A 225,424-nucleotide genomic window follows, 5' to 3' on the forward strand; every position below is an offset into this window, starting at 1 on the left:
TGGACACGCTGAAGAAGCGCCTCGAGGAGCAGAAGGAGCGCCACGAGGGCGGCAGCAAGTGGATCGGCACCGGCGGCACCAGCCCCTTCGGCCACGGCGGCTACAACCCGCGCGGCATCCGCATCGGCGGCAAGAGCGGCCAGCGCAGCGCCGTCAAGGTGTGGGAGCAACGCGTCTACCGCGACTACGACGACGGCCAGGAACTGGGCACGCGCAACATCAAGGTGGCGCTCAGGCGCCTGCGCAAGTTCGCGCGCGACGGCAACGAGATGGAGCTGGACCTGCCGGACACCATCCGCGCCACGGCCGCCAATGCCGGCTACCTGGACATCAAGATGATCCCCGAGCGGCACAACCACGTGAAGGTGCTGCTGCTGATGGACGTGGGCGGCACCATGGACGACCACATCCAGCGCGTCGAGGAGCTGTTCTCGGCCGTCAAGAGCGAGTTCAAGCACCTGGAGTTCTACTACTTCCACAACTGCGTCTACGACTACATGTGGAAGAACAACAAGCGCCGCTATGCCGAGAAGTTCCCGACCTGGGACGTCATCCGCAAGTACAACAAGGACTACAAGCTGATCTTCGTGGGCGACGCGACCATGAGCCCCTACGAGATCCTGCAGCCCGGCGGCAGCGTGGAATACAACAACGCCGAGCCCGGCGCCGAGTGGATACAGCGGCTCACCAACGCCTTTCCCAAGCACGCCTGGATCAATCCCGAGCCGCAGGGCGTGTGGCAGTACCGCCAGAGCATCGGCCTGATGCGCCAGCTGATGGGCGAGCGCATGTACCCTTTGTCACTCAAAGGCCTGGAAGACACTATGCGGCTGCTGTCAAAATAGCTGCATGCTATGTTGCCCCCACACGCCGGCACCCAGGCCGGCGTTTTTGCTCGCCGCGGTCATGGCCCTCGCACTCGCGGGCTGCGGCAGCTTCTCCCGTTCCAGCTCCACGGACGACCAGACCGAGGCCGGACACAAGACGGACGCGCTGGCCTTCGACCTGGAGGTCAAGTCCGAGGACGATGCGGTCCGCAAATACCTGGAACAGCACCTGGAGCTGCAGCGCTTTCGCCGCCTGCCCGGCCTGCAGACCACCGAGCTGACCCGTCTGCTCGGCGCCGCCAACGACGACATTGCCACGCTGATGGGCACCCTGGGCTACTTCAACCCCACCGTGGCCATCGATGTGCGCGACGTGCCCGCCACCGGCAACGGTGAAGGCAGCAGCAGCACCACCACGGCCAATGCCGCCACCAGCGATGCCGCCCTGCGGCCGCTGGTGACCATCACCGTCGAGCCCGGCCCGCAGACCCGCGTCGGCGAGGTGCAGCTGGACTACACCGGCGCCGTGGCTACCGATGCGAATGCCGAGCAGCGCCTGGCGCGCCTGCGCCGCAACTGGGGCCTGCAGACCGGCAGCGGCTTCACCCAGAACGGCTGGGACGAAGCCAAGAACCAGGGCCTGCGCGGCCTCAAGGCCCGCCGCTATCCCACGGCCAGCATCGCGCACAGCCAGGCCGACATCGACGCCGACGCCAACACCGCCAAACTCGGCGTGCGCTACGACTCCGGCCCGCTCTACCGCTTTGGTGAGCTGCGCATCGCCGGCAGCGAGCGCTACGATCCCGACGGCGCGCGCCGCATCGCGCGCCTGCCGGCGGGCGCCATCTACAGCGAGGCCGACCTGCTCGACACCCAGGCGCGCTTGGCCGCCAGCGGCTACTACGACTCGGTCTTCCTCACGCTCGACACCGAGCACGCCAGCGGCGACGCCGACGCGGTGACCGCCCCGGTGATCGCCCAGGTGCGCGAGGCCAAGTACCAGAAATGGGTGTTCGGCGTGGGCATATCGACCGACAGCGGCCCGCGCCTGTCCATCAGCCACATCCACAACCAGATGCCGCTGCTGGGCTGGCGCGCGGTGAGCAAGCTCTCGCTCGACCGCGACAACAAGCTGCTGTCCACCGAATGGACCGACCTGCCACGCGAAAACGGCTGGCGCTGGTTCGTGGGCGGGCAGGCCTCGCGCGAGCTGACCGGCGACTACACGGTGAACTCCGCGCGCCTGCGCGGCGGCCAGAGCAAGAGCAGCGACCACATCGACCGCAGCAGCTACCTGCAGTACGACTTTGCCTCGACCAAGGGGCTGGACAGCGAGCCCGCCAGCAGCGCGCTCAGCGCCAACTACGCCTGGACGGGGCGCTACTTCAACAACAAGAACAACCCCACGCGCGGCTACGGCCTGGCGGCCGAGGTGGGCGCGGGCGTCACGCTCACGCCGCGGCGCGATCCCTTCCTGCGCCTGCTGGCGCGCTGGCAGGGCTTTGTGCCGATGGACCGCGTGACCGCGCCCAACGGCAGCTCGCGCAGCAGCCGCCTGGCGCTGCGCGCCGAGGCCGGCGCGGTGCTGGCCAAGGCATCGGCCAACATCCCGGTCACGCAGATGTTCATCACCGGCGGCGACACTACGGTGCGCGGCTACGGCTACCGGCAGATCGGCACCCGCGTCGAAGGCGACCGCGTCTTCGGCGGCCGCTACATGGCCGTGGGCAGCGTCGAGTACCAGCGCCCGCTGGTGCGGGGCGGCGAGATCAGCGACTGGGAATCCGCCGTCTTCGTGGACGCGGGCTCGGTGGCCGACACCATCGGCGCGATGACGCCCTATGTGGGCGTGGGCACCGGCCTGCGCTGGCGCAGCCCCGTGGGCTCGCTGCAGACCGACGTGGCCTATGGCCTGAAGGACAAGCGCTTCCGGCTGCACCTGCGCATGGGCTATACCTTCTAAGGGCGGAGCATGGATACACAGCAGTCCGCCACGAATCATGGCAAAAAACACCGCCAGCGCCCGCTGGTATTGCGCATATCGCTATATTTTCTGATACTCCTGCTGTTGGCAGTGATCGCCCTGCTCGGCGGCGCCTGGTGGTGGAGCGGCCAGCCCGACTCGCTGCCGCGCACACTGCAGCTGGCATCTCGCTACCTGCCGGCGGGCCAGCAGCTGCAGTTCAGCGACACCACCGGCACCCTGCGCCAGGGCGGCCACATCGGCCAACTGCAATGGAGCAGCCCCACGGTGGCCGTGGAGGTGGCCGACGCCCAGCTCGGCTGGGATCTGAGCCGGGTGCTGCAGCGCGAGCTGCGCTTCGCGCCGCTGCGCATCGCCCGCATCACCGCCACGCCCACCGGCGTACCCAGCAAAGACGAGCCCAGCGAGCCGCTGCAGCAGCTGGCGCTGCCGCTGGCCGAGCTGCAGCTGCCGTTCGAGATCGGCGAGATCACCTGGGCCAGCGAGTCTCCGCTGACGCTGTCGGACCTGCGCGGCACCTACCGCTACCAGCAGGGGCAGCACCAGCTGCAGCTGGGCCACCTCGGCTTTGCCGACAGCCACTACCGCGGCACGGTCGACCTGCAAGCCGACGCCCCCATGGCGCTGCAGGCGCAGCTGCAGGGCGACGTGCAGGTGCCCGCCACCGAACGCTCCAAGGCCATGGCGCTGCAGGCGCAGGCCCAGGTCAGCGGCACGCTGAGCGGCGCCGACGCCGAGCTGAAGGCCAGCCTGCAGGCCCACCCGGCCGATACCGCAGGCGACAAGGACAGCGCCAAGCCCACGCGCGCGCAGGTCGATGCGGTGGTCTACCCCTGGCGCCCCTGGCCGCTGGGCCCGGCCAGCGCCGACCTGCAGGCCATCAACCTGGCCGCCTTCGCGCCGCAGCTGCCCACCACGCTGCTCGACGGGCAGTTGCGCTTCGACAAGGCCAGCGAAGCACTCCTCGCGCAAGCTGCCGAGATTGCTACCAAAAGCGAAGCTGTTAGCGCAGGTGGCACTAACGCAAAACCCGAATTTGACTCCAAAGACCAGCCCACTGAAGGCCCGCTCGCCGCACTGGCGGCCTCCGGCCCCTGGGCACTGCAGGTGCAGCTGCGCAACGGCCAGGCCGGCCCCTGGGACCGCCAGCGCCTGCCGCTCGACAAGCTGGACGCGACCGCACTCTGGCAAGGTCAGCGGCTGGCGCTGCTGCCCGGCGCCGCGCTCGAACTGGGCCAGGGTCGGCTGCAGGCGCAAGGCCACTACCAGCTGGACAGCGGGCAGCTGGAGGCCCGCGCCGAACTGCGCCAGCTGCGCCCCGCGCTGATCGACTCGCGCTTCGACAGCAACCCGCTGTCAGGCACCGCCACGGCCGCCATGCAGGGCGAGGCCATCCGCTTCGACGTGGACATCCAGGGCGCCGGCCCGGCACGCGGCAAGGCGGCGGCGCTGTCCATCAACCGCCTGCTGGCCCAGGGCCAGTGGCAGGCGCCGGCCATCGAGCTGCAACAGCTGCAGCTCGATGCGCTGCGCGCCCAGGTATCGGCCAAGGCCCTGCGCTTCGACACCGAGGCGCAGGCCGGCCAGGGCCAGATCGAGGCCCGCCTGCCGGGCGCGCAGCTCACCGCCAACGCCCAGGCCGCCGCGCGCGACGGCAAGGGCCAGGTGCAGCTGCGCATCGCCAGCGCCGAGGAGCTGCTGCAATGGGCGCGCAGCCTGCCCATGGCGGGCGCGTCCATCCCCAAGGACATCGCCGCCCGCGGCACGCTCGAAGCGCAGCTGCAATGGAGCGGCGGCTATGCCGATGCCATGCGCCAGCTGCGCCAGGCAGGCCTGACCGCCGTCTCGGTGCCCGCCGATGCCGCGCAGGCCAAGCCCTTCCGCCTGGATGCGCAGCTGCGGGTGCCGCAGCTCCAGGTACAGCTGGGCAAGGAAGATGTTTGGCAGCTGCAGGACAGCACGGTCTCCGTGCAGGGTCACCTGGCCGACCTGCAGGCCGAAGCCCAGGCCCAGGCACGCCATGGCGAGCAGCGTTTCGGCGGCGCCGTGCGCCTGCAGGCGGCCCTGGACAAGTCGGCACAGTGGAAGGGCCGCGTCAGCCAGCTGCAGGCCCGGATGGCGCTGCCGCCGGCGCCTGGCGCCAAGGCGCAGAGCTGGCAGGCCGAGCTGGGCCAGCCGGTGGACTTCACGCTGCGCCAGCAAAATGGCCTGCAGGCCACCACCTCTGCCGGGCGCCTGCAGGTCAGCGGCTCCGAGCCGGGTGCCGCCGGCATCGAATGGCAGCCGCTGACCCTGGCGCTGCGCGGCCAGAGCCTGCGCCTGCAAAGCAGCGGCAAGATCACCGGCCTGCCGGTGCGCTGGGCCAAGGCCTTCACCAAGCCGCAGCCCAAGGCCGACCCACAGGCCATCGACCCGCTCGACTCCGACCTGGTGCTGCAGGGCGACTGGGACATCCAGGCCACCGACAGCCTGCGCGCCAAGCTGCGCATCGCACGCCAGAGCGGCGACCTGCGGCTGCGCGCCGGCACGCCGCTGCCCGCCAACATCACCGTGCATTCCCCCAACGGCCAGCCGGGGCGCATCGCCGCGGCGGTGGCGGAGCAGTCGCAGCAGATCGTGGCGCGCATCCGCACCATGCAGCTGGACTTGAATGTCGAAGGCCAGCAGCTGCAGGCCCAGCTGCAGTGGGACAGCGAGAACGCCGGCAATGCCCAGGCCCAGGTGCGCACCCAGCTCGCGCCGTGGCGCGGCGAGATCGGCAGCGCGCTGCTGCCCGGCAGCGCACCGCTGTCCGGCACGCTCAAGGCCCGCATGCCCGACCTGGGCATCTGGGCCAGCTTTGCGCCGCCGGGCTGGCGCGTGCAGGGCCAGCTGGGCGCCGATGCCACGCTGGCCGGCACCGTGGCGGAGCCGAACTGGAGCGGCAGCATCAGCGCCGACGACATGTCCATCCAGTCGCAGCTCGACGGCGTGGACCTGCGCAACGGCAAGCTGCGGGCCCTGCTGCGCGGCCCCGAGCTGCAGCTGCAGTCGCTGCACTTCGACGGCGGCAAGGGCAGCCGCGCGCGCGTGCCCGGCTACAGCGGCAACCTGACCGACGCCCCCACCGATGGCGGCAGCCTGGATGCCAGCGGCACCATCCGCTGGGAGCAGGCGGCCGGTGGGCAGTCGGGCGCCAGCATGGACATCCGCGCCCAGGCCAAGGCGCTGCAAGTGCTGGTGCGCGCGGACCGCCAGGTCGGCATCTCGGGCGAGGTGCGTACCCAGCTCTCGCAGGGCCAGCTCAGCATGACCGGCGATCTGGAAGTGGACCGCGCCACCATCATCCTGGCCGACATGTCGTCGCCCACGCTGGGCAGCGACGTGGTCGTGCATTCGGCCAAGCGCCGCGCCGCCGAGAGCAAGCCGGAGCCGGAGGCCAAGCAGGAGCCCGCCCCTGCCGTCACCACCGCCAAGCCCATGGTGCTGAACATCGGCCTCAGCATGGGCCGTGACTTTGCGCTGCAGGGCTATGGCATCACCACGCGGCTGCGCGGCAAGCTGCAGGTGCAGAACGGCAGCGGCGGCAAGCCGCGCATCACCGGCGACATCCGCACCGAGGAAGGCCGCTACCGCGCCTGGAGCCAGGTGCTGGACGTGGAGGAAGGCCGCATCCGCTTCAACGGCCCCTACGACAACCCCTCGCTCGACATCACCGCGATACGCCCCAACATCACCGTGCGCGCCGGCGTGCAGATCAGCGGCTCGGCGCAGTCGCCGCGCGTGCGCCTGTACTCCGACCCCGAGATGCCCGATGCGGAAAAGCTCTCGTGGGTGGTGATGGGGCGCGACCCTTCCGCCGGCGGCGCCGAGGCCGCGCTGGCGCAGCAGGCGGCGCTGGCGCTGCTGGGCGGCGGCAAGTCGAGCGGCGGGCTGACCAGCGGCCTCGCGAGCGGCCTGGGCCTGGACGAGATCGGCTTCAAGAACGACGGCGGCGACGCCAGCGGCTCGGCCCTGTCGTTCGGCAAGCGCCTGTCCAAGGACCTGTACGTGACCTACGAGCACAGCCTGGCCGGCGCTCTGGGCACGCTCTACATCTTCTACGACTTCTCGCGCAATCTGCAGCTGCGCGGCTCGACCGGCGCCGCTGGCGCGGTCGACCTGATCTACACCATCCGCAAGGACTAGGGCCATGAAAACCTTCGCCCTGTATCTGGCCACGGCCGTGGCCGAAATCGTGGGCTGCTACCTGCCCTGGCTCTGGCTGCGCCAGGGCGGCAGCGCCTGGCTGCTGCTGCCGGCCGCGGCCAGCCTGGCGGCCTTTGTCTGGCTGCTCAGCCTGCACCCCGACGCCACCGGCCGCGTCTATGCGGCCTATGGCGGCGTCTATGTGAGCGTGGCCCTGGTCTGGCTCTGGCTGGTTGACGGCGTGCGCCCCACGGCCTGGGATGCTGGCGGCGTGGCCGTGTGCCTGCTCGGCATGGCGATGATCGCCTTTGCGCCGCGCAGCGCGGGCTGACCGGGCAGCTTAGCGCCGCTGCATCAGCCCGGCCACCAGATGGCCCAGGGTCTTCAAGGCCGGCTCCAGCTGCTCGAATCGCGGGTGCCCGTAGTTCAGGCGCAGGTGGTGGCGAAAGCGCTGGTCCGCCGAGAACAGCGGCCCCGGCGCCACGCTGATGTTCTGCGACAGCGCGAGCCGGTGCAGCTCCAGCGCATCCACCTGAGGCGGCAGCTCCACCCAGAGGAAGTAGCCCCCCTGCGGCCGGGTCACCCGCACTTCTGGCGGGAAATGCCGGGCCATGCAGCGCAGTGCCTCCTCCTGCTGCCGGGCCAGCGTGGCGCGCAGCTGGCGCAGGTGCTTGTCGAAGCCGCCCGCCTCCAGGTAGCGCAGCACGGCGAGCTGCGACGGCACGGCGACCGACAGCGTGCTGGAGAGCTTGAGCCGCTCCACCGCCCGCGCAAAGCGCCCGGCCGCCGTCCAGCCCAGGCGGTAGCCTGGGGCCAGGTTCTTCGACATCGAACTGCAGTGCAGAACCCAGCCTTCCGAGTCGAAGGCCTTGGCGGGCAGCGCCCGGCGCACGCCGAAATACAGCTCGCCGTACACGTCGTCCTCGATCAGCGGGACCTGGTGGCGCGCCAGCAGCTGCACCAGCCGTTGCTTGCGCTCCACCGGCATCAGGGCGCCCATCGGGTTCTGGAAGTTCGGCATGAACCAGCAGGCCTTGACCGGCTCGCGCTGGAGCACGGCCTCGAGCGATTCGAGCTGCACGCCGTCGCGCGGATGGGTCGCCACCTCCACTGCGCGCAGCTGCAGGCGCTCCAGGGCCTGCAGGCAGCCGTAGAAAGCGGGCGACTCGATCGCCACCGCGTCGCCCGGCCGCGTGACGGCCTGCAGGCACAGGTTCAAGGCCTCCATGGCTCCGCTGGTGATGACGATCTCGTCGGCGCCTGCCACCACGCCATGGCTCACGTAGCGCAGTGCAATCTGGCGCCGCAGCTCCTGGTTGCCCGGGCCCAGGTCGTTCAGCATCTGCTCGGGCTCAAGCGCACGCAGCCCGGCGCCCGCCTCGCGCGCCAGGCGGGCCAGCGGAAACAGCGCCGGGCTCGGAAACGCCGACCCCAGCGGCACCACGCCGCGCTCGCGGATGGAGCCCAGCACCTCCAGCACCAGGTCGTTGACCACAACCTCGCGCGAGCGGGGCTCCGGGTCTGCCAGCAAGGGCTCGCGGCGCTGGTGCGCGGGCGATTTCACGAAATAGCCCGAACGCGCCCGCGCCTCGATATGCCCGCGGGCCTCCAGCAGCGCATAGGCCTCGAAGACGGTGGACGGGCTGATGCCCCGCACGGCCACGGTCTCGCGCACGGAGGGCAGGCGCTCGCCCGGCCGCAAGGTGCCCGAGGCGATCAGGGCCTCGATATCAGCGGCCAGGGCTTCGTACTTCTTCATGGAACGGCTGATCTGCTATGGATGGTCCGGCATTCTGACTCACTGATCTGGTATGCACAACTAGCGCTTTTTCATCGAAGGCAACCGTCATCTGATACGGTATTTTTACATCCAACTGAGTCTTACCAGATCAGCGGATGGCGGGCAAACTCGGTTCTGTCCCGCTCGCTCCACGAACTGCCATGACTGCCTCCACCACCCACCCGCGCCGCGCGATTGCAGCCCTCCTGCTGGTCTGCGGTGGCCTGTCCACGGCGGCCGCAGCCACTGCGGCGGACACCATGGCGCAGCGCATGCAGGCCTGCGTGGTCTGCCATGGCGAGCAGGGACGCGCCACCCGCCAGGGCTACTTTCCCCGCATCGCCGGCAAGCCCGCGGGCTATTTGTTCAACCAGCTGGTGAACTTCCGCGATGGCCGGCGCAAGAACCCCACGATGGCCTACCTGGTCGGCCAGATGTCCGATGCCTACCTGCAGGAGATCGCCGCCTACTTCGCCGGGCTCGATCTGCCGTATCCACCGCCGGAGCCCGCCCAAGCCGCCGCAGCGGCGTTGGCGCGCGGTGAATTGCTGGTGCGCCAAGGCGATGCCGCCCGCGGCATCCCCGCATGCGCGGCCTGCCATGGCGCGGCGATGATGGGCGTGGAGCCCGGCATTCCGGGCCTGCTCGGACTGCCCCGCGACTACCTCCTGGGCCAGTTCGGCGCCTGGAGAAACGGCCAGCGCCATGCGGCCAAGCCGGACTGCATGGGCGAAGTGGCCGAACGCCTGTCGGCCGAAGACGTGGGCGCCATGGCCGCATGGCTGTCCGCGCAGCCGGTTCCTGCCGGCACCAAGGCGGCCAGGCAAGCGCCGCAGGCACTGCCGCTGCAGTGCGGGAGTGCGCAGCCATGAACCGTACCCTCTCCTTTTCGGTCAAGCTGCTGGCTGGCCTGCTGTTGCTGGGCTGTCTTGCCATCGCGGCGATTGCCTGGCTCAACCTGCGCGGCGAAGCGCCGGTGTCGGACATCATTCCCACCGCAGCCCCCAGCGCAGAACTTGTGCAGCGCGGTGCCTACCTGGCCCGCGCCGGCAACTGCGCCGCCTGCCACACCGAGCGCGGCGGTGCGGCCTATGCCGGCGGCAAGGCCCTGGCCACGCCCTTCGGCACCGTGTTTGCCGGCAACCTCACGCCCGACGCCGAGACCGGCCTGGGCCGCTGGTCCGCCGACCACTTCTGGCGCGCGCTGCACCACGGGCGCTCGCGCGACGGCCGGCTGCTCTACCCCGCCTTTCCCTACACCGAGTACACCCAGGTCACGCGGGAGGATGCGGATGCGCTCTATGCCTTCCTGCGCACCGTGCCTGCCGTGCACCAGGCCAACCGCCCCCATGAGCTGCGCTTCCCCTACAGCACGCAGGCAGCGCTGGCGGTCTGGCGTGCGCTGAACTTCCAGCCCGGCGGGTTCGAGCCGGAAAAGGCCCGATCGGCCGAGTGGAACCGGGGCGCCTACCTGGTGCGCGGCCTGGGCCATTGCGCAGCCTGCCATGCGCCGCGCAATTTCATGGGCGCCACGCAGAACCACCTGGGGCTGGACGGCGGCCTGATCCCGATGCAGAACTGGTATGCACCGTCGCTGGCCTCGCCGGCCGAGGCCGGCCTGCAGGACTGGAGCGAAGCCGATGCCATTGCGCTGCTCCAACACGGCATCAGCCCACGGGGCGCCGCCATGGGCCCCATGGCCGAGGTCGTGTATGCCAGCACCCAGCACCTGAACGCCGCCGATCTGCAGGCCATGGCCGTCTTCCTGCGCGAGCTGCCCCGGCAGGCACCGGCGCCGCAGCCGCATGCCCGCGCCAATGCCACTGTGCTGGGGTTGGGCGCCAAGCTGTACCAAGCGCAGTGCGCCGCATGCCATGGCGACAACGGAGCAGGCAGCGGCAGCGCCTATCCAGCGCTGGCCGGGCACCGGGGCGTCACCCAGGCCTCCAGCGCCAACCTCGTGAAAGTCATCATCCACGGCGGCTTTCCGCCCACCACCGACGGCAATCCGCGCCCCTACGGCATGCCGCCCTTCGGCCAGAGCCTCGACGATACGGACATCGCCGCGCTGGCTTCCTATGTGCGGTCCGCCTGGGGCAACAGCGCCAGCGGCGTCACGCCCTTCGATGTCAGCCGCTTGCGATAGGAGTAGCCATGAACCTGCTGAGACAAACCCAAACCGTGCTATGGAGCCTGATAGGCATAGGCCGGTGCAAGGACATGGCCGAGATTCCCGAGCGCGGCAATCCGCTGGTGCTGGTGGTCATCGCCTTCGTGCTGGTGATGCTGTTCGTGGGCACCATCGCGTTCGTGGCCCACTCGGTCGCACCAGGCTGACGCCAAGGTGGCGCCGGCCCGCTCAGGCCACGGCGCCCGGCCGCAGTTCCCGCGCCATGCCCTGCAACCGTTGCCCAAAGACGAGCACCGTATCGTGCAGGCGCCCAGCATCGGCCGCCAAGGCCTGCAGGTATGCGTGGCATGCCCCCACCGCTTCGGCCGCGAGCTGCAGGAGCGATGCATGCACCGCGCTTTCCAGCGCGGCATGCAGCCGCTCATAGCCAACAGCCACCGTGTCACCGGCCATGGCCGTTTCGTAGCCAATGCTTGCATCGAGTTCGATGGCCACAGGCGCAACAGGCGACAGCTCATAGCACCCGAGGTGCTCCTGCAACTGCCGCTCCACAGCCTCGCTCACCCATTGCGACACCTCGGCGCAGACGGCACCGGCATCCTGCGAATCGGCATACCGCTCCAGCAACTGCGGCAGCTCGGGGACGACGCTGCGCCACGCGGCCTTAACGATGCGCTCCTGCTGCTGTTCCAGCGCCCCATCTTCCTCATTCAGCGCCTGTCCCAGCGCCGCCAGCGCAGGCAGCACCTGCGCCTGCAGGCTTCCAAGCACGTCCTCCTCCAGATGGTGCAGCCGCACCTCGGCGGGCTTGCGCTGCTGGTAGGCGAGCACCGGGCCGGCCAGCTCCAGCAGCGCGCCATAGAGGCGCTCGAAGCCCGCGCCGGCCAGCGCCTCGGCGGTCTCCCCCTGCGCTCGCGCTATTTGGACCGAGATGGACAGCGGGGCCTTCAGCAAGGCGGCATCCATCCCCATCTCGCGCAGCTTCTCCCGCGCACGGGCCTGCACATCGGCCTCCTGCAAGGCCCGGTTGGATTCGCTCTTGTTGAGCAGCAGCTTGCGGATCTCGCCATCAACCTCGTCCTCCTCGAGGCAATCGCTACGCGTCACGATGGGCAGCAGGGGCTTGTGGCGCCGCAGCTCGTACGCGAGTTCGTCCAGCTCCTGCACCTGCCCCGGCGAGGTCGAGCTGGTCAGCCACAGCACCGCATCGGCGCTGTCGAGAAAACGCAGGGTCAGCGCTGCATTCTCGGCCGTGGCCGAGTGCAGGCCCGGCGTGTCCAGCAGCACCAGCCTTTCGCCCAGGCACACGCCCTGCAGCCGCGCCGTGGTCTCGGTCGCGCCTTCCTGGAAACGCTCCGGCGTCTCGCAGACCTGCCCGGCCTCCAGGTAGAAGTAGCGCACCTTGCTGCCCTGCTGACGGAAACGATCGGCCAGGAAATTGCACAGCGAACTCTTACCCGCATTGAATTTGCCGAACACCAGGAAGATGGCCCGGTCCTCGAAGGCCCGGGCCAGCGAGTGCGCAGGCGCCTGGCGAGCCCAGGCCTGCTTCCATTGCGCGAAGCCGGCCTGCACGGCGGCATCGATGGCTTGCGCCTGCCGTGCCAGCGCACTGCCCGCCCGCAAACCCACAGGGCGCAGCCTATGGGTGTGCAACTCCTCCGTCAGCGCGGACAGCCATGCGTCCATCCGGCGCAGGCAAGGCTCCAGATCCCGGGCGGCAAAGCCGAAGGCATTGACCGCCGCCATGAAGCGCCGCTCGCTACCGGCGCTCACGGCCGCTCCAGCGTGCGCAAGGCCACCAACGCCTGGCCGGCGATGGCGATGCCTGCTTCAGCGTCGGCCACCTGCAGCGCCAGCGCTGCGCGGTCCTCCGATAGCTCGAAGTAGTGCGCGAACTCCTGCTGCAACCGATCCCGCCCGGCCGGCTCGCAGAACAGGCGGCGCAGATCGTCGCGGTATTTGACCGACACGCCCAGGACCGCCACCATCACCGTATCCAGGCTGCGCACCGAGGTCTGTTGCGCGGCAGGCAGGCCCACCACGCCATGCCGCACAAGGTGGGCATTGATGGCCAGGCAGGCATGCGAATAGGCGACCTGAAGGCGCGCCCGCTCCTGCTTGCCGGCCGTGGACTTGAACATGTTGGCAAAGGAATCCGGCACCAGGGCCTGATCGGTGCCGGACACCTGCAGCACCGGCTGCAGATCACCCTGCACCTGGTCGAACACTGCGGCCAGACCCAGATCGAACGCCTGGCGCTGGCGGCCCTGCAAGTCCGCCAGCGCTTCCCGCCTTTCCTGCGTTGCCGTTTGCAGTTGCTGCAGTTCAGCGCGAATTCCGCCGGTCAACAGCGCCGTTTCGTGCGCCCGCGCCTGCGGCACCCGCGCCCTGGCATTGCGAAGCACGGCCTGCAGCGCGGGAATGCCGCTCTTTTCCAGCAGCAGCCGCTTGGCCCCTTCCACGCCCAGCCGGTGCCGCGTGGCCGATACCGGATGCGGCGCCGCGTCCGGCACCTGCCCCAGGATGGCTTTCACCACCTGGTCCAGATGCGCTTCATCGGGCAACTGATCCACCTGCGTGAGCACGAACAGGGTCTGGCGCTGCGTGCGCTTCGCGTCGGCATGCAGGCTTTGCAGCAGTGCGCGCTCGCCGGCATCGAGCTCGCCCTCCCTGGCCGCGTGGACAAAGAGGCGGATGTCCGCCTGCACCCAGGCGGCCTGGTGTGCATGGCCATCGTCCGCCAGGCCCACATCGGCATCCAGCCCGGGGGCGTCCAGCCAGCGGGCATCTTCCAGCACCTGCTCGGCCAGGACCACGGTCTCGCGTCGGTCGGCCACGGCAAACCGGTCGCTGCCTATCAACTCGTTCAGCAGCCGGCTCTTGCCGTGGTTGTACTTGCCGACCACGACCACGACCGGCCGTTCAGCCTCCGCCAGCACGCGCAGGCGCGCCAGGTCGGCGGCGCGCACCGGCAATACCGCCCGCACGTCGAGCACCGCTCTATCCAGATCATTCGCAGCCATGGCTTTCGGCCCTCTTATTTCGCCGCCGCCGGCAAGCGCACCAGCCAGTACGACGCCATGCCGAACACCACGCCCCAGAACGCCGCCCCCAGCCCAAACAGCGACATGCCGGACGCCGTGGCCAAGAAGGTGATGACCGAGGGCTCGATATAGGCGTCCTCCTCCACCAGCATGCGGATGTTGGAGACGATGGCGCCGATCAGCGCCAGGCCGGCCAGCGCCGCGATCAGCGCAGAAGGGAAGGCGGTGAACACCTGCACGATGGTGCCCGCGAAGGCTCCGCCCACGAGGTAGAAAACGCCGTTGGCAATGCCGGCGACATAGCGCTTGCCGGGATCGGGGTGTGCATCCTTGCCAGTGCACAGCGCCGCAGTGATCGCGGCCAGCACAATGGTGATGCCGCCAAAGCAGGCCGTGAGCAGCGAGGCCAGCCCGGTGCCGGTGACCACTGCCTTGGACGGCGTGCGGTAGCCGGCCAGCTGCAGTACCGCCATGCCGGGCAGGTACTGGCCTGTCAAGCTCACCAGCACCAGCGGCACGGTGAAACTGAGAAACACGCCAAGATCGAACCGGGGCGTGACGAACACCGGCCTGGCCACCTCCAGCCCGAGTGCCTGCAAATTGGTCTTGCCGAGGGCGAATGCCACGGCAAACCCGGTCAGGGCCACCAGCACCACGGCGTAGCGCGGCCACAGGCGCCGGCTGAGCAGATAGGCCGCCAGCATCGCGAACACCACGCCCGGCAGGTCCATGCTCGCACGGAAGGCCTGAACGCCGAACTGGAACAGGATGCCGGCCATCATGCCCGCGGCAATGCCCTTGGGAATGAAGTTCACGATCTTCTCGAACCAGCCGGTGACGCCGATGGCGATGATGATGACGGCTGCCGCCAGGTAGGCGCCCACCACCTCGGGCATGGTGATGCCGGGAAACAGGCTGAGCAGCAGGGCCGTTCCGGGCGCCGACCAGGCCGTGATGATCGGCTGCCTGAGCCACCAGCTCAGCAGCAGGCCGCTCACGCCGGCGCCCATGGAGATGGCCCAGATCCACGAGGTCAGCTCCGCAGGGGCCACATGCCCAGCCTGCGCCGCCTGGATGAAGATCACCAGCGGCCCCGCGTACGAAATCAGCACCGCGAGAAAGCCGGCCACCCAGGCGGTCAGGGATCCATTCTTGAACATCGTGCGTCTCCTCCCGGTACTGTATCGCCCTGGATCAGTGCGATGCCGACAGCGCCGCACCGGCCTCGGCGTGGCGGAGCTTCAGGCTCAGCACGGCGATGCCGGCGCCGACCAGCGGCACGGCCAGCGCCAGGAAGAAGCCCTGCGGGCCGCCCCAGGCCAGAAAGCTCCCACCGATGGCGGAACCCAGGATCGCGCCCGCCCGCCCCATGCCTATGGCCCAGCCCGTGGCCGTGGCACGCAGCGCCGTCGGGTAGGCGCCGACGATCAAGTAGTTCAGCGCGATCTGCTGGCCTCCGACGCCAAAGCCGGCCACACCCACCAAAGCGAACACCAGCGCCCAGTTCTGGCCCGCCAGGCCCAGGCCCAACGCAACCGCGATGCCGGTCGCGAACATCGCAAGCAGCAGGCGACGCGTATTGACGCGCGGCAGCAGGAACGACAGCGGGATGGCGCAGACGATGAAAACCGCATTGACGATCACGGTGCCCAGCGGCGCGTCGGCCGCCGGCAGGCCTGCGGCCTTGAGCACGGTGGGTAGCCACGACAGCAGCATGAACCACGCCACCCAGTTCAGCAGGTAGATGGCCCAGATCGCCAGGGTCTTGCCCGCATTACCGTCGCTGAACAGCGCGCGCACGCTGGCACGCGCCACCGCGGATTCGGGCACCGTGAAATGCACGCCCGCCGGCAACGGGCGGCTGACAATCTTCGCCAGCACCTGGGCGATGTAGCGTTGCCCCGGGGCATCGCCGCGGGTGGCGCTGAAGTACAGCGATTCCGGCAGCAGCAGCGCAATGAGGGCCAGCATCGCCAGCGGCGCCGCGCCGCCGACGATGAAGATGCCCTCCCACCCGATCAACGGCAGCATGCGCGCAGCCAGCAGGCCGCCCAGCATCGCGCCGGCAGGCAGGCCCAACAGCACGCCGGTCATGATGGCGCCGCGGTGGCGGGCCGGCCCGTACTCGGCGGCCAGCGCCAGCAGCACGGGCGTGCAGCCGCCCATACCCAGCCCCGCGATGAAGCGCAGCACCAGGATGTGGGCGGTGTCGGTGGACCAGGCAGTGGCCAGCGTCGCGCAGCCAAAGATCGCCAGGCACAGCATGATGGTCGGGCGGCGCCCGATGCGGTCGCCCACCATGCCCAGCGTCATGGCGCCGATGGTCATGCCGACGATGCCGGCTGTGAGTATGGGTGCCAGCGAGCCGGCCGGCAGGCCAAAGGCGCTCAGGATCGCCGGACCGGTGAACGCGATGGCCTGCGTATCGAAGCCGTCGAACAGCGCAATGACGAAGCACAGCGCCAGCACCCGCCACTGGAAGGCACCCAGCCGCTCGTTATCGATCAAGGACGGAATCGCCCATTGGGCAGCGGAATTCATCGTTCGGTCTCCCGGTCAATCCAGATGGATGTTGCGTTCCTTGATGAGCCGGCCCCAGCGGTCCTGCTCCTTGCCCAGGTGCGCGGCAAGCTCCTGCGGCGTGGAGCCGATGGGCTCGGCCCCCACGCTGGCGAGCTTCTTCAGGGTATCGGGCTGCTTCATCGCGCCGTTGAGCACCTGGTTGAGCCTCGCCACCACGGCGGCCGGCGTGCCCGCCGGCGCAAACACCGCAAACCAGGGCGAGACCTCGTAGCCGGAAACGCCAGCCTCGGCGATGGTGGGTACATCGGGCAGTGCGGACGAGCGCCTGGCCGTGGTCACGCCCAGGGCGCGCAGCTTGCCCGACTGGATGTGCGGCCGCGCCGAGGTGATGCTGTCGAACATCAGGTCGACCTGGCCGCCGAGCATGTCGGTCACCGCCGGGCCGCTGCCCTTGTAGGGCACGTGCAGCAGATGCAGGCCGGCCAGGGACGCGAACATTTCGCCCGCCAGATGGATCGACGTGCCGTTGCCGGCAGAGGCATACGTGAGCTTGCCGGGCTCGCGCCGGGCATGGGCCAGCACATCCTTGACGGACTTGTCGGCGCTCTTGGCCGCGTTCACCACCAGCACATTGGGCACGACGGTCAGCAGGCTGACGGGGGCGAAGTCCTTCACCGGGTCGTAGCTCAGTTTCGAGTACAGAGCCTGGTTGGTCGCCATGCCTATCGATGTGATCAGGATGGTGTAGCCATCGGCCGGCTGCTTGGCCACATAGTCCGCGCCGATGTTGCCGCCGGCGCCGGGGCGGTTCTCGATCACGAAGGGCTGGCCCAGCTCGCGCGCAGCCTGCTCGCCCAAGGTGCGGGCAATGGCATCCATGGCGCCGCCGGGTGGGAAGGGCACCACCCACTTGATGGGCCTGCCGGGCCAGTTCGCCTCGGGCTGGGCCATGGCCGCGCCGGGCAGCACCAGGGCCGAAACAAGGATGGCAAGGGTTCGCCGGGTCAGGGTCATGGGGTTCTCCGCAACAGGTCTATCGGATGGACGATGGGTGCTTGGCCAGCGGCGTCACCGTGATCTTCATGAACGGGAACAGCGGCAGCTTGCTCAGCGTGTCGTGCAGTTCGTCATTGCTTTCCACGTCGAACACGCTGTAGTTCGCATACTCGCCCACCACGCGCCACAGGTGCGGCCATGTGCCGGCATGCTGCAGGGCCTGCGAATAGGCTTTTTCCTCCGCCTTGATGCGCGCGGCCTCTTCGGCCGGTACGGTGGAGGGGATATCGACAATCATGTGGACCAGATACAGCATGGGGTTTCCTTTCGGGATGAAGAATGCGGGGCGGATCAGTGCGCAGGGACGCCGGACAGGAAATCCAGAACGGCTTGCTCGAATGCCTGCGGCGCTTCCAGGTTCGAGAGATGGGACGCCGGCACCACGGCCAGTTGCGATCCCGGGATGCCGGCTTGCATCGCCTCGGCATCGGCCACCGTGGTGACCGGGTCCGAGGCCCCGGCCAGCAGCAGCGTGGGAGTGGCGATGCGACCCAGGCCGCTACGCAGGTCCGAGGCCGCCAGCGCATCGCAGCAGGCCGCATAGCCTTCGGGGGCCAGGCGGGCCAGGCCGTCCAGCACACGCTGCACGGCTGCGGGCTGCGCCTGGATGAAGCCTTCGGTGAACCAGCGGCCCGGCGCGGATGCAGCCAGCGCCTGCATGCCGGCCGCGCCACCTTTGCGCACCATGGCTGCGCGCTCGCGCCAGGCCGACTCCGAGCCTATCCTGGCAGCGCTGTTGCAGACCGCGATGGCGTTGAAGCGCGAGCCCGCGTGGATGCCCAGCCACAGCCCGGTGTGGCCGCCCATCGATATGCCGCAGAACGCGGCCTGCTCGATCTCCAGCGCATCGAGCACCGCCAGCACATCCCGGCCGAGGTCGTCAAAGCTGTACGGTCCCTCAGTGACCGGGCTGCCGCCATGGCCGCGCGTGTCGTAGCGGACCAGGCGGTAGGCCTTGGACAACATCTCCACCTGCGGGTCCCACATCTCCAACGTGGTGCCCAGCGAGTTGCTCAGGATCAGCGCCGGTGCGCGGGCATCGCCGTCGACCGTGACTCGGAACGCGCCTCGCCGCGTTGCCAAGGCAGTTGCTGGATGGCTCATGGGGCTTTCTCCTGGTCAGGCCTGGCTGGATGCGACGGGCTGCGCGATGGCGGCCGCCGGTGCGCTGGCATCGCCAGGATTGCGGCGGTACCACAGGATGAAGCAGCCCATGGCCAGGGCCGCCACCAGGCCGGGTACCGCGAAGGCCAGGAAGTTCATCTGCAGCGGCAGCGCCGCGGCCATCAGCGAGCCGCCCAGCAGCGGCCCCACGATGGCGCCGGTGCGGCCCACGCCGGAGGCCCAGCCCAGGCCGGTGGAGCGCATGGCCAGCGGGTAGAACTGCGCCGTATTGGCATACAGCAGGATCTGGGTGCCGATGGTGGTCGCGCCGGCCAGGATGATGAGCAGGTACAGCACGGGCATGGGGCTGTTGAAGCCCAGCGCGGCAATCGATACCGTGCCCACGGCGAAGAAGGCCACCACCACTTTCGGCAGGCTGAAGCGGTCGCCCAGCCAGCCGCCGGCAATCGCCCCGGCCATGCCGCCGAAGTTCAGCGCCAGCAGGAAGGACAGACTCGACCCCAGGCTGTAGCCGGCATTGGCCATCAGCTTGGGCAGCCAGGAGCCCAGCGCATACACCATCAGCAGGCAGCAGAAGAACGCCACCCAGATCATGAAGGTGCCCATGGAGCGGCCGTCCTTGACCAGGTCGAACATCGGCACGCCGGCCCCCTTGCCGTCGGCCACGACCAGCCGGGTATCGGTGTCGATGCGCGCAGCGGGATCGACGCGCGCCAGCATGGCGCGGGCCTGGTCCTCGCGCCCCTGGCGCAGCAGGAAGCCCACGGACTCCGGCAACTTCCACAGGATGATCGGCAGCAGCACCAGCGGCACCGCGGCGGAGAAGAACATCGCCTGCCAGCCGAAGCGCGGCAGCATGTAGATGCCGAGGCCGGCCGACAGCACCCCGCCCAGCGAATAGCCGCTGAACATCACCGCCACCAGCGTGCTGCGCAGGCGCTTGGGGGCGTACTCGTTCATCAGCGCCACCGCGTTCGGCATCAGGCCGCCGCAGCCCAGGCCGGCGATGAAGCGGTAGATGCCGAACTCGGTCGGCGACTTGGCGAAGCCGTTGAGGAAGGTCGCCCCGGTGAACAGCAGAAAGCAGATGGCTATGCCCTTCTTGCGGCCCACGCGGTCGGCCAGCGGGCCGAAGATGAAGGCGCCGAACATCATCCCGAACAGCGCATAGCTGCCCAGCGCGCCGGCCTGCACCGGCGAAAGATTCCATTCGCGCATCAGCACCGGCAGGACCACACCGTAGATGAAGAGGTCGTAGCCGTCGAAGATCAATAGCAGTGCGCACAGCCACACCACCATCCAGTGGAACCGCGTGAAGCGGGCGTTGTCGATGATCTGGTTCACTTCCAGCGTTTTCATGGCTGTCTCCTGTTTCTGTTTTCTGTCCGTTGCATGACCTGCCTCAGCCCAGGTCTCCGCCGGCGACCGGCAGTACCGTGCCCGTGATGTAGCTCGCCTCGTCCGACGCCAGGAACAGGATCGGGGCGATCTGCTCGTCCAGGCTGCCGTAGCGCTTGAAGAAGGTGGATTCGGTGACCTGCTGCACGGCCTCGTTCATCCAGGCCTTTTCCTGCTCGGTGTCGCCGGCAGCATTGCGCGGAACGCGCCGGGGCGGCGCACTGGTTCCGCCGGGCGCGGTCGCGGCGACGCGGATGTGGTGCTGCGCGTACTCCATCGCGAGCGACTGCGTCAGCGCATTGACACCGCCCTTGGCCGCCGAGTACGGAACGCGGTGGATGCCGCGCGTCGCATTCGACGACACATTGACGATGGTGCCGCCGCCGCGCGCCAGCAGGTGCGGCAGCACCGCGTGGCAGGCATACAGCGTGGGCATCAGCGAACGGCGGATCTCCGCGTCGATCTGCTGCGGCTCGAATTCGGCAAACGGCCGCATGCGGATAGCGCCGCCGACGCCGTTGATCAGGATGTCGATGCCGCCGAAGGTCTGTGCGGCAAATGCCATCGCCGCCTGCGCGCCTTCGTAGGTCTCGAGATCGGCCACGAATCCCGCCGCGCTCGCACCGCCTTCTGCTGCCACTTCGGTAACGAAGTCGGCCCGGTCGACCAGCACCACCTTGCCACCCTCTGCAGCCGCGCCCAGCGCCACGCCCCGGCCAATACCCTGCGCCGCGCCGGTAACGACGACGACCTTGCCTTCGAATCGCTTGCTCATGTTCTTCCCCCTGCTCATGCCGCCGGCTGGTTCGGCGTGAACTTCTCGTAGTGGAAGCTCGCCGGTGCGATGCCTTCGGCCTTGAAGTGCTTCTGCACCGCCTCCACCATGGGCGGCGGGCCGCACAGGTAGACATCCACGTTGCCGCCATGCAGCGCCTGCGCCGGCATGTGGTTGGTGACATAGCCCTGGCGCTCGTGCGCGGTCTGCGGATCGGCCACGCAGGTGGTGAAGGTGAAGCCGGGAATCCGCAGCGCGTAGTCCTGCAGCCGCTCCACCAGCACCAGGTCCTGGTCGCGCGTCACGCCGTAGATCATGTGCACCGGCTGCGCCGTGCCCTCGCGCGCCAGCACTTCCAGCATCGACAGGAAGGGCGCGAGGCCCGTGCCGCCGGCGAGGAACAGCAGCGGACGCGCCACCGCCCGCAGGTAGAAGCTGCCCAGCGGCCCCGTCATCTGCAGCTGCTCGCCGCTGCCGGCGCCCTGCAGCCAGGTGCTCATCAGTCCGCCGGGCACGTGCTTGATGAGGAAAGTCACGCGGCGCTCGCCCGGCGCGGAGCTGAACGAGTAGGAGCGGTGCTGGCCGCTGCCCGGCACGGTGATGTTGACGTACTGCCCGGGCAGGAAGGCCGGCGCGTTCTCCGGGATGTCTAGCACCAATTCGTAGGCCGCGTCGCTGAACGGCGCCACCTCGGTGACCGAGGCGCCGAACTGGGCGGTACCGGTCTTGCAGGCCGTCGATGGCACGGGCACGGCGATCACGCAGTCGGACTTGGGCACCATCTGGCAGGTCAGCACCAGGCCCTGCCCGGCCTCATCCTCCGTCAGCGCATCCTCGATGTAGTCGTCACCCAGGTCATAGGCGCCGCTTTCGGCCTTGCACTTGCAGGTGCCGCAAACGCCGTCGGAGCAGTCCATGGGCAGGTTGATGCGGTTACGGAAAGCCGCATCCAGCACCTTCTCGGTGGCGCCGCAGTCCACGAAGCGGGTGACCCCGTCCTCGAAGTTCAGGGCTATGCGATAGCTGTTCATGATGGTCTCCTTGGGCGTCAGATGTGATAGACATCAATGACCTGGCGGATGTAGTCGTTCTTCAGAACGATCTTCTTGCGCGCAATCTGGAAGCCCCCGTCCACCTTGCGCAACGTGGCGAACACCGTGCCGAAGAAGTGATCGGTCTGCTTGTAGCGGTGGCTGAGCGTGTGGAAGTTGTAGCGGATGTCGACCGCGTCGCTGCGCTCTGCCAGCACTTCCACGTTGGTGAGCATGTGGTTGGTGCGCGGCTCGGGCATCGAGGCGCTGGAACGCTCCGTCTTGATGCGGAAGACCCGGTCCTCCAGGCCATTGCGGTTCGGGTAATAGATCAGCGAGATCTGGCTGTGCGGGTCGTCGGTGAGCTGGTCGTCGTCGTCCCAGGCCGGCATCCAGTATTCGGCATCGGGGGCGTACAGCTCCAGCCAGGGTTCCCACTCGCGGTCGTCCAGATGGCGTGCCTCGCGGTAGAGGAAGGCGCAGATGGCGCCGTGGTCGGCTTGGGTATTGGTGCTCATGGCTGGGCTCCTTCAAGTTCCTGTTGCACGGCCCGGCGCATGGTCTTGGCCCAGTAGTCGTGCTGGCACACGAACAGGCCCTCGTCCTCGCTGCGCTCGCCGCTCAGCAAGGGCTTCATGCCCATCTTTCTGGCGTTCTCGTCGGGGCCTTCGATCCACAGCGGTGCGCCGCGGCTCATGTCGTTCCAGCGCACCGCGCTGCCCGCGTAGCCCGCCTGGCAGGCGCGGAACTCCTCCAGATCATCCGCCGTGCCCATGCCGGAGACGTTGAAGAAATCCTCGTACTGGCGGATGCGGATGGCACGGTCCTCGGCGCTCTCGCCCTTGGGGCCGAAGCAGAAGATGCTGATCTCGGTCTGGTTCACGCTCAGGGGCCGGGCGACGCGGATCTGCGTGCCGAACTGGTCCATCAGGAACACGTTGGGATAGAGGCAGAGGTTGCGGGTCTGGCTGACGATGAAGTCCGCGCGGTCCTGGCCCACACGCTGGGCGAGCTCCTCGCGCTGGTTCCAGATCGGACGCACCTCGGGGTTCAGCGTCTTGGTCCACAGCAGGATGTGGCCGTTCTCGAAGCCGTAGACGCCGGCCACCGATTTGCTCCAGTTGTTGGCATCGGTGGCCTTGGTGCCTTCCTCGTGGCGGCGGCCCATGGTGGCCGCGTAGTTCCAGTGCACGGAGCTGACGTGGTAGCCATCGCAGCCGTTTTCCATTTGCATCTTCCAGTTGCCGTCGTAGATGTAGCTGGAGTTGCCGCGCAGCACTTCGAGGCCGTTGGGTGCCTGGTCCACGATCTGGTCGATGATGACCCGGGTCTCGCCCAGGTACTCCTCCAGCGGCTGCACGTCGGCATCGAGGCTGCCGAACAGGAAGCCGCGGTAGTTCTGGAAGCGCGCAACCTTGGTCAGGTCGTGCGAGCCGTTCTTGTTGAAGGAGACCGGGTACTCGGTGGTCTTCTCGTCCTTGACCTTGAGCAGCTTGCCGGTGTTGTTGAAGGACCAGCCGTGGAACGGGCAGGTGAAGCTACCCTTGTTGCCGTGCTTGCGGCGGCACAGCATGGCCCCCTTGTGCGCACAGGCATTGATCACGGCGTGCAGCTCACCCTGCTTGTCGCGGGTGATGATGATCGGCTGGCGGCCGATCGAGGTGGTGTAGTAGTCGTTGTTGTTCGGGATCTGGCTCTCGTGCGCCAGGTAGACCCAGTTCGATTCGAAGAGGTACTTCATCTCCAGTTCGAACAGCTCGGGGTTGGTGAAGATGTCGCGGCGGCAGCGGAAGATGCCGGCTTCCTTGTCATCTTGCAAGGCTGTTTCCAGCAGCTTCTCGACATCGCCGAACTTGTCGGCAGAGGCAGTCGTTTTCATGGTGGGGTCTCCTTGGGGTGCAGCTCTCCCCCGCAACGCGTGCCGCGCTGCGCCAGGGAAAAATCGGAAGGGCTGGAGCTGCGGTGCGCCCGGCACCGCAGCCGCCATGCATCAGGCCGCCAGGCGCGGACGCTCGACGATCTGGTTGTCGACACCGTCCACCAGCTCGCTGAGCTTGATGTCGAATACGATCTCCGCGAACGGGCCGTTCAGGCCGTTGGCCTGGATGCTGGCCGCGTCGCTGCGCTCCACCAGCGGCGGCACCAGGCCTTCGCGGGTGGCGTAGGCAAAGTCGTCGTAGACCAGCGGGTCGCCATCGATGTTGATCTGCGTGGTCAGCTTGCGGTGGCCATCGGCCGTGACGAAGAAGTGGATGTGCGCGGGGCGGTTGCCATGGCGGCCCAGCTGGTTGAGCAGCGCCTGCGTGGGGCCTGCCGGCGGGCATCCGTAGCCCACGGGCACGATGCTTTGGAACTTGTAGCGGCCTTGCGCGTCGGCAATGATGGTGCGGCGCATGTTGAAGGGCTTCTGCTCGCCGGTGGGATCAAAGTGGGAATAGAAGCCCTTGGTGTTGGCATGCCAAACCTCGACCTGCGCACCGGGAACCGGCTGGCCATCCGCACCGTAGACCGTGCCATGCATGATGAGCGTGTGGCCGGCCGTGTCGCTGCCGTCGTCCAGCCGGGCAAAGCCCTGCGCCACCGGTGCACCCGAGACATACAGCGGCCCTTCGATGGTGCGCGGCGTGCCGTTTGTGACGCCCAGCGCCTCGTCCTCGGCGTCCATGCGCATGTCGAAGTACCGGTCCAGGCCCAGGCCGGGCGACAGCAGGCCCGCCTCGCTGCTGGCGCCGAGCCGGTTCAGGTAGGCCACGCCGGCCCAGTATTCGTCCGAGGTGATGTCCAGGTCCTCGATGGCCTTGAACAGGTCGGACAGGATGCGATGGATGATCTGCTTGGCGCGCGGGTTGCCGCCGCTCTGGTCCAGGCCACTGGCCAGGCGCAGGAAGTCCTGCACTTCGGAGGTGTTGAAGATCTTGGCAGCCATGGTGTGTCTCCTTGGGAATCGTGGGGATGGAAATGAATGGGGATGGAAAGTCGGTCAGCCGGCCGACGCCGCGGCGCTTGCCCGCTTCCTGTCGCGGCGGAAAAACTGGACGCGCTCCTCGTCCAGCGCAATGCCCAGGCCCGGCGTGGTCGGCACCGCCAGCTGGAAGTCCCGGTACTGCAGCGGCTGCACCAGGATCTCCTCGGTCAGCAGCAGGGGGCCGAACAGCTCGGTGCCCCACTGCAGGTCGCGGAAGGTCGCAAAGGCGTGGGCCGCGGCAATCGTGCCCACCGCACCTTCCAGCATGGTTCCGCCATAGAGTTCGATGCCGGCGGCGTCGGCAATCGCCGCCACCTGCTGCGCGGCCTGCAGGCCGCCGGACTGCTCGGTCTTGATGGCGAAAACATCGGCACCGGCCACCCGGGCCAGCGCAAAGGCCGAGGCCGGTCCGGTCAGCGACTCGTCGGCCATCACCGCGATCGGGAAGCGGCCCTTGAGGCGCGCCAGCGCGTCGGCCGAGGCCACCGGCTGCTCCACCAGTTCGCAGCCGGCATCTGCCAGCGCGGCCAGGCCGTGCTGTGCCTCCAGCTCGCTCCAGGCCATGTTCACATCGACCCGGACCGCACCGCGCTCGCCCAGCGCCCGCTTGATGGCGGCGACATGCGCCACGTCGTCGGCAACGGCGCGGCGGCCGATCTTGAGCTTGAAGATGTTGTGGCGGCGCTGCGCCAGCATGCGCTCGGCCTCGTCGATGTCCTTGGCGGTGTCGCCCGATGCCAGCGTCCAGGCCACCGGCAGGCAGTCGCGCACCCGGCCGCCCAGCAACTGCGACACCGGCAGCCCCGTGCGATGGCCCAGCGCATCGAACAGCGCCGTCTCCACCGCGCACTTGGCGAAGCGGTTGTCCTTGATAGCCTTGTTCAGCCGGGCCATGAGGGCCGGCACCTGGCTGGCGTCCGCGCCGACCAGCAGCGGCGCGAAATAGGTGTCGATGGCCAGCTTCATGCCTTCGGGCGACTCCGCACCGTAGGCCAGGCCACCGATCGTCGTGGCTTCGCCGATGCCGACGGTGCCGTCCGAGCAGTGCAGGCGCACCAGCATCAGGGTCTGGCCGTTCATCGTCGCCATGGACAGCTGGTGCGGACGGATCGTCGGCAGGTCCAGCAGGAAGGTTTCCACCCGCTCGACGACGGCCGATGCGGCGAAGGTTTGGAGGCGTTGGGTGTGTTGCATGGGATCGATTGAACAACGGGAGCCCCGCATCGATCCAACACCAAATTGGTCTAATTCAATACCTTAAAGATATACTTTCAAAGTAGCTCCATAAAAATCAAGGAACTACATACCATTCATCCCATATGGCTATGGTTTACCCTGATGGATATCCGACAGCTCAAATACTTCGTCGCCGTGGCCGATGCGCGCAACTTCACGCGGGCTTCGGAACAGCTCCACATCGCCCAGCCGCCGCTCAGCCGCCAGATCCAGCTGCTGGAAGAGGAGCTGGGTGTGCAGCTGCTGCTGCGCAACAGCCGGCCGCTGCGCCTGACCGAGGCGGGGCGCACGTTCTACGAGCAGGCGCTGCAGATCATCAACCGGCTGGACCAGTTGAAAACCGCCACCCGGCAGATCGGCCTGAACCAGCGCCAGACCCTGTCGATCGGCTTCGTCGCCTCCACGCTCTATGGCGGCCTGCCCATGCTGGTGCGCAAGCTGCGCCAGCACTACCCGGACCTGGACATCCAGCTGGTGGAGCTCACGTCGACGCAGCAGTTCATGGCGCTGAAATCGGGACGCATCGACGTGGGCTTCGGGCGCATCCGCAGCAACGACGCCACGGTGGCCCGCACGGTGCTGCGCGAAGAGCGCCTGGTGCTGGCCATTCCGCCCGGCTTCCCGCTGGCCGCCGACGCCAGCCACATCGGCCTCAAGGCGCTCCAGGACCAGAAGCTCATCGTCTACCCGAAGGAACCGCGCCCGAGCTTTGCCGACCATGTGCTGAGCCTGCTGAACGACCAGGGCATCCGCCCGTCCGAGGTGCATGAGGTGCGCGAGATCCAGACCGCGCTGGGCCTGGTGGCCGCGGAGTCCGGGCTGTGCCTGATCCCGGCGTCCGCACGCCTGCGCAGCGACCTGCACTACCGCCTGATCGACGACCCGCGCGCCACTTCGCCCATCATCTTCACCCACCGCCTGAACGACAACGCCTGGTACATAGCCGCCATCAAACAGCTGGTAGCCGACATGTATGCCGAGAACCCGGCCTGGCTGGACGTGGAGCACAACTTCTTTCCCAACGCCAACCTGCCCAAGGCCAGGACCGCGCGCGAGCCGCGCAGCAGAAAGAAGGGCGACGGGGCGGCGCCTCAGTAGCAGTCCAGCTCGCGCGACAGCGCCTGGAGCTTCTGCACCGCCTCGTCCGCCGCCAGCTGCGCCATGCCGTCGATCGTGTGGTCGCCACCCACGTCCGCATAGCCCATGGACCAGCCGGGAAAGCGCCGCCCGGCGTCTATCCCGCGCTCGAAATGCAGCGGCGTGAAATCGGTGTGCCGGGGATCGGCCTCCAGCTTCTCGACCAGGACCTGCATCGCGGACGCCGGACCTTCGATGTACTGGCAGAAGCGCTCGCCGTCGAAGACCAGCAGGCCGGTGATGCCATGCGCACCGTTGAATTCCCGCGCCGTCTTGACGATGGTGCCCACGCAGGCCGCACCCGCCCCGGGCGCCAGCACGCTGCAATACATGAAGCACATCTGCTGGTGCATGGCCGCAATACCTCCTCTGGATGACCGCCGCATCATAGGGCATGGCCATCTCCCCGGAAGGGGCCAGGCCGCAGAAGGATTGCGCGTCCTTATTTATTGCATATACAATCATTGTAGATACAATAATCAACCATGACCGCATCCACCAAGCCGCAAGGCTGCACCAACTTCAAGCTGCGCCAGCTCACGCGCGTGGTGTCGCGCCACTACGACGCCTACATCGCCGACAGCGGGCTCAAGACCTCGCAGTACTCGCTGCTGTCGAATGTCGCCGCGCACGGCCCCATCCGTCCCGTCGACCTAGCGGCGCGCATGCGCATGGACGCCTCTACGCTCACACGCAACCTCAAGCCCCTGATCGCCGAAGGCTGGGTGGCCATGGGCGAAGGCGCCGATGCCCGCAGCCGGCTGCTGACACTCACCGAGGCTGGCCAGGCCAAGCGCGAAGAAGCCCGCACGCTCTGGCGCAAGGCCCAGTTGGCGCTGAACGACCGGCTCGGCGTGGAGCGTGTGCTCGCGCTGCACACGCTGATCGACGAGGCCCTGGCCGTGCTCGGCGACGAATAGCCTTCCCTTTCCCGGAGAACCCCCATGCCCCTCACCCGCACCGCCACCTGGCTGCAAGGCCGCGGCATCCACTATGGCTGGCTGGTCGCCGGCATCACCTTTCTCACCATGCTCACCATGGCCGCCGCGCTGGGCCTGCCCGGCGCGATGATCCAGCCGCTGGGCAAGGAGTTCGGCTGGACCACGGAGCAGATCTCGTCGGCATTGGCGCTGCGCTTCGCGCTGTTCGGACTGATGGGGCCGTTCGCCGCGGTGCTGATGGAGCGCTTCGGCCTGCGCCCGGTGGTCGTCGCCGGGCTGGCGCTGGTGGGCGGGGCCATGGCCCTGGTCACCCTGGCCGACCAGCTGTGGCAGCTGTTCTGGCTGTGGAGCCTGATGCTGGGCATGGGCACGGGCCTGACGGCGATGGTGCTGGGCGCCGTGGTGGCCAACCGCTGGTTCCACGCCCGCCGCGGCCTGGTCATCGGCCTGCTGACCGCCAGCTCGGCCACGGGGCAGCTCGCCTTCCTGCCGCTGGCGGCGTGGATCATCGAGCAGTGGGGCTGGCGCGCGGCGGTGGCGCCCATCGTCGCGATGGCGCTGCTCGTGGGCCTGCTGGCGCTGGCTTTCCTGCGCGACCGCCCGGCCGACGTGGGCCTGCGTCCCTATGGTGAAACGGCGGACAACGCGCCGCCCCCGGCGCCCGCGCTGCGGCTGGACTTCGCCACGCCGTTCCGCGTGCTGCGCGAGGCCGCCGGCAACCGCACCTTCTGGGTCCTCGCGGGCAGCTTCTTCATCTGCGGGCTGAGCACCAACGGCCTGGTGCAGACGCACTTCATCTCGCTGTGCGGCGACAACGGCCTGGGCCCGGTGCCGGCGGCCTCGGTGCTGGCCACCATGGGCGCCTTCGACTTCGTGGGCACGGTGCTGTCCGGCTGGCTGTCGGACCGCTACGACAACCGCAAGCTGCTGTTCTGGTACTACGGGCTGCGCGGCCTGTCGCTGTTCTGGCTGCCGCACTCGGGCTTCACGCTGGTCGGGCTGGGCATCTTCGCGATGTTCTACGGCCTGGACTGGATCGCCACCGTGCCGCCCACGGTCAAGCTCGCCGGCGCCGCCTTCGGGCCACAGAAGGCCGGCATGGTCTTCGGCTGGGTCTTCGCCGCGCACCAGCTCGGCGCGGCCGTGGCCGCCTGGGGCGGCGGCCTGTCGCGCACGCTGCTGCTGACCTACACCCCGGCGCTGTACGTGGCCGGCGGCGCGTGCCTGCTGGCGGCGCTGCTGGTGCTGCAGGCCCGGCAGCCCACGGCGCCTGCCCGCCCGGCCATGGCACACGCCTGACGCAGCCCCCAACTCCCGCCCCCCGCTTCCTCCTGAGGTCCACCATGCCTGCCTCCGCCCCCACCGCCCTCGATCCGCGCACGCAGCGCCTGCTCGAAGCCCCCATCGTCCCCACGCTGCTGCGGCTGGCGGTGCCGAACATCGTGGTCATGGTGGCACAGGCCGCCATCGGCCTGATCGAGACCTACTTCGTCGGCAAGCTGGGCACCGACGCGCTGGCCGGCATGGCGCTGGTCTTTCCGCTGGTGATGCTGATGCAGATGACCTCGTCCGGCGCCATGGGCGGCGGCATGGCCTCGGCCATCGCGCGGGCGCTGGGCGCACGGCGGCACGAAGACGCGCAGGCGCTGGTCTGGCAGTCGCTCGCCATCGCGCTGGGCTTCGGCCTGGCATCCACCGCCGCGATGTGGCTGGGCGGACGCTGGCTCTACGAGCGCATGGGCGGCAGCGGCGCGGCGCTGGAGGCAGCGCTGGTGTACTCGCACTGGGTGTTCGGCGGCGCGGTGCTGGTGTGGCTGTTCAACGCGCTCGCCGCCATGGTGCGCGGCACCGGCAACATGGCGCTGCCGGCCAAGGTGATGGTCGTGGGCGTGGTGGCCGTGGTGCCGCTGTCGCCGCTGCTGATCTTCGGCGGCGGGCCGGTGCCGGCGCTGGGCATTGCCGGCGGCGCACTGGCGCTGCTGCTGTACTACCTGGGCGGCAGCATCGCTATGCTGCTGTACCTGCGCTCGCCCGCGAGCCTGCTGCGCCCGCGCTGGGCTGAGGCACAGCTGCGCTGGCCGCTGATGCGCGACATCCTGCGCGTGGGCCTGCTGGGCGCCATCTCCACCGCCGCCACCAACCTGAGCATTGGCATCGCCACCGCGCTGGCCGGGCGCTGGGGCGCCGGCGCCATCGCGGGCTACGGCACGGCCGCACGGCTGGAGTACCTGATGGTGCCGCTGGTCTTCGGCCTGGGCGCGCCACTGCTGGCCATGGTGGGCACCTGCATGGGCGCCGGCCGCCCTGAGCGCGCGCTGCGCGCCGCCTGGGCCGGCGCGGCGCTGGCCTTCGGGCTCACCAGCGCCATGGGCATCACCGCCGCGCTGTTCCCCGAGGCCTGGCTGCGGCTGTTCGGCAGCGACCCGGCCATGCTTGAGGCCGGCAGCCTCTACCTGCGCACGGTGGGTCCGTGGTATGGCTTCTTCGGCCTGGGGCTGGTGCTGTACTTTGCCTCGCAGGGCGCGGGCCGGCTGCTGTGGCCGGTGCTGGCGAACGTGCTGCGCCTGGCGGTGGCCGGCGCCGGCGGCTGGCTGGCCCTGCAGGGCGGCGGCGCGCTGGTGCAGGTGTTCGCCGCGCAGGCGGCGGCGCTGGTGGTCTACGGCAGTGTCATCGCCGTCACCATCGCGGGCGGCGCCTGGTTCGGCCGTCCCGGCTGGCCGCGCCACCCGGCGGCGCTGGCGCGCCAGTGGGCCAAGGGCTGAGGCCTACGCGGCCTCGCCGGCCGGGGCCTGCCGGATCATGCCGCGCTCCAGCAGCAGCGCAATCTGCTGCTCCGACAGCCCCGCCTCGCCCAGCACCTGCAGCGTGCTCTGGCCTATCTCTTGCGGCGGCAGGCGGTAGCTGGCCGGCGTGCGGCTGAGCTTGATCGGCGAGGCCACCGAGCGGAAGCCCTCCACCTCGGCAACCATGCCGCGGTGCGCCGTGTGCGGGTGGCTCAGCGCCTCGACCACGTTGTGGATCACACCGCAGGGCACGCCGACCGAAACCAGCTTCTCGAACAGCGCCTGCGCATCGAAGCGGCTGAAGGCCTGCTGCAGATCCTGCTTGAGTTCGAAACGGTGCACCGCACGCTGGGCATTGGTCGCATAGCGCTCGTCCGTGGCCAGCTGCGGGTGGCCCACGGCTTCGCACAAGCGCTGGAACTGGCCGTTGTTGCCCACGGCCAGGTAGATCGGCTCGGTGGCGGTGGCGTAGGTGTCGTAGGGCGCGATGTTGGGATGGCCGTTGCCCGAGCGCTGCGGCGCCCGCCCGGTGAACAGCGTGTTGATGGAATGCGGGTACAGCGAGAAGATCGCACTGTCGAACAGCGCCGACTCCACCGACTGGCCCCGGCCGCTGCGCTCGCGCTCGTGCAGCGCCATCAGGATGCCGATGACGGCGTTGAGCCCGGTGGTCACGTCCACGATGGGCACGCCCATGCGCGTGGCCACGCCTTCGGGGTCGCCGTTGATGCTCATCAGGCCGCTGAGCGCCTGCACCGCTGCATCGTAGCCCGGCAACCCGCCCAGCGGGCCGGTGGCACCGAAGCCCGTCACGCGGCAGTGGATCAGGCGCGGAAAGCGCTCGCGCAGCACCTCGTCGTAGCCCATGCCCCAGCGCTCCAGCGTGCCGACCTTGAAGTTCTCGATCAGCACGTCGGCGTCCTGCAGCAGGCGCAGCACCACGTCACGCCCCTCGGGCTCGGACACATCGACGCACACGGTGCGCTTGTTGCGGTTGATGCCGGCAAAGTATGAGGCCATGCCCGCATCGTCGAACGGCGGCCCCCAGGTACGGGTCTCGTCGCCCGCCGGGCCCTCGATCTTGACCACATCCGCCCCGTGGTCGCCCAGGATCTGCGCGCACAGCGGCCCGCCCAGCACCCGCGACAGGTCCACCACCTTCAAACCATCCAATGACGCCATGACGGCCTCCCCTTCCTATGCCAGATCCAGTGCGGCCAGCTCGCCGGCCGCATTCCACTGCGCGGGCCGCTTTTCCTTCGCGGCGCTCACACCCTCCATCGCCTCCGAGCGCATCTGGCGGGCGAACAGCTCGGCTGCCTCGTCCAGGTAGCCCTGCAGCGCGCCGCTGGACTGCAGCGGCGCCACGGGCAGCCGGCCCAGCATGCGCTTGGTGCAGGCCGAGGCCTGCGGCGCGGTGGCCACGACAGACTCCAGCACCTGCCGCGCCAGCGCGCTCAATGCCTCGGGCGTTTCGGCCACATAGTCGAGCAGACCGATGCGGTAGGCCTCGGTCGCGTCGATGCGCCGCCCCGTCAGCACCAGCCGCCGGGCCGCCGGCAGCCCCAGGCGCGCCGCGACGAAGGGCAGGATCTGCCCCGGCACCAGGCCGATCGCGGCCTCGGGAAAGCCGAACTTGGCCTCGGGCGAGCCGATGGCGATGTCCACCGCGCAGGCCAGGCCCGCGCCGCCGCCCATGGCCGCGCCCTGGATGCAGGCCAGGGTCACCTGCGGCACGCTCACCAGCTGCGTCAGGAACTCGCCATAGCGGCGGTTGCCGGCGGCGATCGGGTCGCGCCCATCGGGCCCAGCCGTGGCCGCCAGCCTGTCGCCCAGGTTGCCCAGGTTGCCCCCGGCACTGAAGGCCGGCCCCGCCGCCGTGAGCACAATGGCACGCACGCCGCTCTGGCTGGAGGCCTGGTCCACCGCCATGGACAGCGCCTGCACCATGTCGGCCCCCAGTGGGTTGCGGGCATCGCCGCGGTTCAGGTGGATACGCGCCACCGGCCCCACGCGGGAGGTGAGCACCCAGGCTTCGCTGTCCTTGCCGTCTGCACTGTCTCTTGCTTGCATAGCCAACCTCTTTCGTTACCTACAATCCTTGGAATGAGCATGCGCAACCTCGACATCGGCCTGCTGCGCACCTTTGTGGCGGTGGCGGAGCGCGAGAGCTTCACCAACGCCGCCGAGAAGGTCTACCGCACGCAGGCGGCGGTCTCGCAGCAGATGCAGAAGCTCGAAGCCGTGCTGGGCTGCGCGCTGTTCGAGCGCGTAGGCCGGCGCAAGAAGCTGACGGTGGAAGGCGTGCGGCTGCTGGAATACGCGCGCCGCATGGTCGGCCTCAACGACGAGGCCTACCGCGTCATCACCCAGCAGGCGGCCACCCAGCCGGTGAAGATCGGCGCCTGCGCCGACGCAGTCGACACCCTGCTGCCCGCCTACCTCGAGATCTGCGCCCAGAACTTTCCCACCCTGAGCATCGACATCCAGGTCGGCCGCAGCCGCTGGCTGGCGTCGGCGCTGCGCAAGGGCGACATCGACCTGATGCTGGACATCGCCCCGCACCCCGAGTTCGCGCACACGGTGCTGCGCACCTCGCCGGTGGCCTGGATCGCCGGCGCCCGCTACCACCCGCAGGCCGGCGCCTCGGTGCCGCTGATCCTGATGGAGGCCGCCTGCCCCTTCCGCAGCAGCATGGTGCAGGCGCTGACCGAGGCCGGCATCCCCTGGCACGCGGCCTTCGAGACCTCGACCCTGGCCGGCGTGCGCGCAGCGCTGCGCGCGGGGCTGGGCGTCACCGCCCGCGCCGTCGAGATGCTGGCCCCCGACCTGCGCGTGCTCGACCCGCAGGCCCGGCTGCCGGCGCTGCCGCCGATCAGCTTCTGCCTGTACTGGCGCGCCGATGCCAGCCATGAAAGCGCGATGAAGGTCCGCCACCTGATTGCTCCACACTGACGCCATCAGGGCTGCTGCATGCCGGCGTCGATGATGATCCGGCCCCAGTCCTTGGTGTCGCGCGCCTGCAGGTGCAGCAGGTGCTCGGGCGCCACCGGCGTGGGCACCAGGCCCTTCTTGACCAGGAAGTCCTGGCCCGCCGGCGCCTCCAGCGCCTCGCCCACCCAGCGCGACAGCGCGGCCGACACCGGCTGCGGCGTAGTGGCCTTCGCGCTCCAGATGGCGATCCAGGAGCTGACGTCGAAGCCCGCGTAGCCCAGCTCGGCCACGGTGGGCACCTCGGGCAGGCCGTCGATGCGCTGCGCGCTCGACAGGGCCAGCGCCCGCACCGTGCCGGCCTTGATCTGCGGCAGCGCCGTCAGCATGTCGCAGAAGTAGTAGTCGAACTGGCCGCCGATCAGGTCCGTCATGGCTTGCGCGCTGCTCTTGTAGGGCACGTTCACCGCATTGATCTTGGTGAGCTGCTTGAAGCGTTCTCCCGCGATGCGGCCGCCCACGTTGGCGCTGGCGAACGACACGGTCTGCCCGTCCTTGCGGGCCCAGGCCAGGAAGTCGGCGGCCGAGGCCTGGGCGATGCGCTTGGGGCTGACTAGCATCGCATACGGCGTGGTGGCCATGGTGGCCAGCGGCGTGAAGTCCTTGTCCGGGTCGTAGGCCAGCTTCTTGTAGATCGTGGCGTTGGCCGCATGGGTGGACGAGCCCGACACCAGCAGGTTGTAGGCATCCGTGGGCGCGCGCACCACGAATTCGGCGGCGATGTTGCCGTCCGCGCCGGGCCGATTCTCGACGATCACCGGCTTGCCGCCGCGTTGGGCGATGGCATCGCCCACATAACGCGCAATCGCGTCCGATGCACCGCCCGCCGCATAGGCCACGACGATGCGCACCTGCTTGTCGAGCTTGAAATCGGCGCCGCTCCCGCCCTGGGCCAGCGCGGGCAGGCCCGCCGCCATGCCCAGCCCCAGGGCGCCGGCGCTGCGCAACAGTTCGCGGCGTGACAGCCGGGATTCGTGGTTCCTTGTCTGCATGGTCTGTCTCCTTGGTGTGGTCATGGAAGGGGCGCCAGCGCGGCCGGACAGTCGATCTCCAGGTCCAGCAGCATCTGCGCGTAGCACTTGCCCAGCGGGTCCGAGCGTAGGCTGCACGAGCCGCCGCCGCCCAGCGCCTGGCGCAGCACGAAGTTGAAGGCGCCCAGGCCCGGCAGCTCGTAGCGCTGCACCGGCCCCTGCACCAGGTGAGCGAAGTAGTCCCGCACCCGCTCGGCGCTGAGCTGCTCGCGCAGCACCGGCAGCCACTGCGGCGCGCGGGCCATCAGGCCGATGTTGGCGTCGTCGCCCTTGTCACCGCTGCGCCCGTGGGCGATGCGGCCCAGCGCGATGCGCACCGTGGGGCCGGCGGCTGTTATGGCTGCTGCCGGGTCTGCGGGCTGATGCGACACCTCTGGCGCAGAGGTCGAGTCCAGCCCTTGGACCGCCACCGGCGCCGTATCCGCCGAGGCCTGCACCTGCACCGCGACCGCCGCCTTGGGCAGCAGAAAGGACGCGGTGCGGATGATGCTCTGCACGTCGGAGCGGCCGCCGAAATGGCTGCGCGTGCCAGGCCCCATCGAGGTGCCTGCGGACGAGGCCTCCTTCTGCAGAAAGGCCAGCGCGCGCTTGTCGCGGTGGCGGGCGGCGATGCGCAGCACGATCTCGCGGCTCTCGCTCACGCGGCGGTGCGGGCCGTACATGGACTCGGCGCCCAGCAGCTCGACCAGGGTGTCCTCGTAGTCGGCAAAGCCCGCCGCCTGCATCTGCCGGCGCGTGCGTGCCAGCAGCGCATCGGCCGTGCGCTGCGCCTTGGCCAGCGCACGCTGGCCGCGGATGGCCATCATGATGGCGATCTGCCAGCCCTGCTGGTAGGTGGCCGTCACCTTGTAACGGCTGCCGGGCGCGCGGCCGCGAGCGCCCTGCACCCGCACGCGCCCGCCGTCGAGGTCGGTGATATCCACCTGCGTGAAGTCGCAGACCACGTCGGGCAGCTCATAGGCCGCGGGGTCGCCGATCTCGTACAGCAGCTGCTCGCCCGCCGTCTGCCGCGTGACCAGGCCGCCCGCGCCCTCGGGCTGCGACAGCTCGAAGCTGCCGTCGGCCTGCAGCCGCACCAGCGGATAGCCGATATCGGCCCAGTCGGGCACCTGCTCCCAGTCGGTGAACAGGCCGCCGGTGCCCTGCGCGCCGCATTCCACCAGGTGGCCGGCGAGGCTGGCCTGCGCCAGCCGGTCGTAGTCCGTCAGGCGCCAGCCGAACTCGTGGATGGCGATGCCCAGCAGCGTGGCGCTATCCACACAGCGGCCGGTGACCACGATGTCGGCCCCGGCTGCCAGTGCCTGCGCGATGGGCGCCGCGCCCAGGTAAGCATTGGCCGACATCAGCACGGGCAGGCCCTGCGCGGGCTCGTCGCCCCAGGGCTCGAACTGCGGCTGCAGCGCCAGCACGTCGTCGCCGGTGACTATGGCCACCTTCAGCTCCACGCCCTGCTCGCGCGCCAGCGCCAGCAGGGCATCGCGGCAGCCCGCCGGGTTCAGGCCGCCGGCGTTGGAGACCAGGCGTATGCCTTTGGCCTTGATCTCGCGCAGGTGCGGGCCGACGGCCGTGGTGACGAAGTCGGTCGCATAGCCCAGCTCCGGCGCGCGCAGCCTTGCGCGCTGCAGAATGGACATGGTGGTCTCGGCCAGATAGTCGAACACCAGGTACTGCAGCCCCGGCTGGCGCAGCAGCTGCGGCACGGCGATCTGCGAATCGCCCCAGAAGCCCGAGGCGCCACCGATCAACACACTCTTGTCGCTCATGGCGCCTCCTGGTTCTGTTTTTCCTGCTCGCTACCCACTTCCAGCACGGCCTGGCCGGCGTTGAGCTGCTGGCCCACCTGCACATGCAGCCGCGCGACGCGGCCCGCACAGGGCGCGGCCAGCGGCATCTCCATCTTCATGGACTCGATCACCACCAGCGGGTCGCCCTGCGCCACCTGCTGCCCCTCGCCGGCCAGCACCGCGATGACGCGGCCGCTCATGGGCGCGCGCAGCAGCCCGCTGCCCTGCTGGGCGCCGGCGGCCGCGAAGCGCTCCACGCGCTCGAAGACGAAGGCATCCGCGCCGTCCTGCACCCACAGCGGCCCGGCGCCTTGCCGCCAGCAGGCCAGCTCGCGGTAGATGCCATCGACGGCCAGGCCCAGGCGGGCACCGCCCGCCTCGTCGTGCCGGCGCAGATGGGTGATCTGCCAGGTGGCCGTCTGCACGTCCGCATCCGCTGCCGCCTTGCCCGGCACGCGCTCGCTGCACTGCAGCGCCAGCCCGGCGGCACCCGGTGCCAGCGTGCATTGCACCGTCCTGCCATCGGCACCGGCTGTGGTGTCGCGCAGCCATAGCGAGCGCCCGCCCAGGCGCTCGGTGGGCCCGGCCGCCGCAGGCTTGGCCGCGCCACCCAGCACCAGCGCCGCCGCGGCCAGCGCATGGGCCGAGGGCTCGCGCTGCCAGCAGGGCTGCTGCAAGTCCTCCTGCGCCAGGAAGTCGGTGGTCACCTCGCCGGCCGCAAAGCGCGGGTGCCGCAGGCAGCGCGCCAGAAAGCCCAGGTTGGTGCGCACGCCCAGCGCCGTGGTGCGCTCGCAGGCCCGCGCCAGCTGCGCGATGCAGGCCTCGCGGCTCTCGCCCCAGGCCATGAGCTTGGCGACCATGGAGTCGTAGAACGGACTGATCGCCATGCCGCTATGCAGCGCGCTGTCGGTGCGGATGTCGGCGGGCGGGCGCCAGTCGCCCACCGTGCCCACCTGCGGCAGGAAGCCGGCCCAGGGGTCTTCGGCGCACAGGCGCAGCTCGATCGCATGGCCCTTGAGCTTCACGTCCTGCTGGCCGAATGCCAGGGCCTCGCCCAGGGCCACGCGAATCTGCTGCTCCACCAGGTCCAGGCCCGTCACCAGCTCGGTCACGCCGTGCTCCACCTGCAGCCGGGTGTTCATCTCCATGAAGTAGAAGCGCTTCTGGTCGTCGAGCAGGAACTCCAACGTGCCCACGCCGGTGTAGCCGATGGCCTCGCAGGCCTGGCGCGCCACCTGGCCCATGGCCTCGCGCAGTTGGGCGTCCACCGCGGGCGAAGGCGCCTCCTCGATCAGCTTCTGGAAGCGCCGCTGCGTGGAGCAGTCGCGCTCGCCCAGGTGCAGGCAGCGGCCGTGCTCGTCGCACAGCACCTGCACCTCGATGTGCCGGCCGCGCTCGATGGCGCGCTCGATGATGATCTCGTCGGAGCCGAAGGCGCCCGCCGCCTCGGACTGGGCCTGGCGGAACATCTCTGCCAGCTCGCCCGGCTGACGCACCACGCGCATGCCGCGCCCGCCGCCGCCGGCCGCGGCCTTGAGGATGACCGGAAAGCCTATGCGCTCGGCCGCCGCGGCGATCTGCTGCGGCGTGGCGCAGCCCTGCTCGCCGGGCACCGTGGGCACGCCGGCCTGCTGCATGGCCTGCTTGGCCTGGGCCTTGTTGCCCATCAGCGCGATCACCCGCGCCGACGGGCCGACGAAGACCAGGCCCGCATCGGCCACGGCCTGCGCGAACCCGGCGTTCTCGGACAGGAAACCGTAGCCCGGATGGATGGCCTGGGCGCCCGTGCGGCGGCAGGCCTCGATCAGCGCGGCGCCGTTGCGGTAGCTCTGGTCGGCCGGCGTGGGGCCGATGTGCACGGCCAGGTCGGCGGCGCGCACATGGGGGCTGTGCGCGTCGGCGTCGGAATACACGGCCACCGTGCGCAGGCCCATGCGCCGTGCGGTGCGCAGGATGCGCAGGGCGATCTCGCCCCGGTTGGCCACGAGCAGCGTGTCGAAACGCATCATGCTTCCTCTTCAAAAGTTACCCAGGGCGCTCGCCCTGTTCACAAGCTCGGAAACTGGCTTGCCCCATCTGCAGGACGGCCAGCAAGGGCCGCCCCGCAGCAAAGGCCGTCGTCCCCCTTCCAGGGGGAAGGCGCGCAGCGACTCAGGGGGTAGCCCGTTTCGGCAGGATGCCCATGTGCTTGCAGATGATGGTCAGCATGATCTCGTCGGCGCCGCCGCCGATCGAGATCAGGCGCAGGTCGCGCCAGGCGCGCGAGACCTTGTTCTCCCAGGTGAAGCCCATGCCGCCCCAGTACTGCAGGCACGAGTCGGTCACCTCGCGGCACAGGCGCCCGGCCTTGAGCTTGGCCATCGAGGCCAGCTCGGTCATGTCGCCGCCGCCCATGTGCACCTGGGCCGCGCGGTAGATCAGCGAGCGCAGCATCTCCACCTCGGTCTTGAGCTCGGCCAGGCGGAAGTGCACGGCCTGGTTGTCGAGGATGGAGCGGCCGAAGGCCTTGCGCTCGCGCGTGTACTCGATGGTCTCGTTGATGACGTTGGACAGCGCCGTCACGCGCCGCGTGGCGCCGCTCAGGCGCTCTTCCTGGAACTGGCGCATCTGGTAGGTGAAGCCCTTGCCCTCCTCGCCGATGCGGTAGCGCTGCGGCACACGCACCTCGTCGAAAAAGACCTGGGCCGTGTCCGAGGCCCACATGCCCACCTTCTTGATCTTCTGCATGCTGATGCCGGGGCGCAGCTTGCCGTTTTCGCGCAGCGGCAGGCAGATCAGCGACTTGTTGCGGTGCACGTCGCCGTCGCTGGTGTTGGCCAGCAGGCACATCCAGTCGGCCTGGGTGCCGTTGGTGATCCACATCTTCGAGCCGTTGATGACGTAGTCGTCGCCGTCCTTGCGCGCCGTGGTCTTGAGCGAGGCCACGTCCGAGCCCGCGCCCGATTCGGACACGCCCAGGCACACCACCTGGTCGCCCGCCACCGTGGGCTTGAGGAACCGCTCGCGCAGTTCGTCCGAGCCAAAGTGCGTGAGCGCCGGCGTCGCCATGTCGGTCTGCACCGCGATGGCCATGCCCACGCCGCCCGAGCTGATGCCGCCTATGGCCTCGCAGAACGCGATCTCGTAGCTGTAGTCCAGCCCCAGGCCGCCGAACTCCACCGGCTTGTTCACGCCCAGCATGCCGGCCGAGCCCAGCTTCTTGAACACCTCGTGCGCGGGGAAGATCTCGGCCGCCTCCCACTCATCGACATACGGTTCGATCTCGCGCTCGATCAGCTTGCGCACGCTGTCCTGCAGGGCGATGTGCTCGGGTGTCATCATGATTAGGTCTCCTTATGGAAAAAATGAGAGCTGCCAGCGCTTGCCATTCGCCGACTTCAAAACGAAAAGAATTTGAAAACCTTATGCAACAAGCGCTAGCAGCTCACTTTTTAGAATGCTGGCGCTCGCCCGCTACAGCCGCGCCACGCCGAACTGCATGGGCTGCAGCGCCCGGGCTCGGGCCTCGGCCGCGGTGGCCAGGGCCATGCCCAGCCAGGCGCGGGTTTCGCGCGGGTCGATCACGCCGTCGTCCAGCAGCAGGCTGCTGGTGTAGATGGCGCTGGACTGCGACTCGAAGGTGTCGACGATGGCCCGGCTCTCGGCCGCCAGCGCGGGCTCGTCGATGTCCTTGCCGCTGCGCCTGGCGGCGTTCTCGGCCACGGTGCGCATGGTCATCGCGGCCTGCTCGCCGCCCATCACCGCCGTCTTGGCGTTGGGCCAGGCGAACAGCAGGTCGGGCTTGAAGGCACGGCCGCACATGCCATAGTTGCCGGCGCCGTACGAGGCGCCGCACAGCACGGTGAAGCGCGGCACCGGCGCGTTCGACAGCGCCTGGATCAGCTTGGCGCCGTGCTTGATCATGCCGGCCTCCTCGTGCTTGCGGCCGACCATGAAGCCGGTGATGTTCTGCAAAAAGACCAGCGGCCGGCCCAGTTGCACGCACAGCTGGATGAACTGCGCAGCCTTGTTCGAGCCATCGCTGTCCAGCGGGCCGTTGTTGGTCAGGATGCCCACCGCCTGGCCCTCGATGGCCGCGTAGCCGCAGACCGTGGCCGGGCCGAACGCCTCCTTGAAGGCATGGAATTCGGAGCCATCGACCAGGCGCGCGATCACCTCGCGCATGTCCACCGGCGTGCGCATGTCGGCGGGCATCAGGCCGAGCAGCTCGTCGGCGTCGTGCAGCGGCGGCCGCGCGGCCGGCGCCGGCGCGCCCTGCCAGCCTATGCGCTGCAAAATCTCGCGCACCCGCATGATGCCGTCGAGGTCGTTGTCGGCCACGTAGTCGGCCAGGCCCGAGACGGCGGCGTGCATGTCGGCGCCGCCCAGGTCCTCGTCATTGGCCTCCTCGCCGGTCGCGGCCTTGAGCAGCGACGGGCCGGCCAGGTAGGCGTGGGCCTGGCCGCGCACCATCACCACGTAGTCCGACAGGCCCGGCAGGTAGGCACCGCCGGCGGCGGACGAGCCGTGGATCAGCGCCACCACCGGCAGCCCCGCGGCCGACAGCCGCGCCAGGTTGTAGAACATGCCGCCGCCCACGACGAAGCGCTCGACCCGGTACTTGCGCAGGTTGCCGCCGGCGCTCTCCACCAGCTGCACGAAGGGCAGCTTCTGCGCCAGCGCGATCTCCTGCGCGCGGATCAGCTTCTGTCCGGTCAGCGCCTGCATGGCGCCGGCGCTGATGCCCGCGTCGTTCACCGCCACCATGCAGCGCACGCCGCTGATGTGGCCGATGCCCACGATCAGCGCACTGCCCGGCACGCTGGTGGCCGGGTCGGGGTCTTCCAGGCCGCAGTAGCCCGACAGCGTCATCAGCTCGTAGAAGGGCTGGTCCGCGTCCAGCAGGTGCGACAGCCGCTCGCGCGGCAGCAGCTTGCCCTGCGCGTGGAAGTGCCTGGCCGAGCGCGCCGAGCGGTCCACCGCCCGCTGCTCCAGCCGCCTCAGCTCATCGATACGCTCCAGCATGTGCGAGCGGTTGCGCTGGGCGCCGCCCTGCACCTGCCCGGTGCCTTGTCCATCTGCCATCGTGTGCCTCTGCCCATGGATTGATACGGTCCATCATTGCAGAGACGGCGCCCGGGTTCCAACAATTACTTGGGGCGCGATGCATAAGCGATGTTTATGGATCAGGCCGCGGCCGGCTCCGTGCGCAGGATGACGCCGGCCACCAGCTTGCCCGCCTCCCACTGCGGCATGTGGCCGGCCTCGGGCACCAGGTGCAGCGCCACCTGCGGCGGTGCATTGAGCGCATGCTGCCAGGGCACGATGGCATCCTGCCGGCCGTGGATGATGGTGCAGTGGCAGTCGGCCTGCTGCAGGTCGGGGCGGATGTTGATCTGCTGCACCCCGTGGCGCCCCACCGCCGCGCACAGCTCCAGCACGCTGGACTGGCGGGTTTCCAGATTGCGGCGCAGGCCGTCGATGAAGGCCGCCGAAGGCAGCATGCCCGAGGCGGTCAGCTTCTGCAGCTCCCGCTCCAGCGCCTCGTTGGTGCCGGCATGGGCCATGCCCTGGAGAAAGCCCTGCTCGATCTCGGTGCCCAGCCCCACGGGCGCGATCAGGAACAGCTGGCGCACGACGATGCCGGGCCGGCGCTGCACCCGGGCGGCCACCGCCGCGCCGAACGAGTGCCCGATCAGCGTGACCGGCCCCGGGCACTGCGACGCCAGCACTTCCGCCGCCGCGTCCACAATGTCTTCGAAGCGCGTGGCCTGCGACCGGCTGGCGCCGTGGCAGGGCAGGTCCATGGCCACCACGCGCATCCCGGCGTGGCTCAGTGTGTGCGCCAGCGCCGCCCAGGTGTCCATGTCACCGAACATGCCGTGCACCAGGAAGCAGGTGCCGCGCGCCCCTCGGGCCTCCTGCGCAGGCTCCCACACCGCCGCGCGGATGTCGCCGTGGCGCGTCGCCACCCACAACTCGTGCTTGCCCGCATGCGCGGCCGCCCGGGCGAGCACGCGGCCGGCATTGGCCACCGCGGTCTGGTTGGGCGCGGCCTGGATGTCGGCCAGCGTCACCCGGCCCTGCGGTCCCGTGCCTTCGATGGCGTCCACCGCGATGTTCTGCTGCTGCGCCAGCCGGCGCGCGGCCGGCGTGACGAACTGGCGCGCGGACGCCGCGAGGTCGGCATACAGCGCGGGCTGGGGCTGGGCCTGGGCCTGGCGCTCGCCGCGCGGCGGGGCCTCGGCCGCGGCGGCCACGTCCTCGCGCTGCATGGCCGGTGCCGGCTGCGCCTCCTCTGCCAGAGCCTGCTCGACCTCGATGCGGGCAATGGCGGTGTCGGCCTGGATCAGGCCGTCCACCGCGACCAGGTGCGCCACCATCACGCCGCTCTGCGGGGCCGGCACCTCGATGACCGACTTGTCGGTCTCTATCTCCACCAGGATGCGGCCTGCCTCGAAGGCCTCGCCCGGCTGCACAATCCACGCCACCAGGCGTGCGGCATCGATGGCCTCCCCCATGGGAGGAACGACCATGTCTATGGTGCTTGGCATACTGAATCCTTGTTGATGGCCCAGACGGACGTGAACGCGCGCGCCCCGCCAGGCCTGGCGAACGCTCAACCCGCAGGCTGCAGGAACTGGATGAATTCCGTGATCGCGCCCTCGGGCTCGGCCAGGTAGAACACCTTGGTGCGCCCCTGGCGCAGGACCTTGGGCTCCGACACGCACTGGTAGCCGGCCTGCACGGCCTGCTGGTAGACGGCATCCACGTCGCCCACCTCGAAGGCCATGTGGTTGTAGCCCAGGTCGCACTGCCGCCGCGGCTGCATGTCGCCCTGCGGCGTGTAGTACTTGAACAGCTCCACGCGGTACTGTCCGTGGCGCAGCATGGCCCAGCGGATGGTGGCGCCCGGTAGGCCGACCACCTCGCTGAGCGCGGCCTCGCTGCGCTGGTCCATCTCGCCCTCGAGCTCGAAACCCAGGAAGTCGAGGTAGAAGCGCTTGGCCCGCTCGAAGTCGCCCACGCTGACGGCCGTGTGGTGCGCGCAGAGCTTGCTGTCGGTCACTGGCATGCGAGGCTCCTGTCCACGCCCTGGCCCAGGGCCGATCCGCCGCGCCGCGCATCGATGGCGCGCAGCGCCGCCTCCACGGCATCGGCGCCGGCCAGCGCCGCGCGCTCCAGCACCTTGGACACCACGGGCGAGGACTCTGTGCCGCTGACGTGGACGATCTCGTGGTCCAGCCAGTCGAACAGCCGCGACTGCGCCTCGCTCACCACGCGCGAGCCTATCGAGGTGCCGCGCGTGGTCTGCTCGACCACCAACAGGGCGTTGGTGCGCCGCACGCTGGCGCCAATCGTTTCCCAGTCCACGCCCAGGGGGTCGAGCGTGCGCAGGTCGATGACCTCGGCATCGATGCCGGTGCGCTCGGCCACCTCGCAGGCCACGTCCACCATGGTGCCGTAGCCCAGCACCGTGCAGCGCCGGCCGGCGCGCGCGATGCGCGCCTTGCCGATGGGGACGATGTAGTCCCAGTCTTCCTTCGGCACCGCACCCACCTGCTTGAACAGCTCGTTGAACTCGACGATCAGCACCGGATCGCTGCAGCGCATGGCGGCGTTCAGCAGGCCGATGTAGTCGTAGGGGCGGGACGGCGCCAGGATGCGCCAGCCGGGGTACTGGGCGAACAGGCCGCTCGCGTCCATCGAGTGCTGGGAGCCGTAGCCGGTGCCCGCCGTCACGCGGCTGCGCACGACGACGGGCACGGCGAACCGGCCGCCGAACATGTGGCGCACCTTGGCGATCTGGTTGAACAGCTGGTCCGCCGCCACCAGCGCAAAGTCGGGGTACATGATCTCCACCACCGGCCGCATGCCGTTGAGCGCGGCGCCCAGCGCCAGGCCGGTGAAGCCGTTCTCGCAGATCGGCGTGCCGATCAGGCGCTCGGGAAAGTGGTCGCCGATGTCCTTGGTGGCGCCGGCCGTGCCGCCCTTGAGGCGGTGCACATCCTCGCCCAGGATGAAGATGCTGTCGTCGCGCTGCATGTTGCGCAGCATCGCCTGGGCGATCACGTCCTGGAACTTCGCATCCACCAGTGCCGCCGGGTCGGCCGCCTCCAGCTCACGCGCCGGCAGTCCGTCCAGCTCGCTCAGGTCGCCGCGGATGCCGCTCTCCACGCTGGCGGGGTCGGGCCACAACTCGGGCCGGATGCGCTGGGTCTTCTCATCGCCGGAGTTCTCCAGCAGGCGCGACAGCGCGCCGTCGATCAGCGCCTGCGCCCGCTGCTCGATGCGCGCAAGGCCCGCTTCGTCGAGCAGGCCCTGCGCCATCAGCTGCCTGGGGAACACGCGCAGCGGGTCGCGCTCCTGCCAGGCTTCCTCCTCGGACTTCTCGCGGTAGCGGAAGGCGCTGCCCTTGAGCGGCCCCGACTGGTGCAGGAAGCGGTAGGTCTGCGCCTCCAGCAGCACCGGTCCGCCCTGCTTGCGGATCAGGCGCACGGCCTCTTCCATGGCCAGGCGCGCGGCCACCACGTCCATGCCGTCGAACTCGATGGCCGGCACGCCCAGCGACAGGCCGCGCGCGGACAGCCGCGTCTCGCGCGTCTGCTCCGAGACATGGGTGGACACGGCGTAGAGGTTGTTCTCGACGAAGAAGACCGTCGGCGTGTTGTAGAGCGCCGCCAGGTTCATGGCCTCGTATGCGGCCCCGCTCTGCATCGCGCCGTCGCCGAAGAAGGCGACCGAGACGTGCGGGTCGCCGCGCAGCTTGTCGGCAAACGCATAGCCCACAGCGTGCGATGGGTTGCCGCCCACGATGGCGTTGGAGCCGTAGACGCCGGCCTCGGGGTAGCGCAGGTGCATGGAGCCGCCGCGGCCGCCGCAGTAGCCGGGCGTCAGGCCCAGGATCTCGGCATAGGTGCGGTAGACCACCTCGTGGTGCGCCTGGGGCACATCGTCGCTGAGTGGGTTGTAGCCGGCTGCCGTGGCGTGATTCAGCGCCTTGGCGAGGAACTGGTGGTGCATGCGGTGCGTGCCGTTGATCTTGTCGGCCGATGCCAGCATCGACATGGCGCCCACCGCCGCCCCCTCCTGGCCGATGCTCGAATGCGCCGGGCCGTGCAGGATGCCCGCCACGCTCAGCTTGAGCAGCTTTTCCTCGAAGCGGCGTATCAGGGTCATCTGCTCCAGCATCACGAGCAGGTCGCGCGGCGCGATGGATTCCAGGTCGGCGGCGCTGGTGTTGAGGCGCGACCAGGCGGTCTTGGTTTTCAACGGGGTCAAACGGGAAGTCATGAAGGCTTGTCTCCTGGGATGCGATCGATTGAAAGGCGGCGGGGCCGCTCTGTCGGGCTCAGTGCGACTGCCCGCCGCCGGCCTGCGCCTCCTGCGCGCGCAGCAGCTTCCAGATGTGGGTGCGCAGGTGCACGAAGGACTCCTGGTCCATCACGTCCTCGATGCGCTCCAGCGCATCCCAGCGCTCGCGCTCGCGCACTTCCCGCACGTTGATGATTTCCTTGATGTTCCCCGGCCGGCCGGTGAGCACCACGATGCGGTCCGACAGGTAGACGGCCTCCTCGACGCTGTGCGTGATGAAGAGCACCGTGCGGGGGTTGACGCGCGAGAGCTTCACCAGCTCCTCCTGCATCACCACCCGCGTCTGCGCGTCCAGCGCGCCGAAGGGCTCGTCCATCAGCAGCACGGCCGGGTCCAGCGCATAGCTGCGCGCGATGGCCACGCGCTGCTGCATCCCGCCCGAGAGCTGGTGCGGGTAGGCCTTCTCGTATCCGGACAGGCCCATCAGCTGGATGTAGCGGTTCACCACCGCCTCGCGCTGGGACTTGGACTGGCCCTTGCACTTGAGGCCGAAGCCGATGTTCTCGCTCACCGTCTTCCACGGGAACAGCGCAAACTGCTGGAACACCACCGCGCGGTCGGGACCGGGTTTCTCCACCTTCTTGCCGCCGACGCTCACCCGGCCGTCGGAGGGAAACTCCAGCCCCGCGGCCATGCGCATCAGCGTGGTCTTGCCGCAGCCGGACGGCCCTACGATGGAGACGAACTCCTTGTCCCGGACCTCGAAACTCACGCCGTCCAGCGCCAGGAAGCGCTCGCCGCCTCGGCTGAACTCGCGCTCCACCTGCTCGAAATTGATCTGGCTCATCTTGCTGCCTCCATCGTCAGGCCGGAATCACTTGGCGCCTTCGGCCACGAAGGCCCGCAGCTTCGGGTCGTCCTGGATCATCTTCAGGTACTTGTTCGTGATGCTCTTCTGCGGATCGGGCGTGCCCTTGATCATCTTCACGGACACCATGAAATCACCCACCTGATTCCACCACTTCGAAATTTCGGACTGCCCGGATTGACCAGGCGAAAACACTTTCAATTGCTCTTCCAAGTCGTATACAGGGCGATCCCTCATTTCCCTCGTTAGATATTTATCTTCAATTTTTACGCCAATCTTGTCATAAAACTTCTTGAGATAATCTTCGGCTTCCTTGGGATTTTTTTGCTCCCAAGCCACGGCCCTCATGAAAACCGCAAGAAATTTGGCGACCGCCTCTGGATTCTTTTCAGCAAACGTCGGTGTCACAAAGATATAACTGTGTATTGGCAAATTCAAATCCGCACCGCTGCACAGCACCTTGGCATCAATCGTCTCCTCGAGAATATAGGTATTGGGGGCCCATATGCCAGCCGCGTCATATTTCCCACTCACCATGGCGGCATTGATATCGGGTGGTGAGAGATTCACAAGCCGGTATTCACCTTGCTTCAATCCGAATTTTTTCGACAGGCATTCAGTCGCTTGCCAGTGCCCGGTTGAATTGAAAGTGACAGGAATGGTTTGCCCCTTCATTGAAGCCGGGTCCTTCAAGAACTGCTCAGCCTTGTTCTTTGGCGACACCATGGCGATTGCCGCAGATTCACCATCGATCAACGCAATGGTTTGAAGGCCGTACTTGGAAGCACCGAGCACAGATGGAATATTTCCGCTTGCCCCCACATCCCATGAACCCGATGCACCAGCGGCGATGACCAAGGCGCCAGAGGCGAATGTTGAAATCTGTGGCTTGAGCCCGACCTCTTCCCACCATCCTTTTTCGCTCGCCACAAACCATTCAAGAGACCACTTGGCAGGCTGCTGGGCAATTCGGATGGTGAATGGCTCGTTAGTCGATGCCTTTCCTTGGCCCATCGCCGGAGATTGCGCCACTGCGATGCAAAACGTCATCGCGCCCATCGCTTTGAAAAAAGCATTTCTCGTCTTCATCTGGATGTCTCCTTCAATTCATTCCTGCAGAGCGTAGAGTTCTTGCTTGAAGCATGCGCATGCACCAGTCGATGGCAGCTCCAGCAAGCCCGATGGCGATCATTCCGCTCATGACCACCGTTGGTTCCAAATTGCTGCCACCCTTCACGATCATGTAGCCCAGCCCGGTGGAGCCCACGATCAGCTCGGCGCCGATCAGCGACTGCCAGCCAAAGCCCGCCCCCACCCGCATGCCGGCCACGATGTGGGTCAACGCCGCGGGCAGCAGGATCTCGGTGAAGGTCAGCCAGCGCCCCGCGCCCAGCATCTGCCCGGCTTCCAGCAGGTGCTTCTCGATCTGCCGGGCTCCGCGGTAGGCGTTCAGCACGCAGGGGGCAAAGGCGCCGGCAAAGATCACCAGCGTCGGCGACAGGAAGCCGGTGCCGAACCAGAAGATGGCGAAAGGCACCCAGGCAATCGGCGGAATGAAGCGGAAGGCCTCGAAGAGCGGCGCCACCACCCACTCCAGCCGCTTGCTGCGTCCCATGGCCAGCCCCAGCGGCACGCCAACCAACACGGCGATGGAGAAGCTCAGCAGGAATTTCTCCAGGCTGGCCAGCAGGTGCTGCTGCAGCAGCGCGCCCGCATAGGGTTCCTGCGTCAGCTCCGCCATGCGCTGCAGCACGGCCATCGGCCCCGGCAGGAATTTCGGCGAGATCCAGCCCGACGCGCTGAGCGCCGCCCACCCGCCCAGCAAGGTGAGGATGCCGAGCACGGGCATCACCCACACCTCGGCCACCCGGGGCCAATCCTTCGCCCTGGCCTGAACCCTGGTTGCTCGCATGACGTTCACGCCTTCCATGGCATCACCCTCCGTTCGACCTGGGCCAGCAGCACCGACATCAGCATGCCCATCACCGCGATGGCGGCCATGGCCACCAGGATCATTCCGGAGTTGAGATCGACGGTCGCGATGATCAGCACATGCCCCAGCCCCACGAAGGAGCCCACCAGCTCGGCAGCGACCAGCACCATCCAGCAGGCCTGCAGCGAGGTGCGCAAGCCCGTGAAGATCGACGGCAGGGCTCCCGGCAGCACCACGTCCCACAGCATCTGGCGGGCGTTCGCGCCGCTCACGCGGGCCGCCTGGATCAGGTTGGGGTCGATGTTGCGCACGCCGGTATAGGTATTGATCACGGTGGGGGCGAAGGCGGCCAGCCAGATCACGAACACCTTGGCGCTTATGCCCAGGCCGAACCACAGGATGGTCAAAGGGATCCACGCGATGGGCGCGATCGGCCGGATGACCTGGAAGATCGGGTTCACAAAGGCCTCGACCAGGCGGCTACGGCCCATGGACACACCCAGCGGCAGCCCCGTGGCCACTGCCATCGCAAAGCCGCACAGCACCAGCCCCGAGCTGGACAGGATGTGCTGCTGCAGGGTTCCGTCGGCATAACCGTCCTGCACGATCTCCTGCAGCACCTGCCAGGCATCCTGCGGCGAAGGCAATTGCATGGAGCTCAGCAGCTCCCAGGGGCCCGTCACCAGGTACCAGGCCAGCAGCAGGCCCAGCACGGAGGCGGCGCTGACGCTCCAGCGGGCCGAGCCATGGAACCGGCGCGGGCCGCAGAGCCGCCTGCCCTGCGTCGGCGCGGCCTTCGCGGCACCGCCGGATCGGTCTCCGCTGCGTGATCGCAGCAATGGAGGGGGATGGGAGCTCTGCACCTGACTCATACGGAATGGCCTCCTGAAAGTTGACAACTGCGCTCACCCGGCGGCGCCCCTCAGATCCAGGGGCGCCTGGCCATCCCGCTTTTGCCGACCGGGCCAGGCCTTTCGCACTTTCCATTCATCTTTTTGAAAGCGCATACAAATATTAATCCGAACAAAAATTTCATCTACGTCGGTAAAACCCTAAGTGTTTGTCAATACTCTGAAATAGGTATATATTCATTTCATCAAATTTCAGAAATCGCTTTCAAGAAAAATGAAATCCAAGAAAGATCCGGCATCGGGCAACACCCTGCTGGCCATCGCGCAGCGCCATGGGATTTCGTCCGCCACGCTGTCGCGGGTGCTGAACCATCCCGAACAGGTCCGGCCGGAGCTGCGCGCCAAGGCGCTCGCGCTGCTGGCGGAAGCTGGCTACGTGGCCCACGGCGCCGCGCGCTCGCTGGCTTCGCGCAAGACCCGGACCATGGGCGCCCTCATCCCGACCGTGGACAGCGGACTCTTCGCCAAGCTGGTGGACGGCATGCAGCAGGCCATCCACGACCAGGGCTACCAGCTGCTGCTGGCCTGCACCAACTACATTCCGGACCGCGAGGCGAGCGAGGTCCGGGCGCTCATGGAGCGCGGCGTGGACGGCATGATGCTGGTCGGCCGCAGCGGCAACCCGGACATCTACAAGCTGCTCGAATCCAAGGGCATCCCCTTCGTCACGACCTGCCACTTCGACGATACCTTCAGCCACCCCACCCTGGGCTGGGACAACGTGGCGACGGCCGCGCGCATCGCGAACTACCTGGTGGACATCGGCCACCGGCGCCTGGGCGTGATCGCCGGCATCGCGCAGCACAACGACCGCGCCGCCGACCGCCTGCTGGGCTTCACCCGGGCACTCCACCAGCGCGGGCTGGAGCTGCCGCCGCAGTACGTCTTCGAGCGCCCCTACACCGTGCCCGAGGCCCGGCGCGCCATGGCAGCCCTGCTCAAGCTGCCCGAGCCGCCCACGGCCGTCATGTGCGGCAACGACATCCTCGCCTACGGCGCGCTGCAGGAATGCCTGTGGCAGAACCTCAAGGTGCCCGAGCAGATGTCGATCACCGGCTTCGACAACATCGAGATGGCCGCCCACTGCCGCCCCGGCATCACCACCATGAACGTGCCGGCCTTCGAACTCGGCCAGCGCGCCGCACGCATGCTGCTGGCCGCGGATGCCGACACGCCCGTGGAGAGCATCTGCATCGACCTAGAACTGATCGTCCGCGACACCACGGCGCCTCCCGTCGCATGCTGACCGGCGCGCGCCCTACCCGCCCTACCAACCGAAGGAGACCGACCTTGACTCACACGGACCACCGACCCCGCATCTGTTTTCTGGGCCTGGGCGTCATGGGCAACGCCATGCTGCGCAACCTTGTCGCACATGGGTACGACGTAGCGGGCTACGACGTGTCGCCCGCGGCCTACGAGCGGCTCGCCGGGGTCGATTTCCGCCGGGCGGGCTCGCCGGCGGAAGCGGCCCATGGCTGCGAGGTCGTCATCACCATGCTGCCCACCTCGGCGCATGTGCATGAGGCGCTGCTGGGCCCCGACGGCGCAGCACAGGCGCTGGCGCCGGGCCACATGGTGTTCGACATGAGCACGGGCGACCCCGCGGCCGTCGACGAGCTGGCGCAGGAACTCGCCAGCCGCGGCCTGCGCTTCCTGGATGCGCCCGTGGGCCGCACCCCGCAGGAGGCCGCGCAAGGCAAGGCGCTCATCATGGTGGGCGGCAGCCCGGAAGACGCCGCCGAGGCACAGCCCATCTTCGAGGCCATGGCCAACGAGATCATCCACATCGGCCCCGTGGGCTCGGCCATCCGGCTCAAGCTGGTGAACAACTACATGTCCATGGTGACCATGGTGCTCACCGGCGAGGCATTGATGTTCGCGGCCAAGCTGGGGCTGGAGCGCAGCACCGTCGTCAAGGTGCTGTCCAACACCGTGGCCGGCCGCGGACAGCTGCTCACCAACTATCCCCGGAAGGTGCTGGCCGGCGACATCACGCCGGACTTTCCCATCCGCATGGGCTTCAAGGACATCAACCTGGCGATGAACCTGGCCGCGTCCATCGGTGCCCCGCTGGGCCTGGGCGGCTATGCGCGCGAGATGTTCGCGCTGGCCAAGTCCTGGGGGCGGCAGGAGCAGGACTGCACCGCGCTTTTGCTGCTGCTGGAAGACCTGGCGCGCGTGCCGCACCACGCGCCGCCTGCCGCCGCCAACGGCTAGCCGCGGATCAGCGCTTGTCGGCAGCCGCCTGCTTGCGCTGCAGGAAGGCGTTCATGTGGTGCTGGGGCTCGCCGGTCTTGAAGGCTTCGCCGAACTCGGCCACGCTGTCGCCGACGGCGGCGTCCAGCGCCATGCCCTCCCAGCGGCGCAGCAAACGCTTTTGCTGGCGCAGCACCACGGGGCCGATCTCGGCCAGGCCCGCGGCCACTTCCATGATGCGCGCGTCGAGCCGTTCCTGCGGCACGCACTCGTTGATCAGCCCCCACTGCTGGGCCTGCGTCGCGGGGATGTTCTCGCCGGTCAGCAGCAGCCAGGCAGAGCGGGTGGTGCCGATCTGCGCGGGCATCATCGCCGCGTGGATCACCGAGGGGATGCCGACCTTGACCTCGGGCATGCCGACCACGGCGTTGTCGGCCGCGATGCGCAGGTCGCCGGCCATGGCCAGCTCCAGGCCGCCGCCCAGCGTGTGGCCTTCAAGCCGCACGATGACCGGCACGGGAAAGTGCCGCACGGCATTGCACAGGTCGCGCAGCGCGCTGATGAACACGCGGCCGGTGGACGCGGTGAGCGCGGCCAGTTCCTTGATGTCGGCGCCGGCCACAAAGGCGCGCGAGCCCGAGCCGCGCAGCACCAGGCAGTGCAGGCCCTGGTTCTCGGCCAGCTCGCCGATCTGCGCCGTGAGCGCGTGGATCACTGGCGTGCTCAGCACGTTGAGCACGCCGGCGCCGGTGATGGTGAGCACGGCGGTGGTGGGGGTGGGGTAGGTGATCTGGGTGTACATGTTCGGTTTCCGGTGGTGTGGTTTCAGTTCAGCTTCTCGAAGCCGATGTCCTGGATGAGCCTGGCCCAGGCCTGGTTGGAGCGCGCCACGGTGGCGCCGAACTGCTGCGGCGTCTGGAAGTCGACGACCGCGCCCTGCTGCTCTATGGTCTTGACCAGTTCGGGATTCTGCAGCGTCTTCTTCATCGCGTCGCTGAGCTTGCCCAGCACCGCCGCATCGAGCTGCGCCGGCGCGCCCAGGCCGTACCAGGACATGTCGTTCATCGGCTTGAGCCCCACCTCGGCATAGGTGGGCACATTCGGCAGCTGCGGCAGGCGCCTGGGGCTGGACACCGCCAGCGCCCGCAGCTGCTGGCCGGCGATCAGGGCGCCCGACGAAGGCATGTTGTCGAACACCACGTCGATCTGCCGGGCCATCAGGTCGTTGAGTGCCGGGCCCAGGCCCTTGTAGGGCACGTGGGTGATGCGCGTGCCGGTGGTGCTGCCGAACAGCGCGCCGCTCAGGTGGCTCAGGCCGCCGTTGCCGGACGAGCCGTAGTTGAGCTTGCCCGGCGACTGGCGCGCGGCCTCGATCACGTCTTGCGCCGTGCGGTAGGGCGAGTTCGGGCTCACCACCATCACGCCGGGCACGTTGGCGATGTTGGTGATGGGCGTGAATTCCTTGACCGGGTCGTAGGCCGGCTTGGCGTAGACGTTGGGGTTCACCGCGTGCGAGCTTTCCACCATCATCACCAGCGTGTAGCCGTCCGCCGGCTGCTTGGCCGCGTACTGCGAGCCGGTGCTGCCGCCGGCGCCGGGCCGGTTCTCGACGATGACGGACTGGCCCAGCGCCTCGCCAAGGTAGCGCGCCGTGACGCGGGCGATCACGTCGGTGGCGCCGCCCACGGCATAGGGCACGACCAGGCGCACCGGGCGCTCGGGGTAGCCGGCCGCCGGGGCCAGCGAAGGTGTCGCAAAGGCTGCCAGGCTCAGCGCCAGCGACAGCAGGGGTTTGGCACAAGGCATCGGTAGTCTCCTAGGATGGAATGGCGGCGGGGCCGAGCAGCGGCGGCGCGGTGCCGGTGCTGTGGGTGCTTTCGGCGCCGGGCGCCACCATGGGGTTGCGCACCAGCTTCAGCTCGCCCAGCTCGGGGTGCTGCACGGTCTGCAGCATCTGGCGGTGCTGCACCTGCGGGTGGGCGAAGACCTGCTCCAGGTCGTTGATGCTGCCCCACGAGATGCCGTGGGCATCCAGCGCCTGGCCCAGTGGCCGCACCTGCCAGGCCGCGAGCTTGGCGCGCAGCAGCGGGCGCAGCTGGCGGATGTTCGTCAGCCGCCCGGCGTTGGTGGCGAAATCGGCCGACCGGTGCCAGTCGGCCTGCACCAGGCCGCAGAAGGCGGCGAACTGCGTGTCGTTGCCGATGGCGAGGATGATGTAGCCGTCCTCGCAGGCGAAGACCTCGTAGGGCGCCAGGTTCGGGTGCGTGTTGCCTATGCGCCGCGGGCTCTCGCCCGAGACCAAGTAGTTCGCAGCCTGGTTGGCGTTCATCGCCACGGCCACGTCGAGCAGCGCGATGTCGAGGTGCTGGCCTTTACCGGTGCGCCCGCGCTGCACCAGCGCGGCCAGCACGGCGCTGGTGGCGTACATGCCGGTCATCAGGTCGACCACCGCCACGCCGGTGCGCAGCGGGCCCGCGCCGGGCTCGCCGTCCTCGACGCCGGTGTAGCTCATCAGCCCGCCCATGCCCTGGAAGATGTAGTCATAGCCCGGCTTGTGGGCAAAGGGCCCGCTCTGGCCGAAGCCGGTGACCGACAGGTAGATCAGCCGAGGGTTGAGCGCCGCCAGCGCGGCGTAGTCGAGCCCATACTTGGCCAGCGTGCCCACCTTGTAGTTCTCCACCAGCACGTCGGCATCGGCGATCTGGCGCAGCAGCCACTGACGGTCAGCCTCGTTGGCAAAGTCGGCCGTGACCGAATGCTTGCCGCGGTTGCACGACAGGAAATACGCGGCCACCTTCTCGCCGCCGGGCGCCTGCACGAACGGCGGGCCCCAGCCGCGGGTGTCGTCGCCCTGCATGGGGCGCTCGACCTTGAGCACCTGGGCGCCCAGGTCGGCCAGGTTCTGGGTGCACCACGGCCCCGCCAGGATACGCGACAGGTCGACCACGCGCAGCCCTTCCAATGCGCTCGCCAGCATCATGCCTCCTCCGACGCTTGCGCCTGCTGCACGATCCAGGGCGCGGGCACCCAGTGGTCGCCGTGCTGCGCGTGCAGGGCCTGCAGTTTCTCCAGCACCTGCTTCCAGCCCAGCGACCGGGCATGGAACATGGGCCCGCCGCGCCAGGCCGGAAAGCCGTAGCCGTTGACATAGACCACGTCCACGTCGGAGGCGCGCTGCGCGATGCCTTCGTCGACGATGCGCGCACCCTCGTTGACCAGCGCCAGCACGCAGCGCTCGGCGATCTCCTCATCGCTGATGGCGCGCCGCGTGATGCCGGCCTCGCGCGCGCAGTCGGCGATGATGCCGTCCACCACCGGGTCGGGAATCGGCGTGCGGCTGCCCGCCTCGTAGCGGTAGTAGCCCGCGCCGGTCTTCTGGCCGAAGCGGCCCTGCTCGCAGATGCGGTCGGCCACCTGCGAGTAGCGCAGGTGCTGCGGCCGCATGGGCGCCAGGCGCTTGCGCGTGGCCCAGTTGATGTCCATGCCGGCCAGGTCGGCCATGGCCAGCGGCCCCATGGCAAAGCCGAAGCCGGTCATGGCCGCGTCGATCTGCGCGGGCGTGGCGCCCTCTTCCAGCAGAAAGCCGGCCTCGCGCCAGTAGCCGGTGAGCATGCGGTTGCCGACGAAGCCCTCGCACACGCCGACCAGCACCGGGATCTTGCCGATGGCCGCCGCCATGCGCATGCAGCCGGCGATGACTTCGTCCGAAGTGCGCGCGCCGCGCACCACCTCGAGCAGCTTCATCACATGGGCCGGGCTGAAGAAGTGCAGGCCGATCACGTCCTGCGGGCGCTGGGTGACGGCGGCGATCTCGTCGATGTTCAGGCGCGAGGTGTTGGTGGCCAGGATGGCGCCGGGCTTGCAGATGCGGTCGAGCTGCGCGAACACGGCGCGCTTGACCTCCATGTCCTCGAACACGGCCTCGATCACCAGGTCGGCGTCGGCAAAGGCCGCCAGGTCCAGCGTGGGCTGGATGCGCGCTAGGCGCGCCTCGACCTCGGCGGCCGACAGCACGCCCTTGGCGGCCGAGATCTCGTAGTTGCGCCGCACCAGGGCCAGGCCGCGGTCGAGCGCGGCCTGCTCGCGCTCGCACAGCACCACGCCGTAGCCGGCGTTGGCAAAGGCCATGGCGATGCCACCGCCCATGGTGCCCGCGCCCAGGATGGCGACGCTGCGGATGGCGCGCGCCGTGGTGGCGGAGAACTTGGCCGCTTCCTTCTCGGCAAAGAACAGGTGGCGCAGCGCCTTCGACGGCTGGCCGGCGACCAGGCCGTCGAACAGCGCGCGCTCGCGGTCCAGCCCGGCCTCGAACTCCAGCTCGGTCGCGGCCTGCACGCAGTCCACCGCGGTGCGCTGCGCGATGGCGTTGCGCGCCTTGGGGTTCAGCGCCTGGCGCTGGGTGTCGATCTCCGCCGTGCTCATGGCGGCAGGCGGCCGGGCGGCCAGCACCGGGTGCGCCTTGCCGACCTGCTCCAAGGCAAAGGCGATGGCGGCGGCTTCGCGCTCGCCATCGATCACGGCATCGACCAGGCCCAGCGCCAGAGCCTTGCGGGCATCCACCGGCTTGCCCGAGGTGATGAGCTTCAGCGCCGCCGGCGCGCCGATCAGGCGCGGCAGGCGCTGCGTTCCGCCACCGCCGGGCACCAGGCCGAGGTTGACCTCGGGCAGGCCCAGCTGCGCGGCCGCATCGGCGATGCGGTAATGGCAGGCCAGCGCCAGCTCCAGCCCGCCACCCAGCGCCACGCAGTGGATGCAGGCGACCACCGGCTTGGCAGAGGTCTCTATGGTGCGGTTCACCGCGCGCAGCATGGGCTGCGCGGTGGCGGCCGGGGTATTGAACTGGCGGATGTCGGCGCCGCCGCAGAACACCTTGCCGGAGCCCTGCAGCACCACGGCGCGCACCGCCGCGCTGGCCGCGGCGCGCGCCATGCCCTCGGCCAGGCCGCGGCGCACCGTGTCGCCCAGGCCGTTGACGGGCGGGTTGGCTAGCGTGATCAGCGCCACGCCGCCGCGCTCCTCGTAGAGCACGGTGTCGGTCAGGGCGGTGGAAGGGCTTGCGTTAGTCATGGATCAGGAATCAGAAACTATGGAATTGATAGCTGCCGGCGCTTTATGGATGGACATTTCAAATTCAAAACCCTTTGAAATGCTTGCATACCAAGCGCGAGCAGCTCTCTTTTTTGCTTATAGCGACGAGGCCAGGATGGCCGTGGCCTCGCTGGACAGCACGCCGCCGTTGCCATGCACCAGCGCCACCTCGGCGCCGGCCACCTGGCGCGCGGCCTGGGCCTCGGCGCGCAGCTGGGTCACCGCCTCGATGATGAGGAAGATGCTGTACATGCCCGGGTGGATGCACGACAGGCCGCCGCCGTTGGTGTTCATGGCGAAGTCGCCGCCCGGCGCGATGCGCCCGCCCTCGATGAAGGCCCCGCCCTCACCCTTCTTGCAAAAGCCCAGGTCTTCGAGGAACAGGATGGGGTTGATGGTGAAGGCGTCGTACAGCTCGACCACGTCGATGTCGGCCGGCGTCAGCCCTGCCTGCGCAAAGGCCTTGCGGCCCGAGTCCACGGCGGGCGTGACGGTCAGGTCCTCCATGCACGAGATCTGCCGGTGCCAGTGCGCAAAGCCGCTGCCCAGCACATAGATGGGCTTGGCGTGCAGCGCCTTGGCGCGCTGGGCCGAGGTGACGACGATGGCGCCGGCGCCGTCCGTCACCAGGCAGCAATCCAGCGCGGTGAAGGGGTCGGAGATCATCTTGGCGTTGACCACGTCGTCCACCGTCAGCGGCTTTTTCGAGAACGCATCGGGATTGAGTTGCGCCCACTGGCGCGCCGCCACGGCCACCTCGGCTAGCTGCCGACGCGTGGTGCCGTACTGGTACATGTGGCGCGCGGCGGCCAGCGCATAGCTCGACACCGGGTTGAAGGCCTTGTACGGATGCTCGTAGGGCTGCGGGTCGAGCTCGGCGCGCATCTGGTTGATCTTGGAGCTGCTGGGCGCGCTGCGCGGCGTGGCGCCGTAGCAGATCAGCACGTTCTCGCACTCGCCGGCATCGATGGCCATCTGCGCGATCTTCAGGTCGGCGATGAAGGCCGAGCCGCCGAACATGGTGCTGTCGGAGAATTTCGGGCGTATGCCCAGGTACTCGGCCATGCGCATCACCCACCAGGGCGAGGTCAGGCTGGAGGTGATGATGCCGTCGATGTCGCGCTTGGCGAGGCCGCTGCGCGCGATCGCCAGACTGGCCGCCTGCGCGATGATCTCCTGCTCGCTGGCGCCGCCGGCATGGCCCATGCCGGCCAGGCCCGTGCCCAGGATGGCGATAGAACCCCGTGTGCTCATGCTGCTGCTCCTGCTGCTGCGGTGAAGACGAGCAAAGGCGCATCGTCGACGGTGTCTATGCGCGCCTGCACGGCCATGCCGATGCGCACCTGCTCCACCGGCAGGCCGACCACGCGGCTCATCAGCCGCGGGCCTTCGTCCAGGTCGACCAGCACCACGGTGTAGTCATCACCCCCCTTGCGCACGATGGTCACGGAATACACCACGCCCCGGCCCGAAGGTGCCTGCCACGCCAGATCCTGCGAGCCGCAGTGCGGGCACAGCACGCGCGGGTAGAAGTGGAATTTGCCACAGCCCTTGCAGCGCGGGATTTCAAAGCGCCCCTCGGCCAGCGCGCCGAAGTAGCGCTGGTCGCAGGCCTCAGCCGCCACCGATTGCGGCGCACCGCCGTCAATTACCGTCATCGTGCTTCACTCCTCTGCGCTCACGCCGGTCTCTGCGACCACGCGCTTCCATTTGTCCACCTCGGCCGCGACGAAGCTGCGCGTCTGCGCCAGGTCCATCACGCCCAGCGGCTCGCTGTACTGCAGGCGCAGGCGCTCCACCATCTCGGGCGCGTTCATGACCTGGTTGATCTCGCGGTTCAGCTGCGCCAGCACCGGCGCCGGCGTGCCGGCGGGCGCATACAGGCCCAGCCAGGTGTAGACGTCGAAGCCCTTGAAGCCCGATTCCTGCAGCGTCGGCAGCTCGGGGAACAGCTTGCTGCGCTCGGCCGCCATGTTGGCGATGGGCCGCAGGCGGCCCGACGAGATGAAGGCGGACACGCTCATCGAGTCCTGCACGGCCATGGGGATCTGGCCCGCCACCGCGTCGTTCGTGGCCGGCGCCGCGCCCTTGTAGGGCACGTGGGTGAAGTGGTAGCCCGTGAGCTTGCGCAACCACTCGCCGCCCAGGTGGGTGGAGCCGGCCGCGCCCGCGGTGCCGAAGGGCACGCTGGGCTGGGCCTTGGCCCAGTTCAGGAATTCAGGAATGGTCTTGGCCGGCACGCTGGGGTTCACCACGATGAGGTTGGGCGCCTTGGCCAGCACGGCCACCGGCACCAGGCTCTTGAGCGGGTCGTAGCCCACCTTCTTCATCGCCGGCGCGATCACGTAGCCGGTGGCGCCCACCAGCAGGGTGTAGCCGTCAGCATGCTGCTTGGCGACGTATTCCGTGCCCACCTGGCCGGCCACGCCGGGCCGGTTCTCGATGATGAACGGCTGCTTGAGCCGCTCGGAGAGCTCCTTGGCCAGCGCACGGCTGACGATGTCCGTCATGCCGCCCGGCGGAAAGGCCACCACCACGGTCACCGGCTTGGCCGGCCAGGCCGGCGCCTGCGCTACCGCCAGCGGCGGCGCGGCGGCGAGCAGCCCCAGCACCGCCGTACCAACGATGAAACGAATCCTGCCCTGCAGCACCACGGCCATGTCCTGTCTCCTTGTGTTGTCGTCGATTCCGGCCGCATCCAGGCTGGCGATGCGGTCCGCAGGCAGTGTAGGAAGCCATGCGCAGCCGCACCATCCGAAAGATTCGAACGCTGCGTTTGAGGATTTGGAAAGGAGGGAGGCCGCGCCGCGTCAGGCCGGGTCGCGTCAGGCCGGGCCGTTTCAGCCCGGGTTGCGCGTCACCGCCACCTGCGGGTCTTCGAGCAGGAAGTTCACGAACTCGGTGATGAAGCCGGGAAAACGCGCATCCTGCCGCACCGCCAGGCTGAGCTCGCGCAGCGCCCAGGGCTCATCCAGGTGGATGACCGCCAGCTGGACGGACTGGGCGTGGTGGCCCAGCACGCTGGCCGGCACCAGCGCGATGCCCACGCCCGAGGCCACCAGCGACAGCACGGCCTCGAAGTTGTGCGCATGCAGGCGCGCGCGCACGCTGCGGCCATATTTCTGCGCCGTGTCGCGCAGGAAGAGGTAGTTGCTGCTGCTGCGCGCCATGCAGACGAAGTCGAAGTCCAGCGCCGCCCCCAGGCGTATCGACGCCTGCGAAGCCAGCACATGGCCCTGCGGTGCAACGATGACCAGCCGGTCCACCGCGTAGGGCTGCACCGCCAGGCCCTGCACGTCCGACGGGCCGGCGAAGATGCCCACGTCGGCCTCGCGCGCCAGCACCGCGGCGGGAATGTCCTCGCTCTGCCGCTCCTCGATGTCGGCATCGATGCCTGGGTAGGCCACCAGGAAGCGCCCCAGCGTGGGCGTGACGAAGCCATTGAGCGAGCTGCTGTTGGCCACCAGCCGCACATGGCCCTTGACGCCCGAGATGAAGCGGCTGACATCGCCTTGCATGCGCGCAATGCCCTCGAACAGTTCGCGCACATGGGCCAGCACGGCTTCGCCGGCCGGCGTCAGCTCCATGCCGCGCGGGTTGCGGTCGAACAGCAGCGTGCCCAGCGCCTGCTCCAGGTTCTTGAGCCGGTAGCTGGCCGCCGACGGCGTGATGAACACGGCCGACGCGCCAGCCGTGAGGCTGCCGGCCTGGGCAATTTCCAGGAAGAGGCGGAGGTCCGACAGTTCGTAGCGCATGGTAGGGCGCGATGCTACGCCTTTTGCCGGATACCCCCTGCGCAGCCGGCGACACGCATCGGCAGCCCGGTGGATGCATGCCTTGCACGCCTTCGTCCACGGCCAGAGATTTTCCCAATCACAATTTTTTACATTGCACCTATACTGGGCGCCGAGCGAACGAGGGATGCCATCGTGCGTTTCACCGGCCCACCGCACCGCATCCACCTCTTTCCACCGCCGCATCATGAGAATCCTGATTGCCATCTGCAGCGTGCAATACCGCAGCGGCGCGGAGCTATTCGTGCGCGACCTCGCGCTCGCCCTGCACCGGCGCGGCCACACCGTGGTGGTCTATGCGCCCATCATGGGCGACATGGTGGATGAACTGCGCGCGCGCTGCATCGCCTGCGTGACCGGGCTGCCCAGCATCGCCGAGGCGCCGGACCTGATCCTCGGCAACACGCGGGACGACACGGTGGCCTGCCTGGCGCACTTCCCGGGCGTGCCGGTGGTCTCCATCTGCCACGACCGGACCAATCCCCACGGGCGGCCGCCGCTTTTCACCCGGGTGCGGCAGCACATTGCCGTCGACGAAAACTGCGCCGAGCGGCTGAGCCTGGAGCATGGCATTCCCCGCTCCGCCATCGAGATCGTCTCGAACGGCGTGGAGCTGGAGCGCTTTGCCCCACGCGCGCCGCTGCCGGCCAGGCCGCAGCGCGCCGCCATCTTCAGCAACTATTCCACCGAACACCAGGACACGGCCACGATCCGCCGCGCCTGCCTGGCGGCGGGCCTGGCGCTGGATGTGATCGGCGCCGGCGTGGGCAGCCAGGCCAAATCCCCCGAGCTGCTGCTGGGCCAGTACGACCTGGTGTTCGCCAAGGCGCGCTGCGCGATGGAAGCCATGGCGGTCGGCTGCGCGGTCGTGCTTTTCAACGAAGGCATGGGCATCGCGGGCATGGTCACGGCCGGCAATGTGCGCGAGTGGCACCGCTGGAACTTCGGCCGGCGGCTGCTGCAGACGCCGCTCGACGAAGCGGCCGTCGCCCAAGCCATGACCAGCTACCGGGCCGAGGACGCCGCAGCCGTCAGCACCTATGTGCGCACCCATGTCTCGCTGGCCGCCACCACGCAGGCCATCGAGGGCATTGCGCTGCGGGTGCTGCGCGAGGAGCCGGCGCGCGGGCCGGTCGGCCCGCAGCAGGAAATCCGCGAGTTCGCTCGCCACATGGCGGACGACCTGATGCCCATGGGCGTGACGCAGACCGCCATGCAGATCAGCGTGCTACAGGAGCGCATCGCGGCCCTGGAGGCGCGGCTCCGCGAGCCACCCGCCAGTCCCATCCCGGATGCGTCCCCGGCACAGCCTTCGAACGAACTCGCCGCCACCCAGGCCCGGATTGCCGCACTGGAGCAGCAGGTCCGGGACCTGCACGCCAGCCGCTCCTGGCGCGTGACCGCGCCGCTGCGCTGGATCGCGGCCCGCCTGGGCGCCTGAAACCTGCAGGACACTTCCATGAAGCCGCTTCTCCTCATCGCCCACCCCGGACACGAGCTGCGCATCTACGAATGGGTGCGGCGCGTGAAGCCCCATGTCGTGGTGCTGACCCACGGCGACGGCTCCATCCACCAGCCCCGCCTGGACGACACGCGCGCGCTGCTCGAACCCATCGGGGTGCGGGTGCGCACCGACTGGCTCCAGCCGGTGGCCGACTCGCAGGTGTACCAGGCCCTGCTGGGCGCAGGCCCGTCGCCCTTTGCCGCCTGGCTGGAGGCCTTGGTCCAGGCAGCCCGGCAGGAGCCCTTCGACATGCTGGTGGCGGACGAAGCCGAAGGCTACAACCCCACCCACGACCTGTGCCGGGTGCTGGCCAACTGCCTCGCGCAGCGCCTGGAGCAAGAGGGGCGTGCGGTGCCAAACCTGGAAATCCCGCTGATCGGCCACCCGTGCGATCCGGCCCGCACCGCGCAGGCCAAGGTCACGGTGGAGCTGTCGGCGTCCGAGCTCGGGCAGAAGCTGGCGCTGATGCACAGCTATGCCCATCGCTGCAGTCCGGTGCTGGAGCAGGAACTGCAGACCATGCTGGACACCTACGGCGCCGAGTCGTTCGGCATGGAATGCCTGTACGGCGCCACCCGCACCCCCTACGAAGACCAGCGGGCGCCCGCCACCGTGCCTTATTTCGAGCAGGTCGGCGAGGAACGGTACGCCGCCGGCGTCTACCAGCATGTGATCCGCGCGGAACACCTGAGGCAGCTGGTGGCATCTTTCACAGGGCCGCATTGACGGCACGGGCACGTGAGCAAGACCCGCCTCGCCATCGTTGGGTACGGCCGCTTCGGCCGGGTGCACGCCAGGCGCGCGCGCCTGCACCCGGCGTTCGAGGTCTGCTGCATCGTGGAGCCCGATCCGCAGGCCCGGCTGGCGGCCCAGGTCGATGGCTTCGACTCAGTGGCCAGCCTGCAGGAACTGCCCGCCGGCATCGAAGCAGCCACCGTCATCACGCCTTCCGAGACCCACGCCGAGATTGCCATCGCCTTGATGCGCCTGGGCATCGACGTGCTGGTCGAAAAGCCGTTCGCCACCTCGGATCGCGCCATAGACGCCATGCTGGAGGCCGCGCAGGCCACCGGCCGCCGCCTGTACACGGGGCACATCGAACGCTTCAACCATGCGCTGGCCTCGGCGCCCTGGCGCGAAGGCGCGCCCGACCGCATCGAGTTCGAGCGCCGCTCGCGCCTGCCCGCCCGGGCGGACTGCGTGGTGCTGGACCTGATGGTGCACGACCTCGACCTGGCCTCGCACCTGCTAGCCGCCCCGGCGCCGGCGGCCTTCGAGATCGTCGACGTGCGGCAGCACTGCCACGGCGTGACCGCCGAGCTCGTTATCGGCGCCACCCCGCTGAAGCTGTGCGCCCGCCACGGGGCGCCCCTCTCGGCCGCCAGCCTGCTGTGGCGCCACGGCGATGCGCTGCACACGCTGTCGCTGTGCCACCACCTGGAGCCAGGGCAGGACGACCCGCTCACACGCCAGTACACCGCCTTCCGCCAGCAGCTCGACGGCCAGCCCTCGCCCATCGCCAGCGCCTGGGAGGGCGCCATGGCGGCGCGCCGCGCCATCGCCATTGCGGCACGGCTATGAGGGTGCCGTTCTTCCGCAGCCCCTGGCAGGACCCGGCGGCCGCCGCCGGCCTGGGCCCGGAGCTGGTACGGGTGCTGCAGTCCGGCCAGTACATCCTGGGGCCGCAGGTGCGCGCGTTCGAACAGGCGTTTTCGCACCGGCTGAACCACCGGCCCGTGGTCGGCCTCAACTCCGGCACGGATGCGCTGGTGCTCGCGCTGCAGATGCTCGACCTGCAGCCCGGTGATGAAGTCATCCTGCCCAGCTTCACCTTCTTTGCCTGCTACGAGGCCGTGGTCCGGGCCGGGGCCAGGCCGGTGCCGGCGGACTCGCAGGCGGATGATTTCCTCTGCACCGAAGCGGAGATGGCCGCTTGCGCCACGCCCCGCACGCGCGCCGTGCTGGCCGTCCCCCTGTTCGGCGATGCCAGCGCAATACCGGCCATCGCCCGGTACTGCCGCGCCGAAGGCATTCCCTTGGTCGAAGACACCGCCCAGGCCCTGGGCGCCAGCGCCCTCTCTGGCACCGAGTGGTTGCCGGCCGGCAGCATGGGCGATATCGGCACCCTGAGCTTCTACCCCACCAAGACGCTGGGGGCGGCCGGGGATGCCGGCGCGCTGGCCAGCCCGCATCCGCATTTCATCGAGCGGGCCTTGTCCCTGCGCAACCACGGGCTGCGCGCCCCGCTGCATGCGGAGGCGGGCCTGAACAGCCGCATGGACGAGCTGCAGGCCACCGTGCTGCTGCAAGGCCTGGCCCGAATGGACGGCTGGCTGGCCCAGCGCCAGGCCATTGCCCGGCGCTATCTGGAGCACCTGGCCGACCTGCCCGCCATCACCCTGCCCCACGACCGCCCCGGGCACGCCTGGAACTACTTCGTGCTCAGATGCCCCCAGCGCGACCTGCTGCAGCAGCTGCTGCGCCAACAGGGCGTGGATACGCGCATCTACTATGAGCGCCCCATCCACCTGCAGCCCGCCTGCCTCGATCGGTTCGGGGCCGCCCACCTGCCGCATGCGGAGCGGCACGCGCAGCAGGCGCTGGCGCTGCCCATCTACCCGGGCATGGCGCCGGACGAGATCGGCAGCGTCGTCGAGGCCGTCCGATGGGCCGCCGTGCGCCTGGGCTGACACCCCTGCCCCAGCGGCAAACCGCCTGGTGCAAAATTTTTTGCCCAATGATGGAATGAAAGCGCGGCCCGCGCGCTCATGAACAACATGATCTCTTCCGCCGAGTCGCGCTACAACCAGTGGGTGCACGAGCACTACCGCTTTCTGCTGCGCAGCGCCTGGGCCCTGACCGGCTCGCGGGCGATTGCCGAGGATGTGGTGCAGGACTGCTTCACCAGCGCTTGGCGTTTCCGCAACCAGCTGCGCGACCCGGCCATGGCGCGGGCCTGGCTGTTCCAGATCATGCGGCGCCATGCCTTCCGCAATATGGAACCGGCCGCCGCCACCGACGGCGAAGCACAGGAGCCCACCGACGACCGCCACCAGGCGCTGGATGTGCAGCTCGACGTGGTCAAGGCCCTGAGCCGCATCGCCCCCATCCACCGCGAGGTGCTGGTGCTGTACTACTTTGACGACATGCCCACGGCCCAGATGGCCGAGGCGCTGGACATCGCGCCCGGCACGGTGCTGTCGCGCCTGGCGCGCGCCCGCGACGCCCTGAAGGCCGCGCTGGAGCCCGGCCGCCCCACGGCCCCTGCGGCAGGCGCCGCCTCCAGTGTCATCCCGCTGCGAAAGCGTACCCCATGAATTGCAACGACCGCCCCGACGAGACGGAATTCGACCTGCGCGCCCGCGCCGAGCTGGCCCTGGCGTTCGAGCCGGGCCAGCCGCCGGCGCACCTGCTGCGCCATACGCCCTGGTATGCGCGGCGCAACCTGCAGCGCGCGCTGGCCGGCCTGCTGGTGGGCAGCACGGTGGCCGGCGCCGTCTTCGCCATGCGCCCGCCCGAGCTGGTGCGCTCGGCCATCGAGCACGAATACTACGAGCGCACGCTGCGCGGCAGCTTCATGCCCGCCGCCGAGATCGCGCACCGCCTCGACCTGCCGGCCGAGCAGGCGCTGCCCGGCTACACCCAGCTGATGCGCCCCTGCGACATCGACGGCCTGCGCGCCTACCACCTGACCACCTTCTTCGAGAAGGGCGGCATCGTCACCGTGCTGTCCTTCGAGCGGCTGCAGCAGATCCCCGACGGCGAGGGCTGGTGGGCCAATACCTACTGGAAGGTCGTGCGCTCGCGCGAAGGCCGCCCGCTGGTGCTGATCGCGCAGAAGAAGCAGGCCCTGTCCGTCGCGTCGCGCGCGCTGGGCCAGGCCGATGCCCCGGCCGCACCTGCGTCCTGACACCCGTTTCCGATCCCCATCCACAACAAGGAGAGACCATGCAACGCACCGCCCCCACCTCCCTGCCCCGCCGCCGCCTGCTGGCGGGCAGCGCCAGCGCGCTCGCCGCCGCCGGCCTCGCCGGCCTGCACGGCCCGGCCCTGGCGCAGGCCCCCGCCGCGCCGGCAGCGCCTGCCGTCAAGCCCCTGCCCGGCTATGCGAGCTGGAAGAACGCCGATGCCGTCATCGTGCACAGCAGCACCACTATCGAGACCAAGCGCAGCGCCTTCGGCACCAGCGTGGTCACGCCCACCAACCAGCTCTACGTGCGCAACAACCTGCCCACGCCGGCCGCCACCATCGTGGCCGACCGCGATGCCTGGCAGATCGAGGTCGCGGGCGTCAAGCAGCCCAAGGCCCTGAGCCTGCGCGAGCTGAAGGCCCTGGGCCTGGAGACCGTGACCATGGTGCTGCAGTGCTCGGGCAACGGCCGCGGCTTCTTCCCCAGCAAGCCCAGCGGCACCGCCTGGACGGTGGGCGCCGCCGGCTGCGTGACCTGGAGCGGCGTGCCCGTGCGCGACGTGGTGCAGGCCCTGGGCGGCCTGGTCGACGGCCTGCCCTACATGACCGGCACCGGCGGCGAGGTGCTGCCGGCCGGCATCGACCCCAAGAGCGTGATCGTGGAGCGCTCGGTGCCCGTCTCGGCCATGCAGGACGCGCTGCTGGCCTGGGAGATGAACGGCGAACCCATCCCGCTGGCCCACGGCGGCCCGCTGCGCCTGATCGTGCCCGGCTATACCGGCGTGAACAACATCAAGTACATCAAGCAGCTGGCCTTCACCGCCAAGGAGAGCGACGCGCACATCATGTCGCACGGCTACCGCATCACGCCCCCGGGCGGCAAGGGCGACCCGAGCCAGCCCTCGGTGCAGGAGATGAGCGTCAAGTCCTGGATCAACAGCCCGCTGCCCGAAGACGGCGCCGCCGCCGGCACCGTGCAGATCCACGGCGTGGCCTTCGGCGGCATGAACGCCATCAAGGGCGTGGAAGTCTCCATCGACGGCGGCAAGACCTGGCGCCCGGCGCGCCTGGTGGGCCCGGACATGGGCAAGTACGCCTGGCGCCAGTTCGCGCTGCAGGCTACGCTGCCCAAGGGCACCCACGTGCTGGCCAGCCGCGCCACCGACGCCCAGGGCAACGTGCAGCCCGAAACCCGCGGCGAGAACCAGAGCGGCTACAACAACACCAGCTGGGCCGACCACGCCGTGACCGTCACCATCGCCTGACCCGACATCCATTCACCCACGATAGACATGAAGCATATCCACACCCTCGGCGCGCTGGCCTTCTCGGCCCTCGCGGCCCTGACCACGACTGCCGCGCACGCCGACGAGGCCGCGCAGATGGCGCGCGGCAAGCAACTCTTCACCACGGCCACCCCGGCCTGCGCGGTCTGCCACACCCTCAAGGACGCCGGCACCGAAGGCACCATCGGCCCCGTGCTCGACGAGCTGCAGCCCGATGCCGCCCGCGTGGCCCGCGCGCTGCGCGACGGCATCGGCAGCATGCCCTCCTTCAAGGCCAGCCTGAGCGCCGCCGACATCGACGCGCTCGCGCTGTACGTCAGCAAGGTCAGCAAGGGCAAATAAGGCTTTCAGCATCAAATTGGCGGCCATCGCTTGTGTATCAAGCGCTGGCCGCTATGCTTTTTGCCATCCTCGCGCCGCCCGGCGCGGCATGTCCAGCACCATCTCGTGCGCTGCCAGCCGGGCATGGATGAAATCGGTGAAGGCCTTGATGCGGGCCACGTCCTTCAGGTCGGGGTGGGTCAGCACCCAGACCTGGGTGTCCAGTGCCTCGGACGGCGGCTCGACCTGCACCAGCTCCTTGTGCCGCTCCGCCAGCATGCACAGCAGCAGACCCATGCCCACGCCCGCCCGCACGAGCTGCGCCATGCCGCTCAGGCTGTCCACCTGGGCCGCGATGCGGTCGGCGGGAATGTGGGCCCGCAGCCACTGGGCCTGGGCCAGGTGCGACAGGCCTTCGTCCGGCGCCACCCAGTCATGCTCGGCCAGCGCCTTGCTCCGGGCATGGGCCTTCAGGTAGGCCTTTGATGCATAGATGGCCGTCTGTATCCGCCCCGCCCGGCGGCCGATCAGGTAGTCCGGCGGCGCATTGCTCGGGCGGATGGCCACGTCGGCCTCGCGCTTGTTCAGGCTGAGAAAGCTGTTGTTGACCACCAGCTGCAGCTGGATGCCCGGATGCAGCGCGCGGAACTCCGCCAGCAGGGGCCCGAGCAGACCAATGAGCAAGGTGTCCGTCGTCGTGATGCGGACGGTGCCGGACAGGCGCAGGTCCAGCCCCGAGAGCTGGCGCTGCGCGGCGTCGATCTGCTCCTCCACGCCCCGCAGCCGATCGCGCAGCGACTCGCCGGCCAGCGTCATCGCGTAGCCGGTGGGCAGTCGGTCGAACAGGCGCACGTCCATGCGTGCCTCCAGCGCGCCCAGCCGGCGCAGCACCGTCGAATGATTCACCCCCAGCGCGCGCGCCGCGGCCGACAGCGCGCCCTCGCGCGCCACGGCCAGAAACACACGCAGATCATCCCAGTCCGTGCTCTGCATTTCTGCATACCTCAAATGCGATTATTGGGAATTTTCCTGCAAGGAAGCATAGCCTACATTCGGCTCCATCGCCATTCCAACGACCCCACCAGGAGCCTTCCATGATCGTTTTCCACACCGCCAACACCCCGAACGGGCACAAGGTCGCCATCGCCTTGCAAGAGCTGGGCATGCCGCACGAAGTCGTACCCGTCGATCTCGGCCGGGGTGAGCAGCACCACCCCGATTTCGTTGCGCTGAGCCCCAACCACAAGATTCCCGTCATCGTCGATCGCCGCGATGACGGAAGCACCCAGGTGGTGTTCGAGTCCTGCGCCATCCTGATCCACCTGGCCGACCAGGCCGGCCGCCTGCTGTCGCGCGATCCGGCCCGGCGCAGCGAGACCCTGCAGTGGCTCTTCCTGCAGACCTCCAGCATCGGGCCCATGCTCGGCCAGCTCTGGTGGTTCCGCCATGGCACGAGCACCCGCAACGAGCAGGCGCTGGAGCGCTACACGAACGAGGCCAAGCGCCTCTATGGCGTCGTCGAGCAGCGCCTGGCCACCTCGCCCTATATCGCCGGCGACGCCTACTCGATCGCCGACATCGCCATGTTCCCCTGGCTGCGGACCGGGGAAGAGCTGGGGCTGGATATCGCGGACTGGCCGCATGTGCAGGCCTGGCTGCACAAGATCGGCGAGCGGCCCGCCGTGCAGCGCGGCCTGGCGCTGCTGCAGGCGCAGGCCGCCTGAACCCGAAACCCACACCCTCCCATTTCCCCGAGGAATCACCACCATGGAATCCCTGCTGATCCCCGCCTCGCTCATCGCGGGCGGCCTGCTCGCCGTGCAGGCAGGCGCCAATGCGCAACTCTCCAAGGCCACCGGCAGCCCCTTCGCCGCAACCACGCTGCAGCTCTCGGTCGGCACGCTGGCGCTGCTGGTGCTCGTCCTTTTCACCGGCACGCTGACCACGCTCGCCGCCCTGCCCGAGGTGCCGTGGTGGCACGCCATCGGCGGCGTGGCCAGCGCGTTCTATGTCGTCTCGACGATCCTGCTGTTCCCGCGCCTTGGCGCGGTGGTATCGGTCGGCCTCTTCATCGCCGGCCAGATGCTGGCCTCGTTCGCGCTCGACGTGGCCGGCCTGGCCGGCGGTGCGCCGCGCGCCATCGATGCGCCGCTCGCCATCGGCATGCTGGCGATCCTGGCGGGCGCCGCGCTCATGGTGAAGGGGCAATCCGGCCAGGCATCGCAGCCCATCCCGGGCAAGGCCGGCTGGATTGTGCTGGCCCTGCTGGGCGGCGCGGTGCTGCCGGTGCAGGGCGTGGTCAACGGCCTGCTGCGCAACGACCTCGGCGCGCCCTTCGCCGTCGGCGCCGTGAGCTTCCTCGTCGCCACGCTGGCCATGGCGGGCGTGCTGTTGTTCTCGGCCCTGTTCCTGCGCACACCCGCGCCCACACTGCGATCTCTGCCCGCCATGCCGTGGTGGGGCTGGCTGGGCGGCTTTGCCGGGGCGATCTACGTCACCACCGTATTCACCGCGATCCCGGTCATCGGCGCCTCGGCAGCCGTGGGGCTGACAGTGGCCGGCCAGCAGGTGGCATCCGTGTTCGTCGACCGGCATGGCTGGTTCCGGCTGCCCCGGCGCGAGGTTTCGCCGCTGCGGCTGCTCGGCGTGGCGCTGCTGCTTGCCGGCGTGGCCGTCATCAAGCTGCTCTGAACACACTCTCGCATCCCAAGGAGACTCCCATGGACTGGATCCTCTTGCTCGCCGCCGGCCTGGTCGAAATCGGCATGGCCTTCGCCCTCAAGGCCGCCGCCGGCTGGACCCGGCCGGTTCCCGCGCTGCTGGGGCTGGGCGCCGCCGTTACCAGCATCGCGCTGCTCACGGCCGCCCTGCGCAGCCTGCCCATCGGCACGGCCTACGCGATCTGGACCGGCATCGGTGCCATCGGTGTCACGGTCGTCGGCATCGTCGTCTTCCAGGAAAGCGCGGCGCCGCTGCGGCTGCTGTGCATCGGCCTGATCTTTGCGGGGATCATCGGGTTGAAGCTGCAGGGGTAGGCGCGAAATGTGCCCGGACCAGTTTGGGGCAGCTGTGCATAGAGTATCGTGAGCGGCCAACCCCGAAAGGAATCGTCCAGTGCAAAAACCAAACTACCAATTCGAAAAGCGCCAACGCGAGCAAGAGAAGAAGAAAAAGAAGGCCGAGAAGGCGCAGCGGAAGGCTGCAGCGCCTGAGGAATCTCCGCCCAATGTGGCGCCTCCAGTGCCGCCGGAGAACAGTAGCCAAGACTGAGGCGGTGTGCCGCAGTGATTTTGAGGGCCTCGGCTGGCACGCTCCGGCACCACAGGTGGATTCAACCGGTCGATACGAGACCATCATTGCTTGCATGAAAAAAGCGCTCACAGTGGAGCGCTTTTCTTATGGGGAAAGCGGCGGCCATGCCGCCTCAGGAGTGGGACGGCCTATTCGGCCGTCACGCTCTTGGCAAGGTTTCTGGGTTTGTGCCGCCGCATAACTTCGCTACGCGAAGTGAGCGGCGTCCAAACCGCCCAATCTGGGCGCTCCGCGCGGCGGCCCTGCCGCCCCAAGAGCGTAACGGTCACTCGACCGTCACGCTCTTGGCCAGATTGCGCGGTTTGTGGCTCCGGCCCGCTGCTTGCGCAGCTTCACGTCGGCGCGCCGACATGAGCCTCCACCGCAAACCCCGAAACCTCGCGCCTTCGGCGCCAGCGCTATGCGCTGGCCCAGAGCGCAACGGTCACTCGACCGTCACGCTCTTGGCGAGGTTTCTGGGTTTGTCCACATCCGTCCCCCGCGCCACGGCCGTGTGGTAGGCCAGCAGCTGCAGCGGCACCACGTGCAGGATGGGCGAGAGGTCGCCGTACTTGCCGTTCAGGCGGATGACGTGCATGCCTTCGCTGCTCTCGATGCGGGTGTCCTCGTCGGCCAGCACGTAGAGCACGCCGCCGCGCGCGCGCACTTCCTGCATGTTGCTCTTGAGCTTTTCGAGCAGTTCGTCGTTCGGCGCCACGGTCACCACCGGCATGCTGCTGGTCACCAGGGCCAGCGGGCCGTGCTTGAGCTCGCCGGCGGGGTAGGCCTCGGCGTGGATGTAGCTAATTTCCTTGAGCTTGAGCGCGCCTTCCAGCGCAATCGGGTAGTGCGTGCCGCGGCCCAGGAAGAGCGCGTTCTCCTTCTGCGCAAAGGCCTCGGCCCAGCTGATGAGCTGCGGCTCCAGCGCCAGCACGGCCTGCAGCGCGGCGGGCAGGTGGCGCATTTGCTCCAGGTAGTCGTGCGCCTGCGCCTCGCTGACCCGGCCTTTGCTCTGGCCCAGCGCCAGCGTCAGCAGGAACAGCGCCGCCAGCTGCGTGGTGAAGGCCTTGGTCGATGCCACGCCGATCTCGACGCCGGCGCGGGTGATGTAGCTCAGCTTGCACTCGCGCACCATGGCGCTGGTGGCCACGTTGCAGATGGTCAGCGTGTGCTCCATGCCCAGGCCCTGTGCGTGGCGCAGCGCAGCCAGGGTGTCGGCCGTCTCGCCGGACTGGCTGATGGTGACGATCAGCGTGCGCGGGTTGGGCACGCTCTTGCGGTAGCGGTACTCGCTGGCCACTTCCACCTGGGTGGGGATGCCGGCGATGCCTTCCAGCCAGTACTTGGCGGTGCAGCCGCTGTAGTAGCTGGTGCCGCAGGCCAGGATGAGCACGTTGTCGATCTGCTCGAACACGCGCCACGCGGCCGTGCCGTCGGCACCGTTGAACAGCTCGGGCACCACGGCCTGCACGCCCTCCAGCGTCTCGGCGATGGCGCGGGGCTGCTCGAAGATTTCCTTCTGCATGTAGTGGCGGTACGGGCCCAGCTCCACCGCGCCCGAGTGCGCCTGCACGGTGCGCACGGGGCGCTCGGCCTCGGTCAGCGTCTTGCCGGCGGCGTCGACGATCCAGTAGCGGCCGATCTGCAGGTCGACCAGGTCGCCCTCGGCCAAATAGACGATCTGGTCGGTCACGCCGGCCAGCGCCATCGCGTCGCTGGCAAGGAAGTTCTCGTTCTTGCCCACGCCCAGGATCAGCGGCGAGCCGGCGCGCGCGCCCACCACGCGGTGGGGCTCGTCCTTGTGCACCACGGCGATCGCATAGGCGCCGTGCAGCTGGCCGAGCGCGGCCTGCACGGCCTCGAACAGGTCGCCGTTGTAGAGGCTGTCGATCAGGTGGGCGATGACCTCGGTGTCGGTCTGGCTGAGAAACTCGTAACCCTTGGCCTGCAGCTGCGCGCGCAGCGCCTCGTGGTTCTCGATGATGCCGTTGTGCACCAGGGCCACGCGGCCGGTGGCCTGGGTGTCCGACACGCCGGTGCCGGCGCTGAAGTGCGGGTGGGCGTTGCCCACCACCGGCGCGCCGTGCGTGGCCCAGCGGGTGTGGGCGATGCCGGTGGCACCGCGCAGGTGGTCCTGGCGCACCTGCTCCTGCAGCTCGGCCACGCGGGCCGTGCTGCGGGCGCGGCGCAGGCCGCCGCCCAGTCCGCCATCGAGGCTGGCCTCGTGCACGGCCACGCCGCACGAGTCATAGCCCCGGTATTCCAGCCGCTGCAGACCCTGCACCAAAACCGGAACGATATCGCGCGTGGAGACCGCGCCAACAATGCCACACATAGCCTGCTCCTTGAAAACGATGCGCCAGTGTAGAAAAACAGCGGCGGAATTTCTGTTTGTTTTCTTAAAAGATATGAACTTTGATTACACAAAAATCAACTTACGGAATTAAATTTCATCATAATAAGAATCATGAAATCCATAGAACTGGACATCATCGACCTGCAGCTGCTCGACTGGCTGCAGAAAGACGCCGCCATGAGCAACCAGGAGCTGGCCGAGCGCGTTCACGTCTCGCCGCCCACCTGCCTCAGGCGCATCAAGCGGCTGCGCGACGCGGGACTGATCGCGTCGCAGGTCGCCATCCTCGATCCAGCGCAGCTGGCGACCATCCAGGGCTTCGGGCTGTTCGTGATCGTGGAGGTGACGCTGGACCGCCAGGACAGCGAGGCGCTGGACGCCTTCGAGTCCCTGGCCACCGCGCACGAGCAGGTGCAGCAGTGCTGGCGCGTGTCGCCGGGGCCGGACTTCGTGCTGGTGGTGTACGCGCACGACATGCCCGCCTATCTGGCGCTGGCGCAGAAGCTGTTCACCTCGCAGGCCAACATCCGCAACGTGAAGGCCTTCTTCGCCACCAAGCGGGCCAAGTTCCACACGCGGATTCCGCTGCACCGCGGGCCGCATGCGGCGCCCCAGCGCCCGCTGGGCACGACGCCCGGCCACAGCGGCTGAGCGCCCGCATCAAAAGGGTTTTCCATAGCGTGCCCGCAGCCACCTGAGGCCCTAGACTGCCAGGGCACCCACAACGCCATGCTCCCAAGGAGCGGGCCCCTCCACCACGCGCCCCGCAGTGGTGATGTGATCGATTGCTCACTGCCTGGGCACGTCTGAATATGCAGGCCAGGCTTCATGGAATCGATTATTCACATTGACGCGGACATCAGCTTTCGCAAACTTGAAATTCTCCAGGTCTTCATGGCGACCGGCCACCTAGGCCGCACGGCGGAGCAACTGGGGATCAGCGTCACCAGCGTGCACCGCGCGCTGCATTCGCTGGAGGGCAGCCTGCGCTGCATCCTGTTTCGCCACGAGGGCCGCAACCTCCTACCGACTGAGGCTGCCCAGGCCTTGAGCAGCACGGCCGGGCAGGTGCTGCACACCATGGCCGACGGCATCCGTGCCACCCGAGAAATCGCGGGCTATGCATCCAACCACATCCGCATAGGCTCGCTGTATTCGCTGACCAGCCATACCGTTCCGGCGCTGATCATTGCGCTCAAGCAGCGCCAGCACGACCTGCACACCGAGCTGACGCTGGGCTCGAACGTGGAACTGCTCGACAAGCTGCGCACCGGCGCTATCGACGCCGCGCTCATGGGCCAGGTGGACCACGCACCCGACCTCGAATCGCAGCTGCTGTTCGAGGACGACCTCTTCTTTGCCGCGCCGGCCGGCTCGCGCTATGCGACCCAGAGCGCCGTGGACCTGCGCAGCTGCGAAGGAGAGCGCTTCGTCAGCCTCGTTCCGGGATTCGCAACGCACGACCGCTTCGCCCAGGCCTTCCAGAACGCCGGCTACAGCCCCACGATCGCGCTGACCGTGGGCGACATCTTCTCTCTGATGAACCTGGTGGACGGCGGCCTGGGCTACACACTGCTGCCGGACCGCATGCGCAGCATCCTGCCCGACAACGTGCGCCTCGTCCCCATGCATCCGCGCTACCACCTGGCGCAGAAGGTCGTCGTCGCCTGCCTGCGCACGCGCGAGCGCTCACCCAACGTGCTGGCGCTGATCGTCACCTGCCGCACGCTGTCGCACCAGCTTGCGCGCCGGCGGGTGGGCGCGCCTGCACCGGCCCCGCGTTCCTGACCATTCCTGTTTGCGCAATGGTTCGCTGCTGGCGTTGATTGATTGCCCTGGGTGCCGTTGGTACCGTGCTTGCAGGGCGGCTCCCCGGCCGCCCTGACCCGACAACAACACCCCCACAGGAGAGACGGCATGACCCACGCATCGCATCGTTCCACCGCACGGCCCACCCGCGCCCGCAGGACCATGGCCGCCCGGCGAAAATCCGCGGCCACCCTGGCGATGACCTCGATCGGCGCAGCGGCCCTGCTGGTGGCCTGCGGCGGCAGCGGTGGCGACAGCAGCGGCATCGCCTCGGCGGGCGGCATCAGCCGCATCGAGATTACCAGCAGGACCGCCGCCTTCAATGGGGCAAGCTTCGGCAGTGTCGGCGCCTACGAGTACCTGAAGGGCAAGGCCTATGGCACGCTGGACCCTGCCAACCCCGCCCATGCCAGGATGGCGCTGATCGACAAGGCCCAGAAGAATGCCCGGGGCCTGCTCGAATACAGCGTGGACATCAACATCCTGCGGCCCGTGGATTCCGCGAAAGGCAACGGCAAGCTGTTCTATGACGTGGTCAACCGCGGCAACCCCACGGTCTTCGGCATCCTCAACAAGGGTAGCGCCACCAACCCGGGCAACGGCTTCCTGATGCGCCAGGGCTACAGCATCGTCTGGTCGGGCTGGCAGCCCGAGGCCAACTCCGTCACGGCGGGCAACAAGGTGAGCTTCCCCATCGCGCGCAACGGCGACCAGCCCATCGTGCAGCGCTCCATGGAGGTGCTGATTGCAGACACGCCCCAGACCGGCGCCGGCGCCACCCATATCGTGGAGGGCAACATCCTCACGGCCAGCGTTGCCTACGAACCCTCCGACCCCGACATCGCCAAGGCCCGCGTCAGCCTGACGGTGCGCCAGAACTATGATGACGCGCGCGTCACGCTGAATCCTGCGGCCGTCAGCTTCCTGGGCAACCGCCAGATCCGGCTGGACATGGGCGAAGCCGTGGCCCAGGGCTTCGACCCCGGCGCGATCTACGAGCTGGTCTACGACGCCAAAGACCCCTACGTGGGTGGCATGGGCTTTGCCTCGGTGCGCGACCTGGTCTCCTTCCTGCGCTACCAGACCAGGGACTCGGCCGGCAACGAGAACCCCGCTCGACCGGGCGGCATGGAAATCAAGGCAGCCTTCGGCTGGGGCCTGTCGCAAAGCGGCCGCTTCCTGCGCGACTTTCTCTACCAGGGCTTCCATGTCGACCTGAACGGCAAGATGGTGTTCGAGGGCATCCACCCCACGGTCGCCGGTTCGCGCATGACCGAGCACAACATGGCCTTCGCACAGACCTCGCGCTGGATGCGCCAGCACGAGGAGCGCAACTACCCGGGCGCCGAATTCCCTTTTACCTACCCCAGCATGCGCGACACCCTGAGCGGCAAGTCCGACGGCGTGCTCGCGCTGTGCGAGAAGGCGGGCAACTGCCCCAAGGTCATGCACCAGGACTCGGCCCACGAGATCTGGCATGGCCGCTCGTCGCTGGTGGTGACTGACACGGAGGGCAAGCACGTGGACATGGCCGGCAACGTGCGCGTCTACATGATCTCAGGCCAGCAGCACGGCCCCGGCAATGGCACGGCCAACCCGCTGGCCAACTGCAAGTACCCGTCCGACCCGGTGGACGGCTCGCCCATCCTGCGCGCCATCGTCGTGGCGATGGACGACTGGGTCACCAAGGGCATCGCGCCGCCGCCTTCGATGTTCCCCAACCAGAAGGACGGCACGCTGCAGACCATAGAGCAGGCCAAGGCGGCCTGGCCCACCATTCCCGGCGAGCCCTTCAACGAGCGCTACTCTCTGGCGCAGCTTGGCGACTACAGCACCACCCCGCCGACCTACGGCGCCAGCTATCCGGTCTATGTCGCCAAGTTCGATGCCAACGGCACCGGCATAGGCGGCATCATTCCGGCCGACCTGATGGCGCCGCTGGGCACCTACATGGGGCGCAACTTCCGCAAGGCAGGCCATGCCGAAAATGAACTGTGCGCCGGCAGTGGCGGCTTCATCGCGCTGCCCAAGACCCTGGCCGAGCGCACGGCCTCGGGCGACTCGCGCCCATCGCTGGAGGAGCTGTACCCCGGCGGCGCCACCGACTTCTACGCCAAGCGCCGCGCCCAGGTGCAGGCGCTGATCGCGCGCAAGTTGGTACTGCCCGAGGAGTTGGACTCGTACACCAACCAGGTCGCCTTTCCGCAATAGGCCACCACAGGATCCGCTACCAAAATAGAAGCTTCTCGCGCTTGCTGATCAATCAATTGCAATACAAAGCATGTTGAATTGCATATCTACCAAGCGCCAGCAGCTCACTTTTTCTTCACAGGCCGCTGCCAGTCGGCAATGCTCAGCTGCTTGCCGCGCGCCACACTCAGCGCGCCCGGGGCCGTGCTCTTGGTGATGGTGGAGCCGCCGCCCACGGTGCCGCCGGCGCCGATGGTCACGGGCGCCACCAGCACGCAGTTGCTGCCGATGTGCACGTCGGCCTCGATCACCGTGCGGTGCTTGTTGGCGCCGTCGTAGTTGGCGGTGATGCTGCCGGCGCCGTAGTTCACGCGCTCGCCCACCGTGGCGTCGCCCAGGTAGGCCAGGTGGTTGGCCTTGGCGCCGTCGGCGAGCTGCGAGTTCTTGACCTCGACGAAGTTGCCGATGTGCACCTCGCGCCCCAGCTGCGCGCCGGGCCGCAGCCGCGCGAACGGGCCGACCAGCGCGCCTGCGCCCACCTGGGCGCCGGCCTTCTCGCCGTCGATGTGGGTGAAGGGGTGGATCACCGCGCCGTCGGCGATCTGCACGTTGCTGATGTGGCAGTTGGCGCCGATCTTCACATCGGCGCCCAGCGCCACGCGGCCGGTGAAGATGCAGTTCACGTCGATCTCCACGTCCTGCCCGCACGAGAGCTCGGCCTTGGCGCCGCGCGCGTCGTCGCGCACGTCGAAGCGCGCCGGGTCGGCCAGGCGCACGCCCTGCTCCATCAGCGCCCGGGCCTGGCGCAGCTGGTGCGCGCGCTCCAGCTCGGCCAGCTGCAGCGGGCTGTTCACGCCCGCCACCTGCAGCAGGTCGGCAATGCGGTGGCCCACCACCGGCACGCCGTCGGCCACGGCCATGGCGACGATGTCGGTCAGGTAGTACTCGCGCTGGGCGTTGTCGTCCTTGAGCCGCGCCAGCCAACCGCGCAGGTGGCGCGCCGGCACGGCCATGATGCCGCTGTAGACCTCGGTGATGGCCCGCTCGGCCGCGCTGGCGTCCTTCTGCTCGACGATGCGCTGCACGGCATCGCCGTTGCGCACGATGCGGCCGTAGCCGGTCGGGTCGGGCATGGTGACGGTGAGCAGCGCCAGTTGGCTACCCTGTGCAGCGTCGACCAGCGCCTGCAAAGTCGCAGCCTGGGTCAGCGGCACGTCGCCCGACAGCACCACGACCATGCCGTCGTCGGCCAGCACCGGCATGGCCTGCTGCACGGCGTGGCCGGTGCCCAGCTGCGGCTCCTGGCGCACGAACTTCAGGTCAAATCCGGCTCCAGCGCCCGCCAGTCCAGCGACAGCCGCTTCTACTTCAGGAGCACCATGGCCGGTGACGACCACGGCCGAGCGCGCCTGCAGCCGTGCGGCGGTATCGAGCACATGCCCCAACAGCGGCCGGCCCGCGAGCTTCTGCAGGACCTTGGGGGTGCGGCTTTTCATGCGCGTGCCCTTGCCGGCGGCCATGATGACGATATCGAGCAATGCAGTCATAGGAAGAGGTTCAATCGGCAGACAATGGCGCATTATCTCGCGCTGCAGCAAACGCAAAAAAGGCCTGCCGGACTCCGGCAGGCCCTTCACTCGCAAAGAAAAAGGTCACACGTTGTAAAGCATGCTGCCGTCGGCCCGGCCCCACTGGAAGCGGCTGAACCAGCGGCCGGACTGGCGCTGCAGGTTGTCCTGCGCCCAGGTGTCCCGGGGGAAGTGGTAGACCAGCGGCTCGGCGCTGCCGCTGTCGATCACCACCGACTGGCCGGCCTTGAGCACCATGGTCTGGCCGGGGAACAGGATCTGGTCGCCGGACTGCATCGCGCTGCCGTGGGCCTCGCCGACGCCCAGCGTCACCCAGGCACGGCCCTGCGACACGCGCAGCACCATGTCGCGCACGGGCACGAAGCCCAGCGCCTGGCCGGCGCGCAGCGTGCGCATGTCGGAGGAGGCGGCCTGCGGGCGGCCGGAAGCGGCGATGGAGGTGTGGGTGGCGGTGGACATGGTGATTACCTAGTAGAAACCCTGTACGTATGATCTTAGGTATTGGCCACCGCGTCCAATGAAAAGAAGCCCGCCGATTCATGCAGCCAGCGCATTAATGGAAAACCCTAGGTTGGAGCCCCATCGAAAATCCCGATAACTAACGACAATCAGCATCCTCCATGCATGAGCCCCACCTGCCCCCGTCGCTGCTGCGCTCCCGCCCCATCGCCGTCGGGCACCTGCGGGCCTTCCTGGCGGTGGCGCGCTACCTGAACTTCCGCGCCGCGGCCGACGAACTGGCGCTGACGCAGTCGGCCGTGAGCCGGCAGATCCAGGCGCTGGAGGACGAGGTCGGCGTGCCGCTGTTCCTGCGCCACACCCGCGCGGTGGAGCTGACCAGCGCCGGCGCGCAGCTGCAGCGCACGGTGGCGCCGGCGCTCGAGCGCATCGACTCCTCGGTGCGCCTGATCCGCCAGACCGCCGGCCGCAAGAGCGTGGCCATCACCACCTGGGCGAGCTTCGCGTCGATGTGGCTGATCCCGCGGCTCGAAGCCTTCCAGCGCGACAACCCCGAGATCGACATCCGCATCGACGCCACCGACAACGTGCTCGACCTGGAAACCGCCGACGTGGACGTGGCGCTGCGCTATAGCCTGCCGCAGGCGGCGTCGCGCGGCGCGCAGCGCCTGTTCGGCGAGCAGCTCGCCGTGGTCGCCAGCCCGTGGCTGCTCAAGAGCTCGCCGGCCATCGCCCAGCCGGCCGACGTGGCGCGCTTCACGCTGATCGAGGCCGGCGACGCCCACCGGCTGCAGCACCTGGACTGGCTGACCTGGGAGCGCTGGCTCGAGCTGCACGGCAGCGCGCGCCTGCAGCCCAAGCGCTGGCTGTTTTTGAACTACGCGCACCAGATCGCGCAGGCCGCCCTCACCGGCCAGGGCCTGGCGCTGGCGCGCATGCCGCTGGTGGCCGACTCGCTGGCCAGCGGCGACCTGGTCGAGGTGCTGCCCGGCCACCGCATGGACTCGCCGCTGGCCTACTGGCTGCTGGTGGGCCCGCGCAGCCAGCAGCGCCCCGAGGTGCAGGCCTTCTGCGCCTGGCTGGAACTGCAGGCCGCCGCCACGCGCGCGGCCATAGGCGACACCACGGCCGCCTGATGCCGCCTGATACCTGGCGCGACTCAGCCGCGGCCGATTGCGTATTGGACGCCGCCACAGGGCCGGCCTACATTGCGGGGCAGACCACCGACAAGGAGACGACATGCCCCACCGCCGATCCTGGCTGCGCCTGGCGCTGGCCGCTGGCCTGGCCTGCAGCGCGGCCGCCATGGCGCCGCTGGCGCGGGCCGAGGACTTCCCGAGCAAGCCCATCAAGTTCATCGTGCCCTTCGGCCCCGGCAGCGGCACCGACACCTCGGCGCGCTACTACGCCAGGAAGCTGCAGGAGCTGGCCGGCCAGCCGGTGGTGGTCGAGAACCGCCCCGGCGGCAATGGCTTCATCGCCGTCAAGCAGGCGCTGGCGGCGCCGGCCGACGGCTACACCGTGTTCATCGGCAGCAATTCCACGCTGGCCGTCAATGCCGCGCTGTTCAAGGCCCTGCCCTACGACCCGGTCGCCGACTTCGCGCCGCTGACGATGATGATGCGCGCGCCCGCCGTCGTCGTGGCGCCGGGCAACTCGCCCTACCGCGACCTGAAGGACCTGGTGGCCGACGCCACGGCCCGCCCCGGCAAGGTGAACTTCGGCGCCGGCTCGGCCGGCTACCAGCTGATGGGCGAGTTGCTCAACGACGTGGGCCGGGTGCAGACCACGCACGTGCCCTTCAAGGGCGCGGGCGAGGTGGCCACGGCCGTGGCCGGCGGCACGGTGGACTATGCGTTTGCCGAAGCCACCTCGGTGCAGGAGCTGATCAAGTCCGGCCGGCTGCGCGGCCTGGCCGTGGCCTCGGACCGGCGCATCGCCACGCTGCCCCAGGTGCCCACGGCGCGCGAGGCCGGCCTGCCCGGCATCGAGTCCTACGCCTGGGTTGGCGCCATGGTCTCGGCCAAGACGCCGCCGGCGGTCACCGCCCGGCTGGCCGCGCTGTTCACGCAGATTGCGCAGTTGCCCGAGACCCAGGATTTCTACAGCCACCTCGGCGCCTCGGCCATGGCCGGCGGGCCGGCGCAGATGCGCGAGTTTCAGAGTGCCGAGATCGCGCTGTGGCAGCGCATCGCGCGGCAGGCCAAGGTCGAGCTGCAATAGGCGCCGCTAGGCGGCACCGCTGCTCGGCGGCCCCTTGAGCTCGACGACATTGCCCTCGGGGTCGGTCACGTAGATGGACGGCCCCGAGCCCTCGGCGCCGTAGCGCTGCTCGACCGGGCCGGCGGCATAGCCGTGGCGGGCGAGTTGCTCGTGGATGGCCGCCACATCGAACGGCGCGACGCGCAGGCAGAAATGGTCGAGGTTGCGCCCCTCCGCGCCCGGCGGCGCGCCACCGGCACTGCCCAGCTTGCCGTCGACCGGCACCAGGTCGATCAGCGCATTGCCGGCACGCAGCTGCACCAGGCCGATGGTCTCTTGCCTGCGCTCCACGCTGCAGCCCAGCGCCTCGCAGTAGAAGTGCAGCATGCGCTCCAGGCTCACCACGCGCAGCACGAGGTGGTCGATAGTCAGCAGGCGGAAGGCGGGCTCGCTCATTGCACGGCCTCCGGCACCCGCGTGGCCAGCGGCGGCGGCTCGTAGCCGGCCTGGAAGTGGCAGCCGTTCTTGCCGTCCTGGTCGAAGCGCGCGCGGGTCTGCGCGCAGCGCTCGGCCACGGCGGCCGGCGTGGGCTGGGTGCCGTGGTCGATCCAGTCGAGCAGCGCGGCCATCGCGGCGGGGTATTCAGCGTCGCTCAGATAGCTGTGCTCGCGCTCGTCGCTGAAGGTCTGCACCAGGTGGCCGTCGGTGCCCGCGGCGCGGCGGATGGCGCGGTAGCTGTGCTCCAGCTCGACGAAGGCCGTCGGGTCGTGGATGGCGTGCAGCGTGAGCGTGGGCAGCCGCGTGCGGCCGGTGGGGCGGCTGTCGGCCGACAGCATGCCCTGCGCCTGCGGGTCGGCCGCGTAGCGCGCCACGCCGGCATTGAGCGCCGCCTGCTGCGCCGCGTCCACGCCGCCGTAGACCACGCCCTGGTTGCCCCAGGGATTGCGCCCGCCCAGGCGCTGCTGCACCAGGTCGCGGAACAGAAAGGTGCCCCAGGCCAGGTGCGCCACCAGGCTGCGCTCCTCGATCCGCACCGCGGCGAGGATGCTGCGCAGGCGCTGCTGCTGTGCGGCCGAGCGCTGGGCCACCGGCAGGCCCACGCCGGTGCATTCCTTGACGCGCTCGGCCAGCTCGGCACGCGTCAGGTGCGCGCCGGCGGGCAGGCCCATCCACAGCGGGTACTGGGGCTCGTCGGACTTGGGATGGTTGCCGCACACGTACTGGTAGACGGCGCGCAGGTCGAGCCGGAAGCGGTACGCGTCCACGCCGCCGCCGAGCACGCCGTTGGTGAGCAGCAGGCCATCGTAGGGGCTGGGTGCCGGCGGCGTGCCGGGCTCGGCGGCGGGCGCATAGCGCTCGGCCGCGATCGAGGCCACGCCGCCGCCATAGCTCTGCCCGTGCAGCACGGTGCGGCGCGGCTGGCCGAACTTCTGCACGAAGAGCTGGCGCAGCCGCTCGGTGTCTTCCGCCGCCATGGTCACGCCATAGCCACCGCGCCGGTAGGTGGAGCCCGCCCAGGCGTAGCCGGCACGCACCATGATGGACCAGCGGTCCAGGTCGGCCCGCGTCCGCGCCGATCCGGGCTTGCCCAGCTCGGGGCCGCCGTGCGTGTGCATCACCAGCACGCCGTCGGCAGGCTTCCAGCCCGCCGGCAGGGCCATCCAGTAGAAGGCGCCGGCCTCGTCCTGGCCGCTGTAGCAGCGGGCATCGCCGGGCAGCGAGCGCGGACATTCGGCCGGCTGCGGCGCGGCGGCGGCAGCGCCGGCCGCGAGCCACAGCGCGGCAGCGGCGCCGGCCCAGGCGCGCCAGGAACGTCGGGAAGCAAGGGGTAGGGAGGAGAAGTGCATGCACATATTTGGCATCATTTCGGCTTCTGGCGCAATCAGGACAAGCGCCAACAGCTATCGTTTTGTTAGCAAAATACGGTCAACCCGCGCAGTGCCGGGCGAGACAGGCCGCGCCGGCGCGCCTACGGGTTGGCCCTAGAATCGATGGCACGCAACGCCCTTTCCGCTACTACCGCCTCCGTGGCCCCCACCCCAGCACCTTCTCCGCGCGCTCCGGCGCCCCGCTCCCGCTCCGGCCAGGCGCTGAAGGGCATCGCGTTCACGGTCCTGGCCTGCGCCTGCTTCTCGCTGCTCGATACCGGCTCCAAGTACGCGGGCGCGCTGCTGCCGCTGCTGATGGCGCTGTGGCTGCGCTACGCGCTGCAGACGGCGCTGACCGTGGGCTACGGCGTAGCCCGCCACGGGCTGGACATCTTCCGCACCGAGCGCCCCGGCTTCCAGTGCTTGCGCGCGGCGCTCTTCTGCCTGAGCAATGTGCTGGCCATGCTGAGCCTGCGCTACCTGCCGCTGGCCGAGTTCACCGCCATCCTGGCGCTCACGCCGCTGGCGCTGACGCTGGTGGCCGCGCTGTGGCTGCGCCAGCAGGTGAGCGCGCTGCGCTGGGTGCTGGTGGCGCTGGGCTTTGCCGGCACCATGGTCATCATCCGCCCGGGCGGCGCGGGCTTCAGCGGCGGCGCCCTGCTCTGGCCGCTGCTGCAGCTGACGGCCAACACCGCCTACCAGGTGCTCAGCAGCCGCATGGCCGGCAAGGAGCGGCCGCTGACCACGCAGATCTACACCAGCCTCCTGGCCCTGGGCCTGACCTGCGCCGCCCTGCCCTGGACCTGGCAACTGCCCGACACCGCCGCGCTGTGGCTGGCCGCGCTGGCCATGGGCGTGGGCAGCTCGGTCGGCCACCTGCTGCTGCTCAAGGCCTACGAGAAGGCCCAGCCCGCGACCATCACGCCCTTTCTGTACAGCCAGATTCCCTGCGCGCTGTTCGCGGGCTGGCTGGTCTATGGCCACATCCCGGACCAGTGGGCGGTGATGGGCATGGTGGTGATCGCGCTGTGCGGCGCGGCCAGCGCCTGGCTGAGCATGCGCGAATCGCGCTGAGCTTGCGCTGCGTCAACCCGCGTCGGCGAGGCCGTGCCGATACTGCGGCGCACTACACAAGCAACCCGCAAGCAGCATGGCCCTTCTCCATTGGGTGCCCGAACTGGACACCGGCATCGCCGAAATCGACACCCAGCACCGGCGCATCGTCGACTACATCAACCAGCTGCATGGGCTGTGCCAGTCGCCCGACCGGCAAGGGCTGGCCGAGGTCATCGCCGAGACGGTAGACTACACGCTGTCGCACTTTGCCTTCGAGGAGGCGCTGATCGAAAGCGCCGGCTACCTCTTTGCCGGCCCGCACAAGAAGGTGCACGAGCTGTTCACCCGCAAGGTGGCCGAGATGCACAGCCGATTCGATGCCGGCGAGGACGTGGCGCAGGAGCTGCACGGCATGCTGTCGCGCTGGCTGTTCAACCACATCCGCAACGAGGACCACGGCTACATTGACGCCGTCAAGGCCTACACCCGCCTGGCCGCCGGCCAGCAGGCGGCGGAGCGCGAGGCGCTCAAGGCCGAGCTACTGCGCGAGCTGGCCGCGCAGCAGCGCAGCAAGGGCTGGCTGGCGCGGCTGGTGGGGCGCTAGGGCTTATGCCTTGGCCCGCATGCGGCCCTGCTGCATGCTCAGCAGCAGCTGGTCGAAACCGATGACCGCCGCCATGCCCGCCGCCACCATCACGGTGAGCACCGGCAGGTCCATGGAGCTGATCACCAGCGGCCCCTTGGGAATGGCGAAGCGGTCGGCGGGGCCGGTGGTGCAGATGAAGTCCGCCGCGGCCATGCCGGTGTAGTGCATGGAGCAGACGGCCGCGCCCATCACGGCGGCGGCCACGCCGCGCACGGGCAGCGAGCGCGAGCGGAAGGCCAGCCACAGCGCCGCCGTGGCCGCCGCAATGGCCAGCAGCACCGACAGCGCCACCGTCGACCAGGTCCAGACGATGTAGCCCGGAAAGCGCATGCCGTACATGCCCAGGTAGTGCATGAACACCACGCCCAGCCCCAGCAGCACGCCGGCGCCGACCACGCGGCCGGTGCTGGCGGGGTTGAGCGCCACGAAACCCAGCGCCGCCGAGGTGGCACCGATCGCGGCGACCAGCGACACCAGGGTTTCGACCAGCGCATAGCCCGAGCCCATGCCCAGGTTGAGCGCCAGCATGCCCGTGAAGTGCATGGACCACACGCCGATGCCGCCCAGCGCCACGCCGGCCAGCAGCAGGTTGAGCAGGTTGAGGCCGCGCGGTCCGCGGATGCGCTGGGCCGCCGTCAGCGCCGCAAAGGCGCCGAGCACCGAGATCGCATACGACACGGCCACCAGGCTGGGTTGGTAGGAGGTTTGGGCAAGCTCGCCCGCAGAAAGTAGGTCACTCACGGTGGATAGGAGAAAAAGAGGGAAGAAGCGCGCGGATCGGCAGGAGGAGCGGCGCGGGCGAGAAATCATTTATTACTATAAATATCAATTTCTCAATAGTTTTTAACATGAAAGTCTATTCCATCTGAAACACGAATTCATTGTTGACACTTGTGCCGCAACGGTGTGGGCAGATATGGGGCCGCCATAATCCCGGCATGGAACTGCGACAACTGCGCTATTTCGTGCGCATCGTCGAGCTGGGCTCGATGAGCCGCGCGGCGCTCGACCTGGACCTGGTGCAGTCCGCGCTGAGCCAGCAGATCAGCCGCCTCGAGGGCGAGCTGAGCACGCGGCTGCTGCAGCGCACGCCGCGCGGCGTCGTGCCCACCGAGGCCGGGCTGGCCTTCTTCCACGAGGCCCAGCTCACGCTGCGCCACGCCGACCAGGCGGTGCATGCGGCCCAGCAGGCGCGGCTGTCGGGCGCCGTGAGCATCGGGCTGTCGCCGACCATTGCCTCGGTGCTGGGCCTGCCGCTGATGCGCGCGCTGCGCGAGCGCTACCCGGACGTGCGCCTGCACATGGTGTCGGCGCTGTCGGGCCACCTGACCGGCCTGCTCAACGCGCGCCAGCTCGACCTGGCCATCCTCTTCGACACGCAGCCGGCACGCCGCTGGAGCGTGCAGCCGCTGCTGGAGGAGCGGCTGTTCCTGATCCAGTCGCGCCGCCAGCCGGTGGCGCCTGCCGTGGCGCACGCCACGCCGGTGCGCCTGGCGCAGCTGCACGCGGTGCCGCTGATCCTGCCCTCGGGCAGCCATGGGCTGCGCAGCTCGCTGACGGCCTCGTTCAGCAGCGCGGGCGTGCAGCCGCCGATGGCGATGGAGATCGACTCGCTGCCGCTGCTGATGGAGGCGGTGGACGCGGGCCTCGGCGCCACGGTGCAGCCCTGGGCGGCCGTGGCGCTGTATAAGGACGCGGCCGAGCGCTTCCAGTGGTCCGAGATCGCCGACGCGCAGGTGCGGCGCAGCGCCGCGCTGTGCAGCCTGTCGGACGACGAACTCTCGCCCGCCGCGCTGGCCGCGCGCGTGGTGCTGCTGGACTGCGCCCGGCGGCTGGTGCAGTCCGGCGCCTGGGTGGGGGCGCGGCTGGTGGAGTAAATGCTCTTCTATTGATAGCTTTCAGCGCTCATTGGAAGCCCGTTTTCATATTCATTGGCATTGAATTCGTTTATTCATAAGCGCCAGCAGCTATCAATTTAGCAAGCTCTCGCACACCTCATCACGGATCGTGATACCCCCATGCCTGCCAGCCGCTGCACAGCGGCCGCGGCGCTCCCTACAGTTCAACGCCAATCCCCCACGTTGAACCGCCGCGGCCCCGATGCCGCCGGCAGCCCCTCATGACAACAGAAACCTACGACACCGATGTGCTGGTCATCGGTGGCGGCAATGCCGCGCTGTGCGCCGCGCTAATGGCGCGCGAAGCCGGCAGCCGCGTGCTGCTGCTGGAGTCCGCGCCCCGCGAATGGCGCGGCGGCAATTCCGGCCACACCCGCAATCTGCGCTGCATGCACGACGCGCCCCAGGACGTGCTGGTCGAGGCCTACCCCGAGGAGGAGTTCTGGCAGGACCTGCTCAAGGTCACGGGCGGCATCACCAACGAACACCTGGCCCGCCTGGTGATACGCGCCTCGTCCACCTGCCGCGGCTGGATGCGCCGCCACGGCGTGCATTTCCAGCCGCCACTCTCGGGCGCGCTGCACGTGGCGCGCACCAATGCCTTCTTCATGGGCGGCGGCAAGGCCCTGGTCAACGCCTACTACCGCAGCGCCCAGGCTCTGGGCGTGCAGGTGCGCTACGACGCGCCCGTTCAGCGCCTGGAGATCGAGGACGGCCGCTTCCAGGCCGCCTGGGCGGGCGGGCAGCGCATCACCGCCAGAAGCTGCGTGCTGGCCGCGGGCGGCTTCGAGTCCAACCGCGAATGGCTGCGCGAGGCCTGGGGCCGCAACGAGCGCGGCGAATGGCCTGCGGACAACTTCCTGATCCGCGGCACGGCCTTCAACCAGGGCGTCTTGCTCAAGCACATGCTGCAGGAGCAGCAGGCCGACGGCATCGGCGATCCGACCCAGGCGCACATGGTGGCCATCGACGCCCGCGCGCCGCTGTACGACGGCGGCATCTGCACGCGCATCGACTGCGTGTCGCTGGGCGTGGTGGTCAACCGCGAGGCCGAGCGCTTCTACGACGAGGGCGAGGACTTCTGGCCCAAGCGCTACGCCATCTGGGGCCGCCTGGTGGCCCAGCAGCCGGGCCAGACCGCGTACTCGATCATCGACGCCAAGGCCATAGGCCGCTTCATGCCCCCAGTGTTCCCCGGCGTGAAGGCCGACTCGCTGCCCGAGCTGGCGCAGAAGCTGGGGCTGGACGTGGACCGCTTCATGCACACGCTCGATGCCTACAACAGCGCCTGCCAGCCCGGCCACTTCGACCACACGGCGCTGGACGACTGCCGTACCGAGGGCGTGGCGCCCGCCAAGACGCACTGGGCCCGCCCCATCGATACCGCGCCGTTCTATGGCTACGCGCTGCGCCCCGGCGTGACCTTCACCTACCTGGGCCTGGAGACCGACGACACGGCCGCCGTGCGCTTTGGCGGCCGGCCCAGCGCCAACCTGTTCGTGGCCGGCGAGATGATGGCCGGCAACGTGCTGGGCAAGGGCTATACGGCCGGCGTGGGCATGTCGATCGGCACGGCCTTCGGCCGCATCGCCGGACGCAACGCGGCCCTGGCCGCCACCGGCAAGCCCGCCGCGCGCGGCGCCGTCAACGACGAGGTCTGATACCCATGAGCATTCCCTCCCTGCAAGCCCTGGGCCAGCAAGCCCAGTCCCTGGCCACCGGCAAGGTCATCCCCATCCTGCCCGCTTCCACAGAAACCGCGGCCGAAGCCGAAGTCGCGCGCGCCCTGCAGATCTGCAACGCCTGCCGCTACTGCGAAGGCTTTTGCGCCGTGTTCCCGGCCATGACGCGCCGGCTGGAGTTCGGCAAGGCCGACGTGCACTACCTGGCCAACCTGTGCCACAACTGCGGCGCCTGCCTGCACGCCTGCCAGTACGCGCCGCCGCACGAGTTCGCCATCAACATCCCCCAGGCCATGGCCGAGGTGCGCGGCCAGACCTATGCCGACTACGCCTGGCCCCCGGCACTGGGCAGGCTCTACCAGCGCAACGGCCTGACGCTGTCGCTGGCCCTGGCGGCCGGGCTGTTCCTGTTCCTCGCGCTGGCCGTGGCCCTGCAGGGCGGCGCGGCGCGCCTGTGGAGCGGCGAGCTGGGCAACAACTTCTACCACCTGTTCCCGCACAACCTGCTGGTGGGCATCTTCGCGCCCGTGTTCGGGTTCGTGGTGTTCGCGCTGGCCATGGGCGTGCGCCGCTTCTGGAAGGACGTGAAACCCGCCACCAGCGGCGTGGACGTGAGCGCGCCCGCGGCCGCCGAGGCCACGCAGGACGTGCTGCGCCTCAAGTACCTGGACGGCGGCCATGGCGACGGCTGCCACAACGAGGACGATGCCTACACCCTGAAGCGCCGGCGCTTCCACCACCTGACCTTCTACGGCTTCCTGCTGTGCTTCGCGGCCACGGCGCTGGGCACGGTCTACCACTACGCCTTCGGCTGGGCCGCGCCCTACGAGCTGCCCAGCCTGCCCAAGCTGCTGGGCGCGCTGGGCGGCATCAGCCTGATGATCGGCACCGCCGGCCTGTGGACGCTGAACCGCAGCCGCCATCCGCTGCATGGCGACGCCCGGCAAAAGCCCATGGACCTGGGCTTCATCGCCCTGCTGTTCCTGGTCGCGGCCAGCGGCATGGCGCTATGGCTGGGCCGTGCGACGCCCGCGCTGGCCCTGCTGCTGTGCCTGCACCTGGGCGCGGTGATCGCGCTGTTCGCCACCCTGCCCTACGGCAAGTTCGCGCACGGCGTATTCCGCACCGCGGCGCTGCTGCGCCACAACACCGAGAAACGCCAGCCCAGCCCGATAGGCCTGGGGGCGGATTGAGTCCTACCGACATTCCACCAAGGAGCACCCCATGAGCACCACCTCCGCCGCCCCGGGCGTCCTGCAGATCCCGTCGATGCGCCCGCACTGCTCCGATGCGGAGTGGCAGGCCCGCATCGACCTCGCGGCCTGCTACCGCCTCGTCGCCCACTACGGCATGGCCGACATGATGGCCAACCACATCTCCTCGCGCGTGCCGGGTGAGGACAACGCCTTCCTCATCAACGCCTACGGCATGATGTACGAGGAGATCACCGCGTCCAGCCTCATCAAGGTGGATCACGACGGCCAGGTGCTCGCCAAGCCGGACTTCGGCGCGCTGAATTACGGCGTCAACCAGGCCGGCTACGTGATCCACAGCGCCGTGCACCACGCCCGGCCCGAGGTGGACTGCGTGATCCACACCCACAGCTGGGCCTCGATGGCGGTGTCGGCGCTCGAATGCGGCCTGCTGCCGCTCACGCAGACGGCCATGCGCTTCCTGAAGATCGGCTACCACGACTACCAGGGCGTGGTGCTGGACACGGCCGAGCAGGCCTCGCTGATCGCCGACCTCGGCCAGGGCGAGGCGCTGATCCTGCGCAACCACGGCGCGCTCACCGTCGGCCGCTCGGTCGGCGAGGCCTTCAACTGGATGCACCGGCTGGAGCTGGCCTGCCGCTCGCAGCTCGCCGCCATGGTCACCGGCAGCCCGCTCGTGGCCGTGCCCGCGCCGGTGCTCGAAGCCACCTGGAACAACTACCAGCCCGGCACGCGCCGGCCCTACGGCCTCATGGAATGGCCGGCCCTGCTGCGCATGCTGGACCGCATCGACCCCGGCTACCGCGACTGATTCCCCCCAAAAAACCAGGAGACAAGACATGACCCACACCGCCTTCCCCGCCGCCGCGCGCCGGCGATTCTGCAGCGCCGCCGCGCTGGCCCTGCTGGCCACGCCACTGCTGGCACCAGCCCAGGAGGCGCGCTGGCCGGCCAGGCCGGTGCGCGTGGTCGTGGCCTTCTCGGCCGGCGGCACCACCGACATCCTGGCGCGCGCCGTGGCGCAGAAGCTCGGCGACAAGCTCGGCCAGTCCTTCGTCATCGACAACAAGCCGGGCGGCGGCGGCAACATCGGCACGGCCGAGGTGGTGCGCGCGGCGCCCGACGGCTACACGCTCATCGTCAACTCCGTGGGGCCGATCGCGATCAACCAGACGCTCTACAAGAACCTGCCCTACGACCCGTTGAAGGACCTGGTGCCCGTGGTGCAGATCGCCGACGTGCCCAACGTGCTGGTCGTCCACCCCTCGGTGCCCGCCAAGACCTTCGACGAGTTCGTCGCCCACCTCAAGCGCAACCCCGGCAAGCTGAGCTATGGCTCGACCGGCGTGGGCACTTCGTCGCACCTGTCGAGCTACATGCTGGGCGAGCGCATCGGCGCGCAGCAGCTGCACGTGCCGTACAAGGGCGCCAACGCGCTCAACGACCTGCTGGCGGGCCGGCTGGAGTTCATGTTCGCCACCATCCCGTCGGTGATCCAGCACGTGCACGCGGGCAAGCTGCGCGCGCTGGCCGTCTCCAGCCCCCAGCCCTCGCGCTCGCTGCCCGGCGTGCCGACCGTGGCGGAGAAAGGCTTCCCCGGCTTCGAGGCCGGCTCCTGGTTCGGCTTCTTCGCGCCCAAGGGCACACCGGCGCAGGTCGTCACGCTGCTGAACCAGTCGGTGAACGAGGCCCTGCCGTCGCTGGAAGAGCAGATGGTGCGCGAGGGCGCCGACCCGGTGGGCGGCACGCCCGAACAGTTCGGCCGGTTCACGCAGCAGGAGCATGTGAAGTGGCGCAAGATCGCCAAGGACTCCGGCGCAACCGTGGAGTAAGGCCGTGCCGCCCACCTCGCACACCGCCGGCGCCCTGCGCATCCTCGTCTCCGAAGCCGCCCGCGCCCAGCTGGGTGAACGCCGCATCCGCGCCTGCGTCGCCCCGTCGCCCACGCTGGTCACGGTGGACGAGGTCGAGCGGCATGGCGCGGAGTTCGACATCGCCCTGGTCTCGCGCGATGTCACCGGAACCTCGACCAAGCACCGCATCCAGCCCGAGACGCAGCGCTTCTACGATGCGCTGCTGGGCAGCCGCGCCCTGCGCTGGCTGCACTTCCATTCGGCCGGGGCGGACCGGCCCGTCTACCTGGAGCTGCTCGCGCGCGGCGTGGTGCTCACCTCGTCCGCCGGCACCAACACCGAGGCCGTGGCGCAGAGCGCCGTCGCCGGGCTGCTGATGCTGGGCCGCCGCTTTCCCGAGCTGCTGGCCGCGCAGCGGCGGCGCGAATGGGCGCCGCTGGTGGACCGCCCGCCGCTGCCGCCCGACCTCCAGGGCCAGACTGCCACCATCGTCGGCTGGGGTGGCATAGGCCAGGCCATCGCCCGCATCCTCGCCGCCGTGGGGCTGCGCATCCAGGCCGTGCGCAGCAGCGATACGCCCCTCGCCGGCGGCCCGCCGTCATGCGCCTACGAGGCCCTCGCCGGCGTGCTGCCGCGCACCGACTGGCTGGTGCTGGCCTGCCCGCTGTCGAGCCGCACGCGCCAGCTCATCGACGGCCGCGCGCTGGCTCTGCTGCCGGCGGGCGCGCACCTCGTCAACGTCTCGCGCGGCGACGTGGTGCACGAGCCGGCCTTGGTCGATGCGCTGGCCGGCGGACGGCTCGCCGGCGCCTACCTCGACGTCTTCGCCCACGAGCCGCTGCCGCCCGACTCGCCGCTGTGGACGCTGCCCCAGGTGATTGCCACGCCGCACAGCGCCGGCTTTGCCGCCGGCAATGCGGCGCGCGTGGTGCAGCTCTTTCTCGACAACCTGGCGCGCTTTGCCGGCAGCGCCCCGCTGCTGAACGTGGTGCGCCGCGAGCCCTGAAAGACTGCGCCAGCCCCATTCTCCTTCCACCACCGGATCTCCATGATGAAAAAACGCACCCTGATCCAGGCGGCCGTGCTGGCCGCCCTGTCGACCGCCCTCGCCCCTGCCGCGCAGGCCCAGGACTTTCCGCCCGGCAAGCCCGTGACCCTGGTCGTGGGCTTTGCCGCCGGCGGCGCCGCCGACGCGGCCGCGCGGCTCATCGCCAAGCAGCTCGGCGAGAACATCGGCCAGAGCGTGATCGTCGAGAACAAGGGCGGCGCGGGCGGCAACATCGCGCACCAGTACGTGGCCAAGGCGCCGGCCGACGGCTCGGTGCTGCTGTTCGGCTCGGTCGGGCCGCTGACCATCGCGCCCCACATCATGAAGCTGGGCTACAACCCCTTCACCGACCTGGCGCCGATCTCGGGCGGCGTGAACTTTCCCAACGTGCTGGTGGTGCACCAGGGCGCGGGTGTGAAGACGCTGGCCGAGTTCGTGGCCAAGGCGAAGAAGGCGCCAAACAGCGTGGACTTCGCCTCCACCGGCGCGGGCTCGGCCTCGCACCTGGCGGGCGAGCTGTTCAACCAGCGCGCGGGCGTGGAGATGGTGCACGTGCCCTACAAGGGCGGCGCGCCGGCCCTGCAGGACCTGCTGGGCGAGCGCGTCACCTCGTACTTCGCCGCGCCGCCCACGGCGCTGCCGCACATCGAGACCGGCAAGCTGATCCCGCTGGCCACCACGGGCCTCGCGCGGCCGGCCTACATGCCGAATATTCCCACCGTGGCCGAGGCCGGCTACCCGGGCTTCGAGGCGCTGAACTGGTATGCCTTCGTCGCCCCCGGCAAGACGCCCGCGCCGCTGCTGGAGCGCTGGAATGCGGAGATCGTCAAGGTGCTGAACGACCCCGGCGTCAAGGAGGCGCTGAACAAGCACGGCCTCACGCCCCAGCCCACCACGCGCGCGGGGTTCGCGGCCTTCATGAAGAAGGAGTACGAGCAATGGGGCAAGGTGGTGAAGGAGCGCAGGATCACCTCGCAGTGAGGCCTCAAACCGTGATCGGCTTCTTCTCCACCGGCGCGGCAAAGCCCACGCACAGGCGGTTCCAGACGTTGATGCAGCCGATGGCGTAGCTCAGCTCCACGATCTCGCGGTCGCTGAAGTGCGGGCGCAGCACGTCGAAATCCTGCTGCTCCGGGTGGGCCTGGCTCAGCCGCGTGCAGCGCTCGGCCCAGTTCAGCGCGGCGCGTTCGCGCATATCGAAGAAGTCCACCTCGCGCCAGGTGACCACGCTGTTGATGCGCTGCAGGTCTTCGCCGCGCGACAGCAGCTCGCGCACGTGCATGTCCACGCAGAAGGCGCAGCCGTTGATCTGCGAGACGCGCAGGTAGACCAGCTCGAGCAGCTGCACGCCCAGGCTGGAGCGCGCGATCTGCGCGTTGAGGCCGGCCTGGGCCTTGTACAGCTCGGGCGCAGTGGCGGCGAAATTCAGGCGCGGAACGGGAATGGCGATGGGGTTGGTGGCGTCGGTCATGCAAAGGCTCCTGCAGGGGTTCGGGTCCGCCGGAATGGCGGCCTCTACCCACAAGACGCGGCAGCGGCCCGGTTTGTGACAGGCATCGGCTGCCTTGGAGCAGTTTTTCAATAAAGATAGCTGCTGGCGCTTGCTCCATGAGCACTTCAGATGCAAATGCATTTGAAACCCTTGATGGAAAAGCGCCAGCAGCTATCAATATCGCACTCTCTGGTGCGATGACCTGGCAGGGTCAGTAGCCCACCGCGCAACCGTCCTTGCGCGGGTCGGAGCCGGCGATGTAGTGCTCGCCGTCGCGCAGCACCAGTTGCGCGCCGCCAAAGGCGAACACGCCGTGGCCGGCCTCGACGGTGACCTCGTGGCCGCGGGCGCGCAGTTGCTCGACCACGGCTGCATCGAAGGCCGGCTCCACGGCCACGCCCTTGCCGCCGGTCACGCGCCAGCGCGGTGCATCGGCCGCGGCCTGCGGGTTCTGGCCGTAGCGCAGCACGCGCAGGGCCATCTGCAGATGGCCCTGGCTTTGCATGGGGCCGCCCATCACGCCGAAGGCCATTTGCGGCGTGCCGTCGGCATTCATGGCAAAGGCCGGAATGATGGTGTGCGAGGGGCGCTTGCGCGGGCCGACCTCGTTGGCATGGCCGGCCTCGGTGGTGAAGCCGCAGCCGCGGTTCTGCAGGCTGATGCCCGTGCCCGGCACGACCACGCCCGAGCCGAAGCCCATGTAGTTGGACTGGATGAACGAGACCATCATGCCGCTGGCATCGGCCGCCGCCAGGTAGACCGTGCCGCCGGGCCGGGGCGCGCCGTAGCTGGGCGCGCTGGCCGTCTCGCGGTTGATGAGCTGGGCGCGCTCGCGCAGGTAGCCGCGGTCCAGCAGCTGCGCGGGGGTGACGCGCATGTGGTCCAGATCGGCGTTGTACTGGTGCAGGTCGGCAAAGGCCAGCTTCATGGCCTCGATCTGCAGGTGCACGCTGTCCACGCCGTCGAGCGGCTGCGATCCAACGCCCAGCTCGTCGAGCATGCCCAGCGCCATCAGCGCGGCAATGCCCTGGCCGTTGGGCGGGATCTCGTGGATCACCGAGTCGCCAAACTTCTGCGACACCGTGCCCACCCAGTCGGCCTGGTGCGCGGCCAGGTCTTCCTCGGTCATCACACCGCCGCAGGCACGCGAATGCGCGGCGATCTTCTTGGCCAGCGCGCCGCGGTAGAAGGACTCGCCCATGGTGGCGGCAATCTCCTCCAGCGTGCGCGCATGGGCTTCGCTCTTGAACACTTCGCCGGCCCGGGGCGCGCGGCCGCCGGGCAGGAAGCACTCGGCAAAGCCGGGCTGGTCGCCGAGCTTCTTGCCGCCCAGCTCCCACAGCGTGGCGATGGTGGGCGAGACGACGAAACCGTGGCGTGCATAGGCTATGGCCGGCTGCGCCACCTGCGCGAAAGGCAGCTTGCCGAAGCGCTGCGACAGTGCCACCCAGGCCGACACGGCGCCGGGCACGGTCACGCCGTTCCAGCCCTTCTCCGGGATACCGCCCAACTGGGCGAAGTACTCGGGCGTCCAGCCCGCGGGCGAGCGGCCCGAGGCATTGAGGCCGTGCAGCTCCTGGCCGTCCCAGACGATGGCGAAGCCGTCGCTGCCGATACCGCAGCCCGTGGGCTCGACCACGGTGAGCGTCATCGCCGCGGCCAGCGCCGCGTCCACGGCGTTGCCGCCGGCCAGCAGCATGCGCAGGCCGGCCTGCGCGGCCAGCGGCTGCGAGGTGCTGACCACGTTACGCCCCAGCACCGGCGAGCGGCGCGAGGCGTAGGGAAGCGTCCAGTCGTTGATCACGTTCGTCATGCTTACTCCAATGTGATGTGGTTGTCCTTGATGACCTTGGCCCAGCGCGCGCTGTCGGCCTGCACCATCGCGGCGAACTGCGCCGGCGTCTGCGCCTTCGCGGGCTCCACGCCCTGCTTGGCGAGGCTGGCGGCCACTTCCGGATTCTGTATCGCCTGGTTGAAGGCGTGGTTGATCCGGCTGACCAGCTCGGGCTTCATGCCGGCCGGGCCGTAGACGCCGAACCAGGTGACCGACGAGTAGCCCGGCAGGCCCGATTCGGCCAGCGTGGGCAGGCTGGGCGCGAGCGCGCTGCGCTGCTCGCCGGTGACGGCCAGCGCGCGCAGCCGGCCGCTGGCCACATGCGGCATGCCGGTCGGGATCGAGTCGAACAGCAGGTGCACCTGGCCCGCGGCCAGGTCGGTGATGGACTGCGCCGTGCCCTTGTACGGCACATGGGTGAGCTGCACGCCAGCCTGCGCGGCGAAGGCGGCGCTGTTCAGGTGCACGATGGTGCCGTTGCCGCTGGTGGCGTAGTTGAGCTTGCCGGGGTTGGCCTTGGCGTAGGCGATCAGCTCGGCCACGCTCTTGACCGGCAGCGACGGCGTGACCAGCAGCACACTGGCCGCATCGGCCGTGTGGGCGATGGGGGTGAAATCCTTGTCCGCCTTGTAGGCCAGCCGGGGCATCAGGTGCGGCGAGATGGCGTGCGTGCTGCTGGTGGTGAACAGCAGCGTGTAGCCGTCGGGCGCGGCCTTGGCGGCTTCGCCCGCGCCGATGGTGCCGCCGGCGCCGGGCTTGTTGTCGATGACGAGCTGCTGGCCCAGCTCCTGCGACACGCGCTGGGCGATCACCCGCGCCACCAGGTCGGTCGCGCCGCTGGCCGGGAAGGGCACGATCACCCGCACCGGGCCCTTGGGCCAGGCCGCGGCGTCCTGCGCCGAGGCGCCCGGGGCAAAGGCTGCCAGCGCAACCAGCGGCAGGAGCAGGGAAATGCGGCGTCGAAGCGGCAGCAGTGCTGGCATGTCGGTGCGTCCTCAAGAAGGGGAAACGCACATCTTAGGCAGCATGGCCCCGGGGCACTACCAGCAAATTGGCAAACCACGTTTGCCGATACGGCAATAATCCTCCATCAAGCAACGATTTTGAGCAACGCTATGGCCGCCGTCCACCTGCAAGACACCGCACTGCGCTACTTCCACGAGGTGGCGCAGTGCGGCTCGGTGAGCCTGGCGTCGCAGCGGCTGCACGTGGCGGCCTCGGCGGTGAGCCGGCAGATCGCCGGGCTGGAGGCGCAACTCGGCACGCCGCTGTTCGAGCGCCATGCGCGCGGCATGGTGCCGACGCCGGCCGGCGAGATCCTGGCCGAGCATGCGCGCCGCATGGGCCTGGACGCCGAGCGCGCGCTCGAGGCCATCCACGCACTGCAGGGCCTGCGCCGCGGCAGCGTGCGCATCGCCACCTCCGACGCCTTCGCCAACGAGCTGGTCCCGCAGCTGTGCGCCGAGTTCCGGCGCAGCAACCAGGGCGTGCGCTTCGACGTGCTGGTCTGCGGCACGGGCCAGGTGTCGCAGAAGGTGCTGTCCGGCGAGGCCGACCTGGGCCTGCGCTTCAGCCTCGCGCCCGAGAAGGACATCCGCGTCGCCTACCGCCAGTCGGCGCCGGTGCTGGCCGTGCTGCCGCCCACGCACCCGCTGGCACGCCAGCGCCTGGTGTCGCTGGCCGAGCTCACGCGCTGCCCGCTGGCGCTGCCGCCGCCCGAGACCACGGTGCGCCAGATGATCGACATGGCCTGCAGCCGGCAGGAGCTGGCGCTGGAGCCCATCCTGGTCAGCAACCTGGCCAAGACGATGCTGCACTTCGTGATGCATGAGGGCGGGGTCAGCGTCTCCAGCGAGGTCGGCGTGCGCCACCTGGTGGCCACCGGCGCGCTGGCGGCGCGGCCGCTGTCCGACGCCGGCATGGACCTGCGCGACATCGAGGTCCAGACCCTGGCCGGCCGCACGCTGCCACATGCGGCCGAGGCCTTTCTGGCGCTGCTGTGCCAGCGCCTGCAGACGCCCTGGTGACCCAGCGCGCCAGGCCCGCTTCCTATAATCGCCGCCCCATCCCCTACCCGTTCACGACAAGCAAGGAGCCCCTGTATGCGCCCGACCTCCACCGCCCTGGCCGCCTTCGCGCTGGCCGCCGCCGCCAGCGCCAGCTGGGGCTTCGACGCCAAGGACTCGCGCCCGGCCGCGCAGGCCAGTTTCAAGGAATGGCTGGAAGTGCTGGCCCTGCCCAACGATGCGACCGAGGCGGCCGACATCCAGAAGAACGCCGCGTGGTTCGCCAAGGCCTTCGAGCGCCGCGGCTTCAGCGTGCGCCAGCTCGCCAATGGCGACAAGCCCATGGTGCTGGCCACCTGGGACGCCGCGCCCGCCAGCGGCAAGACCCTGCTGCTCTATGCCCACATGGACGGCCAGGCCGTCAAGCCCGCCGAGTGGGCGCAGAAAAGCCCGTGGCAGCCGGTGCTCAAGCAAAAGAGCGGTGACAACCAGTGGAGCGAGATCGCGCTCGACCAGTTGCAGTCCAAGGACGTGAACCCCGACTGGCGCGTGTTCGCGCGCTCCTCGTCCGACGACAAGGCGCCCATCGTCATGCTGCTCGCCGCCCTCGATGCGCTGCGCGCCAAGGGCGTGGCGCCCAGCGCCAACCTCAAGGTCATCCTCGACTCGGAAGAGGAAAAGGGCTCGCCCACGCTGGGTAAGGTGATCGATGAAAACCTGGCCGCGCTGAAGGCCGACGCGCTGCTGGTGCTGGACGGCCCCATGCACGCCAGCAACCAGCCCACGCTGGTGTTCGGCAACCGCGGCATCGCCCAGGCCACCGTCACCGTCTACGGCGCGCGCAGCGACCTGCACAGCGGCCACTACGGCAACTACGCCGCCAACCCTGCGCAGTCGCTGGCCCGGCTGCTGGCCAGCATGAAGGGCGAGGACGGCCGCGTGACCATTGCCGGCTACTACGACGGCATCCGCTTTGACGAACAGGCCCGCGCCGTGATGCAGGCCGTGCCCGACGACGAGGCCGCGCTCACGAAGCGCCTGGGCATCGCCGCCGCCGAGAAGGTCGGCGCCAACTACCAGGAGGCCATGCAGTACCCGTCGCTGAACGTGCGCGGCCTGCAGAGCGCCGAGGTGGGCGCCAAGGCCCGCACCGTGGTGCCCGCCGTGGCCGTGGCCGAACTCGACCTGCGCACCGTGCCCGAGACCCCGCCCGAGCGCCTGGAGCAGCTGCTGCGCACCCACATCGAAAAGCAGGGCTACCACCTGGTGGCCGGCGAGCCCACCGAGCAGGACCGCGCGCAGTACCCCAAGCTGGCGTCGCTGAAGATGGGCGGCGTGTCGGCCTCCAGCATGGCCGTGCGCACCGACCTGAACGCCCCGGTGGGCGAATGGCTGCGCCGCGGCATGCGCAAGGCCTGGGGAAGCGACCCGGTGCAGATCCGCATGATGGGCGGCACCGTGCCCACCGGCGCGGCCGTGTCGGCGCTGAAGATCCCCTTCGTCATCGTGCCGCTGGTGAACGCCGACAACAACCAGCACAGCAACAACGAGAATATGCGCATCGGCAACTACTTCGACGGCGTACACAGCCTGACGAACATCCTGACCGAGCGGTTCTGAGCCGCCCCGCGGCCCCGACACCTGGCACCAGCGGGCGCGACGCCGGCTGGTCAGGCGGGGCAGGCCTGGAATTCGACCATGACTTTCAGCGCGACCGCCGGGTCCTCGGCGACGGCGAATGCCTGAGCGAAGTCATCGAACGGAAAGCGATGGCTGATGAGGGCGCCGAGATCCGCCCCGCGCTGCGCCAGCAACTCCAGGGCTTCGGGAAACTCATCCGGATACCCGATGGCCCCCGTGATGTTGACCTCCTTGGCCAGCACCATCCGGAAATCGACCGCCACGGGCTGCTTGTGCACGGCCACCACCACCAGGCGCGCACCGCGACGGCACATGCCCAGCACGTCCGGAATGACGGACGGTGCGCCGGAAGCATCGATGTAGACATCCGTCTCTACCACCGGCCAACCAAACATTTCGCCGCCGCCATGCCGCTCGGCCAGCAGGGAAGAGACGGAAGCTTCGGCAGGGTTGATCGCCGCATCGGCCCCCAGCCTGCGTGCCAAGGCGAGACGGAGCGCCGACGGATCCACCACCACCACATCCGCGATGCCGCGATGGCGCAGCGCGGCCACGATGCCCAGCCCGATCGGGCCGGCACCGAATACGACGACGCGCTCATCGGGCTTGACCTGGGCACGGTTCACGGCATGCATGGCGACCGCCAGTGGTTCCGTGAGCGCGGCAACCCCGAGCGGCAGGTCGTCCGGAATGGCGTGGACACCGTCCCCGAGGCGCGCATTGCGCACGAGCAGCCAAGGCGCAAAACCGCCTTCCGGGCCACCGTTGCCGATGAGATTGCCGGCAGCCATGGGGTTCACCACGACCGGCATGCCAGGCGTCAATCCCCGGACATTCGCGCCCACCGCCTCCACGTAGCCTGACAGCTCATGCCCCAGCGGCATGGGCGCGCCCGAAGGGCCCGCAACCCCGCCCAGCTTGACGTAGCCGAGATCGCTGCCGCAAATGCCGCACGCGGCAACGCGGATCAATGCGTCGTCCCTCCCCGGCATGGGCATTGCCACGTCGTCCACCCGGAACTGACCGGGTGCATGAATCCGAACCTGTCTCATCGCTGTCCTCCAAAAACCATCTTCTTGCCTTCATAAATTTAAGGAATTCAACTTAACAATAAAAAGTAATTCACAAAAAATCACTAGGGAATTCCATGAGAAATTGGCAATAGACAAAAGGCATCAAAAATAAAATAATGAACTCACCTTATTTAACAAGATGCACAAGCCATCGATACAGATCGCCATGCAGCAACCACACCCCATCAAAAACCACGCCCGCCATGACTACCAAAACTGCCGTGTACTGGTGACAGGCGGCACCAGTGGCATCGGCGCCGGCATAGCCGCCGCCTACCGCAACGCCGGCGCTCACGTGACGATCACGGGAACCCGCCCGGAGCTGGCCGCCTATGAAGGCGACTTCGAGGGTTACCAGTACCGCCAGCTCGACATCGAGGATGCGCGGAGCATCGACGCGGTGGCCGCCTCCCTCCCGGGCCTCGACATCCTCATCAACAACGCCGGCTTCGCACTGCCAAGCCTGGGGCTCGACGAGTACGAGCCGGACGTCTTCGGGCGTGCCGTGCAGATGCACCTCGTCGGCGGATACCGCATGGCCCATCGCTGCGCCGATCAATTGCTGGCAAGCACCCTGGCCGGGGGCGCCTCGATCGTGCACATCGCGTCGATGAGCTCCTATTTCGGCATTGACGTCGTACCGGGCTATGGCGCGGCCAAGACCGGGGTCGTCGGCCTGACACGCGCCCTGGCCGTGCACTGGGGCGGCCGCATCCGCGTCAATGCGGTCGCCGCCGGGCTGACCGCCAGCCGCATGACGGCCGCCACCATCGCGAACCCCGAGTGGTCCCAGCCCACGCTCGCGCGAACGCCCGCAGGAAGGCTGGGCATGCCGCAAGACATTGCCGGCCCCGTGCTGTTCCTCACCAGCGCCGACGCCAGCTGGATCACCGGCCAGACGCTGCCGGTGGACGGTGGCTTCACGGTGGCCGGCTGACCCTCATGAACCTTCGCGCCAAGCCCCAGCCCCGGAGTACCCGCATGCAGCCTGAAACCATTCATATCGACGACCTCGCAGCGCCTCGGCTGACGCCGCTGCAGCAGCAAGCCATCGCCGCGGCCGAGCCCGTGACCATGAGCGAAGAAGCCGTGCTGGCTGCCGCACGCCAAGCCACGGGACTGAGCGACTTCGGCGCCGACGACTTCCGCGAGCGCCTGCGCATCTGGCTGCAGAGCTTCGACGAAGACGAAGGCCTGGGCCCCCTTGGACGTGCCAGCCTGTTCGCCGATACCGTGCGCCATGCCAGCGCACGCCTGCGCCTCGAAGACCTCCTCCAGCGCCATCCGGAAATCCGGGAGCAGCGGATCGACAGGCCGCTCATCATCGCGGGCCTGCCACGCTCTGGAACCACGAACCTGGTCAACATGCTGGCGGCCGATCCACGCCTTCGCTCCATGCCGCTGTGGGAAACCATGGAGCCCATCCCAGCCGCGCTGGACACCCCGGCCCCCGGGGCGCCCGATCCCCGCGTGGTCCGCACAAGCCAGATGTGGGGCGCCTTCGAAGCGCTGCTGCCGCTCATGCCCGCCATGCACGAGATGGCGCCGGACCATGTCCATGAAGACATCGAACTCCAGGGCGCGGACTTCTCGTCCTATCTTCCGGAATGGACCTCGCGGCCCCACCGCTGGCGCGACTACTACTATGCGCACGACCAGACGCCCCACTATGCCTACGGACGGCGCATGCTGCAGGCGCTCACCTGGTTGAAGGGCCCGGATCGCTGGGTGCTGAAATCACCGCCCCACATGGAAAACCTGCGGCCGCTGAGGGCGACCTACCCGGACGCCACGGTGGTATTCACCCACAGGGACCCGGTCGCCGTACTCCAGTCCGCCATCACCATGATTGCGTACGGCGACAGAATCCGGCGCCACTCGATCGACCTGCGCGCGCTCGCCAGCTACTGGATAGACCGCGTGGAGCATCTGCTGCAGGCCTGTGTCCGTGACCGCGACGTGTGGCCCGCAGCACAGTCGATGGATGTCCGCTTCGACGAGTACATGGCCGACCCGCAGGGAGTGTTGGCGCGGGTGTATGCCATGGCCGGCCTGCCGCTGACCGGCGAGACGCAGGCCCGCCTGAATGCCTACATGGACGCCAACCCGCGCGGCAAGCATGGCCGCGTGGCGTACGACCTGCATCGGGACTTTGGTGTCGACATCGCCGCCGTGCGCGAACGCTTCGGCTTTTATTACCAGCGCTTCTCGGTCAGGCTGGAGCGCGTCGCAGGAGAAGCATGATGGCAGGACAGGCCAAGGAACGCTTGCTGGCCGGGCAGGCATGGGATGACTTTTGCGAGACGATCCGGCGTGCCGGCCACATGGTCGACACCTTCGGCGCCGAGGCCAACGAGCTGGACCGCACGGAGTGGTATCGCTTCCTGACACGCCTGATGCGCAACGGCTTCGAACGCTTCGTGGAAAACTGCGAACCGCAGCGGCCCCGGCTGCGCGATGCCTGCTGGCGGCAGAGCATCAACTTCCAGTCGCCCGACCAGGACCATCTGCTGGCGGAATTCGTCGATGGCAGCCACAGCTACCGCATCCGCGGCAATCGCGGCACGCTGCCCTACTTCGTCATGGCGTCCTGGAGCGCCCGGCAGCCCCAGGACATCGGAGCACGCGACTGGGCACCGCGCGGCGTGGCGGGGCTGGCCGAATTCGACCCAGCCATGCTCACCACGACCGGCTTTCTGCCCAGCGATGCGATCGACTTCGATGCCGAAGGCAATTTCGAAGTGATCCTGAGCCAGGAGCAGCCTGCCGGCGGCGCGAACTGGCTGCGCATCACGCCGGACTGCGTGGGCATTCTGGTGCGCACGGTCTACCACCGGCGCGAGCAGACCGTGGCGCCACGCATGCATATCGAGCGGCTGGACGGCGCCACACCCCGCCCGCTCCTGGCCTCGGAAATGAGCGACGGCCTCGCCAAGGCAGGGCAGGCCGTGCTGGGCTATGCGGAGCTGGTGCGCAGCTGGTGGCAGGACAACCTGTCCCGGCATCCCAACCGCATCCGCTTCAGCCGCGCGGTGTACCTGAGCAATGGCGGCGTACCAGACAGGCACCATGGCTTCGGGACCTGGGAAAAGGCCGCTGGCGACGCCCTCATCATCCAGTTCACGCCGCCGGCGTGCGACTACTGGATCTTCCAGCTGTGCAATATCTGGCAGGAGAACCTGGACTGCTATGAGGACGGCCAGGGTTACGTCAACAAGTTCCGCGCCCGCTACGAGCCGGATGGCTCGGTGCGCATTGTCGTCGCGGACGAAGACCCCGGCATCGGCGGCAACTGGATCTCATCCTTCCAGCATGTGCATGGCGGCATGAGCCTGCGGCTCATCAAAACGGCGGGCGAGCCGCCATCCGTCACCCTGCATCGCGTTGCTGCGGCCACCCTCCAGCGCCTTGGGTTCGCCTGCCTGGATGCGGACAGCGCCATCATCAGCGGCGAGGTGACAGACTGAGCGCAGGCCACCACGGATGCGGTGAAAATGGCGCATGGACACGATGCCCTCCCCTGCCGGAACCGCAGCCCATCCCGCGCGCGCCAGATGACCTCAACACCCCCACGAAACACCGACCGCCTCGCGCTGCGCAGCGTTGCCACGCGCGCGAAGATCGTCGCCATCGCTGAGCGGCTCTTTGCGGAGCACGGCATCGATGGCGTTTCGCTCAACGATATCAATCTCGCCGCGGGCCAGCGCAACAAGAATGCCACGCACTACCATTTCGGCAACAAGGATGGCTTGCTGCAGGCCATCCTCGACAAGCACGAGCCCGGCATCGCTGCGCGGCGCAACGAAATCCTGGATGCATTGGAGACGCGAGGAACCGCCACGCTGCGCGAGGTGATCCAGGCGCTGGCGATGCCGATGACCGAGAAGATCGAGGATCCGGACGGCGGCAAGGATTTCATCCGCGTCGATGCGCAGCTGCTGGCGATGCACACGCTGTCGCTGCAGAATCTGCGCGCAACCACCCTGGAGTTCAGGCAGGTCGGCCGCCTGCGGCGCTTCCTGCTCGGTGCCATCCCCCACCTGCCCGAGCCGGTGGCCGAACAGCGCCTGATGCTCGCTGCCGTGCTGCTGCTGCACGGCCTCGCAGACCATTGCCGGATGCTGCAGGAGGCCAGAAAAACCAGCCCGCTGCTCCATTCGACGCTTTTCGTGCGGAACCTGGAAGACTGCCTGGTCGGGCTGCTCTCTGCCCCGCCCTCACCGGAAACCACGGCGGCACTCGCCGGCTTCGGCGCATCGACCCAGCCCGGCGACGCGCCCTAGCCACAGGCATGCGGGCGCGCCACCCCCAAGCCGTTACTGCTCCTGCTGCGCTTCCTTGAAAGCCTTGGCCTTGCCAAAGTGGCCGCAGCCGATGAAGGGCACCGGCGGGCGCAGCGCCGACAGCGGCGAGGGGTGGTTGGAGGTCAGCACCAGGTGGCCGCGGTCCTGCGGGATGAAGGCCCGCTTGGACTGGGCGTGCGAGCCCCAGAGCATGAAGACCACCGGGCGCGGCCCCTGGGCGATGTGGGCGATGACGGCGTCGGTCAGTTGCTCCCAGCCCTTGCCGGAGTGGCTGGCGGCCTGGCCCTCTTCCACCGTCAGGCAGGTGTTGAGCAGCAGCACGCCATGCGTGGCCCACTTGACCAGGCTGCCGCCGGGATTCGGAAACGCCGGCCACGGCACGCCCAGGTCGCGCTGCATCTCCTTGAAGATGTTCTGCAGCGAAGGCGGCAGGCGCACGCCGGGCGCCACCGAGAACGACAGCCCCTCGGCCTGGCCGCGGCCGTGGTACGGGTCCTGCCCCAGGATGACCACGCGCGTGTCTTCCGGCGGCGTGAGCCGGAGCGCGCGCAGCGGCTCGGGCGGGAAGATCACCGCGCCCTGCGCCAGGCGCTCCAGCAGGAACTGCTCCAGCGCCTGGCCCCTGGGGCTGGCAAAGAAGGCATCGACGACGGGCTGCCAGCCCGGCGCCACGCGGTGGTCCTGCAGCGCTGCGGCATCGAGCTGGTCGGCGGGGTGTTGGAGTGCGTCAGACATGGGGCTGCATCATACCGGCGGCCTGCTGCACCGCGCCCGCGGCCACCGGTATGGCCGGCAGCACGATGCGCACCGCCAGGCCCGGCGCCGCGGGCTCGAACAGCAGTTGCCCGCCGTGCAGCCGCACCACCGCGAGCACGCTGGCCAGGCCCAGCCCATAGCCCTGCCGCGAGCGCTCGGCCCGGTAGAAGCGCGTGGCCAGCTGCGGCAGGTCCTCGGCGGCCACGCCAGGGCCGTGGTCGCGCAGCAGCAGCTGCACGCTGCCCGGCGGCATGCCCTCGGGCAGCGCCTGCTCGGGCAGCAGGCTGGCCTGCAGCTCGAGCTGCAGCCGGCCATCGGTGCCCGCACCGTACTTGATGGCGTTCTCGAGCACGTTGGCCAGCGCGCTGGCCAGCAGGTTGGCGTCGCCCCAGGCCGTGGGCTCGCCCTGCACTTGCAGCACGATGCTGCCATCCTGCTCCTGCACCAAGGGCTCGTACAGTTCGCACAGGTCTTCGAGCAGGGTGCGCAGCACCACCGGCCCGAAGGCCTCGCGCGCGGCGCCGCTCTCGACCTCGGCGATGCCGAGCAGCTTGTCGAACACCACGCCCAGCTCGGCCACCTCGTGGGTCACGGCGGCCAGCGTGGCGGCATGCGCCTCGGGCGGCTGGTGCTCGGCGGCGCGCAGCTGCAGCAGGATGCGCGTGAGCGGCGTGCGCAGGTTGTGCGCGATGGTGTTGGAGACGTGGCGGATGCCGTCCATCAGGTGCTCCAGCCGGTCGAGCATGCCGTTGATGTCGCGGTTGAGCAGCGTGAACTCGTCGTGGTGGCCGGGCTGCACGGGGATGCGCTGGCGCAGGTCGCCCGCCGCCACCAGCGCCATGGTGTTGCGGATGTCGCCGGCGCGCAGCTCCACGGCGCGGCGGAAGGTGAGCGCGCCGCCCAGCGCCATCAGCAGCGCCACCGCGATCACGATGGTGCTGGCGCGGCTGAACAGCGCCTCCACGTCGCGCTGGGCCTGCATGTCGCTGCCGGCCGCCAGCAGGTGGCCGTCGGGCAGCCGGGCCACGGCCACGCGTCCTTCCACCAACTTGCCGCGGCGCACCACCATGATGTCGCGCACGCCCATGCCGCTGAGCACCCGCGCCGGCTGGGGCCGGGCGTTGCCGACGATGGGGGTGCCGTCGGCATCCATCAGGATCAGGATCTCGGTGTCGCTGTCCACGCCGTCGCGCAGCACGAACTCAATCTCCTCGCGCAGCCCGTCCACGCCATGCTTGTATGAGTACTCCTGCAGCCGCTTGAGCTGCAGCGAGGCCTGCTGGTCCAGCCGCGTCAGCAGCACGCCGACGATCTGCATGTAGAACACGGCCAGCACGATGGCCACGGTGAGCACCAGCAGCACGCCGTAGTTCAGCGCCAGCCGGAAGGCCAGCGAGCTCCAGGGCCGAGGCAGCGGGCGCTTCACTCGCCCTCCCCGAGCTGCTGCGGCTGGGCGCACAGGCTGTAGCCCACGCCGCGCACCGTGTGGATCAGCGGCAGCGCATGGCCCTTGTCCACCTTGCTGCGCAGGCGGCTGATGTGCACGTCGATCACATTGGTCTGCGGGTCGAAGTGGTAGTCCCACACCGATTCGAGCAGCATGGTGCGGGTCACGATCTGGCCGGCGTGCTGCATCAGGAAGGCCAGCAGCCGGAACTCGCGCGGCTGCAGCAGCAGCGGCTGCCCGCCGCGCTCGGCCGAGCGCGACAGCAGGTCGAGGCGCAGGTCCTCGACCCACATTTCGGGCGACGGCGGCGGCTGCTGGCTGCGGCGCAGCAGTGCGTCGAGCCGCGCCGACAGCTCCGAGAACTCGAAGGGCTTGGAGAGGTAGTCGTCCGCGCCGGCCTTGAGCCCGCGCACCCGCTCGTCCGTGGCCGACAGCGCGCTCAGCACCAGCACCGGCGTCTGCCGCCCCGCGGCGCGCAGCGCCTGCAGGATGCTCACGCCGTCGAAGCCGTCGGGCAGCATGCGGTCGAGCACGATCGCGTCCCAGGGCTGGGCCAGCGCGAGCTGCTGGCCTTCGCCGCCCTCATGGCAGACCGTCACGGCCGCGCCCTGCCGGCGCAGGCCTTCGGCCATGAAGCGGGCGTTCAACGCGTCGTCTTCGATGATGAGGTAGCGGTGGGGCATGGTGCGGATGGTAGCAGTTGCGGGCGTGTTACTCTCAAAATGATAGCTTTCAGCGCTTGATGGATAAGCGCTGAATGCCAATTTGGCTCAAAACATCACTCCACCGCCGGCACATTGCCGCTGGCCAGGCGCAGCTCCCACTCGGCCTCGAGCATTTCCTTGGTCAGGTCCAGGTGGTCCATGCGGCGCTCGTGCAGGGTCTGCAGCGCGTCGATCAGGTCGAGGATGCTGCTCTTGCCCAGGCGGTAGGCGTCTTCGGTCATCTGGCGCAGCGAACCCATCTGGGCCATGCCGCTGTCCTCGAAGTCGCGCAGCGCCTCGCGCTTGAGGTCGAGCTGCTGCAGGCTGCGCACCAGCTCGGCCTTGGCGGCCACCTCGGCGGCCTCGCGGCGGTGCTCGGCCTGGACCACGCCGACCTCGGCGCGGGCGATGGCACCCTGCTTGCGGTCGAACAGCGGCACCTCCACCGACACGCCGACCTGGTTGTAGTTGCCGTCGTTGCGGTTGCGGATGCGGCCGTAGTTGACGGCCACCGCGGGCATGGCCTCGCGCTTTTGCAGCAGCACCTGCTGACGCGCCAGCTCCAGCTCGGCATCGGCGGTGCGGATCGCCGGCAGCCGGCCCTGGGCCTGCTCCCACAGCGCATCGAAGCCGCCCAGTGCCTGCGGCGGCAGCGGCTTGAGCGAACCGAAGGCCTGCGGCCGCCAGGCCGGCATCGCGGCCAGCGCCGCCATCTTCACCACCGCCTCCTGCAGCTCGGCGTTGGCCTTCTTGAGCTGCACCTCGACCTGGGCGCGCTGCATGGCGACGCGGGCGCCGTCGTAGCGGCTGCGCGCGCCGGCCTCGATCTGGCCATTGACCACGCGCTCGGCCTTGGCGAAATCATCGCGCCCGGCCTGCCACAGCGCCAGCTTCTGCTGCGCGATCTGCACCTCGATGAAGGCATGGGCGGCGCCATTGACCAGCTCCTGCACATTGCCCTGCACCTGCATGGCGGCGGCCTGCTCGGCCTGGCGCGCGGTCTTGATGCGCTGCGAGCGCTGGCCAAAGATGGGCAGCGGCTGCTCGACGCTCACGCTGTTCTCGAAGCGGTGGCGGTTGTACGAGACCGTGGGATTGGGCCAGGCGCCGGCGGTCGTGGTGTCGGCCTCGGCGGCCTTCACCTCCAGGCGCTGCGCCATCAGCTGCGGGTTGTTGCGCGCCACCAGCTGCAGGTATTCGGTCAGCGTGATCTGCGCGGGCGCGGAAGCGGAGGCGGCCTCAGGGGCTGCCGCCGGCGCGCGCGCTTCCTGCGCGGCGGTGGGCAGCGCCGCCAGCGCGGCGCACAGCGCCAGCAGCGCAAAACTAGGATTGCGGCAACTCATCTTCTTCTTCCTGCGTCATCATGGTCTTCGGCCCCAGGGCCACGTACAGCACCGGCAGCAGCACCAGCGCGATCAGCGGCAGCAGCACCATGCCGCCCACGATCACCGAGGCGAAGGGCCGCTGCGTCTCGCTGCCCACGCCGGTGGACATGGCCATGGGCAGCAGGCCCAGCAAGGCCAGCACCGCCACCAGGATCACCGAGCGCATGCGCTCGGCCGCACCGCCCACCACGGCCCGCAGCAGCGGCACGCCGGCGCGCCGGCGCTCCTCGACCTCGGACAGCACCAGCAGGCCCACCAGCGCCACCTGGCCCAGCAGCGCGATGAAGCCGATGGCCGCGCTGATGGACAGCTCGATGCCGGTCAGGTGCAGCGCCGCCACACCGCCCACCATGGCGAAGGGCGCGCACAGCATGATCACGCCGGCGCTGCGCGCCCGGCCCAGCGCGCTGAACAGCAGCGCATAGACGATCAGCAGCGACAGCGGCACCACCACCTTCAGCCGCGCCGAGGCGCGCTGCTGGTTCTCCCACTCGCCGCCCCAGACCGCCTGGTAGCCCTCGGGCACCTTGACGTTCTGCTTGAAGGTGGCCAGCGTGTCCTTCACCACCGAGCCGATGTCGCGGCCCTCGACGTTGAACTTCAGCGCCATGTAGCGCGCGTTGCCCTCGCGGAAGATCGACGAGTTGCCGATCTCCACCTTGACCTCGGCCAGCGCATGCAGCGGCAGCGAACGGCCACTGGGCGTGGGGATGGCGATCTCGCGGATGCGGGCCTCGTCCATGCGGTCCACGTAGGGCAGGCGCACGCGCACCGGCACCGGGTACTGGCCTTCCCACAGCGTGGTGACGATGTCGCCGGCCAGCGCCATCTCCAGCGTCTTCTGCGCCGTGTCCATGGCGATGCCCTCGCGCGCCAGCGCGTCGCGGTCGAAGGTCACGTGCACCTGCGGCGCGGGCGCGTCGCGGTACAGGCCCAGGTCGACCACGCCGGCAATGGGGCGCACCAGCTCCACGGTCTGCTGCAGCAGCGCGCGCAGCTGCGGGATCTCGGGCCCGAAGACCTTGAGCACCACCTGGCCGCGCGCGCCGGAGGTCGACTCCTCCACGCTGTCGCGGATGGGCTGGGCGAAGTTGAAGGCCACGCCGGGAATCTCGCTGAGGCTGGCGCGCATCTTCTCGATCAGCTGCGGCTTGGTCAGCCCCTTGGTCCACTGGCCGTGGGGCTTGAGGCGCACCAGCACCTTGGCCAGGTTCTGCGTCTCGTTGTCGGTGCCCGATTCGGGCCGGCCCTGCTCGGAGGTGACCGAGATCACCTCGGGGTAGTTGCCCAGGCGCTTGCGCACGTCGCGCAGCACCTCCTGGCCCTTCTCCAGCGAGATCGACGGCGGCATCTGCACCAGCACGTAGGCGTCGCCCTCGTCCAGCTCGGGCAGGAACTCGGTGCCCAGCCAGCGCACCGACAGGCCGGCCACCGCCAGCACGGCGATGGCCGTGCCCGCCACCAGCCAGCGCAGCCGGATGTTGGCCAGCAGCGCGCCCACGCGGCGCTCGTAGCCGTGGTGCATGGCGTCGAAGACCTTGGGCTCCTCGACCATCACGTGCTTGGGCTTGAGCAGCAGCGCGCACAGCGCCGGCACCAGGCCCATGGCGAAGACCAGCGCGCCGATCAGCGCGAAGGTGTAGGTCATGGCCAGCGGGCGGAAGATGCGGCCCTCGATGCTCTGCAGCGAGAACACCGGGATCAGCGCCGCGATCACGATGGCCATCGCGAACAGCGTGGGCTTGGCCACCGCCACGGCAGAGTCGATGATGATGTGGCGCATGTCCAGCTGCGTCTGCGGCTTGCGCAGCCGCGCGTTGCGGATGATATTCTCGGCCAGCACCACCGCGCCGTCGACCATGATGCCGAAGTCGATCGCGCCCATCGAGATCAGGTTCGCCGGCATGCCCAGCCAGTGCAGGCCGATGAAGGCCACCAGCAGCGACAGCGGGATCACCGTGGCCACGATCAGCGAGCCGCGCAGGCTGCGCAGCACCAGCCACAGCACGCTGACGATCAGCGTGGCGCCGAACAGCAGGTTGTGCTGCACCGTGGCCAGCGTGTGGCCCACCAGGTCGGAGCGGTCGTAGTTGGTGACCATCTGCATGCCCTGGGGCAGCTCGCCGCCGTTGAGCTGGGCGACCTTGGCGTGGATCTCGTCCAGCACCACCGAGGGGTTGGCGCCGCGCTTGAGCAGCACGATGCCCTGCACGATGTCGTTCTGCTCGTTCTGGCCCACCGAGCCCTGGCGCGGCGTGTGCGACTGCATCACGCGCGCCACGTCGCCGATGGTGACGGCATGGCCGCCGCGCATGGCGACGACCACGCGCTCCATGTCCTGCGGCTTGGTGAGCAGGCCGATGCCGCGCACGATCAGCGACTGCTCGCCGCGGCGCATCAGGCCACCGCCCACGTTGCGGTTGGACTTCTCCAGCGCCTCGGCCACGTCCTGCAGCGACAGGCCCAGGCTGTAGAGCTTGGCCGGATCGACCTCGACGTGGAACTCCTTGACGAAGCCGCCCACGCTGACGATGTCGGCCACGCCCTGCACCTGCTTGAGCACGCGGGTCACATGCCATTCCTGCTCGGTGCGCAGCTGCGCCAGCGTGTGGCGGTCGCTCTGCAGGCGGTAGTAGAAGATCTTGCCCAGCGGCGTGTAGTCGGGCGCCATCTCGGGCGTCACGCCCGGCGGCAGGTCGGCCTGCGGCAGGCGCTGCGACACCTCGGCGCGGGCCTTGAAGCTCTCGGCATCGTCGTTGAAGACGAGGTTGATCATCGACAGGCCGAAGTAGCTCTCCGAGCGCAGCGAGACCAGGCCCGGCGTGCCGTTGAGCTCGCGCTCCAGCGGCTGGGTGATCTGGCGCTCCACCTCCTCGGGCGCCAGGCCCGGGGCCTGCGCGATCACGCCCACCTGCACGTTAGTCACGTCGGGGTAGGCCTCGATGGCGGTCTGCAGGTACGAATACACGCCATAGATGGCGATCAGCACCGTGGCGCACAGCGCCAGCATGCGCCGGTGCACGACGAAGGAAATCAGTGAACGCAACACGGGGCGTCTCCGTCAGAGCAGCTGGCTGGCAGCGCCGTCCAGCAGCAGGCCGCCACGCACGACGATCTTGTCGCCACCCTTGAGGCCGTCGAGCACCGGCACCATGCCGTGCAACGGCCGGCCCAGGCGCACGTCGCGCGCCTCGAAGCGGTCATCCGCCACCTGCACGAAGACCACCGAGCGGTTGCCGTCCTTGATGATGATGGCCGAGATCGGCACCAGCAGCGGGGCCTGCGCGGCTTGCTCCCCTACAGGCAGCTCCACGCGCGCCTGCATGCCGGTGCGCAGCTCGGGCCGCTGCTCGTTCAGCTCGACGTAGACCGGCGCGCGGCGCGATTCCTTGTCCAGCGCCGCGCCCACGTAGCGCACCTTGCCGGCCAGCGTGGCCGACAGCTGCGGCACCTCGACCTTCACCGCGGTGCCGGGACGCACCTGGCCCAGGTCGCCCTCGAAGACCTCGGCCACCACACCCATGGCGCGCGGATCGCCAATCAAAAACAGCGCCGAGCCGGCATCGGCCGACGCGCCGGGCACCGCATTGCGCTCGGCGACCACGCCGGCGCGGGTGGCGCGCAGCACGATCTTGTCGCCGCTGCCCGAGCCGAGCAGCGCGGCCGTGCCCTGGGCACGCGCCAGCTCCTGCGAGGTCTCGCGCAACTTGGATTGCGCGGCGCGCAGCTCGATCTCCACGCCCACGCCCTTGTCCATCATCACGCGCTGGCGCTGGGCCTCGATGGCGGCCAGCTCCTTCGCGGTGCGCGCGGCATCGACCTCGTAGCGCATGCGCAGCGCCTCGGGGCTGACCAGCGTGGCCAGCTCGTCGCCGGCCTTGACGATGTCGCCCACATGGGCCTGCACCGACACCACGCGCGCCTCGACCGGCAGCGTGGCCGCGGCCACCTTGTCTTCCTGGAAGGCGACGCGCGCCGGCACCGACGCGGTCTGCGTGCTGCCCTCGCCGCCCAGCGTGGCGATCTGCAGCATCTTCTGCGCCTCGGGCTTGAGCTGCAGCTGGCCGGGCGGCAGCTCGGCCGCCTGCTTGCCGGCCGCGGCCGCCTCGTCCTTGGGGGCTTCGTTCTTGCCCTGGTCGTTGCAACCAGCGACCGCCACCGCCGACACCAGTGCCAGCAGCATGTGGCGCGCGGCCAGCCCGCGTCTCACTTTCCCGTCCATCCTTGCCTCGCTTTGCCGGGCGGACCACGCCACCCTATTGGGAGGCAATGCTATGCGGGAAGGCGGGCGGGCGGCATTACGGTTTGGTAAGGCAGGGAGTGAATCAAAAAAGAGAGCATCCAGCGCTTGACCCGCAAGCGCCACGCCCTCTTTTTCTTACATACCCGCGAAGTTGGGCTTGCGCTTTTCCAGGAAGGCGGTCATCGCCTCCTTGGCGGCGGACTGCTGCAGCAGGTGGCGGAAGATCTGGCCTTCCTCGTTGATGCGCTGCTGCACCTGGGGCAGCTGGGCGCTCTTGAGCAGCTTTTTGCTGGCCAGCAGCGAGGCCAGCGGCTTGGCCGCCAGCTTGCGCGCCTGGGCCTGGGCCAGCCCGTTGCACTCGGTGGGCGGCACCACGCGGTTGACCAGGCCCACTTCGAGCGCGGCCTCGGCCATGAAGGGGTCGCCCAGCAGCAGCGCCTCGCAGGCGCGCTGGTGGCCCATGAGCTGCGGCAGCAGCAGGCTGGACGCGCCCTCGGGGCAGAAGCCCAGGTTGATGAAGGGCAGCGAGAACATGGCGTTGTCGCCCGCGTAGACCAGGTCGCAGTGCAGCAGCAGCGTGGTGCCTATGCCCACGGCCGGGCCGCAGACCGCCGCCACCAGCGGCTTGGCGAAGGCGGCCAGCGCCTGCAGGAAGACGAAGGGCGGCGACTCTTCGCCGCCCTTGGGGCCGTTCAGGAAGTCGCCCAGGTCGTTGCCGGCGGTGAACACCGTCGGGTCGCCCTGCAGCACGGCCACGCGCACCGCGTCGCTGGCGTCGATCTGGCGCAGGATGTCGGCCAGCGCCAGGTACATGGGGCCGGTGATGGAGTTCTTCTTGGCCAGGCGGTTGAAGGTGATGGTGCAGATGCCGTCTTCGGTGTGCGCCAGGATGTCGCTGCAGGAGGATGCGATGGTCATGATGGGATGCGGAAAGTGATGGTGAATATCAAAATGATAGCTTCTCGCGCTCGTCACCATTGGTTTTTTGGTATTTTTATACCTATAACCCAATGGCAGTGAGCGCCAGCCGCTATGCTTTTTATTCTTTGTAGTACACCAGCTGGTGGCTGGTGGCGAGCAGCGTACCATCGGGCGCCCAGACCTGGGCGGTCTGGTCGAAGAAGCCGTCGCGGAAACCCTGGCCCTGCGCCTGCGCCAGCACCGGCTGGTCGCCGACGGCGCGGATCTGCGCCTCGCTGGCATGGAAGTAGACGGTGAAGGTCACCGTGCCCGAGGGCACGCGCCTGGCGCGGCGCAGCCACACGCGCGGGTAGAACACATCGCACAAGGCGGTCAGCGCGGGGGTGTCCAGCGGGCGCGGTGGCTCGTCCTGCACCCAGACACGGGTGCGGCTGGGGCGGGTGGATTCGTCCCACACGGCGGGGTAGCTGCCCTCGACCGGCCGCATGCTGTAGCGCCGCAGCCATTCGGCGCGGAACTCCACCGTGGCCGGCGCGATGTCGGCCGCGGGCGGGGCCGGCGGCATCGCGCATTCGTCGTCGGACCAGGTGCCGCGCACCAGCGCCGTCATCGCCGTGGCGGTGGTGCTGATGGACTCGTTGCCATCCGCATCCTGCTCGCGCATGGTGATGATCCAGTGCTGCGTGGAGCGGTTGGTGCGCACCGGCAGCGCCTCGATGGTGTACTCGCCCTCGCCCACCGGGCCGGCGTAGTTGACGGTGATGGACACCAGCTCGCCCACCAGCTCGGGGTGCTGCAGCACGGCCTGCGCCATCTGCGCGGCGGTGATGCCGCCATACGGCCCCACCATGTTCCAGTAGGCCTTGCTGGCGCGCGTGCGGTAGCGGTTGGGGGCCGACGGCTGCAGCGCCAGCGCGGCGTCCATGGGGTGGCGGTCCGAAGAGGTCATAGCTCGTGCCTGCAATAAAGGAAACCAGCCGTTGTACCACCGGAGGGCGGAGGCCGCCGTCCGGTGGCGGACACGGTCAGACGCGCTCGATGATGCCGGCCGCGCCCTGGCCCATGCCGACGCACATGGTCACCATGCCGTACTTGAGATTGCGGCGGCGCAGGCCGTGCACCACGGTGGCGGCGCGGATGGCGCCGGTCGCGCCCAGCGGGTGGCCCAGCGCGATGGCGCCGCCCAGCGGGTTGACCTTGGCCGGGTCGAGCGCCAGCTCGTTCATCACCGCCAGCGACTGCGCGGCGAAGGCCTCGTTCAGCTCGATCCAGTCGATGTCGCCGAGCTGCAGGCCGCCGGCCTTCAGCGCCGCGGGGATGGCCGCGATCGGGCCTATGCCCATGATCTCGGGCGGCACGCCCTTGCTGGCGAAGCTCACGAAGCGCGCCAGCGGCGTGAGGTTGTAGCGCTTGACGGCGGCCTCGCTGGCCACGATCAGCGCGCCCGCGCCGTCGCTGGTCTGCGAGCTGTTGCCGGCGGTGACCGAGCCGCGCGCGGCGAACACGGTGCGCAGCTTGCCCAGGCCTTCGAGCGAGGTGTCGGGGCGCGGGCCCTCGTCCAGGTTCACGGTGCGGCTGGCTGCGGTGGCCTGCAGCGTAGCCAGATCCACGCCGCGGTCGGTGACGGTGATGGGCGTGATCTCGTCGGCAAACTCGCCGGCCTGCTGCGCGGCGATGGCACGCTGGTGCGACTGCAGCGCGAAGGCGTCCTGCGCCTCGCGGCTCACCTTCCAGCGCTGCGCGACCTTCTCGGCCGTCAGGCCCATGCCGTAAGCGATGCCGTAGTCCTCGCTGCGCTCGAAGATGGTGGGCGACAGCGACGGCGCGTTGCCCATCATGGGCACCATGCTCATGCTCTCGACGCCGGCGGCGATCATCACGTCGGCCTCGCCCACGCGGATGCGGTCGGCCGCCATCGCCAGCGCCGAGATGCCCGAGGCGCAGAAGCGGTTGACGGTGATGCCGCCCACGCTCACCGGCAGCCCGGCCAGCACTGCGCTGATGCGCGCCACGTTCAGGCCCTGCTGGGCCTCGGGGATGGCGCAGCCGCAGATCACGTCCTCGACGGCCGCGGGGTCCAGCCCCGGCACCTGGGCCATCACCGCCTTCAGCGTGGTGGCCAGCAGGTCGTCGGGCCGGTAGTTGCGAAAAAAGCCCTTGTGCGAACGGCCGATGGGCGTGCGCGTGGCGGCAACGATGTATGCGTCTTGGAGTTGCTTAGTCATGGTCGCTTGTCCTTGGTTGTTCCTCCCTCTCCCGCGAGCGGGAGAGGGTTGGGGTGAGAGCGGAGTCGATGCAGCGTGAGCCGCTTTCCTCCCTCTCCCGCGGGCGGGAGAGGGCCGGGGTGAGGGCCAGCAGCACCTGCTCCAGCACCTCGCTTGTTTGTTGCAGAACCTCATGGTTCCAGAATCGCAGCACCCGCAGCCCTTGCTGCTGCAGCCAGTGCGTGCGGTGCGCATCGCGCTGCTGCGCATCCGGGTCGGCATGCTGCCCGCCGTCCAGCTCGACCGCCAGCCCATGCTCCAGGCAGACAAAGTCGAGCACGTACGGCCCCACCGGGTGCTGGCGGCGGAACTTGCAGCCAGCCAGTTGCCTGCCACGCAGGTGCTGCCACAGCAATTGCTCTGCATCCGTGGCGCCCTGCCGCAGCGCGCGAGCGCGCTGCACCCTCACCCCAACCCTCTCCCGCCCGCGGGAGAGGGAGTCGGAAGGCGGCGCGGCACTTGGCATGGCGGATGCTTCAGTTGCGCACGGGCTTGCCGGTGTTCAGCATGCCCAGGATGCGCTCCTGCGTCTTCTCGTGCACGATGAGGCCGCAGAACGCCTTGCGCTCCAGCGCCATCAGGTATTCCTCGTTCACCAGCGTGCCGGCGTCCACGTCGCCGCCGCAGACCACCTCGGCCATCGCAGTGGCGATGCGCATGTCGTGCTCGCTGATGAAGCCGCCCTCGCGCATGTTGACCAGCGAGCCGCGCAGCGTGGCCACGCCGCTGCGGCCGGCCACCGGGAAGGGGCGCTTGAGCGGCGGGCGATAACCGCCGGCCGCCAGCGCTTTGGCCTCGGCCAGCGCGACGAACAACAGCTCATCGCGGTGCGGCACGACCACGTCGGCCGCCTGCAGGTAGCCCAGGTCGCGCGATTCGAGCGCGCTGGTGCCCACGGTGGCCATGGCGGCGGCCTTGAAGCCGTCGGCCAGGAAGGGCAGCAGGTCGGTGCCGCTCGATGCCTTGGCGTGGATCGCCGCGCGGCGCGCCACGTCGGTCAGGCCGCCGGCACCGGGCACCAGGCCCACTCCGACCTCGACCAGGCCGATGTATGACTCCATGTGCGCCACGCGGCGCGCGCAATGCAGCAGCAGCTCGCAGCCGCCGCCCAGCGCCATGCCGTGCACCGCGCCCACCACGGGCACCTGGGCGTAGCGCACGCTCAGCATCAGCTGCTGCAGCGCGTGCTCGATGGCCTCGATGGCCGACGGGCCCGACAGCGCGAACGCCGGCATCATGGCCTGCAGGTCGGCGCCCACGCTGAACGGCGCGTCGCCCGACCAGACCACCACCGCGTCGAACTGCTGCTCGGCCAGCGCCAGCGCCTGCTGGAACTCTTCCATCAGCTGCGGGCTGATGGCGTGCATCTTGGTCTTGAAGCTGAGGATCAGCACCTGCTCGTCCAGCGTCCAGGCGCGCAGCGCGCTGCCCTCCTGCACGGTGCGGCCGGCGGTGCGCCAGTCCTGCTGCGGGTTGGCGGTCTCGCCCAGCACGCGCTCGGGGAAGAGCTGGCGTGCATACACCGGCAGTTCGCGACGCGGCACGAAGCGCTGCTCGGCGGCGCTCCACGAGCCCGCGGGCGTGTGCACACCGCCAGCCTCGGCCACCGGGCCTTCGAAGACCCACTGCGGCAGCGGCTCCTTCGACAGCGCCTTGCCGGCATCGATGTCGTCCTGCACCATCTTCGCCACCTGGGCCCAGCCGGCTTCCTGCCACAGCTCGAACGGGCCCTGCTGCATGCCGAAGCCCCAGCGCATGGCCAGGTCCACGTCGCGAGCGTTGTCGGCGATGTCCTTCAGGTGCACGGCCGCGTAGTGGAAGCTGTTGCGCAGGATGGACCAGAGGAACTGGCCCTCGGCGCCCTCGCTGTTCTTGAGCAGCGCCAGGCGCTCGCCGGCCGGGCGCTTGAGCATGCGGGCGTAGACGTCGTTCGCCTTCTCGCCGGCCGGCACGTAGCCGCCCTGCTTCGCATCGAAGCGCTCGATGTTGCGCATCGCACCCTTGCGGAAGAACCCGGCCTTGGTCTTCTGGCCCAGCGCGCCCGCATTGATGAGCTGCGTGAGCACGGCAGGCGTGGCGTAGCTGGCGTAGAACGAGTCGGTCTCGGCCGACAGGTTGGTCTGCATGGTGGCGATGACGTGGGCCAGCGTGTCCAGCCCCACCACGTCGGCGGTGCGGAAGGTGCCCGAGCTGGCGCGGCCAAGCTTCTTGCCTGTGAGGTCGTCGACCACGTCGTAAGTCAGGCCGAAGCGCTCGGCCTCGAGCATGGTCGACAGCATGCCGGCCACGCCCACGCGGTTGGCGACGAAGTTCGGCGTGTCCTTGGCGCGCACCACGCCCTTGCCCAGGCCGGTGGTGACGAAGCTCTCCAATTGGTCGAGCACCTGCGGCTGGGTGGTGGCGGTGGTGATCAGCTCCACCAGCATCATGTAGCGCGGCGGGTTGAAGAAGTGGATGCCGCAAAAGCGCGGCCGGATGGATTCGGGCAGCGCCTCGGACAGTTTCGTGATCGACAGGCCCGAGGTGTTGGACGCGACGATGGCGTGCGGCGCCAGGTGCGCGGCGATCTTGTGGTACAGGTCCTGCTTCCAGTCCATGCGCTCGGCGATGGCCTCGATCACCAGGTCGCAGTCCTTGAGCAGGTCGAGGTGCTCCTCGTAGTTCGCGGGCCGGATCAGGTCGGCATCGGCCTGGCTGCCCAGCGGCGAGGGCTTGAGCTTCTTCAGGTTGGCGATGGCCTTGAGCGCGATGCCGCTCTTCTCGCCTTCCTTGGCGGGCAGGTCGAACAGCACGACCGGCACCTTCACGTTCACCAGATGGGCGGCGATCTGCGCGCCCATCACGCCGGCGCCGAGCACGGCGACTTTCTTCACAACGAATCGGGACATGGCGTTTCCATCAAATTTGATAGCTGCTGGCGCTCATTGGTATTGCGCTGCAGCCCTATTTCATGCTTATTCCACGCGCACCCAGGTCTGGGTGCGCCAGAACGGGCCGAGAAAGCCGCGCACCTCCAGCTTCTGGCCGCCGTCTATGGGCGTGAAGCTGGCGCGGTATTCCTTGCCGTTCTCGGGGTCGAGGATCTTGCCGCCCTCCCACACGTCCTTGTCACGCACTTTCGCGCCGCCGCGGATGATGGCCAGGCCCACGATGGGCTGGCCCTTGCGGTCGTCGGCGCATTCGGTGCAGGCGGCGTCGGGCCTGGCGTCCTTCCTCAGGGTCTTCACGATCTTTCCCTGGAGCGCGCCGCCGTCGTCGGTGATGCGGATCTCGGCCTTGGCCTCGCCGCTCTTGTCATCGACGCTGCGCCACAGGCCCACGGGGCTCACCTGGGCCAGTGCCGGTGCGGCGATCAAAGCAAAAACCATAGCTGTCAGCGCTTGTCTCATGGACGTCTCCTGGGGTTTTCGCGTGAATCTTCAGGCCAGTGCGGCGTCGGTGTTCATCAGCAGCTTGCTGCCGCTGCGCATGGTGCGCACGGCCAGGCCGGCCTCGGGGAACAGGCGCGCGAAGTAGAAGCGCGCCGTCTCCAGCTTGCCCTGGTAGAACTGCGCATCGGCGACCTCGCCCTCGGCCAGCTTGCGCAGCGCCACCTGCGCCATGCGCGCCCACCAGTAGCCCATCACCAGGTGGCCCAGGATGCGCAGGTAGTCCACCGCCGCGGCGCCCACCTCGTCGGGGTTCTGCAGCGACTTCAGGCCCAGCTCGGTGGTCAGCGCCGTCATCTGGCCGGCCAGCTGCGCCAGCGGGTTGATGAAGTCGGCCATGCGCTCGTTCACGCCCTCCTCGCGGATCAGGCCCTCGACCAGCTTGCCCAGCGCCTTCAGCGCCGCGCCGTTGTCACCCAGCACCTTGCGGCCGAGCAGATCGAGCGCCTGGATGCCGTTCGTGCCTTCGTAGATCTGGTTGATGCGCGCATCGCGCACGAACTGCTCCATGCCGGTCTCGTGGATGTAGCCATGGCCGCCGAAGACCTGCTGGCACAGCACCGTGGCCTCGAAGCCCTTGTCGGTCAGGAAGGCCTTGAGGATGGGCGTGAGCAGCGCCACCTGCGCGGCATTGGCCTTGCGCACGGCCTCGTCGGGGTGGTGCAGTTCCTCGTCGAGCAGGGCCGAGGTGGCGACCATCATCGCCCGCCCGCCTTCGGAATAGGCCTTGGCGGTGAGCAGCATGCGGCGCACGTCGGGGTGCACGATGATGGGGTCGGCCGGCAGGTCCTTGGCCTTGGTGCCCGAGAGGCTGCGCATCTGCACGCGCTCCTTGGCGTAGGCCAGCGCGTTCTGGTAGGCCACGGTCATCAGGCCCAGCGACTGGTTGGCCACGCCCAGGCGGGCGGCGTTCATCATCACGAACATGGCCTGCAGGCCCTTGTTCGGCTGGCCCACCAGGGTGCCGATGGCGCCGTCGATGGCGATCTGCGCGGTGGCGTTGCCGTGGATGCCCATCTTGTGCTCCAGGCCGGTGCAGAAGATCGGGTTGCGCTCGCCCAGCGAGCCGTCGTCCTTCACATGGAACTTGGGCACCAGGAACAGGCTGATGCCCTTGCTGCCCTTGGGCGCGTCGGGCAGGCGGGCCAGCACCAGGTGGATGAGGTTCTCGGCCATGTCGTGCTCGCCGGCGCTGATGAAGATCTTGTTGCCGGTGATTTTGTAGGTGCCGTCGCCCACGGGCTCGGCCTTGGTGCGCAGCAGGCCCAGGTCAGTGCCGCAATGCGGCTCGGTCAGGCACATGGTGCCGGTCCACTCGCCGCTGGTGAGCTTGGGCAGGTAGCGCTTTTTCTGCTCGTCGGAGCCATGCGCGTGCAGGGCCTCGTAGGCGCCGTGCGACAGGCCGGGGTACATGGTCCAGGCCTGGTTGGCGCCGTTGAGCATCTCGTACAGGCACTGGTTCAGCACGAAGGGCAGGCCCTGGCCGCCGTACTCGGGGTCGCACGACAGCGCGGCCCAGCCGCCCTCGACGTACTTGGCATAAGCCTCCTTGAAGCCCTGGGGCGTGGCCACGCTGGAATCGGCCGGGTTGCGGGTGCAGCCCTCGCTGTCGCCATTCAGGTTCAACGGCTGCACCACCTCGGCGGCGAACTTGCCGGCTTCCTCGACGATGGCGTCCATGGTGGCCGCATCCACGTCGGCGAACGGCGGCAGCGCGGCATAGCGCTGCGGCAGGGCCAGCACTTCGTGCATCAGGAAACGCATGTCGCGCAGCGGCGGGTTGTATTGGGGCATGGTGAAGGTCCTTGGAGAAGCTGGAAAAAGAAGAATGGGGAGGAATCAGTCCTGCGCGGCCGGCAGCACATGGACGCGCAGCACGGCATCGACCAGCGCATGCACCTGCGCCGGGTCGGTGGCGTGGCGCGCCAGCAGGCCGGCAAAGCCGTCGCAGGCATGGGCCAGCGCCTGCGGGCCGTGGAGGAAGCGGACTTCGTAGTGCAGCGCCAGGATCAGGCCGTGCACCTCGAACAGGATCTGGTCGGGCGACACGCCGCCCTGCAGCTGGCCTTCGGACTGGCACTGCGCGATGACGCGGCGCATGGCCGCCATCCAGGTGGTGACCGAGAATTCGAGCGCCTCGCGCACATCGCCGGGGCGGTCGTCGAACTCGACCGCACCGCTGATGTACAGGCTGCCGTAGAGCCGGCTGGACTCCTGCTCGGACGCGGTGCTGCGCATCCACCCCGTGACCATGTGCACCAGGCGCGGCAAGCCGCGCTCGGCCTGCAGGGCGGGATGGAATATTTCGCGCTCGAAACGCTCATGGTATTCCCGCACCACCGAGCACTGCAGCTCCTCGCGTGAGCCAAAATGGGCAAACACGCCCGATTTGCTCATGCCCAGGCGGTAGGCCAGCATGCCGAGGGATACGCCGTCCAGCCCCTCCTGCGCGGCCAGCTCCAGCGCGGCATCGAGGATGGCGGCGCGCGTCTGCTGGCCCTTGGGGACTTTCTGCATCTTGCCCGCCGGCGCAGGCACCGCAGAAGTAGCTGGCGCCGCATCTGCGGACTTGGAAGAGGAGCGCTTGGCGTCCGAGGCAATGACTTTGAGTTGGGGCATATAAAATAGCACGACCGTTCTTTTTTAAATTCTTGCATAGAACGCCGCCACTTCCAAGCCCAGAAGCGTGAACCTAGGGTAAACGAGAGCTGCGCGCCTCCTCGCAGTCACAAACCCATGAAAAAAGCCGCCTCCACAGTCGTGGCAGGCGGCTTCTGGCCGAAAGAGAACTGGCGCTCAGTGCTGCATCAGCGCGAGGCAGGCGGGCAGCTGCTCCGTCGGCAGTTGCCGGAAGTCCGAGCGGGCGAAGCGCAGCAGCCGCCCCTGCACCAGGGCCAGCAGCACGCTGGCGCGCACCTGGGCGTCGGCCGTGGGCGTGGAAGACGCACCGGACACGACGCGCAGGCATTGCCGCAGCGTGGACTCGATGCGGTCGAAGAACTGGCGCATGCGCTGCTGCAGGCGCGGATGCTCGGACATCAGCGCATCGCCCAGCATCACTCGCACCATGCCGGGATTGCGCTCGCCGAACTGCAGCACCATGGTGACGACGCGGTGCGCCTGCGCCACGGCCTGCTCGGGGGTCTTGGACTCATCGGGCAGGTCGCGCCCGACGATCTGCTGGCACAGCGTGAACACCGACTGCTCGATGAAGTCGATCAGCCCCTCGTACATCTGCGCCTTGCTGGCGAAGTGGCGGTACAGCGCCGCCTCGCTCACCGACAGGCGCGCGGCCAGCGCCGCCGTGGTGATGCGGTCGACGCCCGGCTCTTCCAGCATCGCGGCCAGCGTCTGCAGGATCTGCATGCGCCGCTCGCCCGGCTTGGGGCGCTTGCGCGTCGGTGCGGCGACCTCCGCCGAGGCTTCTTCCAGGGGAAACGCTGTCTCTTGGTCTTGCATGTACTCGTCGGTCAATAGCTGCGGATCATGGTGCCGAAGGCCTGCTCGGTCAGGATCTCGAGCAGCATGGAGTGCGGCACGCGGCCGTCCACGATGTGCACGGCATTCACGCCGCTCTTGGCTGCGTCGATGGCGCCGGCCAGCTTGGGCAGCATGCCGCCCGAGATGGTGCCGTCGTCGATCAGCGCGTCGATCTCGCGCGAGGTCAGCTCGGTAATGAGCTTGCCCTGCTTGTCGAGCACGCCGGGAATGTTGGTCAGCAGCAGCAGTTTCTCGGCCTGCAGCACCGCGGCCAGCTTGCTCGCCACCACGTCGGCATTGATGTTGTAGCTCTCGTTGCTCTCGCCGAAGCCGATGGGGCTGATGACGGGGATGAAGGCATCGTCCTGCAGCGCCTTGACCACGCTGGGGTCGATGGAGACGATGTCCCCCACCTGGCCCACGTCGTGCTCGACGCTCGGGTCCTTGTTGTCGAGCAGCTTGAGCTTCTTGGCGCGGATCAGCCCGCCGTCGCGCCCGGTCAGGCCCACGGCCTTGCCGCCGGCCTGGTTGATGAGGCCGACGATGTCCTGCTGCACCTCGCCGGCCAGCACCCACTCCACCACTTCCATGGTTTCGGCGTCGGTGACGCGCATGCCCTGGATGAACTCGCCCGTCTTGCCCAGGCGCTTGAGCGCCGTCTCGATCTGCGGGCCGCCGCCGTGCACCACCACGGGGTTCATGCCCACCAGCTTGAGCAGCACCACGTCCTCGGCGAAGTCGGCCTGCAGCTCGGGGTCGGTCATGGCATTGCCGCCGTACTTGATGACCATGGTCTTGCCATGGAACTTGCGGATGTAGGGCAGTGCCTGCGCCAGGATCTCGGCCTTGTCGCGCGGTGCAATCGAGGTGGGGGTGGTCATGGATGGATGCCTTTTCGGGAAAGCGGGTACCAATGAAACGTGCAATCGCGGATTGTGCCGCAAAGCAGAGGCAGGCTAACGAATCCAGCCGGGCAGCTTGAAGCGCACGATCACCAGGTACGCCACCACGTAGGACACGCAGAACAGCAGGCAGAAGCCCATCAGCACATAGGTGTTGCGCCAGAACAGCACGGCCGGCACCACGGTCAGCAGCGTGAAGGCCCAGAGGTACGGCGCCGTGCGGTTGTTGCGCCGCAGCATGCGGCGGGCGGTGTTCTCGTCCATCACGCTGCGCACGATGCGGCGGTAGACCAGCTGGTGCAGGTGCAGCGCATCGGCCATGCCGGGCGACACGCCGCGCGCCAGCTTGCGGTAGATGGAGAACATGGTCTCCCACACCGGGTAGATCAGCAGCAGCATCGGGAACCAGGGCGACACCACCGGGTGGCGCTGCACCAGCGTGATGCTGCAGAACGCCACCACCACACCCCAGACATAGGCGCCGCCGTCGCCGGCGAAAAGCTGGCCCATGGGGTAGTTCCAGAACATGAAGCCGGCCGTGGCCGCGGCGGTGATGACGAGCATGGCTGCCAGTTCGCGGTCGCCCAGCTGCAGCGCCACATGGGTGAGCGCCGCGCAGATGATGATGGCGACCATGCCGGCCAGCCCGTTGTAGCCATCGATGATGTTGAAGGCGTGCGGCAGGCCGGCGATGGCCACAACGGCCAGCAGCATGCCCACCCAGGGCATCTGGATCATGGCCTGGTCCACCCAGGCGATGTCAAAGCGCGGCACCGCCAGCCCCAACAGGAAGACGGCGAGCGCCCCGGTCATCAGCGTCAGCGCCAGGCGCCAGCGCACCGGCAGGCGCTGCGTCATGTCCTCGGCGATGCCGCCGGCCACGGCCGGCACCATGGCCAGGAAGAAATAGAACAGCCAGCGGTTCCACTGCAGCGCGTTGCCGTAGTAGCCCCACCAGTTCTGCACGCCGGCCACCACGGCGGTGAGCACCAGGCTCAGCATCATCGCCAGCCCACCCAGGCGCGGGATGTGGCCGACGTGGAAGCGCTGGGGCATGTCCGTGCCATAGCGCTTGGCGTGGCCGCGCATGCGGCCCACGATGAAGCCCGCACCGACCAGCGCACAGAAGAAAGCCACCACTGCCAGGAAAATCATTATTCAGTCATCGTGAGGGCTGCAGCCGGCAGGCGCCGCAGCAAGGCGCGCGAACGCCAGAACACCGCCGAGGTCCACAGCCGCAGGAGGCTGCGAATATGCCACAAAGCGTGCCGCATGCGGCGATGGCTGTCGCGCTGGCCCGCGTGCTCGACCACCGCGTCGGCGCGCGCCAGCGTCCAGCCGGCCAGGCGCAGGCGCAGGCACAGGTCGACATCCTCGCAGTACATGAAGTAGGCGGCGTCCAGCCCGCCCACCTCCTGCCAGGCGGCGCGGGGCAGCAGCCACATTGCGCCGTTGACCCATTCGGCGCGCGTTTCGCGCCGGTGCACGCCGTAGCGCAGCAGCAGGGACCAGGGGGTAGGCACTTCGCGCTCGCTGCCTTGCACCGCGCCAGCCTCGTCCACCTGCCGCGGATAGGCCAGCCCCACGCCGCGGCGCTGCGCGGCCTGCAGCAGCGCCGGAAAGGGGTTGCCGGCGCACAGGCGCACGTCCGGGTTGATGAGGCAGACAAAGGCTTCCTCTGCCCCGGCCAGCGCCGCATTGTGGTTGGCCGAGAAGCCCTGGGGCACGGTGTTGCGGCGCAGCTGCAGCGCAAAGGGCCAGCCGCCGGCGGGCGGCACGGGCTCCGGCTCGGGCAGGTTGAGCGTGAGCACCACGCGGCTGACGCCGGACGCACCCAGCGCTGCCAGCGACTCCAGCAGGCGCCGCACCATGTCGGCATGGCCATGGCTGACCACGGACAGGACGATGGAGGGCTGCGGGGAGGCGGTATGCGGCATGTGCCGGTATTATCCACCGCCGCTGCCCCCGGGGGAGATCACCCGGGAGCTACCGGCCGGGCCTGTCCGCTCCGTGGACTATCCAAAAAAGTGAGCTGCTTGCGCTTTATAGACAAGCACTTCAGATATTTTTGCATCTGAAATACCCATACAGCAAGCGCCAGGCGCTATGGTTTTCAGTAGAGCCGCAAGGCCAGCAGCACCCGCAGGATCCGGGTGTCCGTCGGGTTCATGCGCCAGTAGAAGCGCATGCGCGCCACGCGCAGGGCTGCCAGCCAGCGCCGGCGCGACTGCAGCAGCAGATGCACCTGGCCGCGCCTGCCCGCATCCAGCCGGTGGCCATGGACGCGGTCGAACTCGGCCAGCTGGTCCAGCCAGCCCGGGCCCGAGCGGCGCAGGTGGCGCACGAAGCGCTGCACCCTCGCCCACTGGCCGCGCAGGCCGCCCTGCTGCATGCCGATGGCGTTGTTGCCGTGCTGGCGGTAGCGGATGTAGCTGTTCGCGTCGAACACCACGGCACCAAAGGCCGAGACCACCAGGTACGCCCACCAGTCGTGCGCCAGGCAGTGCCGCGGCAGCCCGGACAGCAGCAGCCGGCGCGCCGGGGCGTTCAGGGCCATGGTGCAGCCGGTGGCGATGTTCTGCACCAGGGCGTTGCCCCACCCGATCTTGGCAGGCGGGTAGTCGGGCGAAGGGCCTATGGGCTGCAACTGGGCATCGACGCACTCGGTGCGCGAGCAGTACAGGGCGGCCTCCTGCCGGGGAGCCAGTGCCGCGACCGCGCTGGCGACCTTGTCCGCCAGCCAGACATCGTCCTGGTCGCAGAAGAAATAGAAGTCGTAGCCGTCGCCCGCCATCTGCAACAGTTCGAAAAAGCTGCCCACGAAGCCCAGGTTGGCGCCGGCCTGCACCTGCATGCGCCCGTGGGCGCTGGCGTCGCGGCGCAGCAGGGCCAGCGTGGCATCGGTGGATCCATCGTCGCGCACGAAAATATCGCAATCGGCATGGGTCTGCGCCCGCAGCGAGTCCAGCTGCTCCTGCAGAAAGCGCTCGCCATTGAATGTAGACAATAGAATTGCCACTCGATTTTGCTTGTCAGTCATTCATCCTTACCTGCCTTTGCAGGCCCACTGCGGCACAGGCGCCACCGATTCCTCACTCCATGACCCGCGAACACCACGTCTACACACGCCAGATCGACCCGCAGCAACGGACTTCACTTTCCGTGCTGGCGGGCAAGATACCACCGGGCGCGCGCGTGCTCGACCTGGGCTGCGGTCCCGGCGTGCTGGGCCGCCACTTGCGGGACAGCAAGGGCTGCACCGTCGATGGCGTGACCTTCAGCGCCGAAGAGGCCGCGCTCGCCACCCCGCATTATCGCGACGTGGCGGTCGCCGATCTGGAACGCCTGAACCTGGCGGAGGCCTTTGCGCTGCGCCAGTACGACTGCATCGTCTGCGCCGACGTGCTGGAGCACCTGCGCCAGCCCGAGCGCCTGCTGGCCGACTGCCGCGACCTGCTGGCGCCCGGCGGCCAGATCCTGGTGTCCATCCCCAACGCCGCCTACTGCGGCCTGCTGATGGAGCTGATGCAGGGCGAGCTGCGCTACCGCGAGGAGGGCCTGCTCGACGCCACGCACCTGCGCTTCTTCACGCGCCAGTCGCTGCTGCGCCTGCTCGCGGACGAGCAGTGGAGCGTCGAGTCGCTGGAGACCATCGATCGCCCGCTGGACGAATCCGAGTTCGCCCGCACTACGGCCGACAGCCTGCCGCCCGCCGTTATGCGCTACCTGCTGGCCCAGCCGGATGCACTTGCTTACCAATTCATCTGCAGCGTGCGCCCGGCCAGCGACCCGGCCGCCGCCCAGGCCAGCGCCCTGCTGCTGATCAACAGCGAGACCGGCCCGGCACAGGCCAGCTTCACCAGCAACCTGTACTGGGCCGATGCCGACCAGTTCGGCGAGGAGCGCAAGCTCACTGCCAAGGGCGCCATCGGCAAGCTGCACCAGAGCATCCGCTTCGCGCTGCCGCGCTTCGAGGGCGCAGCGCCCGCGCTGCGCTGGGACCCGGCCGACCGCCCAGGCTTCCTGCACCTGCACGAACTGCGCCTGTACGACGCCAGCGGCACGCTGCGCTGGCGCTGGGGCGGCGCCGTGGACGAGCCGCTGGCCCGGGCGCCGCACAGCCAGATCGTCTGGCAGCCCGCGCCGGCCAGCGCGCCCGGCTCGGCGCTGGCGCTGCTGACCGGCGACGACCCCTACCTGCGCCTGCCCATCCCGCCCGGCATCCTGCGCGACTGCCTGCAGGCCGAGGGCACGGTGCTGGAAGCCACCGTGGGCTGGCCCATGTCGGCCGACTACGCCGTGCTGGCCGACAGCGCGCAGCAGCTGCAATCGCGCATCGCCCATGCCGATGGCGAAGTGATCCGCGCACAGCAGGCGCAGGCCACCGCCCACGACCAGCTGCGCCAGCTGCAGGCCCATATGCAGGACCAGCGCCAGAACCTGGAAGCCTGCATCGAGCAGCAGCAGGAACACATCAACGCCCAGCAGACGCACATTGGCAACCTGCAGACGCACCTGAACAACATCGAGGCCTCGGAGGCCTACCGCGTGGGCCAGAAGCTCGCCCGCGCCAAGGCCCGGCTGCGCGGCCAGGCACCGCCCGCGCCCGCCGTGGTGGCCGTGCCCGCCGCCGAGGCACCGGTGGCGCCGCCGCCGGCCGAGGAAGCGCCGGCCGAGCCCGTTACCGAACTGCCCGCCGCAGAGCAGACGCCTGAACCGGCCAGCCTGCCCGCAGCCGCCGAGCCGGTGGCCCTTGCCGCGCCCGAGCCTGCCACCATGGTGGACATCATCGTCCCCGTCTACCGCGGCCTGGCCGACACCCGGCGCTGCCTGGAGTCGGTGCTGCAGGCGGCGACGCAAGCGGACTGCCAGCTCATCGTCATCAACGACGCCAGCCCCGAACCGGCGCTGAGCGCCTGGCTGCGCGAGCTGGCCGCGCAGGACCGCCGCGTGACCCTGCTGGAGAACGACAGCAACCTCGGCTTCGTCGCCACCGTCAACCGCGGCATGCAGCTCAACCCCACGCACGACGTGCTGCTGCTCAACAGTGACACCGAGGTCTCCCACGGCTGGCTCGACCGCCTGCGCGCCGCCGCCTACAGCGCGCCGGCGGTGGGCAGCGCCACGCCGCTGTCGAACAACGCCACCATCTGCAGCTACCCGCGCTTTTGCGAGAACAACGCCCTGCCCACGGACACCGACCTCGTCGGCCTGAACCACCTGTGCGCCAGCGCCAATGCGGGGCAGGCGGTGGACATTCCCACCGGCGTGGGCTTTTGCATGTACATCCGGCGCGACTGCCTGGCGCAAACCGGGCTGTTCGATGTGGAACACTTCGGCCGGGGCTACGGCGAGGAAAACGACTTCTGCATGCGCGCCCACGATCTGGGCTGGCGCCACCTGCTGGCGCTCGACACCTTCGTGCTGCACACCGGCGGCGTGAGCTTCGGCGACAGCAAGACACCGCGCGAGCAGGCCGCCTATGCGCTGCTCCAGCAGCTGCGCCCCCAATATGACACGCTGGTGCAGCAGCACCTCAAGGACAATCCGGCCCAGGCCGCGCGCAACGCCATCGACCGCGCCCGCCTGCGCCAGCACCCGCTGCCGCGCGTGCTCATGGTGCTGCACAACGCCGGCGGCGGCACCCTGCGCCACGTTCACGAGCTGGCCGACAGCCTGAAGGACCAGGCCGTCACGCTGGCGCTCACGCCGCTGGAGAACCACTACATCCGGCTGCAGTGGCTGAACGGCACCGAGGGCTACGACGAGGAGTTCCACTGGCCCACGCAGTCGCAGCAGGTCGTGCAGCTGCTGCGCGAGCTGGGCGTGCGCCACGTGCACTTCCACCACCTGATGGGGCTGGACCTGGAGATCATGCGCCTGCCCGAGCTGCTGGGCGTGCGCTACGACTTCACCGCGCACGACTACTACGCCATCTGCCCGCAGATCAACCTGATGATGCCCACGCACAACGCGCGCTATGCGGCGCTGGGCGTGGCGCAGTGCCCCGAATGCTCGGGCGAGCGCCCGGCGCCCACCGGCGAGACCATCGAGGCCTGGCGCATGCGCCACCGCCTGTTCCTGAACCGGGCGCGCTACGTGCTGGCCCCCAGCCGCGACGCGGCCGAGCGCATGCTGCAGTATTTTCCCGATGCGCCGGTGCGCTACGTCACCCACCACGACATCGCCGACCCCACCGCGCTGCCGCGCCCGCAGGGCCAGGCGCTGCCGGCGCACGGCCACCTGCGCGTGTTCATCCTCGGCGGCGTCAGCATCGCCAAGGGCGGCGACGTGATGGAAGCCGTGGCGCTGGCCGCCGCGCGCGCCAAGGCGCCCATCGAGCTGCACCTGCTGGGCTACCCGCACCGCCGCATGCGCACCCAGCCGCAGGCCAGCCTCACCATCCACGGCCCGTACGAGGATGCCGACCTGCCCGCGCTGCTCGAGCGCCTGCAGCCCGACGTGGTCTGGTTCCCGGCGCTGTGGCCCGAAACCTATAGCTATACGCTGAGCGCCTGCCTGCAGGCCGGCCTGCCGGTGATCGCGCCCGACATCGGCGCCTTCACCGAGCGCCTCGCCGAACGCCCCTGGACCTGGCTGCGCCCCTGGAGCACCTCGGCCGACGAATGGCTGGCCCTGCTGCAGGACATCCGCCAGCGCCACTTCGTGCAGGGCGAGCCGCCGCTGCCGGCACCGCCCGCGCCCCACGCCGGCCTGCCCACGCGCCTGCTGCCCTGGAGCTACCCGCAGGATTACCTGACAGGGCTGGCCGCGGCCTGAATTTGAATAAAATAGGCCTATAGCGCTCATGAATAAAGCGCGAACAGCTACAAAATAAAGAGCAATCAAGTGTCCCCATCCCTCGCGACCCTGCGCCGGCTGCCGCACAAGCTGCGCCAACTCAGCCGCAGCCTGTACCTGCTGCTTTCCGACCCGAGCAACCTGGGCGGCAACGGCCGCAAGCTCTGGCGGGCCTGGCGCGCGGGCGGCGCACCGATGCTCAAGCACCAGCTGCTGTCGCTGGGCCACCCCGATGCGCCCACCGTCGCCGTCGCCCCCACCGATGCCTGGCGCGACTACCAGCAGCGCCTGCAGGGCGTTGTGCTGCCCCAGCTGCGCGAGGAAATCGCCGCGCTGCAGCAGCAGGCCCAGGGCTCGGCGCCGGTGGCCATCTCCATCCTCGTGCCGACCTACAACACCCCGGCGGACATGCTCACGGCCATGGTCGAGTCGGTGCGCGCGCAGATCTACCCGCACTGGGAGCTGTGCATCGCCGACGATGCCTCGCCCTCCCCTCATGTGCGCCAGATGCTGCAGGCGCTGGCCGCGCAGGAGCCGCGCATCAAGCTGCACCTGGGCGAGGTCAACCGCGGCGTCTCGCACGCAACCAACCAGGCGCTGGCGCTGGCCAGCTCGCCCTTCGTGGTGCTGCTCGACCACGACGACCTGCTCCAGCCGCAGGCCATCTACCGCGTGGCGCAGTGCGTGCAGGCCGACGACCCGGACATGCTGTATTCGGACGAAGTCCTGGTCAGCCCCGACGGCAAGCAGGTGCTGCAGTACTTCCACCGCCCGGCCTTCTCGCCCGAATACCTGCGCAGCCATCCCTACATCGTGCACCTGGTGGGCTTTCGCACCGCGCTGCTGCGCGAGCTGGGCGGCTTCGACGAAAGCCTGACCATCTCGCAGGACTACGACCTGATCCTGCGCGTGAGCGAGCGCGCCCGCTGCATCGCCCACATTCCCGAGATCCTCTACCAGTGGCGCACCCACACCGGCTCGGCCGGGCACGAGAAGATGGCGCAGGTGATGGAGACCTCCACCCGCGTGCTGCAGCGCCACCTCGACCGCAGCGGCCTGCCCGCCACCGCCCAGCCCGGCGTGTCCTTCAACTTCTTCCAGGCGCGCCACCAGATCGCGGACGGCCAGCGCGTCGCCATCATCATCCCCACCAAGAACTACGGCAGCCTGGTGCGCCAGTGCGTGGACAGCATCCGCGCCACCGTCCCGCACGCGGCCTACGACCTGATCGTCATCGACCACGAATCGACCGAGCAAGCCAGCCTCGACTACTTCGCGCAGATCGCACAAGACGGCACGGCCACCGTGCTGCGCTACCAGGGGCCGTTCAACTTCTCGGCCATCAACAACTGGGCCGTGCAGCAGCTGACGGGCGAGTACACACACTACCTGTTCTGCAACAACGACATCGAGGCGCTCGACGAAGGCTGGCTGGAGCACATGCTCGCCCAATGCCAGGACCCGTCCGTGGGCATGGTCGGCGCGCAACTGCTCTACCCCGACCGCACCTCGATCCAGCACGCCGGCGTGTGCGTGGGCGCCTTCGGCATCGCCGAGCACTATGGCAAGTTCCTCAAGCTGCCACCGGACCGCGTGGACATCGCCTTCATGGGCCGCCTGGTCTGCACGCACGAGGTCTCGGCCGTCACCGCCGCCTGCCTGCTGATGCGCAAGCAGGCCTTCGACGCCATCAATGGCTACGACGAAAAGCTGGCCGTCGGCTTCGGCGATGTGGACCTGTGCCTGCGCACCCTGCAGCTGGGCTGGCGCGTGCTCTACTGCCCGCAGGCCACGCTCATCCACCACGAATCCATCACCCGCGGCAAGGCCGAAGGCTACGACCCCCACCCCGAGGACTCGGCCCTGTTCGCCAGCCGCTGGCGCGGCTTCCTGGATGCGGGCGACCCCTACTTCCACCCCGCCTTCGAGGTGCGCCACACCTGCTGGCTGGTGCGCACCCCCATGCACTGCGAGGCGTCCATCAACCGCCGCCTCTTCACCCGCAGCGGCCTGGGCCTGCGCATGCAACGGCTGAGTCAAAGTACCAATTAATCAAAAACAATAGCTGTCAGCGCTTACCACATAAGCCTTGACAGCCATTTTATTGATTTTTCTGTCGGTACAGCAGACGGCTCATGCCCAGGTAGTTGACGCCCATGCCTGCCACCGTGCCCGCGGCCACGTAGATCGCCAGCCACAACGGCGTCTGCGACAGGCCCCAGGCCAGCAGCGAATAGACGCCCAGGTTCACCAGCCCACCGCCCAGCATCAGCCCCAGGTAGCGCAGGTACTCGCTGAGCATTCCGCCCGCGGCCGGGCGGCCGGCGAACGAGATATTGCGGTTGATGAGCCAGGTCAGCGTCGCCGCCAGCCAGAACGACACGATCCGCGCCCCATACACGCCCAGCACGCCGCGCAGCAGCGACAGCACGCCCACATCCACCAGGAATGCCAGCCCGCCCGCCACCAGGAACCAGGCAAAGGAGCGGCTGAGCTTCAGCGGCATCCCTGGCCCGGAGAGGCAGCCGCCAGGTAGGCAAACTGCTTGGCTTCGCGCCGCGCCAGGGTGATGGCGTGCAGGATCAGCCCGGTCACGAACGACAGCCCGCCGGTCACCATCAGCGCCGTCACCAACCCCAGCGTCGGAAAGCGCCGCACCAGCCCCGTCTGGGCATACTCCGCGATGATGGGTGCCGCCAGCACCACGGCCACCAGCGCCAGCAACGCCCCCAGCCAACCAAAGAATTGCATGGGCTTTTCGCTGACCACCAGGCGGCCGATCGTCTTCAGGATGCGCCAGCCATCGCGGTAGGTCGAAAGCTTGCTGGCCGAACCCTCGGGCCGCGCGCCATAGGGCGTGTCCATCTCCGCGCAGGGCATACGCAGCTCCAGCGCATGCACGTTCAGCTCCGTCTCGATCTCGAAGCCCTGCGAATGCGCCGGGAAGGACTTCACGTAGCGCCGCGAAAACACCCGGTAGCCCGAGAGCATGTCGCGAAAGCTGCCGCCGAAGATCTTCTGCACGCTACCCGTCAGCAGCTTGTTGCCTAACCGGTGGCCGGGCCGGTACGCCAGCCCCGGCCCCGGGTCGGACTCCACGCGCGCACCGACCACCATGTCCAGCTGCCCGTCCAGCAGCAGGTCGATCAGCGCCCGCGCCGATGGGGCATGGTAGGTGGCATCGCCATCCACCATCACGTAGACATCCGCGTCCACATCGGCAAACATGCGCCGCACCACATTGCCCTTGCCCTTGAGGTTGACGTCCCGCACCTGTGCACCGACCTGCCTAGCCACCTCCATGGTCTTGTCCGTTGACAGGTTGTTGAAGATGTACACCTCGGCCTCGGGCAGCGCCTCCCGAAAGCCTTCCACCACCGGCCGCACCGTCAGTTCCTCGTTATGGCAAGGCACGATCACGGCGATGCGCTGGTTGCGGTAGCGCTTTGGCTGCGGCTCTTTGATTGTTAAATTTGCAGTCACACTCAAGCCCGCGTCCCCTTATTGCCGTGGCGATGAAAAAATGGAACTGGCGCTCCACAGTACGATGGGAATCATGCCCAACGAAAATGGCACCAGCGGGAATAGATAAAGCATATTGTTGCTGGGAATAGAGGTCGCCTCCAAAAACCCCAGCAGTACAACACGGGTAGTCACTGCTGCAGCAAATGCTGTCGCAAGCCACCAAGTGGAGGGTGGCAGTACGTGTCTGCGCCCCCATCGCCAAAGCACGACTATGGTCAAAACTGCCCATACGACAAAAGCCAGTGGCAAGCCGTATGTAGACAACTTGTTCATCCAGCCACTGATATGTTGTGCTAGTCCTTCGCGAAATATATCTCTTGGTGATTTCAGCGCATGGCCATCCCAAGCTTTGGGATCATCCTTGGTCGGCGCCAGAGGACCATTCGTCACGACATCAAAGAGTGCCAGATGCTTAGGGTCACCCTGACTCGGCACAACATCGGCGGACAGGTTACCTAAAGTGACCAAGGTCTTAAAAACCGCCCAGGATGCTTCAACCGTGTCCGTCATGTATCCCTCATGCCAAGGCGGCAACAGCGTCGCGCGCTGCGGGAAACAATCGCCGGGATGCGCGCGGCACCCTTCATCGATTTCGCGAGCTAGACGACGATAGAAAGCTCGAGCATCTTTCGCACTACTATAGTGCCCCGCGCTCGCCACAGCGCCACGCAAGGCCCACATGAACCAACCGGAAAGAATCTCCGGGCAAGGAGACGTCCCTGTTTGTTCACAACCGGCACGCAGCCAGTCTTGCCCACCTTGCCCTTCAAAGTAGGGGCGTAACTCGCGAGCCGCAGCACTCATCTCATAAGCACGCTCACGCGCGTCTTTGGGAAATAGCACGTAGCGCTGCCAATTGTCATGACGAATTCGCATCAATGCGCCATAGCCAGCCTGGTAATCGCTGGAACGGAAGTCATTATTGCGAAACACCCCATACACCGCGTAGTTAGCCGCATTGACCATACCGATCACTAGCGACATCGCCAATACAGGCAGCACCAAAACAGAAACGATAGAACGCCACTGCGTAAGCCAATTCCGTTGGCGCACTAGCCAATAACAAAGCAAGATCAGCATCGCTGGCAACAGCCAGACCCCTTCCTCACGGGTCAGCCAAAACCAGCCAGCTACCAAACCCAACACACACAGTGTCTTCCACTGGGTATGTAGCAGCGCTCGCGCTGAACTGTCTGCTGGCAGCACCCAGCAACGCACACCGAGCGTTACCAGCATCAGGGCCTGAGACAGATAAATCCCTTCACGCACTACGCGTCCTCCGACACCGCCCGACCAAGGTGTGGGAATGAAAGCCAGCAAAACGAAAGTAACGAAAGCTACCGCACGGGAACGATACAACTGCCCGATAGTGATCGCAAAGAATGCCACTACCAGCAAATACATCGCCTGCTCACTGAACTTCAGAGGTAAGCCTATTGCATGGTTCAGCAGCATAAAAACCGAGTAACCAATACCTTTGGCATGCGTCAGATTGTTGTAACTACCCAGCCAATGACCCATGCCAATTTCAGCAGCTTGGCGCACAAACAAGAGATCGTCATATGCGGCCCAACCATTGCCTGCAATGGGAAACGCCATCCGAATCCATAGCGACAGCGACCCAATCAAGGCAACGGTAATCCAGAAAGAACGGGAATAGGCCAGTCGAGATGTCATAGATGGAATGGAGCTACCGATCAATCGGCTATTGGAAGTTCAGATACCGCTTGACGCCAAGCATATCCACCATACCCCCGGAGTGGACAGCCTATGCGCACCTGATTACGAGCCTCCCGGCTCGCTTCGGAGCACGAGCATCTCATAGACTCGATGATGCGAGAGTACGAAGCTATCAACCCAAGGTGGACGATGCGCATCGTACAACGTAACGCGCAACTTAAATTAACAAATCTTTGCGTCCAAAGGCAAAAGCATACGCCGCTCTCTATCACGTCGCCGCATTCGCCCATCTGCAAGCGGCGATAGGGCGGTGCATGTGGCTTAAGCCGGCCGTTGCAGCAGCAAGAATATTTCGTTGTTGCTCAGCAACTCACGCGGATAGTGCTGGAGCAACGCTTCCGGTATCGGTGCCGGTTCATAGTGACGCCGCTCCTGCCGAGCAACGGCAAAGCCTGCTGCGCAGGCGATTTCCACCAACTCATCAGCCGTCAGCCGATTGAGCTCCTGGTATTCCTTGAAGACGAACCTCTTGTAGCCCTCGGCACCGAAATCGGCGAAGCCGAAGTCCACCTCATCGGGACTCAGTTCGCCGTCGTAAGCCTCAATCACCCGCCACAGGGCGTCCTCGTCCACCAGCAAGTGGTGCCAGGCAATCTCGTCATAGCGGCGCAGGTGCGAACCGTAGGCGGAATAGAACAGCGGCTCGATCTGCAGGAAGAAATGGCCGCCGGGCTTGAGGCATGCGTACAGGTCGCGCAGGATGGGCAACAGTTGGTCGCGTTGCACATGCTCGAAGGTGGACCAGCTCATGATGCCGTCATACAGCGGCGCCTGGCCCGCCAGTGGTTCAGCGGGCTGGATCGTCTGGAACGTCAGCGCGGCCGGCATGCGCTGCATGTCCAGTTGCTGCGCCGCGATGCGGGGCAGCTTGGCATATTCCTGCCGCACGTCGATGCCGTGGATGGCCAGCGCGCCATGGCGCAGCACCAGCGCCAGGTCGGTGATGCCGTCGCCGCAGCCGAACTGCAGCAGGCGCGCATTGCCCAGATCGACCACACTGCCCAGCCATTGCTGGACGACATCGGCCGCATAGTGGAAGTGCGCGCGGAACCACTCGTCGGTGATCCGGCTGTCGTCATAGGCGGGCAGCAGGCCCAATTGCTTTTCGCGCAACTGGGCAAGGTGGCGCATCAAATGTCCGCGCGAAGGGCCGCGCTTCATGTTTTTTTGCGCAGCACGTACACGTCCTGGTGGTTCCAGAACTGCACGGGTGCGAAGTATTCGAGCCGGTCGGCGCCCACGGTCTCGGCAATGCGGGCGCGGACGAAGGCTTCGGTGGTGAAGGCCGTGCCGTACTCGTTGGGATCGATGGCGTGCGATTCGCTCGAAGGGGCGAAGAAGAAGCCTTCTGCGTCGAGCGGTACATGGTGGAACTGCGCCGCCTTGATGCCATGCGTGCTGAACACCAGCATACCACCGGGCGCCACGGTGTCGTACAGCGCTTGCAGCCAGCGCGCCCAGGTGCCGCGCGGCAGATGGCTGAACAGCGACAGCACGAAGACCGTGTCGTACTGGCGCGGCGCGGCCAGTGCCTCCGGCACGCTGGCCGACAGAAAGCCTTGCACGCCAAAGGTGCGGGCCGCAAAGTCTACGGCGTCCGGCACGACGTCAGAGACGGTCACCTTGTCCGCCCCCAGGAGCTTGACCAGGTGGCGCGTGAAACGGCCATGGCCGCTGGCAAATTCAAGAAAGGCCCGGCTCTGCACCAGCGGCTGCCCCACGCGCTCCATCACGGCCATCAGCTCGGCCAGAGTGCGCCAGCCATCGGCCAGGTAGTCGCGCAGTGGGTTGACGCTGCTCGGGTGGCCAACAAAGAAACCGAAGATGTCGTCCGCCGGGGAGATCGTGCAATCCAGGCCCATGATGTTGCGGAACGATCCGCTCAGATCATGCCGCTCGATCAGCGCATGGGCAGCCAGCATCGTGTCCTTCTCGGCTCGAGCTTGCAGCAGCAGCGGCGAAGCTCCTGCGGGATCGCCATCCGCCAGCAGCTGCTGCGCTTGGGCCAGCAGTTGCTGGCCCGGGCTGGCGGTGGTGGGTGTCGTGGTCATATACTACTGATTTAATAGCTGCTTGTGCTTGATGGACGGGCGCCACAGGCCATTTTTATATAAATTCTCAGCCCCAGTGGTGCGGCAATCGTACCAGCCCCGGCAACGGCTTCGGATAGATAAAGCGGAACACGGTGTATTGGAACCACTGGTCGTACACCGCCAGGCCGGAACCATCGAACAGAAAGGCGCTGACCACGTAGTCGCCGCTATGCAGCGGCAAGCCCGGGAAGGTCAGCACCGACTGCCAGGTGCCGTCGGCGAGTTGCACCGGATGCGCGCCATCCTCGTGCGTGGCCAAACAGGCGATGCCCACGCCTTTGTTCTGCTCGATCATGAAGCCGATGTTGGGACGCTCGCCGCCATTGCCCCGCACGCGGATGGTCACGACCAGATCATTGCCTTGCAACACCGGCGGCGCATCGGCGCTGAGATGGGCAATGTCCACCGACAGGATGCAGGCCTGGCCCAACTCCGGAGTCCCCTGGGCCTTCGGGGCCGCAGGCGGCTGCACCACGTAGGGTTCGGCCAGCGAATCCGCGGCCGGCGAAGGCTCGTGCGCCGCCGTTGCCGAGGCTGCACCGGCCACATCGCCTTGCGCATCGTCGCCCCACTGCAGTCGCGCCTTCTCATCCTGCAGCTGGCGCGTGCGCACGTCATACGCCGCCAACGCCGACTCGGTATCGCCCAGCATCTGTACCTGGCCTTTTTCCAGCCACAGCGCAGCATCGCACAGGTGGCGGATATGGTAGGGGCTGTGCGAACAGAACAGGATCGTGCAGCCCTTCTGGCGAAAGTCGAGAATGCGTTCGATGCATTTCTTCTGGAAGCTCTGGTCACCCACCGCCAGCGCCTCGTCGACGATCAGCACATCCGGCTGCACGGCCGTTACCAGCGCGAAAGCCAGGCGCACGTTCATGCCGGACGAATAGGTCTTCACCGGCCGGTCAATGGCATCCTGCAACTCGGAAAAGGCGATGATCTCCGGCTCCAGCTTGCGCATATCCTCCTGCGGGATGCCGATCAGGCTGCCGGCGAAATACAGATTGTCCCGGCCCGTGAAATCCGGGTGAAAGCCCGCGCCCAGCTCCAGGATCGCGGTGATCCGGCCATGGCGCTCGATGCTGCCAGTGGATGGCTGCATCGTGCCCGCGAGCAGCTTGAGCAGCGAGCTCTTGCCCGCGCCGTTGTCACCGATCACGCCGATGCACTGGCCGCGCTGCAAGGAAAAACTCACGTCGCGCAACGCCCAGTGGCTGCGGTGCATGGCCCGCCCCGTGAGCAGCGCCTTCACGCGCTGGCGCGGCGAATCATAGAGCTTGTACTCCTTGCCCAGGTTCTTGACGACCAGCACCGGCTGGGTGCCCGTGTTTGCCACGGCCGCCCTCGTCATAGCCAGTCCACCAACTGGTCACGGCTGCGGCGCACCAGCACGTTCACCACCACCAGCAGCAAGGCGATCCAGCCCATGATCCCGGCCCAGACGGACCAATCCGGCCATTGGCCGTGAAGCAAGACCGCCTGGTAGCCCAGCACATACGACGCCATGGGGTTGAGCCATAGCAGCCAGCGCCAGCCCTCGGGAAACATGGTGATGGGAAACAGGATGGGCGTGAGATAGATTCCCACCGACAGCACAAAGCCCACGAACTGCACGGTATCGCGCAGCGCGGCTGCAAAAATGGCTAACGCGTAGGCCAAGAGCAGTGTCATCAGCAACTGCAGCGCCATCAGCGGCAGCAATGCCGCCACGCCCCATTGCAGATGATGGATGGGGATGTAGCACAGCGCCACCAGCAGCATCAGCGGGCCAAAGATGAGCGAGCTGGCCAGTACCGACCGCACAGGAAAGAGCACCGGAGGCAGCGGATTTTTCTGCAGCAGGGAACCCGCCTCCAGCAGGCTGGTCATACCGCGTGCCAAGGCATCGCAAAACGCCATCCATGGCAGCGCACCCACGATCAGGAAGGTACCTACCGCATGCGATGTAGCACCTTCACCCAAACGCATCGAGAAGACGAGATCGAACACCAGGTAGTACGCAGCCACGGTCAGCAAGGGCTGCAGGTAGGGCCACAACACCCCTACCGCCGTGCCGGCATGACGCGCCGCCACTTCCCGGCGCGTCATCACCCGGATCAGATCCTTGGCATGCCAGACCGCCCGAAGATCGTCCAATAGAGCAAACATCTTTTCAGCACATTGAATGCGTTACCAACTCGCAAAGCCCGGCTGAGGCCCGAAACATCCCGGCCCGAGAACCCATGGCGCATAAAAAGCACTGCGGCCCCAGGACCGCAGTGCTTTGTCGACGCCATTGTGGCTTATTTTTTATCTTCGTGCGATTTGGAGAACGCCTCGATCGCAGCCTGGTCGAACTTGGCCTGTTCCAGCGTGGCATTGACTTCCTGCTCGCGGGCTTGCTGCAGCATTTGGTCCGTCAACTGGGTCGCCAGTTGGGGCCGAGCCTCCTCGTAGGACATCTTGTGCTCCGGCTTCTTGTCCACCAGCTTGATGATGTGGTAGCCAAACTGCGACTTCACCAACGGGCTCAGCTCACCCGGTTTCTGCAGCGCGAATGCGGCATTCTCGAACTCTGGTACGGTCCGGCCCTTTTGCAATTGCCCCAGATCGCCACCCTTGGCAGCACTGCCCGTATCCTCGGATTTCTCCTTGGCCAGCGTCGCAAAATCAGCCCCGCCCTTGAGCTGCTTCAGCAAAGCCGTCGCTTTTTCCTCGGCCTTGGCATCCACGCCGCTAACGAGGATGTGCGCCACATGCACCTGGGCCGGCACCATCATGCCGTCACTCTTGACCTTGTAAGTAGCCTGCATCTGCGACTCGAGTTGCTGCTCGGACGGCTTGTGCTTGGCATTGAACTTCGCCAAATAGGCATCCGACAACGCCTTGTCCATGGCGATGCGCATCGCAGCCGCGATGCGTGGGTCCTTGTCCATGCCCTCTGCCCTGGCCTTCTCCGCCATCACACGGCGCACATACAAGGCCCTGGCCATCTGGTCAACGCTGTTTGGCTTGGCCAGAAAGGGGCCACGCATGCTTTCCGGAATGCGCAGCGCATCTGCTTCGATATCGGCCGTAGTCAGCTCCACGCCAGCAGGCCCCTTGACGATGCTCACTGGTGCCTTGTCCGCAGCCATGGCTACCATCGACAACAGCCCAAGCGCCAGCGCCACTGCATTCTTCGAGAACTTGCTATTCACCATCACTCCATTCTTTCCATTCAAAAGGGCCTACCCACACTCTCGGGCAACCCGCAACACTTGCCAGCATGCCGCAAAACCAGCATCCGCAGCGGCAAGCGGCCGCAATATGTGCGAGAAAACGTTGGTCTACGCCCCGACACAAGACTGGCAGCATCACCAGCCCTGCTAAAACAGAAATAAAAAAAGCGGGGAAGTTCCCCGCTTTTTGCTTTACAGCTTGGCTGTGGCAGGTTACCCCGCCACGTACCACCTACGCTTAGTCAGCGTAACGGTGGGGCCAGGTGATACCGTAGGTACCGCTGAAGCCGTTAGCCGCGCCGCCGCTGTTCATCAGCTTGATGAACGAAGCGCCAACCACCGGCAGACGACGACCGAAGTTCACCGAACCCCAGCCGTTTTCGTAGGAGCCTTGCTCCACGTTCGAACGTGCAACCGTAGCACCCAGCACCGAGGTACCGGAGTCACGGAACGACAGCACGCTGACTTCACCGCACAGGCGGACCGACTTCTGCGTACCGGGCGAGATCACGGCGCCGGAGGTACGGGCGGATTCTTCACGGTCGTAGAAGGTGCTGGCAGCGGTGTTCACGCAGATGTTGCCTGCGGTATCGACGCTGGTGAAGGTAGACGCGAAGAACGGCAGGGTGGTCACCGGATCGACCACGCCAGAGTTGAACACGCGGTATGCATCGCCAGCAACGTTCCATTCCAGGAACGTGTTGGGCTTGCTGTCTTGGGTGTAGTCAGCGCCCACGCTGTAACGGCGGGTAGGCATGGACAGAACCCAGTCGGTCTTCGCACTGATGATGGCGTCGGTAGCGTACTGGTTGGTAGCACCGCTGTGAGCCACAGCAGCAGTCAGCGCGCTGGCTTGCTGCTCAGGGGTCTGACCAGCGATCAGCGGAGTCGACAGGTCGGGCAGGTCATAGCTGGCGGCAGCGATACGGCCGCTCTTCAGCAGCGGGTCAGCCGTGAAGTTGGTTGCAGCCACGCCGGCATCCAGCTGAGGCCACAGCACGTAGTTACCACGTGCATTGGCACCAGCACCGTCCACAGCCTTGATCGACGTTGCAGCGCCGGAGAAGGTGGTGGTCTGGTCCACGTTCAGGATGTACCAGTCACCGGTGATGCCACCCGAAGGCGTATCCAGGCCCAGTGCCAGAGCAGCTGCGTTCAGGTCGCCGCCGTTCAGGCTCAGCGTCTGGTTCAGCACCGAGTCCGTGCAAGGTGCCACGCCGTTCACGTGCTTGGTAGCCGTGAACAGGGGCTTGCCAGGAACCACGTCAGCCATGTTCAGGACTTCCAGGTAGCCTTCCATGGTGTTGGCGTTCTGCTTGTCAGCCGTCCAGTTGGGGTTCAGACGATCCTTCACGAAGGAGGTCTTCACACCGCCGCTGATGTTGGGCAGCGTGCAGGACTTGTCGTAGGTCTGGAAGTAGGAACCGTTGGCGTCAGCCTGGACGGAGCCGGTCCACACGTCGGTAGGCGACAGGAACACGGTGAAGTCCAAGATATCGTCAGAGTTGGCAGCGCCGCGGAAGCGAACCTTCAGAGCCTTGCCGTTGACGGTGTCGGTGTTCACCACGTGGAACACGGACATGTTGTTGTTCTGCGTGGTGAAGTAGGGCACCACCAGAATGTGGCCTGCGCCACCTTCGCTCTGCACCAGGTTGGCTGCATTAGGTGCCGTTTGGGCAGAAGCGGCACCAGCGAAGCCACCAATCATGGCAGCAATGCTCAGAGCCAGAACATTTTTCTTCATAAACACACTCCAGTTAAAAAAAGTTAGTCAGCGCAACTACCACGATTGATTACGCTGAGAAATAATAGCACAGCGTTTTGGCAGTTGGCAAAACCGGCAGATCGTTGGCAAGCCATGTTTGTAGAAAAAATACAACACCCCTCACCCCCTCTCCACCTGCCATCGGTGGCCCCTACAGTTCTGTAAAGAGCCACCATTGACCGTCTTCAAGCACCCATGTTTGTCTTGAATACACGTCAATGGTACCGAGTTTCTGCCCCATGATGGGGGGCTTGGTCTTCAAATTGACCCCTGCCCCGCACTTCTGTGGCTCGCAACTCACGTTTTTCACTTCCGCCTCCACGGCAAAGGTGCCGGGGTGGGTTGCGCGGAACTGCTCCGCCGTTCTGACCTTGCGGTAGCCCGGATTGGTCAAGGCATACGCGGCCTTGTAGTCACCCTTGATGCGGGCGTCCCAGTAGGCCTGGGAGCGCTTGGCAACGACTTCCTCGGGTGTACCTCCGCCCGCAAGGCTGGCACAGCCGGCCAACATAGCCAGCGCCCCCGCAGCCAGAGCCCCTTGGCCCAGGCGGCGGAAATTGCATTTCTTCATTGATTGACTCCTGTCAAGCTGTCTATCCACTAATTAATACTGCTCACTGCGCGCGCAGCGGCTGCACAGCCGTGACCGGCTTCGCAGGCGCCTGCCTACGGGTTTGCGGCAGGTCGTCCCGGTCCAGACCACGGAGGCGGTCTCGCAGTTCGTCGCTGACCTCGCGGATGTCCACGTCGGTTCGCACAACACGCGGGGTGATGACAACAAGCAACTCAGTGCGCCTTTTGTCGATAGAGGTACTGCTGAAAAGTTTCCCGAACACCGGGATGTCCTTGAGCAACGGGATCCCGCTATCGCCGGAATTCTTCGAGTCACGAATCAACCCGCCCATGACGATGGCCTCTCCCGAGCGAACAGCCACCTTGCTACTAATTTGACGCTGCAAGAAGGGACGCTGCTTGGTTGCTTCATCAATGTCAGCCCCAACATCAATGACGGATTGATCGACCTGCATCGTGACCATATTGCCCGAGTTGACCGACGGCGTAACGTTCAACAGAACACCGGTGTCCTTGTATTGGATATTGTTGGTCAGGACACCACTGGTAATGGTGCTATAGGTCGACCCTGTACTGACCGGTTGCTGGTCACCTACCGAGATGTTGGCGGTATGGTTGTCCAACACCATCAGCGACGGGCTCGACAGCATCTTGACCTCGGTGTCCTTCGCTAGCGCATTCAACTGCGCCCGAATCTGGTTGGCGCTATTGAACAGCGAATAGGTGAATCCAGCACTCCCGCCGTCCCCGTTGGGCCCAAGATTTCCAACGTTGCCGATGCCATGCAGGCTATTCGAGCCTGCCGGATTGGCGCTGCCAAACACCCACTTCAATCCATATTGAAGGCTATCGGTGAGAGTGACCTCAAGAATGCTGGCCTCAATGAGTACCTGCACCGGCGGGACATCCAGGCGCCGCAAAGTGGCTTCGATCTTGCGGAATTCCGTGCCCGTGCTCCAGATCAGAATCGTATTGTTCAACGGATCGGCCATCGCCCGGATGTTGCCGATGGTTGCCACCGTCGCACCTTGTTGCTGCGGTTGGTTGCGATTGTTGGCATTGTTATTAGTACCAAACCGGTTGCCCCCCAGCCCCAGCCCTCCGGTGGAGCCTAGCCCCCCCGACAATCCAAAATTGCTCTGGCCAAGGCCGCTGTTGAATCCAGTATTCGTATTGGACATGCCTGGCGCCACGCCACTGGTCATGTTGCCAGTGGCTCCGCCACCAGTACCGCCAAAAATTCCGCCCAGCACCCCAGCCAGATGTTGCGCATTGCCGTTCTGTACCCGGTAGATATGCAGTTCGGGCTCGCCACCGCCAGAGCTGGGCACATCCAGGCGGCGGATCCATTTTTCAGCCTCTTCCAAGTAGGAAGCGCGCGGCGTGATGACCAGGATGGCGTTCAGCCGCGGCACCGGCATGACGCGGATGGCACCAAATAGGGGATTGGACTCGCCCAGCGAGCTCAGCACCGCGGCGGCGGCGGCGGCGTTACCGCTAATTTGGGGAGCCGAACCGGGAGCGCCGGCCGCACCCGCACGCACCTGGGCGCCGCGCTGATTCGCCGTCGCCGATGTGCCGCCACCGGCTGCACCTGCGCCAGCCGGACCGCCCTGGCCCGCTGCGCCAGCATTGCCGCCGTTGATCATCTGCAAGGCCGTCGAAATCTCTTCGATGGAGGCGTACTTGAGGGGGTAGATCCCGACGGACATGCCCTTGAGCAGGTCAACATCGAAGGTTTTGACCATCTCCATCCAGCCTTCGGCCTGGGTACGGTTGCCCTGCATCACCAGCACATTGCGCACATTATCGACGCGCACGATGGCATCGCCCGCCACCATGGGCTTGAGGATGGTCGCCATTTCGTTGGCGCCAATGTACTGCAGCGGCACCACGATCACACCATAGCCGGGGGCCATACTGCCGGGGGCCCCGGCCATACGCACAGCACCCACCAAGCTGCGCAGCGCCTCCGGCTTGCCGACCTGGTAGGTACCGCGCGCATCGCGCACCATGGCCAGGCCGTTGGCCTGCAACGCGGCCTCCAGCAGGAATACCGCCTTGTCGGGATCGACCGGTGTGCGGGTGGACAACGTGACCGTACCCTGCAGCGGCGGGTGCATGACATAGTCCAGCTTCAGCATGTCGCCCAGGATGGTGCGCACAACCTCAGCAACCGGTGCCTCCTCGAACTGGAAGGTGACCGGCGTACCCTTGGCAATAGGCTCGGATTTGTCAATGTTCAGCACCTTGCCAGAACCTTTGATGATGCGAGGCTCATCCACCACGCGCTCTTCGTCGCCAGCGCCACGCTTGGCATCGATCAAGATGGTGGGCGCCTGGATGACAGGTGGATCGCCCGCCGACGAGGGAGCATTGACGGCAGGAGCGACAGGCGTCTGTGCCAAGGCCGCCTGCGACGCCACTAACTGGCCGATGGCAAGCGCAACAACGGCCATACGGATATCAGAGCGAGAAGTCATAACTTTTGCCAGGTATGCGTGAAAACGAGTGGAATACATAGTGTTCTAGAGGTTCGTCAGCGCGCCGTGCGTCGCCCGCCCAGCGACGCCCTGCGGGGAGGAGGAGCCTCGGCGGATGGCGTGCTGCCCGCCTCCAAGGGATTGATCTGAGGAGCCGTCGGCGCATTACTCCCAACGCTGGGGCCGTACCCCACCTGCAGCTTCGCTTTTTGCAAGCGAAGTTCTCTGGTTTCTGCGCCGCGCGTGAAATACACACGGTTGTCGGCAATGGAGCTGAGCGTCCATCCATCCAGCGCACCACGCAATGGCAGGGCCTTATCCTTGCCATTGAACTTGATGATGACGCCTCCCAGCTTTTTGTCCGTGCTGCTGTAGATGCCACTCAACACCGCAGTACTGAGGTAATCGGGCGGCGGAGGCGGAGCCTCCGAAGCTGGCGGCGGCGGAGGCGGTGGAGGCCGGCGCGTCGCGGAAAACAGGGGACGATCCAGCATGGCCAGGAATTGGCTCTGGTCCATGGCCTGTGGCTTGCCCAGCGCCGGCACCATATCGTCGAAATTGGTCTTCTGTGCGCGCGGCACCGTCCAATGGCTGTTACGCAGCCCTTCCTTGGGACTGAACCACATCCAGGCCAGCCCCGCGACTAGCAAGGCATTGAGCAGCAGCAAACTCTCGCCCACATAACGCTTCATGACCGCTCCCTCAAGACACTCAGGGTCAATTGCAGCGACAACCGGGGCGCCACTTTTTCATTCATATTGGTCAATGCCGCCTGGGAGCGCACTTCCACGTCATTGACCAAGATGACAGGCAATTGCTCCGAAATGACAGACAACGCACTGTCAACAGCCAGCAACTCGCCTTCGGCACGCACGCTGAGTGGAATGCGATCAAAGCCCTTCTCTTCCTTGGCAGGCATGACCTGGCTGCTGACCACGGTCAGCCCTGCATTGGTCAGCAGGTCTCGCACCTTCTGCTGGACCGCATTGCCGGTCTGCCCTGCATCCTGGGAAGCGGGGTACACATAGCTGGAGCGAATGCGCAGAGCACGTTGCAGCGCCTGCTCGACTTCATCACGCTGCATGTCCAGCCCCTTGAGCCGCGCATAGCGTGGCTCAAGTTCTGCCAACTTCGTTTGCGCCCAACGGTGCTTACTGGCGATGTAGCCTCCAAGCACCAGCAGCGGCAGCAACACCAGGCACAAGGTGCCAATCAATATGGCCCAGTCTTTTCGGCTGGGTTTCTGGTTCAAGGTCATTTCTTCTCCCCCTCTCCACTGACTGGTGCCGCACGCGTAGCCCTGCCTCCCAAGCTGGCGCGGGGTGCAGAAGCCGCCGGTGCGGAGCCCGCCGCAGGCGCGATAGCCGGAGCCACCGGAGCAGCAACTGGCGGGGCCACCGTTGCCGGAGCAGCCGGCTGCCCCTGGACAGAAGCCGAATTCGCCGGTTGGGGCAAAGGGGCCGCAGGCGTGGGCGGCGGGGGAGGCTCAAGCTCCTTGAGCGTAGGCCCATAGACCTTGGGCTCCAGCATCAACTCGATCGTGAATGACTCCTTATTGCTGCCTGGCGCCCGGGTGGCCGCACTGGGAGCCCTGACGTCCTTCACACCCTCTTGCTCGCTGAGCTTTTGCATCAGCGTGGAAGCGTTGTCCCCCAATCCGGTGATGGTGACCTTGCTCCCTTGTATCCGTGCCGACTGCAAGGCAGTGTCGTCCGGCAATACCTTGGTCAGCATACTCAGCACCTTGATGCTGTCGACACGCTCGGCCAGCATATCGGCCAAGCCAGCCACCTGGTCTGCACTCTGTGTCAGACTCGCACGCTTGGCCACCACATCGCCGGTTTTGGCGGCGATGGCTTCATACGCATGGATTGCTTCGATGGCTCGCAAGCGCAGTTGCGCTGTCGGCGTGATGGCGATGCCAATCAGCAGCAGCAGTGCGCCTAGCACTCCGGCCCCATGGAGCTGCAGCTTTTTATGCGCCCAGACAGCGCGCTGAGCCTCACCAAAGCCCTGAAAAACAATGGGACGCTCACGTCCGGTCAGCACCCAGACCTCGGGTGCGGGCAAGACCTTGCCAGCGGTCTGCACACGCACCGCATCCGCGGTCCGCCCCTCCAGATAGGGCTCTACCTGTTTGCGCGAGGCCAATGCCAGCTGCAGCCGAACTGCCGAAGCAGACCGGCTTTGTTCGACGTAGCCCCAGAGCATATCCTCCTGGGCAAATGGGCTGATGGCCTGGGCCTCCAGCTGCGCAGCACTGGCGCAGTCCTGCGGGTCCAGCGCCGGCAACTGCAGCGACTTGCGCAGCACCAGGGACTCGGGCAGCTCGATGGCCCAAAAATCCGTGCGAAAGCGGACTTTGCCCTCTACCGGCCGGCCCGACTCCCATACCTGGACAGGCTCTCCTTGCACAGGAAGCAGGCGCACCACGGCGTCGGGCCGCAGCCATGAAAACGGCGGCCAGAAAGGCGCCTTGCGCCATGTCTGGCGAATTTCGGTGGTGAGCTTCTGGAGATCGATCCCGAAAAACCGCGATTCTGTAGAAAGAGCTGACATAGTTGTATGGGTTATCGCTATGGCTGCAAGGTCTGGCGCGTTTCGAACGTATACCAGGGCAGTCCGTCACGCGAGCGGCTACCGAAGTAAACGCTGCGCTCTACATCAAAGCGGCCACCAGCCGCGAGCGGCACATGGGCCGTGATGCGATACCGCCGGGAAGAGTTGCCACCGGATGCCAGTCCCGCAGCAAGCCCGGTTGTGTCAACTCCGGGCTGTCCAGATGCACGCTGCTCGGCAATGCGGTTGGCCATGGCCTGGTCACCATTGGCCAGAATGGCCAGAACCTCGGGCGGGGCAGCCAACGGATTCACGGCCGCACTTCCCGAGCCTCCATTGGAGGCGGTGACGAAAGGCGCGAGTCTAGCATAGAGGTCAAAATCGAAGCCGGGCACCTGCATGAGATCCTCTACCGCCTCGAAGCGCTCGGGCGATCGCCCTGTGGGAGAGCGCTTCTCGCGGAGATCCACAATATTGATGGCCAACTGCTGCGCCTGCCCCTCGGGCAGGCCGCCCCCAATGGTCAGCAATGCAGCCAACAGCGGCAGCGATGCACCATTGATATTGATCAACCCAGACAAGGGCATGACCGTCACCGGCACTTCCACTCCATTGAATGCCACCGACGTATCGGTCAATTGGGTAACGGCCCTCGGGGTGGCCGACAGCTTCTGCAACGCGATCATGATCGCTGCATCACCCAACGCCTGTGCTTCGAGCCGCTGCCGTGCCACGGACACCATCCGCGCCTCCTGGCGGACCACACCGCTGACCCCACTGACCATCAGGCTCAAGGCCGCCACCAGCCACAGCACGGCAATCAGCGCCATTCCCTGCTCGGCCGAGCCCCCATTCCTCGCTATTGGCACTGCCCCCTGAGTGCGCCCTGCATTCAACCGCGCGCTCATCCTGAGGTCCCCCCCAGAACAGCGCCGCCACTGCCCAACGGATCACCCGCGGGCATGACCCTCATGCGCACCACCAGCGGCGGCAGCACCGCCTGCTCCGACGCCATGACAACCTGGATGGCCTGCGGCAGGATATCGACCGAGTTCCAGCTGTCCACCCACACCGGGGGATTCACGCCGGCGTTCTGGTATTGCAGCGACAAGCCCGTGGCATGCGTCACGATGGGATAGCTTTCAGCGCCTCCCCAGTCCGGCTGCGTCTGCGCGTCCACCCAGGGCGTATAGCTCAGCGTGATTGCCGGGCTGCCCAGATACTGTCCCATGGCCAGCCGGAAATGGTAGCGCCCGCCTGCCCCATAGCGGGCCGGCATCACACCCACCCAGGTCACGGCCTGTGGCTCGCCAGTGAAAAAGAATGGTGCCTTGCCCAGTTGCTGAATCCCCTGAACCCGCTTGGCCGACATGCGGGACAGCACGCCACGCAGGAAATCACCGCCCGACCGCGACTCGTCCATGCGAGCCAGCCGGTTGTCAATACTGTCTTCCGTGCGACCCATGGTACCCATGGCTCCGGCGAGGCCCAGCATGATGAGCGACAGCAGCACCAGCGCCACCAGCATCTCGACCAGCGTGAAGCCACGGCTTCCCCGATTGAAAGAATTGCGTCTGGCCATCATTGCAGCAGCCTTTCTGCATTCGGATCGGGGGGCCTGCGCTGTGCGCGTAGCGTCGACAGCTCTATCGTGCGCTGCGCTCCGCCGTTGTCCCAGGACACAACGACCTGCACTTGGTGCAGCGGCGGAATATTGGGACCTTCCACATCGGTCTTGAATGGCGCGCTCTGGATCTGCCAGTGAAAGCCATTGCTGTCGCCGGCATCGTTCCAGCCGTCTTCGTAGACCGAGTCGCGCATGGACAGCAGCGACTCGGCCAGTTGCACCGCGTACTGGTAGTTGTCCATGTCGCCCACGCTGCGGGCGCTGCTGCCGGTGGCGCGGTAGATCATGCCCAGCGAGATGGCCATGATGGCCAACGCCACCAGCAACTCCAGCAGGGTCATACCGCGCGCGGCGGAACGGCGGGTACGCGTCATTGGAACAAGGGCTCCTGCGTGACGCGGCCTGAAAGCCAGTCCACCCGCAGGCGGACGCCTGCGCCGGTCTTGCGGATGATTTCTATACTGCCGCCGCTGGAGCCCCCCGAAGGCAGAAAGGCGATGGACGCCGCGCTGCCGGGCACGAACTCGCGCCCCGCCACCGTGGTGCGCACATCGACGCTGTCGGGCAGCTCCTTGGCCGCAGCGGTATTCAGCCCATAGGTCTTGGCCTGCAGGTCGACCGTGAAGCGCACGTCCCGGCCTTCTGCCACCGCAGCATAGCGTGCCGTACGCAACTGACTCAGCATGGAGCGCACGGTATCGCGGTACTGCACCCCATCGCGCAGCCGGTCGTAGGCCACTGGCGCCATGCTCACCACCATGGCCATGATGGCGAACACGACCATCAGCTCAATCAAGGTGAAACCTTGCTGAAGGGAGCGCGCAGATCGCATGGCCGGCAGGCAGACGGGAACGAAACGCCGTTATTTGGCGCTGTGGATGTCAGCCGCCTCACCCTCACCGCCCGGCGCACCGTCCGAGCCCAGCGAGACGATGTCGGTCTGGCCACCGTTGCTGGCGTAGCGGTAGGGGTTGTTCCAGGGGTCGGAAGGCACGCCGCCGCTCAGGTAGGGGCCGTTCCAGCCGCGCACGTTGCCGGGCGCCTTGACCAGTGCATCCAGCCCCTCTTCGCTGGTCGGGTAGCGGCCGACGTCGAGCTTGAAGATGTCGAGTGCCTTCTGCAGGTCGGCGATCTGTACGCCGGCCGTCTTGGTCTTAGCGCCGCCCAGCGCACCCAGCACCTTGGGGCCGACCAGGCCGGCCAGCAGCGTCAGGATGGCCAGCACCACCAGCAGTTCGATCAGCGTGAAACCGCGCGAACGGCGACGGCCCTGCGCATCGTTGGAACGGAATTTTTTCATGATGGCCTGCATGACAGGACTCCCCTTTTCAATGTGATGAATCAAACCAACCACCGCTTACACGGCCAGATCGTTGACGGACAGGATGCCCATCAGGATCGACACGATGATCGCCGCGATCATCATGCCCAGCACCAGGATCAGCACCGGCTCGATCATGGTCAGCGCCCGTTTGATGCCGGTTTCGACCTCGCGGTTCAAAATATTCGACAGCTCCAGCATCATCGGGCCGATGCGGCCGGTTTCCTCGCCCACACGCACCAGGTTGACGGCCAGCGGCTCGAAGACGGTGGTGGTGTTCATGGCCTGCACCATGCGGCCACCTTCCTTGACGATGGGGGCGATCTGCGCCAGCTCCTGCTGGATGATGCGGTTGCTCACCGTGTCAGTGGCAATGTTCAGCGCGGTGATCAGCGGCACGCCATTGCCCAGCAGGGTGCCGAGCGAGCGCGAGAACAGCGTCAGCTGGTACTTGAGTGCCAGGCGACCCAGCAGCGGCAGGCGCAGCAAGCGCGTCTGCCACCACATCGATCCCTGGGGCGACTTGAACCAGCGGCGCACCAGATAGATGACCAGCACGGCGACGATGCCGATCACCGCGCCATAGCTGCGGAAGGCATGGCCGACCATCATCACCACCCGGGTGGGCGCGGGCAGCGCATCGCCCAGGTCGTTGAACAGCTTCTCGAACTGCGGCACGACGAAGCCCAGCATGGCGACCAGCGACAGGATGGCCACCACCACCAGGATCATCGGGTAGATGGTGGCGGAGACCACGCTTTCCTTGAGCGCGCGCTGGCGCTCCAGGTGCTCGACCAGGCGCGCCAGCACGCCCGACATCTGGCCGCTGGCCTCGCCGGAGCGCACCATATTGATATAGAAGTCGCCGAACAGCTCGTGGTGCTGGGTCAGCGCCTTGGACAGCGGCACGCCGCCCTTCACGGCTTCGAGGACGCCCTGCAGCAGCTCGCGCATGCTGTCCTTGTAGCTCATGTCGATGAGCACGCGCAGCGCGTTGTCGAGGGCCAGCCCCGCCTTGAGCATGATGGACAGCTCCGAGGTCATCGCCAGGATGTCGGGCGACTTGACCGGGCCTTTCTGCGCCTTGGTGCTCTTGGCCTTGACCAGGGCGGCAGCGCCCTCCTTCTTGCCAGGCTTGCCGCCGGCCGCGGGCGCCAGCGTCGCGGCCTGGGCCGCGTCGACGATGCGCACCGGCGTGAGCTTTTGCAGGCGCAACTGCTTTTGCACCTGCGCGATATTCGCTGCCTCCAGCGTGCCGCGCACCGACTCCCCGGTGCCATTGATGGCGTGCCAAGCGAAATCAGGCATCGATCTGGTCCTGCGTGACGCGGGCCACCTCGTCCAACGTGGTCATGCCGGCCGCCACCTTGCGCAGGCCGTCCTCGTGCAGGCTGAGCATGCCGGCGTGCGAGGCCAACGCGAACAACTCGTTCGCATCCTTGCCGGCATTGATGGCATTGCGCATGGGTTCGTCGAGCACGAAGAGCTCGTGGATGCCGGTACGCCCCTTGTAGCCGGTCTGGCGGCACTGGTTGCAGCCCACGGCGCGGTAGATGGGCTGGCCCACCTGGCTGAAACGGGCCAGGCCCGAGCGCTTGCGCACCTCCTCGCCCGGCTCGTGCTCCTCCTTGCAGTTGCTGCACAGCGTGCGCACCAGGCGCTGGGCCAGCACGCCGTTGACGGACGAGGTGATGAGGTAGCTCTCCACGCCCATGTCCTGCATGCGGGTGATGGCGCCGGCGGCGGTGTTGGTGTGCAGCGTGGACAGCACCAAGTGGCCGGTCAGCGCAGACTGCACCGCGATCTGCGCGGTTTCGCCGTCGCGCATTTCGCCGATCATGATGATGTCCGGGTCCTGGCGCAGGATGGAGCGCAGCGCATTGGCGAAGGTGAGGTTGATCTGCGCGTGGGTCTGGATCTGGTTGATGCCCTCAAGCTGGTATTCGACCGGGTCCTCGACGGTGATGATCTTGTTCTCGACCGCATCGATCTTGGACAGCGCCGCATACAGCGTGGTGGTCTTGCCCGAGCCCGTGGGGCCGGTCACCAGCAGGATGCCGTGCGGGCGCGCGAGCAGGTCGTTGAACTTGGCGAGCGTGTCCTTCGCAAAACCCATGGTCTCGAGCTGCAGGCGCACGCTGGCGCGGTCCAGCACCCGCATCACGATGCTTTCGCCGTGCACGGTGGGCACGGTCGAGACGCGCAGGTCCAGCTCGCGGCCCTTGACGCGGGTCTTGATGCGGCCGTCCTGCGGCAGGCGGCGCTCGGCGATGTCGAGGTGGGCCATGAGCTTGACGCGCGAGCCGACGGCGGCCGACAGGCGCGGCGGCACCAGCTCGCCGGGATGGATCACGCCGTCGACGCGGTAGCGCACATGCAGGCCGTCGTCGAAGGGTTCGAGGTGGATGTCGGAGGCACGCAGGTCGATGACGCGGCCGATGATGCTGTTGACCAGCCGGATCACCGGCGCCTCGCTGGCCAGGTCCTTCAGGTGTTCGACGAAATCGCCGCCGTCCACGCCGTCGCCGAACAGGTCGCTGCCGCCATCGTCCTCCTCGACCTCGGGCTCCGGCTCCTGCAGCGCCCGCTCGATATCGATCTCGAGCGCCAGGTGCGGGCGCACGACCAGGCCGGTGGACATCTGCACGGCCTTGACCACGAACGGGTCCTGCGGCGAGGTCATGGCCACGTCGAGCACGCCATCCTCCAGCCGCAGCGGAAAGACATGCTGCGCGTGCTGGAACTCGGGCAGCAGGCCCGGCACCACGGGCGCCTCGGCAGGAAAATCAGCCGCCTGGATGAAAGGAATCTGCAGCTGCTGCGCCAGCGTGTGCATGACGTCCATCTCGGACACCAGGCCGAGCTGCGTGAGCACATGGCCCAGCAGATGGCCCATTTCCTGCTGCGCCTGCAGCGCCCGCTCCAGGTCGCGCGGCGACAGCTTGCCGCCCGCCACCAGCATTTCGCCCAGGCGCGGCCGCGCGGGTTCGGACGCGAGGATCGGTTCTAGTTCGACGATGGCGCTGGTGTTCATGCGGTGCAATCAAGGGGCTTGCTCAAGGCAAGCGACATAGTGTAGTAGGAAGCCTGTGGAGACATTGAGGAGAAAACGCCGGCCCGAGGCTTGTTGACGCTATTCCAACATCCCGCGGCCGGCGCTGCTGCCGCAGGCGATCCCTGGCTGAATTTAGGGCGTTTTTGGCCCTCCGCGCTTATTCTGCAAGCGCAGACAGCTATCATTTATTTTTGATAATCAGGCAAAGCATTCCGCCTCGGCCAGGCGCTTGCCCTGCTGGTCCTTGGCGGACAGCTGCGGCTCCAGGCCGCCGAGCTGCCAGTCGATGGCCAGTTGCGGGTCGTTCCAGGCGATGCAGCGCTCGTGCTCGGGCGCGTAGTAGTCGGTGGTCTTGTAGAGGAACTGCGCCATCTCGCTGTGCACCACAAAGCCGTGCGCGAAGCCCGGCGGCACCCACAGCTGGCGCTTGTTGTCGGCCGACAGCTCCACCGCCACCCACTGACCGAAGGTGGGTGAGCTCTTGCGGATGTCCACCGCCACGTCGATCACCGAGCCTTCGACCACCCGCACCAGCTTGCCCTGGGGTTGCTGGATCTGGTAGTGCAGGCCGCGCAGCACGCCACGGGCGCTCTTGCTGTGGTTGTCCTGCACGAATTCGTAGTGCTGCCCCACGGCGGCGTCGAAGGCGCGGTGGTTGAAGCTCTCGTAGAAAAAGCCGCGCGTATCGCCGAAGACCTTGGGCTCCAGGATGATGACGTCGGGGATCTGGGTGGGAATGGCTTGCATGGGTGGTGTTTACAGGATTTCCTGCAGCATGCGCCGCACGCCCGCCTGCCAGTGCGGCAGTTGCAGGCCGAAGCGTTGTTGCAGCTTGCGGGTGTCGAGGCGCGAGTTGTTCGGGCGCTTGGCGGGCGTGGGGAAGGCGTCGGTCGCGACGGCCTGCACCTCCTGGGCCACGATGGGCAGCGCAGGCTGGATCTGCCGCGCCTGCTCCAGCACATAGCGGGCATAGCGGTTCCAGGTGGTCTCGCCCTGGGCCACGAGGTGGTAGATGCCGCTGGCGTCGTCCATGCCGCCGCGCAGCACCTGGTGCAGCACGAGCGCCGTCACGTCGGCCAGCAGCTCGGCGCCGGTGGGCGCGCCCCACTGGTCGTCGATGACGGCCAGGCGCTCGCGCTCCTGCGCCAGGCGCAGCATGGTCTTGGCGAAATTGCCGCCGCGCGCCGCATAGACCCAGCTGGTGCGGAACACGAGGTGGCGCGCGCCGGAGGCGGCGATCTGCTGCTCGCCTTCGAGCTTGGTCTGGCCGTAGACCGACAGCGGGCCGGTGGCGTCGTCCTCACGCCAGGGCGCGCTGCCGCTGCCGTCGAACACGTAGTCGGTGCTGTAGTGCACCAGCCAGGCGCCAAGGGCCGCAGCCTCGCGGGCCAGCACGCCGGCCGCGTCGGCGTTGATGGTGCGCGCCTGCTGCGCATCGCTCTCGGCCTTGTCCACCGCCGTGTAGGCGGCGGCATTGACGATGGCCTGCGGGCGGATGGCCCGCACGGTTTCGGCCAGGCGCTCGGGCTGGAGCAGGTCACCGCAATGGGCTTCACTGTGGCGGTCGAGCGCGATAACCTCGCCCAGCGGCTGCAGGCTGCGCTGCAGCTCCCAGCCGACCTGGCCGTTCTTGCCGAGGAGGAGAATTTTCATAGTTTTCAGTCAAATCAGGCTGTAGCGCTTATACATCAAGCGCAGACAGCTATCATTTTCAATCAACCGTATTGCTTGTTGACCCAGTCGCGGTAGTCGCCGGACTGCACCTGGGCCACCCAGGCCGGGTTGTCCAGGTACCACTGCACGGTCTTGCGGATGCCGGTCTCGAAGGTTTCGGCAGGCTTCCAGCCCAGTTCGCGCTCGAGCTTGCGCGCGTCGATGGCGTAGCGGCGGTCGTGGCCGGGGCGGTCCTGCACGTAGGTGATCTGGGCGGTATAGCTGCTGCCGTCGGCCTTGGGTCGCAGTTCGTCGAGCAGGCCGCAGACCGTGTTCACGATGTCGATGTTCGGCTTCTCGTTCCAGCCGCCGACGTTGTAGGTCTCGCCCAGCCGACCGGCCTCGAGCACGCAGCGGATGGCGCTGCAGTGGTCCTTCACATAGAGCCAGTCGCGGATCTGCTGGCCGTCGCCGTACACGGGCAGCGACTTGCCGGCCAGCGCGTTGACGATCATCAGCGGGATCAGCTTCTCGGGGAAGTGGTACGGCCCGTAGTTGTTGCTGCAGTTGGTGGTCAGCACCGGCAGGCCATAGGTGTGGTGCCAGGCGCGCACGAGGTGGTCGCTGGCGGCCTTGCTGGCCGAGTACGGGCTGTTGGGCTCGAAATTGTGCGTCTCGGTGAAGGCCGGGTCTTGCTTGGCCAGGCTGCCGTAGACCTCGTCGGTGGAGACGTGCAGGAAGCGGAACTGCTGCTTGGCGTCGCCCTGCAGGCCGCTCCAGTAGGCGCGCGCGGCCTCGAGCAGGCGCAGCGTGCCGACGACGTTGGTCTGGATGAAGTCCTCGGGCCCGTGGATCGAGCGGTCCACATGGCTTTCGGCGGCGAAGTGCACGATGGCCCGGGGCTGGTGCTCGGCGATGAGCGTATCGAGCAGCGCGCGGTCGGCGATGTCGCCCTGCACGAAGGTGTGGCGCGCGTCGCCGTCGAGGCCCGCGAGGTTGTGGCGGTTGCCCGCGTAGGTGAGCTTGTCCAGATTGACGACGGGCTCATCGGAGCCCGCCAGCCAGTCCAGCACGAAGTTGGAGCCAATGAAGCCGGCCCCACCGGTGACGAGAATCATGGTGGTATCTTCCTTGTCGGAACAGCCTTCGATTATCGCATCCGGGCCAACACCCCCTCGTAACAGGCGCTAACCCGGAAACCTGCTGGCCGCGATGTGCAGCAGGCCGTCGAAGATCAGGTTCTCCACCAGCTCGAATGGCCGCGCCATGCTGGGCATCATCTTCCAGCCAGCGCCGCCAGTCATGATGCAGGCCGGCTCCTCGCCGCAGTGGTCCTTCAGGTGCTGCACCATGCGCTCCACCGCCCCGGCGATGGCAAAGGTGCCGCCGCTGGTCAGCGCGTCGCTGGTGTTGGTCGGGAATTCGCAGACGTCGCCCGTGGGCACGTGCAGGCCGGCCGTGCCCGCCTCCAGCGCCTTGAGCATGATGCCGTGGCCCGGAAGGATCAGCCCGCCCAGGAAGCGGCCGCTGGCGTCTATGCACTCCACCGTCACCGCCGTACCCACCATCACCACCACGATCGGGCGCGCGCGCCCCTGGGCCCGCACATGGTGCCAGGCGCCGATCATGGCGACCCAGCGGTCGGTGCCCAGACGCATCGGGTGGTCGTAGCCGTTGATGAGGCCCGCCTCCTGCGCGGAAGACACCACCCAGCTCGGCGCCACGTCCCAGATCTCCATCTGCTCCTGCACGCGGTGCTTGACCGACTCGCCAGCCACCACGCAGCCCAGCATGTAGCGGGGCTCGGGCAGCTTGGCCCAGGCGCCTTCGGCCAGGCGATCGATATGGTCCAGAAACTCCACGCCATCGGCCAGCACCGCTGCGCCAGGTCGGGGAGCCTCATACATCTTCCACTTCAGGCGCGTGTTCCCTACATCAATGGCCAGAAATTGCATGGGCGGCATTATTGGTGCTTTTCTTCAACGTCTCTGTCACATTGTCAACCGATGCGCGCACATCCCGGCGCAAGCGCCCCCAAAAAATACACCGCAATAACCCTCGAAAGCTATGTGAAAGATGTTCAAGCAGGTCTTGTCTGACCTTGCGCAGTCATGGAAGCAGTCTATATTGCGGCTTTCCACTCACTTAGGAGCGACTCCATGGGACTGTTCAGCTTTATCAAGGAAGCCGGTGAAAAACTGTTTGGCGGCAGCAGCGCCCAGGCCGCGCAAGCCCCCCAGGATCTGAATGCCGCCGCGGGCGCAGCGATCGAGAAGTACATCGCCACCCAGAACCTGGGCGTGAGCGACGTGCAAGTGGCATTCGATGCGGGCAAGGTCACGGTCACCGGCACGGCCCCCACGCAATCCGCCAAGGAAAAGGTCACGCTGTGCTGCGGCAACGTGTCGAGCGTGAGCGAGGTGGACAACCAGATGGCGGTGACCAACCCTGAGGCCGAAGCCCAGTACCACGACGTGGTGTCCGGCGACACGCTGTCGGCCATCGCCAAGAAGTACTACGGCGACGCCAACAAGTACCCGGTGATCTTCGAGGCCAACAAGCCCATGCTGAGCCACCCCGACAAGATCTACGTGGGCCAGAAGCTGCGCATCCCCGCGCTGTAAGTCCAGCCCACCCGACTACAAGGACTCCGCCGGAGTCCTTTTTTCTTGGTCGCGCGCCCGGTCAGCCCTGCCGCCAGGGCAGGCCGCGCAGGCGCCAGCCGCCGACCTTGCCGCGCTGGCCGTTCGCATCGGCGTCGCCCTCGAAGCCTTCGAGGATGTTGTAGGCCTCGCGGCCCAGCTGGGCCGCCCGCTGCGCCGCCGCGATGGAGCGCACGCCGCTGCGGCACAGCAGCACCACCTTGCGGCCCGCGGGCACGGCGGCCTGCAGCTGGGCATCGAAATCGGGATTCAGCTCCATCGCGGGCCACTGCTTCCAGGCCACCGGCACGGCCTGCGGCACCATGCCGACCCAGGCGCGCTCGGCGTCGGTGCGCACATCGACCAGCACGGCCTCGCCGCTTTGCACCCACTGCCAGGCAAGCTGCGGCGAGATGTCGCCCGCATAGCCGTTGGCGGGGCGGATGGTGTCGTTCGGTGCGTTCATGGCGGACTCCTTGGTTCGAGGCGATTCTGGCTCTATATATTGAGGACGGCTAGTCGTCCCATGGCGGTGCCGGGGTTTCCTTGAGCTGGCGGCGCAGTTCGCGGTGGTCGGGCACCACTTCGGCCACGGTGTTCCAGAACCGGGGACTGTGATCCATCACCCGCAGGTGCGCCAGTTCGTGCGCCACCACGTAGTCGATGATCTCGGGCGAATAGTGCATCAGCCGCCAGTTCAGGCGGATGGAGCCGTCGGTCTTGGCGCTGCCCCAGCGGGTGGCCGCATTCGTCAGCCGCATCGAGGTGTGGCGCACCCCGAGCCGGGGCTCGAAATGCGCCAGCCGCGCCAGGAAATGCTGGCGTGCACTGCGCATGAACCAGGCCTGCGCCATGTCGCGGATCTGGCTGCGCGAGGCATCGCGGGGCAGCGGCAGGTACAGGCGGGCCACGGCGGGATGGCCGTCCTTCGCCTCCTCCACCCGGCCCATGGCGCCGGCACGCGCATGGCGCAGCTCGCCGTCGAGCACCAGCTCCATGGACTGCCCCAGGAACGGCAGCACGCCACCGTGCCGCCACTGGATGGTCGCCTGCTGCCGGTAGGCGTGGCGCTTTTGCATGTCGCCCAGCTTGCGCACGATCCAGGGCGCCTTGTCCCGCACCGCTTCCTCGATGCCGGCCTGCGAGACCCAGCGCGGCGCGCGCACCGTGAGGCCCGCATCGTCCACGACAAAGCCTATGGTCTTGCGCTGCACGCGCTGCAGCGCATAGCCGATATGGACGTCACCCACCAAAATGGCGCGGCTGGCCTGCGGGTGCTCGAACGACTGCGGCAGCAGCACGGAGGCGAGCGGCTGGACCTCCTCCACCACCGCTGGCGGCACTGGCGCCAGCCGAGGGGCGACCGGCGTGCTTCGCTCCCACAGGTCGAGCGCGAGCTGGATCAGACGCTGCATGGCAGGGAACCCTCAGGACCCCTTGCCGGCATAGGCCTCGGGATCGAGCCTGCGCATCTCGGCCTCGATCCAGTCCTGCACCTGCTGCATCAGCTCGTCGTGCTTGCGGCCCGTGGTGGGAATGGGCTGGCCGATGGAGACATCGACCACGCCCGGGTACTTGACGAAGGCCTTGCGCGGCCAGCACTTGGCCGAGGTGACGGCGACAGGCACCACATCGGCGCCGGTCATGATGGCCAGCCGCGCCGCGCCCGTCTTGTACTCACCCGCCTCGCCGCGCGGAATGCGCGTGCCCTCGGGAAACATGATGACCCACAGGCCCTGCTGCAGCAGGCGCTTGCCCTGCTCCACCACCTTGTGGAAGGCCCGGCTGCCGTCCTTGCGGTTGATGTGGATCATGTCCAGGCTGCCGATGGACCAGCCGAAGAAAGGAATCTGCAGCAGCTCCTTCTTGAACACATAGGCCAGCGGCACCGGCATGATGGCCGGCATCAGGAAGGTCTCGTAGGTGGACTGGTGCTTGACCAGCAGCACCGCCCCCTTGGCGCTGCCCACGGGCAGGTTCTCCATGCCCTGCACCTGGTAGCGGATGCCGATGATGACCCGCGCGCTGTCCACCGACAGCTTGAGCCAGGCCCGCGCCATCCGGTAGCGCGCCAGGCTGCTGGCGCCGCACACGCGCAGCAGCAGGATGGCCAGGGTGTAGGGAACGACCGAAATGCTCATGAAGAGCATGTGCAATACCGAACGGATCAGGGGCATGGGGGTGGTTTCAGGATCTGGCGGACTCCGGCACGCGGGAAGCGGCGCACAGAGCGGCAACGCCCGCCATCATATCGGAAGGCCCGTCCCCGCCGAGCGCCGGACAGCCCAGGGATACGCCAGGACTAAGCCATCCACAGCCCATGAATTTTCAACACATTGATTTTCAACAATAAACAGCCTTACACCCGCAAGTATTCACCAGCTCTCCCACAAGCCGCCACCAGCTTGCGCACAGACTTATCCACAAAAATTCTGCTGTGTGAAAATTTGGTGAGAATTCATTGCCTTAGCATCCATATCGCGTCCCTTTCCTAGGGACGGGCAACAACCTCTGATCTCTGGGACAGCCGCCATCCGTTGCCAAACCGGGGCGGCCATGGCAGTTATGCACACATTGTGGAAAGCAGCCAGCGCCGCCTCCACGCCCGCCCGCGCTGCGCGCCAGCTCCAAGAACAACGCACAAACCATTGATTCGCAAATATAAAAAATATTTCCCTCATTTTCCAACACCCAGCCCTGTATTCGTGTTAATGGAATCGATAGCCAAAGGCTGGCGGCATGTCAACAAAGTTATCCACAGATCGATAGCCGGGATGTTGATATCCCTCGGCAGCCCCCTGTGTGTAACCGGTGCATGAAAGGGGATACCCGGCTCGTGCCGGCATCAGCGCCTGCGCCGCCGCCCGCCTGGGTACACTGGCGGGTTTCCGATTCCCGCCGTCATCCCCCCACCACCCGTGCCCCTGATCCGCGTCGCCGTCAATACGCCCGCCCACAGCGCCATCAGCGCCGCGGCGCCGTGGCTGACTTACCAGCATGCCGAGCCGCTGCCGCCCGGCAGCCTGGTACGCGTGCCGCTGGGCCAGCGCGAGGTGCTGGGCGTGGCCTGGGGCCTGGAGGAGGACGCCAGCACCACGGCCACCATCAAGCCGGTGAGCGCGGTGCTGCCGCTGCCCCCGCTGTCGGCGGGCTGGCTGCGCCTCGTGGCCTTCGCCGCGCGCTACTACCAGCGCAGCCTGGGCGAGATGGCCACCGCAGCGCTGCCGCCGGCCCTGCGCGACCTGACCGAGGTGCAGCTGCAGCGCCGCCTGCGCCGCAAGGCCAAGCCGCCGGCCGACAGCGATGACGGCGGCGGCGATGCAGCAGAGTTATCAAATTCAATAGCACTTAGCGCAGAACAGACGGACGCTTGCGGGCAAATTGACTCGCAGCCCGGCCCATTCCTGCTGTTCGGCAGCACCGGCAGCGGCAAGACCGAGGTCTACCTGCGGGCCGCGCAGCAGGTGCTTCAAGCGTCGCCCACCGCCCAGGTGCTGGTGATGGTGCCCGAGATCAACCTCACGCCGCAGCTGGAGCAGCGCTTCAGCCAGCGCTTCGCCCCGCTGCTGGGGCCGGGCGCCGTCGTCTCACTGCACAGCGGCATGACGAATCCGCAGCGCCTGCAGAGCTGGCTGGCCGCGCACACCGGCGCCGCGCGCATCCTGCTGGGTACGCGCATGGCGGTGTTCGCCTCGCTGCCCGGGCTGGCGCTGGTCGTCGTCGACGAGGAGCACGACGCCAGCTACAAGCAGCAGGAAGGCGCCCGCTACTCGGCGCGCGACCTGGCGCTGTGGCGCGGCCACGATGCGGGCGCCAAGGTCATCCTCGGCTCGGCTACGCCGTCGCTGGAGAGCTGGTGGGCCAGCCGCCCGCCCGGCACCGATGGCCCGGGGGACGCCGGCGGCCGCTACCAGCGGCTGGCCATGCCCAGCCGCATCGGGCATGGCCACCTGCCCGCGCTGCGCCTGGTCGACATGCGCCAGCAGCCCCGGCGCACGCTGTTTTCCGAGCCGCTGCTGCAGGCCATACAGCAGCGCGTGGAGCGCGGCGAGCAAAGCCTCATCCTGCTCAACCGCCGCGGCTTCGCCCCCGTGCTGCTGTGCGGCGACTGCGGCTGGAAGAGCGACTGCCCGCACTGCAGCGCGCACCAGGTCTTCCACAAGGCCGACCGCACGCTGCGCTGCCACCACTGCGGCTTCACCCAGCGCGTGCCGCGCCAGTGCCCGAGCTGCGGCAACCCCGACATCCTGCCGCTGGGCCTGGGCACCGAGCAGCTCGAAGAGGCACTGTCCCAGCGGCTGCGCAACGTGCAGCGCCCCGACCGCGAGCCCGCGCGCATCTCCCGCATCGATGCCGACACCACCAAGGCCAAGGGCGCGCTCGAAGCCCAGCTGCAGCATATGCACGACGGCGAGGTCGACGTACTGGTGGGCACGCAGATGGTGGCCAAGGGCCACGACTTCCGCCGCGTGACGCTGGTGGCCGCGGTGCAGCCGGACGACGCGCTGTTCTCCAGCGACTTTCGCGCGCCCGAGCGCCTGTTCGCGCTGCTGCTGCAGGCGGCGGGGCGCGCCGGGCGCGACGCCGGCTATGTGGCGCGCCAGGGCAGCGCGGTGGAGATGTGGGTGCAGACCCAGCAGCCTGACCACCCGGTCTTCGCGGCGCTGCGCAGCCACGACTACGCCGGCTTTGCCGCGCAGCAGCTGCGCGAGCGGCGCGACGCCGCCATGCCGCCCTTCGCCTTCCAGGCACTGGTGCGCGCCGATGCGCGCACGCAGGAGGTGGCCCAGGCCTTTCTGCGCACCGCCAGCGAGCAGGCCCATGCGCTGCAGCTGCCCGGGCTGCCATCGGTCTTTCTCTACCCGCCTATCCCGCTGGCCGTGCAGCGCGTGGCCAATGTGGAGCGCGCGCAGATGCTGGTGGAAAGCGATTCGCGCCCGGCGCTGCAGCAGTTCCTGCGCGCCTGGCAGGCCGTGCTGCACCAGGTCCGCGCCCAGCCCGAGCACAAGGCGCTGATCCGCTGGCTGGTGGATGTGGACCCGCAGGCGATCTAGCGCAGAGGCCGGAACGGTGCCAACAAAAGAGCTGGCAGCGTCTGGCTGGCCGGCTCCCGGTGGTATTCGAGCCCCATGATCGTCGCGCGGCCGCCGTCCACGGGTACGGCGCTTGCGCTGCCCAGCAAATAATCGAACCACGGAAACACCGTTGCATAGTTGCTGTCGGTCTGTGGCTGCTCGCGGCTGTGGTGCATGCGGTGGTAGGCCGGCGTCACGACGATGCGGCGCAGCGCGCGGTCAAGCGCGGCCGGCAGGCGAAGATTGCCGTGGGCCACCGTGCTGACCGCCACCGCCAGCAGGCTGTAAGTCAGCACGGCCATGACCGGCGGCGCCAGAAGCACCAGCACGGGCAGCGTCAGCAGCGAGATCAGCAGGTTTTCCAGCGGATGGTGGCGGTGCGCCGTCGTTGCGTCCAGCTCCACATCGCTGTGGTGTACTGCATGCAAGCGCCACAGCCAGGGCACGGCGTGGGACAGGCGATGCAGCACATAGGCCATGCCATCCAGCACCAGGAAGGCCGCCAGCCACTGGCCCCACGGTGGTACGCCCCAGCGCGCCAGCCAGCCGCCGCTGGGCTGCACGCCCAGCATCCTAGTCACCGACCAGAACAGCAACGGTGCCAGCAAGCTGGCGCCCAGCGCCAGCACTGATAGCGCCAGATTGTGCAGCCAGCGCGCCAACGGCACGGTAGGGGTGGAGTGGAGCGGACTGAGCGATTCCCAAAAAAGAACCGCCGCCAGACTGATGATGACGGCGGCGATATAGAGTTGGTGCATGTGCCTATCTTAAAAGGCTAGCAGCCTGCGCCTGCAGGCCCATGATGTTGACGTCCTTGTGTCCCACATCTGGGTTTACCTGGCACCGACAGCTCGCGGCTCAGGTCGGCGGCAATGGCGGGTAATCGAGCTTCACATAGCAGGATGCACTGGGCGCAAGCGCAGTGCCTACCGTGCATTGGGGCGTGCCAGCGGGCGTGACGAAAACGTACGTCGGCACGATCTTGAGCTCCGGCGCTGGCGCCGACTCCAACTGCGGCAAGGGATTGGCGTGCAACGCTCGAATCTGCTGCGGCACACCCGAGGTATTGGTGACCTTGGTCTCGCCCAGGTTCAGATCCATGGAACCGCCGCCTGGCAAGCTCAGGTCGGCGGCACCAATGGCATCGGCACGCTGAACCACGCCGAGCCCGGCGCTCCCAGCCGCCGCGACACCACCCACCACCAGCAGGTTGGCCAGCAGCCGCCCGCCCATGCGCCCACGCAGCAAACGGTAGGCGATAGCTGCCAGCAGCAGGCCCAGCAACGCCAGCGACCACATGCCCAGCCCAGGTACGCTGGTGGCTGGCGGGCCGTAGTCGACGGCGCCGGCAACGGGGAGGGCGACCCCGGCCTGCGCCGCCGAGGCAGCACAAACCGCGGCCAACGCAACCGCCCCGCGCAGAACCGGGAAGTGTTTGGTAAGCATGTCTTTACTTTCGTTGTGAATCGACAGGCGCCATGATGTAACGAAACACACCTTTTCACAAGATTTGACAATCCCAGGATTTACCCGTGATCGGCTATGGCCACCACGCCACCACCAGCGAGAAGCTCACAAACGCCAGCGCCGTCGACACCAGGATCACATGGGCGATGCGCCCGTTGTGCGCGCCATAGCGCTCGGCCAGCAGGATGACGTTGCTGGCGCTAGGCAGCGCCGCCAGCAGCACCAACGCCTTCAGCGCGAAGGGCGACAGCGGCACACCCAGGCGCATCGCCAGCGTGCCCAGGCCCCAGACCAGCAGCGGGTGCACGAAGAGCTTGGCCAGCGCCAGCGGCACGTAGCTGCGCGGCGCGGCGTATTCCGCCGGCTCCATCTGCGAGCGCGCCAGCACCGCGCCCACCGCGAACAGCGCCACCGGGGTGGCCGCCGAGGCCAGCAGGCCCAGGGTCTTGTCCAGCGCCGCGGGCAGCTGCCACTGCTGGTACGAGGCCAGCGCGCCCAGCAGGATGGCCCAGGGCATGGGATTGGCCAGCATGCCGGCCAGCGCCTTGCGCAGCGCAGCGCCCGCGTTGCCCGCGGCACCGTCGAGCCGCGACAGCGCCAGGCAGACCGAGGTGGTGATCACCATGTCGACCAGCATCGACAGGATGCTGGGCCCAGCGCCCGGCTCGCCCAGCAGGGCCACCAGCAGCGGCAGCCCCATGAAGCCGGTGTTCGGGAAGGCCGCCACCAGCGCGCCGAAGGAAGCGTTGTTCCAGTCCAGCCCCGCGCGGCGGGCCAGCAGCACGCAGCCGGCCACCATCAGCAGACCGCACGCCAGGTACAGCAGCAGCGCCGGCACGTCGAGCAGTTGCGCGAACGGCAGCCCCGCGCCCGCCTTGAACAGCATGCAGGGCAGCGCGAAGAACAGCACGAAGCTGTTGATGCCGGCAATCGCCTGCAGCGGGAACACGCCGCGCCGCGTGGCCAGGTAGCCGCACAGCACCAGCGCGAAGAAGGGAAAGGTGATCTGGAAGACGGACAGCACCGCGCCATTGTGCGGGCTTGTGCTGGTGGACGGCAGCGGCCCGGGCGCAAAAAAACCTGCCAGAGGCAGGTTCGTGACGCATGGCGGACAGCCCCGTCAGAAGTCGATGACCTTCTCGACGTCAGAGCACTTGCGGCGCGCCAGCGCCAGGTTGCTGCGCCCCTTGTCGAGCACCAGGTAGATGAACAGGCCTTCCTTGCGCGACAGCGGGCGGATGATGTGGTACTGCGACCCCAGGGTGATCAGGATGTCGTCGATCGCATCGTTCAGGCCCAGCGCCTTCATGGTCTTGAGCTTGGCGCGCACCACCTCGGTGTTGCCGGCGGCCGCCAGTTCCAGGTCGATGCCGGTACCGCTGCTGCCCAGCAGCATGCCGCTGCCGCTATCCACCAGGGCGCCGCACATGGCCCCATCGGTGGTCATCAATTGAGCCAGACCTTCCTGGATCGTTGTCGTTGCCATAACTATTCCCTATCCCCAGCGGCTGGTATCAGTCGCATGCAGGTGCCGCCACATCCCCGCATGCTTTAAACCGCGTCCGGCTCTCGCCGGTGCACGGCCACCCTTCCCTTGGTGTGCATTCCCCCTGCAGCCAACTGCGCGGCCGTTCCGGTGGAGGAATCCATCTCTGGAATCACTCAGATACCGCAGGATACACACTTTGGGTGAATGTTTCAATTTGTGCATCTTTTTGGCCTCATGGCCGCCGGCTCGCCGGACGGCATGCATCCGGATACCGGTGCTACATCCCCGCACCGGCGGGCGGCATGCCCATGCGGTTATTCTTCTGTCCTTTTCTCTAGCCCAAGGTATCGCGGTTCATGGCAGTCGGTCTCAATCTCGCGCAACTCCAAGCGGTGCACTACACCGAAGGGCCCTGCCTCGTGCTGGCCGGCGCGGGCTCGGGCAAGACCCGGGTGATCACGCACAAGATCGCGCGCCTGATCGAGATCGGGCAGCCGCCGCGCAGCATCGCCGCCATCACCTTCACCAACAAGGCGGCCGCCGAAATGCGCGAGCGCGCCAAGGGTCTGATCGGCCGCGCCGCCAAGGACGTGATGGTCTGCACCTTCCACGCGCTGGGCGTGCGCATGGTGCGCGAGGACGGGCGTGTGCTCGGGCTCAAGCCGCAGTTCAGCATCCTCGACGCGGACGACGTGGTCAGCATCCTCAAGGACGCGGCCGGCGGCACCACCGATGCCGCCACCGCCCGCCAGTGGCAGTACCTCATCAGCAACTGGAAGAACCGCGGCCTCGACTACCGCGAGGCGCTGGCCCAGGCCAAGGACGACAACGAGCGCTCGGTCGCCGTCATCATGCAGCGCTACGAGGAGCGCCTCACCGCCTACCAGAGCGTCGATTTCGACGACCTGATCGGCATGCCGCTGCGCCTGCTGCGCGACCACCCCGAGGTGCGCGAGAAGTGGCAAAAGCTCCTCGGCCACGTGCTGGTCGACGAGTACCAGGACACCAACGCCACGCAGTACGAGCTGCTCAAGCTGCTGGTGGGCGAGCGCGCGCGCTTCACCGCCGTGGGCGACGACGACCAGAGCATCTACGGCTGGCGCGGCGCCTCGCTGGACAACCTGAAAAAGCTCCCGCAGGACTTCCCGCAGCTCAAGGTCATCAAGTTGGAGCAGAACTACCGCTCCACCAGCGCCATCCTGCGCGCGGCCAACAACGTGATCCAGCCCAACCCCAAGCTGTTTCCCAAAACCCTGTTCTCCGAGCTGGGCGAGGGCGAGCCGGTGCGCGTGGTCGATGCCGACAGCGAGGACCACGAAGCCGAGCGCGCCGTGGCGCGCATCCTGGGCCTGCGCGCCGCGGCCAACCCGCCGCCGGACTGGAAGAGCTTCGCCATCCTGTACCGCGCCAACCACCAGGCCAAGCCCTTCGAGAAGGCGCTGCGCCGCGCCAGCGTCCCCTACAAGGTCTCGGGCGGCACCAGCTTCTTCGACCGCGCCGAGATCCGCGACCTGTGCTCGTGGTTCCGGCTGTGGATCAACAACGACGACGACCCCGCCTTCGTGCGCGCCATCACCACGCCCAAGCGCGGCATCGGCCACACCACGCTGGGCCGGCTGGGCGAGTTTGCCCAGGCGCGCAGCAGCAGCATGTTCGCCGCGCTGTTCAACCAGATGCTGCCCGACGCGCTACCCGCCAAGGGCTACGAGAGCCTGATGGAGTTCGGCCGCTACATCAACGAGCTGGAAACCCGCGCCCGCGCCACCCATGGCGCCGAGGCGGCGCACGCCTTTTTGATGGACTGGCTCAAGGAGATCGGCTACGAGCAGCACCTCTACGACCACGAAGAGAGCGAAAAGGCAGCCGCCGCGCGCTGGACCAACGTGCTGGAGTTCTGCGACTGGATGGCCCAGCGCGCCGGCGGGCAGATCGACGCCACCGGAGGCATGACCACGCAGGCCGAGACCAAGAGCCTGCTCGAGGTCTCGCAAACCATCGCGCTGCTGTCCACCATCAGCGAGCGCGAACAGGAGCAGGACATGGTGACGCTGTCGACGCTGCACGCCAGCAAGGGCCTGGAATGGCCGCACGTGGTGCTGGTGGGCGTGAACGAGGGGCTGCTGCCCTTCAAGCTCGACGACGATAACGGCCGGCAGGAAAAGGTCAGCGAGGACACCGCCCAGCGCCTGCAGGAAGAGCGCCGCCTGATGTATGTGGGCATCACCCGCGCCCAGCGCACGCTGGCCGTGAGCTGGACCAAGCGCCGCAAGAAAGGCCGCGAGCTGGTGATGGCCCTGCCCAGCCGCTTCATCGCCGAGATGAAGCTCGACGCCTCCACCGCCCGCGAAGACCCGCGCGCCAAGCTGCGCGCGCTGCGCGAGGAATTCGCCAAGAAGGCCCAGGCCAAACCCGAAGCACCTTAGAGCGTGTTATGCACTTTGACGTACCCGCGTTGGCCCACAGGCCGGATGATCGCAAGGCGCAGTGCGCAGCCAAGGCTCATGCCTTGGCAAGCGCTGCAACGCCGCGAGCGCCGGCCTGCGGGCCAACCCTTCGGGAAAGCCGGGGAAAGGCCCGGCCACTTTGTTGCAGTCCGCGAGCGGTGTGCGAACCGCCCCGCGGCCTGCGTCGCGTTGCCGGGCCTTTCCCCGGCTTTCGCGGGCACGTCAAAGTGCATAACACGCTCCATTGATGAGAAATCTGTTTTTGATAGCGGCCAGCGCTTGCCTGGCAAGCGCCTGCACCCATGTTCCGCTAAACAGCCCCCGCCCCGCCTGCCCCACCGCCGCGCAGATGGAGCAGCCCGAACTGCTCGGCCGCTGGCAGGCCGAGGTGCAGGGCCAGCCCGGCCCGATCACGCTGGAGCTGGGCCCGCACCCCGAGTGGAACGGCACCGTCAAGGGCGAGATCCGCCGCCCCGGCGGCAGCGCCATCGTCGTCGGCGACGTGGACAAGGGCGTGCTGTCGATGGAAGAGTCCAGCGACGGCAAGCGCACCACTGGCTCCTGGTCGGGCGACGTGGTCGAAGGCAGCTGCGCGCGCGAGGTCCGTGGCGAATGGACCGACCAGAACGACCGCTCGCACCGCTTCACGCTGCGCAAGGCCCCGCCTGGGCGTTGAAGCTACTATCAAAAAGCATAGCTGCTGGCGCTCATTCCACCTCGTTTCTCCTATATTTATTGATAAAAATACATATGAAACAAGCGCTGACAGCTATGTTTTTTACAGCAAAACTCTCCAGTCCCTACACGCCATGACCAAGCACGCAACCTCCCTGGCCGCCGCGGCGCTGGCCCTGTTCTCGGTGCCGGCCACCCAGGCGCAAACCCCTGGCGCGGCGCCGCCGCCCGAGGCCTGGCGCCAATGCTCGGCCCAATCCGACGACGCGCAGCGCCTGGCCTGCTTCGACCAATGGGCTGCGCAGCAGGCCAGCGCGCCCGCCGTGGCAGCGGCCGCCCCCGTGCAGGCCAGCACCGGCCCCGCGGGCCGCGACCCAGCCGTCACCGCGGCCACCCTCGCCTCCGCCACCGAGACGCTGGCCGCGCTCGACCCCAACCGCGCCAACGGCGGCTGCCGCGACTCGGCCTTCTCCGAGATGTCGCGCTTCTGGGAGCTGGAGGCCGGCACCGACTGCGGCACCTTCAGCTTCCGCGGCTACCGGCCGGTGTCCATCTCCGCCGTCACCGCCAGCAGCGTCAACGACCAGCCCAGCTCGGGCAATCCGAACAACACCGTCGGCGAGTCCACCGACTACCAGAAGCGCGAGATGCGCATCCAGCTCTCGGTGCGCACCAAGCTGGCGCAGAACCTGCTGACCAACCCCGACTCCAACCTGCGCGACTCGCTGTGGCTGGGCTACTCGCAGCAGTCGTACTGGCAGCTGTTCAACTCGGGGCTGTCGCGCCCCTTCCGCAACACCGACCACGAGCCCGAGGTCTTCTACGTCTACCCCACCACCGCCAAGCTGCCCTTCGGCTGGCGCTGGCGCTACAGCGGCGCGGGCATCGTGCACCAGTCCAACGGCCAGAGCGATCCGCTGTCGCGCAGCTGGAACCGCTACTACCTGATGACCGGCCTGGAGCTGGACAACCGCCTGCAGGTGCAGGCCAAGCTGTGGAAGCGCATCTCCGAGCGCGCCGAGAACGACAACAACCCCGACATCCAGAACTACGTGGGACGGGGCGAGCTCAAGATCGGCTGGAACGTGAACCGCGACAACTGGCTGGGCCTGACGGCGCGCGGCTCGCTCAACGGCCACGGCAAAGGCTCGGGCCGGCTGGAGTGGATGCACACGCTGGGCGAAGGTTGGATGGGCGGCAAGAGCAACCTGCGCCTGCACGCCCAGCTGTTCAGCGGCTATGGCGACACGCTGCTGGACTACAACTACAAGCGCACCATGTTCTCGCTGGGGTTCAGCCTGCTGGATTTCTGATGGTTTGCTGAATGAAAACGCCTGATGCTGCAGGCGACGATAGCTATTTGTTTTACTGCCAGAGGCCGGGTCTCGCCCCGGCGGGCGACCTACTTTTCTTGCTCGCGCAAGCAAAGTAGGCAAAAGAAGCGCGCCCCACTGTCTGCGACCCCAACGCCAAGGCGTTGGGGCAACCTGTGGCGTGACGTTTGCGGGGTGCGCCGCAGAACTCTCTTCGCGCCAAAGGCGCTCCGTTCGGACAACCGCGGCGAGTCAGACCACGAAGCATGCGCGCTCCGACGCGCATGCCCACCCCGCAAACGCCACGCCACAGGCGCATACAGAAGGGGTGGGGAAACCATACGGGCCGTCGCGTTGCTCGGCCCTGCCAGAAAGAAGGCCGCGCGCAGCGCGACTCACTCCGCCAGCCGCAACAGCCGCCGGCACAGCTGGGAATCGGGTTGCTCCAGCCCGTGCAGCAGCGAGAAATGGTCGTCGCCCGGCAGCGGCGCGCATTCGCCCGCATTGCCCTCGGCCAGCCAGGCCGCATGCATCACACGCGACTGGCGCTCGAACTCGCTCTGCTCGCGCCCGCCCCACAGCAGGTGCAGCGGCGTGCGGCAGGCGCGCGCGCTGAAGGCCGGCGAGTTGCGGCGGACGGTGCCGTCGTCGAGCTGGATCAGCGGCTGCAGGTAGCTGTAGCGTAGCGGCGCTATGTCGTACAGCCCGCTGAGCAGCAAGGCGCCGCGCAGCGGGTCCTGCGGCAGGCCGTAGTCCTCGGCCCAGCGCGTCTGCAGGCACATTGCGCCCAGGTTGCCGCCGGCCGAATGGCCGCCCAGCACCACGCGTTCGGGATCGCCGCCGTAGTCAGCGATGTTGCGCAGCACCCAGGCCACGGCGGCGCGGCACTGGCGCGTGATCTCGTCGATGCTGACCCACGGGCACAGCGCATAGTTCACCACCACGGTGGCAAAGCCCAGCGCCTGCGGGCCCCAGGCCACGCAGCTGAAATCCGCGGCGGTATTGGCGCGCCAGTAGCCGCCATGCAGAAAGACAAAGACCGGCGCCGGCCCGGGCCGGTTCGCCGCAAAGATGTCCAGCGTTTCGGCCCGCGTCGGGCCGAAGGGCACGTCCAGGCTGCAGCGCAGCCCGGCCCGCGCCTCGGCGCTGCGCTGCGCGAAATGCCGCCGCGCCGCCGCCGGATCGGCCACCGGCCGCACCGGGTCGTAGGCGGCATCGATCTGCGCCTGCTCGTGGAAATCGCGGTACAGCGGGCGTGCGGCCATCGCGGATCAGGCCTGCGCGTCGTCGGGCACTACGGCGGTGACCTCGATCTCCACCTTGGCACGGTCCTCGACCAGCGCGGCCACCTGCACCGCCGTCATCGCGGCGTTGAAGCTGCCGATCAGCTCGCGGAAGGCCTTGCCGATCTCGGGGTAGGCGGCGACGTATTCCTGCTTGTTGGTCACGTACCAGGTCATGCGCACGATGTGCTCGGGCTTGGCGCCGCCTTCGCGCAGCACCTCGACGATGTTCTGCAGCGCCTGGCGCACCTGGCCGGCCATGTCGTCGGTGTGGAAGACGCCGTCCGCGTCCCAGCCGATCATGCCCGCCACGAACACCATGCGGCCACGGGCCGCCACGCCATTCGCATAGCCCTTGGGACGGGGCCAGCCTGGGGGGAGTAGTACTTGCATTGCGCTTCCTTTCAACAAAATCAATCCTCGCCAGCCATCCAGCGCGCGATGGCCGCCTCGATGGGGGCGGGCACGGCGATGGCCTGGTGCGTGTCCAGGCTGGTGAACACCAGCACCTTGCGCGCGGCCACGCGCAGTTGGCCGTCGGCGCCGCGGCAGTCCAGGTCCAGCGCCAGCGAGCGGCTGCCCAGCCGGGCCACCGACAGCCCCAGCGCCACCGTCTCGCCCATGCGGGTGATGGCGCGGAAATCGCACTCCAGGCGCACGATGGGCAGGCCCGTGCGCTCCTCGCCCAGCATGCGGGCGTAGGGGTGGCGCAGCGCCTGGTTGAACCAGTCCTCGACCAGCCCGTTGAACAGCACCAGGTACTGCGGGAAGAAGATGATGCCGGCCGGGTCGCAGTGCGCGAAGCGAATGGCCGTGGGCACTTCGAAGCGCCGGGCCGATGCCTGCGTGGCGGTGGTGCGGTCCGTCATGTCAGATCCCGATGTAGCGCTGCCAGACCTCGGGCCGGGCCTGCAGCTCGGGCGAGCTGCCCTGCCACACGACCTGCCCGCGCTCGATGATGGTGTGGCGGTCGGCCAGCGCCATCAGCCGCTTCACGTATTTGTCGATCACCAGGATGGCCTGGCCCTGGGCGCGCAGCGCGGCCAGGCACTGCCAGATCTCCTCGCGGATGAGCGGCGCCAGGCCTTCGGTGGCCTCGTCCAGGATCAGCAGGTGCGGGTTGGTCATCAGCGCCCGGCCGATGGCCAGCATCTGCTGCTCGCCGCCGGACAAACGATTGCCCAGGTTGGCCCGGCGCTCGGCCAGCCGCGGGAACAACGCGTAGACACGCTCCAGCGTCCAGGGGCTCTCTGAGGCGTTGCGGTTGGCCGCAAAGGCCTGCAGGTTCTCCTGCACCGAGAGGTTGGCGAAGATCTGCCGCCCCTCGGGCACCACGGCCATGCCCATGCGGGCGATGCGGTCGGCCGCCAGGTGCTCGATGCGCTCGCCGCGAAAGCGGATGCTGCCGCCGCGCGCCGGCGTCAGCCCGAGCAGGCTGCGCACCGTGGTCGTCTTGCCCATGCCGTTGCGGCCCAGCAAGGTGGCCACCTCGCCCGCGCCTATGCTCAGGCGCATGCCGAACAGCACCTGGCTGGCGCCGTAGCAGGTGTCGAGTTGCTCGACTTCGAGCAGTGCGGTCATACGGCCACCTCCCCAGCCTCGTGTTCCAGTTCGTCCCCCAGGTAGGCGCGCTTGACCTCGGGGTGGTTGCGGATCTCGTCGGGCGTGCCGCTGGCGATCACCTTGCCGAACACCAGCGTGGAGATGCTGTCGGCCAGGCGGAACACGGCGTCCATGTCGTGCTCCACCAGCAGGATGGTCGTGTCGCGGCGCAGCTGCTGCAGCAGCGCCACCATGCGCTCGGATTCCTCCGGCCCCATGCCGGCCATGGGCTCGTCCAGCAGCAGCATGCGCGGGCCGGTGGCCAGGGCCAGGCCCAGCTCCAGCTGCCGCTGCTCGCCATGCGCCAGCAAGCCGGCGGGCCGGTGCAGCATGGCGGCCAGGCCCACGCGCTCGGCGCACTCGGCGGCGCGCGCATAGCGCGCCGACTCGCTGCGCGCCGGGCGCCAGAAGCGCCAGCTCGAGCCGTCGCGCGCCTGCACGCCCAGCGCCAGGTTGTCGAGCACCGACAGGCGCTTGAAGATGCTGGTGATCTGGTAGGAGCGCACCAGGCCGCGCTGTACGCGCTGGTGCATGGGCAGGCCGATCACCGGCTGGCCGTCGAAGACGATCTCGCCGGCATCGGGCGCCAGCGCGCCCGAGAGCTGGTGGATCAGCGTGGTCTTGCCCGCGCCGTTGGGCCCGATCAGCGCATGGATCTCGCCCTCGCGCACGGCAAAGCCGGCATGGTCGGTGGCCGTCAGGCCGCCAAAGCGCTTGACCAGCCCGCGCACCTGCAGAAGTGCCTTTTGTGCCTGTTGCCCGGCCATCAGCGGCCTCCCTTCTTGCGCGCCAGCAGGCTCAGCAGCCCGTTGGGCGCCGCCAGCACCACCAGCAGCAGCACGGCGCCCAGGCCCAGTTGCCAGTGCATGGTGTAGGCCGACAGCCACTCCTCGAGCAGCAGGAAGACCACCGCCCCCGCCAGCCCACCGTAGAGGCGCCCCACACCGCCCAGGATGACCATGATCAGCAGGATGCCCGACTGCGTCCACTGCAGCATGCCGGGCCCCACGAAGCTGCCCTGGTTGGCCAGCAGCGCCCCGGCCAGCCCGGCGAACGCCCCGGCCAACGTGAAGGCCACCAGCTTGTAGCGGAACACCGCGAAGCCGATGGCCGTCATGCGGACCTCGTTCTCGCGGATGGCCTGCAGCACATGGCCGAAGCGCGCATTGAGCATGCGGTGCATGGCCAGCATGCAGGCCGCCACCAGCGCCAGCACCACGTAGTAGAAGGTGGCATCGTTCGCCAGGTCCAGCCCCAGGCCCACCGACGAGCGCGACGGCATGGACAGCCCGTCGTCCCCGCCCAGGGCCTTGAAGGACATGATCAGGTAGTACAGCATCTGCGCGAAGGCCAGCGTGATCATGATGAAGTACACCCCCTGCGTGCGCAGGCTGACGAGCCCGACCAGCAGCGCGAACGCGGCGCCGGTCAGCATCGCGGCGGGCCAGGCCAGCCAGGCCGATGCCAGGCCCTGCTGCATGAGCACGCCCACGGTGTAGGCCCCGAGGCCCACGAAGGCCGCATGTCCCAGGCTCACCATGCCGCCGAAGCCCAGGATGAAGTTGAGGCTGGCGGCGGCCAACGCGAAGATCAGGATGCGGCTGGCCACGCCGATGTAGAAATCCTCGCCCAGGGCCACCGCAATGGTGGGCAGCAGGGCCAGCAGCACCAGCAGCGGCAGCGCCACGCGCGCATGCAGGCCATGGTCCAGCAGGCTGGCCGGCGCCAGGGCGGGTGCGGGCGTTGGCGCGGCGGCCGCTGCGGGCCGCGCGAGATCGGCTTGGATATCAGTCATGGGCGGGGAACAGGCCTTGGGGTTTGTAGAACAGCACGGCGGCCATCAGCGCATAGATCAGGATGGAGGCCACGGCCGGGCCGGCATTGGCGGCCACATCCGGGCCCATCGTCTTCTCGAACAGCAGCGGCACCAGCGTGCGGCCCGCGGTATCGACCAGGCCCACGAGCAGCGCACCCAGCAGCGCGCCGCGGATGGAGCCTATGCCGCCGATCACGATCACCACGAAGGCCAGGATCAGGATGCTCTCGCCCATGCCCACCTGCACGGTGAGCAGGGGCCCCAGCATGCCGCCCGCCACGGCGCACAGCGCCGCGCCCAGCGCGAACACCAGCGTGAACAGCGTGCGCACATTGGCGCCCATGCTGGTCGCCATCTCGCGGTTGGCCGCGCCCGCGCGCACCTGCATGCCGAAACGCGTGCGCGTGACCAGCACATACAGCAGCAGCGCCACCAGCAGCCCCACGGCGATGATGAGCAGGCGGAACGCCGGGTACGAGAAGCCCGGCAGCAGTTCCACCGGCCCGGCCAGCGCCGCGGGCGGGTTGAGCTGTAGCGGCTGCGCGCCCCAGATGATGCGCACGATCTCGTTGCTCATCAGCACGATGGCGAAGGTGCCCATCACCTGCGACAGGTGGTCGCGCTGGTAGAAGCGCCGCAGCACCGTCAGCTCCAGCAGCACCCCGACCAGCGCCGTCGCCACCACGCCCAGCCCCAGCCCCAGCCAGAACGAGCCCGAGGCCTGGGCGATGCTGGCGATGAGGTAGGCGCCGATCATGTACAGCGAGCCGTGCGCGAGGTTGATCATGTCCATGATGCCGAACACCAGCGTCAAGCCGGCGGCCAGCAGGAACAGCATCAGGCCGAACTGCAGCCCGTTGAGCGATTGCTCGAGAATGAGGATGGCGTTCATGGCGGCGACTGGTCTGGCTTACGACGGCATCTTGCAGTCTTTGGCGTAGGCGTCCTGGTGGTTCTTGAACACCGTGCCCACCGTCCGGTTGGTGAGCTTGCCATCGCTGCCCTTGCTCACCACGCGCAGGTAGTAGTCCTGCACCGGGAAGTGGTTGGTGTTGAACTTGAACGCACCGCGCACCGATTCGAAGCGCGCCGCCTCGATGGCCTTGCGCAGCGCCGCCTTGTCGTCGATCTTGCCCTTCACGTCGCGCACCGCGGCATCCATCAGCCGCGCGGCGTCGTAGCCGTGCGAGGCATACAGCGACGGCATGCGGCCGTACTCCTTCTGGAAGTCGGCCACGAACTTCTTGTTGGCCGCGTTGTCCAGGTCGAGCGCCCACTGCGAGGTGTTGAACGTGCCCAGCAGCGAATCGCCCACGGCGCGGATCACGTCCTCGTCGGCCGAGAAGCCGGGGGCGTACAGCGTCATGTCCTTGGGCAGGCCCGCGCCCACGAACTGCTTGATGAAGTTCACGCCCAGGCCACCCGGCAGGAACATGTAGACGCCATCGGCGTTCGAGGCGCGCATCTTGGACAGCTCGGCGCCGTAATCGAGCTGGTTCAGCGCGGTGTAGGTCTCGGAGATCACCTCACCCTTGTAGAAGCGCTTGAAGCCGGCGATCGCATCCTTGCCCGCGGGGTAGTTGGGCGCGATCAGCGCGACCCGCTTGAAGCCCTTGTCCTGCATGGTCTGGCCGGCGGCCTCGTGCAGCGCGTCGTTCTGCTGCGAGACGTTGAAGAAGTATGGGCTGCACTGGGCGCCGGCGTACTGCGACGGCCCCGCGTTGGGGCTGATGAAGAAGGTGCGGTTCTGGAACACCGGCTGGCCCACGGCCAGCATCACGTTCGAGAACACGATGCCGGTCATGAAGTCCACCTTGTCGCGCTTGAGCAGGCGCTCGGCGGTCTGCTTGGCGGCCTCGGGGTTCTGCTGGTCGTCCGCCACGATCACCTCGGCCGGCAGGTTGCCGAGCTTGCCGTTCATGTGCTTGAGCGCCAGCTGGAAGCCGTCGCGGATGTCGATGCCCAGCGAGGCCCCGGGGCCGGACAGCGTGCTCAGCATGCCCACCTTGATCTTGTCCGCAGCCTGGGCGCCGCTGCACAGCAACGCGCCGGCGGCCAGCGCCAGTAGGCTGTGGCGAACGGTGAAAGAGCGAATACGCATGGGAAGTCTCCTGATGTAAGAAGTGTTAAAAGACACTCTCTTTTATATAGCAAATCCCGACCGTCAGGATGGCTGGTGCAGCCGGAATCGCTGCAGCTTGCCGGTCGCGGTGCGCGGCAGCTGCGCCACGAACTCGACGGCGCGCGGGTACTTGTACGGCGCCACGGTGCGCTTGACGAAGTCCTGCAGCTCCTTGACCTTGGCCTCGTCCGCGGCATGCCCCGCATGCAGCACCACGAAGGCCTTGACGATCTGGCCGCGCTCGGTGTCGGGCACGCCGATCACCGCGCACTCGGCCACGTCCGCGTGCTGCATCAGCGCCTCCTCGACCTCGGGCGCGGCGATGTTGTAGCCGGCCGAGATGATCATGTCGTCGGTGCGCGCCTGGTAGACGAAGTAGCCGTCGGTATCCATCAGGTAGGCGTCGCCCGTCAGGTTCCAGCCATCCTGCACGTAGCTGCGCTGGCGTGGGTCGTTGAGATAGCGGCAGCCCGTGGGGCCCTGCACGGCCAGCTTGCCCACGGTGTTCGGCGGCACTTCGTGGCCCTGCTCGTCCACCACCTTGGCGCGGTAGCCAGGCACGGCCTTGCCGGTGGCGCCGGGGCGGGCCTCGTCCTCGCGGTGCGAGATGAAGATGTGCAGCATTTCGGTGGAGCCTATGCCGTCGATGATCTCGATGCCGGTGGCGTCCTTCCACATCGCGCGCGTCGAGGCGGTGAGCGCCTCGCCGGCCGACACGCATTTGCGCAACCCGGTGGCGCGGATGCGCGCGCCCTGCTCCGCCATCACCCGGTATGAGGTGGGCGCCGTGAACAGCACCGTGGCGCCGAAGCGCTCGATGCCATCGACCAGTTGTTGCGGACCGGCCTTCTCCATCAGCGCCATGGATGCGCCGATGGCCATGGGGAACAGCACCTGCCCGCCCAGGCCGAAGGTGAAGGCCAGCGGCGGGCTGCCCATGAAGACGTCGTTCGCGCTGGCGCGCAGCACATGGCGCGGCCAGCAGGCGCAGATCGCCATCACGTCGCGGTGGAAGTGCATGGTCGCCTTGGGCACGCCGGTGGTGCCCGAGGTGAAGCCGAGCAGGCAGGTGTCGGTGGCGGCGGTGTCCACGTTGGCGAAGCTGGCGCTCTCTGCGGCCATCAGCGCTTCGAGCGACGCGGCGGCATCGCCGCGCTTGACGTTGAAGAAGCGCATGGCCTGCAGCGTGGGGCTCTTGGCCTGCGCGCCCAGCACCTCTTCCTGCAAGGCCTCGTCCGCCAGGGCCAGCGAGATCTGCGCGATGTCGGCAAACACCGACAGCTCCTTGGCGCGCAGCAGCGGCATGGCCGCCACGGCGATACCACCCGCCTTGATCACGCCGAACCAGCAGGCCACCATCATCGGGTTGTTGGGCGAGCACAGCAGCACCCGGTTGCCGGGCACCAGGCCCATGCGCCGGGTCAGCACGTTGGCGATGCGGTTGGCCTTGTCCTGCAGGTCGGCATAAGTCCAGCGCACGCCGTCGGCCTGCACGCACAGCCGGTCGCCACGCCCCTCGGTCACATGGCGGTCCAGCAGCTCGGTGGCGCAGTTCAGCCGCTCGGGAAACTGCAGCTCGGGCAGCTCGAACACATACTCGGGCTGCAGCTCGGCGGGCGGCAGGTGGTCGGCGGCAAAGGTGTCGAGATGGGCGGTGTGGGACATGGAACAGCCTCCTAGGCCTGCACGCTCTTGAGCAGTTCGCGCGCGATGATGAGTTGCTGCACCTCGGTCGCGCCTTCGTAGATGCGCAGCGCGCGGATCTCGCGGTACAGCCGCTCCACGGCCTGCTCGCTGACCACGCCCAGCCCGCCCCAGATCTGCACGGCGGCATCGATGACCTGCTGGGCGTTCTCGGTGGCCGTCATCTTGGCCATGGCGGCCTCGCGGGTCACGTTCTCGCCCTGGTCGCGCTGCCAGGCGGCACGGTAGGTGAGCAGGGCCGCGCTGTCGATCTGCGTGGCCATCTGCGCCAGCTTGGCCTGGGTGAGCTGGAAGTCGGCCAGCACGCCGCCGAACATCTTGCGCGTGGTGGCGCGCTGCAGCGCCTCGTCGAGCGCGCGGCGCGCAAAGCCCAGCGCCGCGGCGGCCACCGAGGTGCGGAACACGTCCAGCGTGCGCATAGCCACCTTGAAGCCTTCGGCCGGCGCGCCCACACGCTGGCTGGTGGGAATCCGGCAATCGGTGAACTTGAGCCGCGCCAGCGGGTGCGGTGCGATCACGTCGATGCGCTCGGCGATCTCGAAGCCCGGCGTGCCGGCGTCCACGATCAGCGCCGAGATGCCGCGCGCGCCCGGCGCCTCGCCCGTGCGCACGAAGACCACGTAGAAGTCGGCGATGCCGCCGTTGGAGATCCAGGTCTTCTCACCGTTGACCACGTAGTGTTCGCCATCGAGGCGCGCCTCGCAGACCATGGCCGCCACGTCCGATCCCGCCTCGGGTTCGGACAGCGCAAAGGCCGCGATCGCCTCGCCCGCCGCCACCTTGCCCAGGTAGCGCTGCTTCTGCTCTGGCGTGCCGGCCAGGCTGATGGCGCCCGAGCCCAGGCCCTGCATGGCAAACGCAAAATCGGCGAGGCCGTTGTGGCGCGCCAGGGTTTCGCGGATCAGGCAGATGGCGCGGGTGTCGATCTGGGCACCCGCGCCGCCGTTCTCGGCGCCGGCCACCGCATGGCACAGCCAGCCGCCCGCGCCCAGCGCCTTGACCAGCTGGCGGCAATCGCCGTCAGTGTCGCCGCTGTGCACATGGGCAACATGCTGCGCGGCCCAGGCGTCGAGCTCGTGGGCCAGCTGCGCATGTCGGGCCTCGAAGAACGGCCACTTCAGATAGCTGCTGTCGGCCATGTCAGTTTCCTTGGAATTGGGGCTTTTGCTTGGCCACGAACGCGTGGTAGGCACGGGCGAAGTCTTCGGTCAGCATGCAGATGGCCTGGGCCTGCGCTTCGGCCTCGATGGCCTGCTCCACGGTCATGGCCCATTCCTGGTGCAGCATGGTCTTGGTGATGCCGTTGGCAAACGTAGGGCCGGCGGCCAGGTCGGCCGCGAGCTTCTGCGCCTGCTCCAGCAGGGCCTCGGGCTCGCACAGGCGGTTGAAGAAGCCCCAGCGCTCGCCCTCCTCGCCGCCCAGGCTGCGGCCCGTGTAGAGCAGCTCGCTGGCGCGGCCCTGACCGATGATGCGCGGCAGGATGGCGCAGGCGCCCATGTCACAACCCGCCAGGCCCACGCGGTTGAACAGAAAGGCCGTCTTGCTGCGTGCCGTGCCCAGGCGCATGTCCGAGGCCATGGCCATGATGGCGCCGGCACCGGCGCAGACGCCGTCGATGGCCGCGATGATGGGCTGGGGGCAGGCGCGCATGGTCTTGACCAGCTCGCCCGTCATGCGCGTGAACATCAAGAGCTCGGGCGCCTTGAGCTGCACCAGCGGGCCGATGATCTCGTGCACGTCGCCGCCCGAGCAGAAGTTGCCGCCCGCGCCGACCAGCACCACGGCCTTCACGTCCTGCGCCCACTTGAGCTTGTGGAACAGGTCGCGCAGCTCGGCGTAGGACTCGAAGGTCAGCGGGTTCTTGCGCTCGGCGCGGTTGAGCGTGATCGTGGCCACGCCGCCCTCGACCTGCCACAGGAAGTGCTGCGCCTGGTAGCCAGCCAGTTGCTGGTGGTTGCCCGCCACCAGGGCGGGATCGATTGCGTATTCACTCATCTTGGTCTCCATTCACATCACTTCGCCGCCGGCCACCGCAATGGCCTGGCCGGTGACGGCGCCGGCGCCCGGGCCGCACAGCCACAGCACGGCATCGGCCACTTCCTGCGGCTGCACCAGGCGGCCCTGGGGGTTGCCCTTGACGAATTCGGCCATGGCCTGCTCGGGCGTGCGGCCGGTCTTTTCCACCACGCGCGCAATGCTCTCGCGCACGATCTCGGTTTCGGTATAGCCGGGGCAGACGGCATTGATGGTGACGCCCTTTCTGGCGAACTCCAGCGCCAGCGAGCGGGTCAATCCCACCACGCCGTGCTTGGCTGCACAGTAGGCCGCCACATAGGCATAGCCGGCCAGCCCCGCGGTGCTGGCCACGTTGACGATGCGCCCATAACCCGCCGTCGCCATCGCCGGCAGCACCTGCTGCATGCACAGCATGATGCCGGTGAGGTTGACGGCCAGCATGTTCTGCCACTGCGCCGCGTCCATCTTGAGGAACGGCGCGCTTTGCGCCTGGCCGGCGTTATTCACTAGAATATTAATAGCACCTAGCGCTTTCTGTGCTTGGTCAAAAGCCGTTTTCACCTCTGATTCACTCGCCACATCGGCCAGTTCCATGCGGCATTGACCAGCAAACTCGTCCACCAGCTTGCGCAGCGGCTCGGCCCTGCGCCCCAGCACCGTGACCTTGGCGCCGCGCGCCAGCAATTGGCGCGCGATGGCTTCGCCTATGCCCTGGCCGGCGCCGGTCACCAACGCATGCTGATCGTTCAGATCGCCTGCCATCTCAGTGCCCCCCGGCCGAAGCCATCGCGGCGGCCTGCTGCGCCTTCTCGCGCTCGAACAGGGTTTCCATCTGGCGCTTGCCCTGGAAGTAGGGCTTGGGCCAGGCGATGGCGGTGTAGCCAATTTTTGCGGCCTCGGTCAGCGTCCAGGCCGGGTTGGCCAGGTGCGGGCGCGCCACGGCGCACAGGTCGGCGCGGCCGGCCGCGATGATGGAGTTGGCGTGGTCGGCTTCGCTGATCGCGCCCACGGCCATGGTGGCGATGCCGGCCTCCTGGCGCACGCGGTCGGCGAACGGCGTCTGGAACATGCGGCCGTAGACCGGCTTTTCCTGCTTGCTGACCTGGCCCGAAGAGCAGTCGATCAAATCGGCGCCCGCGGCCTTGAAGGCCTTGGCGATCTGCACCGCGTCTTCCGGCGTGATGCCGCCCGGCACCCAGTCGTGGGCCGAGATGCGCACGGACATGGGCTTGTCCTCGGGCCAGACGGCACGCACGGCCTTGAACACTTCCAGCGGGTAGCGCAGGCGGTTTTCCAGGCTGCCGCCGTATTCATCTTGGCGATGGTTGGTCAGCGGCGAGATGAAGGCCGACAGCAGATAGCCGTGGGCGCAGTGCAGCTCCAGCCAGTCGGCGCCGATCTCGGCCGCCATCTGCGCGCCATGCACGAACTGGGCCTTGACCTCATCCATGTCGCCACGCGTCATCTGCCTGGAGGTCTGGCTCACGCCTTCCAAATATTGCTGGGGCGAAGCCGAGATGATGGGCCAGTTGCCCCCCTCCAGCGGCAGGTCGGTGCCGTCCCAGGCCAGGCGCGTCGAGGCCTTGGCGCCCGCGTGGCCGATCTGCATGGCGAACTTGGCGTCGGTGTTGGCGTGGATCCAGTCGGCGATGCGCTTCCAGGCCGCCTTCTGCGCCTCGCTGTAGGTGCCCGGGCAGCCCGGGGTGATGCGGCCCTCGGGGCTGACGCAGGCCATCTCGGCGAACACCAGGCCCGCGCCGCCCATGGCACGTGCGCCCAGGTGCACCAGGTGGTAGTCGCCGGGCACGCCGTCCACGGCCGAGTACTGGGCCATGGGCGAGACCACGATGCGGTTCTTGAGCGTGAGGCCGCGCAGTTGGTAGGGCAGGAACATGGGCGGCGGCGCCTTGCCTTCCGCGTTCACACCGTTCTTCTGCGCCAACCATTGCTCGTAGCCGCCCAGCCAGCCCGCGTCGCGCAGGCGCAGGTTCTCGTGGCTGATGCGCTGGCTGCGCGTGAGCATGGAGTACATGAACTGCTCGGGCTCCAGCTGGTCGCAGTAGCGCTGGCCGCAGGCCTCGAACCACTCCATGGCGTTCCAGGCCGCGTTCTGGATGCGCAGCGTCTCCACGCGGCGCGCCTCCTGGTAGGCGGCCAGCACCTCGGGGATGTGCGAGGGCGTGGCGCCCAGGGCCTTGAACTGGCGCGCCAGCTCGATCGCATCCTCGATGGCCAGCTTGGTGCCCGAGCCGATCGCGAAGTGGGCCGTGTGCACGGCATCGCCCATCAGCACCACATGGCTGCCCTGGGCGTTCTTCAGCCACCACTGGTCGCAGACCACGCGCTGGAAGTTGATCCATGCCGAGCCGCGCAGGTGGCGCGCATTGGTCATGAGCTTTTCGCCCTGCAGGTTGTCGGCAAAAATCTTTTCGCAGAAGTCAATGGACTGCTGCTGGTCGGCCGTATCCAGGCCGCTGGCCTTCCAGGTGTCCTCGGTGGTCTCGACGATGAAGGTCGAGGTCTTGTCGTCGAACTTGTAGATGTGGGCCTGGAACCAGCCGTGCTCGGTGCGCACGAAGTCGAAGGTGAAGGCCTCGTAGACCTTGTTCGTGCCCAGCCAGATGAAGCGGTTGGGCCGCGTGACGATGTCGGGCCTGAAGGTGTCGGCGTACTTGGTGCGGATGCGCGAGTTCACGCCATCGCTGGCGATGATGAGGTCGGCGTCGGCGTAATCCTCGTCGGACTGCACATCGGTCTCGAACACCAGCTTCACATCCAGTTGCTCGCAGCGCGCCTGCAGGATGTTGAGCAGATGCTTGCGGCCAATGCCCACGAAGCCGTGGCCGCCCGAGCGGATCTTGCGGCCCTTGAACAGCAGCTCGATGTCGTCCCAGTGGTTGAAGGCTTCCTCGACCTGCGCGGCCGTCACCGGGTCCCACTCGCGCATGTTGTCCATGGTCGCATCGGAAAACACCACGCCCCAGCCGAAGGTGTCGTAGGGCTTGTTGCGCTCGACGACGGTGACGTCGTGCGAGGCATCCATCTGCTTCATGAGCAGGGCAAAGTACAGGCCGGCAGGGCCGCCACCGATGCAGACGATTTTCATGGCCAGTGTCCGAGGTTGGTAATTACTTTATGCTTAAATTATTTATCTATAAATATTTCACTAGAATACGTAATTACCCTGTCATGGCCTTCCTGGCTCAGGGCCACCATGCATAGCCATATGTCCATCGATTCATCCCCTGATGCGGTCGCCAGCCTCCCCGGACGGGAAGCCGGTCTCTCCCATGCGGACCACCAGACCGTGCGGCTGTGGCTGCGCCTGCTGACCTGCAGCACCCAGATCGAGCAGATCATTCGCGGCCGGCTGCGCACGCAGTTCGGCACCACGCTGCCGCGCTTCGACTACCTCGCCCAGCTCAGCCGCTTTCCCGAGGGGCTGCGCATGAAGACCTTGTCGGAATACCTGATGGTGACCGGCGGCAATGTGACCGGGCTGACCGACCAGCTCGTGGCCGAAGGCTGGGTGGAGCGCATCGCCGACGACACCGACCGGCGCTCCATGATCGTGCGCATCACCGACGCCGGGCGTGCGCAGTTCACCGCCATGGCCGAGGCCCATGAGCAGTGGCTGGAGCAGTTGTTCGCTCCGCTGGGTGCGGCGCAGGCCCAGTCGCTCTACGAGCAACTGGGCGAATTGCGGCGCACCCTGGGCCAGGGGGAATGACCCGGGCGGCTTCCCGGGCCATGGCGAGGCCGGGAAGCCGAGGCTTTTCTACAGTTGGATGGACGCCTGGCCCACGCCGTCGAATGCCACGGTCACCAGGTCGCCGGCCGCCGCCGGCAGGATGCCGACCCAGGTGCCGGTGGTGACCACGCTGCCGGCTTCCACGCTGCGGCCCGTGCGCGTGGCGTGCCGCAGCCAGGTGGCCAGGCCGTAGGCCGGATCGCCCAGCGCATGGGTACCCCGGCGCTCGAAGACCTCGCTGCCGATCTGCACCCTGCAGCTTTGCGCGGCCCAGTCGCGGGCCTCGTAGGGGCGCCAGTCGCCGAGCACGAGCGCGCCGTGGGCCTGCAGGTCGGCCAGCTTCAGCAGCGCCGGCGCATCGGTGAACTGCTGCCAGCGCGAATCCACCACCTCGATCGACACCGCCATGGCATCGACCAGCGCGGCTGCGCCTTCGACATCGAGGGCGGCAGCCTGCTCGGCCGTGACCGTACTGCCGATCCGCAGCGCGATCTCGGCCTCGATGCCGCGCCAGGTGAAGGGCCAGTCCGCCGCCTGCGCGGGGCTGCGCCAGACGCCTTCCAGCGGCAGCTCGGCGTGCGTCAGCACCGCCTGGCGCGAAGGTCCGCCGGATTTCCAGTAAGCCGGGCCCGCGCCCGACCAGCCCTGCGCGCTGGCCACGGCGGCCTGCACGGCATAGGCCTCGTCCGGGCCCGCCAGCGCGGCCTCGAAGGCGCTGGCGTCGACACAGCGCCGCTCGCGCCGGGCGCTCAGCAGGGCCTGGGTGACGGCATCAATCTGGTGTGCGTTCATGCTGGGGATACATCCTTGCAAAAAAAGAGGAACGTGAAAATCGCCACGGCCCGCACCGGCCGGACTCGGCAGGTGCGGGCCCCGGGGTAGGAACCGCGCTCAGGCGCGGGCAGCGCTGGCTGCAGGCCCGCCGACCGCCGCTTCGCCGGCCGCCGGTGCCAGCTGCTCGTCGTTGGCGGCTTCGCCCATGGCACGGCCGAAGGTCTCAGGAGCGAACTGTACGGCGATCGCGAACACCCCGTACATCGCGGCCAGCATGCTGAACATGCCGCCCACGCCGTAGGCCTCGAACACGCGGCCGCTGATCAGCGGCGTCAGCGCGCCGGCCAGGGTGCCCAGCGCCAGGATCAGCGAGGTGCCGAAGGCGCGGACGTCGGTGGGGTACTGCTCGGGGGCAAAGATCCAGATCGAGGTGTTCAGCAGCACCACGCAGAACGTGAAGCAGGCGCCGAACAGCAGCACGAGCGGGATGTTGTAGGTCAGGAAGCCGAAGCACAGGCCGGCGGCGCAGGCCAGGCCGGCGCCGATGGTCAGCACCCGCTTGCGCCGGAAATGGAAGCCGCAGTACGAGGCGGCGATGGCGCCAAACAGGCTGCCGCTCTGCATCACCATGGTGAACAGCAGGCTCTTGGAGATGGTGTAGCCCTGCGAGATCAGGATGGTCGGCATCAGCGTCAGCACGGAGATCTGCGCGCCGTAGGTCATGGAGACCGCGACGCCCAGCGCCACGGTGCAGCGGCCCAGCCGGCCCCGGAACACATCGCCCAGCCGCACCTTGGGGCGCGGCGCCTCGCTCTGCGTCGAACCGCTGACGTACTGCGTGGGCTTGCCTTTCAGCTTGCCGAGCTTGCCCGATGCCAGGATCGACAGCACCTCGTTGGCCTCGTCCACACGGCCTTTGGACAGCAAGAAGCGCGGCGTCTCGGGAATGAAGCGGCGGTAGAACACGACGAAGAAGGCCGGGATCACCAGGCAGCCGAACAGCCAGCGCCAGTTGTCCGGCCCGGGGAACATGGCGAACACGGCCAGGCCGAAGGCCGGCGCCAGCATGTTCCCCAACCCGCCGCTGCCCACGCTGACCAGGCCGACGGCCGTGCCGCGAAAGCGCGTGGAGCACAGTTCGGCCAGCATGGTCACGGCGATCGAGATCTCGCCGCCCAGGCCGATGCCGACGATGAAGCGGCCCGCCGCCAGCACCCCGTAGTTGGGCGCCAGTGCGCAGATGATGGCGCCCAGCGTGAACAGCAGCAGGTTGGCATTCAGCATCGCGCGCCGGCCGTAGTGGTCGGCGATGAAGCCCGAGCCTATGCGCCCGAGCGCGGCGGCACTGAAAGTCAGGGTGTTGAGAAAGCCGATCTGCGCGACCGAGATGCCCCACTGCTCGCGCAGCAGCGGCCCCACCAGGCCGACGGCGTTCTGCTCGAAGACGTCGAACATTACGCCCAGCATGATCATGAAGATGATCTTCTTGTGCGACGCGGTCACGCCGATGCCATCCATGGCCTTGTCGAGTTCGCGCTGCTGCGGCGATCCCGACGATTGAATTGTCACTTCTGCACTCATGTTGTCTCCTGCTTTCTCGTGCTCCACCAGGTGGTGGGATGAAGGCCACCTGCCGCGCCCCGTTCTGCGTCGGGGCTGCGGCCGGCTTGCCTGCGGTCCGCGCTAGGCCAGCGCGGGTGCCGAATGCGGGGGCCGCCGCGCGCCCAGGGCCTGCTCGGCGGCATAGGCCAGCCGCAGCAGCGTGGTTTCCGAAAACGGGCGGCCGAAGAGCTCGAGCCCGACCGGCACGCCCAGCGGCGCCTGGCTGTCCGGCGCGGAAAAGCCCGCCGGGATCACGATGGCCGGAAAGCCCGTGGCCGAGGCCAGCACACCGTTGCGCTCAGCCTGCGACGCGCCAATGGGCGCCACCAGCCGGCGCTGGTGCGGGAACACCAGGGCGTCGAGGCGGTGCACCTCCATCAGCGCCAGCAGGCGCTCGCGCAGCACCTGCTGGCGCTGCTGGCGCTCGCGGTAGTCGGCGTCGTTGCCGGCCAACACAACGGCAGCGCTCAGCGTGGCCGCCACGCTCGAGTGCGGGTTCGCGGCGATGACGTCCTGCAGCGAGTGCACAGGCGCCGTGGGCGGGAGCCGCACCAGGTAGGTGTCGAGGTCGCGCTGCATCTCGTGGTGGTGCACCAGGGTGTCCGCCAGCAGCGCGTCGGGCGAGATCGCGTCATCGAGCGCCACCAGCGCGGCCCCCTGCGCCTCGACCGTGGCCAGCGCGCGCTGCATGACGGCATTGACGGGCGCATGCTCGGGCCCCGCGCCGAAGAAGCTGCGCAGCACACCTATGCGCGCGCCCTGCAGCCCGCGAGGATCGAGCCCGTCCGCATAGCTCGGCGGGATATGCGCCTCGCCCGCGCGGGTGCCGGGATCGGCCGGGTCGTAGCCGGCGATGACGTCGAGGATCCGCGCGGCATCGGTGACCGTGCGGGTGATCGGGCCGATGGTGTCCTGCGTCAGCCCGCAGGGAATGAGTCCGCTGCGGCTGACCAGGCCCATCGTGGGGCGCAGGCCGACGAGGTTGTTGGCCGAGGCCGGCGAGCGTATCGAGTTGACGCCGTCGGTGCCTATGCCCAGCAGGCCGAGGTTGGCGGCCACGCCAACGCCGGTGCCGCCGCTGGAGCCGCCGGGCGTGCGTGTCAGGTCATAGGGATTGCGGGTCTGGCCCCGCAGCGTGCTGACGGTCTCGCCGCCGGAGGCCAGCTCATGCAGGTTGGTCTTGGCGAGCACGATAGCACCGGCCTCGCGCAGCCGGCGCACGATGAAGGCGTCGGCCATGGCCAGGTTGTCCTGCAGGCAGGTGGCACCGGCCGTCGTCTCGATACCGGCGCAGTCGATGTTGTCCTTGATGAGCACGGGCATGCCATGCAGCGGCAGCAGGGCATCGGGCTGCTGCGCCAATTGATCGTCGAGGCGCTCGGCCTCGGCCAGCGCCTGCGGATGGATGCGGATGATGCTGTTGAGGCAGGGCCCGGCCTGGTCGTGTGCATCGATGCGCTGCAGGTAGCCATGCACCAGTTGCTGCACGCTCAGCTCGCCGTCGCGCAGTGCGGCCTGCACCGAGGCGACGGTCGCCTCCAGGAGGCCGGGCCAAGGCTGGCAGGCGGCGGCCTCGTCAAGACAGGATTCAGTCAAGTGTTCCATGGGGGGTCCTAGAGGGGCTGGCCGCCGGCCAGCCCGGTGTGCGTTATCGGTTGACCAGCTTGGCGGGGATGGTCCAGATCGCGAAGGCGCCCAGGATCAGCATGCCGGCGATGAAGTAGTAGGCGCTGTTGCTGCTCTGGGTCACATCCCGCAGGTAGCCCACCAGGTAGCCGCTGGTGAAGCCGGCGAGGTTGCCGATGGCGTTGCTCATGGCGATGGCCGTGGCCAGCGCCGCGCCGCTCAGGAAGGCCGAGGGCAGCGACCAGAACAGCGGCGAGCAGGTCAGGATGCCGGCCGCGGCGATCGACAGGAAGACCAGCGACAGCGCGGTGCTGTGCATGATCCACGGCAGCGCCAGGAAGCCGACCGCGCCCATCATGCAGGGAATGATCAGGTGCCAGCGCCGCTCGCGGTGCTTGTCGGCGCTGCGGCCGAAGAAGTACATCGACACGACGGCCGCCGCATAGGGGATGGCGCTCAGCAGGCCGATGGTCATCGGGTCGGCAACGCCGGTGGACTTGATGAACGTGGGCAGCCACAGCGTGATGCCGTACTGGCCGGAAACGTAGCAGAAGCAGATCAGGCTGATGAGCCACACGCGGCGGTCGGTGAAGACCTTGCCGACGGAGACATGCGTATCCGCGCCCTTGGTGTCCTCGGCCTTGGCCCGGTTCAGCACGCGCTTTTCATCGGCGTTGAGCCACTTGGCCTTATCGATCGAGCTGTCGAGGTAGTAGAAGCAGAACAGGCCCAGCAGCACCGCGGGGACGGCTTCGATCAGGAACATCCACTGCCAGCCAGCCCAGCCGCCGACGCCGGCCATGCCGGTGAGCAGCAGGCCCGACAAGGGGTTGCCGATGATGCCCGACAGCGGCGAGCCCATGCAGTAGATCGCCATGATCTTGGCGCGGCGGTGCGCCGGGTACCAGCACGACAGGTAGTACACGATGCCGGGCGTGAAGCCGGCCTCGGCCAGGCCCAGCAGGAAGCGCAGAACATAGAAGGACGTGGGCGTCTGCACGAAGGCGAAGCAGGCCGAGAGCACGCCCCAGGTCACCATGATCCGCCCTATCCACACCTTGGCGCCGAAGCGGTGCAGGGCCAGGTTGCTGGGCACCTCGAACAGGAAGTAGCCGATGAAGAAGATCCCGGCCCCGAGGCCGTAGACGGTTTCGCTGAAGCCCAGGTCCTGCGACATCTGGAGCTTGGCGAAGCCCACGTTGATGCGGTCCAGGTAGGCGATCAGAAAGCACAGCATGAGAAACGGCACCAGCCGCCAGCTCACCTTGCGATAGACCTCATCCTCGTACGAACTGGCCTTCGTAGCGGCTTGTTGCAGGGTTGCGTCCACGATGTCTCCTTGTTTTCTGCGTCTGTTATGTATCTATGCCGCGGCGCGCCGCCCTCTGCGGGGCGGTCGTACGGCGGTTCAGGAGGTGACGGGGCTCAGGCCACGGCCTTGAGCTGCAGCGGCTCGGCGTGGGCGGCGAGGTAATCCATCGCGGCGGCCACGCCGCTGGAGGCAACCGGTACGCCCGAGATCTTCAGGCCCATCTCGCAGCCGGTCAGCGCGCCGAGCAGCGTCAGGTCGTTGCAGTCACCCAGGTGGCCGATGCGGAACATGCGGCCCTTGACCTTGCCCAGGCCTGCGCCCAGCGACATGTTGAAGCGGTCGTAGATATTGCGGCGCACCGTGTCGGCATCGATGCCCTCGGGCATCATCACGCCGGTCAGCACCGGGCTGTAGACCGCCGGATCGGCGCACTGGATCTCCAGCCCCCAGGCGCGCACGGCGCGGCGGCAGGCCTCGGCGAGCCGGTGGTGGCGGGCGAAGACGTTGTCCAGGCCCTCTTCGAGGATCATGTCCAGCGCCTCGGACAGGCCGTAGAGCAGGTTGGTGTTCGGCGTATAGGGCCAGTAGCCGGTCTGGTTCATCGCGATGATTTCCTCCCAGCCCCAGAAGCTGCGCGGCAGCTTGGCCGTCTTGGAAACCGCCAGCGCCTTGGGCGAGACCGCATTGAAGCTGATGCCGGGCGGCAGCATCAGGCCCTTCTGCGAGCCCGAAACCGTCACGTCCACACCCCACTCGTCGTGGCGGTAGTCGGCCGAGGCGAGGCCGGAGATGGTATCCACCAGCAGCAGCGCGGGGTGGCCGGCCGCATCGATGGCGCGGCGCACCGCGGCGATGTCGGAGGTGACGCCGGTCGAGGTCTCGTTGTGCACCACGCACACGGCCTTGATGGCATGGCCGCTGTCCTTGCGCAGGCGGGCCTCGATCAGTTGGGCCTGCGTGCCGCGGCGCCAGCCCTCGGTGCCCGGCAGGCCCAGGAATTCGGGCTTCAGGCCCAGGTTCTCGGCCATCTTCTTCCACAGCGTGGCGAAGTGGCCGGTTTCGAACATCAGCACCGTGTCGCCGGGGCTCATGGTGTTCGACAGCGCCGCCTCCCAGGCGCCCGTGCCGGATGCCGGGTAGATCACCACGGGCTGCTCGGTCTTGAAGATCTTCTTGATATCGGCCAGCACCTTCAGCCCCAGGGCGCCGAACTCGGGGCCACGGTGGTCAATGGTTGGGTAGCTGATGGCGCGCAGGATGCGGTCCGGAACCGGGCTGGGTCCGGGAATCTGCAGGAAATGGCGGCCGACGGGATGGAAGTTGGTGTTCAGCATTTGGTCCTCATTTTGCATATTGCATTTTGCATGCAAAAAAATTTTAGTAGACAGAGGCATACCAAGGGAAGGCAGAACCCGAGAAAATTTCCAGTGTTTACCCCAAATACAAAGGCATTGACGGCCTTTTTCTTCGATGCTAGGCGTCTGTTAGAATTTGAAAAATCGACGATCTTAAATTTTGTATGCAAGATTCAATTTCATCTGGTGACAATCCTGCAGCCTCGCTGCTGCCCACCTTCGAGCGCCAGCGCCTGCATGACACGGTGGTGGATCACCTGCGGAATTTCATCGTCGAGGGTGTGCTCAAGGCCGGCACCAAGCTCAAGGAGCGCGAGCTGTGCGAAACCCTGGGCATCTCGCGCACGCCGCTGCGCGAGGCCTTCAAGGTGCTGGCCGCCGAGGGCCTGGTCGAGATCTCGCCGAACCGCGGCGCCACGGTATCGAGCATGTCGCCCGAGGAACTGCAGGACATGTTCGAACTGATGGGCGGGCTGGAGGCCTTTTCGGGCCAGCTCGCCTGCGAGCGCATCACGCCGGTGGAGCTGGCGGAGATCAAGGCCCTGCACTACGCGATGCTCGCCTGCCGCGCGCAGGAAGACCTCTCGGGCTACTACCAGCTCAACCGCCAGATCCACGACCGCATCAACCAGGCGGCCCGCAACCACGCGCTGCGCCAGACCTATTTGTCGGTGAACCGCCGGCTGCAGGCCATGCGCTTTCGCTCCAACCTGCAGAAGACCAAGTGGGACAGCGCGATTAAAGATCACGAGGACATGCTGGCCGCGCTGGAGGCGCGCGACGGCGCGCGGCTGGCCACCATCCTGCGCCAGCACCTGCTGGACAAGCGCGAGGCCGTGCAGCACATGCAGGAAGACGAGGCTGCCGCCGCGGCCAGCCAGTAAGGCTGCACCGGAGCAGCCGGGCAGGTGAATACGGCTATCTGGGACAATAGCCGGTTATGCTGCAATTCGACCTGCTCAAGACCGACCCGACCAGCCACGCCCGCCGTGGCACGCTCACGCTCAACCACGGCGTGGTGCAGACCCCCATCTTCATGCCCGTGGGCACCTACGGCACCGTCAAGGGCGTGATGCCGCGCAGCCTGCACGAGATGGGCGCGCAGATCATCCTGGGCAACACCTTCCATTTGTGGATGCGCCCGGGCCTGGACATCATGCAGAGCTTCGGCGGCCTGCACGGCTTCGAGCAGTGGGACAAGCCCATCCTCACCGACTCGGGCGGCTTCCAGGTCTGGAGCCTGGGCGCCATGCGCAAGATCACCGAGGAAGGCGTGCATTTCCAGAGCCCCGTGAACGGCGACAAGCTGTTCATGTCGCCCGAGGTCAGCATGCAGATCCAGACGATCCTGAACTCGGACATCGTCATGCAGCTCGACGAATGCACGCCCTACGAGACCAACGGCCACAAGACCACCGAGGCCGAGGCGCGCAAGAGCATGGAGATGAGCCGCCGCTGGGCCCAGCGCTCCAAGGACGAATTCCAGCGCCTGGAGAATCCCAATGCGCTGTTCGGCATCGTGCAGGGCGGCATGTTCAAGAACCTGCGCGAAGAATCCCTGCAGGCCCTGGTCGAGATGGACTTTCCCGGCTATGCCGTGGGCGGCGTCTCGGTGGGCGAGCCCAAGGACGAGATGCTGGACATCATGCAGCACACGCCCCACCTGCTGCCCGCCCACAAGCCGCGCTACCTGATGGGCGTGGGCACGCCTGAAGACCTGGTGCAGGGCGTGGCCGACGGCGTGGACATGTTCGACTGCGTGATGCCCACGCGCAATGCGCGCAACGGCACCATCTTCACGCGCTACGGCGACCTGAAGATCCGCAACGCGCGCCACAAGACCGACCACCAGCCGATCGACACCACCTGCACCTGCCACGCCTGCGCGGGCACCGCGGGCGTGAGCTGGGACCAGGGCGGCCGCGGCGGCTTCAGCCGCGCCTACCTGCACCACCTGGACCGCTGCGGCGAGATGCTGGGCCCCATGCTCACCACCATCCACAACCTGCACTACTACCTGAACCTGATGCAGGAGATCCGCAACGCGCTGGACGCCGGCAGCTATGCCCAGTTCCGCGCGCAGTTCAAGGCCGACCGGGCGCGCGGCGTCTGAGCCCGGCATGCGCCGCCCGCCGCCCTCGCTCCGCACCCGCCTGCTGGCCCTGGGCCTGCCGCTGCTGCTGAGCGCCTGCGCCACCCAGTGGCACAGCACGGATGCGGGCCTGCCCCGGCTGGCGCTGCAGGACGCGGCGCTCACCCCCGGCAACGGCGGGCGCCAGGCCCTGCCGGCCGACCTGCAGGCGGGCGACATCCTGCTGTCCTCCGGCCCCGGGCTGAACGCGATCGGCATCCGCCTGTCCACGCTTTCGCCGGTCAGCCACGCAGCGCTGTACCTGGGCGATGGACGGGTGGTGGACGCGGTGGGCAGCGGCGTGCGCGAGCTGCCGCTGCACGCCTTCATCGACGAGGCCGATGCGGTCGTGGCCTTCCGCCACCCGGGCCTGCAGGACGGCCACCTGCCGCCGCTGGCCGACTTTGCACGAGCGCAGGTGGGCCAGCCCTACAACCTTGCCGGCGTGATGCTGCAGGCGCCCTTTGCGCTGGAGCGGCGCGTGTGCGAGCTGCCGCTGCTGCCTGGCCCGGTGCGCGATTTCTGCCTGCGCGGCATCGCGCTGGTGCAGTTGGGCGCAGGGCCGAACGACCGCTTCTTCTGCTCGCAGCTGGTGCTGGAGGCCTACAAGCGCGCCGGCCTGCCGCTAACCGACGCCGACCCGCGCCTGGCCACGCCGGCCGACCTGCTGCACATGCGCGAGGGCGACGTGCCCTCGGTGCGCACGCACCAGGCGCTGCGCTACGTAGGGCATCTGAAGCTGCCGCCCGAACCCACGCCGGGCGTTGAGCGTATTGCCGAAAACAGCCACTAGCCCTTGCTGGTATTGCGCCAATAGCTATTATTTAAATAGCACCAATCTCCCACCAGCCGGGCAGATGCCGGCCCTTCACTCCAGCCGGATGTGCTGCTTGGCGATAAGGTCGCCATACAGGCGCGAGTCGCTCTGGATGCGCCGCGCCAGCGCGGCGGCGCTGGTATCGCCCACGCGCCAGCCCTGGGCCAGCAGCTTGCTGCGGATCTCGGGCGCATGCAGGATGGCCTCCAGCGCCGCCGCCAGCCGGGCGCGGTGCTCGGCCGGCATGGCGGCCGGCGCCATCACCGCGTTCCATACCTCGATGTCCACCCGGCCCGCGCCCACCTCGGGCATGGCCGGCACGCCCGGCGCCAGCGGGCTGCGCTGGCTGGAGCTGACGGCCAGCGCCGCCAGCTTGCCCGACTGCACCAGCGGCATCACCGTGGACGCCGGCAGCAGCGCCAGCTGCACCTGGTCGCCGAGCAGCGCATTCACCACGGCGGGGCCGCCGTTGTAGGGCACATGGACCATGTTCAGCCCCAGGGCCTCGCGGATCAGCTCCAGCCCCAGGTGGCCGCCCGAGCCCGTGCCCACCGAGCCGTAGTTGCCCTGGCCGCCGCTCTTGAGCGCCTTGAAATAGCCCGGCACGTCGGCCGCAGCCGCATGCGGCGCCACCAGCACCAGCGGCGCCGAGCCGATCATGGCCAGCGGCGCCAGGTCCTTGAGCGGGTCGTAGGGCAGCCGCGGGTAGAGGAATTTGGAGCTGGTCAGCGGCCCGTTGCCGATCACGCCGATCGTGTGGCCGTCGGTCGCCTTGGCCACCGCGTCCGCGCCGATGTTGCCGCTGGCGCCGCCCTTGTTCTCCACCACCACCGGCTGGCCTAGCGCCCTGGCCAGCGGTTCGGCCAGCAACCGCGCCTGCACGTCGGGCGACGAGCCGCTGGCATAGCCCACGACCAGGCGCAGCGGCCGCGTGGGCCAGTCAGGGCCCTGCGCCCAGGACGGCAGGGGCAAGGCGGCCGCGGCGCACAGCAGCAGGGCTGCGCGGCGCAGCGGCGAAAAAGAGGATTCGGTGGTCATGCAGGATTCCAGGCAGTTCAGCAGAGGCCGGATGCCCATCAAAATAAATAGCACCCTGCCCTGCGCCACAGGCGCATCCGGCGATTATCACTGAACCACCTGCGGCGCCCCGGCCAGCCCCGATTGCTGCAGGAAGCGCAGGGCCGAATCGACGGTCACCGTCTCGATGTGGCCGGCAAAGCGCCGCTGCGGCGGGTGGTCGTCGAATGCCACGTTCGCCTGCGCGATGCGCCCGCCCAGCCGGGTGAGCGCGCCCAGCCGCAGGTCGGCGGGCGCATAGCCCTGCAGCCGCAGCCAGGCCTGGGCCTGTTCGCGGCTGTGGATGCGCGTGGGCTCCATGGCCAGCGCCAGGGTTTCCAGTGCCCACTGGTTGGACTGCTGGTAGCGCGTGCCCCAGGCGTAGCTGACCATGCTATAGGCACCCTCGTGCAGGGCCAGCGGCTGCGCGTTGTTGGACAGCGCCAGCAGCAGCGCCTGCTGCACCGCGGGCGTGGGCAGCATCACCACGGCCTGGTAGCGCCACAGGTCGTCGAGGAAGAACTCGCCCAGCCCCTGGCGGTAGACGTGCGCGCGCGCCGTGCCGCAGTCGTTGAGCTTGTGCACCACGCGCCACTGGCCGGTGGGCGCTTGGTAAGCCCAGCCCATGTGCGAGTACTGCACGCCGTAGCGGCCCAGGTCCTGCCCCTGGCGCCCCAGCAGCGCCACGCGGGCGCCGCTGGCATCGAGCTGCTGCTGCACCTGCAGCGCCAGCGTCAGGCCTTGGCGGATGGTGGCCACCGTGGGCCGGCGCGGCTCGCAGCTGCGGCCCGCCATCGCTGCGGGTGCAGCGGCCAGCAGGGCCGCCATCAGGCAGATGGTTTTGATCGGGAGGAAGGCCATGGCGCGCTCACAGCCGCTCGTTGTAGAGCAAGGCCTCGCCGACCTTGTTGGGCACGAAGGCGATGGCCTCGCCCGCCACCGACAGAATCGCGCCGGCGCCGATCACGCTCACCGCCACCGTGGCCCCCACGCTGGCGGCTGCCACGCTCGCTCCGGCAGCCGCGATCTCCACGCTGGCAACGGCGCCGTCGGACACCCGCTCCAGCACCAGCACCGTGCCCTTGGCCGAGGCCTGGACGCCCTTGACGAGCAGCACCGCGCCATCCACCGACAGCACCGCCACCGCGACCGAGGCCTGGGCGGCGGCACTGCCCGCCACCACCACCGACGCCACCGGCAGGGCCGACAGCAGCAGCGAGGCATCGCTCTGCGCCCGCGCCGTCGGCAGCAGCGCCGCCGAGAGCGCAGCCGCCAGCAGACCGCCGATTGCTATCTTTTTGATATGCCTTGCGCAGGTGGTGTGAGCGCTGCAGGGCATTTTGACCAAATTATTCAGCATGACGGCACCTCGGGCGTTCAGTTCGTTTCGCGGCTGGCGGCGCGCTGGGCGGCCAGGCGGGCTTCGGCCAGGTCGGCCTCGTGGCGGTCGCGCAGCATCTTGGCCAGCGTGAAGGCCGTGGTGACCAGGTACAGCCAGCTCACGCCCAGGAAGGCCTGGTAGGTCGGGCTGATCTGCATGCCCAGCAGGCCCCAGCCGGTCAGCCCCATCGCGACGGCAAAGCCGCCCCAGACCACGAGCTTCCACATCGGCGTGTCGCCGGACGGGCCGCCGCGCTGCTGGTCGCGCACGAACTTGGCCAGCACGAAGGCCGCCGACAGGCTGAACACATACCCCATCACCATGAACGCCTGCTCCAGGCGCTGCCCCGGCAGCCAGGCCAGGCCGATGGCGCACAGGCTGGCCGCCAGCCCGAACGAAATCCACACCTGGTACTGCCAGGCTCGGGTGTCGCGCTGCACGGATGGGAAGTGGTTTTGCATAAGGATCAGGGCCTGGGGCCCCCCGGTGGTTGAACACAGCGCCATGGTCGCCGCGGCCGCACCCGCGGGGATCGCCATTTGCAGCAAGTAGCCATCCATTGGCAAAAAAGTATCTCTTGGCAATACTTCACACCGCTGCCGGCCCTGCGCTGGGCAAAAAAGCCGGCCGGCTGTGCGTTTGCGCCCGGGTATCGTTTTCATAGCAGCCAGCGCAGCAGGGTCAAGCACCACCGGCAGATGCCATCGCTTGATTGCTTTTACCTCTGCACCATCGAACAGTAATTGCCCCAATACACCCGCGGTACGGGCGTGCCACGATGGCTGCCGCATGGTTGAGACAGCAACCGCCCCTACAGGAGACTTCATGAAACGCAATCGCTTGACCCTGGCGCTGGCCGCGCTGGGATGCATGACCGCCATCGGCAGCACCACCGCCCACGCCCAGGACAAGGTGAAGATCGGCTACATCAGCGACATGTCCAGCCTCTATGCCGACCTCGAAGGCAAGGGCGGCGCCACGGCGATCCAGATGGCGATCGACGACTTCGGCGGCAAGGTGCTGGGCAAGCCGATCGAGCTGCTCACCGTGGACCACCAGAACAAGGCTGATATCGCCGCCAGCAAGGCACGCGAGTGGATCGATACGCAGAACCTGACGATGATCTTCAGCGGCACCAACTCCGGCACCGCACTGGCGCTGGCCAAGGTGGCCGATGAGAAGAAGCGCGTGATGATCAACAATGGCGCCGGCTCCTCCGCGCTGACCAACGAGGCCTGCACGCCCTACTCGGTGCACTATGCCTACGACACCGTGGCGCTGTCCAAGGGCGCGGCCGGCGCCATCGTCGACAACGGCGGCAAGAGCTGGTTCTTCCTGACGGCCGACTACGCCTTCGGCCACGCGATGGAGGCGGACGCTTCCACCGTCGTCAAGGCCAAGGGCGGCTCGGTGACGAGCGCCGTGCGCCATCCGCTGAATGCCTCGGACTTCTCGTCCTTCCTGCTGCAGGCGCAGAACTCCAAGGCCCAGGTGCTGGCGCTGGCCAATGCCGGCGGCGACACCATCAACGCCATCAAGGCGGCCAAGGAATTCGGCATCGACAAGGCGATGAAGATCGCCCCGCTGCTCGTCTTCTACAGCGACATCCACAGCCTGGGGCTGAAGAACACCGCGGGCATGCAGTTCGTCACCAGCTGGTACTGGGACATGAACGACGCCTCGCGCAAGTTCGCCGATGCCTACATGAAGAAGACCCAGCGCCGCCCCACCGAGATCCAGGCGGCCGACTACTCGGCCACCATGAACTACCTGAAGGCCGTGCAGGCCGCCGGCACCACCGATGCCGACAAGGTGATGGCCACCTGGCGCGGCATGAAGATGGACGACTTCTTCGCGTCGGGCTCCATCCGCGCCGACGGCAGCTACATCCACGACATGTACCTCGTCCAGGTCAAGACGCCCCAGGAATCCAAGGGCACCTGGGACTACTACAAGATCGTGAAGAAGCTGCCCGGCGACGAGGTGTTCACTACCAAGGCCGAGACCAAGTGCGCGCTGTGGAAGTGAGCTGAGCGCCCGCGACACAACCAAACGCCTGGCAGCCGCCAGGCGTTTTTGCTGGTGCCCTTCATAATGGGCCGCCATCCCTCTTCTGGAAAGGAACCTCCGTGCCCCATACGCCAGACCCCGATTTCGATTCCCTGCTCCCCGGCCGCTCGACCACCGAAGGCAGCACGCGCCGCACCGCGCTGCAGGTGGCGCTGGGCATGGGCTACGCGGCGGCCACGCTGCCCATCCAGGCGCAGACCGCCATCCAGACGCCGGCCACCGGGCTCACGGCCGGCACCATCCGCTACAGCGTCGATGGCTTCGAGGTGCCCGCCTACCATGCCGCCCCAGCGGGCAAGAAGAACCTGCCCGTGGTGCTGGTGATCCAGGAAATCTTCGGCGTGCACGAGTACATCGCCGACACCTGCCGGCGCCTCGCGCACGCGGGCTACCTGGCGATCGCGCCCGAGCTGTATGCGCGCCAGGGCGATCCGCGCAAGTACACCGACATTCCCGCGCTGCAGCGCGAGGTGGTCTCCAAGGTGCCCGATGCGCAGGTGCTGGGCGACCTGGACGGCGCCCTCGCCTGGGCCGCGGCCCATGGCGGCAATACCGCCAAGGCCGCGATCACCGGCTTTTGCTGGGGCGGGCGCGTCACCTGGCTGTATGCGACCAGCGGCAGGGTGAAGGCCGGCGTGGCCTGGTACGGCCGCGTCGAGGGCACGCCCAATGCCAGCACGCCGCTGCACCCGGTCGACCTGGCGAACGCGCTGAAGGCGCCGGTGCTGGGCCTGTATGGCGGCAAGGACCAGGGCATCACGCTGGACTCGGTCGATGCGATGAAGCAGGCCCTGGCCAAGGCCGGCGCCGGCGGCAACGCCGCTGCCAAAGGCTCACAGTTCCATATCTACCCCGAGGCCGGCCACGCCTTCCACGCCGACTACCGCCCGAGCTACCGCAAGGACGCGGCCGACGACGGCTGGAAGCGCATGCTGGCCTGGTTCAGGCAGCACGGTGTGGCTTAGTTCTTGCCGTTGTCGCGCCAGAACAGGTCCCAGGCGTCCATGGTCTTGCCGTCGGGAAAGCGGCAGGTGGAGGCCTGGCTGCGGGTGCCGCCGCTGAGGATCACCGTGCCGCCCATCTGCGCGCAGTAGGCCGATGCCGGGTTGCGCGGGCCGGGGTATTGGGTGGCGTAGCTCTCGGTCTCCTTGGCCGACTCGTCCTCGAGCGGCTTGAGGCCGGAGCCGCCGCTGGTGCAGGCGGCCAGCAGCACGGCGGCGGCGGTGGCAAACATCCAGGCTTTCATCTTCACGCTTTCTTGCTGAACATGCGCCATTATCGCGCTATTAAATTAGGAGCTTACAGCGCTCGACCTTATTGACCCAGAGGCCAATAAGGCTGCAACCTGCTGCTGCAGCTGGCCCGGGCTCACGGCCGCCGCGGCCACGGCGGGCGCCACGCGCAGCTCCACCCGGTTGAACCAGCCACGGCGAAACGGCCGGGTCATCGCGCCCTCGGGCTCGATGCGGCTGAAGTACGAGCCCCACAGGTTGGCGAGCGCCATCGGCACCACGGGCACGTCCAGCCCGTCCGCGCGGGCCTGCTCCAGGATCTTCATGATGCCGCCCTTGAACGGCGCCAGCTGGCCGTCGCGGGTGATCGCCCCCTCGGGGAAGATGGCCAGCAGGTCGCCCTCGCGCAGCACCTGGGCCGCGGTGGCAAAGGCCGCCTCGTAGACGGCGGGGTCCTCGCTCTGCGGTGCGATCGGGATGGCCTTGGCCAGCCGGAACAGCCAGCCCAGCACCGGCGTTTTGAAGATGCGGTGGTCCATCACGAAGCGGATGGGGCGCGGGCTGGCCGCCATCATCAGCACCGGGTCGACAAAGCTCACATGGTTGCAGACCAGCACGGCGGCGCCGGTGGCGGGAATGCGCTCGGCGCCCCGCATGCGGAAGCGGTAGACGAGATGCGTGGCGATCCAGGCGATGAAGCGCAGCAGGTACTCGGGCACCAGCAGGAAGATATAGCCCGCCACCACCGCGTTGGCGATGCCGGTGAACAAAAAGATCTGCGGGATCGTGAAGCCCGCCGATAGCAGGGCCCCGGCCAGCACCGCGCTGGCGATCATGAACAGCGCGTTCAGGATGTTGTTGGCCGCGATGATGCGCGCGCGGTGCGTGGGCTGGCTGCGCATCTGGATCAGCGCGTACATGGGCACGCTGTACAGGCCCGCGAACAGCGACAGCAGCAGCAGGTCGGCGATCACCCGCCAGTGCGCCTGCCGCGCCAGGAAGGCGCCGACCGACAGCAGCTCGGACGGCGGCAGGCTGCGCGACGCGAAGTACAGGTCGATGGCGAACACGCTCATGCCGATGGCGCCCAGCGGCACCAGGCCGATCTCCACCTGGCGGCGCGACAGCACCTCGCACAGCAGCGAGCCCGCGCCCACGCCCACCGAGAACACCACCAGCAGCAGCGAGGCCACGTGCTCGTCGCCGTGCAGCACCTCCTTGGCGAAGCTGGGGAACTGGCTCAGGAACACCGCGCCGAAGAACCACATCCAGCTGATGCCCAGCAGCGAGCGGAACACCACCGGGCTCTGGCGCGCCAGCCGCAGGTTGCGCCAGGTTTCGCTGACCGGGTTCCAGTTGATCGAGAGGCCCGGATCGGTCGACGGCACGGCGGGCACGGCCTGCGCCGTCAGCCGGCCGACCAGCGCCAGCGCGATGCAGGCCACGGCTACCAACCCGTGGCCGATCTGCGGGATGGCCACCAGGATGCCGCCCACCACGTTGCCCAGCAGGATGGCGACGAAGGTGCCCATCTCGATCATGCCGTTGCCACCCGTGAGCTCGTCGTCGCGCAGCACCTGGGGCAGCAGGGCGTACTTGACCGGCCCGAACAACGTGGAGTGCAGCCCCATCAGGAACACGCACACCAGCAGCACCACCGGGTTCCCCTGCCAGAAGCCCAGCCCGGCGAGCAGCATCACGGCGATCTCGAAGCTCTTGACGAAGCGCACCATGCGGTGCTTGGGCAGCTTGTCGGTCAGCTGCCCGGCCGTGGCCGAAAACAGCAGGAACGGCGAGATGAACAGGGCACCGATCACCAAGCCGGCGAGCGACGGCGGCAGCCACGACACCGACAGCTGGTAGGTCACCATCACCGTGAAGGCGAACTTGAACAGGTTGTCGTTGGCCGCGCCGGCGAACTGGGTCCAGAAGAACGGCGCGAAGCGGCGCTGGCCCAGCAGCGCGAACTGGTTCGGGTGCGCCGGGCCGGCGGCGGGGTCTGGGCTGGTCATGGTGTCTCTCTCCTCTCGGTGCGGGCGGTTGCCGGGTGCTATTGTGCTTGGACTTGCGCCGGGACTTTGGGCTGATGGGCCGTGGATGGGCGCCGCCGCAACGCCGCCAGCACCGGCCAGGCCGCCAGGGCCGCGGCGACATGCTTCAGGGTGTGGCCGGACACCAGTTGCCCGCTCCACTGCCACACGGCCGCATCGCCCCATTCCAGCAGCTTGGCCAGCAGGTACCAGGCGATGACGGCGCCCAGCGGCCACCGCACACCGCCCTGCCCGCCGCGGCCCAGGGCCTGTGCGGCCGCCAGCACCAGCAGCAAGGCCATGCCCGCGCCCTGCAGCACCGCCCAGGGCAGCAACTGCCCGGTGCGCAGCCACCACCACAGGCTGGCCGGGCCGGCCACGAGCACCAGGCATGCCGAGACCCAGGCCGGCCGCGGCCCCAGCTGCGACTGCACGGTCAGCCCCAGCATGCCGGCGAATACCGGCACCATGCCGAGCCGGTCCCAGAAGACGCCGCCGTCGCTGGGCGCCAGGTGGTAGAGGGACGAGCCGGCACAGGTCAGCAGCAGGCCGCCGAAGAACAAGGCGAGAAAGCCCCGCATGCCGCGCGCGTCACGCCGCGCCAGCAGCCAGAGCCCGGCGGCGCCAAGCACGCCGAACGGCAGGTTGCTCAGCACATCGGCCGCATGCGCCAGGCCGTGCCAGTGGCGCTGGTCGGCAAACTGGTGGTAGCCGGCCACCTGCGGCACATGCGGCCCCAGCCAGGCCAGCAGGCCCAGCAGCGCATAGCCGGCATACAGCAGACATTCGGCGCGGGAGGGAGAGGTCTTCATGGCAAGGCCCATGCAGTCACGATGGCGCGAGTGTGGCGGGGCGCCCTGCGTCCAGCGCAGGAATTGCACCCGGTCATCTATCATGGCACCCAAAGTACCGCCCACCGATACCCATGAGCACCACCGCCGACCTGATCCAGGCCCTGAAAAAAGAACTCAAGGCCGCGCAGATGACCTATGCCGATCTGGCGCAGCAGCTCGGCATGGCTGAGTCCAGCGTCAAGCGCATGCTGGCCCGGGGCGACATGCCGCTGTCGCGCATCGATGCGATCTGCCGCGTGCTGCGGCTGGACTTCGCCGACCTGGCGCGCAAGGTGGCCGACAGCCAGCCGCTGATCCGCGAGCTGACCCAGCAGCAGGAGCAGGCCGTGGTGGCCGACAAGAAGCTGCTGCTGATGGCCATCTGCGTGCTGAGCCAGTGGACGCTGGAGCAGGTGCTGTCCCACTACCGGCTGAGCGAGGCCGAGGGCATCAAGTACCTGGCCCAGCTCGACCGCATCGGCATCATCGAGCTGCGGCCGATGAACCGCTATCGGCTCAAGCTGGCCAAGACCTTCCGCTGGCGCCCGCACGGCCCGGTGATGCAGTATTTCCGCGAGCACGCGTTGCACGACTACTACTCGGGCAGCTTCGACAAGCCCGGCGAAGGCCTGATGCTGGTGCACGGCTCCATCAGCCGCACGCTGGCCCCGGCCTTCCTGGAGCGGCTGCAGCGCGTGGCCCAGGACTTCGCCCAGCAGCACCTGACCGACCAGCGCCTGCCCGAGAAGGAGCGCGAGGGCTACACCCTGCTGCTGGCCATGCGCGGCTGGGAGCTGGAGGTGTTCACCGCGATGCGGCGCGCTTGACCCCCAGGCCGGCCGCGGTCATTGCGCCATCCGCAGGCGCCGGTAGTCGATGCCGCCGACGTTCACATGGCCGTTGGGGAAGAACCCCACCATGAACCGCGACACGTCGTCGACCGATACCGAGGCGGGCACCGCCGAGCGCACCAGCGCATAGGCGCCGGCCACATGGGGCGCCGCGAACGAGGTGCCAGTGCCGCCCGCCAGGCCGCCATTGACGGGGAAGTTGATGTTCACCCCCGGTGCCAGCCAGAAGGCCACGCCGGAGGGATCGCCGTAGTTGGCGGGATTGGCGATGTTGGCGCCGTAGTAGAAGTTGCCCGCCTCCTTGAAGACCGACGACACCTTGACGGCGTTCGAGAAGCACGCGGGCGCCGACAGCAGGCCCTGGAAGCCGTCGTTACCGGACGCGATGACGACCGGCACCTGGTAGACGTACTTGAGCGTGGCGATCAGGCTGGCCACCTCGGGCGCCACGAAGTCGCAGGCCGACGCATACCCGATGCCATTGCCCTGGCTGATGTTGACCACCATCTTCTTGTCGCGCGCCTGCTGCGCCACCGCATTCAGCGCCTTCGCCATGTCCGTGTACAGCATGCGCGGCACCAGCGTCCCCGACAGGGGCGACTCCCGCACCAGGGTGCTGGCGTTGATGGCGAAGAGGTTGGCGCCGTAGGCCACGCCCCGGAAGGCCGGCCAGGCGCTGGAGTTGCCCAGCGCCACTGCTGCCACGCCGTTCCCGTGCGCGCACTGGCCGGCATCGGCACCTGCGCCGGAGCCCGGGAACCGGTCCAGGCCGCAGGGATTGCTGTAGGCGCCCTCGCGGCCTGCATAGACCTGCGGGCTGGAGCCGCTGGCGTCCATGTTCAGGCACGAGGAGTACAGGCCGTCCTGCGGCCGCTGCGTGTTGTAGCAGGCCTGCAGGTAGCTCCGGTTGTCGAACTGCTCCTGGGCCACCGTCACGCCGGTGTCGATCACCGCAATCCAGGCATTGTTGCCGCTGTTCGCGGCCCAGGTGGGCGCCAGGTTCAGGCCGCCCGGCGCGCTGGAGACGCTCACGTTCAGCTGCCGCGAAAAGCTCAGGTTGCGCGCGTAGATGCTCAGCAGCCGCGGATCGCGCCGCGCCTGCAGCCGGGCCAGGTCGCCCTTGGTCAGCGACACCAGCGCCACGTCGGTGCCGGCCAGGTAGCTGATCTGCTGCGCCTTCTCGGGCAGCACCTGGCCCAGGATCTCGCGGAACAGGCCCGCCACGATCTCCTGCTGGCGGGCAAACGTATCTTGGTCGTAGAACTTCTTGACGTCCTCGGCGTCCGCCGGCGACTTGATCCTGACGAAGTAGCTGTGCGCCTCGCCGTCGGCGCCCGGCAACAGGGCGAGGTCCGTGGTCAGCCAGTTGTCCACCGGCAGCTCCGGCGCCGGGCCGGCCGCAGCCGCGACCGCGTAGTCCTTGCTGCGCATCAGGTCCTGGACCACGCCGGCATCGGCGTTCACGATGCGCTGGGGCAGCAGCCGGTTCTGCGAGACCACCTGGCCGGTATCCACCACTGCGAAGGCGTCTTCCACCCGGGACACCGGGGCGTCCTTGGGCCGGAAGGGGTTCGAGATCACGACGACGCCGCCGTCCGGCGACAACGTCCACAGCGGCACCGCGGACTTCTCGATGACCGCCACCGGCGCCTGCCCCGCGCCCTGCGCGGCGGCGTCCTTGGCAGCGAAGGCCAGATAATCCTCGGCGGGCGCCACCATCGATATTTTCCGGATGGTCTTCAAATGCCCGGCGTCCTCCAGCCGCCCCGCGGGCAACTGCAGGGAAATCGCGCCGCCGTCACCGACCTGCGCCTCGATGCCCAGGATATTGCGGATCTCCCGGATGGCCTCGGCGCCGGCATATTCGTCCGCCACAAAGAGCTTGAGCGCCAGGATTTTCTCCGGGGCATAGCGGTAATTGGTTGCGTACTCATTTATTTCAAAGAGCCCCTCGGGAGAGGCATGGGCCAGGGACGATGCGGCCAATGCCATGGATGCCAATACAAACTTCACAACCGGATACCTTTTCGGTGATTTGAATTCAATGCTGCAGCGAGGCAGAAGGCAGTTCAGCGGGCTGGGGACAAGCGGCGCACAACACCGCCGGCCGGTGTACGCCATGGGCGCACCGATCCCTGCGGCAAGGCAGCGCATATCCCATTTCCAGGTGAACCAACCCTAGAAACGAAAATTGAACTGGTATTGAATAATGGGAGCCCTCTCTCTGTGAAAACCTGTTTTTTCTTATTCGAATCCAAAATACCCAGCGACTACCTCCATATTCCCGGCGCCCTCCGTCAAAAACAGATTGGCACCCGGAAACAGGATTTCGGGGAATTCTAAAATGAGAGCAGAACCAGCAAAGTTAACGCCCGGTGAACTGACGCAAAACCGCGACGCCGCAATAAGCTGCGCTGGCAACCAAGCTTGACGCCGGGCAAATCCCGCTGCATGCAAATCCACCGCCTCCGCCAGCCCTGCGGAGGGCGTCGAATGGATTTTGGATGCAAATGGCCTACAGTGCTTATGTAGCAAGCGTCAGCAGCTATTATTTTAATAGCTACGAACGCAAGCCATTCGCCACCTGGGCGCTGGCGTCCCAGTGCTGGTCGAACCAGGCATCGCCGTCCAGGTAGGCGCGCAGCATGGGCAGGCCATCCAGGCCCCAGAACAGCTTGCCGTCCACCACGGCCGTGGGCACGCCGAACACGCCCGCTGCCACGGCGGCATCGGTGTTGGCGCGCAGCAGCTCCTTGGCGCGCTGGGGCGCGTCGTCGCCGGGCTGGAACTGCTCGGCCAGTTGCGCGTCCAGCGCAGCCAGGCGTGCGGCATCGAGCGCGTCGTGCCCACCCAGCCACACATGGCGCAGCAGCGTGTCGGCCACATAGCGGTTGATGCAGCCGTCCGCGCTGGTCTGCAGCGCCTTGCGCAGCAGCGGCAAGGGGTTGAACGGGTGCTGCGCCGGCATCTGCAGCCCGCAGCCCAGCGCATGGCCCAGCCAGCTGACATGGCGGTAGGTCCAGTCGCGCTTGGGCGGAATGCCCGCGGGCCCGGGGTTGCCATGCTGCTGCAGCAGCGCACCCAGTAGCACCGGCCGGTAGTTCACATGGCAGCTCAGCCCCTGCAGCGCGCCCGGCAGCTGGTCGAAGGCCAGCCAGGCATAGGGCGAGACGAAGTCGAGGTAGAAATCGATGGTCTTCATGGCACGACCGCATCGGTGGGCACGGACCGGCCGGCCGTGGTGAGCTGCGCGCGCGCCAGCAGCACCTGCCAGATCTGCAGCCGCTCGGCCGTGTCGGCCTTGGACCAGGCGCGGATCTCGTCGATGCTGCGGAAACACCCTTCGCAGCGGCTGCGGTCGGCCGTCATGCGGCAGATGGAGACGCAGGGCGACGGCACCTCGCCGTCATAGCCGGCGCGGAACACGCCGCTGGCGTTGACCACCTTGGTGCGGGCCGCCAGGCTCTTGGCATCATCAAGCATTCAGACAGCCTCCTGCACCACGTCGACGACGGGCGCGCCAGTGAGTTTCTCGAGATCCTGCGGCGCCAGCGGAAACACGCCGTGCGGGTGGCCTGCCGCGGCCCAGATCTCGCCAAAGCGGAACAGCTCGCGGTCGATCAGCGTGACCGGCGGCTGGACATGGGCCACGGGCGAGACGCCGCCGATCGAGAAGCCGGTGCGGTTCTTGACGAACTCGGCATCGGCCCGGCCGATGGGGCCGACCAGGGCCGCCACCTTCTTCTCATCCACGCGCCGGTCGCCCGAGGTCACCACCAGCACCGCGGCCTCGTCGCTGCGGCGGCGGAAGATGATGCTCTTGGCGATCTGCCCCACGGCGATGCCCAGCGCGTCGGCCGCCTGCTGCGCGGTGCGCGCCGCGTCGTCGAGCATGCGCGGCGCATGCGGGTGGCCCAGCTCGGCGAGCACGGCGCTCACGCGCTGCACGCCCTCGGGCAGTTCCTTCAGTTCGGCTCCGCACATGGTTCAACCCGCCCGCTTGTTCAACAGCGCCACGGCCACGCGCGAGTTGGGCTTGCGCTGCAGGAAGTCGCTGATGTAGGCGCCGGCGTCCACCAGCGCATCGAGATCGATGCCAGTGTCTATGCCCATGCCCTGCAGCAGGTAGACCACGTCCTCGGTGGCGACGTTGCCGGTCGCGCCCTTGGCGTAGGGGCAGCCGCCGAGGCCAGCCACCGAGGACTGGAAGTTCCACACCCCCAGCTCCAGCGCGGCCAGCGTGTTGGACAGCGCCTGGCCATAGGTGTCGTGGAAGTGGCCCGAGACCGCGTCGATGCCGTAGTGCGCCAGCGTGGCCTCGATGGCGCGCTGCACCTTCAGCGGCGTGCCCACGCCGATGGTGTCGGCCACGTCCACGCGCTGCACGCCTATGCCCTTGAGCAGGCCGGCCAGGTAGCCGACGCGCTCGGGCGCGATCTCGCCCTCGTAGGGGCAGCCCACGGTGCAGCTCATGGCGCCGCGCACGCGGATGCCGGCGGCCAGCGCGGCCTCGACCACCGGCGCGAAGCGCTCGATGCTCTCGGCGATGCTGCAGTTGATGTTCTTCTGGCTGAAGGCCTCGCTGGCCGACCCGAAGACCACGATCTCGTCGGGCCGGTCGGCCACGGCCGCCTCGAAGCCCTGGAGGTTGGGCGTGAGCACCGAGTAGCGCACACCGGCGCGGCGCTCCACGCCCTCCATCACCTCGTGGTTGTCGGCCATCTGCGGCACCCACTTGGGGCTGACGTAGCTGGTGACCTCGATCTCCTTCAGGCCCGCGGCCTGCAGGCGGTGCACCAACTCGACCTTCACGGCCGCCGGCACCGGCGTCTTCTCGTTCTGCAGGCCGTCGCGCGGGCCCACGTCGATCAGTTGGACTCTGGATGGGTATTTCATGGTGGTTCCTGGGGATCTCCGAAATTCAGCGGCGCTGTTTCAGCGCAGCGGCCACGTCGTAGGGCGTGAAGCGTTCGCACTGCCGCTCGTCGGCAGGCGGGGGGTAGGCTGCGGACGAAGGCAGCGCCGGGCCTGCCGGCACCAGTGTAGACACCGGCGACATACCCAGCAAATCGTCCAGCGCAAAGGGCACGAGCAGGTTGGTGAATTGCAGCCGGCCGTCGGGCGCCACCGCCTGCCGGGCGCGGGCCTGCCACTGCTGCCACCAGGCGGCGTTGTCGGCGCGAAAGCGCGCATTGCCCCAGAGCATCAGCGGCACCTCGTAGGCGCTGCGGGTGGAGCCATGCACGTACGAGCCGCCGCAGGCCGGAAAGGCCAGGCCGTGGTCCGAAACATAGAGCAGCGCCACGCGGCGGTCCTGCAGCTGCGACAGCCGCGCCACCCAGTCCGCCAGCAGCGCGCTGGTGTAGGCGATGCTGTTGTCGTAGGCATCCGCCCAAAGCGCGGCGCCGGGGGGCACCCGGCCTTCCACGCGCGGATGGCTGCCGTACATGTGCACCGTGAGCATCAGTCTGCCGGCGGGCGGCGTGTCTTCCAGCGCCTGGGCCAGCAGCGGCGTCAGCGCGCCGTCCCACTGTCCGGCCTGCAGCGGGCGGTACTGCGACGAGCGCTGGCGGAAAGCGGTGAAGAAGAAGCTCTGGCCCGCGCCAAAGCTGCTCTGGTTGCTCAGCGTCACCACCTGGAAGCCGGCCTTGGCGGCCTTGTCCAGGTAAGTCAGCACCCCGCCCTCGGGCACGGGCTCGACCTGCTGGCCGGTGAGCAGCAGCGGCACGGTCTGCGCGGTGTTGTTGCCGTTGGCCTGCACCGGCAGCGCCACCAGGCTGTTGCCGAGCGGCGCCAGCGCGGCATTCGTGGGGTTGCCCCGGTAGCCGAGCAGCGACCAGCGCTGGGCGCTGGCACTCTCGCCGATCACCATGACCACCACGTCGGCCAGCGGCGGCCCGGCCGGCTCGGGCGCGGGCGGCACGGCAAACATGTGGGCCGACGACTGGCGGTAGCGCAGGTAGGACTCGGCAAACGCCGCGGGGTAGACCCGGTCCACCTTGCTCAGCGAGCCCGCCACGCCGTTGCCCTTGGCACAGCTCACCAGCGACCACGCCAGCCACAGCAGCAGGCTGAGCAGGCCCAGCCAGCGCCACCGGCCGCGCAGCGCGCCGGCCCGCGACCACAGCCAGTGCAGGGCCAGGCAGGCCGGCAGCAGCCACCAGGCCAGCCGCAGCGCGTCGGAGCGGCGGTACGAGGTCACGTACTCCCAGGCCTCGCCCAGCGACGAGCCGAACACCGTGAACCAGAAATACTCGTCCGGCAGCGAATCCACCGCCAAAAAATAGGCCAGGTGCGCCAGGCCGATCAGCCACAGCACGGCGGCGGCCACGCGCATCGACGGCCGCCACAGCAGGCAGCAGGCCAGCAGCGCGGCCGAGGCCGCAGCATCCACCGCCGAACGGCTGGTGGGCCACATGAAGACCAGCGGGGCGAACAGCCACAGCCAGGCCAGCGCGGTCGCGGCGCCCTTGCCTGCGCGCATCAGTAGCCCCGCCCGGTGTCCACGACGCCGCCTATGGCCTCGCCGCGGCCCAGCGCGCGGATCTTGCCGAGGATCTGCGCCAGCGATTCGGCTTCCAGCGTCTGCCCCGAGATGTGCGGGGTGATGGTGACCTGCGGGCAGCGCCACAGCGGGTGCTGCGGCGGCAGCGGCTCCTCGCGGAACACGTCGAGCGTGGCACCGGCGATCTGGCCATCCGCGATGGCGGCGAGCAGGTCGTCCTCCACCACGTGGCGGCCACGCGCCAGGTTGATGACGAAGGCGCCGCGCGGCAGGCCGGCCAGCAGGCGCCGGTCGATGATGCCCTCGGTCTCGGGCGTGAGCGGCAGCAGGTTCACCAGCACCCGCGTCTGCGCCAGGAAGGCCTCGAGCTGCCCGGCGCCATGGAAGCCCTGCACGCCCGGCAGCTCGCGGGCGCTGCGGCTCCAGCCCAGCACCGGAAAATCGAAGCCCTGCACCGCGCGCGCCACCCGTTGGCCGAGCACGCCCAGGCCCATCACACCCACGGTGAAATCGGCGCGCCGCGGCACCGGCAACGCCTGCCAGCGCGCCTCGCGCTGCTGCGCGGCATAGCCAGCAAAGCCGCGGTAATAGCCGATGAGCGCATGGCAGACATACTCGGCCATCTGCACCGCCATGCCCGCGTCCTCGAGCCGCACCAGCGGCACGCCGGCCGGCAGGCGCATGCGCAGCAGCGCATCCACGCCCGCGCCCATGTTGAAGATGGCTTTCAGGCCGGCCTGTTCGTCCAGCAGCTGCTGCGGCGGCATCCACACCAGCGCATAGTCGGCCGGCGGCGAGCCGGGCGTCCAGGCCCAGGCCTCGGCCCCGGGCAGGGCCGCGCGTATGCCGTCCAGCCAGCCCTGCGGGTTGCCCCCCTTCGAATACACCACCAGCTTCATCAACCGCCTCTGTCGCCAAAAGCCGCCATTGTCGCGGCAATGGCGGGGCTGCGCAGCAAACCGGCGACTAGCCCGCCGCCTGCAGCTTGAGCAGCTCGGCCCCTTCGCTGACCTGGTCGCCGGGGGCGAACAGCAGCTCCAGCACCTCGCCGTCGTCGGGGGCGGCGATGGTGTGCTCCATCTTCATCGCCTCCATCACGGCCAGCGGCTGGCCCTTGCTGACCTTGTCGCCCGCCTTGACCGCGAAGGACACCACCTTGCCCGGCATGGGTGCCGTCAGGCGCCCACCCTCGCCGGTGTGCTCGCCGGCATGCGACAGCGCATCGACCAGCGTGATCTCGGCCGCGCCGCGCGGCGCGAACACGTGCACCACCTCGCCCTGCGACCAGGTCTGCACCAGGTCGCGGCGGCTGTCGAAATTCAGGTCGGTCGCATCGCCCTGCAGTGCGAACACCAGCGGGCCGCGGGCCGCGCCCACGTCGAGCAGCAGCGCGCCGCCATGCTGGTAGTGCAGCGTGGCCTGCAGCTTGTCGCCGCCGAACTCGAAGTCGAAATTGCGGTGCGTGGTGCCGTGCGACTGCCAGCCGTCGCGGCGGCTGAACGGATCAGCGCCCTGCTGCGCCTGTTCGCGCGCCAGCTGCTGCGCCACGGCAGCAGCGGCGGCCGTGGCCGCGGAGAGCGTGGTCTGCTTGAACAAACGCTCCTTCTCGCGCTCGATCAGCGCCGTGTCCAGCCGCGCCTGGGCGAACGAGGGCGTGGCCAGCACGTGGCGCAGGAACTGCACATTGGTCTGCAGGCCGACGATGCGCACCGCCGCCAGCGCCGCGTCGAGCCGCGCCAGCGCCTGCTCGCGCGTGTCGCCGTGCACGATGAGCTTGGCGATCATCGAGTCGTAGAAGGGGCTGATCGCATCGCCCTCGCGCACGCCGTCGTCAACGCGCACATTGCCGATGGCGAAGCTGCTGCACGCGGGCTTGCGGTAGACCTGCAGGGTGCCGGTGGCGGGCAGGAAGTTGTTGTCCGGGTTCTCGGCGCAGATACGCGCCTCGATGGCATGGCCGATGATGCGCAGTTCGTCCTGGCGCTTGGGCAGCGGCTGGCCGCTGGCCACCAGCAGCTGCCACTGCACCAGGTCCTCGCCGGTGATGGCCTCGGTCACCGGGTGCTCGACCTGCAATCGGGTGTTCATCTCCATGAAGTAGAACTTCATCGCCTCGGGCTGGTCGTAGCCGCCGGGCTGCTCGACGATGAACTCCACCGTGCCCGCGCCCACGTAGCCCACGGCCTGGGCGGCGGCCACCGCGGCCTGGCCCATCTTCTGGCGCAGCGCGGGCGTCATGCCGGGCGCGGGCGCCTCTTCGAGCACCTTCTGGTGGCGGCGCTGCACCGAGCAGTCGCGCTCGAACAGGTAGACGCAGTTGCCCTGCGTGTCGCCGAACACCTGGATCTCGATGTGGCGCGGGCGCAGCACGTATTTCTCGATCAGCACCGCGTCGTTGCCGAAGCTGTTGATGGCCTCGCGCTTGCACGATTCCAGCGCGGAGCCGAAGTCCTCGCTCTTTTCGACCAGGCGCATGCCCTTGCCGCCGCCGCCGGCGCTGGCCTTGATGAGCACCGGGTAACCGATGCGGTCGGCCTCGCGCTGCAGCAGCGCCGGGTCCTGGTCATGGCCGTGGTAGCCGGGCACCAGCGGCACGCCGGCCTTTTCCATCAGTTGCTTGGACTCGGCCTTCAGGCCCATCGCGCGGATCGCCGACGCGGGCGGGCCGATGAAGACCAGGCCGGCTTCGGCGCAGGCGTTGGCGAAGTCCTCGTTCTCCGACAGAAAGCCGTAGCCGGGGTGGATGGCCTGGGCGCCCGTGGCCTTGGCGGCCTCCAGGATGCGCTCCCAGCGCAGGTAGCTGTCCTTGGGCGCGCTGCCGCCGATGTGCACGGCCTCGTCGCAGGCGGCCACGTGCTTGGCCTGCGCGTCGGCGTCCGAATAGACCGCGACCGTGCGGATGCCCATGCGGCGGGCGGTGGCCGCAACCCGGCAGGCGATCTCACCGCGGTTCGCAATCAGAATCTTGGAAAACATAGTCAAATCTCCTTCAAACGCTTATCCAGCAAGCGCCAACAGCTATTTATTCAGTAGTAACGGCCGGTGAACCCAGCCAGCCGCGCACGCGGCGGACCACCGCCTTCAAGAACTTCCATAGCGCCCAGGTCACCAGCCACATCACGACCAGCACCACGACCAGCACGACAGCGAACACCATCGGGTGGTTGATGGCCAGCCAGATCGCGCCGACCGAGGCGCCGTCCTCTACCAGGCTGGCCGTCCAGTTCGACAGCGGCTCGGGCGAGGTGTTGATCGCCGCCCGCGTCGTGGTCTTGGCCACCTGGCTCGACAGCGCCAGCGTGCCGCCCATGAGCGCCGCGGCCGTGGCCATGGTGGCGTTGTCGGCGCCAAACACGCTGGCCGCCAGCGCCGCGCCGGCCGGCACGCGCAGCACGCTCTGGAACACATCCCACACCGAGTCCACGCCGGGAATCTTGTCGGCGAAGAACTCGACGAACAGCAGCGCGCCGCTGACGAACAGGATTACCGGGTTCTGCAGCACCGACAGCCCGCCCGGCAGCGCCACCCAGCCCAGCGCGCCCAGCATGCCGGTGACGAACACCACCGCGTACAGCCGGAAGCCGCTGGCCCAGCCCAGCGCGGCGGCCAGTGCCATCAGCGAGGCCCAGTCCCACTGCGCCATGGCATGGCCCACCTGGCCCGCGACCTGGCCCACCTGGTCGGCCGCCTCGCCCATCTGCCGGGCGGTGTCCTTGTCCAGATGCAGGCCCAGGCTGTGGAGCCAGTTCATGATGTCGGTCCAGAGGTCCATGGTGTCCGCCTTTCAGTGTTTGCACTGATGTAGGGCGCTCCCGCCGTGGTGTCAACCCGCCAGCCAGTTCGGTTTGCGCTTGTTCAAGAAGGCCTGCACGCCCTCCTTGCCCTCGTCGCTGGCCCGGATGTCGGCAATGCCCTCGACGGTGGCGCGGATCAGGCTGGCGTCGATCTCGCGCTCGGCCACGTTCAGCACCAGCTGCTTGCAGGCGCGCACGGCTGCGGGGCCGGCCGACAGCAGGTGCTTGAGCAGGCCGTCGACCGCGCCGTCCAGCGCGTCGGCCTCGACCACCTGGTGCACGAAGCCGATGCGCAGCGCCTCGGCGGCGTCGAAGCGCTCGCCGGTCAGGAAGTAGCGGTGCGAGGCGCGCGGCCCCATGGCGCGGATCACGTAGGGGCTGATGGTCGCCGGGATCAGGCCGATCTTGACCTCGGACAGGCAGAAGCCCGCCGTGCTCGCGGCCACCGCCATGTCGCAGGCCGCGACCAGGCCCATGCCGCCGGCATAGACGTCGCCCTGCACGCGGGCGATGGTGGGCTTGGGGCATTCGTAGATCACGCGCAGCATCTCGGCCAGCTTGCCAGCGTCGATCAGGTTCTCGCCGCGCGTGTAGTCGGCCATGCGGCGCATCCAGTTCAGGTTGGCGCCGGCGCAGAAGGCCGGGCCCTCGGCCGCCAGCACCACGGCGCGCACCGCGGCGTTGGCGCCCACGGTCTCGAAGGCGCGGGTGATCTCGGCGATCACCTCGTCGCTGAAGGCGTTGCGCACTTCGGGCTGCGTCAGCGTGATGGTGGCCACGGGGCCGTTGACTTCCAGGGTCAGGTAGGTACTTTTCATGGAACTCTCCTTACATGCGGAACACGCCGAACTTGGTGTCTTCGATGGGCGCATTGCGCGTGGCCGCCAGGCCCAGCGCCAGCACGCGGCGGGTGTCGGCCGGGTCGATCACGCCGTCGTCCCACAGGCGGGCCGAGGCGTAGTAGGGGTGGCCCTGGTCCTCGTACTGCTGGCGGATCGGCGCCTTGAAGGCTTCCTCCTCGTCGGCGCTCCACTGGCCGCCCTTGCCCTCGATGCCGTCGCGCTTGACCGTGGCCAGCACGCTGGCGGCCTGCTCGCCGCCCATCACGCTGATGCGCGCGTTCGGCCACATCCACAAAAAGCGCGGCGAGTAGGCGCGGCCGCACATGCCGTAGTTGCCGGCGCCGAAGCTGCCGCCGATGATGATGGTGAACTTGGGCACGCTGGCCGTGGCCACGGCCGTGACCAGCTTGGCGCCGTGGCGCGCGATGCCCTCGTTCTCGTACTTGCGGCCCACCATGAAGCCGGTGATGTTCTGCAGGAACACCAGCGGGATCTTGCGCTGGCAGCACAGCTCGATGAAGTGCGCGCCCTTGACGGCCGACTCCGAGAACAGGATGCCGTTGTTGGCGATGATGCCGACCTTCATCCCTTCGACGCGCGCAAAGCCGCACACCAGCGTGCTGCCGAAGCGCGCCTTGAACTCGTCGAACTCGCTGCCGTCCACCACGCGGGCGATGATCTCGCGCACGTCGAAGGGCTTGCGCGTGTCCACCGGGATCACGCCGTACAGCTCCTCGGCCGGGAACAAAGGCGCCACCGGCGGCTGGTCGGCTGGGTCCACGGGCTTGGCCTTGTTCAGGTTGGCGATGGAGCGGCGCGCCAGCGCCAGCGCGTGCATGTCGTTGTCGGCCAGGTGGTCGGCCACGCCGGACAGGCGCGTGTGCACGTCGCCGCCGCCCAGGTCCTCGGCGCTCACCACCTCGCCGGTGGCGGCCTTCACCAGCGGCGGGCCGCCCAGGAAGATCGTGCCCTGGTTCTTGACGATGATGGACTCGTCGCTCATCGCCGGCACGTAGGCGCCGCCGGCGGTGCACGAGCCCATGACCACCGCGACCTGGGCGATGCCCTGGGCGCTCATGTTGGCCTGGTTGAAGAAGATGCGGCCGAAGTGCTCGCGGTCGGGGAAGACCTCGTCCTGGTTGGGCAGGTTGGCGCCGCCCGAGTCGACCAGGTAGATGCAGGGCAGGCGGTTCTGCGCCGCGATTTCCTGCGCGCGCAGGTGTTTCTTTACCGTGATCGGGTAATACGTTCCACCTTTGACCGTAGCATCGTTGCACACAATCATGCAGTCCACCCCGCTGACCCGGCCAATGCCCGCAATCATCCCCGCGCCCGGCGCGGCGTTGTGGTACATGTTCAGCGCCGCCAGCGGCGCCAGCTCGAGGAACGGCGTTCCCGGATCGAGCAGCAGGCGCACGCGGTCGCGCGGCAGCAGCTTGCCGCGCGACAGGTGCTTGGCGCGCGCGGCCTCGCCGCCGCCCTCGGCGATCTGCGCGGCCTTGGCGCGCAGATCGTCCACCACCTGGCGCATGGCCTGTGCATTGGTCTGGAAGTCCGCGGAGCGGGCATTCAACTGGCTTGCTAGTTTGCTCATCGCTATCCTCTGTCTCTGTCAGTTCGTATATTCTTTCGATGCGCCGGGAACCCGCCGGCGCGCCCTTGCGTTTTTCTTCCCCCAGCAGCTCACCCCATGCATACCGTAGAAATCGTGCTGCTCGTGCTGACGATCGGTGCTGTCACAGGCATCATCGCACGCTATGTGCAGGCCATCCCGCTGCCCCTGATCCAGATCGCCATCGGGGCGGTGCTGTCCTGGCCCGACCAGGGCCTGCACATCCATTTCGACCCCGAGCTGTTCCTGCTGCTGTTCATTCCGCCGCTGCTGTTCGCCGACGGCTGGCGCATTCCGAAGCGCGAGTTCTTCGCGCTGAACCGGCCCATCCTGCGGCTGGCCTTCGGCCTGGTGCTGTTCACCGTGCTGGGCCTGGGCTACCTGATCCACTGGATGATTCCGGAGATGCCGCTGTCGGTGGCCTTCGCGCTGGCCGCCGTGGTCTCGCCCACCGACGCGGTCGCCGTCTCGGCCATCACACGCAACCTGGGCATGCCGGCCGACACCATGCACGTGCTCGAGGGCGAGTCGCTGCTGAACGACGCCTCGGGCCTGGTGGCGCTCAAGTTCGCCGTGGCCGCCACGCTGACCGGCCTGTTCTCGTGGACCGGCGCGGCGCGCGAGTTCGCCTGGGTGGCGCTGGGCGGCATCGTGGTGGGCACGGCCGTGGGCTGGGGCTTCAGCTACCTGCGCGAGGTCGTCACGCGCCGCGTCGGTGACCTGGCCTCCACGCAGATGGTGCTGCTGCTGTCGCTGCTGCCGTTCGCGGCCTACATCGCCGGCGAACAGGTGGGCGTGTCCGGCATCCTGTCGGCCGTGGCGGCCGGCGTGGCCACCAACTTCGCCGACCTGAACCGCGCCGACTACATCACCGAGCGCATGCAGAACGCGGGCACCTGGGCCATGGTGGAGTCGGCCTTCAACGGCGCGGTGTTCCTGCTGCTGGGGCTGCAGCTGCCATCCATCATCGGCTTCACGCTGCGCGAGGCCGGCCATGGCTGGTGGATTCTGGTGGCCTACGTGGCCCTGATCTCGATCGCGCTGTATGCGCTGCGCTGGATCTGGCTGGTGGTGGGCGTCAACCGCAGCCTGCACCACGCGCACCGCACCGGCAAGGCGGCCGCGCCGCCGTCCCGCGCCCTGGTGCTGGCCACCACGCTGGCGGGCATCCGCGGCGCGGTGACGCTGGCCGGCGCGCTGTCGGTGCCGCTGCTGCTGAACAACGGCGAGCCCTTCCCCGCGCGCGATTTGCTGATCTTCCTGGCCACCGGCACCATTTTGTTCACGCTGGTGGTCGGCGCCATCGGCCTGCCGCTGGTGCTGCGCTATGTGCCGCCGGCCGACGAGCCTGCATCGGTGATCGAGGAGCGCAATGCCCGCATCGCCGCCTGCCATGCCGCGATTGCCAGCATGGCCGTGCCCGAGGCCGAGCGCGCCCGGCACAACACCGAGTGGCTGGCCCGCCAGCAGGAAGTGGCGGGCCGCGTGAGCCGCGAATACCGCAACCGGCTGGACCTGCTTGAAGAGGACAAGACGCCCGAGACCGCCGACGACGAGGACGCCAACGCCCCGACCGCCGTGCAGCAGCGGCGCGAGCGCTACGTGGTCGAGCTGGAGATGCGCCTGCACTGCACGCAGATCGAGCGCCGCACCATCTACGCCGAAAGGCAGCGCCACCGCATCAACGACGAATCGCTGCGCAGCCTGGTGCAGGAGCTGGACCTGGCCGAGATCTCGCTGCGCAAGCGCCTGGACGTGGCGCGGCGCGCGGCCGCCAAGCACCGGCGGCCGGACGCGCATTGAGGCAGGTTGGGGGCGGTTCACGGCGCGGCGGGCTCAGGCGGTGCGGTCGATTTCCAGCTGCAGCGACTCGATCATCGCCTCGCGGATCTTGAACTTCTGGATCTTGCCGGTCACCGTCATCGGGAAGGCGTCGACGAAGCGGATGTAGCGCGGCACCTTGTAGTGCGCGATGCGGCCCTTGCAGAACTCGCGCACCGCATCCTCGTCCAGCGCCTGGCCGGCCTTCACCACGATCCACGCGCACAGCTCCTCGCCGAAGCGCTTGTCGGGCACGCCCACCACCTGCACGTCCTGCACCTGGGGGTGGGTGTAGAGGAATTCCTCGATCTCGCGCGGGTAGATGTTCTCGCCGCCCCGGATCACCATGTCCTTGATGCGGCCAACGATGTTGACGTAGCCCTCGGCGTCCATGGTCGCCAGGTCGCCGGTGTGCATCCAGCCCTCGGCATCGATGGCCTCGCGGGTCTTGGCCTCGTCGCCCCAGTAGCCGTGCATCACCGAGTAGCCGCGCGTACACAACTCGCCCGAGGTGCCGGGCGCCACGGTCTCGCCGGTCTCGGGGCTGACGATCTTCACCTCGAGGTGCGGCTGCACCTTGCCGACGGTGGACACGCGCTTAGGCAAAGGCGTGTCGGTCGAACTCTGGCAGCTCACCGGGCTGGTCTCGGTCATGCCGTAGGCGATGGTGATCTCGGACAGGTGCATCTCGCTGACCACCCGCTTCATCACCTCGATGGGGCATGGCGAGCCGGCCATGATGCCGGTGCGCAGCGTGGACAGGTCGAACTCCGCAAAGCGCGGATGGTCCAGCTCGGCGATGAACATGGTGGGCACGCCGTGCAGGCCGGTGCAGCGCTCGGCCTGCACCGTCTCCAGCACCAGCAGCGGGTCGAAGCCGTCGCTGGGGTAGACCATGGCGGCGCCGTGCGTCATGCAGGCCAGGTTACCCAGCACCATGCCGAAGCAGTGGTACAGCGGCACGGGAATGCACAGCCGGTCCTGCTCGGTCAGCCTCATGGCCTCGCCGATGAAGAAGCCGTTGTTCAGGATGTTGCGGTGCGTCAGCGTCGCGCCCTTGGGAAAGCCCGTGGTGCCGCTGGTGAACTGGATGTTGACCGGGTCGTGCGGCGTGAGCGTGGCCGCGATAGCGGCGATGCGCGCATCGGCGGCGTCGCCGCCGGCGATGAACTGCGAGAAGCGCTGCATGCCCGGCTGCTCCGCGCCCTGGTCTGCAATATCGATCCACACCACCCAACGCAGGTCGGGCAGTTGCGCCGCCGCCAGTTGGCCCGGCGCGGCGCCGGCCAGCTCGGGCGCCAGCTCGCGCACCATGCCCAGGTAGTCGCTGGTCTTGAAGCGCTCCATGGCGAACAGCGCCTTGCACTGCACCTTGTTCAGCGCGTACTCCAGCTCCGAGGTGCGGTAGGCCGGGTTGATGTTGACCAGGATGATGCCGACCTGGGCCGTCGCCATCTGCAGCAGCACCCATTCGGCGTTGTTGTGCGACCAGATGCCCACGCGGTCGCCCTTGGCCAGGCCCGCGTTCAGCAGCGCGCTGGCCAGCTGCAGCGAGCGCTGCTGCAGCTCGGCATAGGTCCAGCGCACGCCCTGGTGCCGGCTGACGAGCGCATCGCGCGCGGGAAACCGGCTGGCGGTGTCGGCCAGCTGCTGGCCGATGGTCTTGTCCAGCAGGCGCGGGCTGCTGGCGCCGCGCGCATAGCTGCTCGTCAGAACGGGCGTGGTGTCGGTCATGGCCGGTCTCCTGGAATTTTTTCGCTTGCCTGCGAGCATACGTGAGGCGCTCCGGCAAATGGGGGCACAGAGGTTGCAAAAGTCGCCAGACCCACGGTAACATCCGCGCCAGCATGTCCCGCACCGAACCGCCCTCCCCCCTGCCCACCGCCGCCGTCCTGCATCACCAGACGGCCACGCCCATGGCCTTTGTGCGCGCCATTGCGCTGGCCTATGCCGCCCGCGGCATGGACCCGGCGCAGGCGCTGCGCATGGCACAAATTGACCCCGCCTCGCTCGGCAGCGACCAGGGCATCACCGCGCTGCAGTTCGAGGCCCTGTCGGACGCCGCCATGCAGGAGCTGGACGACGAGGCCCTGGGCTGGTTCGGCCGCCGCCTGCCCTGGGGCAGCTACGGCATGCTGGCCCGCGCCTCGCTGCCCAGCCCCAACCTGGGCGTGGCGCTCAAGCGCTGGTGTCGCCACCACGGCCTGCTGACCGACGACCTGCTGCTGCGCCTGTCGGTACAGGGCGGCGAGGCCCGCGTGGAGCTGGAGGAGGTGCGCGATCTCGGCGCGCTGCGCGAGTTCTGCCTGGTCTCGATGCTGCGCAACATGCACGGCCTGTCGAGCTGGTACGTGGACTCGCTGCTGCCGCTGACGCACATCGACTTCCCGTTCGAGGCGCCGCCGCACGCCGAGGTTTACGAGCTGATCTTTCCCGGCACCGTGCGCTTCGGCGCGCGCCAGGCCGCCATGCATTTCGACGCCCGGCATCTTGAGCTGCCCATCACGCGCGACGAGCCGGCCCTCAGGCGCATGCTGCAGCGCGCGCTGCCGCTCACCGTGCGGCCCTACCGGCGCGACCGGCTGATGGCCCAGCGCGTGCGGCAGATCCTGGCGTCCGACCCGTCGATGGCGCACAGTGCCGAGAGCCTGTCGAAGAAGCTGCACCTGTCGCTGCGCACGCTGCACCGCCAGCTCAAGGAGGAAGGCGCCTCGCTGCAGGCGCTGAAGGATGACGTGCGCCGCGAGCGCGCGCTCGACCTGCTGCACCGCACCGCCCGCCCCATCAAGCAGGTGGCGCAGCAGGCCGGCTTCAGCAACGACAAGAGCTTCATCCGCGCCTTCCGCGGCTGGACCGGCATGTCGCCGGCCGAGTACCGCAAGAGCACGAGGCACGTGGGCGACTGAGCTTTTGCAGGCCTGGCGGCAAAATGGCCTGCAGCGCTTGTCCCACCAGCGCAAACCGCTCTCATTTTCATAACACCCCGCCGCCATGCCCTGCCCCTGCCGCCCCTCCTCCGCCGCCCGGAGGCGGCCATGACCGCGCCCGCCTTCCATGGCTGGCGCATGGTGTCCGCCTGCATGCTGCTGGCCACCGTGAGCTGGTCGCTGGGCATCTTCGGCATGGGCGTCTATGTGTTCGCGCTCACCGACCAGCAGGGCTTCTCGGTCAGCACCGTCTCGACCGCCATCACCGGCGCCTACGTGGTCAGCGCGCTGCTGATGATGGGCGTGGGGCGCTTCATCGCCCGCCGCGGCCCGCGCCCGGTGGTGGCCGCCGGCGCGCTGGCCATGGCGCTGGGCGTGGCGGCGCTGCCGCACTGCCGCCAGTCCTGGCAGCTCTATGCCGCCTTCCTGGTGCTGGGCCTGGGCGTGGCCTGCCTCTCGACCAACACCATCGGCAGCACGCTCGCGCCCTGGTTCGAGCGCCACCAGGGCCGCGCCATGTCCACCGCCATGCTGGGCGCCAGCATCGGCGGCATGGTTGGCACGCCGCTGCTGATGGGCGGGCTGCGCCTGTGGGGCTTTGCGGCCACGGCCGCCATCGCCGGGGCGGCCGCCCTGGTGCTGCTGCTGCCGCTGGCCGTGCTGGTGCTGCGCACCCGGCCGCAGGACCTGGGGCAGTTTCCCGACGGCATTGCCGCCCCGGCCGGCAGCCCGCCGGCCGCTGCCGCCGTGGCCTGGACGCTGCGCGGCGCGGCCGCCACGCGGCAGTTCCGCAGCCACATCATCGCCTTCGGCCTGGCGCTGATGGTGCAGATCGGCTTTCTCAGCCACCACGTCTCGATCACGCTGCCGGTGCTGGGCGCGCAGGGCGCGGCGGCCGCCGTCTCTGCCGCCGCCGTGGCGGCCTTCGCGGGCCGGCTGCTGCTGGCGCGCTACGCCGACCGCATCGACGTGCGCCTGAGCGGCGCCGGCGTGCTGCTGCTGGCCGCCGCCGCGCTCGTCGGCATGGCGCTGTGGCCCCGGCCCTGGGCGCTGATGGCGCTGTCCGCCACCTACGGCCTCACCGTGGGCAATGTCACCACGCTGGCGCCGATGATCATCCGGCGCGAGTTCGGCGCAGCCTCGTTCGGCCTGGTCTTCGGCCTCGCCGCCACCTTGAACCAGCTGGCCATGTCGCTCGGCCCCACGCTGTTCGGCACGCTGCGCGACGCCTTCGGCAGCTACGGCCCGGCCCTGGTGCTGTGCGCCGCGCTGAACCTGGCGGCAGCCGCGGCCATCGTCTGGGGCGGCCGACGGCCGCTGGAGACACGCAGCCACTGACACGGCACGCTTTGCACCCCTGGCGGCATGGCCGCATGGCCGGTCTGCACCAAAACATGCCATCATCGACCGTATCCGAGATACCGGGAGATCATCGCCATGATGGAGCTTTACCACTGCGTCAGCGCCCGCTCGTTCCGCACCCTGTGGGCGCTGGAGGAACTGGGCCTGCCCTACCGCCTGCAGATGCTGCCGTTTCCGCCGCGCGCGCTGGCCAAGAGCTTTCTGGAGCTGAACCCGCTGGGCACGGTGCCGCTGCTGGTCGATGGCGAGCTGCGCATGACCGAGTCGGGCGCCATCTGCCAGTACCTGGCCGCGCGCGCCCTGGCCGCGCGCGCGCCCGGCTCGCCGCTGGCCGTGCGGCCCGATGACCCGGCCTATGGCGCCTGGCTGAACTGGCTGCACATGGCCGATGCGACGCTGACCTTTCCGCAGACGCTGATCCTGCGCTACCGCTATTTCGAGCCGACCACGCGCCGGCTGCCGCAGGTGGCCGAGGACTATGAGCGCTGGTTCCTGGGCCGGCTGCGCGCGGTGGAGGCCGCGGCCAGCCAGCACGAGTACCTGTGCGCCGGGCGCTTCACCATGGCCGACCTCGCCGTCGGCTATGCGCTGATGCTGGCCGACTACATCGGCCTGATGTCGCAGTGGGGCCCGGCCACGCAGGACTACTGGATGCGCCTGCAGCAGCGCCCGGCCTTCCTGCGCAGCCTCGAGGTCGAGAAGCAGGCCGCCATCGACCAGCACATCGATCCCACGCCTTCGCCGCTGATCCGCCCATGATCGCCACCCGCGACGACAGCACCATCGCCCAGGTGCTGCAGGCCGCCGTGGCGCGCCATGGCGAGCGCAGCCTGATC

The 225,424-nt window shown here is 68.1% G+C and carries 201 protein-coding genes (2 of these 201 running past the window's edge); 64 read left to right on the forward strand and 137 right to left on the reverse strand.

The window, feature by feature from the left end; translation table 11 throughout:
* The 4 genes from ACYVKR_RS00675 to ACYVKR_RS00690 all read left to right on the forward strand — a co-directional run.
* On the forward strand, positions 1-845 hold the 3' portion of the coding sequence (locus ACYVKR_RS00675) for a vWA domain-containing protein (RefSeq protein ID WP_460478780.1). It extends 343 nt beyond the left edge of the window; the window shows 845 of its 1,188 coding nt (coding positions 344-1,188); the start codon falls outside the window, past its left edge; its stop codon occupies positions 843-845.
* A 4-nt stretch (positions 846-849) separates the two neighbouring features.
* On the forward strand, positions 850-2,790 hold the full coding sequence (locus ACYVKR_RS00680) for an autotransporter assembly complex protein TamA (protein WP_460478781.1): 1,941 nt from the start codon (positions 850-852) through the stop codon (positions 2,788-2,790).
* Between the two features lie 111 nt (positions 2,791-2,901).
* The gene (locus ACYVKR_RS00685) at positions 2,902-6,978 is read left to right on the forward strand and encodes a translocation/assembly module TamB domain-containing protein (RefSeq protein ID WP_460479115.1); all 4,077 of its coding nucleotides are present in this window, start codon (positions 2,902-2,904) and stop codon (positions 6,976-6,978) included.
* 4 nt (positions 6,979-6,982) lie between these two features.
* Complete coding sequence (locus ACYVKR_RS00690) at positions 6,983-7,309, forward strand: YnfA family protein (RefSeq protein WP_460478782.1); 327 nt, start codon at positions 6,983-6,985, stop codon at positions 7,307-7,309.
* A 9-nt stretch (positions 7,310-7,318) separates the two neighbouring features.
* Here the strand turns inward: ACYVKR_RS00690 and ACYVKR_RS00695 are convergent, their stop codons facing one another.
* Entirely contained in the window at positions 7,319-8,737 is a 1,419-nt protein-coding gene (locus ACYVKR_RS00695) for an aminotransferase-like domain-containing protein (RefSeq protein WP_460478783.1), read from the reverse strand.
* Between the two features lie 182 nt (positions 8,738-8,919).
* Here ACYVKR_RS00695 and ACYVKR_RS00700 point away from each other — a divergent pair, with 182 nt between their 5' ends.
* Genes ACYVKR_RS00700 through ACYVKR_RS00710 form a run of 3 tightly spaced genes read left to right on the forward strand, consistent with a single transcriptional unit; the run spans position 8,920 to position 11,095 of the window.
* Positions 8,920-9,630: a c-type cytochrome gene (locus ACYVKR_RS00700; protein ID WP_460478784.1), complete on the forward strand. Its 711-nt coding sequence runs from the start codon at positions 8,920-8,922 to the stop codon at positions 9,628-9,630.
* Entirely contained in the window at positions 9,627-10,904 is a 1,278-nt protein-coding gene (locus ACYVKR_RS00705) for a c-type cytochrome (protein ID WP_460478785.1), read from the forward strand. The genes ACYVKR_RS00700 and ACYVKR_RS00705 overlap by 4 nt, the downstream gene beginning before the upstream one ends.
* An 8-nt stretch (positions 10,905-10,912) precedes the next feature.
* Positions 10,913-11,095, forward strand: coding sequence for a DUF2970 domain-containing protein (locus tag ACYVKR_RS00710; protein ID WP_460478786.1), 183 nt, complete (start codon positions 10,913-10,915; stop codon positions 11,093-11,095).
* Between the two features lie 22 nt (positions 11,096-11,117).
* Here the strand turns inward: ACYVKR_RS00710 and ACYVKR_RS00715 are convergent, their stop codons facing one another.
* The 14 genes from ACYVKR_RS00715 to ACYVKR_RS00780 all read right to left on the reverse strand — a co-directional run bounded on the left by ACYVKR_RS00715 (position 11,118) and on the right by ACYVKR_RS00780 (position 26,003).
* Positions 11,118-12,665 (reverse strand): dynamin family protein, encoded by a 1,548-nt coding sequence (locus ACYVKR_RS00715; protein WP_460478787.1) that lies wholly within the window; start codon positions 12,663-12,665, stop codon positions 11,118-11,120.
* Positions 12,662-13,915, reverse strand: coding sequence for a P-loop NTPase family protein (locus ACYVKR_RS00720; protein ID WP_460478788.1), 1,254 nt, complete (start codon positions 13,913-13,915; stop codon positions 12,662-12,664). Before ACYVKR_RS00720 ends, ACYVKR_RS00715 begins: the two co-directional genes overlap by 4 nt.
* Before the next feature lie 14 nt (positions 13,916-13,929).
* Positions 13,930-15,096, reverse strand: coding sequence for a benzoate/H(+) symporter BenE family transporter (locus ACYVKR_RS00725; protein WP_460478789.1), 1,167 nt, complete (start codon positions 15,094-15,096; stop codon positions 13,930-13,932).
* 34 nt (positions 15,097-15,130) lie between these two features.
* On the reverse strand, positions 15,131-16,477 hold the full coding sequence (locus ACYVKR_RS00730) for an MFS transporter (RefSeq protein ID WP_460478790.1): 1,347 nt from the start codon (positions 16,475-16,477) through the stop codon (positions 15,131-15,133).
* A 15-nt stretch (positions 16,478-16,492) separates the two neighbouring features.
* Positions 16,493-17,473 (reverse strand): Bug family tripartite tricarboxylate transporter substrate binding protein, encoded by a 981-nt coding sequence (locus ACYVKR_RS00735; protein WP_460478791.1) that lies wholly within the window; start codon positions 17,471-17,473, stop codon positions 16,493-16,495.
* 19 nt (positions 17,474-17,492) lie between these two features.
* On the reverse strand, positions 17,493-17,771 hold the full coding sequence (catC, locus tag ACYVKR_RS00740; RefSeq protein WP_460478792.1) for a muconolactone Delta-isomerase: 279 nt from the start codon (positions 17,769-17,771) through the stop codon (positions 17,493-17,495).
* Positions 17,772-17,806: 35 nt separating this feature from the next.
* Entirely contained in the window at positions 17,807-18,619 is an 813-nt protein-coding gene (gene pcaD, locus ACYVKR_RS00745) for an alpha/beta hydrolase (protein WP_460478793.1), read from the reverse strand.
* Positions 18,620-18,634: 15 nt separating this feature from the next.
* Positions 18,635-19,999 (reverse strand): MFS transporter, encoded by a 1,365-nt coding sequence (locus ACYVKR_RS00750; protein ID WP_460478794.1) that lies wholly within the window; start codon positions 19,997-19,999, stop codon positions 18,635-18,637.
* Between the two features lie 43 nt (positions 20,000-20,042).
* Positions 20,043-20,813, reverse strand: a complete 771-nt coding sequence (gene benD / locus ACYVKR_RS00755) for a benzoate diol dehydrogenase BenD (protein WP_460478795.1) — start codon at positions 20,811-20,813, stop codon at positions 20,043-20,045.
* A 14-nt stretch (positions 20,814-20,827) separates the two neighbouring features.
* Positions 20,828-21,844, reverse strand: coding sequence for a benzoate 1,2-dioxygenase electron transfer component BenC (benC, locus tag ACYVKR_RS00760; protein ID WP_460478796.1), 1,017 nt, complete (start codon positions 21,842-21,844; stop codon positions 20,828-20,830).
* 17 nt (positions 21,845-21,861) lie between these two features.
* Positions 21,862-22,362 (reverse strand): nuclear transport factor 2 family protein, encoded by a 501-nt coding sequence (benB, locus tag ACYVKR_RS00765; RefSeq protein WP_460478797.1) that lies wholly within the window; start codon positions 22,360-22,362, stop codon positions 21,862-21,864.
* Positions 22,359-23,723, reverse strand: a complete 1,365-nt coding sequence (locus ACYVKR_RS00770) for a Rieske 2Fe-2S domain-containing protein (protein WP_460478798.1) — start codon at positions 23,721-23,723, stop codon at positions 22,359-22,361. The genes benB and ACYVKR_RS00770 overlap by 4 nt, the downstream gene beginning before the upstream one ends.
* Positions 23,724-23,834: 111 nt before the next feature.
* A complete protein-coding gene (gene catA, locus ACYVKR_RS00775; protein WP_460478799.1) occupies positions 23,835-24,770 on the reverse strand; it encodes a catechol 1,2-dioxygenase in 936 nt (311 codons plus the stop codon).
* 54 nt (positions 24,771-24,824) lie between these two features.
* Positions 24,825-26,003, reverse strand: coding sequence for a muconate/chloromuconate family cycloisomerase (locus tag ACYVKR_RS00780; RefSeq protein WP_460478800.1), 1,179 nt, complete (start codon positions 26,001-26,003; stop codon positions 24,825-24,827).
* A 144-nt stretch (positions 26,004-26,147) separates the two neighbouring features.
* On the opposite strand from ACYVKR_RS00780, the gene ACYVKR_RS00785 reads away from it, so the two are divergent.
* Positions 26,148-27,143 (forward strand): LysR substrate-binding domain-containing protein, encoded by a 996-nt coding sequence (locus ACYVKR_RS00785; RefSeq protein ID WP_460478801.1) that lies wholly within the window; start codon positions 26,148-26,150, stop codon positions 27,141-27,143.
* Here ACYVKR_RS00785 and ACYVKR_RS00790 read toward each other — a convergent pair.
* On the reverse strand, positions 27,137-27,535 hold the full coding sequence (locus ACYVKR_RS00790; RefSeq protein WP_460478802.1) for a BLUF domain-containing protein: 399 nt from the start codon (positions 27,533-27,535) through the stop codon (positions 27,137-27,139). The two genes, ACYVKR_RS00785 and ACYVKR_RS00790, sit on opposite strands and share 7 nt — an antisense overlap.
* 132 nt (positions 27,536-27,667) lie before the next feature.
* Between ACYVKR_RS00790 and ACYVKR_RS00795 the strand changes: the two genes are divergently transcribed.
* From ACYVKR_RS00795 to ACYVKR_RS00805, 3 genes are read left to right on the forward strand one after another with little or no spacing between them, the layout of a single operon-like run.
* Complete coding sequence (locus ACYVKR_RS00795) at positions 27,668-28,102, forward strand: MarR family winged helix-turn-helix transcriptional regulator (RefSeq protein ID WP_460478803.1); 435 nt, start codon at positions 27,668-27,670, stop codon at positions 28,100-28,102.
* 24 nt (positions 28,103-28,126) lie between these two features.
* Positions 28,127-29,422 carry an MFS transporter gene (locus tag ACYVKR_RS00800; RefSeq protein WP_460478804.1) on the forward strand — a complete coding sequence of 432 codons (1,296 nt, stop codon included), beginning with the start codon at positions 28,127-28,129 and terminating at the stop codon, positions 29,420-29,422.
* A 44-nt stretch (positions 29,423-29,466) separates the two neighbouring features.
* Positions 29,467-30,885, forward strand: coding sequence for an MATE family efflux transporter (locus ACYVKR_RS00805; RefSeq protein ID WP_460478805.1), 1,419 nt, complete (start codon positions 29,467-29,469; stop codon positions 30,883-30,885).
* A gap of 3 nt (positions 30,886-30,888) precedes the next feature.
* Here ACYVKR_RS00805 and ACYVKR_RS00810 read toward each other — a convergent pair whose 3' ends face one another.
* Positions 30,889-32,088: a CaiB/BaiF CoA transferase family protein gene (locus ACYVKR_RS00810; protein WP_460478806.1), complete on the reverse strand. Its 1,200-nt coding sequence runs from the start codon at positions 32,086-32,088 to the stop codon at positions 30,889-30,891.
* A 15-nt stretch (positions 32,089-32,103) separates the two neighbouring features.
* Positions 32,104-32,979 (reverse strand): enoyl-CoA hydratase/isomerase family protein, encoded by an 876-nt coding sequence (locus ACYVKR_RS00815; protein ID WP_460478807.1) that lies wholly within the window; start codon positions 32,977-32,979, stop codon positions 32,104-32,106.
* A 33-nt stretch (positions 32,980-33,012) separates the two neighbouring features.
* Between ACYVKR_RS00815 and ACYVKR_RS00820 the strand changes: the two genes are divergently transcribed.
* Complete coding sequence (locus ACYVKR_RS00820; RefSeq protein WP_460478808.1) at positions 33,013-33,861, forward strand: LysR substrate-binding domain-containing protein; 849 nt, start codon at positions 33,013-33,015, stop codon at positions 33,859-33,861.
* Between the two features lie 5 nt (positions 33,862-33,866).
* Here the strand turns inward: ACYVKR_RS00820 and ACYVKR_RS00825 are convergent, their stop codons facing one another.
* The 12 genes from ACYVKR_RS00825 to ACYVKR_RS00880 all read right to left on the reverse strand — a co-directional run bounded on the left by ACYVKR_RS00825 (position 33,867) and on the right by ACYVKR_RS00880 (position 49,679).
* Positions 33,867-34,889, reverse strand: a complete 1,023-nt coding sequence (locus ACYVKR_RS00825; protein WP_460478809.1) for a Bug family tripartite tricarboxylate transporter substrate binding protein — start codon at positions 34,887-34,889, stop codon at positions 33,867-33,869.
* A gap of 20 nt (positions 34,890-34,909) precedes the next feature.
* Positions 34,910-36,691: an acyclic terpene utilization AtuA family protein gene (locus tag ACYVKR_RS00830; protein ID WP_460478810.1), complete on the reverse strand. Its 1,782-nt coding sequence runs from the start codon at positions 36,689-36,691 to the stop codon at positions 34,910-34,912.
* Positions 36,688-38,718 carry an acetyl/propionyl/methylcrotonyl-CoA carboxylase subunit alpha gene (locus tag ACYVKR_RS00835; RefSeq protein WP_460479116.1) on the reverse strand — a complete coding sequence of 677 codons (2,031 nt, stop codon included), beginning with the start codon at positions 38,716-38,718 and terminating at the stop codon, positions 36,688-36,690. Before ACYVKR_RS00835 ends, ACYVKR_RS00830 begins: the two co-directional genes overlap by 4 nt.
* A gap of 145 nt (positions 38,719-38,863) precedes the next feature.
* A complete protein-coding gene (locus ACYVKR_RS00840; protein WP_460478811.1) occupies positions 38,864-40,033 on the reverse strand; it encodes an acyl-CoA dehydrogenase family protein in 1,170 nt (389 codons plus the stop codon).
* A gap of 132 nt (positions 40,034-40,165) precedes the next feature.
* A complete protein-coding gene (locus ACYVKR_RS00845; RefSeq protein ID WP_460478812.1) occupies positions 40,166-41,776 on the reverse strand; it encodes an acyl-CoA carboxylase subunit beta in 1,611 nt (536 codons plus the stop codon).
* Positions 41,777-41,877: 101 nt separating this feature from the next.
* Positions 41,878-43,245, reverse strand: coding sequence for an alpha/beta hydrolase (locus ACYVKR_RS00850; RefSeq protein WP_460478813.1), 1,368 nt, complete (start codon positions 43,243-43,245; stop codon positions 41,878-41,880).
* A gap of 65 nt (positions 43,246-43,310) precedes the next feature.
* Entirely contained in the window at positions 43,311-43,766 is a 456-nt protein-coding gene (locus ACYVKR_RS00855; RefSeq protein ID WP_460478814.1) for a VOC family protein, read from the reverse strand.
* Positions 43,757-45,985, reverse strand: coding sequence for an alpha-ketoacid dehydrogenase subunit alpha/beta (locus ACYVKR_RS00860; protein WP_460478815.1), 2,229 nt, complete (start codon positions 45,983-45,985; stop codon positions 43,757-43,759). The genes ACYVKR_RS00855 and ACYVKR_RS00860 overlap by 10 nt, the downstream gene beginning before the upstream one ends.
* A gap of 58 nt (positions 45,986-46,043) precedes the next feature.
* Positions 46,044-46,853, reverse strand: coding sequence for an ABC transporter ATP-binding protein (locus ACYVKR_RS00865; protein WP_460478816.1), 810 nt, complete (start codon positions 46,851-46,853; stop codon positions 46,044-46,046).
* A 27-nt stretch (positions 46,854-46,880) separates the two neighbouring features.
* The gene (locus tag ACYVKR_RS00870; protein ID WP_460478817.1) at positions 46,881-47,963 is read right to left on the reverse strand and encodes an ABC transporter substrate-binding protein; all 1,083 of its coding nucleotides are present in this window, start codon (positions 47,961-47,963) and stop codon (positions 46,881-46,883) included.
* 13 nt (positions 47,964-47,976) lie between these two features.
* Positions 47,977-48,786 (reverse strand): ABC transporter permease, encoded by an 810-nt coding sequence (locus ACYVKR_RS00875; RefSeq protein WP_460478818.1) that lies wholly within the window; start codon positions 48,784-48,786, stop codon positions 47,977-47,979.
* Positions 48,787-48,791: 5 nt separating this feature from the next.
* Positions 48,792-49,679 (reverse strand): ABC transporter permease, encoded by an 888-nt coding sequence (locus tag ACYVKR_RS00880; protein ID WP_460478819.1) that lies wholly within the window; start codon positions 49,677-49,679, stop codon positions 48,792-48,794.
* Between the two features lie 253 nt (positions 49,680-49,932).
* Here ACYVKR_RS00880 and ACYVKR_RS00885 point away from each other — a divergent pair, with 253 nt between their 5' ends.
* Both ACYVKR_RS00885 and ACYVKR_RS00890 read left to right on the forward strand, forming a co-directional pair.
* On the forward strand, positions 49,933-50,964 hold the full coding sequence (locus tag ACYVKR_RS00885) for a LacI family DNA-binding transcriptional regulator (protein WP_460478820.1): 1,032 nt from the start codon (positions 49,933-49,935) through the stop codon (positions 50,962-50,964).
* A 44-nt stretch (positions 50,965-51,008) separates the two neighbouring features.
* Positions 51,009-51,938: an NAD(P)-dependent oxidoreductase gene (locus tag ACYVKR_RS00890; protein ID WP_460478821.1), complete on the forward strand. Its 930-nt coding sequence runs from the start codon at positions 51,009-51,011 to the stop codon at positions 51,936-51,938.
* A 7-nt stretch (positions 51,939-51,945) separates the two neighbouring features.
* On the opposite strand, the gene ACYVKR_RS00895 is transcribed toward ACYVKR_RS00890, so the two are convergent.
* The 8 genes from ACYVKR_RS00895 to ACYVKR_RS00930 form a co-directional block, all read right to left on the reverse strand.
* Positions 51,946-52,719, reverse strand: coding sequence for a Clp protease/crotonase-like domain-containing protein (locus tag ACYVKR_RS00895; RefSeq protein WP_460478822.1), 774 nt, complete (start codon positions 52,717-52,719; stop codon positions 51,946-51,948).
* A 23-nt stretch (positions 52,720-52,742) separates the two neighbouring features.
* Complete coding sequence (locus ACYVKR_RS00900) at positions 52,743-53,723, reverse strand: Bug family tripartite tricarboxylate transporter substrate binding protein (protein ID WP_460478823.1); 981 nt, start codon at positions 53,721-53,723, stop codon at positions 52,743-52,745.
* 10 nt (positions 53,724-53,733) lie between these two features.
* Complete coding sequence (locus ACYVKR_RS00905) at positions 53,734-54,894, reverse strand: CaiB/BaiF CoA transferase family protein (RefSeq protein WP_460479118.1); 1,161 nt, start codon at positions 54,892-54,894, stop codon at positions 53,734-53,736.
* Complete coding sequence (locus ACYVKR_RS00910; RefSeq protein WP_460478824.1) at positions 54,894-56,984, reverse strand: fatty acid beta-oxidation multifunctional protein; 2,091 nt, start codon at positions 56,982-56,984, stop codon at positions 54,894-54,896. Before ACYVKR_RS00910 ends, ACYVKR_RS00905 begins: the two co-directional genes overlap by 1 nt.
* A 117-nt stretch (positions 56,985-57,101) precedes the next feature.
* Positions 57,102-58,259, reverse strand: coding sequence for a thiolase (locus tag ACYVKR_RS00915; RefSeq protein ID WP_460478825.1), 1,158 nt, complete (start codon positions 58,257-58,259; stop codon positions 57,102-57,104).
* Positions 58,256-58,663, reverse strand: a complete 408-nt coding sequence (locus ACYVKR_RS00920) for a Zn-ribbon domain-containing OB-fold protein (protein WP_460478826.1) — start codon at positions 58,661-58,663, stop codon at positions 58,256-58,258. Before ACYVKR_RS00920 ends, ACYVKR_RS00915 begins: the two co-directional genes overlap by 4 nt.
* A 6-nt stretch (positions 58,664-58,669) precedes the next feature.
* Positions 58,670-59,665, reverse strand: a complete 996-nt coding sequence (locus ACYVKR_RS00925) for a tripartite tricarboxylate transporter substrate binding protein (protein WP_460478827.1) — start codon at positions 59,663-59,665, stop codon at positions 58,670-58,672.
* 180 nt (positions 59,666-59,845) lie between these two features.
* Positions 59,846-60,760 (reverse strand): LysR family transcriptional regulator, encoded by a 915-nt coding sequence (locus tag ACYVKR_RS00930; protein ID WP_460478828.1) that lies wholly within the window; start codon positions 60,758-60,760, stop codon positions 59,846-59,848.
* A 226-nt stretch (positions 60,761-60,986) separates the two neighbouring features.
* On the opposite strand from ACYVKR_RS00930, the gene ACYVKR_RS00935 reads away from it, so the two are divergent.
* The 8 genes from ACYVKR_RS00935 (at position 60,987) to sorU (ending at position 67,841) form a co-directional block, all read left to right on the forward strand.
* Complete coding sequence (locus tag ACYVKR_RS00935) at positions 60,987-62,240, forward strand: glycosyltransferase (RefSeq protein ID WP_460478829.1); 1,254 nt, start codon at positions 60,987-60,989, stop codon at positions 62,238-62,240.
* 18 nt (positions 62,241-62,258) lie between these two features.
* Positions 62,259-63,029: a hypothetical protein gene (locus tag ACYVKR_RS00940; protein WP_460478830.1), complete on the forward strand. Its 771-nt coding sequence runs from the start codon at positions 62,259-62,261 to the stop codon at positions 63,027-63,029.
* 12 nt (positions 63,030-63,041) lie between these two features.
* Positions 63,042-63,884, forward strand: a complete 843-nt coding sequence (locus tag ACYVKR_RS00945) for a Gfo/Idh/MocA family protein (protein WP_460478831.1) — start codon at positions 63,042-63,044, stop codon at positions 63,882-63,884.
* Positions 63,881-64,993, forward strand: coding sequence for a DegT/DnrJ/EryC1/StrS family aminotransferase (locus tag ACYVKR_RS00950; RefSeq protein ID WP_460478832.1), 1,113 nt, complete (start codon positions 63,881-63,883; stop codon positions 64,991-64,993). Before ACYVKR_RS00945 ends, ACYVKR_RS00950 begins: the two co-directional genes overlap by 4 nt.
* A gap of 87 nt (positions 64,994-65,080) precedes the next feature.
* Positions 65,081-65,620, forward strand: a complete 540-nt coding sequence (locus ACYVKR_RS00955; RefSeq protein WP_460478833.1) for an RNA polymerase sigma factor — start codon at positions 65,081-65,083, stop codon at positions 65,618-65,620.
* Complete coding sequence (locus ACYVKR_RS00960; protein WP_460478834.1) at positions 65,617-66,213, forward strand: hypothetical protein; 597 nt, start codon at positions 65,617-65,619, stop codon at positions 66,211-66,213. Before ACYVKR_RS00955 ends, ACYVKR_RS00960 begins: the two co-directional genes overlap by 4 nt.
* Positions 66,214-66,251: 38 nt before the next feature.
* Positions 66,252-67,478 carry a sulfite oxidase gene (gene sorT, locus ACYVKR_RS00965; protein WP_460478835.1) on the forward strand — a complete coding sequence of 409 codons (1,227 nt, stop codon included), beginning with the start codon at positions 66,252-66,254 and terminating at the stop codon, positions 67,476-67,478.
* Positions 67,479-67,505: 27 nt separating this feature from the next.
* The gene (gene sorU, locus ACYVKR_RS00970; protein ID WP_460478836.1) at positions 67,506-67,841 is read left to right on the forward strand and encodes a c-type cytochrome; all 336 of its coding nucleotides are present in this window, start codon (positions 67,506-67,508) and stop codon (positions 67,839-67,841) included.
* A gap of 51 nt (positions 67,842-67,892) precedes the next feature.
* Here sorU and ACYVKR_RS00975 read toward each other — a convergent pair whose 3' ends face one another.
* Positions 67,893-68,813, reverse strand: a complete 921-nt coding sequence (locus ACYVKR_RS00975; protein WP_460478837.1) for a LysR family transcriptional regulator — start codon at positions 68,811-68,813, stop codon at positions 67,893-67,895.
* A 101-nt stretch (positions 68,814-68,914) separates the two neighbouring features.
* On the opposite strand from ACYVKR_RS00975, the gene ACYVKR_RS00980 reads away from it, so the two are divergent.
* The 3 genes from ACYVKR_RS00980 to ACYVKR_RS00990 are packed head-to-tail and all read left to right on the forward strand — an operon-like array spanning position 68,915 to position 70,855.
* Positions 68,915-69,544: a glutathione S-transferase family protein gene (locus ACYVKR_RS00980; protein WP_460478838.1), complete on the forward strand. Its 630-nt coding sequence runs from the start codon at positions 68,915-68,917 to the stop codon at positions 69,542-69,544.
* 43 nt (positions 69,545-69,587) lie between these two features.
* The gene (locus tag ACYVKR_RS00985) at positions 69,588-70,511 is read left to right on the forward strand and encodes a DMT family transporter (protein WP_460478839.1); all 924 of its coding nucleotides are present in this window, start codon (positions 69,588-69,590) and stop codon (positions 70,509-70,511) included.
* 29 nt (positions 70,512-70,540) lie between these two features.
* The gene (locus tag ACYVKR_RS00990) at positions 70,541-70,855 is read left to right on the forward strand and encodes a DMT family transporter (RefSeq protein WP_460478840.1); all 315 of its coding nucleotides are present in this window, start codon (positions 70,541-70,543) and stop codon (positions 70,853-70,855) included.
* A gap of 701 nt (positions 70,856-71,556) precedes the next feature.
* Here ACYVKR_RS00990 and glmS read toward each other — a convergent pair.
* On the reverse strand, positions 71,557-73,446 hold the full coding sequence (gene glmS / locus ACYVKR_RS00995) for a glutamine--fructose-6-phosphate aminotransferase (protein WP_460478841.1): 1,890 nt from the start codon (positions 73,444-73,446) through the stop codon (positions 71,557-71,559).
* Positions 73,447-73,578: 132 nt separating this feature from the next.
* Here glmS and ACYVKR_RS01000 point away from each other — a divergent pair, with 132 nt between their 5' ends.
* From ACYVKR_RS01000 to ACYVKR_RS01010, 3 genes are all read left to right on the forward strand, one after another.
* Complete coding sequence (locus ACYVKR_RS01000; RefSeq protein WP_460478842.1) at positions 73,579-74,118, forward strand: Lrp/AsnC family transcriptional regulator; 540 nt, start codon at positions 73,579-73,581, stop codon at positions 74,116-74,118.
* Between the two features lie 177 nt (positions 74,119-74,295).
* A complete protein-coding gene (locus tag ACYVKR_RS01005) occupies positions 74,296-75,255 on the forward strand; it encodes a LysR family transcriptional regulator (RefSeq protein WP_460478843.1) in 960 nt (319 codons plus the stop codon).
* A gap of 129 nt (positions 75,256-75,384) precedes the next feature.
* Positions 75,385-77,487 (forward strand): alpha/beta hydrolase domain-containing protein, encoded by a 2,103-nt coding sequence (locus tag ACYVKR_RS01010; RefSeq protein WP_460478844.1) that lies wholly within the window; start codon positions 75,385-75,387, stop codon positions 77,485-77,487.
* Between the two features lie 104 nt (positions 77,488-77,591).
* Here ACYVKR_RS01010 and glmU read toward each other — a convergent pair whose 3' ends face one another.
* Together glmU and ACYVKR_RS01020 are read right to left on the reverse strand one after the other, a co-directional pair.
* The gene (gene glmU, locus ACYVKR_RS01015; protein WP_460478845.1) at positions 77,592-79,013 is read right to left on the reverse strand and encodes a bifunctional UDP-N-acetylglucosamine diphosphorylase/glucosamine-1-phosphate N-acetyltransferase GlmU; all 1,422 of its coding nucleotides are present in this window, start codon (positions 79,011-79,013) and stop codon (positions 77,592-77,594) included.
* A gap of 105 nt (positions 79,014-79,118) precedes the next feature.
* A complete protein-coding gene (locus ACYVKR_RS01020; RefSeq protein ID WP_460478846.1) occupies positions 79,119-79,514 on the reverse strand; it encodes a DUF2917 domain-containing protein in 396 nt (131 codons plus the stop codon).
* A gap of 161 nt (positions 79,515-79,675) precedes the next feature.
* Between ACYVKR_RS01020 and ACYVKR_RS01025 the strand changes: the two genes are divergently transcribed.
* Positions 79,676-80,650, forward strand: a complete 975-nt coding sequence (locus ACYVKR_RS01025; protein WP_460478847.1) for a LysR family transcriptional regulator — start codon at positions 79,676-79,678, stop codon at positions 80,648-80,650.
* A 103-nt stretch (positions 80,651-80,753) separates the two neighbouring features.
* Positions 80,754-81,737 (forward strand): Bug family tripartite tricarboxylate transporter substrate binding protein, encoded by a 984-nt coding sequence (locus ACYVKR_RS01030; protein WP_460478848.1) that lies wholly within the window; start codon positions 80,754-80,756, stop codon positions 81,735-81,737.
* A gap of 6 nt (positions 81,738-81,743) precedes the next feature.
* On the opposite strand, the gene ACYVKR_RS01035 is transcribed toward ACYVKR_RS01030, so the two are convergent.
* A complete protein-coding gene (locus ACYVKR_RS01035; protein ID WP_460478849.1) occupies positions 81,744-82,172 on the reverse strand; it encodes a VOC family protein in 429 nt (142 codons plus the stop codon).
* Positions 82,169-83,563: an alpha/beta hydrolase family protein gene (locus ACYVKR_RS01040; RefSeq protein WP_460478850.1), complete on the reverse strand. Its 1,395-nt coding sequence runs from the start codon at positions 83,561-83,563 to the stop codon at positions 82,169-82,171. The genes ACYVKR_RS01035 and ACYVKR_RS01040 overlap by 4 nt, the downstream gene beginning before the upstream one ends.
* A 144-nt stretch (positions 83,564-83,707) precedes the next feature.
* Between ACYVKR_RS01040 and ACYVKR_RS01045 the strand changes: the two genes are divergently transcribed.
* The gene (locus ACYVKR_RS01045; protein WP_460478851.1) at positions 83,708-84,658 is read left to right on the forward strand and encodes a DMT family transporter; all 951 of its coding nucleotides are present in this window, start codon (positions 83,708-83,710) and stop codon (positions 84,656-84,658) included.
* A 76-nt stretch (positions 84,659-84,734) separates the two neighbouring features.
* A complete protein-coding gene (locus ACYVKR_RS01050) occupies positions 84,735-85,244 on the forward strand; it encodes a bacteriohemerythrin (RefSeq protein ID WP_460478852.1) in 510 nt (169 codons plus the stop codon).
* 3 nt (positions 85,245-85,247) lie between these two features.
* Here ACYVKR_RS01050 and ACYVKR_RS01055 read toward each other — a convergent pair whose 3' ends face one another.
* Positions 85,248-86,027, reverse strand: coding sequence for an MHYT domain-containing protein (locus tag ACYVKR_RS01055; RefSeq protein WP_460478853.1), 780 nt, complete (start codon positions 86,025-86,027; stop codon positions 85,248-85,250).
* Between the two features lie 197 nt (positions 86,028-86,224).
* On the opposite strand from ACYVKR_RS01055, the gene ACYVKR_RS01060 reads away from it, so the two are divergent.
* The 7 genes from ACYVKR_RS01060 to ACYVKR_RS01090 all read left to right on the forward strand — a co-directional run bounded on the left by ACYVKR_RS01060 (position 86,225) and on the right by ACYVKR_RS01090 (position 93,962).
* Entirely contained in the window at positions 86,225-87,163 is a 939-nt protein-coding gene (locus tag ACYVKR_RS01060; protein ID WP_460478854.1) for a LysR substrate-binding domain-containing protein, read from the forward strand.
* A 242-nt stretch (positions 87,164-87,405) separates the two neighbouring features.
* On the forward strand, positions 87,406-88,845 hold the full coding sequence (gene tcuA / locus ACYVKR_RS01065; RefSeq protein WP_460478855.1) for an FAD-binding dehydrogenase: 1,440 nt from the start codon (positions 87,406-87,408) through the stop codon (positions 88,843-88,845).
* A 5-nt stretch (positions 88,846-88,850) separates the two neighbouring features.
* The gene (tcuB, locus tag ACYVKR_RS01070) at positions 88,851-90,059 is read left to right on the forward strand and encodes a tricarballylate/citrate utilization 4Fe-4S protein (RefSeq protein ID WP_460478856.1); all 1,209 of its coding nucleotides are present in this window, start codon (positions 88,851-88,853) and stop codon (positions 90,057-90,059) included.
* A 31-nt stretch (positions 90,060-90,090) separates the two neighbouring features.
* On the forward strand, positions 90,091-90,891 hold the full coding sequence (locus ACYVKR_RS01075) for a class II aldolase/adducin family protein (protein WP_460478857.1): 801 nt from the start codon (positions 90,091-90,093) through the stop codon (positions 90,889-90,891).
* A 28-nt stretch (positions 90,892-90,919) separates the two neighbouring features.
* Entirely contained in the window at positions 90,920-91,912 is a 993-nt protein-coding gene (locus ACYVKR_RS01080) for a Bug family tripartite tricarboxylate transporter substrate binding protein (protein ID WP_460478858.1), read from the forward strand.
* A 4-nt stretch (positions 91,913-91,916) separates the two neighbouring features.
* Positions 91,917-92,939, forward strand: coding sequence for a D-2-hydroxyacid dehydrogenase (locus ACYVKR_RS01085; RefSeq protein ID WP_460478859.1), 1,023 nt, complete (start codon positions 91,917-91,919; stop codon positions 92,937-92,939).
* A gap of 45 nt (positions 92,940-92,984) precedes the next feature.
* Complete coding sequence (locus ACYVKR_RS01090) at positions 92,985-93,962, forward strand: Bug family tripartite tricarboxylate transporter substrate binding protein (protein ID WP_460478860.1); 978 nt, start codon at positions 92,985-92,987, stop codon at positions 93,960-93,962.
* Between the two features lie 4 nt (positions 93,963-93,966).
* On the opposite strand, the gene ACYVKR_RS01095 is transcribed toward ACYVKR_RS01090, so the two are convergent.
* From ACYVKR_RS01095 to ACYVKR_RS01105, 3 genes are all read right to left on the reverse strand, one after another.
* Positions 93,967-94,452, reverse strand: a complete 486-nt coding sequence (locus ACYVKR_RS01095; RefSeq protein ID WP_460478861.1) for a carboxymuconolactone decarboxylase family protein — start codon at positions 94,450-94,452, stop codon at positions 93,967-93,969.
* A 232-nt stretch (positions 94,453-94,684) separates the two neighbouring features.
* Entirely contained in the window at positions 94,685-96,286 is a 1,602-nt protein-coding gene (locus ACYVKR_RS01100) for a gamma-glutamyltransferase family protein (RefSeq protein WP_460478862.1), read from the reverse strand.
* Positions 96,287-96,288: 2 nt separating this feature from the next.
* Entirely contained in the window at positions 96,289-97,290 is a 1,002-nt protein-coding gene (locus ACYVKR_RS01105; RefSeq protein ID WP_460478863.1) for a Bug family tripartite tricarboxylate transporter substrate binding protein, read from the reverse strand.
* 132 nt (positions 97,291-97,422) lie between these two features.
* On the opposite strand from ACYVKR_RS01105, the gene ACYVKR_RS01110 reads away from it, so the two are divergent.
* Entirely contained in the window at positions 97,423-98,334 is a 912-nt protein-coding gene (locus ACYVKR_RS01110) for a LysR family transcriptional regulator (protein WP_460478864.1), read from the forward strand.
* A 75-nt stretch (positions 98,335-98,409) separates the two neighbouring features.
* A complete protein-coding gene (locus ACYVKR_RS01115) occupies positions 98,410-99,933 on the forward strand; it encodes a zinc-binding metallopeptidase family protein (protein ID WP_460478865.1) in 1,524 nt (507 codons plus the stop codon).
* Positions 99,934-99,983: 50 nt separating this feature from the next.
* Here ACYVKR_RS01115 and ACYVKR_RS01120 read toward each other — a convergent pair whose 3' ends face one another.
* A complete protein-coding gene (locus tag ACYVKR_RS01120; protein WP_460478866.1) occupies positions 99,984-101,006 on the reverse strand; it encodes a zinc-dependent alcohol dehydrogenase in 1,023 nt (340 codons plus the stop codon).
* A 187-nt stretch (positions 101,007-101,193) separates the two neighbouring features.
* Here ACYVKR_RS01120 and ACYVKR_RS01125 point away from each other — a divergent pair, with 187 nt between their 5' ends.
* The 4 genes from ACYVKR_RS01125 to ACYVKR_RS01140 all read left to right on the forward strand — a co-directional run bounded on the left by ACYVKR_RS01125 (position 101,194) and on the right by ACYVKR_RS01140 (position 105,310).
* Complete coding sequence (locus ACYVKR_RS01125; protein WP_460478867.1) at positions 101,194-101,964, forward strand: SDR family NAD(P)-dependent oxidoreductase; 771 nt, start codon at positions 101,194-101,196, stop codon at positions 101,962-101,964.
* Between the two features lie 44 nt (positions 101,965-102,008).
* Entirely contained in the window at positions 102,009-103,271 is a 1,263-nt protein-coding gene (locus ACYVKR_RS01130) for a sulfotransferase family protein (RefSeq protein WP_460478868.1), read from the forward strand.
* Entirely contained in the window at positions 103,271-104,494 is a 1,224-nt protein-coding gene (locus tag ACYVKR_RS01135) for a hypothetical protein (RefSeq protein ID WP_460478869.1), read from the forward strand. The genes ACYVKR_RS01130 and ACYVKR_RS01135 overlap by 1 nt, the downstream gene beginning before the upstream one ends.
* An 87-nt stretch (positions 104,495-104,581) precedes the next feature.
* On the forward strand, positions 104,582-105,310 hold the full coding sequence (locus ACYVKR_RS01140; protein WP_460478870.1) for a TetR/AcrR family transcriptional regulator: 729 nt from the start codon (positions 104,582-104,584) through the stop codon (positions 105,308-105,310).
* Between the two features lie 33 nt (positions 105,311-105,343).
* Here ACYVKR_RS01140 and ACYVKR_RS01145 read toward each other — a convergent pair whose 3' ends face one another.
* The 19 genes from ACYVKR_RS01145 to ACYVKR_RS01235 form a co-directional block, all read right to left on the reverse strand.
* Entirely contained in the window at positions 105,344-106,066 is a 723-nt protein-coding gene (locus ACYVKR_RS01145) for a uracil-DNA glycosylase (RefSeq protein WP_460478871.1), read from the reverse strand.
* On the reverse strand, positions 106,059-107,513 hold the full coding sequence (locus tag ACYVKR_RS01150; RefSeq protein ID WP_460478872.1) for a sensor histidine kinase: 1,455 nt from the start codon (positions 107,511-107,513) through the stop codon (positions 106,059-106,061). The genes ACYVKR_RS01145 and ACYVKR_RS01150 overlap by 8 nt, the downstream gene beginning before the upstream one ends.
* A complete protein-coding gene (locus ACYVKR_RS01155) occupies positions 107,510-108,217 on the reverse strand; it encodes a response regulator transcription factor (protein ID WP_460478873.1) in 708 nt (235 codons plus the stop codon). Before ACYVKR_RS01155 ends, ACYVKR_RS01150 begins: the two co-directional genes overlap by 4 nt.
* 95 nt (positions 108,218-108,312) lie before the next feature.
* Positions 108,313-109,581 (reverse strand): TolC family protein, encoded by a 1,269-nt coding sequence (locus ACYVKR_RS01160; protein WP_460478874.1) that lies wholly within the window; start codon positions 109,579-109,581, stop codon positions 108,313-108,315.
* Positions 109,562-112,672 carry an efflux RND transporter permease subunit gene (locus ACYVKR_RS01165; protein WP_460478875.1) on the reverse strand — a complete coding sequence of 1,037 codons (3,111 nt, stop codon included), beginning with the start codon at positions 112,670-112,672 and terminating at the stop codon, positions 109,562-109,564. The genes ACYVKR_RS01160 and ACYVKR_RS01165 overlap by 20 nt, the downstream gene beginning before the upstream one ends.
* 12 nt (positions 112,673-112,684) lie before the next feature.
* A complete protein-coding gene (locus ACYVKR_RS01170; protein WP_460478876.1) occupies positions 112,685-113,833 on the reverse strand; it encodes an efflux RND transporter periplasmic adaptor subunit in 1,149 nt (382 codons plus the stop codon).
* Between the two features lie 168 nt (positions 113,834-114,001).
* The gene (locus ACYVKR_RS01175) at positions 114,002-114,784 is read right to left on the reverse strand and encodes an enoyl-CoA hydratase (protein WP_460478877.1); all 783 of its coding nucleotides are present in this window, start codon (positions 114,782-114,784) and stop codon (positions 114,002-114,004) included.
* A gap of 121 nt (positions 114,785-114,905) precedes the next feature.
* On the reverse strand, positions 114,906-115,736 hold the full coding sequence (locus ACYVKR_RS01180) for an acyl-CoA thioesterase (RefSeq protein WP_460478878.1): 831 nt from the start codon (positions 115,734-115,736) through the stop codon (positions 114,906-114,908).
* A gap of 76 nt (positions 115,737-115,812) precedes the next feature.
* The gene (locus ACYVKR_RS01185; protein ID WP_460478879.1) at positions 115,813-117,012 is read right to left on the reverse strand and encodes an acetyl-CoA C-acetyltransferase; all 1,200 of its coding nucleotides are present in this window, start codon (positions 117,010-117,012) and stop codon (positions 115,813-115,815) included.
* Positions 117,005-117,406, reverse strand: coding sequence for an endonuclease domain-containing protein (locus ACYVKR_RS01190; RefSeq protein WP_460478880.1), 402 nt, complete (start codon positions 117,404-117,406; stop codon positions 117,005-117,007). Before ACYVKR_RS01190 ends, ACYVKR_RS01185 begins: the two co-directional genes overlap by 8 nt.
* 121 nt (positions 117,407-117,527) lie before the next feature.
* On the reverse strand, positions 117,528-119,939 hold the full coding sequence (locus tag ACYVKR_RS01195; RefSeq protein ID WP_460478881.1) for a 3-hydroxyacyl-CoA dehydrogenase/enoyl-CoA hydratase family protein: 2,412 nt from the start codon (positions 119,937-119,939) through the stop codon (positions 117,528-117,530).
* A gap of 66 nt (positions 119,940-120,005) precedes the next feature.
* A complete protein-coding gene (locus tag ACYVKR_RS01200; protein ID WP_460478882.1) occupies positions 120,006-120,440 on the reverse strand; it encodes a DUF2147 domain-containing protein in 435 nt (144 codons plus the stop codon).
* Positions 120,441-120,470: 30 nt separating this feature from the next.
* Positions 120,471-122,273, reverse strand: a complete 1,803-nt coding sequence (locus ACYVKR_RS01205) for an acyl-CoA dehydrogenase family protein (protein WP_460478883.1) — start codon at positions 122,271-122,273, stop codon at positions 120,471-120,473.
* A 45-nt stretch (positions 122,274-122,318) separates the two neighbouring features.
* Positions 122,319-123,098, reverse strand: a complete 780-nt coding sequence (locus ACYVKR_RS01210) for a TetR/AcrR family transcriptional regulator (protein ID WP_460478884.1) — start codon at positions 123,096-123,098, stop codon at positions 122,319-122,321.
* A 177-nt stretch (positions 123,099-123,275) separates the two neighbouring features.
* Positions 123,276-123,938 carry a nucleoid occlusion protein SlmA gene (slmA, locus tag ACYVKR_RS01215; RefSeq protein WP_460478885.1) on the reverse strand — a complete coding sequence of 221 codons (663 nt, stop codon included), beginning with the start codon at positions 123,936-123,938 and terminating at the stop codon, positions 123,276-123,278.
* Positions 123,939-123,949: 11 nt separating this feature from the next.
* The gene (gene argB / locus ACYVKR_RS01220) at positions 123,950-124,840 is read right to left on the reverse strand and encodes an acetylglutamate kinase (RefSeq protein ID WP_460478886.1); all 891 of its coding nucleotides are present in this window, start codon (positions 124,838-124,840) and stop codon (positions 123,950-123,952) included.
* Between the two features lie 75 nt (positions 124,841-124,915).
* Positions 124,916-126,016: a glycosyltransferase family 4 protein gene (locus tag ACYVKR_RS01225; RefSeq protein WP_460478887.1), complete on the reverse strand. Its 1,101-nt coding sequence runs from the start codon at positions 126,014-126,016 to the stop codon at positions 124,916-124,918.
* A complete protein-coding gene (locus tag ACYVKR_RS01230; protein WP_460478888.1) occupies positions 126,016-126,798 on the reverse strand; it encodes a glycosyltransferase family 2 protein in 783 nt (260 codons plus the stop codon). Before ACYVKR_RS01230 ends, ACYVKR_RS01225 begins: the two co-directional genes overlap by 1 nt.
* Positions 126,799-126,974: 176 nt before the next feature.
* Complete coding sequence (locus ACYVKR_RS01235; RefSeq protein ID WP_460478889.1) at positions 126,975-127,868, reverse strand: glycosyltransferase family 2 protein; 894 nt, start codon at positions 127,866-127,868, stop codon at positions 126,975-126,977.
* Positions 127,869-127,960: 92 nt separating this feature from the next.
* Here ACYVKR_RS01235 and ACYVKR_RS01240 point away from each other — a divergent pair, with 92 nt between their 5' ends.
* Together ACYVKR_RS01240 and ACYVKR_RS01245 are read left to right on the forward strand one after the other, a co-directional pair.
* Complete coding sequence (locus tag ACYVKR_RS01240) at positions 127,961-131,641, forward strand: methyltransferase domain-containing protein (RefSeq protein ID WP_460478890.1); 3,681 nt, start codon at positions 127,961-127,963, stop codon at positions 131,639-131,641.
* Positions 131,642-131,710: 69 nt separating this feature from the next.
* A complete protein-coding gene (locus tag ACYVKR_RS01245) occupies positions 131,711-133,714 on the forward strand; it encodes a glycosyltransferase family 2 protein (protein ID WP_460478891.1) in 2,004 nt (667 codons plus the stop codon).
* Positions 133,715-133,763: 49 nt separating this feature from the next.
* Here the strand turns inward: ACYVKR_RS01245 and ACYVKR_RS01250 are convergent, their stop codons facing one another.
* The 25 genes from ACYVKR_RS01250 to ACYVKR_RS01370 form a co-directional block, all read right to left on the reverse strand.
* Positions 133,764-134,168, reverse strand: a complete 405-nt coding sequence (locus ACYVKR_RS01250; RefSeq protein WP_460478892.1) for a GtrA family protein — start codon at positions 134,166-134,168, stop codon at positions 133,764-133,766.
* On the reverse strand, positions 134,159-135,151 hold the full coding sequence (locus ACYVKR_RS01255; protein WP_460478893.1) for a glycosyltransferase family 2 protein: 993 nt from the start codon (positions 135,149-135,151) through the stop codon (positions 134,159-134,161). Before ACYVKR_RS01255 ends, ACYVKR_RS01250 begins: the two co-directional genes overlap by 10 nt.
* Positions 135,152-135,163: 12 nt before the next feature.
* On the reverse strand, positions 135,164-136,864 hold the full coding sequence (locus ACYVKR_RS01260; protein ID WP_460478894.1) for a glycosyltransferase family protein: 1,701 nt from the start codon (positions 136,862-136,864) through the stop codon (positions 135,164-135,166).
* Between the two features lie 324 nt (positions 136,865-137,188).
* On the reverse strand, positions 137,189-138,058 hold the full coding sequence (locus ACYVKR_RS01265) for a class I SAM-dependent methyltransferase (protein WP_460479119.1): 870 nt from the start codon (positions 138,056-138,058) through the stop codon (positions 137,189-137,191).
* 26 nt (positions 138,059-138,084) lie between these two features.
* Entirely contained in the window at positions 138,085-138,978 is an 894-nt protein-coding gene (locus ACYVKR_RS01270) for a class I SAM-dependent methyltransferase (RefSeq protein ID WP_460478895.1), read from the reverse strand.
* A 67-nt stretch (positions 138,979-139,045) separates the two neighbouring features.
* Positions 139,046-140,371, reverse strand: coding sequence for an ABC transporter ATP-binding protein (locus ACYVKR_RS01275; protein ID WP_460478896.1), 1,326 nt, complete (start codon positions 140,369-140,371; stop codon positions 139,046-139,048).
* Positions 140,368-141,168, reverse strand: coding sequence for an ABC transporter permease (locus ACYVKR_RS01280; protein ID WP_460478897.1), 801 nt, complete (start codon positions 141,166-141,168; stop codon positions 140,368-140,370). Before ACYVKR_RS01280 ends, ACYVKR_RS01275 begins: the two co-directional genes overlap by 4 nt.
* 134 nt (positions 141,169-141,302) lie before the next feature.
* Entirely contained in the window at positions 141,303-142,202 is a 900-nt protein-coding gene (locus ACYVKR_RS01285) for a peptidylprolyl isomerase (protein ID WP_460478898.1), read from the reverse strand.
* Between the two features lie 256 nt (positions 142,203-142,458).
* On the reverse strand, positions 142,459-143,964 hold the full coding sequence (locus ACYVKR_RS01290) for a cell surface protein (RefSeq protein WP_460478899.1): 1,506 nt from the start codon (positions 143,962-143,964) through the stop codon (positions 142,459-142,461).
* Positions 143,965-144,136: 172 nt separating this feature from the next.
* Positions 144,137-144,556 carry a hypothetical protein gene (locus tag ACYVKR_RS01295; protein WP_460478900.1) on the reverse strand — a complete coding sequence of 140 codons (420 nt, stop codon included), beginning with the start codon at positions 144,554-144,556 and terminating at the stop codon, positions 144,137-144,139.
* A 43-nt stretch (positions 144,557-144,599) separates the two neighbouring features.
* On the reverse strand, positions 144,600-147,041 hold the full coding sequence (gspD, locus tag ACYVKR_RS01300) for a type II secretion system secretin GspD (protein ID WP_460478901.1): 2,442 nt from the start codon (positions 147,039-147,041) through the stop codon (positions 144,600-144,602).
* Between the two features lie 56 nt (positions 147,042-147,097).
* Positions 147,098-147,733 carry a hypothetical protein gene (locus tag ACYVKR_RS01305; protein ID WP_460478902.1) on the reverse strand — a complete coding sequence of 212 codons (636 nt, stop codon included), beginning with the start codon at positions 147,731-147,733 and terminating at the stop codon, positions 147,098-147,100.
* Positions 147,730-148,299, reverse strand: a complete 570-nt coding sequence (gene gspM, locus ACYVKR_RS01310; RefSeq protein WP_460478903.1) for a type II secretion system protein M — start codon at positions 148,297-148,299, stop codon at positions 147,730-147,732. Before gspM ends, ACYVKR_RS01305 begins: the two co-directional genes overlap by 4 nt.
* The gene (locus ACYVKR_RS01315) at positions 148,296-149,600 is read right to left on the reverse strand and encodes a PilN domain-containing protein (protein WP_460478904.1); all 1,305 of its coding nucleotides are present in this window, start codon (positions 149,598-149,600) and stop codon (positions 148,296-148,298) included. The genes gspM and ACYVKR_RS01315 overlap by 4 nt, the downstream gene beginning before the upstream one ends.
* Before the next feature lie 17 nt (positions 149,601-149,617).
* Positions 149,618-150,430 carry a type II secretion system minor pseudopilin gene (locus tag ACYVKR_RS01320; protein WP_460478905.1) on the reverse strand — a complete coding sequence of 271 codons (813 nt, stop codon included), beginning with the start codon at positions 150,428-150,430 and terminating at the stop codon, positions 149,618-149,620.
* Positions 150,431-150,504: 74 nt separating this feature from the next.
* A complete protein-coding gene (locus ACYVKR_RS01325; RefSeq protein ID WP_460478906.1) occupies positions 150,505-151,185 on the reverse strand; it encodes a prepilin-type N-terminal cleavage/methylation domain-containing protein in 681 nt (226 codons plus the stop codon).
* Positions 151,182-151,601 carry a type IV pilus modification PilV family protein gene (locus tag ACYVKR_RS01330; RefSeq protein ID WP_460478907.1) on the reverse strand — a complete coding sequence of 140 codons (420 nt, stop codon included), beginning with the start codon at positions 151,599-151,601 and terminating at the stop codon, positions 151,182-151,184. Before ACYVKR_RS01330 ends, ACYVKR_RS01325 begins: the two co-directional genes overlap by 4 nt.
* Positions 151,598-152,059, reverse strand: a complete 462-nt coding sequence (locus tag ACYVKR_RS01335; RefSeq protein ID WP_460478908.1) for a GspH/FimT family pseudopilin — start codon at positions 152,057-152,059, stop codon at positions 151,598-151,600. The genes ACYVKR_RS01330 and ACYVKR_RS01335 overlap by 4 nt, the downstream gene beginning before the upstream one ends.
* Positions 152,060-152,089: 30 nt before the next feature.
* On the reverse strand, positions 152,090-152,527 hold the full coding sequence (gene gspG / locus ACYVKR_RS01340; protein ID WP_460478909.1) for a type II secretion system major pseudopilin GspG: 438 nt from the start codon (positions 152,525-152,527) through the stop codon (positions 152,090-152,092).
* A 57-nt stretch (positions 152,528-152,584) separates the two neighbouring features.
* Positions 152,585-153,856 carry a type II secretion system F family protein gene (locus tag ACYVKR_RS01345; RefSeq protein WP_460478910.1) on the reverse strand — a complete coding sequence of 424 codons (1,272 nt, stop codon included), beginning with the start codon at positions 153,854-153,856 and terminating at the stop codon, positions 152,585-152,587.
* Positions 153,849-155,582, reverse strand: coding sequence for a GspE/PulE family protein (gspE, locus tag ACYVKR_RS01350; RefSeq protein WP_460478911.1), 1,734 nt, complete (start codon positions 155,580-155,582; stop codon positions 153,849-153,851). The genes ACYVKR_RS01345 and gspE overlap by 8 nt, the downstream gene beginning before the upstream one ends.
* A 219-nt stretch (positions 155,583-155,801) precedes the next feature.
* Positions 155,802-156,350, reverse strand: a complete 549-nt coding sequence (gene rfbC, locus ACYVKR_RS01355) for a dTDP-4-dehydrorhamnose 3,5-epimerase (protein ID WP_460478912.1) — start codon at positions 156,348-156,350, stop codon at positions 155,802-155,804.
* A gap of 9 nt (positions 156,351-156,359) precedes the next feature.
* On the reverse strand, positions 156,360-157,256 hold the full coding sequence (gene rfbD, locus ACYVKR_RS01360; protein WP_460478913.1) for a Rossmann-fold NAD(P)-binding domain-containing protein: 897 nt from the start codon (positions 157,254-157,256) through the stop codon (positions 156,360-156,362).
* A gap of 62 nt (positions 157,257-157,318) precedes the next feature.
* Positions 157,319-158,374 carry a dTDP-glucose 4,6-dehydratase gene (rfbB, locus tag ACYVKR_RS01365; RefSeq protein WP_460478914.1) on the reverse strand — a complete coding sequence of 352 codons (1,056 nt, stop codon included), beginning with the start codon at positions 158,372-158,374 and terminating at the stop codon, positions 157,319-157,321.
* Positions 158,375-158,443: 69 nt separating this feature from the next.
* Positions 158,444-159,211: a type III pantothenate kinase gene (locus tag ACYVKR_RS01370; RefSeq protein ID WP_460478915.1), complete on the reverse strand. Its 768-nt coding sequence runs from the start codon at positions 159,209-159,211 to the stop codon at positions 158,444-158,446.
* A gap of 204 nt (positions 159,212-159,415) precedes the next feature.
* On the opposite strand from ACYVKR_RS01370, the gene lysM reads away from it, so the two are divergent.
* Positions 159,416-159,880, forward strand: a complete 465-nt coding sequence (lysM, locus tag ACYVKR_RS01375) for a LysM and BON domain-containing protein (protein ID WP_460478916.1) — start codon at positions 159,416-159,418, stop codon at positions 159,878-159,880.
* Between the two features lie 61 nt (positions 159,881-159,941).
* On the opposite strand, the gene ACYVKR_RS01380 is transcribed toward lysM, so the two are convergent.
* The 3 genes from ACYVKR_RS01380 to ACYVKR_RS01390 are packed head-to-tail and all read right to left on the reverse strand — an operon-like array spanning position 159,942 to position 162,075.
* Positions 159,942-160,364, reverse strand: coding sequence for a rhodanese-like domain-containing protein (locus ACYVKR_RS01380; RefSeq protein WP_460478917.1), 423 nt, complete (start codon positions 160,362-160,364; stop codon positions 159,942-159,944).
* Between the two features lie 49 nt (positions 160,365-160,413).
* Positions 160,414-161,313, reverse strand: a complete 900-nt coding sequence (locus tag ACYVKR_RS01385; protein WP_460478918.1) for a M48 family metallopeptidase — start codon at positions 161,311-161,313, stop codon at positions 160,414-160,416.
* A gap of 12 nt (positions 161,314-161,325) precedes the next feature.
* Positions 161,326-162,075 carry a lysophospholipid acyltransferase family protein gene (locus ACYVKR_RS01390; RefSeq protein ID WP_460478919.1) on the reverse strand — a complete coding sequence of 250 codons (750 nt, stop codon included), beginning with the start codon at positions 162,073-162,075 and terminating at the stop codon, positions 161,326-161,328.
* Between the two features lie 741 nt (positions 162,076-162,816).
* On the opposite strand from ACYVKR_RS01390, the gene priA reads away from it, so the two are divergent.
* Entirely contained in the window at positions 162,817-164,952 is a 2,136-nt protein-coding gene (gene priA / locus ACYVKR_RS01395; protein ID WP_460478920.1) for a primosomal protein N', read from the forward strand.
* Here the strand turns inward: priA and ACYVKR_RS01400 are convergent.
* The 4 genes from ACYVKR_RS01400 to ACYVKR_RS01415 all read right to left on the reverse strand — a co-directional run bounded on the left by ACYVKR_RS01400 (position 164,949) and on the right by ACYVKR_RS01415 (position 167,926).
* On the reverse strand, positions 164,949-165,731 hold the full coding sequence (locus ACYVKR_RS01400; RefSeq protein WP_460478921.1) for a sterol desaturase family protein: 783 nt from the start codon (positions 165,729-165,731) through the stop codon (positions 164,949-164,951). The two genes, priA and ACYVKR_RS01400, sit on opposite strands and share 4 nt — an antisense overlap.
* 100 nt (positions 165,732-165,831) lie before the next feature.
* On the reverse strand, positions 165,832-166,419 hold the full coding sequence (locus ACYVKR_RS01405; RefSeq protein WP_460478922.1) for a midcut-by-XrtH protein: 588 nt from the start codon (positions 166,417-166,419) through the stop codon (positions 165,832-165,834).
* A gap of 94 nt (positions 166,420-166,513) precedes the next feature.
* Complete coding sequence (locus ACYVKR_RS01410) at positions 166,514-167,464, reverse strand: AEC family transporter (protein ID WP_460478923.1); 951 nt, start codon at positions 167,462-167,464, stop codon at positions 166,514-166,516.
* 96 nt (positions 167,465-167,560) lie between these two features.
* On the reverse strand, positions 167,561-167,926 hold the full coding sequence (locus tag ACYVKR_RS01415; protein WP_460478924.1) for a hypothetical protein: 366 nt from the start codon (positions 167,924-167,926) through the stop codon (positions 167,561-167,563).
* Positions 167,927-168,285: 359 nt separating this feature from the next.
* On the opposite strand from ACYVKR_RS01415, the gene ACYVKR_RS01420 reads away from it, so the two are divergent.
* The 3 genes from ACYVKR_RS01420 (at position 168,286) to ACYVKR_RS01430 (ending at position 172,361) form a co-directional block, all read left to right on the forward strand.
* Complete coding sequence (locus tag ACYVKR_RS01420; RefSeq protein WP_460478925.1) at positions 168,286-170,352, forward strand: ATP-dependent helicase; 2,067 nt, start codon at positions 168,286-168,288, stop codon at positions 170,350-170,352.
* 268 nt (positions 170,353-170,620) lie between these two features.
* Positions 170,621-171,049: a hypothetical protein gene (locus ACYVKR_RS01425; RefSeq protein ID WP_460478926.1), complete on the forward strand. Its 429-nt coding sequence runs from the start codon at positions 170,621-170,623 to the stop codon at positions 171,047-171,049.
* Between the two features lie 133 nt (positions 171,050-171,182).
* Positions 171,183-172,361 carry a phospholipase A gene (locus ACYVKR_RS01430; protein WP_460478927.1) on the forward strand — a complete coding sequence of 393 codons (1,179 nt, stop codon included), beginning with the start codon at positions 171,183-171,185 and terminating at the stop codon, positions 172,359-172,361.
* A 395-nt stretch (positions 172,362-172,756) separates the two neighbouring features.
* Here ACYVKR_RS01430 and ACYVKR_RS01435 read toward each other — a convergent pair whose 3' ends face one another.
* From ACYVKR_RS01435 to ACYVKR_RS01495, 13 genes are all read right to left on the reverse strand, one after another.
* Positions 172,757-173,626 carry an alpha/beta hydrolase gene (locus tag ACYVKR_RS01435; RefSeq protein ID WP_460478928.1) on the reverse strand — a complete coding sequence of 290 codons (870 nt, stop codon included), beginning with the start codon at positions 173,624-173,626 and terminating at the stop codon, positions 172,757-172,759.
* Between the two features lie 6 nt (positions 173,627-173,632).
* Positions 173,633-174,037 carry a RidA family protein gene (locus ACYVKR_RS01440; protein WP_460478929.1) on the reverse strand — a complete coding sequence of 135 codons (405 nt, stop codon included), beginning with the start codon at positions 174,035-174,037 and terminating at the stop codon, positions 173,633-173,635.
* Positions 174,038-174,057: 20 nt separating this feature from the next.
* Positions 174,058-174,513 carry an acyl-CoA thioesterase gene (locus ACYVKR_RS01445; protein ID WP_460478930.1) on the reverse strand — a complete coding sequence of 152 codons (456 nt, stop codon included), beginning with the start codon at positions 174,511-174,513 and terminating at the stop codon, positions 174,058-174,060.
* Position 174,514: 1 nt separating this feature from the next.
* Complete coding sequence (locus ACYVKR_RS01450) at positions 174,515-175,225, reverse strand: ABC transporter ATP-binding protein (protein ID WP_460478931.1); 711 nt, start codon at positions 175,223-175,225, stop codon at positions 174,515-174,517.
* Positions 175,222-176,013: an ABC transporter ATP-binding protein gene (locus tag ACYVKR_RS01455; protein WP_460478932.1), complete on the reverse strand. Its 792-nt coding sequence runs from the start codon at positions 176,011-176,013 to the stop codon at positions 175,222-175,224. Before ACYVKR_RS01455 ends, ACYVKR_RS01450 begins: the two co-directional genes overlap by 4 nt.
* Complete coding sequence (locus tag ACYVKR_RS01460; RefSeq protein ID WP_460478933.1) at positions 176,013-177,041, reverse strand: branched-chain amino acid ABC transporter permease; 1,029 nt, start codon at positions 177,039-177,041, stop codon at positions 176,013-176,015. Before ACYVKR_RS01460 ends, ACYVKR_RS01455 begins: the two co-directional genes overlap by 1 nt.
* Positions 177,034-177,954: a branched-chain amino acid ABC transporter permease gene (locus ACYVKR_RS01465; RefSeq protein ID WP_460478934.1), complete on the reverse strand. Its 921-nt coding sequence runs from the start codon at positions 177,952-177,954 to the stop codon at positions 177,034-177,036. Before ACYVKR_RS01465 ends, ACYVKR_RS01460 begins: the two co-directional genes overlap by 8 nt.
* A gap of 18 nt (positions 177,955-177,972) precedes the next feature.
* Positions 177,973-179,163 (reverse strand): ABC transporter substrate-binding protein, encoded by a 1,191-nt coding sequence (locus ACYVKR_RS01470; RefSeq protein ID WP_460478935.1) that lies wholly within the window; start codon positions 179,161-179,163, stop codon positions 177,973-177,975.
* Between the two features lie 63 nt (positions 179,164-179,226).
* Positions 179,227-180,849 (reverse strand): acyl-CoA synthetase family protein, encoded by a 1,623-nt coding sequence (locus ACYVKR_RS01475; protein ID WP_460478936.1) that lies wholly within the window; start codon positions 180,847-180,849, stop codon positions 179,227-179,229.
* Positions 180,850-180,860: 11 nt separating this feature from the next.
* Positions 180,861-182,027 (reverse strand): acyl-CoA dehydrogenase family protein, encoded by a 1,167-nt coding sequence (locus ACYVKR_RS01480; RefSeq protein WP_460478937.1) that lies wholly within the window; start codon positions 182,025-182,027, stop codon positions 180,861-180,863.
* A gap of 1 nt (position 182,028) precedes the next feature.
* Positions 182,029-182,883, reverse strand: a complete 855-nt coding sequence (locus tag ACYVKR_RS01485; protein WP_460478938.1) for an enoyl-CoA hydratase family protein — start codon at positions 182,881-182,883, stop codon at positions 182,029-182,031.
* A gap of 12 nt (positions 182,884-182,895) precedes the next feature.
* On the reverse strand, positions 182,896-183,666 hold the full coding sequence (locus ACYVKR_RS01490) for an SDR family NAD(P)-dependent oxidoreductase (RefSeq protein ID WP_460478939.1): 771 nt from the start codon (positions 183,664-183,666) through the stop codon (positions 182,896-182,898).
* Between the two features lies 1 nt (position 183,667).
* Positions 183,668-186,010, reverse strand: coding sequence for an oxidoreductase (locus ACYVKR_RS01495; RefSeq protein ID WP_460478940.1), 2,343 nt, complete (start codon positions 186,008-186,010; stop codon positions 183,668-183,670).
* 120 nt (positions 186,011-186,130) lie between these two features.
* On the opposite strand from ACYVKR_RS01495, the gene ACYVKR_RS01500 reads away from it, so the two are divergent.
* Complete coding sequence (locus tag ACYVKR_RS01500) at positions 186,131-186,634, forward strand: MarR family winged helix-turn-helix transcriptional regulator (protein ID WP_460478941.1); 504 nt, start codon at positions 186,131-186,133, stop codon at positions 186,632-186,634.
* A 48-nt stretch (positions 186,635-186,682) separates the two neighbouring features.
* On the opposite strand, the gene ACYVKR_RS01505 is transcribed toward ACYVKR_RS01500, so the two are convergent.
* The 5 genes from ACYVKR_RS01505 to ACYVKR_RS01525 form a co-directional block, all read right to left on the reverse strand.
* A complete protein-coding gene (locus ACYVKR_RS01505) occupies positions 186,683-187,447 on the reverse strand; it encodes a fumarylacetoacetate hydrolase family protein (protein ID WP_460478942.1) in 765 nt (254 codons plus the stop codon).
* Between the two features lie 99 nt (positions 187,448-187,546).
* The gene (locus ACYVKR_RS01510) at positions 187,547-189,010 is read right to left on the reverse strand and encodes an MFS transporter (RefSeq protein ID WP_460478943.1); all 1,464 of its coding nucleotides are present in this window, start codon (positions 189,008-189,010) and stop codon (positions 187,547-187,549) included.
* Positions 189,011-189,112: 102 nt separating this feature from the next.
* Positions 189,113-190,636 (reverse strand): amidase, encoded by a 1,524-nt coding sequence (locus tag ACYVKR_RS01515; RefSeq protein ID WP_460478944.1) that lies wholly within the window; start codon positions 190,634-190,636, stop codon positions 189,113-189,115.
* 43 nt (positions 190,637-190,679) lie between these two features.
* The gene (locus tag ACYVKR_RS01520) at positions 190,680-191,987 is read right to left on the reverse strand and encodes an MFS transporter (protein ID WP_460478945.1); all 1,308 of its coding nucleotides are present in this window, start codon (positions 191,985-191,987) and stop codon (positions 190,680-190,682) included.
* A gap of 95 nt (positions 191,988-192,082) precedes the next feature.
* Positions 192,083-193,303: a pyridoxal-phosphate-dependent aminotransferase family protein gene (locus ACYVKR_RS01525; protein ID WP_460478946.1), complete on the reverse strand. Its 1,221-nt coding sequence runs from the start codon at positions 193,301-193,303 to the stop codon at positions 192,083-192,085.
* A gap of 185 nt (positions 193,304-193,488) precedes the next feature.
* Here ACYVKR_RS01525 and ACYVKR_RS01530 point away from each other — a divergent pair, with 185 nt between their 5' ends.
* Genes ACYVKR_RS01530 through ACYVKR_RS01540 form a run of 3 tightly spaced genes read left to right on the forward strand, consistent with a single transcriptional unit; the run spans position 193,489 to position 196,248 of the window.
* Positions 193,489-194,208 carry a GntR family transcriptional regulator gene (locus ACYVKR_RS01530; protein ID WP_460478947.1) on the forward strand — a complete coding sequence of 240 codons (720 nt, stop codon included), beginning with the start codon at positions 193,489-193,491 and terminating at the stop codon, positions 194,206-194,208.
* A gap of 56 nt (positions 194,209-194,264) precedes the next feature.
* Positions 194,265-195,437 carry a tRNA guanosine(34) transglycosylase Tgt gene (gene tgt, locus ACYVKR_RS01535; protein ID WP_460478948.1) on the forward strand — a complete coding sequence of 391 codons (1,173 nt, stop codon included), beginning with the start codon at positions 194,265-194,267 and terminating at the stop codon, positions 195,435-195,437.
* Positions 195,438-195,444: 7 nt separating this feature from the next.
* On the forward strand, positions 195,445-196,248 hold the full coding sequence (locus ACYVKR_RS01540) for a C40 family peptidase (protein WP_460478949.1): 804 nt from the start codon (positions 195,445-195,447) through the stop codon (positions 196,246-196,248).
* Between the two features lie 75 nt (positions 196,249-196,323).
* Here ACYVKR_RS01540 and ACYVKR_RS01545 read toward each other — a convergent pair whose 3' ends face one another.
* The 4 genes from ACYVKR_RS01545 to ACYVKR_RS01560 form a co-directional block, all read right to left on the reverse strand.
* Positions 196,324-197,310, reverse strand: coding sequence for a Bug family tripartite tricarboxylate transporter substrate binding protein (locus ACYVKR_RS01545; RefSeq protein ID WP_460478950.1), 987 nt, complete (start codon positions 197,308-197,310; stop codon positions 196,324-196,326).
* Between the two features lie 87 nt (positions 197,311-197,397).
* Positions 197,398-198,189 carry a DUF2145 domain-containing protein gene (locus tag ACYVKR_RS01550; protein ID WP_460478951.1) on the reverse strand — a complete coding sequence of 264 codons (792 nt, stop codon included), beginning with the start codon at positions 198,187-198,189 and terminating at the stop codon, positions 197,398-197,400.
* A 7-nt stretch (positions 198,190-198,196) separates the two neighbouring features.
* On the reverse strand, positions 198,197-198,667 hold the full coding sequence (locus ACYVKR_RS01555) for a hypothetical protein (RefSeq protein ID WP_460478952.1): 471 nt from the start codon (positions 198,665-198,667) through the stop codon (positions 198,197-198,199).
* Between the two features lie 38 nt (positions 198,668-198,705).
* Positions 198,706-199,170: a YiaA/YiaB family inner membrane protein gene (locus ACYVKR_RS01560; RefSeq protein WP_460478953.1), complete on the reverse strand. Its 465-nt coding sequence runs from the start codon at positions 199,168-199,170 to the stop codon at positions 198,706-198,708.
* Positions 199,171-199,534: 364 nt separating this feature from the next.
* Between ACYVKR_RS01560 and ACYVKR_RS01565 the strand changes: the two genes are divergently transcribed.
* Positions 199,535-200,737, forward strand: a complete 1,203-nt coding sequence (locus ACYVKR_RS01565) for an ABC transporter substrate-binding protein (protein ID WP_460478954.1) — start codon at positions 199,535-199,537, stop codon at positions 200,735-200,737.
* 101 nt (positions 200,738-200,838) lie between these two features.
* Positions 200,839-201,744 (forward strand): dienelactone hydrolase family protein, encoded by a 906-nt coding sequence (locus ACYVKR_RS01570; RefSeq protein ID WP_460478955.1) that lies wholly within the window; start codon positions 200,839-200,841, stop codon positions 201,742-201,744.
* Here ACYVKR_RS01570 and ACYVKR_RS01575 read toward each other — a convergent pair.
* Genes ACYVKR_RS01575 through ACYVKR_RS01585 form a run of 3 tightly spaced genes read right to left on the reverse strand, consistent with a single transcriptional unit; the run spans position 201,741 to position 204,853 of the window.
* A complete protein-coding gene (locus ACYVKR_RS01575; protein WP_460478956.1) occupies positions 201,741-202,025 on the reverse strand; it encodes a putative hemolysin in 285 nt (94 codons plus the stop codon). The genes ACYVKR_RS01570 and ACYVKR_RS01575 overlap by 4 nt on opposite strands.
* Before the next feature lie 45 nt (positions 202,026-202,070).
* Positions 202,071-204,023 (reverse strand): acyl-[ACP]--phospholipid O-acyltransferase, encoded by a 1,953-nt coding sequence (locus ACYVKR_RS01580; RefSeq protein ID WP_460478957.1) that lies wholly within the window; start codon positions 204,021-204,023, stop codon positions 202,071-202,073.
* Positions 204,024-204,061: 38 nt separating this feature from the next.
* Positions 204,062-204,853, reverse strand: a complete 792-nt coding sequence (locus ACYVKR_RS01585; protein ID WP_460478958.1) for a hypothetical protein — start codon at positions 204,851-204,853, stop codon at positions 204,062-204,064.
* A 113-nt stretch (positions 204,854-204,966) separates the two neighbouring features.
* On the opposite strand from ACYVKR_RS01585, the gene ACYVKR_RS01590 reads away from it, so the two are divergent.
* Entirely contained in the window at positions 204,967-205,701 is a 735-nt protein-coding gene (locus tag ACYVKR_RS01590) for a helix-turn-helix domain-containing protein (protein WP_460478959.1), read from the forward strand.
* Positions 205,702-205,719: 18 nt separating this feature from the next.
* On the opposite strand, the gene ACYVKR_RS01595 is transcribed toward ACYVKR_RS01590, so the two are convergent.
* From ACYVKR_RS01595 to ACYVKR_RS01645, 11 genes are all read right to left on the reverse strand, one after another.
* Positions 205,720-207,717, reverse strand: a complete 1,998-nt coding sequence (locus tag ACYVKR_RS01595) for a S8 family serine peptidase (RefSeq protein ID WP_460478960.1) — start codon at positions 207,715-207,717, stop codon at positions 205,720-205,722.
* 568 nt (positions 207,718-208,285) lie between these two features.
* A complete protein-coding gene (locus tag ACYVKR_RS01600) occupies positions 208,286-208,927 on the reverse strand; it encodes a 2-hydroxychromene-2-carboxylate isomerase (RefSeq protein WP_460478961.1) in 642 nt (213 codons plus the stop codon).
* A complete protein-coding gene (locus tag ACYVKR_RS01605; RefSeq protein ID WP_460478962.1) occupies positions 208,924-209,208 on the reverse strand; it encodes a DUF1289 domain-containing protein in 285 nt (94 codons plus the stop codon). Before ACYVKR_RS01605 ends, ACYVKR_RS01600 begins: the two co-directional genes overlap by 4 nt.
* Positions 209,209-209,709: a YbaK/EbsC family protein gene (locus ACYVKR_RS01610; RefSeq protein WP_460478963.1), complete on the reverse strand. Its 501-nt coding sequence runs from the start codon at positions 209,707-209,709 to the stop codon at positions 209,209-209,211.
* A gap of 3 nt (positions 209,710-209,712) precedes the next feature.
* Entirely contained in the window at positions 209,713-210,621 is a 909-nt protein-coding gene (locus ACYVKR_RS01615) for a hydroxymethylglutaryl-CoA lyase (protein WP_460478964.1), read from the reverse strand.
* A 25-nt stretch (positions 210,622-210,646) separates the two neighbouring features.
* Positions 210,647-212,209 carry an alkaline phosphatase family protein gene (locus tag ACYVKR_RS01620; RefSeq protein WP_460478965.1) on the reverse strand — a complete coding sequence of 521 codons (1,563 nt, stop codon included), beginning with the start codon at positions 212,207-212,209 and terminating at the stop codon, positions 210,647-210,649.
* Complete coding sequence (locus ACYVKR_RS01625) at positions 212,209-213,129, reverse strand: 2-hydroxyacid dehydrogenase (RefSeq protein ID WP_460478966.1); 921 nt, start codon at positions 213,127-213,129, stop codon at positions 212,209-212,211. Before ACYVKR_RS01625 ends, ACYVKR_RS01620 begins: the two co-directional genes overlap by 1 nt.
* Positions 213,130-213,196: 67 nt before the next feature.
* Positions 213,197-215,206: an acetyl/propionyl/methylcrotonyl-CoA carboxylase subunit alpha gene (locus ACYVKR_RS01630; protein ID WP_460478967.1), complete on the reverse strand. Its 2,010-nt coding sequence runs from the start codon at positions 215,204-215,206 to the stop codon at positions 213,197-213,199.
* Positions 215,207-215,252: 46 nt separating this feature from the next.
* Positions 215,253-216,002 (reverse strand): DUF4126 domain-containing protein, encoded by a 750-nt coding sequence (locus tag ACYVKR_RS01635; RefSeq protein WP_460478968.1) that lies wholly within the window; start codon positions 216,000-216,002, stop codon positions 215,253-215,255.
* Between the two features lie 51 nt (positions 216,003-216,053).
* Complete coding sequence (locus tag ACYVKR_RS01640) at positions 216,054-216,842, reverse strand: enoyl-CoA hydratase/isomerase family protein (RefSeq protein WP_460478969.1); 789 nt, start codon at positions 216,840-216,842, stop codon at positions 216,054-216,056.
* Between the two features lie 10 nt (positions 216,843-216,852).
* Positions 216,853-218,460, reverse strand: coding sequence for a carboxyl transferase domain-containing protein (locus ACYVKR_RS01645; RefSeq protein ID WP_460478970.1), 1,608 nt, complete (start codon positions 218,458-218,460; stop codon positions 216,853-216,855).
* A gap of 96 nt (positions 218,461-218,556) precedes the next feature.
* On the opposite strand from ACYVKR_RS01645, the gene ACYVKR_RS01650 reads away from it, so the two are divergent.
* Entirely contained in the window at positions 218,557-220,281 is a 1,725-nt protein-coding gene (locus tag ACYVKR_RS01650) for a cation:proton antiporter (protein ID WP_460478971.1), read from the forward strand.
* Positions 220,282-220,314: 33 nt separating this feature from the next.
* Here the strand turns inward: ACYVKR_RS01650 and ACYVKR_RS01655 are convergent, their stop codons facing one another.
* The gene (locus ACYVKR_RS01655; RefSeq protein WP_460478972.1) at positions 220,315-222,033 is read right to left on the reverse strand and encodes an AMP-binding protein; all 1,719 of its coding nucleotides are present in this window, start codon (positions 222,031-222,033) and stop codon (positions 220,315-220,317) included.
* Positions 222,034-222,146: 113 nt separating this feature from the next.
* On the opposite strand from ACYVKR_RS01655, the gene ACYVKR_RS01660 reads away from it, so the two are divergent.
* From ACYVKR_RS01660 to ACYVKR_RS01675, 4 genes are all read left to right on the forward strand, one after another.
* A complete protein-coding gene (locus ACYVKR_RS01660) occupies positions 222,147-223,205 on the forward strand; it encodes an AraC family transcriptional regulator (protein WP_460478973.1) in 1,059 nt (352 codons plus the stop codon).
* A gap of 129 nt (positions 223,206-223,334) precedes the next feature.
* Positions 223,335-224,564: an MFS transporter gene (locus ACYVKR_RS01665; RefSeq protein WP_460478974.1), complete on the forward strand. Its 1,230-nt coding sequence runs from the start codon at positions 223,335-223,337 to the stop codon at positions 224,562-224,564.
* A gap of 99 nt (positions 224,565-224,663) precedes the next feature.
* On the forward strand, positions 224,664-225,347 hold the full coding sequence (locus tag ACYVKR_RS01670) for a glutathione S-transferase family protein (RefSeq protein ID WP_460478975.1): 684 nt from the start codon (positions 224,664-224,666) through the stop codon (positions 225,345-225,347).
* A protein-coding gene (locus ACYVKR_RS01675; RefSeq protein WP_460478976.1) for an acyl-CoA synthetase family protein crosses the window boundary here: on the forward strand, positions 225,344-225,424 show its 5' end (the start). 1,551 nt of this gene lie beyond the right edge of the window; 81 of the gene's 1,632 nt are visible here — the first part of the coding sequence; it begins with the start codon at positions 225,344-225,346; its stop codon lies beyond the right edge, outside the window. Before ACYVKR_RS01670 ends, ACYVKR_RS01675 begins: the two co-directional genes overlap by 4 nt.

The sequence above is a fragment of the Comamonas humi genome, from assembly GCF_054782535.1.

Coding starts and splice junctions, on each gene's coding strand:
- ACYVKR_RS01270 (WP_460478895.1), bottom strand. CDS start 138,978: ATGACCACGACACCCACCACCGCCAGCCCGGGCCAGCAACTGCTGGCC.
- ACYVKR_RS01620 (WP_460478965.1), bottom strand. CDS start 212,209: ATGCGCGCAGGCAAGGGCGCCGCGACCGCGCTGGCCTGGCTGTGGCTG.
- ACYVKR_RS00910 (WP_460478824.1), bottom strand. CDS start 56,984: ATGACTAACGCAAGCCCTTCCACCGCCCTGACCGACACCGTGCTCTAC.
- ACYVKR_RS01590 (WP_460478959.1), top strand. CDS start 204,967: ATGAGCACCACCGCCGACCTGATCCAGGCCCTGAAAAAAGAACTCAAG.
- ACYVKR_RS01495 (WP_460478940.1), bottom strand. CDS start 186,010: ATGAAAATCGTCTGCATCGGTGGCGGCCCTGCCGGCCTGTACTTTGCC.
- ACYVKR_RS01440 (WP_460478929.1), bottom strand. CDS start 174,037: ATGCAAGTACTACTCCCCCCAGGCTGGCCCCGTCCCAAGGGCTATGCG.
- ACYVKR_RS00900 (WP_460478823.1), bottom strand. CDS start 53,723: ATGCCTTGTGCCAAACCCCTGCTGTCGCTGGCGCTGAGCCTGGCAGCC.
- ACYVKR_RS01555 (WP_460478952.1), bottom strand. CDS start 198,667: ATGCCCTGCAGCGCTCACACCACCTGCGCAAGGCATATCAAAAAGATA.
- ACYVKR_RS00695 (WP_460478783.1), bottom strand. CDS start 8,737: ATGAAGAAGTACGAAGCCCTGGCCGCTGATATCGAGGCCCTGATCGCC.
- ACYVKR_RS00845 (WP_460478812.1), bottom strand. CDS start 41,776: ATGGCAGATGGACAAGGCACCGGGCAGGTGCAGGGCGGCGCCCAGCGC.
- ACYVKR_RS00870 (WP_460478817.1), bottom strand. CDS start 47,963: ATGAAGACGAGAAATGCTTTTTTCAAAGCGATGGGCGCGATGACGTTT.
- ACYVKR_RS00805 (WP_460478805.1), top strand. CDS start 29,467: ATGCCTGCCTCCGCCCCCACCGCCCTCGATCCGCGCACGCAGCGCCTG.
- ACYVKR_RS00895 (WP_460478822.1), bottom strand. CDS start 52,719: ATGTACACCCAGATCACCTACCCCACCCCCACCACCGCCGTGCTCACC.
- ACYVKR_RS00950 (WP_460478832.1), top strand. CDS start 63,881: ATGAGGGTGCCGTTCTTCCGCAGCCCCTGGCAGGACCCGGCGGCCGCC.
- ACYVKR_RS00800 (WP_460478804.1), top strand. CDS start 28,127: ATGCCCCTCACCCGCACCGCCACCTGGCTGCAAGGCCGCGGCATCCAC.
- ACYVKR_RS00750 (WP_460478794.1), bottom strand. CDS start 19,999: ATGAAAACGCTGGAAGTGAACCAGATCATCGACAACGCCCGCTTCACG.
- ACYVKR_RS01650 (WP_460478971.1), top strand. CDS start 218,557: ATGCATACCGTAGAAATCGTGCTGCTCGTGCTGACGATCGGTGCTGTC.
- ACYVKR_RS01180 (WP_460478878.1), bottom strand. CDS start 115,736: ATGACCTCTTCGGACCGCCACCCCATGGACGCCGCGCTGGCGCTGCAG.
- slmA (WP_460478885.1), bottom strand. CDS start 123,938: ATGCAAGACCAAGAGACAGCGTTTCCCCTGGAAGAAGCCTCGGCGGAG.
- ACYVKR_RS01475 (WP_460478936.1), bottom strand. CDS start 180,849: ATGTCCCACACCGCCCATCTCGACACCTTTGCCGCCGACCACCTGCCG.
- ACYVKR_RS01130 (WP_460478868.1), top strand. CDS start 102,009: ATGCAGCCTGAAACCATTCATATCGACGACCTCGCAGCGCCTCGGCTG.
- ACYVKR_RS01030 (WP_460478848.1), top strand. CDS start 80,754: ATGCCCCACCGCCGATCCTGGCTGCGCCTGGCGCTGGCCGCTGGCCTG.
- ACYVKR_RS01435 (WP_460478928.1), bottom strand. CDS start 173,626: ATGGCCGCACGCCCGCTGTACCGCGATTTCCACGAGCAGGCGCAGATC.
- ACYVKR_RS00925 (WP_460478827.1), bottom strand. CDS start 59,665: ATGGCCGTGGTGCTGCAGGGCAGGATTCGTTTCATCGTTGGTACGGCG.
- ACYVKR_RS00700 (WP_460478784.1), top strand. CDS start 8,920: ATGACTGCCTCCACCACCCACCCGCGCCGCGCGATTGCAGCCCTCCTG.
- ACYVKR_RS00835 (WP_460479116.1), bottom strand. CDS start 38,718: ATGCGTTTCGACACGCTGCTCGTGGCCAACCGGGGCGAGATCGCCCTG.
- ACYVKR_RS01025 (WP_460478847.1), top strand. CDS start 79,676: ATGCATGAGCCCCACCTGCCCCCGTCGCTGCTGCGCTCCCGCCCCATC.
- ACYVKR_RS01210 (WP_460478884.1), bottom strand. CDS start 123,098: ATGCCCCAACTCAAAGTCATTGCCTCGGACGCCAAGCGCTCCTCTTCC.
- ACYVKR_RS00735 (WP_460478791.1), bottom strand. CDS start 17,473: ATGACCCTGACCCGGCGAACCCTTGCCATCCTTGTTTCGGCCCTGGTG.
- ACYVKR_RS01250 (WP_460478892.1), bottom strand. CDS start 134,168: ATGCCGCTGAAGCTCAGCCGCTCCTTTGCCTGGTTCCTGGTGGCGGGC.
- ACYVKR_RS00820 (WP_460478808.1), top strand. CDS start 33,013: ATGAGCATGCGCAACCTCGACATCGGCCTGCTGCGCACCTTTGTGGCG.
- ACYVKR_RS00980 (WP_460478838.1), top strand. CDS start 68,915: ATGATCGTTTTCCACACCGCCAACACCCCGAACGGGCACAAGGTCGCC.
- benC (WP_460478796.1), bottom strand. CDS start 21,844: ATGAACAGCTATCGCATAGCCCTGAACTTCGAGGACGGGGTCACCCGC.
- ACYVKR_RS01225 (WP_460478887.1), bottom strand. CDS start 126,016: ATGATTTTCCTGGCAGTGGTGGCTTTCTTCTGTGCGCTGGTCGGTGCG.
- ACYVKR_RS01265 (WP_460479119.1), bottom strand. CDS start 138,058: ATGCGCCACCTTGCCCAGTTGCGCGAAAAGCAATTGGGCCTGCTGCCC.
- ACYVKR_RS00985 (WP_460478839.1), top strand. CDS start 69,588: ATGGAATCCCTGCTGATCCCCGCCTCGCTCATCGCGGGCGGCCTGCTC.
- ACYVKR_RS01040 (WP_460478850.1), bottom strand. CDS start 83,563: ATGCACTTCTCCTCCCTACCCCTTGCTTCCCGACGTTCCTGGCGCGCC.
- ACYVKR_RS01505 (WP_460478942.1), bottom strand. CDS start 187,447: ATGAACGCACACCAGATTGATGCCGTCACCCAGGCCCTGCTGAGCGCC.
- ACYVKR_RS01595 (WP_460478960.1), bottom strand. CDS start 207,717: ATGGCATTGGCCGCATCGTCCCTGGCCCATGCCTCTCCCGAGGGGCTC.
- ACYVKR_RS01630 (WP_460478967.1), bottom strand. CDS start 215,206: ATGTTTTCCAAGATTCTGATTGCGAACCGCGGTGAGATCGCCTGCCGG.
- benB (WP_460478797.1), bottom strand. CDS start 22,362: ATGAGCACCAATACCCAAGCCGACCACGGCGCCATCTGCGCCTTCCTC.
- ACYVKR_RS01615 (WP_460478964.1), bottom strand. CDS start 210,621: ATGAAATACCCATCCAGAGTCCAACTGATCGACGTGGGCCCGCGCGAC.
- ACYVKR_RS01110 (WP_460478864.1), top strand. CDS start 97,423: ATGGCCGCCGTCCACCTGCAAGACACCGCACTGCGCTACTTCCACGAG.
- ACYVKR_RS01465 (WP_460478934.1), bottom strand. CDS start 177,954: ATGAACGCCATCCTCATTCTCGAGCAATCGCTCAACGGGCTGCAGTTC.
- ACYVKR_RS01325 (WP_460478906.1), bottom strand. CDS start 151,185: ATGATGGCCAGACGCAATTCTTTCAATCGGGGAAGCCGTGGCTTCACG.
- ACYVKR_RS01575 (WP_460478956.1), bottom strand. CDS start 202,025: ATGAAAGCCTGGATGTTTGCCACCGCCGCCGCCGTGCTGCTGGCCGCC.
- ACYVKR_RS00690 (WP_460478782.1), top strand. CDS start 6,983: ATGAAAACCTTCGCCCTGTATCTGGCCACGGCCGTGGCCGAAATCGTG.
- ACYVKR_RS01550 (WP_460478951.1), bottom strand. CDS start 198,189: ATGGCCTTCCTCCCGATCAAAACCATCTGCCTGATGGCGGCCCTGCTG.
- ACYVKR_RS01585 (WP_460478958.1), bottom strand. CDS start 204,853: ATGAAGACCTCTCCCTCCCGCGCCGAATGTCTGCTGTATGCCGGCTAT.
- ACYVKR_RS01450 (WP_460478931.1), bottom strand. CDS start 175,225: ATGACCGCACTGCTCGAAGTCGAGCAACTCGACACCTGCTACGGCGCC.
- ACYVKR_RS01390 (WP_460478919.1), bottom strand. CDS start 162,075: ATGCCCCTGATCCGTTCGGTATTGCACATGCTCTTCATGAGCATTTCG.
- ACYVKR_RS01295 (WP_460478900.1), bottom strand. CDS start 144,556: ATGAAGAAATGCAATTTCCGCCGCCTGGGCCAAGGGGCTCTGGCTGCG.
- gspM (WP_460478903.1), bottom strand. CDS start 148,299: ATGACCTTGAACCAGAAACCCAGCCGAAAAGACTGGGCCATATTGATT.
- ACYVKR_RS01095 (WP_460478861.1), bottom strand. CDS start 94,452: ATGACCGACGCCACCAACCCCATCGCCATTCCCGTTCCGCGCCTGAAT.
- tcuB (WP_460478856.1), top strand. CDS start 88,851: ATGAGCATTCCCTCCCTGCAAGCCCTGGGCCAGCAAGCCCAGTCCCTG.
- ACYVKR_RS01655 (WP_460478972.1), bottom strand. CDS start 222,033: ATGACCGACACCACGCCCGTTCTGACGAGCAGCTATGCGCGCGGCGCC.
- ACYVKR_RS00875 (WP_460478818.1), bottom strand. CDS start 48,786: ATGCGAGCAACCAGGGTTCAGGCCAGGGCGAAGGATTGGCCCCGGGTG.
- ACYVKR_RS01175 (WP_460478877.1), bottom strand. CDS start 114,784: ATGACCATCGCATCCTCCTGCAGCGACATCCTGGCGCACACCGAAGAC.
- ACYVKR_RS01205 (WP_460478883.1), bottom strand. CDS start 122,273: ATGCCCCAATACAACCCGCCGCTGCGCGACATGCGTTTCCTGATGCAC.
- ACYVKR_RS01330 (WP_460478907.1), bottom strand. CDS start 151,601: ATGACGCGTACCCGCCGTTCCGCCGCGCGCGGTATGACCCTGCTGGAG.
- ACYVKR_RS01200 (WP_460478882.1), bottom strand. CDS start 120,440: ATGAGACAAGCGCTGACAGCTATGGTTTTTGCTTTGATCGCCGCACCG.
- ACYVKR_RS01320 (WP_460478905.1), bottom strand. CDS start 150,430: ATGGCGCTGATTGCCGTGCTGTGGCTGGTGGCGGCCTTGAGCCTGATG.
- ACYVKR_RS01400 (WP_460478921.1), bottom strand. CDS start 165,731: ATGCACCAACTCTATATCGCCGCCGTCATCATCAGTCTGGCGGCGGTT.
- ACYVKR_RS01275 (WP_460478896.1), bottom strand. CDS start 140,371: ATGACGAGGGCGGCCGTGGCAAACACGGGCACCCAGCCGGTGCTGGTC.
- ACYVKR_RS01415 (WP_460478924.1), bottom strand. CDS start 167,926: ATGGCAACGACAACGATCCAGGAAGGTCTGGCTCAATTGATGACCACC.
- ACYVKR_RS01240 (WP_460478890.1), top strand. CDS start 127,961: ATGACCCGCGAACACCACGTCTACACACGCCAGATCGACCCGCAGCAA.
- ACYVKR_RS01345 (WP_460478910.1), bottom strand. CDS start 153,856: ATGCCTGATTTCGCTTGGCACGCCATCAATGGCACCGGGGAGTCGGTG.
- ACYVKR_RS01545 (WP_460478950.1), bottom strand. CDS start 197,310: ATGACCACCGAATCCTCTTTTTCGCCGCTGCGCCGCGCAGCCCTGCTG.
- ACYVKR_RS01430 (WP_460478927.1), top strand. CDS start 171,183: ATGACCAAGCACGCAACCTCCCTGGCCGCCGCGGCGCTGGCCCTGTTC.
- ACYVKR_RS01035 (WP_460478849.1), bottom strand. CDS start 82,172: ATGAGCGAGCCCGCCTTCCGCCTGCTGACTATCGACCACCTCGTGCTG.
- ACYVKR_RS01485 (WP_460478938.1), bottom strand. CDS start 182,883: ATGAGTGAATACGCAATCGATCCCGCCCTGGTGGCGGGCAACCACCAG.
- ACYVKR_RS01260 (WP_460478894.1), bottom strand. CDS start 136,864: ATGACATCTCGACTGGCCTATTCCCGTTCTTTCTGGATTACCGTTGCC.
- ACYVKR_RS01385 (WP_460478918.1), bottom strand. CDS start 161,313: ATGCAGCGTCTGATCCAGCTCGCGCTCGACCTGTGGGAGCGAAGCACG.
- ACYVKR_RS00960 (WP_460478834.1), top strand. CDS start 65,617: ATGAATTGCAACGACCGCCCCGACGAGACGGAATTCGACCTGCGCGCC.
- ACYVKR_RS01600 (WP_460478961.1), bottom strand. CDS start 208,927: ATGAAGACCATCGATTTCTACCTCGACTTCGTCTCGCCCTATGCCTGG.
- glmS (WP_460478841.1), bottom strand. CDS start 73,446: ATGTGTGGCATTGTTGGCGCGGTCTCCACGCGCGATATCGTTCCGGTT.
- ACYVKR_RS00810 (WP_460478806.1), bottom strand. CDS start 32,088: ATGGCGTCATTGGATGGTTTGAAGGTGGTGGACCTGTCGCGGGTGCTG.
- ACYVKR_RS01145 (WP_460478871.1), bottom strand. CDS start 106,066: ATGTCTGACGCACTCCAACACCCCGCCGACCAGCTCGATGCCGCAGCG.
- ACYVKR_RS01660 (WP_460478973.1), top strand. CDS start 222,147: ATGTCCCGCACCGAACCGCCCTCCCCCCTGCCCACCGCCGCCGTCCTG.
- sorT (WP_460478835.1), top strand. CDS start 66,252: ATGCAACGCACCGCCCCCACCTCCCTGCCCCGCCGCCGCCTGCTGGCG.
- ACYVKR_RS00795 (WP_460478803.1), top strand. CDS start 27,668: ATGACCGCATCCACCAAGCCGCAAGGCTGCACCAACTTCAAGCTGCGC.
- ACYVKR_RS01640 (WP_460478969.1), bottom strand. CDS start 216,842: ATGAAAAGTACCTACCTGACCCTGGAAGTCAACGGCCCCGTGGCCACC.
- ACYVKR_RS01120 (WP_460478866.1), bottom strand. CDS start 101,006: ATGAGACAGGTTCGGATTCATGCACCCGGTCAGTTCCGGGTGGACGAC.
- ACYVKR_RS01100 (WP_460478862.1), bottom strand. CDS start 96,286: ATGACGAACGTGATCAACGACTGGACGCTTCCCTACGCCTCGCGCCGC.
- ACYVKR_RS01000 (WP_460478842.1), top strand. CDS start 73,579: ATGAAATCCATAGAACTGGACATCATCGACCTGCAGCTGCTCGACTGG.
- ACYVKR_RS01445 (WP_460478930.1), bottom strand. CDS start 174,513: ATGACGGACCGCACCACCGCCACGCAGGCATCGGCCCGGCGCTTCGAA.
- ACYVKR_RS00780 (WP_460478800.1), bottom strand. CDS start 26,003: ATGCAACACACCCAACGCCTCCAAACCTTCGCCGCATCGGCCGTCGTC.
- ACYVKR_RS00680 (WP_460478781.1), top strand. CDS start 850: ATGCTATGTTGCCCCCACACGCCGGCACCCAGGCCGGCGTTTTTGCTC.
- ACYVKR_RS01230 (WP_460478888.1), bottom strand. CDS start 126,798: ATGCCGCATACCGCCTCCCCGCAGCCCTCCATCGTCCTGTCCGTGGTC.
- ACYVKR_RS00920 (WP_460478826.1), bottom strand. CDS start 58,663: ATGACGGTAATTGACGGCGGTGCGCCGCAATCGGTGGCGGCTGAGGCC.
- ACYVKR_RS00930 (WP_460478828.1), bottom strand. CDS start 60,760: ATGCGCTACGAACTGTCGGACCTCCGCCTCTTCCTGGAAATTGCCCAG.
- ACYVKR_RS01285 (WP_460478898.1), bottom strand. CDS start 142,202: ATGGTGAATAGCAAGTTCTCGAAGAATGCAGTGGCGCTGGCGCTTGGG.
- ACYVKR_RS01160 (WP_460478874.1), bottom strand. CDS start 109,581: ATGAGTTGCCGCAATCCTAGTTTTGCGCTGCTGGCGCTGTGCGCCGCG.
- ACYVKR_RS01480 (WP_460478937.1), bottom strand. CDS start 182,027: ATGGCCGACAGCAGCTATCTGAAGTGGCCGTTCTTCGAGGCCCGACAT.
- gspD (WP_460478901.1), bottom strand. CDS start 147,041: ATGACTTCTCGCTCTGATATCCGTATGGCCGTTGTTGCGCTTGCCATC.
- ACYVKR_RS01540 (WP_460478949.1), top strand. CDS start 195,445: ATGCGCCGCCCGCCGCCCTCGCTCCGCACCCGCCTGCTGGCCCTGGGC.
- glmU (WP_460478845.1), bottom strand. CDS start 79,013: ATGACTGCATTGCTCGATATCGTCATCATGGCCGCCGGCAAGGGCACG.
- ACYVKR_RS00935 (WP_460478829.1), top strand. CDS start 60,987: ATGAGAATCCTGATTGCCATCTGCAGCGTGCAATACCGCAGCGGCGCG.
- ACYVKR_RS00885 (WP_460478820.1), top strand. CDS start 49,933: ATGAAATCCAAGAAAGATCCGGCATCGGGCAACACCCTGCTGGCCATC.
- ACYVKR_RS00850 (WP_460478813.1), bottom strand. CDS start 43,245: ATGCCAAGCACCATAGACATGGTCGTTCCTCCCATGGGGGAGGCCATC.
- ACYVKR_RS00770 (WP_460478798.1), bottom strand. CDS start 23,723: ATGAAAACGACTGCCTCTGCCGACAAGTTCGGCGATGTCGAGAAGCTG.
- ACYVKR_RS00840 (WP_460478811.1), bottom strand. CDS start 40,033: ATGATGACACCCGAGCACATCGCCCTGCAGGACAGCGTGCGCAAGCTG.
- ACYVKR_RS01050 (WP_460478852.1), top strand. CDS start 84,735: ATGGCCCTTCTCCATTGGGTGCCCGAACTGGACACCGGCATCGCCGAA.
- gspG (WP_460478909.1), bottom strand. CDS start 152,527: ATGAAAAAATTCCGTTCCAACGATGCGCAGGGCCGTCGCCGTTCGCGC.
- ACYVKR_RS01140 (WP_460478870.1), top strand. CDS start 104,582: ATGACCTCAACACCCCCACGAAACACCGACCGCCTCGCGCTGCGCAGC.
- catC (WP_460478792.1), bottom strand. CDS start 17,771: ATGCTGTATCTGGTCCACATGATTGTCGATATCCCCTCCACCGTACCG.
- ACYVKR_RS00830 (WP_460478810.1), bottom strand. CDS start 36,691: ATGAGCGACAAGAGTGTGTTGATCGGTGGCGCCTCGGGCTTCTGGGGC.
- benD (WP_460478795.1), bottom strand. CDS start 20,813: ATGAGCAAGCGATTCGAAGGCAAGGTCGTCGTCGTTACCGGCGCGGCG.
- ACYVKR_RS01045 (WP_460478851.1), top strand. CDS start 83,708: ATGGCACGCAACGCCCTTTCCGCTACTACCGCCTCCGTGGCCCCCACC.
- rfbC (WP_460478912.1), bottom strand. CDS start 156,350: ATGCAAGCCATTCCCACCCAGATCCCCGACGTCATCATCCTGGAGCCC.
- ACYVKR_RS01020 (WP_460478846.1), bottom strand. CDS start 79,514: ATGTCCACCGCCACCCACACCTCCATCGCCGCTTCCGGCCGCCCGCAG.
- ACYVKR_RS00915 (WP_460478825.1), bottom strand. CDS start 58,259: ATGAGCACACGGGGTTCTATCGCCATCCTGGGCACGGGCCTGGCCGGC.
- ACYVKR_RS01305 (WP_460478902.1), bottom strand. CDS start 147,733: ATGAAGCGTTATGTGGGCGAGAGTTTGCTGCTGCTCAATGCCTTGCTA.
- ACYVKR_RS01335 (WP_460478908.1), bottom strand. CDS start 152,059: ATGCGATCTGCGCGCTCCCTTCAGCAAGGTTTCACCTTGATTGAGCTG.
- ACYVKR_RS01610 (WP_460478963.1), bottom strand. CDS start 209,709: ATGTGCGGAGCCGAACTGAAGGAACTGCCCGAGGGCGTGCAGCGCGTG.
- ACYVKR_RS01515 (WP_460478944.1), bottom strand. CDS start 190,636: ATGGAACACTTGACTGAATCCTGTCTTGACGAGGCCGCCGCCTGCCAG.
- ACYVKR_RS01115 (WP_460478865.1), top strand. CDS start 98,410: ATGCGCCCGACCTCCACCGCCCTGGCCGCCTTCGCGCTGGCCGCCGCC.
- ACYVKR_RS00855 (WP_460478814.1), bottom strand. CDS start 43,766: ATGCCAGTGACCGACAGCAAGCTCTGCGCGCACCACACGGCCGTCAGC.
- tcuA (WP_460478855.1), top strand. CDS start 87,406: ATGACAACAGAAACCTACGACACCGATGTGCTGGTCATCGGTGGCGGC.
- ACYVKR_RS01605 (WP_460478962.1), bottom strand. CDS start 209,208: ATGCTTGATGATGCCAAGAGCCTGGCGGCCCGCACCAAGGTGGTCAAC.
- ACYVKR_RS01525 (WP_460478946.1), bottom strand. CDS start 193,303: ATGCTGAACACCAACTTCCATCCCGTCGGCCGCCATTTCCTGCAGATT.
- ACYVKR_RS01580 (WP_460478957.1), bottom strand. CDS start 204,023: ATGACCAGCCCAGACCCCGCCGCCGGCCCGGCGCACCCGAACCAGTTC.
- ACYVKR_RS01405 (WP_460478922.1), bottom strand. CDS start 166,419: ATGCTTACCAAACACTTCCCGGTTCTGCGCGGGGCGGTTGCGTTGGCC.
- ACYVKR_RS01625 (WP_460478966.1), bottom strand. CDS start 213,129: ATGAAGCTGGTGGTGTATTCGAAGGGGGGCAACCCGCAGGGCTGGCTG.
- ACYVKR_RS01280 (WP_460478897.1), bottom strand. CDS start 141,168: ATGTTTGCTCTATTGGACGATCTTCGGGCGGTCTGGCATGCCAAGGAT.
- ACYVKR_RS01470 (WP_460478935.1), bottom strand. CDS start 179,163: ATGCGTATTCGCTCTTTCACCGTTCGCCACAGCCTACTGGCGCTGGCC.
- ACYVKR_RS01670 (WP_460478975.1), top strand. CDS start 224,664: ATGATGGAGCTTTACCACTGCGTCAGCGCCCGCTCGTTCCGCACCCTG.
- tgt (WP_460478948.1), top strand. CDS start 194,265: ATGCTGCAATTCGACCTGCTCAAGACCGACCCGACCAGCCACGCCCGC.
- ACYVKR_RS01460 (WP_460478933.1), bottom strand. CDS start 177,041: ATGACTGATATCCAAGCCGATCTCGCGCGGCCCGCAGCGGCCGCCGCG.
- ACYVKR_RS00940 (WP_460478830.1), top strand. CDS start 62,259: ATGAAGCCGCTTCTCCTCATCGCCCACCCCGGACACGAGCTGCGCATC.
- ACYVKR_RS00860 (WP_460478815.1), bottom strand. CDS start 45,985: ATGACTTCCCGTTTGACCCCGTTGAAAACCAAGACCGCCTGGTCGCGC.
- ACYVKR_RS01500 (WP_460478941.1), top strand. CDS start 186,131: ATGTCCATCGATTCATCCCCTGATGCGGTCGCCAGCCTCCCCGGACGG.
- ACYVKR_RS01010 (WP_460478844.1), top strand. CDS start 75,385: ATGACCCACGCATCGCATCGTTCCACCGCACGGCCCACCCGCGCCCGC.
- ACYVKR_RS00815 (WP_460478807.1), bottom strand. CDS start 32,979: ATGCAAGCAAGAGACAGTGCAGACGGCAAGGACAGCGAAGCCTGGGTG.
- ACYVKR_RS00905 (WP_460479118.1), bottom strand. CDS start 54,894: ATGCTGGCGAGCGCATTGGAAGGGCTGCGCGTGGTCGACCTGTCGCGT.
- ACYVKR_RS01645 (WP_460478970.1), bottom strand. CDS start 218,460: ATGAGCAAACTAGCAAGCCAGTTGAATGCCCGCTCCGCGGACTTCCAG.
- ACYVKR_RS00705 (WP_460478785.1), top strand. CDS start 9,627: ATGAACCGTACCCTCTCCTTTTCGGTCAAGCTGCTGGCTGGCCTGCTG.
- ACYVKR_RS01080 (WP_460478858.1), top strand. CDS start 90,920: ATGACCCACACCGCCTTCCCCGCCGCCGCGCGCCGGCGATTCTGCAGC.
- ACYVKR_RS01315 (WP_460478904.1), bottom strand. CDS start 149,600: ATGTCAGCTCTTTCTACAGAATCGCGGTTTTTCGGGATCGATCTCCAG.
- ACYVKR_RS00790 (WP_460478802.1), bottom strand. CDS start 27,535: ATGCACCAGCAGATGTGCTTCATGTATTGCAGCGTGCTGGCGCCCGGG.
- ACYVKR_RS01075 (WP_460478857.1), top strand. CDS start 90,091: ATGAGCACCACCTCCGCCGCCCCGGGCGTCCTGCAGATCCCGTCGATG.
- lysM (WP_460478916.1), top strand. CDS start 159,416: ATGGGACTGTTCAGCTTTATCAAGGAAGCCGGTGAAAAACTGTTTGGC.
- ACYVKR_RS01425 (WP_460478926.1), top strand. CDS start 170,621: ATGAGAAATCTGTTTTTGATAGCGGCCAGCGCTTGCCTGGCAAGCGCC.
- ACYVKR_RS00955 (WP_460478833.1), top strand. CDS start 65,081: ATGATCTCTTCCGCCGAGTCGCGCTACAACCAGTGGGTGCACGAGCAC.
- ACYVKR_RS00710 (WP_460478786.1), top strand. CDS start 10,913: ATGAACCTGCTGAGACAAACCCAAACCGTGCTATGGAGCCTGATAGGC.
- ACYVKR_RS01420 (WP_460478925.1), top strand. CDS start 168,286: ATGGCAGTCGGTCTCAATCTCGCGCAACTCCAAGCGGTGCACTACACC.
- argB (WP_460478886.1), bottom strand. CDS start 124,840: ATGACCACCCCCACCTCGATTGCACCGCGCGACAAGGCCGAGATCCTG.
- ACYVKR_RS01510 (WP_460478943.1), bottom strand. CDS start 189,010: ATGAGTGCAGAAGTGACAATTCAATCGTCGGGATCGCCGCAGCAGCGC.
- ACYVKR_RS00785 (WP_460478801.1), top strand. CDS start 26,148: ATGGATATCCGACAGCTCAAATACTTCGTCGCCGTGGCCGATGCGCGC.
- ACYVKR_RS01290 (WP_460478899.1), bottom strand. CDS start 143,964: ATGAAGAAAAATGTTCTGGCTCTGAGCATTGCTGCCATGATTGGTGGC.
- catA (WP_460478799.1), bottom strand. CDS start 24,770: ATGGCTGCCAAGATCTTCAACACCTCCGAAGTGCAGGACTTCCTGCGC.
- ACYVKR_RS00720 (WP_460478788.1), bottom strand. CDS start 13,915: ATGGCTGCGAATGATCTGGATAGAGCGGTGCTCGACGTGCGGGCGGTA.
- ACYVKR_RS01125 (WP_460478867.1), top strand. CDS start 101,194: ATGCAGCAACCACACCCCATCAAAAACCACGCCCGCCATGACTACCAA.
- ACYVKR_RS01370 (WP_460478915.1), bottom strand. CDS start 159,211: ATGCAATTTCTGGCCATTGATGTAGGGAACACGCGCCTGAAGTGGAAG.
- ACYVKR_RS01090 (WP_460478860.1), top strand. CDS start 92,985: ATGAAAAAACGCACCCTGATCCAGGCGGCCGTGCTGGCCGCCCTGTCG.
- ACYVKR_RS00725 (WP_460478789.1), bottom strand. CDS start 15,096: ATGTTCAAGAATGGATCCCTGACCGCCTGGGTGGCCGGCTTTCTCGCG.
- ACYVKR_RS00880 (WP_460478819.1), bottom strand. CDS start 49,679: ATGAGTCAGGTGCAGAGCTCCCATCCCCCTCCATTGCTGCGATCACGC.
- ACYVKR_RS01105 (WP_460478863.1), bottom strand. CDS start 97,290: ATGCCAGCACTGCTGCCGCTTCGACGCCGCATTTCCCTGCTCCTGCCG.
- ACYVKR_RS01185 (WP_460478879.1), bottom strand. CDS start 117,012: ATGACTAAGCAACTCCAAGACGCATACATCGTTGCCGCCACGCGCACG.
- ACYVKR_RS01530 (WP_460478947.1), top strand. CDS start 193,489: ATGCAAGATTCAATTTCATCTGGTGACAATCCTGCAGCCTCGCTGCTG.
- ACYVKR_RS01560 (WP_460478953.1), bottom strand. CDS start 199,170: ATGCAAAACCACTTCCCATCCGTGCAGCGCGACACCCGAGCCTGGCAG.
- ACYVKR_RS01005 (WP_460478843.1), top strand. CDS start 74,296: ATGGAATCGATTATTCACATTGACGCGGACATCAGCTTTCGCAAACTT.
- sorU (WP_460478836.1), top strand. CDS start 67,506: ATGAAGCATATCCACACCCTCGGCGCGCTGGCCTTCTCGGCCCTCGCG.
- ACYVKR_RS01155 (WP_460478873.1), bottom strand. CDS start 108,217: ATGCCCCACCGCTACCTCATCATCGAAGACGACGCGTTGAACGCCCGC.
- ACYVKR_RS01380 (WP_460478917.1), bottom strand. CDS start 160,364: ATGAACGCACCGAACGACACCATCCGCCCCGCCAACGGCTATGCGGGC.
- rfbD (WP_460478913.1), bottom strand. CDS start 157,256: ATGAAAATTCTCCTCCTCGGCAAGAACGGCCAGGTCGGCTGGGAGCTG.
- ACYVKR_RS00975 (WP_460478837.1), bottom strand. CDS start 68,813: ATGCAGAGCACGGACTGGGATGATCTGCGTGTGTTTCTGGCCGTGGCG.
- ACYVKR_RS01635 (WP_460478968.1), bottom strand. CDS start 216,002: ATGGACCTCTGGACCGACATCATGAACTGGCTCCACAGCCTGGGCCTG.
- ACYVKR_RS01490 (WP_460478939.1), bottom strand. CDS start 183,666: ATGGCAGGCGATCTGAACGATCAGCATGCGTTGGTGACCGGCGCCGGC.
- ACYVKR_RS01135 (WP_460478869.1), top strand. CDS start 103,271: ATGGCAGGACAGGCCAAGGAACGCTTGCTGGCCGGGCAGGCATGGGAT.
- ACYVKR_RS00730 (WP_460478790.1), bottom strand. CDS start 16,477: ATGAATTCCGCTGCCCAATGGGCGATTCCGTCCTTGATCGATAACGAG.
- ACYVKR_RS01455 (WP_460478932.1), bottom strand. CDS start 176,013: ATGGCCGGGCAACAGGCACAAAAGGCACTTCTGCAGGTGCGCGGGCTG.
- ACYVKR_RS01060 (WP_460478854.1), top strand. CDS start 86,225: ATGGAACTGCGACAACTGCGCTATTTCGTGCGCATCGTCGAGCTGGGC.
- ACYVKR_RS00865 (WP_460478816.1), bottom strand. CDS start 46,853: ATGAGCCAGATCAATTTCGAGCAGGTGGAGCGCGAGTTCAGCCGAGGC.
- ACYVKR_RS00825 (WP_460478809.1), bottom strand. CDS start 34,889: ATGCAGACAAGGAACCACGAATCCCGGCTGTCACGCCGCGAACTGTTG.
- pcaD (WP_460478793.1), bottom strand. CDS start 18,619: ATGAGCCATCCAGCAACTGCCTTGGCAACGCGGCGAGGCGCGTTCCGA.
- ACYVKR_RS01195 (WP_460478881.1), bottom strand. CDS start 119,939: ATGTCCCGATTCGTTGTGAAGAAAGTCGCCGTGCTCGGCGCCGGCGTG.
- ACYVKR_RS01665 (WP_460478974.1), top strand. CDS start 223,335: ATGACCGCGCCCGCCTTCCATGGCTGGCGCATGGTGTCCGCCTGCATG.
- gspE (WP_460478911.1), bottom strand. CDS start 155,582: ATGAACACCAGCGCCATCGTCGAACTAGAACCGATCCTCGCGTCCGAA.
- rfbB (WP_460478914.1), bottom strand. CDS start 158,374: ATGATTCTCGTCACCGGTGGGGCCGGCTTCATTGGCTCCAACTTCGTG.
- ACYVKR_RS00990 (WP_460478840.1), top strand. CDS start 70,541: ATGGACTGGATCCTCTTGCTCGCCGCCGGCCTGGTCGAAATCGGCATG.
- ACYVKR_RS01565 (WP_460478954.1), top strand. CDS start 199,535: ATGAAACGCAATCGCTTGACCCTGGCGCTGGCCGCGCTGGGATGCATG.